This is a genomic window from Mesobacillus thioparans (assembly GCF_965138835.1).
Lineage (GTDB): Bacteria > Bacillota > Bacilli > Bacillales > Cytobacillaceae > Mesobacillus > Mesobacillus thioparans.
In genome coordinates, this window is sequence record NZ_CBCSFH010000006.1 from 57,282 (window position 1) to 267,591 (window position 210,310).

Below are 210,310 nucleotides of genomic sequence, written 5' to 3' on the forward strand. Positions count from 1 at the left end.
GATTCATCTCAGGGGCGGCTTCCTTCATTTCTTTGATATATTGCTCTTTTGGCGGAGGGTCGCTTTGTTTGCTGTATAATGCGTATTTTGTCTCATAATCGCCGGCTTCTGCTGCATGGAAGTACAATTGCATGATCTCAAACGGGCCGTAATTTTTAAGGATATTGAAATTTTTCTTAGCCGCGAATTCCTTATAGCTCGAAAGCAATGAATCCGGGAGCGGAAGCACTTCTTTGTTAATGACATCAGCCCGTTTTAACTGATCAGGTAACTCCAAATATAATGGATAATCAAGCTCATCGCCATCTGCGGGCTTGAGGAATTGGTTGGCTTCCATCTTTTTATACATCCTGTTCACCGCAGCTGCTGTATCGGTCTCCGGATAGGTTTTGAGCATATATACATATGCCTGTTTGACTTCATCTTTCAACTCGTCACTTTCCATATAAATATGTGGACTGACAACGAAGAGGGCATATAGTGTCTTTGCGTCATTCCTCATTCTCTCCTCGATGACCTCATCGCTCACCGTTGACATCGTTTTTTCGACCTTTACCAATAAATCTGCCAGGCTCTCAAAGGAAATGACCTCTCCATTATGGTCCTGAACTCTGTGGGTCCGAAGTTCCAAATACTTGATAAAATCTTCATTCACTGCTCCGCGAAGGCGATCTGCAAGGCCGCTAAAATCCACATAAGGAACGATACTGCCAGATTCTTCCCTAAAAGCATAACCATTATCAACAGCCTTGGAGGACATCTCTTTTAGAGATTTGGAAGAAAGACCAGCTCCGCCAGCATTCATCTTTTTAATAACTCCGGCAATATTTTCCTTTTCAATGGCTTTATTTATATCAGCTTCGTAAAATGTCATCGAAAGATAATACGCCCCCAAAAATGACTCCAGTTGGTTAAGGAGAATTTCTTCTGGTCCACCCAGGGAAACTTCGTCGCTTTTTTCTTGCAAAAGCTCATCGATTATCTCTGCTGGCATGGTGAAAGCATTATCGATCTCACTGGTAAATCTTTTTCTGGTATCCTCCAAATCAGTTTGTCTATAGGCTTCCAGGTTTGACAGGAAGGCGGCTTCCGCGTCTTTCAGTTCCCATGGAATGTTTCGATATAGATAATTGTCAAAGCCTGATAAGAAACCCAGCTTTTCTTTAGTCTGAAGTTCCCGCTTCTGATAATACTTCTCCAAGTCCTCAAATACTGCTTTCACTTCTGATTTTTTCAGCTCACCGGAATTGTTTTCACCGGGTGCTGCCTGATGCTGTTCTGTTTTCTCTTCAGAAGGTGCATGATCCCCGATATATTGCATCATCAGGACACCGGCAATCATCCCCACACCAATAAAACTCGCGGCGTACGGCAGGTGAAACCATTTCTGCTTTGTCTGCTTCTTCTGATCCTTTTTGATAGCCGCAAGGATCACTGAACGATTCTCATCTTCAGGCATGTCGTCGTATGATTTTTTCAGGCTCTCCAGCCTCTTTTCCAATAACTGATCATCCATGGTTTGCACCCTCCTTCTTTTCGGCTATAGTGAGCAGCTTCTTCAGGTGTTCTTTCCCTCGTGACATCCGAGTCTTCACATTTGAAAGTGATGCACCGGTGATATCCGCGATTTCGTCATAGCTTTTATCGTGAAAATAAAAGAGGACGATCGGGATACGGTATTTCTCATCCATTTTTTGAATGCATTCATGAAGCACTCTGTCTTCCTCATACCGAAGGATGCTTTCCTCTGCTGTTTTCCCGTTGTATGTGCGTTCCTTGCCAATCTTCAATACCTTCTTGATCTGCCTTTGTTTGCTGCGAGCGAAATCCCTCGTCACATTCAAGGTGATTTTATATAGCCAGGTCGTGAATTTTGTATGTGAAAATTGGTCCATGAAGCGGTACACCCTGACAAACACTTCCTGTGTGATATCATCTATGTCGTCATATTTGTTCCCGAGCTGGAAGGCAAAGCGGCGGACGGTCGGAGTGTGGATATCAATCAGCTCAGCAAATGCCTGCATATTTCCATTCCTTGCCCGGAATACTAATTCATCATCATTCATTTGGATCCCCCAAACTTATACGTATCTTTAATCAGGTGCTTCCCACGGTTAGTCTGGAGCGGCTTCGGCCGATTGCGCCCCGTATTCTGATTGCGAAAGCTTTACCTATAAAACGGCGGTTTTTGTTTTTTGTTTCAAAAAAATAACAAAAAGCTTAATAAATGTTTATAATCTGAAAATGCTATGATTTTCTCAGAAAAAATAGTAACATGAAAAGGTATTTTTTGATTTTATCAGAAAATATAAATTTTCAGATTATTAAAGGAGTTTTCTTATGAACAAGCACGAACAATGGACTTCTAAGCTTGGGTTCATCCTGGCAGCCGCGGGGTCAGCCATTGGACTCGGAGCTATTTGGAAGTTTCCCTATATGGCAGGAACGAACGGAGGCGGAATCTTCCTCATATTCTTCCTTCTGATGACTATATTCATAGGTGCACCGATTTTGCTGGCTGAGTTCATCATTGGCCGGAATAGCCAAAAGGACGCGGTCATGTCCTATAAGCATCTCGCCCCGAAAAGCCTGTGGCCGTTGCTGGGATATGGCGGTGTCGTTGCTTCCTTCCTGATTCTTTCTTTCTATAGCGTCGTTGGAGGCTGGATTTTGTCCTATCTTGCCCGCAGCTTTACGGGATCACTTTCGGGGCTGACACAGGCAGAGTACGGAGCCGCTTTTGAACAGACAATCTCAAATCCTGTTGAAGCGGTCGCAGTTCAGCTATTATTCCTGGTGATGACCATCCTGGTCGTGCAGGGCGGTGTCCAGCAGGGCATTGAAAAAGCAAGCAAATACATGATGCCATCGCTGTTCATCCTGTTCATCATCCTTGCGATCCGATCATTGACACTCGATGGAGCCATGGATGGGGTTGAATTTTTCTTGAAGCCTGATTGGTCCGCTGTTACAGGGCAGACGATCTTAATGGCCCTTGGCCAGTCCTTTTTTGCACTGAGTGTCGGCCTATCCGTCATGGTGACTTACGCTTCTTACCTTCCAAAAGGCGAAAGTCTCGCAAAGTCAGCGTTTTCAGTCGTCGGCTTGAATATCCTGATTTCCTTGCTCGCCGGCCTCGTGATTTTTCCGGCAGTGTTCGCCCTTGGTTTTGAGCCCGAGGCAGGTCCCGGACTTGTTTTTGTCGTGCTGCCAGCCGTTTTTGATCAATTGGCTTTTGGCGGATTATTCTTGACGATTTTCCTGATTCTGCTGTTATTCGCTACACTGACATCCGCTTTTTCCATCCTCGAGATCATCGTTGCCGTCCTCTCGAAGGGTGACAAAGGAAAGCGGAAGAAATATGCCTGGATTGGCGGACTGCTCGTATTCGCCGCTGGAATACCAAATGCCCTGTCCTTTGGAGTTCTGTCGGACGTAAAGTTTTTCGGAAAAACATTCTTTGACCTTGCCGACTTCCTTACAAGCAATATCGCCCTTCCTCTGGGAGCCTTTTTTATCGCTATTTTCGTCGGCTATGTGCTTCCGAGGAAATTGGTCCGAAACGAACTCGAAGAAGGAAAAAGAACCAACCCGGTGCTTTTCAGGGTCTGGTATTTCTTGATCAAGTACATCGTGCCAATTGGCATCGCCTTTGTTTTCCTCCAGTCAATCGGTATAATTTAAAGTTAAGAAAACGTTCACATTATTGTCGATATTTTCAAAAATTTAATGTTAAACTTATAGTAAGAGATATTTTATTTTTGGAGGTGAAGAGCGATGACTGCAATTGGACATAATATCAAAATGTGCCGTGAACGAGCCGGAATATCCCAGGAGGAGCTCGCTTTAAAAATCAGGGTGGGGACTCAAACGATCCAAAGATACGAAAGCGGCGAGCAAACACCTAAATTGCAGACGATAATGAAAATTTCCACAGCCCTCGATGTCCCGGCATCCGAACTGATGGGAGAAGTTTATTACGCTGCACCGCCAGAACTCGACCAAAAATCAACCAGTGTATAATGGATAGATGAGCAGGCAGGAACTGATCCCTGCTCTTTTTTTTTTGCAGCAAAAAAATTCCTTAAACAGAGGTATATGATTCTGCCAAACTGGTTATCCTAATTCCATAAGGCTTTCTAGTATTCCCCCCTTTTTTATGGATACCATTTTGGTGTCCATCTTTTTTTGTTTTCAGAGCATTTTTTTGTGTGAACTTTGGATTCGCGGGGAAAATAAATGGCATACATTACATTCCCTACTATGTCAGGAGTGAACGCCGATGGAATTCGCCAGGAATAAAACTGTAAGAGGAATCGATCTTTATTACGAGCACTACCAAAACCCTGACGCAAAGGAAACCCTTGTCCTGCTGCATGGTTTTCTTTCTTCTTCCTTCAGCTTCAGGCATCTGATTCCGCTGCTGAAAGAGGATTATAACGTCATATCTGTCGACCTCCCTCCCTTTGGAAAAAGCGGGAAGCTATCTAGTTTTAAATATTCGTATAAGAACCTTGCTGCGACGGTCGTTGAACTGATGAAATCGCTCGGCATCCGGGAATTCAATGTTGTCGGGCACTCAATGGGCGGACAGATCGCCATGAATATCCTGCTGCATCACCCGGATCACGCGAAGAAGGGCATCCTTCTATGCAGTTCGGGGTATTTAAAAAAGGCAAGCCTTCCGCTCGTCCTGTCCAGCTATATTCCTTATTTCCATCTGTATGTAAAGTTCCATCTGGCCCGCTCGGGAGTGAAGCAAAACCTTCAGAACGTCGTCTATGATCATTCAATGATCAATGATGAAATGCTGTATGGGTATCTATCGCCTTTTTTCGAAGATGATATATTCAAAGCGTTGACGATGATGATCCGGCACCGTGAAGGGGATCTTTCAGCCGAGGAACTGAGGAAAATCAAAGCTCCATGCCTGCTCATCTGGGGTGAGCATGATAAAGTGGTACCTGTCCGGATCGGCAGGAAGTTGAATAATGACCTGAAGCATTCCGAGCTCGTCATCTTAAAGGATACCGGTCATCTTGTACCCGAGGAGCGCCCGGAAGATGTGCACCAGCTTATCAATCGCTTCATTGTGGCAGAGGAAACAGTTGAAGCAACAGCAAACGGCAGCCGCTGATGGCTGCCGTTCCCCGCTATTATAAGGAGCATACATCTTCATTCTTGATCGCCAGCAAAGTGTTTGCAATTGACAGGCATTGATCATATGGCAGGACCTGTTCGAACGAAAACTCGAAAACGGACTGGATCCTGGCGGCGATTTTATCTCCCTCATTGTAATCATGGACAGCCTGGAGGATGTCTGCGATTTCCGGATCGAACTGGCCTTCGCCAACATTGAAGGGATCCCATTTATTCAAAACATCGATTAATTTATAGCTAAGTTCTTTCGATTCCAATCCAATCACCTGATTATTTTTTAAAAATATTTTATCATAAGTTTAGGGTCAGATAAATTTTTCAGGAAAAAGGCGGTGCGTACATATGGAAAGAATAGTTTTTGACAAGGTAGTCGACCGGAGCAACACGCATTCAGTGAAATGGGATGCTGTCGGAAAAGTTTTCGGCAAAGACGATGTCCTGCCGATGTGGGTCGCGGATATGGATTTCCATCCTCCTAAGGCTGTCACTGATGCATTGAAGGACCGGATTGACCACGGTATATTCGGATATACTTTTGTCCCGATGTCGGTGACAGAAGCCATCCAGGACTGGATGAAGAAGCGCCATGACTGTGAGTTCAAGAAGTCATCCATCCTTTTCAGCGAAGGCGTCGTCCCTTCAATCAGCACGGCGATTCGCGCTTATACAGAAAAAGGCGATAAGGTGCTCGTTCACTCTCCTGTGTACACGCCATTTTTCAACATGGTCAAGAATAATAACCGGACTCTGGTCACTTCGAATTTAGTGGTTGAAAAAGGCCGATTTGAAATGGACTTTGCAGATTTTGAAGCCAAGCTTCAGGATGATGTGAAGATGTTCATTCTCTGCAACCCGCATAATCCAGGGGGGCGGGTATGGACGAGGGAGGAACTGGAGAAAATCGGCAACCTGTGCGTGAAGCATGGCGTTCTGATTGTTTCAGATGAAATCCATTCAGATTTGGTGTTCAAGCCTAATGTCCATATTCCGATTGCTTCAATCAAGGAAGAGTTCAGGGAGATTACAACCACCTTCGTTGCGCCAAGCAAAACTTTCAACCTAGCAGGACTTCAGGCATCCGCTGCACTGATCCCGAACAAGGAGCTGAAGGCGAAATTCAAGGAGGTCCAGGAGCAGCAGGGCTTTTTCACATTGAACGCCTTTGCGATTGCCGGTATGGAAGCTGCCTACCGGGAAGGAGAGGAATGGCTCGAGGAATTGCTTGTCTACCTCGATGAGAATATGAAAATCACCACTGACTTTATTGCTGAACACCTGCCAGCGCTCAAACCAATGAAGGCGCATGCGACTTACCTTCTCTGGATCGACTGCCGCGAGCTTGGTTTAAGCGATGAAGAGATCAAGAATCAGCTTTTGGAAAAAGGAAAACTGGGGCTCGAACCAGGAACGAAATATGGCGAAGGCGGTGAAGGCTTCGTCCGGATGAACCTCGCCTGCCCGCGGGAAACCTTATACGAAGGACTTGAAAGATTGAAAAAGGCATTCTGCTAGACTTTTTAAAACAAAAATGGAGCCGTCCCATTCGGGATAGCTCCATTTTTATGCGCTCACTTCCAGCGCCTCGTAATATGGCTCCAAGGAATAGCCGATAATTGTATCCATGAATGAATGCAGTTTTTCCGGAATCAGCATGCGCGCGTAATCCCAGGCATTCCTCTCAATCTGAAGGGCAATCCTCTTCTTCAGCACATCGTTGCCGGCTTCCTCCATCTTCTGGATCAGCTCCGCAAGTTCACGATCCTCTGCATGCCCAATCTCATGAGCAAACACAATGGCAAGATACTCTTCAAAATGATCCAATGACGAAAAGACCTGCAGGCATTGTGCCTTGATCTCCTCAATATATAACGTAATCGTATGACTTCCAAAATTATATTTCCCGCCCGCAAAACGGTCTCCCGGGAAAAACTCCTCAAGCTCAACTTGAACACTGCTGCCAGATTGGACAAGAATCCTTTCGACTATCTTCTCTATCTGTATGTTTTTCAATTCATACCCCTACTCTTGATTTTAGAATATAAATTGTATTATAACGTTTTAGTGAAATAATGAAAAGGTGGCATTTACCCTGGATTTGTTGTTGGTAAACCTTATTTTCAACTAATTTGGTACATTTAGGCTCTGTCAAATCAGACTGTTGATTTTCGATAACTTAATGGATTGACAATTATTTGAACTCCATTAAACTAAAATTAGTTCTACCCACGATTTTTCTCGGAATATTACTGCCCCGCAATTCTTTTGATTACTCTTCTTCCATGGAGGCAATATTTACCCTCTTTTTTTGCTATCACCTACCTTGTTAATTTTCACAAAAATTCATCAGAAAAATAATGAATCGAAATGGAGATAGATTTTATTGATTGCCTATGCTTTGAATATTCTTTTAGATAGGAGAGAGATGGATGGGTTTTGAAGAAGAATACCAGACCTTTTTGAATGCTCACTTACAGGCAAGAACCGGTGAACGGTTGCGCCGCCTGCAAGAAGGTCACAAGCAGGCTGAAATGTTGTTTTTGAAGCAAGTATGGTGGCCATTATTTTACCAATTCAAGCATCTACACCCTGAATATGAAGTGGATGATTTCAAGGATGGAAAAAGGTATTTGGATTTTGCATATATCCGCCCCGGCATCCGGATTTGTTTTGAGGTGGACGGATATGGCCCTCACCTAAAGAACATCAGCAGATGGCAATATTCCGATAATCTGGAACGTCAAAACCAGCTGGTAATTGATAGATGGACCGTGATCCGCTTTTCTTTTGACCAAGTGAAAGAGAATCCCCGTAGATGCCAACAGGTTGTTCAGCAAGTGATAGGCCGATGGCTGGGTGATGAGTTAGACCAGACATCTCTGTCCTTTCTTGAAAAGGAAGTACTTCGGCTAGTAATACGAAAGGGAAAAGACATAACCCCTATAGAATTCGAGAAGTATTTAAATCTAAGTGACAAGACTGTAAAAAAAGTACTTTCTCAATTAGTAGATAAAAAGATGCTGATCCCGCATCTGGAACCAAGAGAATCCGCTCTTATCGATTAGGTGATCAGGTTAAGGACCCGGTTAGATAAATAGACGGAGGAATTCCGCTTAAATAAAAATATTCATCAAAAATAGCTCAAATAGGCGGAAAAATTCCGCTTATTGATTAAAAAAGCGTGAAAATGTGGTATTTAATATTGCATAAGCGGAAAATCTCCCCTTATTTACGTCTAAATGAACTGCATTTTGTATTTAGCCGGAAATTTTCCGGTTATTTTTTCCTTTAAGGAGTTTCGTTAATCAAAAGGAAGAAAGTATCGGTGAGCCACATCATAAATTAATTTTGATCTAGTCATTAGTCAATATTTCATACATATCGACACTTCCTTCTTCAAAATCCATTTTTAAACTTCAACATTTTCCTCAATTATTCACCCACAAAAAAAAGAACAGCCAGTGAATCAGCTGTTCTCGTTTGTATCATTCAATCGCTTCATGATTTCCTGTTCTTGTTCTTTTGCTTTCTGGGCTTCTTTCTTCGATACTTTGATGATGAATCGCATCGTTAGGATGGCCCCGATCAGGAATACGAGTGAGGTGATCGCGGCGGGGATATATTCTGTCTTGTCTTCCGGGAAATATAAAAACAATGAGATGACTAACCACTTACTCATTCTCATCTTCCTTTCATCTGCTCTCCAAACATTATAGCAAGGTTTGGAGCTTCGTCCAACCGCGAACAGCTTCTTATTTTAGTACATTGATTTTTTTGATGACGACATCTTTTTCTGGCTTGTCCGCGGCACCTGTAGGAACAGCAGCGATTTTGTCAACGACATCCATGCCTTCAATTACCTGGCCGAAGACGGTGTGTCTGTGATCAAGGTGAGGCGCGCCGCCACTTTCATACATCTTAAGGACTTCCTCATTTTCATACAACTTCAAGACTTCTTCAGGGTAACCTGCCTGCTTTAACTTCTCTGGGAAACTAGCATCCAGTTCCTTGTTCTGGACGATGAAGAATTGGCTGCCATTTGTGTTCGGGCCGGAGTTGGCCATTGATAATGCGCCGCGGATATTAAAGAGCTGTTTTGAGAACTCATCTTCGAAAGGACCATCGTAAATGCTCTCGCCTCCGATGCCTGTTCCTTGTGGATCGCCGCCCTGGATCATGAACCCATCAATGACGCGGTGGAAGATGATGCCTTCATAGTAGCCATCTTCACTATGCTTGATAAAGTTTTCAACGGCTTTTGGCGCCTGTTCAGGGAATAGCTTGATTTTGATTTTTCCCATCGAGGTGACCATTTCAACAAGTCTCTCGTTATCCTGGACTTCTGCTGTGGCTTGAGGATAGTCAAGATTCTCCTCTGCTGCCTGTCCGCCGTTCGATGTTTCTTCCTTAGGCTTGTCCGCCTCCTGCTTCTCCCCGGCGGTGCCGCAGCCTGCAAGAACGATCATCATTGAAAATAATACTGCCATTATTTTTTTAGTCATTATATGTATCCCTCCTATAGACACTTTAAACGATTGCAAAATGTTTTGCATCTCTGATATTTGCTATAATAAAAGAAATCCAAGATTCCGAAAGGGGCATCTTCATGGCTGAATTGAATATTGGCGACCAAGTGACCGCCATTTATAAAACCGGAAAGTACATAGGTGAAATCACGGAACGGCGCCCGCAGCATTATCTAGTGCGCGTCCTCGCTGTCGCGAAGCATCCGATGCAGGGCGACCTTCACAATCCTAAGGACGCAGCGGTAGGGTTTTTCCATGAACGGAAAGCACTATCCTTCCGCGAACAGGCAAACATCCCGGAAAAAATGGTCAAGCCATTCGAGGGTGAAATACCCGATTACCTTGAATCATTAAAAGAAGCAACAGGCAAGCTTCGTGCTGAACTCGAAGCCGATGATTCCACGTGGGCCCAGCAAAGCATGAGAAACCTGGATTCGCTGGAAAAAGATTATTTCAGGAATCAGTGAATACGCAAAAAGCCAGATTGTTCATTCCAATCTGGCTTTTTTATGCGAATTTATTGAGCAGTTTCGAGAAATCAACCATGTCCCCGATTGTTGCGGGTTCTGGCTTCTGGAGATATTGTTTGTCTTTCTCCACGAGCTTGTAAATATGGTAAGTCGTAAGCGCATCATCCAGGGCGCGGTGATGTTTCCCGGTTCCTTCCCTTCCATATTCCTGTACTGCCTTCCAAAGACCCGTCTGATTCTGGTCGCCAAAGAATCGCTTATACTCCATCGAAAGATCGATCTGCTTACCTGGCAGCGGAAAACCGACCGAAGCCTGCTGGCAATTTTGCTGCAGCACCTTCATGTCCATATTCCCCCAGGTCACGATCTGGCAATTCTTGTTCCCGCCAAGTGACTTGAGCTTCTCCACCAAATCCTTGAACAGGATCCCGGAGTTTACCTGTTCCTGGGAGATATTCAGGAATGAACGGCAGCGTTCCGTCAAAATTGGAAACCGCATTGGTTTTACATAAGATGAGAATTCTTCAATCACCTTATTGTTCTCGACAAGGACGGCCCCTGCTTCGATGATTTCCTGGTAAAATCCCTGTCTTCTGCTGTTCCGGTCAGGCATCGTGAATTCAAAGTCAATAAATAATGTTGTCCTTTCTTTTTCGCTCATGCTTCCCCAACTTTCTGAAAAGCCAGTAGTTGTATGTAACCAGTATATGCTTTTCGCTGCATTATTTTTTCTATTATAGCACGTTTCTTAACATTTTTTTTAATTTTCTGCATTTTAAGCTTGTCATTTTTTTGACAGTGCAAAAGAAATTAATATTTTCAGCCTCGCTCCGATATTATGAGGAGTGACAGTTCACATTTTGAGGGAAGAAAGGAATCACCGTGCGTATTTTTACAGGCTATCTTATGATCTTTCTATTGGTTCCCGCTTTCATGGCGGTTGTCATATTGACCTCTACAGAAGCAGGCAAGGCTGTCAGCTTCAATGAAACATTGGATGAAAAGATCGACCTCTCGGGGACAAAGCTTTCGGAGACGAGTTACATCCTGGCAGCAAACGGCGAGGTGATCACCGAAATTTACCGGCCGATGAACAGGAGTTATGCAGAGGGGCAGGAAATCCCCGATTTCATAAAAGAGGTGTTCATTGTTTCTGAAGACCGTAATTTTGAAAAACATCCCGGTTTTGACCTGCCCGCGATCGGCCGGGCATTCGCCATCAACATGCAGGCAGATGGAATCCAGCAGGGCGCAAGCACGATTACGCAGCAGCTTGCCAGGAACCAGTATTTGAACCACCATGAATCCTATAACCGGAAGCTGAGCGAGGTTTTATATGCATACCAGCTTGAGAGGACTTTTTCAAAAAAAGAGATTCTTGAGCAGTATTTAAATGCGATTTATTTTCATAATAATGCGTATGGAATCAAGGCTGCGGCAGATGTTTATTTTAAAAAGCAACCCTTGGAGCTGTCGGAGGCGGAACAGGCATTCCTTGCCGCCATCCCTAATAACCCGACCTATTATAATCCAATCAAGCACTTCAAGCGGACTAAAGCGCGGCAGGAAAGGCTGATCGACCAGCTTGCACAAACCGGAAAAATCAGCGCAGAAAAAGCTAAGGAATTGAAAACGGAGCCCATTTTGCTGAAGGTTGATTCCCGTAAAGATCTGTATCCTGATTATTCATCTTATGCCCTTTTCGAACTTCGGGATCTGATTGCTCATAAGGAAAAGATCGAGGATCCAGAGGAGTTAAGCCTGAAGATCGAGGAATTGTTGCGCTCAGGCGTCACAATCTACACAGGTCTTGATATTGACAGGCAGACAGAGGCTGTCCGGGCGATCTCAGCCCATCTGCCGGATGCATCGGTTCAGGGGGCAGCAGCTGTCATAAATCATGAGAATGGCAGGATCGTTGCTCTCGCTGGAGGAAAAAAATATCATAGCGGCGATTTCAATAGAGCATTCCAGGCATTCCGCCAGCCGGGATCAGCCATCAAGCCTCTACTCGTGTACGCTCCCTATTTCGAACGATATGCCGCCAGCATCGATTCAAAGATTAATGCCGGCTCTCTTTGCATAAAGGGATATTGCCCGAAAAACTATGGAGGTGCTGCCTATGGGATGGTTCCCCTTGAAAAAGCGTTCACCCGTTCGTATAACACCCCGGCAGTAAGGATATTGCAGGAAGTAGGCGTTGATGAAGCGTTCAGTGATCTTCAGGCTTTCAAATTCAAAAATGTGACAAACCAGGATCATGTCCCCGCAGCAGCCGTAGGCGGATTCACGACCGGGGTAAGCCCGCTTGAGCTGACGTCCGCTTATACGGTATTCAGCAATAAAGGATTCTATCTGACACCGCGGGCAATTGTGAAAGTAACCAACCAGGCGGGCGAGCTCCTTTATAAATGGGATGAGGAACCAGCCCAGGTGTGGAATCCAGGCACCATCGAAAAAGTAAGATCCCTTATGCAAAAAACCGTTTCCTCGGGAACAGCAAGAAAAGCGGCCAGTGTCGGTCCGGAAGCCGGCGGAAAGACCGGGACCACAAATGACTACAAGGATTTCTGGTTCATCGGCTTCAACGGTCCGTTTACCGCAGGAGTCTGGGTCGGCAAAGACATGCCGCAAAGCATGGAAGCCATCAACAATCAGTCACCCCATCTGCTGATCTGGCGTGACATCATGAAAAAGTAAACCGGGCCCATGCCCGGTTTTTCCCTATAAAAAATGCCAACCAAATGAATTGGTCGGCATTTAAATCGGCAAGCTTGCGAGCAGGCTGTTGTATACTTTCACCGCCAGGTAGACTACACCAAGTACGAGGGTGCTCCAGAGGATGGTCTGGAAGAAAACCGTTCCGATCAATCCTGCCATTGTAAGCTTGGGGCTGATTTTATAGACAAAATAAATGAAATAAATCATGGTGGCCAATAAGAATATAGCCCCAATTCCGATGAAACTGAAAAAGCTGACCAGCGCTGCAATCCCGCCTGCAAAATAAATGACCGAACCTTTGCGGATTACTTTCAGGCTTTCACCATCGTGATCGACCGAAAAAAATAACAGGCTGACCTCATTGATCGTATCCGCAATCAGCTTCAGGGCAGCGAATACCATAAAAAAAACGACCATCAATAAGGCAAGCAATGACAGCTTGATGCCAGTGTCCGAAAAAAATTCCATCATGCCATCATAAACCCCGGCATTTTTAAGGATAGACAGCAGCTCGATCTCCGTGCGGACGGAAAGAGCCAAACTGAACATCAGGATGGAAATCAAAGGAAAGTAACTTGTAAAATAAGCATTCTTCATGTTGGGTGTTCACTCAATTCCTGCGTATTCCTATCATTCCTCATTATGAAAGAAATGGAGAACGCTGGCAATAAAAACAAAAAAAAAAAAGCCCCTTAAAGGAACTTTTATTTTTTTGAAACCTTTTCGCTTTTCATCCGTATGAACAGGTTGGAGTTATTGCGGCACAATCCGGACGTATTCTCTTGAACCGAATGGAATGAATTCAGCTGTTTCAACCTCGTCCATATCTGATTGCTGGACATTCAGCACTCCAGGTCCTTTATTTGACAACTCATTGTCATCCCTTTGATCGAGAAACATGAACCCCGTTAACAAACTCAGGAATATCCCAACGCATACAATCAGCTTTCGGGCCATGGCTTATCCCCCCTATTCACTGTTAGTATGCATAATCAATCAGGATTTTATTCACCCTCGAACAAAGAGGAATACGGGAAGTGATCTAGCCATCTGCAGGAGTCCGATTGAGAAAACCTTGATTATCAAGGGCGTTGACATGCATCCCCATCTTTTTTACGATATAATTTTCTCATCAGTGAGTTATGGGCATGAACTTGGGTTAAATGGCAAAAAATATAATGTTAAGCCATTAAATTGGAATTAAATAAGGAGGTATTATCATTTGTCTTTACTACACCTTGCAGTTTTATCACCGCTTTTACTCGCGATCTTAATTCCATTTTTACATAAGTATTTCAAGAGTATCCATACGGGCTGGTTCCTGCTGCCGCTTCCGGCCGTGCTGTTCGCGTACTTCCTGCGGTTCATCGGCACTACTGGCCATGGCGGCACTGTCATGGAAACGGTGCCCTGGATTTCATCGCTTGGGATTGATTTCGCGCTGAAAGTTGACGGCCTCGGGCTGCTTTTCGCCCTGCTGATCACCGGAATTGGCGCTCTTGTTGTGCTATATTCGATTTATTATCTGTCTCCGGACAAGGAAAAGCTGAATACATTCTATGTCTACTTGCTTTTGTTCATGGGCGCGATGCTCGGCGTTGTCTTGTCGGACAACCTGATTGTGCTGTATACGTTCTGGGAATTGACGAGCTTTTCATCATTCCTGTTGATTGGCTACTGGAACCAGCGTGAACGTTCACGCTATGGTGCCCAAAAATCGATGCTGATCACTGTTTTCGGTGGATTATCGATGCTCGGGGGAATCCTGATGCTCTATATCATCACCGGAACCTTCAGCATTTCCGAAACAATCGCAATGTCCAATCAAGTCATCAATCATCCTTTATTTACCGCGACCCTGATTTTGTTCTTGCTTGGTGCTTTTACAAAATCAGCGCAGTTCCCGTTCCACATCTGGCTGCCTGATGCCATGGAGGCTCCTACTCCTGTCAGTGCGTATCTGCACTCGGCAACGATGGTTAAGGCCGGTATTTATCTTGTCGCACGAATGACGCCGGTTTTTGCCCATTCAGGCACGTGGGTGTGGCTCGTTGCCGGAGTCGGTGTGCTCACATTGTTCTGGGGTTCTTTTTCTGCGGTAAAACAGACCGATTTAAAAGCAATTCTTGCATTCTCAACTGTCAGCCAGCTTGGCATGATCATGTCGCTTCTTGGCGCTGGTGCTGCTGCGCTGCATTATGGCACGATTAAGGATGGCTACTATATAGTTGCGGTCACAGCCGCTGTCTTCCATCTGATCAATCACGCCACGTTCAAAGGAAGCCTGTTCATGGTGACAGGAATCATCGACCATGAAACTGGGACAAGGGATATCCGCAAGCTTGGCGGTTTGATGAACTTCATGCCGATCACATTTACGCTTGCCATCATCGGAACCTTCTCGATGGCCGGAATTCCGCCATTCAACGGATTCCTGAGTAAGGAAATGTTCTTTACAGGCATGCTTCGAGTGGCTGAAATGGATATTTTCAATATGGATACGTGGGGAGTCCTGTTCCCGGTCATTGCCTGGACAGCAAGTGTGTTCACATTCCTTTACAGTATGATGTATGTATTCAAGACCTTCACGGGCAAGTACCAGCCTGAAAAACTGGAAAAGAAACCGCATGAAGCACCAATCGGCATGCTGATTTCGCCAGTCATCCTGGCATCACTCGTGATCATTTTCGGTATTTTCCCGAATGTACTTTCACACAACATCATATCGCCGGCAATGGGAGCCATCCTGCCATCACTCCTGGAAAACGGTGAAGGCTTTGACGTCGACATCTCACACTGGCACGGTCCGACAGCGGAATTGTTCATGACGATCGGTGTCATTACGATTGGAATTCTGCTCTATAAGTTCATGCCAAAATGGACTGGCGTTTATCGCAAATTCCCGGAACGTCTTGCGTTGAATCATTTTTATGACCGCGGCCTGGAACTTATCCAGCTCGCGTCCAAAAATGTCACGAAGTCTTATATGACAGGGTTCATCAGATCCTATCTCGTGTACATTTTCTCATTCTTTATCCTGATCCTGGCATCGACGCTATTCTATAAAAATGCATTTAAAATGGACTTCAGCGAGATCGCCCCAGTTCACATTATCGAAGTCATCCTGGTGTTAATCATTGCTGTATCATCGATTATGATTTTATTCGCCAAATCAAGATTGACTTCGATCATCCTGCTTGGTGCAGTCGGCTATACAGTTGCATTATTCTTCGTCATTTTCCGGGCGCCTGACCTTGCACTGACCCAGCTTGTGATCGAAACGGTTTCTGTAGCGCTGTTCCTGCTGGCGTTTTATCACTTGCCACAGATCAGAAGGAACGAGGAGCGGATTCGCTTCAGGGCAACGAACGCGGTGATCGCGATCGGCGTCGGAGCGATCGTGACGATGATTGCCTTATCTGCCCACAGCAACAAGATGTTCCGCTCGATTTCTGAGTATTATGTGGAAAACACTTATAAGAAAGCTGGCGGCGAAAATATGGTCAACGTCATCCTTGTTGATTTCCGCGGCTTTGATACCATGTTTGAAATTACCGTCCTTGGCATCGCTGCCCTTGGGATTTTCGCGATGATCAAGCTTCGGCTGACGAGGGGGAAAGAATTGGATGAAAACAAATGATATAATCCTCCAGACTGTTACAAAGTTCACCCTGTTTGTCATCATCCTCTTTTCCATCCACCTGTTTTTTGCGGGCCACTACCATCCAGGCGGTGGATTTATTGGCGGATTGATGACTTCAGGGGCGATTGTCCTGCTTCTGCTTGCATTCGATATTAAGACAGTTAAGACGATTCTGCCGATCGATTATATTAAAATGGTCGCTGTCGGCCTGCTTTTTGCAATTGGAACCGGTACTGGGGCGTTATTCTTCGATATGCCGTTCCTGACCCATGCGTATACTTACGTAAACTTCCCGCTATTGGGGAAAACATCTTTGCATACAGCGGTATTGTTTGATACAGGGGTCTTCCTTGTTGTCATTGGTGTGACAATGACCATTATTCAAACGATTGGAGAGAGTGAATAATGGAAATCTTAATGGCTTTTCTAATTGGAATATTATTTATGACAGCTACTTACCTCATGCTTTCAAAAAGCTTGCTCAGGATCATTATCGGTACAGGCCTTCTGAGCCACGGTGCCCATCTGCTCCTATTGACGATGGGAGGCCTGAAGACAGGCGCAGCTCCCCTCTTGGGACAACATGCTTCCTCCTATGTCGATCCGCTGCCACAGGCACTGATCCTGACGGCGATCGTCATCAGCTTTGGAGTCACAGCCTTCTTCCTTGTTTTGGCCTACCGTGCCTATCAGGAGCTTGGAACAGATAATATGGATCGCTTGAGAGGAAAGGAAGGACATGAATAATTTAATCATCTTACCCATCTTGATTCCTCTGATTACAGGGGTAGTACTTATCTTTTTCACGAAAAACATCCTGGCGCAGCGCTGGATTTCGGCAATAAGCAGCTTCATCACGATCATTGCCGCCTATCTGCTGGCAAACCATGTATATCACAATGGCATCCAAACCATGAATCTCAGCAACTGGGAAGCACCGTACGGAATTACCCTCGTATCGGACATGCTATCTTCCCTGCTAGTTTTGACGACTAGTATCATCGCTTTTGCGGCCTTGATTTACTCTTTTAAATCAATAGGAGAAGCCCGTGAAAAATTTTACTATTACCCTGTCGTCAACTTCCTGATTGTGGGTGTCAACGGAGCATTCACGACAGGCGATATTTTCAACTTGTTTGTATTTTTCGAAGTAATGCTGATGTCTTCCTATGTATTGCTTGTGCTGGGCGGGACAAAAATCCAGCTCCGCGAATCGATTAAATACATACTGGTGAATGTTATTTCATCTGCATTGTTCGTTATCGCTGTCGCCTATCTGTATTCGGTGGTCGGAACGCTGAATATGGCACATATTTCTGTAAGGCTGAGCGAAGTCGGAAACGCAGGCATCATTACGGTGATCGCCGTTTTATTCCTGATCGTCTTCGGTCTGAAGGGCGCGATCTTCCCGCTTTATTTCTGGCTCCCTGGATCGTATTACGCACCGCCTGCGCCAGTCATGGCTCTGTTCGGAGCACTGCTGACAAAAGTCGGTGTCTATTCGATCACCAGGACTTACACGCTGTTCTTTTACCATGATGTCGGCTACACGCATCAATTGCTGCAGATTCTCTCGATCCTGACGATCATCGCCGGGGTCATCGGAGCAATCGCATATACCGACATCAAGAAAATCATCATCTATAACATCATCGTGGCCGTCGGGGTCATCTTGTTCGGGGTCTCGGTCCTGACACCAGAATCTCTCACGGGCTCAGTGTTTTACCTGATTCATGACATGAACATCAAAGCGACACTCTTCCTCTTGATTGGTATCATCATTGCCATTACAGGAACGAGTGACCTGAATAAAATCAGCGGCCTGATCAATGGATATCCTGCTTTAGGATGGACCTACTTCATCGCAGCCCTGGCACTTGCCGGTATTCCTCCGCTCAGCGGATTCGCAGGCAAAATCATGCTGGTCCGTTCGGGCATTGAAAACGGAAGCTATGTTGGTGCGTTCGTCGTCCTTATGTCCAGTCTACTGGTCCTGTTTTCCGTCATGAAAATATTCATCCGGGGCTTCTGGGGAACACCTCGAACCTATAAGGGTGAGGAAAAAGCTCCAGTGAAATGGCTTCTATTCGCACCTGCTGTCCTGACCGCGTTCGCTGTCCTGTACGGCATCGGAACGGAAGCACTCTATCCGGTCATATCCAATGCTGCCGAAACGCTGGCCAATCCGGAAATCTACATCAATGCTGTTTTAAAGGAGTGATGAGCCATGGCTTTTCAAATCTTGCTGAATTTCATTCTGGCCTTTGTCTGGATGTTTCTTAAGACTTCCTACTCCCCGGCTTCGTTTTTCGTCGGGTATTTCTTCGGCCTGCTCATCATTTATATTTTCCGCCGCTTCTTCAACAGCCGATTCTATTTGTTACGAGTAGTGGCAGTGGTGAACTTGTTCTATATTTTCAACAAGGAATTGATCCTATCAAATATAGAAGTACTGAAGGCAGTCCTAAGGCCCAAGCTAAATATCAAGCCCGGGATTTTCGCTTTCCCGACTGAATTGAATCAGGACTGGGAGATTACGATGCTCGCAAACCTGATTACCTTGACTCCTGGAACACTTGTGGTCGATATCTCTGATGACAACAAGATCCTGTATGTACACGCGATGGACATCAGTGATGCGGACGAAGCGATCCAGAGCATCAAAAACACGTTTGAAAAAGCGATCATGGAGGTGAGCCGATAATGTTCGATGCGGTTCTATGGATTTCCGCTACCTTAATATCACTTGCAATGATCGGCCTTACTTACCGTGTAATCAAGGGGCCGACAGTAGCTGACCGGGTTGTCGCCCTTGACGCGATCGGCATCAGCCTGGTTTCCGTGGTTGCTTTAGTATCCATTCTTCTTGATACGAGTGCATTTCTCGATATCATCCTGTTGATCGGGATTCTTGCATTCATCGGTACAGTCGCCTTTTCAAAGTTTCTTGAGAAGGGAGTAATCATGGAATATGACAGAGATGGAGATCGTTAAGTTTTTTGCCGGCTTGTTCATTCTGATCGGCGCGTTCCTCAGCCTTGTTACTGCCTTCGGGCTGATCAGGCTGCCGGATGTCTATACACGGAATCACGCAGCGTCGAAAAGTGCCACGATGGGCGTCATGCTCGTCTTGCTTGGCACCTTCCTTTACTTCTGGCTGATTGAACGCCATTTCAATTCGCGGCTGCTGCTCGGTATTGCTTTCATCTTCCTCACTTCACCTGTTGCGGGACATTTGATTGCAAGAGCAGCCTATAATAGCGGGGTTAAGCTTTCGGACCGTACTGTCCAGGATGACCTAGCCAAAGCACGGAAAAAGTTGAAAGCAGAACAATCCAAATAACTGAACAAAAAGCGCAAGCGCCTCGTTCAGCCCCGACAAGCGCTGGAGGTCCTGACAGTGAAGTCGTTCTTTGACTTCATTGGCAGGACCCAAGTGTCTCGAGGGGCTAGGCGCTGAAGCTGGATTAAGACACCCATTTGTAGTTGTCCACACATAATACTTTTATAATTTGCTATACAACAAATGAAAGCCATCGGGTATATCCACCTGATGGCCTTTTTTTGTCCATGGAAATTTCAAATTTTATCCATACCAACTGCCGGAGCATTGACGTATAGTTAAGGTGAATAGCCAGCCTGACGGAATGGAGGGAGAAAAATGGAGGATGCAAGAATTTCAATCGTCGGCGGCGGAATCAGTGGACTGTGCGCAGCGGTGGCCCTGCAAAAACAAGGAATCCATGCGGAGATATATGAAAAAGAAAAAGTGGTTCACGAGCCTGACACAGGGATGATCTTAAGCGGCAATGCAATTAGAGCCTTTTACATCATGGGTTTGGGACCTGAATTGCGGGCTAATGGCCTGGATGCGGATGGATGCCTGCTGAAGTCTGATTGCGGGAATACGATTGCCGCCTTCAACTACCATGACCCGTCCCATATCCCGAACTACCTGTTCATCCATCGTTCTTCCCTTCAAAAAATATTACTGGATGCTCTGCTGCCTGGATCTCTTCATCCGAAGAAACACTTGATTGATTTTACCCATGACAAGGTTGTGACATTATTTTTCAAAGATGGCACCTCCGTGGACACGGACTATCTGATCAGCTGTGATGGTGCAGCCTCCCCCATTCGATCGAAGCTGTTCCCCAGCAGCCGGCTGATTCACACCGGTTATTCCTGCTGGCGAGGCTTGATTGAGGACACTCCGCTCCAGGTCAATGAGTATACCGAAACCTGGGGAGCAAGAGGCAGATTCGGAATCGCCCCATTACCCGATCAGCAGGTTTTTTGGTATGCCTTTAAAAAAACGCCAGAACACAGCAACATCGGCAAATGGAGCTCTATTGACCTATTGTTCAACTTCTTCTACTACCATGACCCAATTCAGCAGCTATTGGAAAACACCTCAGCTGACCAGATTATTTACGACGATATCTATGAATTAAAGCCCTTGACACCCCTGCACTCCAAAAACATACTCTTTCTTGGTGATTCCGCCCACGTCTCCATGCCAAATATCGGTCAGGGCGCCTCACAGGCAGTTGAAGACGCCGTCTACCTGGCAAAATGGGTGAGCAAAGAAGCTACAGGATTGGCAGCCTTTAAAAAATATGCACAGCACAAAACCGAGCGGACCAAGCTGATAAAAAATGAAATGAAAATCTACGGCCTTGCATCACAAGTCGACTTCCCGATTCTTTGCTCCATCCGGAATAAACTGCTCCAGATGGCACCAGCCTCCTTCCATAATGAAAAACTGCGGCGAGTCATTGAAATCGAGGAGGATATGGATACAATGTGATTGAGTTTTGCTTTGGCTGCCTCAGAGAATTCTTATAAAAGCTGTTAAAAACACAATTCGTTTTTGACAGCTTTTTTGATTCTGCTCCCTAACCTGTCCGAACTTCATGTTACTTCAGACAGCTTTTTCAGTTTTTCACCCTAACCTGTCCGAACTTCAGGCTACGTCGGACAGCTTTTGCTCTTTTATCCTCAAACCTGTCCGAACTTCGGGCCACTTCGGACAGCTTCTCCAGTTTTCTCTCCTAACCTGTCCGAACTTTATGCTACTTCGGACAGCTTCAACAGTTTCCCTCCTAAACTGTCCAAATCATAAAAAAACACCAGCCAATTCGGCTGGTTTACTTCTTTCGTTTGATGACGGCGATCGTGCATCTGGATATGCAGACTAGATTGTCGTCTTCGTCTGTAATTTTAATATCCCAAACCATGGTGGTTTTTCCCTGGTGGAGGACGGTGCCGACGGCTGTGACGACGCCGTCTCTTTTTGCCCTAATGTGGTTGGCGTTGATTTCCAGGCCGACTACGACTTCATTTTCTTGATCGACTAGTTCGAATGCACCGACGCTGGCGACGGTTTCGGCGAGGGCAACGGATGCGCCTCCATGCAGCAGGCCGAATGGCTGCCTTGTCCTGTCATCGACTGGCATCGTGGCGACCACTTTCCCTTTTTGCAGGTCTGTCACTTCTATCCCTAGAGAGCCCAGCAGTGTGTTGTTCAAATCCATATCCTTTACCTCCTTATATTTGGCAAACAATTCACAAGTGATTATGGGAAAAGCTAATATTGTCCTTACCACTAAGGACCATTAACATCACGAGGTGATCGATATGAACCGAATTCGCGAAGGCATGATCCCGACAGTTTTAGGCACAGCTGTCACGGCAGCAGGTTATGCGATGAAACAAAATCGCAAAATCGATAAAATGGTTTCCAACACGGTTTTCGGTTTCGGATTGGCCCATATCGTTCTCGGGGCAATCGATCTAGTCGAACACAGGAACGATTTTTAACAAAAAATGTTTACTGGAAAGGCGGCTATTGTTGCTGCCTTTTCACTCACTCCACTTCGGTGGCCGAACTCTTCAATTTCCTCTTTCTCACCGTAAAAGCAATAAAAAGGACTGCAGCAGCGAGGATGACCAGCCACATTTCATCACTATACTTCATGATCAGTTCCATTTTATCCCCGAAAAGATAGCCTAACAGAAAAATGATCAATACCCATGCAAACGCGCCGCTATAGGCAAACAAGGCAAATGTCCTGAACGGAAGTCTGCTGATGCCATAAAGAACTGGCACAAAATATCGGGCTCCGGGAACGAAACAGCTGAGCGACAATGATAGCATATGGTATTTATCCATTAACCCCATCGCTGCTTCAAGCGAACTTTCTAAGCGTTTTTTCCCTTTCAAGAACCGCAGCAGCCGCCTCCCGATCAGCCTTCCGAGCCAATAGCTGGTGGTGATGGCTGCAGCTATCCCCAAATATGTAACTGCAAACGCAAACACAGGGGTCAAAGCGCCCTGTGATGAAGCAAGACCTACAGTCATCAATAGGACCTCGTTAGGAACCGGGATGAAGAACACTCCGAACCACATCCATAAATACAACCCCAAATAGCCATTCTCTTCAATAATAGTGACTACCAGATCCAAATCCATGAGGGTTCCCCTTTCATGCCACCTTGGTCCATTTCTATTTCACAATAGGAGTTATTATGTATTACAATTCTCTTTTAACCTTCATTTACCCTCTTTTTCCAAACATATGTATTTTTGGCTTTTCCACCTTCATACTTAACTGTCGGTTTTCATACATTGAATCATATTATGAACTTACCCGTCAGGAGGGGAAGTACTTATGCATTGTTTATTTTTTTATAAAAACACTCTCCGCCCATATCCGGAGGTGAACGCAACTTTGTTCAAGACTTCAGCTGAAAAGGCGATAGCCCTGATGAAGGATGCCAATCTTGTGATGACCAAAATCACTTCATCCAGCTCTTTTTCCAGTGATTTGATGTCTGCGGCCCAGCAATCCAATACAAAGGAAGTAGAACGGATGATTAAGGCAACCGGAATCAGGAAAACCCCTAAAATCACTTATGACCCGGATGGCATCACCATGAACTTTGTTGATTATGCAGGGGAAAAAGAATGCTGCCATATCATCACCCAGCTCAGGTGGGAGTAGAATAAATATGCCGCTGTTGCTCAAACAGCGGCTCATTTAATCTTTTTTAATTTTTAATAATATGGGTATCCATAACCATAACCATAAGGCGGGAATCCGCCATAACCATAACCGTAGCCATATCCACCGGGGTACAATAACGCGCTGCCTAAAAGGCCTCCCAGCACTCCGCCAACAAACGGACCTCCAAATCCAAAACCAAATGGACGCCGGCCGCCATAAAATGGTCTTCTTCTATTCATCAAGCTGCCTCCCTCTTTTGTCTGCCTATAGTACTTCATATGCATCCAGAGGGACAAATGAATAGGCGTTTGTCCATTGTACTAAAAAAATGCCTAGTCCCAGATCATCCGCTGTTCTTTCCACGGGTCTCCATACATGTGATAGCCATTCTCCTCCCAGAAACCAGGCCGGTTTTCAGAGGTGAATTCAATGCCCCTGATCCATTTTGCACTCTTCCAGAAGTATAGGTGTGGAATGACCGCCCGCAATGGATAGCCATGCTCAGGAGTCAGAGGCTCTCCATTATGCGTGTGGGCAAGCAGGCTGGTATCCTTAAGGAAATCCTCAACAGGAAGGTTGGTCGTCCAATTTTCTTCAGCATGGAGGATGACATATTTAGCTTCTTCCTTTGGTTTGGCCATCCTTGCCAGTTCGAGCGTGGAAACTCCTTCCCATACATTATCCAGCTTCGACCAACCGGTGACACAGTGGATATCATTGCCCGACGACATTTGTGGCAAGTCCATCAACTCTTGATATGATAAAACCACTTCTTTTTCGACCAGTCCAAAAATCTTCAAAGTCCAATCATCAAGATTTTTATAATAAGGGACATTCCCATAATGCAGGACAGGGAAAGATGTCGTAACATTCTGGTTCGGCGGGACCCTGTCCGATGGACCCTTTTTCCGTGGTTTTCCGAAGTACATGCTGATCACCTCTTTTTATTATCCTACCGAAAAACACGTTTAAAATAAAGGCTCACCAAACACTCGGCTTTTTTTAAAAAAACTGCCAAAACTGCGTGAATAAACAAAGCCGTCCTCCCTGTTTAAAAGGAGGACGGCTTCATGAAAAATTATAGGACCATCGCGGCAATCCAGCCGAAAATGATCAATGGAATATTGTAGTGAACGAAAGTCGGGACAACGGTATCCCAGATGTGATTGTGCTGAGCGTCCGCATTTAAACCGGCGGTCGGTCCAAGTGTGCTGTCTGATGCAGGAGAACCGGCATCACCAAGTGCGGCAGCTGTTCCGACAATCGCAATCGTCGCCATCGGGCTGAAGCCCAATTGAAGGCTTAGCGGCACGAAAATCGTTGCAATGATTGGAATTGTCGAGAACGAAGAACCGATTCCCATTGTGACGAGCAATCCGACTACCAGCATCAACAACGCGCCCATGGCTTTATTATTGCCAATCGCATCAGCCGCCTGCGTTACAAGCGACTCGACATCCCCTGTTTCTTTCAGGACCTCAGCGAATCCGAATGCTGCCAGCATGACGAATCCGATGAACGCCATCATTTTCATACCTTCTGTTAAAAGATTATCGGCTTCACGCCACTTGATTGCTCCGCTTGCATATACGACGATGATTCCCGCAAGCGCGCCCATGATCATCGAATCGAAAAACAGCTGTGCTGCAAGGGCTGCGATAATCGCAACGAAAGAGAAAATGATGCCCGTTTTCGAGTACTCATTTCTCTCCATTTCGACCACTTGACGATCTTCGTAAATTCTAGGCTTGCGGTAGGAAACGAAAATCGCAACCAGCAAGCCGACTACCAGGCCTGCAGTAGGAAGCAGCATCGCTGTAGGGATATCCGCCTTATCGATGTTCATTCCGCTTTGCGCCATGTTCGTGGCGAGGATATCGTGGAAGATCCCTCCAAACCCTACTGGAAGCAAAATATATGGTGCCGTCAGACCGAATGTCAAAACAGAGGCAATCAAACGTCTGTCAATCTTCAGCTCATTGAAGACAATCAACAATGGCGGAATCAGAATCGGAATGAACGCGATGTGGATCGGAATCAAGTTTTGCGAGAAGATCGCCATCATTAGAATTAAAATCACAATAATCGCTTTTGAATAAGTCTTTGCCTTTGACTCGCCTTTCTTGCCAATCATACCGATCATCCAATCAACGATCAGGTTTGGCAATCCAGTCTTGGAAATCGCCACTGCGAAGCCGCCAAGCAATGCATAGCTCAGTGCAACCTCGGCACTGCCGCCAAGTCCTCCTGAAAATACTTCAATCGTCTTTTCTATACTCAAGCCGCCCGTCAGCCCGCCGATCAGTGCTCCGGCAATCAATGCCAATACAACATTGACACGTAACAGGCTTAGGATCAGCATCGCCAGTACGGCAATAACAACTGCATTCATGGGAAAGTGCTCCTCTCGATGATAAAGATACTTTAGTTCGCTAAATTGGTAGAGAATTAAAATTACAAGTATTAAAATATCATAGATTTGATTTTTATGTCAATGGGTTTGTTTGATTTAGTTTTTCGCTGGCGATTAAAATTTATGTTGAAGCTGGTGAAGTATAATTCAGACCAAATAAAAACCCCCAGAGCCTTCACTTTGGGGGTTTAGCACATTTTCTATTCTTGATCTTCTTCTGTCTCAAATCGTTCAACGAGCAATGCGAGCGTCCGGGCCATGACGCCGGTCGCGCCTGCTGGTCCCAGGTCATAATCTTTGCTGGTGGTGGCTGTTCCGGCGATGTCGAGGTGCACCCATGGAGTGCCTTCTGCAAACTCACCGACAAATGCGCCGCCCATGATCGCATGTCCTTCCGCACCCGGCGAATTATTCAGGTCGGCGATCTTGCTGCCCCGCACGCGCTCGATGTCGCGCTCGAACAATGGCAGGCGCCAGATTGGCTCTCCCGATTCATAGGACGCTTCAAGCACTTGTTCGAAGAATTCCTCGTTATTCGTCAAAGCTCCTGATGTATGCAATCCTAGAGCTGTAATCACACCGCCTGTCAAAGTTGCAATATCGACCAGGTAATTTGCTCCATGATGCTTCGCATATGTCATCGCGTCAGCAAGCACAAGGCGGCCTTCTGCATCGGTATTCAGCACTTCAATCGTTTTCCCGCTCATGGACGTGATGACGTCATCCGGCTTGAATGCAGTACCGCTGATCATGTTGTCTGTCGACGGAATCACGGCAACGACATTGCGCTCAGGCTTCAGTTCGCCGATGATCTCCATCGCCCCGAGCACTGCCGCGGCACCGCCCATATCGGACTTCATGCCGACGATTCCAGCTTTGGTTTTAATCGAGTAGCCGCCTGTGTCAAACGTAATGCCCTTGCCGACGAGTCCGATGACATCCTTCCACTCTTCCCGGCCCTGGTACTTCAGGACAATCATTTTCGGAGGCTCTGCTGATCCCTGGTTGACGGCCAGCAATGCACCCATACCGAGCTTTTCCATTTCTTCTTTTTCTAAAATTTCTGCTTCGAACTCATATTTTTCTGCCAGCTTCATCGCGTATTCCGCCATGTCCGCCGCAGTCAATAGATTGCCAGGTGTATTGACGAGCGTTCGTGCTGAATTCGTTCCCTTGCCGAAGACATAGCCAACCTCAAGTGCTGCTTCCACATCGCCTTCTTCATCGGCACTGTATACTGTGAGGCTCTCGATGTGCTTTTCCGGCTCGTTGGATTTTTGCTTGTAGCCTGCGAATTCATAGGTAGCCATCGGGAAAGCTTCCCCAAGTGCGTGTGCTGCATCGTTCAGTTCGACGCTGCTGCTTGTGAATGTATCCAACAGCACCGCTGCTTCCGTCCATTTCTCCTTCTTTGCAGTCTTGAACAGACGGCCAAATGCGTCCCTCAAAGTCTCGAATTTGTATTCTTTCTCATGGCCAAGTCCGACAAAATAGATCTTCCTCGCGCCAGTTTTACCGAAAGTATGTATTTTGGAAATCTCTTTTTTCCTGGTTGAAATCTCCCCGCTTTTGATCAGTTCAGTCAATTGTCCGTCAAAAAGCTGATCTGCTTCACCAACAACGCCTTCCAGACCTGATGGCTTGTTGAACAGGCCAATCACCAGGCAGTCATGGCTGTTGGTCAAATTAAATTGGTCGCTAACTGTAAACAAATCCTTCACCCCTCCATATTTATATCTTCATTATATCGAATAAGCTTAAATATTTCGACTTCCGCAGTTTATATTTAACCCGGCTGCTAATCTTCCAGATACAAATATAAAATCGGCAACTCCGGCAATGTCCCTACTTGTTCATAGGGAACACGGTCAAGTCCAGCAGGGAATGTATCAATGCACGTTTCGATGAAGGGATATATTTTTTCCAGATCAAGTCCCCAGTGGACCGGACGGTAGGTTTGCAGGTAATCATGCGCCGCCTGCATCATCAGCCGCGCTCCCTTCACATTGCCATAGCTGTAATGGTAGATAGCGACGCTCATTTGCAGCAGCCCTTTCAGAAAAAGATTGCCTTTATCCGTCATCCACATATCTTCGAGCAAGTCATGGCAGGTATAATAGTCCCCTTCGTTGAATTTAATAAAGAACTCATAATACTCTTCAGGGTAGCTTGTCATATCCTCCACCTCCATCCTGAACGTTAGAACTATTTTATCAAACATCGGCCGATGGCTGTAATGTTATCATTGAACATGGGTATTATTGAATAAGGTACTTTTATATAGGTTCTTTTCTCAAACTCTGTTGTTTTTAGCTACAAAATTGGATTGTATAACATATATTTCTTCACAAAATTAAAGATAATTAAGAGAAAAGAGCCTGCACACTTAATTCCGAACTACATAAATAGCTTATATCACCTTAAACAACAATTTTTACGAAAACAGCCATTATATAAATAGGGGGAACAGCCATGGAATTATTAACGAATTTCCCATTATGGGCCTCGCTCGCGGCGATCTTTTTCGCGCAGTTCGTAAAGGTTCCGATCCAATATATTGCGACGAGGAAAATCGACTGGTCGCTTTTGACCAGCACAGGCGGCATGCCGAGCTCACACTCTGCTGCGGTGACGGCTTTGTCGACAGGCGTTGCACTTGAAACAGGATTTGATTCAGCAGTGTTCGCAGTCTCAGCCGTTTTTGCGATCATCACGATGTTTGATGCCTCGGGGGTCCGCAGGCAGGCTGGTGAGCAAGCCATTGTCCTGAACCAGCTAGTAGCTGATTTTGGCCGCTTTGCCCAAGAAGCTAAAGGCTGGCAGCATAAGCCCGAAAAGGAAAAGCAAAAAGAGTTGAAAGAGTTGCTTGGGCACAAGCCAATCGAAGTCTTTTTCGGTGGCTTGACTGGCATTTTGCTGACACTAGTACTGCATTATCTTTTATAAGGCAGGTGGATTCATATGAAAGTGATATCATTATGTCCCAGCAATACCGAAATCATGGAATTCCTCGGACTGACTCATCTTCTTGTCGGAGTGGATGATTTCTCCGATTGGCCGGAAGCCGTAAAGTCGCTGCCTCAGCTTGGCCCGGACCTTTCGATCGATCTTGACCTTGTTGAAGAATTGAAGCCAGACCTCGTGCTTGCATCGTTAAGCGTTCCTGGGATGGAAAAGAATATCGAAGGCCTGAAGGCACGCAATATTCCCCACATCATCCTGAATCCTCAATCACTTAAGGATATAGAGAATGATTTAGTGACAACAGCTGAAGCGTTGAATATGCCAGAGCGCGGACAGGATGCCGCTGAAAAGTTCAGGAGCAGGCTTGGGAACATCAGGCAAAAAGGGGCAACGGCCAATTGGAAACCGAAGCTTTACTGGGAATGGTGGCCCAAGCCTGTGTTCACCCCCGGAAGGATCAATTGGCTGACAGAAATATCAGAGGCTGCCGGTGCCGAAAATATTTTCCACGATGTAGAGCTTGCCAGCATACAGACGGACTGGGATGATGTAAAAGCCCGGAACCCCGATTATATTTGCATCGCCTGGGTCGGTGTCAGGAAGCAAAAGGTCAAAAAAGAATTGATCACTAACAGGCCAGGCTGGAAAGAACTTGACGCTGTCAGGGATGACCGTCTTTTCATCCTCGAGGAAGAATTGTATTGCCGGCCGTCCCCACGGCTTTTGGATGGTCTCGAAAAACTGTACCATCTCATCCACGATTAAAAAGGCACTTTCCTTCGAGGAAAGTGCCTTACCTTTTTATGATTTCTTACCGGTAGTATACTGCTGGCGGAATACCTGCATGGATTCATTTTCGTTAAGCGCTTTCAGGTCCGATTCTGTAAGCTTGCCGTCACCCATCTCAATTATGTATACATCAAGCGTCTTCTTGCCCCATTGTTCGTATACATCCTTTACGGTATCGTAATATAAGTCTACTTTATTTCCCTTGATTGCCCCGCCTTTATCGGCAACGACCCCGAATCCGTATCCAGGGATGAAAAGGATGGTCCCGATTGGGAAAACGTTCAGGTCAGCCGCTACGGTTGAATAGAGGTCGCGTTTAACCTTCACGCCTGAATAGGTAATCCCATAGCCTGGATGCCCAGGATTCTTACCAGTAGATTCAATTCCGGCCGTGTACCCTGTGGCAATGATTTGCTTTGTCGGGTATTGTGACCAGTTCATTGACTCCTCAAGCGTCGGCGGTGCGCCGGCTACCTTTTCACTTGAAGAGATTTTCGTCGTGAAGTCCGATACTTTTTTCAAAAACTTAAGTGCAAGTCCCATTGACTTTTTCTTATGATCAATACTTGAATTATCCTCTTGTTGTGTGCCAACACTGTCAAAAACATATGTAGAAACAGTGGAAGCTTCAACTCCTGAAATTGAGTGGAAAGTTGAAGTTATCGCAGCAAAAAATAAAACTGCCATAACTGAGCGTTTTGCCCAAGTCTTTAAAATATTCATATAATTTTTCACTCCTCCCAAAACTATTAATTTCCCAACTAAACAAGAAATATTCCAAAAGGAGCAAAAAAAGGCCCAAAGGCCTATTTACACTTCCATTAAAAGTAAATTATTGCTTTTTTATCACTTTCCTTTAGTAGTCTTAGTCTCTGACCAATCCCGATTTTTATGCATAAAAAAAACCCTCAAATAATTGAAGGTCGAATTCTTAAAACATTTGATATCCCTTTTTCCGTAAAAGTTTGATGACAACACCGGCAAGGATCGCACCGGCAAGCCCGCTGCTCAAAATCAGGACATCCGCGACAGCCAGGTGGGAAATCCGTTGGCCAAGATCACGGAATGCTTCACCACTGTTGCGGAAATAGTCGATCAGCGGATATTTATCAATAATGAATATCGCAATCAATGGATATACGATCGCCATTACCCAAGACATCCTCAACAGCATATTCAATAAAAATCCAATCCCGAAAAACAGGACAAAAAACAATAACATCGAAATGATCAGTGTGACAACCGTCATCATGTCTATATCCCCCCATTAAACATCATTTCTAGTTTACTGTTTGTCCGTTTTCGAGTCAATGAAATGGTGCGACTTGCCCCTTGATCAAGGCAAAAAGAAAAACCCCGCAGGATGCGAAGGTCAAAGAAGCTTTGCCTTATTTTTTTGATTTTCCCGAACCGCTGCAGCAAGTGCACGTTTCTGAACCGCCAAGAAGCAATTGGAAGTAGCCTTTACCTGAGCAATATGGACATTCCTTTGAGTCATGTGCCTGCATTTTCATAAAATGTACCTCTCCTTTATGTTATTGAATTTTCTGATAATATATCAGAAATCATTCAATTTTGAAAAGGTCCGAATTTGACTGAAAATCCACCTTGTAAACGGATACATCCTAATTTTTCTTTAAATATCTGTCACTTTCTTTAAATTTCAGAAAATTATAAAAATAATTGGTATGCACTATAATGAAACTGTTTTCCCGGGTCCAGCCCGGCCTTGCCGGTTACGACTTGGTCAATTGGTTTACTTAGAAGATAGTGCAGAAGAAGAGAAGTAGCAGGGTCTGCTTTCAGTTCTTCAGGCAGCATGAACCTGGCAGCATACAGCTCACTTTCTTCTACCTTGACCTTTTGATCTGGCTTTGGGAACAGCAGAAAAACAAGCATATTATCACTGATGGATTCCCGGATCACACCAGTCCGCAGTCCAAGGAGTCCGGCAACCGTACATTCCACACCAGTTTCTTCAAACACTTCCCTGAGTACTGCCTGATCGGCCGTTTCCCCTTCATCTACAAATCCAGCAGGCAGTGACCAGCTGCCTTTCAAGCCTCCATACCGCTTTTTGACAACAAGCCAGCGCCCATCCTCCGAAATGACAACACCAGCCACACCAAGCCAAACATTTTCACGTTTCCCCATTCAATCCCCATCCAATTTTCATTTTACCAATATTGTACACCATCGAATCCAGCTTAGTCCTGGATGCCGGCCGGCTTACCATCAGTAAACAAAGGACGGAGGTTGCTCTAAATTATTGCTTTTTTTTCTGGATTCCGGTTGACTGAATCTTGTCTCTACATCGCAAAAAAAAACAGGCCCCATATAGGAGCCTGTTTCAGAACATCTATTAAAGAATGTTGAATTTGCCTTTTTTAAGAACCATTGAAGGTCCGCCAATCATGTATAGCGCACGGTTGTCGATCATCTTTTTCATGAATGAAGCTTTCGCGCCGACCATTTTCTTGCCGAATGCTACGCCGATCGCGTCATCTTCACCAAGGGAACATACTGTTCCTTTGATATCCGGAGTGAAGGTTTCAAGCTCGGATTTGCCACGGACAAGCGCTGCAAGATTCCTTGCGCAAACTTCACCCTGCTGCATTGCGATCTGTGCAGTCGGAGGGAATGGGCGATTGATTTCTTCGTTGATGATCAATGAGCAGTCACCAACGATGAATACATCTTCAGATCCTGGCAGGCGAAGGTCTGGCTGGACTTTCACACGGCCGCGCATTGCTTCAATGCCTGATCTTTCGATGACGGAGTTGCCGCGTACACCTGCTGCCCAGACTACTGTGCCAGCTTTGATTTCTTCGACTTCTTCCTCACCTTTGGCAACGATGATGCCCTCTGTTGTCGCCTCCTTGATTGCCGTACCGATGCGGAATTCCACACCTTTTTTCTCAAGGGTAGCAACCGCATAGTTCACAAGCTCTGGATCAAATCCAGGAAGTACCATTGGAGCTGCTTCAACACATACGATTTTGACTTTATGGTAATCCACGTCATATTCACGGCAAAGTTCAGGAACTCGGTTTGTCAGTTCACCAAGGAACTCGATTCCTGTGAAGCCTGCACCGCCAACGACGATTGTAAGGCGCTCATCTTTCTTCTCTGCTTCCGTATTATATGTTGCGAATTGATATTCGATATGCTCACGGATCTGTCTGGCTGAGTTGACATTAACGATAGAGAAAGCATACTCTTTCAAGCCTTTGATACCGAAAGTTTCAGGTTCAGCACCGAGGGCGATGACAAGATAATCATATACGATATCACCGTTCTCAAGGATTACACGCTTCTCATCCATCTTGATCTCTTCAACAGATCCCTGGACGAACTCAACCTTATGGCGATCGATAACATCACGAACATCATAGCGGACTCTGTCATGGTGCAAAGTTCCTGCAGATGCTTCATGCAGCCATGTAGTTTCATAGTGGTAATCATTTTTGTTGACAAGGACAATGTCCGCCTCGTTTACTCCAACAGCTTTTTGTAAACGGGTAGCTGTCATTAATCCCCCGTATCCTGCTCCTAAGATTACGATCTTTGGCTTTCTCAAAGTGATCACTTCCACCTTTTTAAAATATTTTTGGTCGACTGGCTAATCTCTATCTGCCGCCATCATTTTCCGGATAAGTTTGTGATATTATTCACTAAAATGTTCAAAAAAATGTCCTGAAAATGTCACAAAATCTTAACATTATTGCCTACAATCCATCTTATTCTTTTTGCGCCGCATTTTCAAGCGATACAATTAACTTGGAAATATTCAGAAAATAGGCTGATTTCACTATTTTCCCGTTTTGTAAAGGGAATTTTCTATGAAATATATTGTTCCACAAGCTTTCTTCTATTATGATTAGGAGTTTATTTTTTCAATTTATGGTATTATAAAAATTGGAGCAATTTTACTACATAGTGAGGGGGATATGGAGTGAAAGAAGATCAAAAAGTTTATGACATCACGATTATCGGCGGGGGTCCTGCTGGTCTGTTCACTGCTTTCTACGGTGGAATGAGACAAGCATCTGTCAAGATCATTGAAAGTTTGCCACAGCTAGGCGGGCAATTATCTGCACTTTATCCAGAAAAGTACATATATGATGTTGCCGGATTCCCAAAGGTCCGTGCCCAGGAGCTAATCAACAACCTTAAAGAGCAAATGGCCAAATTCGAGCCTGCGACTGCTCTTGAACAGTCTGTTGAAAAGCTCGAAAAGCTGGAAGACGGAAATATTAAACTGACAACTGATAAAGAAGTTCATTATACAAAAACAGTCATCATCACTGCCGGAAACGGGGCGTTCCAGCCACGCAGACTTGAACTTGAAAGCGCTGCACAATATGAAGGCAAGAACCTGCACTATTTCATTGACGATCTGAACCAGTTCGCTGGCCAGAAGGTCGCTGTACTCGGCGGCGGAGACTCTGCTGTTGACTGGGCATTGATGCTTGAGCCAATCGCTGAACAGGTGACGATCGTTCACAGACGCGATAAGTTCCGCGCCCACGAACACAGTGTCGAGAACCTGCAAAATTCAAAGGTTGATATCAAAACACCTTATGTTCCAGCCGAACTGATCGGTGCTGGAGAAAAAATCAGCCAGCTTGTCCTTAAGGACGCGAACAGCGAAGAAACGGTAGCTGTTGACGTTGACGCCGTCATCTGCAACTTCGGTTTCGTTTCATCTCTGGGACCAATCAAGGAATGGGGCCTTGAAATCGAAAAGAACGCTATCGTCGTCAACTCCAAAATGGAGACGAATATCCCTGGCGTTTACGCTGCCGGCGATATCTGCACATACGAAGGCAAAGTCAAACTAATCGCAACAGGATTCGGTGAAGCACCTACAGCAGTCAACAACGCTAAATCCTATATGGATCCAAAAGCGAAGACACAGCCGCTTCATAGCTCATCGATGTTTAAATAAAATCGAAAAGCGCAAGCGTTTCTCTACATCAAAAAAGCAAGGTCCGCGGACCTTGCTTTTTGTTTAGCATTCTTCAGGGGTTCCTTCACGAGTTGCCGTTTTGAAACTCGAACCGCAACCGCATGATGCGATCGCGTTCGGGTTGTCGATTGTGAAGCCGCCGCCCATCAAAGACTGCTTATAGCTGATTGTTGTGCCATTCAGGACTGGCGCACTTTCCTTATCGACAAGGATTTTGATGCCATGCTGCTCGAGCTGAGTGTCGCCTTCTTCCACTTCGTGAGCAAAACCCATGCCGTAAGAAAGCCCGCTGCAGCCGCCGCCTTTTACAGAAACGCGAAGATACGCACCCTCCGTCTCATTTTGTTTCATCATATCTTTAACCTGCAATGCAGCTTCTTCAGTTAGAATCACAATGTTTTCCATAAATAAAACCTCCTTGATCCCTTTCTTTGTCCAGCTTCAGCGCCTAGCCAGTTTTCATCCAAGAATGTGCTTCCTCGAGTATCTTGCGAGAAGCGGTAGCTTTGAGCAGCTCGAGTCGCTTCGGTCCGCCCAATGAAGTCAAAGAACGACTTCACCGGTCGGCCCTCCAGCGCGCTTGTCGGGGCTGACCAAGGCACTTTCGCTTTTCTTATAGTATATACAGCATTTTTCCATTCCTCAACCAATCGAGCTGAAAAAGAATATTCTTCAATTTTTCCCACCGGCAGCTGAATAAATTGGTATAATATACCCATACCTCTTTAAATATCCTAGGAGAATTGGCAGGTGACGATGATGACTCAACAACTAGTACCTCTCTATGAAAAAAAGTACACATGCGCCATGTGCGAGCATTCTTTTTCGACCAAGAAGGTCCGCTCCCGTTTTGTAAAAGTCCTTAGCTTTGATTCTGACTTTGCCCCTCAGTATGCCGATGGTTTTGAAAATCCCAATCTTTACTATATCAATGTCTGCCCTGACTGCGGATATTCCTTTACCGACGACTTCAGCAATTATTTTCCTCCAGGTGCAAAACAAGTCATCCAGGAAAAAATCTGCAGCCAGTGGGTCCCTCATAACTATGGTGAAGAGCGGACAATCCAGGAGGCAGTCAATACCTTCAAACTCGCAGCCTATAGTTCAATGCTGAAAAAAGAAAAGCATATCGTGACAGCTGGCCTTTACATCCGCATTGCCTGGCTGCATCGCACCACTGAAAACCACGAACAGGAAATGCGATTTATAAAACTCGCCCTGAAGGAGTACACCGAGTCGTATAGTACCGGAGACTATAAAGGAACCCAGGTATCCGAGCTCCGCCTCATGTACCTGATCGGCGAACTCTCACGAAGAACTGGTCAAACTCAGGACGCAGTCCGTTTTTTCTCGAGGGTCATCGAAAAACAAAGGCAGTCTGTCGAACCGCAAATCATCCAGCTCGCAAAAGATCGCTGGCAGGAAATGCGGGAAAACCAAGCCGTTTCAGGAAATTGACTTTCTTTATTTTTATGAAAAAACAAGCCGTTTCGGGAACTGTATTTCTCTGAATCATGAAAAAAGCTGGCGAGTGGAACGATTCCACGCCAGCTTTTTTCTATATTAGAACATAGGATTTTCATCCAGATATTTATACACATTTTCAACCAGCTCTTCCGGGGTGTCACCGACTACCGGATCACCGTTTACAAGCGCAAACATGGACATCGCGCATTTTCCACAGTAACCAAGGCAACCATATTCTATGACATCCAAATCAGGATCCCGTTCAAGCTCTGCCCTTGCTGCCTGGGAACCGCTGGCAAGATTGCTGATACAAAATTCAATGATCGGCTTAATCATCTGTTTCACCTCTCTACTAATTTTTAATCGTAACCTTTTTCAGGTAAATCGTCAATTTCTCCGGCTTAAATCCTCCATAAAATTGTTGTTATTTTGTCACAATTTCGTTATACTTTTTATGGATTAAAACGAATCAGATAAAATATTGTAGAATAATTTCGAATAATGTATCCGTTTACTGAGTGTAAGAACGAGTTTAAAAAACATACATCATTGACTGTCTGTGATGAGTTAAAAAGGGGAAATTCACATGAAAAATCTCGTTATTCTTGGCGGCGGCTATGGCGGCATGCGTGTCCTCCATAAATTGCTGCCGAATGATCTGCCGGAAGATGTATCCATTACACTGATTGACCGTGTTCCATACCACTGCTTGAAAACTGAATACTATGCACTGGCTGCAGGCACGATTTCCGATCAGCATATCCGAGTATCATTTCCTGAACACCCCCGCCTTCAGGTAAAATATGCGGAAGTAACAGCCATTAATCTCGAGGAAAAGAAGGTTGAACTGCAAGGCAATGATGCAGTGGCGTATGATGACCTGATCATCGGCCTTGGCTGCGAAGATAAGTACCACAATGTTCCGGGTGCCGACACTTTCACATACAGCATCCAGTCGATTGAAAAATCACGTGCAACTTATCAGGCACTGAACAACCTGCCGGCCGGATCAAGTGTGGCCATTGTCGGTGCAGGGCTGAGCGGCGTCGAGCTTGCGAGTGAACTGGCAGAAAGCCGCAAAGACTTGAAAATCAAGCTTTTCGATCGCGGAAACCATATTCTATCCGCATTCTCTGAGCGCCTGAGCACCTATGTGGAAAACTGGTTTGACAATCACAATGTTGAAATCATCAACAATGCCAATATCACGGAAGTACAGAAAAACGTCCTTTACAATCACGATGAGCCTATTGTCTGTGACGCAATCGTCTGGACTGCCGGAATCCAGGCAAACAGGCTCGTTCGGGAAATGGATGTCGAAAAAGACAGCATGGGCCGTGCCGCGGTAACTCCACAGCACAATCTGCCGGGACACGAAAATGTCTATGTAGTCGGTGATTGCGCAAGCCTGCCGCACGCACCAAGCGCACAGCTTGCAGAAGGCCAAGCAGAGCAAATCGTCCAGGTGCTGCAAAAGCGCTGGAAAGGCGAAGAACCACCTGAATCCTTCCCGGCCATCAAGCTGAAAGGCGTCATCGGTTCACTCGGCAAGAAGCACGGCTTCGGACTGGTTGCCGAACGCCCAATCACCGGCCGTGTCGCACGCTTGCTGAAGTCAGGCATTCTGTGGATGTATAAGTATCATAATGGTTGATCATTTGTGAACCGGGCGAGGTGCCCGGTTCTTTATTTTCTCGAAACTGGTAAAAATCAGCGAGAATTTCCAGTTCGCCAATAAAATTGTGAACTTCGCCAATATAATCAGATTTTCGCCAATAAACAGGTCATTTTCGCCAATAAAATGAAAAAATCGCCAATAAAGTTGTGAACTCCGCCAATAAATTATTTTTCCCATATCGTTTCTTTAAAAAGCTTTATCAAATACAGAAAAAGCACCCCATTTCGGAATGCCTTTCAAAGAATTATGCTGAAACATACCCATATTTCTCTAATTCTGCGTAAATTGTCTTCAATTTCGGGTTTCCTTCGCCGACGATCTTGCCTTCGAGCAGGACGACGGGATAAAACATATCTTCTTCGATAACTTTTTCGGCAAACTCCTTTTTGTCTGCTTCAGCTGGAGGGTTGTAGATATCAACATAAGTGATTTTAAAAGGCTGATCTGCATATTTGCGGCCGATCGCGGCTTCAAGCCATTCGTATGTTTCTTTTGAGGATGGCAGGTTGACACAGCTTGGGCATAATACTTCCGCACCGTACACGACAATTTCCACTTCTTTGCGTTCCATTATCAATTACCCCCTGTTATTTTCTTTTATTTTACTATACGATGAAAAGGATGCATAAGGAAAAAACTGTTGTTCTGAGGTTTTTCGTTCAATTGGATAGATTTTTCCGGCTGATGAGATTATAATAAGTATTATGAAAGGAGTCGATTTGCATGACTGAACAGCAAATGTTTGAGCAAGTACAGGAAGTATTAGATAAATTGCGTCCATTCCTTCTTCGCGATGGTGGAGACTGCGAACTAGTGGATGTTGAAGATGGTATTGTAAAACTTCGCCTGCTGGGTGCATGCGGAAGCTGCCCAAGCTCCACAATCACGCTTAAGGCTGGAATCGAGCGCGCCCTTTTAGAAGAAGTACCTGGCGTTGTTGAGGTTGAACAGGTATTTTAATTAACCAATAATAAAGCGGTTTTGCCTAAATGGCAAAACCGCTTTTTTTCATGCCGGAGAAACATCCTGTCCGATCGATTTTCAAATTCAAAATTTCCATTCCATCGACACACTGCTTCATTTTTTCTGCGACTTCATCCCCTTTATCAGGTTCTGCAAGACACAAAATCGATGGGCCGGCTCCGCTCAGTGCAACGCCGAAGGCTCCTGATTGAATCGCTTTTTCCTGCACATCCTCAAAAAACGGCACAAGTTCCTTCCTGTATGGCTGATGGAACAGGTCGGCAGCCATCATCCTTCCTGCGAGCGCCCAATTGTGCGTCATTAATGCGGCAAGCAGCTGATTGGCAACGGCACTTGCCTGGACGCTTTGCTGGAATTCCATGTCTTTCGGCAAAACATCACGCGAAATTTCGGTCAGCAATTCCACCCGTGGAACAACCAGTATTGGATCGAACTCAATCTGGTCGAGTACCGTCAGATCCACTTCATCTCCTATTTGGCAGCCCACCACTACGCCGCCAAAAAGACTGGCCCCGGCATTGTCCGGGTGACCTTCAAATCCAGCAGCGACCAATAATTTTTCCCGGACCGACAATTCTAGACCGCAAAATTCATTCGCCAGTTCCACGCCGGCGACAATCGCCGCAGCACTGGACCCCAGCCCTCTTGCCAGCGGAATATCGCTTTTGACAGACATCGAGAGCGACGGCATTTTCTGCTTGTACATGGATGCGGTCTTTATTGCGATCTGGCAAATATAATTCTTTTCATCACGGGGAAAGTCCGTTAATGATGGAGAGAGAAGGTCCACCTCCCACCGTTCGCCTTGCTCTGCCTCCAGCTCAAGGTAAAGATTCAAGGCGACTGCAAGGGAATCAAAGCCAGGGCCAAGGTTTGCCGAGCTCGCCGGGACTTTTACCGCAAAAACCTTTCTTGCCGAGCTGCCTGCAGCATGAGGTTCCCCGAGTCCATTCATTGTCTGACCACTCCTCTGATATGCTCGCTGACGATTCTCTCGTCATTTGGAAGCAGCACAGGAGAAATAGAGCTGATATCGATGGCAGTGGAAGGATCTTTCAAGCCATTGCCGGTGAGGACAGCAACAATCCGGGAACCTCGAGGGATTTCTCCCTGTTTCAAAAGCTTGTGGATTCCTGCCAATGAGGCGCATGAACCTGGCTCAGCAAAAATCCCTTCTGTGGATGCCAGTCGGCTATAGGTCTGCAAAATTTCTTCATCTGTGACGAAGTCGATTGTGCCAGCTGATTCATCCCGGGCAGCAACTGCCAGGTCCCAGCTTGCAGGATTGCCGATTCGAATGGCCGTGGCGATCGTTTCTGGCTGCTCGATCGGTTTACCCTGCACGATTGCAGCGGCACCTTCTGCCTCGAAACCGAACATCCTCGGCAAACGCGTCCCTCTGCTGGCATCGTATTCTTTGAACCCTTTCCAGTAAGCACTGATATTTCCGGCATTTCCAACCGGGATTGCCAGGATATCAGGTGCACCGCCCAGCTGGTCACAGATTTCGAAGGCGCCCGTTTTTTGGCCTTCAAGCCGGTATGGATTCACCGAGTTGACGAGTGTGACCGGTTCATTTTCACTGATGGCCCTAACCATTTTCAATGCCTCGTCAAAATTGCCTTCAATCGAAACGATACTGGCACCATACATCACTGCCTGGGCAAGTTTGCCCATTGCGATTTTTCCTTCGGGAATGACGATGATACACCGCATTCCTGCTCTCGCCGCATATGCAGCTGCGGAAGCCGAGGTATTGCCTGTGGAAGCACAGATGACTGTATCACTGCCTTCCTCCTTGGCTTTCGCGACTGCCATCACCATCCCCCGGTCCTTGAAAGACCCCGTTGGATTGGCTCCTTCCACTTTTACATGTAAATCAATGCCCCATTCCTCTGACAGCTGGTCAAGCCGGATCAGCGGAGTGTTTCCTTCATGCAGGGTCAGCATCGGGGTCTTATCATTGACTGGCAGGTATTCACGGTATTCGCTCAACAATCCCCGCCATCTCATCGATTGACACTCCCCTCGACTCTGTATGAGCTCTTGATTTCTTTCACGACCCTGAGGTCACGCAGCTCCATCAAGATATTTTGATAGTCTTTGAGGGATGCCCGATGGGTGACCACCACGATTTCCGCAAGTTCCTTTTCCTTTAAAGGCATCTGGAGTATTTTTTCAAAGCTGACATTATGATCAGCGAAAAGCGAGGTGACCTCCGAAAAGACGCCAACTTCATCATGGACATGCAAACGGAGGAAATGCTTCGAACTTACTTCTCCATCATCCTTCAGCTGCTTCTCGTATTGCGGAGTGACCATGGAACGGCCATTTACTCCAAGTCGCATGTTCTTGATGACGCCAACAAGATCTGACACAACAGCTGTAGCGGTTGGCAGGCTGCCGGCACCCGGACCGTAGAACATCGTTTCCCCGACCGCTTCACCGTACACATAGACCGCATTGTATTCATTATTGACAGACGAAAGCGGGTGGGACGACGGCAACAGTGCAGGTTCGACGCATACCTCGACTTTGTCTCCTTCGCGGATAGCGATCCCAAGCAACTTCATCGTATAGCCAAGCTGTCTGGCATACTGCAAATCTTCCTCTGTGACCGATGTGATTCCCTTCACCTTCACATCATCAAGGTCGATCTTCATCGAAAATCCAAGTGTACTGAGGATCGCCATTTTCCTTGCGGCGTCAAGCCCTTCCACGTCAGAAGCCGGGTTCGCCTCCGCATATCCAAGCTCCTGTGCTTCCTTCAGCACGCTGTCATATGGAAGCCCCTCCTGGCTCATCTTCGTTAAAATATAATTAGTTGTTCCATTCACAATTCCCATCATCTTTGTGATCCTGTCAGATGCGAGTCCATCCACAAGACTGCGCAAGATCGGGATGCCTCCTGCCACGCTCGCTTCAAAAAACAGATCGCAGTCATTTTCACTCGCGGCCGTCAACAGTTCTGACCCGTGGACAGCCATCAAATCTTTGTTTGCCGTCACGACGTTCTTTTTATTCTTCAGCGCCTGCAGCATATGCTCACGGGTATTCTCTATCCCCCCCATGACTTCAATCACCACTTCGATTTCCGGATCATCGAGGATATCCGCTGGGTCCATCGTCAGAAGAGAAGCATCAACCTTTACGGACCTTTCCTTTTCAACATCCTGAACGAGGATTTTCTTCACCTTCACCGGACAACCGACCTGGTGCATCAATTTGTCCTGGTGGTTCTCAATGATTCGCACTACCCCCGATCCTACTGTTCCTAACCCTAGAAGTCCTACTGAGATTGCCTGCATTTTCTCTTCCCCTCTCTCTTTGTCTTTTCTAAAAATACACTTGTTTTTGTATAGTAGACATTATATAGACGACCAACACCTTTTACAAGGGATATTTAGGAAGATTTTCAGCATGTAAACGCTTAATCATAAGGGGCTCTAAGTGTAAAAAAAATCCTCCCCTGCATAAAGGAAGGATTGAGGATTTATTGAAGCACTTCTTTATTCACAATGGTCTTGGGACTGTCTCCGGTGAGGACAGATTTAACATTTGAGCAGCAAAGCTTGATCATCGTAGTCCTCGTCTCCGTGCTTGCAGAGCCGATATGCGGGATTGCTGTCACATTTGGCAGTTCAAGCAGCGGATGGTCCGTTGTAATGGGTTCTTTTTCAAAAACATCAAGCCCGGCAGCGGCAATCTCACCGCTCTTGAGCGCTTCGTATAATGCCAGCTCGTCCACAACCGGACCGCGTCCAGCATTGATGAAAATCGCGCTTTTTTTCATTTTCGCAAACACATCTGCGGTAAAAAGATTTCTGGTTTCGTCTGTCAGCGGTGCGAGTGACACCACGTAATCAGCTTTTGTTACAAGATCTTCAAATGAACTGTAGACCGCACCAATTTCCTTTTCAGCCTCTGGTTTACGGGAACGGTTATGGTAAAGGATCTCCATGCCAAAGCCTTTCGCGCGGCGGGCAACAGCCTCACCGATTTTCCCCATTCCGACGATCCCCATCGTCTTTCCATACACATCATGTCCTGCAAGCAGATACGGGCTCCAGCCTTCCCACATGCCAGCCTTGATATATTCAGCTGCTTCGACAATGCGCCTTGCCGCAGCCATCAGTAATGCAAAGGAAAGATCAGCGGTTGTCTCGGTCAGCACATCCGGTGTATTGGACACAATGATTCCGCGCTCGGTGGCTGCCTTTAAATCGATATTGTCAAAACCGACAGCCAGGTTGGCGACGACTTTCAGGTTTTCACCAGCTGACAGCAGCTCCTCGTCAATTTTGTCAGACAGCATCGTGATCATCCCGCTGGCTTTTTTTGCTTCAGCAAGCATTACCTCCCTAGGGGCCGGGATATCTTCATGCTCCCACATCTTCACCTCAAATTTCTCGGTGAGCTCAACAATGGTTTCTTCAGGCAGTTTCCTTGTGATAAAAACATACGGTTTCATACTCTGTCTCCTTTTTGAAAGCGGTTAATATAATAGAATAATATTTATTCTATCACATTTCCGCAAAAGCTTCGACTACCGTAATAACCAATCAACCGGAGGAAGCTTCCCCATTTTCACCGGCGCCTCGCCAATGTGATAAAAGTGGCTCAAAAACCGTTCATAATCACTGCTCTGATTCAGATACTTCCTCAGATGATCCTCGAGCTGGCGCTTTGTCTGTTCGGATTGAGTTATATAGAAATTTTCTACAGCTTCATAGTAGTGAAGCGGAAACAGCAGCCTGGAGTAGAGAAGCCTCCATGAAAAGGGAGACAGCACCGTCATGCTCTGGTACTCGACAAGAAAGTTTTTGATCTCCGGCTGGCTCGTCTGGATGTTGGCAAAATAGCGCTCCCGCACCCACTCCGCCAGATCACGGCTTGCATGGTCGAACACCCACTCGAATGGATTTTTGACAAAATACGGCCCCCGCCAGACTGTATTCGTAAAGCGCTCATGGCATACAGTGCCATGGTCGATCCTTGTCGGCTTATCATCGATTTCGGTATCGGCAAGATATTGAATGGCATTCTCCGACAATCCCATATAGTAAGGGAAGGACTCCATGAACATCCTTTCAAAATCGTTCTCGGGCTCGGTATATAACTTCCCGCTCCACACCTTTTCCATCTGGTCAAGCCGCTTTTCCCAGAGCTGTTTCCACTGTCCGACCCTGTTCAGGCTTTCGACCTTGAAGGGAATTTGCCTGCCTCTTGCATGGAACCTTGCCAGCTTTCTTCCTGTTCGCAGTTTTTCCGGCATCTGTTCGGCCCGGTTCAGAAGCACACAGTACTTCCTGCCCTCCCAATCGCATATCTTCCGCCCTTCCTTGTCCGTAAGCAGCTTCGATACATTTCGGTCACCAGCTTGCTGCATATGCTCAGCGATCCGCGAAAGCTCGCTTATTTCTTGCTCTTTTAACCCGTTAGCATCCATAATCAAATAAAGCCCTTCATTCTGCTTATATCCATGATATCTTCCGAGAGATACTTCTGAATCCGGAAAAATCCCATATACTTCTTTTAACATCTTCTGAAACATCAAAATAGCACCTCTTTCCAGGGCATTCTTTTACAAATATATGTACCGGACAGTAAAACAATGAAATGAATAACTGGCTTCATTCTGGAAATGATTTAAAGGAATGAATTCTTTCACTAAAACGGATTAAGCGGAATAATTTAGGTTAAATAGGATAAGAAAGCTGCGATTAAAAACAGAAAGGTGATGCAGATGTTAGAAAAGAAACGCGCCATCCATATGACAGAGGAAACTGCCCGGAAGTGGCTCCAAGAACGCGGGGTTGAAATAGAAGATATTGCTAAACTTGTTTTCTTCCTGCAGGAGAAGTACCATCCTGATCTTCAGATGGAGGATTGCATCCAAAACGTCGAACGGGTCTTGTCCAAACGTGAGGTCCAGAATGCCATCCTGACAGGGATCCAGCTTGATATCCTCGCAGAGCAGAAGAAGCTTGGCGAACCGCTTCAATCCATCATTGAAACAGATGAAAGCCTGTATGGCGTGGATGAAATCCTTGCTTTTTCCATCGTCAATATCTATGGTTCGATTGGATTCACAAACTACGGGTTCATTGATAAAGCAAAACCGGGAATCCTTGAGGTGCTTAATGATAAAGAAGCGACAGGCAAGTGCCATACATTCCTTGACGACATCGTCGGGGCGGTAGCGGCTGCTGCTTCAAGCCGTCTCGCCCACCGAGCAGCAAATATAGAGGATTAAAAATAAAGGGACCTGCAGCCGAAGATGGCGCAAGTCCCTTTTTGTTTTTGGCTGTTTTCGTAAAGATTGTTGTTAAAATCCTAAAACCGATTTTAACGTGATCATAGCTATTTTGTATGTCGGTACTAAGTTTGCAAGCTCTTTTCTCATAATATGCTTTAATTGTGTGATTAAGCTTAGGTTTTTCAATCCTATTTTGTAGGCAATAGCAACAAAGTTTGAGAAAAGAGCCTTGTCTTTATACTTCCCAGTCGTCCAGGGAATCGACTGTATAGGTTGGCATTTCAGCGTAGCCCTTCAGCAGTTCCTTCGTTGTGACCCCTGTGTGTACAAGCAGGGTATCCATCCCGGCCCTTATGCCCGCCAGGATGTCGGTATCATAATAGTCCCCGACCATCAGCGTCTCTTCTTTAGCGGTCCCCAGTACCTTCAATGCCTGTTCCATGATTACGGATTCCGGCTTGCCAATGAAGATTGGGTCTGTTTGCGTGGATACGGCGATGACGGATGTCAGCGAACCATTTCCCGGAAGCAGGCCGCGTTCTGTCGGGATCGCAATATCTCCGTTGGTCGAAATGAAGGTAGCCCCGTTCCTGACAGCCAGGCAGCCGACAGCCAGCTTTTCATACGTAATGCCGCGATCGATGCCGGAAACGACGAAATCAGCATCTTCACCTGCGAATCTCAGGCCTTTTTCCTCGATAGCTGTCTGGATTCCTTCTTCACCGATCACATAGACGGTCGCATCTTGTTTTTGCTCATAAATATAGTTGGCCGTTGCCTGGCTTGTCGTAAAAACTTGCTCCTCCGTTGTCGGGATATCGAAGCTCCGCAGCTTCTCCGCCACCTGGGCCGGTGTGCGCGATGAATTATTCGTGACAAATAAATAAGGGATTTCAGCTGCGATCAGTCTTTTTATAAAATCCGAAGCCGCCTCGATCTGCTCTGAACCTCTGTACATCGTTCCATCCAAATCAATCAGATAGCCTTTATATTTTTTCATGATGATCACTCCTACGATTAATGTTCCCTTGTTGTTCGGAAACGAATACTACCATTTTATATAAGCCAGGCAGTGAGTGCAAAGGACAAAGCTCACTCCAATGAAAAAGAGACCGGATGATGAACACACAGTTCATTTATCGGTCTCTTCTAAGGCTTTACTTTTTAAAAGCGGATACCGGTCCTAGTTCATTCGTCAAATATTCCCTGACCTTTTCAGGAAACAACTTGAGCAGCGGAATCTCGGCATTGAAGGTTTGGATCAGGCTTTCATGGTCCACTCCAGTGTATTGCTGGACGAGCATCTTCCTGAACAGGACGATTTTTTTCAAGCCTGCGCTCATGTCCGGTGTGACGACTTTTTCATCATCGAGGATGTCGATGATGTCTTCGTAGCTGCCCGGGTCGCGCATGATGAAGCCATCGATCATCGCATTGCCGACATCAAGTACGGCCTCCACCATTGTATGCGCCGCACGTTCAAGAGCTGCTTTTTCCATTGGTGTTGCCCAGGATTCATTGCTTTCAAAAAAATGAATTTGCCTGTCCAAAAACTGCAATGTTTCTTCGATTTGATCCCTATCGACAAAGTACATTCCATATCACCTCTCAAAGATGCTAGACGGTTTTCAATAATCCGGGACGGGCGTAAAAATACCCTTGTGCCAGTTCAACCTTGTTCCGTGAAAGGACCGATGCTTCCTGCTCGTTCTCGATCCCCTCTGCAATGACAGTGGATCCTGCTTCCCTCGCAACAAGCAGAAGCCCTTTGAGCATCGACTCCTTCACAGAATTCTTGTCGATGTTCTGGATGACGGAACGGTCGATTTTGATGACGTCCGGCATGATCTCACTGATGGTATTCAAGCTGGCATATCCCGCTCCGGTATCATCAACCGCAATCTTGATACCCATTCCTCTTAACACCTTTATATTATAGATAAAATTGTCGATTCCCTCAATCGAGTCCCGTTCGGTAATTTCCAGGGTGATCTGATTTGGCTTGATGCCTTCATATGAACTCATCATCGTTTTCAAGTCCCGGACGAATCGGAAGTTGCCGAGGGTGATCGGCGTGAAATTAATGAAAATATCATCTGTGCAGCCCGTTGACGTAATTTGGTCAAGCGTCTTCCTCAGGACGATCATTTCCAACTCATATAGCATATTCGTCTGCCTGGCGACTGAAAAAAGCTGCAGTGGACTTTCAAGGGCTGTGCCCTCAGGACCGCGGGTCAGCATCTCCCAGGCGCGCACTTCCTTTGTGGCGACATCGATGATCGGCTGTGCCAGAAGCTTGATATTCTGCTGGGAAATGATTTTGTTCATTTCATAGACCATTTCGTTGAACTCGGTCTGAATCCGTTTTTCAGCCATCGCAAACGCCTGCTGGTGTGCCTTCAAGACCGCTTCATGTACGGAACCTACTGTTTTATCCATGAAAATGAACCCCGTGTCAAAAATAGGCTGGACTGTAGGATACTCATGAAAAATCCTGCTTTCCGCTTCCCTGAGGATTTTCTTCATTTTCGCATCAATCTCCGAGATACAATGCCTGTTATGGTCGACACGCATAAACAGGCTCAGGCTGTCACTATAATAATCATGCAGGACAATCATGTCCTCTTTGTCAATTTCCAATTCAATGACTGCTTTGAAATGACGCTTCAAAGCCTTATGGTACTTCCAGGTCTCATCACCAAGCTGAGCCGCTAGCTCACGGTGATTTTTAATCGTATAAGCAATGACTGCCACTTCACATCCACTGTTAAAAGCCTTCTTCACCCCAGCTACAACGGGGTCCCTCAAAATGAACTGAGGCGGATAATAACAAAGCGATGAATGAGGCAGCATGATTTTCCCCCAACCAAGCAGGTTGTCCAATATGCTAGTAACGCGGCGGGCCATAGGTTTCAATCCTCTCAGAAGATGACTAGAACTTTTTCTTAATTGTACCATATTTCGCTAAAATAGACCTTTTTTCCTAGATAGTTATTTCGAAATATTTTTATTCTTTGGTATAGTTGAAATGTGGGGAATGAAAATAAGGTCGGAATATCGGTTTGGTGGTGACAGCTCGTCAAAATTATAGTGTGCTTTTGACAGCTTTTCCTGGTTTCTCCCAAACCTGTCCGAACTCAGCGCTACTTCTGACAGCTTTACCTGGTTTTCTCCCAAACCTGTCTGAACTCAGTGCTACTTCTGACAGCTTTACCTGGTTTTCTCCCAAACCTGTCCGAACTCAGCTCTACTTCTGACAGCTTTACCTGGTTTTCTCCCAAACCTGTCTGAACTCAGCTCTACTTCTGACAACTTTACCTGGTTTCTTCCCAAACCTGTCTGAACTCAGCGCTACTTATGACAACTTCACCTGCTCTCCCGCCAAACATGTCCGAACTCGCAACTGCTTCCAACCAACTTCACCTGTTCTCCCACAAACTTGTCCAAACTTCAAAGCTGGCTTATAAACCATTTCCCTTCTAATCCTGTCTGAAATAGGCTCTTTCGCAATTCCGGCAAAGATAAATTCAGAAATGAAAGTTTTTCTGGTAATATTGATGGTGAGTGAAAATGCTGTCGAAAATGGAGGAGAGACATTTGGAACGCGAATTGGCGATGTCCGCTACATCACAGCACACCATCATCTCGAACACAAGCCGCATCTTGTGATGGTTTAGAAAATACATACTTTTACAGCACATAGGAGGTTCACGATGACTGAACGATTTTTTTTATACGATGAAACAGAAGCTACGAAAACGCGCTATGTCAGCTTTGTAGGCGAAAACCAGCGCTTTGACCTGGCCATCATGCAAACTGGAAGATATTATGGCAAGAGCATCGTGTTGGATATCCAGGGAAGCCGATTCGGGATTCTTGGCCAGGATGACCTTGATGAAGAAGGCTATCTCGAATTCGCTTACAACCTATCCGAGGAGGACGCGGATGAACTTCGCGATTTCCTGAGGCCAATCCTTTAATCTGGAACGAACTGTTTGTTTGATTTGTCTTTTCAAAGCAATACTAAAAAGACAACAAGCAAAAGAGGGTGAGTTTCCATGAGCAAGGAAGATAGTGAAAAGTACTCTGATTTTTCAAATGTAGAAAAGCAGAAGAACTATATAACGGCAGAAGACTTGCCAGATGGGCCATATGGGTCGCCATTCCGGAAATCCGAACCGGTTGAAGGCAAAAGCACCCCGTGGCGTGAGGGGCAGCGGACCTACAGCAATTTCAATTATGAATTCAAGTCCCTGCATCAGGGCACTCCGCGAAAAGAAGCAGGTGCCCACCCAACCCATGATGACCCGACTGAAAGTGAACAGCCCCCATATAGCGACCTCTAAAAACAAGGAATGCTCCAATCACAAGATTGGAGCATTCCTTTGTTTCCTATTCTATTTTTCCTGGGCTTGCTTCGCCACTTTCTTTGCGACGAAATAGGCACAGCCAAAATTGCAGTACTCATATAAGTATTCACTTACCGTACTGATTTTCGTATCAAATGTGGACTTCTGGTTCTGGTCATCGAAAAAACCTCTTAACCGAAGCTGTCCATATCCCCAGTCGCCAACGATAAAGTCATATTTCGTCAGAATCTCGCTGTATCTGGCGCGAAATGCTTCCTCATTGAAGCCATCCCGTCCTTCATCCACTATTTCATAACATAGGTTATTGATGCAAATCATTGGTAGGTCCACCTCTTTTTCGATAACGATCTGTCTAGCTCACGTCTGTGCTTTTCTTAATTATAACTTATTCCCCATCAATTACTAAGCAAAAAAAATAATTTTGGAGCCATTCTAATCATTAGGGGGTGTTTTAATTGAAAAAAACATTAATGGCTCTTGGTATTTGCGGAACAGTGGCTATGACTGGCTGTGGTGCCGGCGATGATAATGCATCACCAGCTGGCCGTGATCGCGGGGCCGGGATTTACCAGCAGAGCGGGAATACACTGAATGTAAACGATAACCGCGCTGAATTATACAACGAAAATGGACGCAAAGGAATGCGGAAAAGAAGTGAGGACTTCGGATATGTGCGCCACCAGAAAACAGGCGTTATGGGCGCGGATGACATGCAAAATGCATACCAGTCCATCGACCGTGAACAAATCGCTGACATGATCAGCAGATTCAGCCTGATGGCACCGAATGTAGATGATGTATCTACTCTTGTGACTGATGAGGAAGTGCTGATTGTCTACGCAACAGATTCTCAAAACCGCAACGAGACTGCCGACCAGGTGAAACGGATGGCGATGTCAGTCGTTCCGCGCTGGTTCCATGTCTATGTGTCAGATGACACAAGCCTGCGTCAAGAGGTCGAAAATTTTGCCACACTCGATACCAATAGCCCCGATGTAGGCGATATGGTTGATGGTGTCATCAAGCAGATGCTAAAGTCGCCACAAGGCCGCGACATGTCAACAGGTGAAAATGCCAATGGCGAGGCAAAAGGAGAACTGAACGAAGAAACAGACAAAGACGATCTGTCAACACAGATGAAGAAAGGTCAATAAGAACAAAAAGCGCAAGCGCCTTGGTCAGCCCCGACAAGCGCTGGAGGGCATGACAGTGAAGTCGTTCTTTGACTTCATTGGCAGGATCGAAGCGTCTCGAGCTGCTCAAAGCTACGCTTATCGCAAGATACTTGAGGAAGTTTATTCAGGGGAGAAAACTGGCTAGGCGCTGGAGCTGGATTAAGACAAAAAAAAGAGTTCAGCATTTCTCATGCTGAACTCTTTTTGATTTAGCAATTATGCCTGCTGTGCTTCCTGCTCTGCAAGCTGTTGTTTATGTTTTGCCGCTGAGTTAACCTGTTCATCGGCATGGTAGGAAGAACGGACAAGAGGACCAGCTTCGCAATGGCTGAAACCTTTCTCGAGCGCGATTTCCTTCAACTCGGCGAACTCATCCGGATGATAATACTTTTGCACATCAAGATGCTTTTTGGAAGGCTGCAAATATTGGCCCAGTGTAAGGATGTCCACATTATTCGCACGCAAATCATCCATCGCTTCGATCAATTCTTCCTTCGTTTCGCCAAGTCCAACCATGATGCTTGACTTCGTTGGGATGTCAGGCTGCATTTCTTTTGCACGGCGCAGGAATTCCAGGGAACGCTCATAAGTAGCGCGCGCACGGATTCTAGGCGTCAGGCGGTTTACCGTTTCAATATTGTGATTCAAAATGTCTGGACGAGCATCCATCAGCATCTGAAGGTTTTCCACGACTCCGCCCATATCTGAAGGCAATACTTCGATAGAGGTGAACGGATTTTTCCTGCGGATGGCTCTTACAGTCTCAGCAAATACAGCGGCCCCTCCATCCTTCAGGTCATCACGGGCAACAGCTGTGACGACGACGTGCTTAAGGTTCATCAGGGTTACGGAATCCGCGACTCTTTCCGGCTCCTGCCAGTCCAATTCAGTAGGAAGGCCGGTTTTCACAGCACAAAAACGGCATGCACGTGTACATACATCGCCGAGAATCATGAATGTTGCAGTTCTTCTTACTGCCCAGCACTCATGGATGTTCGGGCATTTCGCTTCTTCACAAACAGTATGTAGGTTCTTCTCACGCATCATCTTTTTCAAGCCCGTATAGTTTTCGTTCGTATTTAACTTTATTTTCAGCCAATCAGGCTTTCTCTGTACCTCTTTTTTGCTCATTATTTTCACTCCATTCCTGCTGCACTTCCTCAAGAACACCATGAAAAAATCAAGGCTGGCATACAGCTTCTGATGTCACTTTAACATAATGGAATACTATCGACAAGTACGATAACTTTACGATTACCATTATTTGATATTTATGAAAAACCCCCATCATCGCAAACTAACAGAAGACAAGCGGAAGCAGCTTTCATATGCTCGAGCTGGAAATAAAAGGAGTAAAATCATGAAGGGAGGATTACGGTGAAATTCCTTAAAGCAGTTATCGTTCTTTTTATTCTTTTCCCTGTCCTTTCTGTAGATTACGCGTCTGCAGCTGAGCAGGATCAGGATATTTATAAAAAGAGAATGGATCTATACAATCAGGTTGAAGCGGTGACCCAAATTCCCTGGTACTATATTGCTGCAGTCGATCAATATGAACGGAATGTCCGCCAGGCAAGAAAGGACTTGCCCAAAGCTGAAGGAACTGCCGGAATTTATTTTAAACCGGAAGAGTGGGCTGGACTTCTGAATCCTAATCTTGAGGACGACAATCCAGTTTCGATTCAATTTTTCAATGGAATCGGGTTCGATGGGAATGGGGATGACAAAGCAAGCCTGAAGGATGATGAAGACGTATTGCAGGCATTCGCCCAATACCTCCTGAATTACGGTACTGACCATGAGAATATTAAAATTGGCCTCTGGCATTACTATAAACGCGATAAGACGGTGGGGATCATCATCGGAAAAGCGATGATCTACAAGCATTTTGGGCGCTTGAACCTTGAAACACATGTCTTCCCTCTCCCGCTGCGCAGCAATCACAGCTATAACAACACCTGGGGGGATGCCCGCGGCTGGGGCGGCCGAAGGATCCATGAGGGAACGGATATTTTCGCTGGCTATGGAGTGCCAGTCCGTGCGACCGGCTATGGCATCGTTGAAATGAAAGGCTGGAATAAATACGGCGGATGGCGGGTCGGCATCCGTGATATCAATAATACTTACCATTATTTCGCCCACTTGAGCGGGTTCGCCAAAGACCTTAAGGTAGGGCAGATCGTCGAGCCTGGAACTGTCATTGGAGGTGTCGGCAGCTCCGGATACGGGCCGCCGGGAACCAGCGGAAAATTCCCTCCGCATCTGCATTACGGAATGTATAAGGACAATGGCTACACCGAATGGTCCTTCGATCCATACCCTCATCTGAAGTTATGGTCGAGACAGGAAAGGGCAAGGTTGAAAAAGTAAATAATAATATAAAATGCCAGCCTGTCATCACAGGCTGGCATTCTGATTTTTCTTATGACCGGGCTTTTCTGACAGCATGGATTACACTTGCTGCAAGACCTCCCCAAATAATGACTATACCCACGACCATCATTACAACTGCGCTAGCATCCATTATTTAGCTACCCCCTTGTCTTGTGGAACTTCATAAAGTGCTGCATCCCACTTCTTTGCCTTTGCAAAAATGAATCCGACTAAAATCGCACCGATTGCTACGAACCAGCCGTAGTAGACATTGAACATGACCGGATAATCGCCATAGCTTGTTTTCAGGTCTGTCATGATATTCATGACCATCATGATCCCAAGTACTACTGGAGTGATGTATTTCAAGGAAATCACCCACCAGCTTCCAAGGTGGATATCAGAGATTGCATCTGCATGGTTTTGCAGGTTGGTAAGTTCCTTTGCTACCCATACAATGAAGACTACTTCAACAAGGCCGGCAAGAGCGACACCATAGTTATTGATGAATGCATCGGCTGTATCAAGGAAATTCAAGCCGCCCTGTGTTGCGAACAGGATCGAGATCAGGGCAGATAGTCCGCCGCCAATTGCTACAGCTTTTGTACGTGATACATTGAATTTATCCTGGACACCTGCAACATACGTCTCAACAATTGAAATCAATGAAGACAGTCCTGCCAGGGTCAAGCTGACGAAGAACAGTACTCCGAATGCCGCACTGAATGCAGGCAATTCATTGATGATTTGCGGGAATACCGCGAATGCAAGGATGACACCTTTGCTTACCACTTTATCGACTGGAACACCTTGCTGCATGGCCATGAAGCCCAATGCTGCGAAAACCCCAATACCAGCCAGCAATTCAAACGAAGAGTTGGCGAAAGCGGTGATGAATGCGTTGTTTGTAATATCGGACTTCTTAGGAAGATAACTTGAGTAAGTGATCATGATTGCAAAAGCAATTGATAAACTGAAGAAAATCTGTCCATAAGCTGCTACCCAGACTTTGCCGTTCAGGATCTGGCTCCAGTCCGGCTTGAAGAATGCATTGATCCCATCGATTGCTCCATCCAGAGTCAATGCGCGAACAACAATAATCAGGAATAAAATTACTAGTGCAGGAATAAAGATCTTGTTCGCTACTTCAATACCTTTCTTGACACCCTTGAACAAAATTCCGAGAGCGATGACCCAGACAATGACTAATGGCAGGAATACTCCTGGCACGATACTGCCTACCTGGCCAGCGTCAACAACCTTTAAATAATCCCCAACCAGGAAACCCAGCGGGTCGTCTCCCCATTGCTGGCTGAGCGAGAAATAAGCGTAGGACATGGCCCATGCGATGATGACGGCGTAATAAGTCGAAATGACAAAGGAAACGGCAAGCTGCCACCAGCCAAGCCATTCTGCGCCTTTTCGCATCTTGAAATAACTTAATGGTGCAGATCCGCGGTACTTATGGCCGATCGTGAATTCCAAAATCAAAATCGGAATACCTGCTGTCAGTAATGCAAATAAGTATGGGAAGAAGAATGCTCCCCCGCCATTCTCATAAGCTACACCCGGGAAGCGCCAAATATTTCCCAACCCGACTGCCGAACCTACCGCAGCAAGAATGAATCCTGCCCTCGTGCCCCACTGTGGACGATTTTCCATTTTTAAATCCCCCTTGCCTTCTAATCATCTGGAAAATGTTGATGAATTAGAAAGTTTTATATTTTCAGATTATTTAGTCTAGGAATAGTATAGCTAGTTTTTTATGGCTTGTCAAAATATTATTTTCGTCATAATAAAATTCTTTACGATAAAATTTTCCCAACTATACTAATAACCCTATTAATTAGGATTCTATTCCCACTTTTTTAAAAATATGAAAAAAGCTGTCTGTTACCAGACAGCTTTATCATTATTCTGCTAGATTTTCTTTCAGTACTTCTTCCTCGTTTGTCTTGCTTCCAAAGATGAAGGCAAAAGCGACCAGAAGGATAGCCACTACCGCAAGTGCTGCGAGCGTGCTGCCTGTGAACCCGATGACCAAAAAGCCAACTGATGAAATGGCAGCTGAAATCAGCGCATATGGCAGCTGGGTCATGACGTGATCCAGGTGGTGCGATCCTGCTCCAGTGGATGAAAGGATCGTAGTATCGGAAATAGGTGAACAATGGTCTCCAAAAACCGCACCAGCCAGGACAGCTGCCAGGGCCGGCAAAAGGATCGTGATATCAGCAGCGGCTGCGATATCACCTGCAATCGGAAGCAGAATCCCGAATGATCCCCATGATGTTCCGGTTGAGAACGCCATGATTCCGGCTACGATGAACAGCAGGAATGGCAGGAAAGATATATTGATGTTCGAGCTTTCAACGATTCCAGCTAGATATTTGCCTGTTTCAAGTCTGCCGATCAGGTCAACGATGACCCAGGCAAAGAACAGGATATAAACAGCAGGGAGCATTGACTTGATGCCTTCGATGATCCCTCTCCCAAAAACATTAGTATCAATGCCCTTAAGGACAACAGCTTGCCTGAAAAACAATCCCAATGCAACAGCAAGGCCAAGCAAACCGCCAGTTACAAGTGACTTAGTCACGTCAGTGTTTTCAAAGATCCCGAAAATAGTGACCTTGCCTTCGACAGCGCTAGCACCCGTCCAAAGCATCATCCCTATCGTACCGATGACCAATGTAACAATCGGCCATACAAGATCGCCAACAGACCCTTTTGTGCTTGTTGGCAGATCATCCTTCAGTTCGCCCGGTACAGGCTTGTCTTGTGGAACGACAATTCCTTCCTTAAGAGCAAGCTGCTCATGCTTTTTCATTGGTCCAATTTCAATATTGCGAATTGCGACGATGAAGACCATCGCCAGCGCTGCAAGTGCATAGAAATTCATAGGCACGATTTGCATGAAACCTGAGAATGCGCTGTACTCATTCACGCCGTGCGCAGCAAGGATTGTGCCAATCAATGCGATGATGTAAGCACCCCAGCTGGAAATCGGGGAAATGACGCACATTGGGGCTGAAGTCGAATCGATGATATAGGCCAATTTTGCGCGTGATACCTTCTGACGGTCCGTGATCGGACGAGTGATCTGCCCTACAGCCAGTGCATTGAAGTAATCGTCGATAAAAATTATGATACCTAGAAAAGCACCGACCAGCTGAGCTCCGACTCTCGTTTTTACACGCTTCATCGCCCATTCGCCGAAAGCACGGCTTCCGCCTGAGATGGAAATGAACGCGGTGATCATGCCTAAAAGCAATAAGAATAAGATGATGTACAAGCTATACGTGTTAAGTTCGCCATCAGCAACGACAATCCCCTTCGCTGCATCCCACACAATGGCGAGTGTTTCCATGATATTGAAGTCAGCAAGCAAAAACGCTGCTGCGACGATGCCTGTCCCTAAGGACAATAGCACACGCCTTGTGATGACTACCATCAAGATTGCCAATAATGGCGGCAGCAATGAAAATATTGTATTCTCCATTTTTTCTCCTCCTTGTTTTTGACAGGGGGGAAACATAAGCATGAAAAGAGTTGTAGCCACTTTCTTAAAAAATAATAAAAAAGGGCAACGATAGAGAACATTCTATCGCTGCCCTTAATAAGCAACTAGTGTCTCCATCACGATCTGTAGCTCCCCATTATGGATATACCTCCATAATGACAGTGATACTCTTGTTCAAAGTATCCCCAGCAATAAAAAATGTGACTCATTTTATCATTGCTTCGGCAAAGTTCCCTTTCAGCTGTGGTCAATGTTGTCATCCTCACACAGCTTACTCTTGAATTCTGCACCTCTACCCCATCGGAATGATGTGGTTTATTATTCAATTGATTTTATAATATAACAATATCGCTAACTTGACAACCATTTTTATCTGCCAGGCAATTGGATCGCCGGGGATGTAGTTCCGCCCCCATTGTAAAACTGAGGAACTTTTCCAGGATAATAGAAGCTGCCAATTGGAATATTTTCTTGTACAGTGGCAATCTCGGTCGCAAAAGGAATAATGATTTGCACGTTTACTTTTACCCTGACTGACACATTTATGAGGGTGTTGTTGATTCCATGCTCTTCCGTATCCCAGACGACATCCGCCGTCACATCGCCGATTGCATTGAATTTCACGGGAACCCGCGGGCCCATATTACCAAGAAGCGCATTGTTCGTCGCCTGTCCTAATGGAACATAATAGATGATGCCTGATTCCCTGTCTCGTTCATCTGTGACGAGCTCGACATCGGATAGCATTTCGAGCGAGGTGAGGTTCCCTCTTTCTGCTTCTTTCAGGTTCATTTGGACAATATTGGTCGTTTCTGCTTTTACCCGATTGATGATTTCGGTATTGAATTTCACGACAGTGGTCGTTCCTCCATCCACCGGCACAAATTCGATGACTTTATCAATATCCATCCCATTGGCAATCTTTTTGTTGATCGCCTTGTTGATGACCAGGGTCGCAATTTTTCTTGTCTGGGATTCTGCATATTTCATCAAAGTCGGTTCAAGTCCTTTATCAATGATCCAAAGCCCTGCTGCTGTTGAAAAGGAAAAAAACACGAATGTCAGCAGGAATACATACCTGAAAGGCAAGGGCCCTTTCCGAGGCAGCCGCCGGCCGAATTTTGCCAAAACAAATCCCCCCCTCTATAGCTATATGTATGCTTCAAAGGGGGGAACTAGCCTAAAAACTATTATTTACTTTGTCTTAAATCATATCAAAATTAATAATTTGCTGCGTACTCATACTTAATGATTGTATCACAGCTAACGATCATCAGTGACAGATTGGTTTTCAGATCCAGGTCGTATGGTTCCACTCTTCGGCCGTTTTCCTCAAGGATCCGGACAACTGGCCGCTCACTCAATCCCGGATTCTGCTGTGCTACTACCCCTTTTCGGCCATCACTCAGGATGACAGTCAGGCCGACCGGATAGATGGCCACAGCCCGCCGGAAAGCATCGACCACTTTCGGGTCAAACAGACTGCCTGCACCGGAATAAAGAATTTCCAGGCCTTCATGCGGCAGCATCGCCGGACGGTAGACCCGATTGGAAGTGACAGCGTCAAACACATCCGCCACTCCGAGGATCTTCCCGAATAAATGGATTTCATCCTCTTTTAAGCCGCGCGGGTATCCTGCCCCGTTCATCCGTTCATGATGCTGGTACGCACAATGGGCCACGATCAGCGGGACAGTCGGGATATTCCTGAGCATCTGGAAGCCATCCTCTGCATGGGCCTTGATGATCTGGAATTCTTCCGCAGTCAGCTTGCCTGGCTTTGCTAAAATTTCTTCAGGCACCTTCATTTTCCCTACATCATGCAGGATCGCACCAAGCCCGAGCTGTTCAAGTTCCTTTGGCGAAAGCTTCATTTCTATTCCGATCGCAAGCGAATAAAGCGTGACGTTCAAGCTATGTGAAAAAATATAATGGTCATGCAGGAAGACATCCGAAAGCAGGTTCAATAGCTCTTTGCTGCTATTCAATTCATCAAGTAATGCAACAATCAGCTTCTTGAATTTCCGCGCCGATTTTTCCAGTACGAAGGTTTCCGAGATCTGGGAATCAAGCTGGACTTGCTTGAACGTCTCACCAATCGTCATGATCGCATCGATCCGCAATCCATCTGGTATCGAGTTCTTCACGATGATATCGTCGGTATCCGGATCCTTGATATAGATATAGTCAATCCCAAACTCTTCAAGCCGTTTCAGGATCTTCCGCTCGAGCCGTACGCCTACATTCAGCAGGATTTGGCCCTTGTCATTATAGATGGCTTTTCCGAGTAAAGCCCCTTCCTCTGCCGATGTGGTGGCTACGAGTCTCATGTTCATTCCCACTTTATCTGTTAGTTGGCAGTTGTATGTGCCTTATCATGAATGAAGAAAAATTTACATAAAACGACAATATTTTCTTATATTCTAACACAATTAAGAATGTTTGGGACATTCGTTTTCATTTTTCAGTTGGGAAAAAACGAGCCCACTTTTGCATTCAATCAGTATATCGGCATAAGAACATACTTCTTTTACTTATTCAGCGATAATTCACAAGGTGTACACAAAAAAGACAGCTGTTCAGGCTGTCTTTTTGTAGGGGCTTTTTCCGTATATGAAAAGCCTGTTTAATTCATTAGCAGCAATGCTTCCTTGCCGATCATGCCCTTTGTGGCGCCAAGGTTCTCCGCCTCGTATGTGACGGACTCAAGCGGAGCTTCAAGCAATTCCTCTATCGTCTTCACGCCAACGGCCCTGCCCGCAATGACTTTCCTGCTCTTGAGTTTTTCATTGAGAAGCGCGACATCCAAAGCGCCGCACATGATATATCCTTTGTCGCCGGTAACGACAAGAAGGTTTGTCTTTGGCAATTTCACTGAAATGCATAAGAAGGTTCTGCCTTCTATTTCAATGGGTGACATATCGATCATGACCACAACTCCCTCCTTCAATCCCAATAACACTCTATGAAGGGAACAGGGAAAGCGTGATATTTTGTTCAAATATGAATGGTCATTTTCGAGAGCTTCCACTCAAGCAGATTGCGGAGGAACTCGGGAAGCCAGTATCGTTTTTCTTCTGCACGCTGGATTTCCGGAAAAAAGCGGCCAAACGTGAACATATCAGGAATCGCGAGTATGTAGTGCTTTTTCGCATCAATGAGCTCGCCATTGATGAACACTTGCTGGACATTGCCCTTCTGACGGAACTCAATCCCGTCATACTCCATGACTCCCATCACGGTGCCGCGGAAGCCAAGTCCCTTTATCTGCATATGGGGCCATGTTTCATCTCTTGTTTGGAGGAGGACTTCTTTCAGTTCCGCTCCTGGCATGTTGATCGTACATGGATTGATCGGATGCGGGCAGATTTCAAGGAGATCGAATTTCGTCACATCCCCCTGCTTCAAGCCCTTAAGGATCATGCCTGCATTCATGAAGGCGCAGTCAGCATCACACCACTCCCTCAAGGCCTGAGTAAGCAGTTTTGACAGCTCTGAATGCTGCATTGGATCAGATGTTATTTCCGCAGGCAAGCTGGCCACGGGCTCACCCATCAATTCCTTGCCCTCCAAGTAATAAACTGCAGACTTTTCTGTTTCGCCTTCTGCCTGGCCGGCTTCATTCATTTCATAGAGGACGGCACTTTTTTGTAAAATCGTCTTTGTATCCTGGTCCAGCTTTACCGTCACATGGCCGGTGTAATATCCAAACTTGCCGGCACCTCCCAGCAAGCTCGATCCGACCTCTTTTCCTTCATGTAAAATATGATGGGTATGACCGCCCAGAATAACGTCAATTTCCGGGAACTGAGAAGCAATCCTTTCATCATCATGGATCCCGAGATGGGATAAAAGAATGATAAGATCCGTTTCTTCTTTTAACTCCTGGACGCATTTCTCTATTTCCTCTATCGGGTCGATCACATTCCATCCGAGCTGCTGATAAAATCGCCCGAAATTGACGGTGACACCGATGACACCGATCCTTGTGCCTTTTTTGCTTATGTACACATGATAAGGCTTTGCCCAGGCCGGCCGGCTTCCATCCTGTTTGTAAAGATTCGCCACAAGCATCTCGAATTCTTTCTCAATATACATCGAATCCAGGTCCTCGAATGGAAGCGTAATGCCTTCATTATTCCCGATGGTGGCGGCATCATAGCCTGCTTCATTCATCAGCCGGCAGTTTGCCTTTCCCCTGGTCGCATCTGATAATGGGTGCCAGCGGTCCATATGATCGCCAATATCAAAAACGAAAACTTCATCGCCTTCTTCCTCGTGCCAGCGTCTCCGCTCGGTTACGAGCTTGTGGATGCTTGGCCAGTGCTCCAAATGGCTATGCAAATCATTCGTATGGTAAATATGAATCATCTCTTCCATTTAACCATCATTCCTCTTTTAAAATGAAGTGTCCCCTCGCTGCTGCCAGGAGGGGAATCCAGTATTAAAACAAATCCAGCTGTCTCGGGTTCAGCCCTTCATATTCAACATCCAATAATTCCACCATCTGCTTTGCATTATCTGCCGCATCCCCGCCGGAATTATTATTGAACAGGGCATATACCTGTGCTGTGCTTTCGTTCAACTTTTTCAGATGTTCCGCCCATTCTGTCAATTCTACCTGATTATAGCGATATAAATACCGGACTTCGCGCCAATCCTGGCCCCGACCCTTCTTGTTCCAGCCATGGACATTGCGCCCGTGGAAGCGGACAAGGACCTTCTCGGGAGATGTCGATTGCAGCACGGTCGGGATCGACCCTTCCCCTGCCTGCGGCTCATCGCAAATACTATGGATCCATTTTTCCTGTTCCATGAATTCGATCGTCTTCTCGCGCATCTCACCTGCAAACCACGACTGGTTCCTGAACTCAAGCGCACAGTCAATATCGCCCATTTGCTCGCGGCACCAGCGCAGATAATCGACATTCTCCTTGCGCAGGTCAAACCAAGGCGGGAACTGGAACAGCGTCATTCCATGCTTACCGGCCTCAAGATAGGGCCTCAGCGACTCCTTGTAAGCCGTGAACATTTCATTTTTATCGGTAAAAGGAATTTCCCCGCGCTGATGGCCGGTCATTCCCTGATAGGCTTTCACAATGAACTGAAACTTGTCAGGCGTATCCTCTACCCATTTCGCCGCATTCTTCACAGGCTGCACAGCGTAAAATGAGGCATCGACCTCAACTGCAGGAAAGTGGCCAGAATACTCCTTCAGTTTATCACGAGGCGAAACCTTGCCTTCATATAAACTGTCATGGTCTCCCCAGCCCGTTAAGCCAACAATAATCATCTGTGCACCTCCATTTTTTCCTTCATGATAGCATAATTAAGCGCTTAATAAGTACTAAGACATTGTTTCAATTTAATTCCCCTTATATAAGTGTGAAAACATAATAGAGAGAGCAAATCTGAATATTGGTTTATGGTAATTTTTCAACTAGCACCGAATTTATAACTTTTGCAATCAAAAAACCTAACGGCAGATGAAAATTCACTTTTTATACATGTGAATTATCTCTCATAAATATTATGATTAAAGTGTAGTAATACAGAATTTGTCAACATCCCAGCCGCAAGTTTTCCCTTTTGTTTCATTAAAAACCATGTCTGAAAGTGAGCGTTTTATATGAATAAAGAGATGCGATTACAGTTGATAAAGGAAATAATTTCAGAGAACGAGATCAGGACCCAGGAAGAATTAGCTTCGATGCTGTTTCAAAAAGGCCTAGGTGTTACTCAGGCCACCATCTCGAGAGATTTACGGTCGTTAAAGCTAATTAAGGTTCCCGGCAGGAGCAGAGGATTTAAATACAGTTTCGAAATCGACCGGGATCATTACTCTATAGATCATTTAATGAAAAAAGTACAGGATTCAATGATCAGCATCGAGGCGATCAACTATTTTGCCATCATAAAAACTTTACCCGGTCACGCCCACTCTTACGGAGCCATTCTTGATTCCATTGAAATGGAAGGAAAAGCAGGAACAATATGCGGCAATGATACTTGCCTCGTTATATGCAGGACGCCAGAAGCAGCAATAGATTTCATAAACCTTATCAAGGTTGCTGATTAATGCAGAGAAGGAGTGAAAAAAATGTTACAAAGTAAAGAGGCTTTGGATTTGCGTGAATTCGATCTATTCTCAAGTGTTTCCGATAAGTCCCTCGAAAAGCTAATGCCCCACCTTTATTGCAGAACCTATAAAAAGAATCAGTATCTTTTTATGGAGGGCGATCCTCGTGACAAAATCTTCTTTTTAGCAGAAGGCTATATTATGTTCGAAATTGGAAACGAACAAGGAAGCATGCTATACCTTGATTTCGTAAAACGAAATCAGATTTTCCCGCTTGCTGGAATGTTCAGTGACCAATTTTACCAGCATACAGCCATTGCAGTGACAGATATAAAACTCTATTTTATCCAAACTCATATATTGGAGGATTTTTTGAAAGCTAACCAAAAACTGCTTATAAAAATCATCAACAGATTATCTGATATTCTCAGCCTCCACCAAAAACGCGTCCAGAAAATCGTAATACCCAACGCCCAGGAAAGGGTTATGCATACACTCCAATTTTTAATGGAGGACTTAGGTGAAAAAGACGGAACGGATATGGTAATCAATTGTCCCCTTACCGCAACGAAGATTTCCAGAATTTCAGGTACAACCAGGGAAACAGTCAGCCATATAATGAATCAACTAAAAAAGGAGAAAATCATTTCAGTGTGTGAAAAAAAAATCAGGATTCATGATCCTAATTACTTTGAGGCCCTATTTTAAAAGCAAATTCGTCCCCAGATAAAAACTCCTATGCAAATTTGTTGTATTTTTCCTCCTCTCTCCATATACTAAATTTTAAATTAACTGAAAATTTTAGTAGGGGGACGTAAATGACAAGAGTTTATTATCATGTGCTTGGAGCTGCCACCTTCTGCTTTGGCTTGCTCTTGTTGATAAAATTGCCAGGGGAATCTGCTTTATTAGGGGAAAAACTATTAAATTACTCTATGACCGCCAATTGGTCTACAATCAAGAACACCCCATTTGTCCCTCTTTTTGCAGCGTTAATCCAGGTTATAGGCATACTGTTAATCGCTGTCTGGCTTAAGAAAGAAAAGAGCGGGCACTACGAATTTTATAAAAGATGGGAACCCGCAATCCTGGCGATTTTGCTTCTCGCAGTTCCTTTCCTTCTTAACGAAACATTAGGGACAGCTGCCAAAACATTCGCCTTTTCGGGCAAAAAAGGACCAGCGGCAGTAGAATATATAAAAGATAAAAGCTCCTGCCATTTATCTGAGCAAGAAAGCAGCACCATTGAATGTTATATAATCTTAAAAAACTATCAGCACCATTCCCAGCAGCTGGCTATCTTAACTATCCCCTGGCAAGAAAAAGCAAGTGACAATCAAATTTTCAAAGTACACCTGGGACAGCGACAGGAAAAAAAGATTCATTTAACCTTATCAAAAGCTAACATAACTCAATCACAATTAAATCAAATAGCTAAAGGACTTGCCCCCGACCTTCAGATCATTAAAGCCGCTGATGCAGAAAAACGCTCTTGACCCTCAAGGGCTTTTTCTTTTTGTCCAAATAAAGTTGGAAATTTCTAAATAATAGAACTTTTTATGCAGTTTTTTGTATATATGCACTTTTTATTCAAAATCATTCGCATATTGAGCAGATTATTATACGATTTCTTGATATTAATGCAAAGAAATTAATCTATCGAACAAATTTATGTGAAGAATTTCACATTTAATATGTAAGGGTACTTACAATTTAAAGCGCTTACATTCATTAAAATAAAGGTGTAGCAAGGATTCAGAGAAAAGGAGGAGCGACAAATGAATACTACGATTGAACTGGCTTCCAGCAACCCTTCAAAAACTTCCATGAAACATCCGATCCATGTCACTTCGGAAATTGGCACACTCAAAACAGTATTGCTTAAACGGCCGGGTATAGAAGTCGAAAACCTGGTTCCAGAATATCTGCAAAGGTTATTATTTGATGATATTCCTTACCTCCCCATCATTCAGAGAGAACACGACTATTTTGCAGAGACACTTAGAAACAGAGGGATCGAGGTACTTTATTTAGAGAAACTGGTGGTTGAAACCTTAAGCAACGAAAAAATCCGCAGACAGTTTGTAGATGAAATGCTTAGAGAGAGCCAATCAAGCGCGAATGGAGCCACAGATACCTTAAGGGAATATCTTCTTTCATTCCCTACCCAGGCAATGGTCGAAAAAATCATGGGCGGTGTTTTGAAAAGGGAAATAGACACAACGAAAAAAGTTCACTTATACGAATTCATGGAAGATCACTATCCATTCTATCTGGATCCAATGCCTAATCTTTATTTTACCCGTGATCCTGCAGCCTGTATCGGCAATGGTCTCTCCATAAATAAAATGAGGGAACCTGCAAGACAACGTGAATCTTTATTCATGGAATACATCATGAGATATCACCCACGCTTTGCAACCCATGACATCCCTGTCTGGCTGGACCGTGATTATCCATTTTCGATTGAAGGAGGGGATGAGCTCATTCTCAATGGTGAAGTCATAGCTATCGGTGTGTCTGAGCGGACATCTGCAAAAGCAATCGAACAGCTTGCAGTCAATCTCTTCAAAAAACAGACTGGCATCAAAAAAGTAATGGCAGTTGAAATACCAAAATGCAGAGCATTCATGCATCTGGATACAGTTTTCACCATGGTTGATCACAACAAATTTACCATCCATCCAGCAATACAGGATTCAAGTGGACATATGAACGTTTATATCCTTGAAAAAGGAATAGACGAAAACGTGGTCAGTATTTCTCATCGCACTAACCTTCAGGATGCTTTGAAAGAAGTGCTTGGACTCAGCGAGCTAATTTTAATTCCTTGCGGAGGTGGTGATGAGATTGCTTCATCCCGCGAACAATGGAATGACGGTTCCAATACTTTGGCAATTGCTCCTGGAGTTGTCATCACATATGACCGCAATTATATATCAAATGAACTGCTTCGCCAGCACGGTATTGAGGTCATCGAAATTCCCAGTTCCGAACTGTCACGGGGACGTGGCGGCCCGCGCTGCATGAGCATGCCAATCGTACGCGAAGATCTAAAATAATTCTATTCATACAAAAGGAGAGATTAAAATGATCTTTACAATACCAGCCCTACAGGGAAGAAGCTTTATTGCAGAAAAAGATTTCAGCCGTGAAGAATTCCTCTTTTTCATCTACCTGGCTGAGAAATTGAAGAATGAGAAGAAGCTTGGAATTCCTCATCGGTATCTTGAAGGAAAGAATATTGCGCTCCTATTTGAAAAACCCTCAACAAGAACTCGCTGCGCATTTACTGTCGCATGTACAGATCTTGGAGCACATCCTGAATACCTGGGGAAAGACGACATTCAGCTTGGGAAAAAAGAATCCATTGAGGATACTGCAAAGGTTCTTGGCAGGATGTTCGACGGCATCGAATTTCGCGGCTTTGAGCACAAAAAAGTTGAAATGCTCGCAGAACATTCAGGTGTTCCAGTATGGAATGGTTTAACTGATACATGGCACCCTACCCAGACACTTGCAGATTTACTGACTGTCAAGGAACATTTCGGCAGGCTTGAAGGCATTAAATTCGTATATGCAGGTGATGGCAGGAACAACGTTGCAAACAGCCTTTTGGTAGGAGGCGCACTCGTAGGGATGGATATGAGAATTTGCACTCCTGATTCTCTTTTCCCGGACCAAGAATTTATCAGCCTGGCAAAAGAATTCGCACAACAATCCGGCGGAAAAGTCACTGTTACCAGCGATGTCGACGAGGCAGTAAGTGGTGCGGATGTTATTTATACGGATGTTTGGGTCTCTATGGGCGAGGAAGAAAAGTTTGCAGAGAGGATCAACTTGCTCTCACCTTATCAGGTTAATATGGAAATGGTCAAAAAGACTGGGAATCCGGATATGATTTTCCTTCATTGTCTACCTGCTTTCCACGACCTTGAAACAGCTTATGGACGCGACATCTTCGCAAAGCATGGCATGCCAGAAATGGAAGTTACGGATGAAGTATTCCGGAGCAGGCACTCAAAAGTATTTGACCAGGCAGAAAACCGGATGCACACCATCAAAGCTGTAATGGCCGCAACACTTAGTGACCTCCAATAAATATGTCAATAAGGAGAAGAAACAAACGTTTCTTCTCCCAGATTTCCTTTTCAATTAATAAAAGGAGTTGAAAGAAAATGTCTGGTGAAAAAAAACTTGGACTGCTGCCCTTAATCGCTATAGTTGTAGGATCGATGATCGGAGGCGGCGCATTTAACCTTGCTACGGACATGGCAGGCGGTGCATCAGCAGGTGCAATGATTTTGGGATGGGTGATAACAGGGATTGGCATCATCGCTCTTGGGCTCTGCTTCCAGAACCTTACCGACAAACGGCCCGACTTGGAAGGAGGAATTTTCAGTTATGCCACTGAGGGATTTGGAAGGTTCATGGGCTTTAACAGTGCTTGGGGATACTGGTTTTCAGCCTGGCTTGGCAATGTCGCTTACGCTACCCTCCTCTTCTCATCAATCGGTTACTTCATCCCTGCTTTCAAGGGCGGACAAAATATTGCATCCATAATTGGCGCGAGCATCCTGCTATGGCTGGTTCATACATTGATTCTTCGAGGTGTCCAATCGGCTGCAATGGTCAATTTGATTACAACAATTGCCAAACTGGTTCCAGTTTTCCTTTTTATAATCATTGGCATCTTCGCTTTTCATTTCGAAACGTTCACAGCCGACTTCTGGGGCAATGCATCTGAATTTCAATTTGCTGATGTTATGACACAAGTAAAAAGCACTATGCTTGTCACACTTTGGGTTTTTATCGGAGTGGAAGGCGCAGTCGTTCTTTCAAGCCGCGCAAAAAACAAAAAGGATGTTGGAAAAGCAACAATCATTGGCTTGCTGGGAACACTGGTCATCTATATCCTTATATCCTTGATGAGCATCGGGGTCATGAGCAGACCTGAAGTTGCCCAACTCGACAGTCCTTCAATGGCATATGTACTTGAAAGTGTAGTGGGTAAATGGGGAGCCTCATTAATCAACCTTGGTCTGATTGTTTCCGTCCTTGGGGCTTGGCTTGGCTGGACTCTGCTCGCTACCGAAATACCTTATCTCTCAGGAAAGAGTGGTTTATTTCCAAAATGGTTTGCGAAGGAAAATAAAAATGGAGCTCCAGTAAATTCTTTGTGGATCACGAACGGCTTAATCCAGGTATTCCTTTTATCCTTCTTGTTCACAGAACAGGCATACAACTTTGCTTTCTCTCTTGCATCGTCTGCCATCCTGATTCCTTACGCACTATCAGCGTTTTACCAGTTTAAATATACTTTACAAACCAGTCATGCAGACAGATCGAGAAACCTTGCCATTGGAATTGTTGCAAGTGTGTACAGCATCTGGATGATCTATGCCGCAGGTGTAAGCTACCTTCTGCTGACGATGATACTTTATGCACCAGGAATTATTGTTTTCTATAATATCCAAAAAGAAACAAAGGCTAAAACCACCTTCACCAGACCGGAGCTAATCACTGCAGCAGCCTTTGTAATCCTGGCCATTGTAGCAATCGTTCAGCTGGCAACCAGCAATATATCAATATAGCCTACAAGTCTTATTCAACGGAGGTCATTGAAATGGTAAGGAAGAAAGTGGTCATCGCATTAGGAGGAAACGCTATTCAATCAGGCCTAGCTACTGCAGAGGCACAACAAAAAGCCTTGGAAAGCACAGCAAGCCAGTTGGTTACTTTTATAGAAAATGGATTTAATATTATCATTTCACATGGAAACGGTCCACAGGTTGGAAATATCCTGCTCCAGCAAAAGGCTGCTGATTCCGAGAAAAATCCGGCTATGCCGCTTGATACTTGTGGCGCTATGAGTCAAGGCATGATTGGGTACTGGATGCAGAACGCCATGGAAAAGGCATTAAGGGAAAAAGGCATTTTTAAAAATGTCGTGACCATAGTAACGCGAGTTGTGGTTGACCCTCAGGATACTGCCTTTGCTAATCCAACAAAACCAATTGGACCTTTTTACAGTGAAGAGGAAGCAAAACGGATCATGGAAGAGAATCATGCCTCATTCAAAGAGGATGCCGGAAGAGGCTGGCGAAGGGTGGTTCCTTCTCCACAGCCCGTAAATATCGTCGAACACTCCGTGATCAGTTCACTTGTAGAAGATGGCAATATCGTCATTTCTGTAGGCGGCGGCGGAATCCCTGTGATAGATACAGGTGATGGCTTCAAAGGGGTTGAAGCTGTTATCGACAAGGACTTCGCCTCAGAAAAACTGGCAGAATTGGTTGATGCCGATGCACTCCTCATCTTGACGGCTGTAGACCATGTTTATGTAGACTTTAATAAACCGTCAAAAAGGCAGCTTAAAGAAGTCTCAGTAGCAGAAATGAAACAGTATATTGATGAACATCAATTTGCCCCGGGAAGCATGCTTCCGAAAGTAGAAGCAGCCATTACCTTTGCGGAAACAGCACCCGGACGTAAAACAATTATTACTTCTCTAGACCAAGCATTGAACGCTCTAGAAGGAAAGGCGGGAACCACCGTTTCTCTGCATGAATCACTGGCAGGGAATCGGTTGTAAAACAGCACTGGAAAAAAGCAAAGTGAATTGTCACTTCATTTCGGATGGTATGCATGGAGAATGCACACCATTCTTTTTCATTTCTTTCATCAGGAGGTTTTCTTTCATTTTCCTATTCAATCAATCTTTGTCCAGACATTATGAAATTAACTTGCCTAAGCTAGTGACTTTATATTTTAGTCCAAGCTGTAAGTATGAAATTATGGTTTGCAGATACTTAGTCTTAAAAAAGCATCAATTCCATTAATCACTTCACGAATCCCTTCTTCTTTCCCAATAAAAAAAATCCACCTGCCTGAGCAGGTGGATTCCGTAATCATCTATTATCCGATTGAACCTTCCATTTCGAACTTGATCAGGCGGTTCATTTCGACTGCGTATTCCATTGGCAGTTCTTTTGTGAACGGCTCAATGAAGCCCATGACGATCATTTCTGTTGCTTCTTCTTCGGAAACTCCGCGGCTCATCAGGTAGAACAATTGCTCTTCTGATACCTTCGAAACCTTCGCTTCGTGCTCAAGAGAAATGTTGTCGTTCAGGATTTCATTGTATGGAATCGTGTCTGAAGTAGACTTGTTATCCATGATCAGCGTATCGCACTCAATATTTGAGCGTGCGCCGTCGGCTTTGCGTCCGAAGTGGACGATACCGCGGTATGTTACTTTTCCGCCTTGCTTTGAGATTGATTTTGATACGATGGTTGATGATGTGTTTGGAGCAAGGTGGATCATTTTCGCACCTGCATCCTGATGCTGGCCTTTACCAGCGATTGCGATGGATAATGTCATACCGCGTGCGCCTTCACCCTTAAGGATGACTGCCGGGTATTTCATTGTCAGCTTGGAACCGATGTTGCCATCGATCCATTCCATAGTCGCGTTCGCTTCGCAGACTGCACGCTTTGTCACAAGGTTGAAGACGTTGTTTGCCCAGTTCTGGATCGTCGTGTAACGGCAATATGCGTCTTTCTTGATGATGATTTCAACGACCGCACTGTGAAGTGAGTTCGTTGTGTAAACAGGTGCCGTACATCCTTCAACATAGTGCACGTGCGCGCCTTCATCAACGATGATTAGTGTACGCTCGAACTGTCCCATGTTTTCGGAGTTGATGCGGAAGTACGCCTGAAGCGGAGTATCCACTTTGATTCCTTTTGGAACATAGATGAAAGATCCGCCAGACCAGACCGCAGAGTTCAACGCTGAAAACTTATTGTCTGTCGGTGGGATTACTTTTCCGAAATGCTCACGGAAAATGTCTTCGTTTTCTTTCAGAGCAGAATCCGTGTCTTTAAAGACGATTCCTAGATCTTCAAGCTCTTCCTTCATGTTGTGGTATACAACCTCTGATTCGTACTGTGCAGAAACACCTGCAAGGTATTTTTGCTCAGCTTCAGGAATTCCAAGCTTATCGAAAGTCGCCTTGATTTCATCAGGAACTTCATCCCATGATTTTTCAGATTTCTCAGATGGTTTAACGTAATATGTGATTTCATCAAAGTTCAATGAAGCCATGTCTCCGCCCCATTGAGGCATTGGCATGTTGTAGAAATGCTCCAATGATTTTAAGCGGAAGTCCAGCATCCACTGGGGTTCTTCCTTCATTTTTGAAATTTCTTCAACGATTTCACGCGTCAGACCGCGCTTAGACCGGAAGATGGAAACGTCTTTATCGGAAAATCCGTATTTATAATCACCGATCTCTGGCATTTTTTTAGCCATCGTCGAATTCCTCCATTCTTAAAGCAAGGAACCAATGATTCCCGCTTTGTAGTTGTCCGCTGCAGGCCAATCCCCTGCAGCACGTTCGGAAAAAATCACCATAAGATGATTTTTTATTGGCTGTCTTCCTCTTCCTTCAGGCCTTTCTCCATTGCCTTCCATGCAAGAGTAGCACATTTGATCCTTGCCGGGAATTTCGCCACACCTTGAAGCGCTTCAATATCCCCGAGGTCAAGATCATCCTCTTCATATTCTTTTCCCAACATGATGTCAGAAAAAACGGATGAAAGCTTTAAAGCCTCTTCAATGTTTCTTCCTTTAACCGCCTGCGTCATCATCGAAGCAGACGACATCGAAATCGAGCAGCCTTCCCCTTCAAATTTCGCGTCCGCAACCTTGCCGTCTTCGACTTTCATCGTCAGCTGGATGCGGTCGCCGCATGTCGGGTTGTTCATGTTGACTGTCAGGCTGCCTTCTTCCAAAACACCTTTATTGCGAGGGTTCTTATAGTGATCCATAATAACTTGCCGATAAAGGTTATCTAAATTATTAAAAGACATCGCTGAAATACTCCTTTGTTTTGACAAGTCCGGCTACGAGCTTGTCAATATCTTCTTCTGTGTTGTACAGGTAGAAGCTTGCACGTGCTGTCGCAGACGCCTTCAGCCATTTCATCAAAGGCTGTGCACAATGGTGGCCCGCGCGGACGGCGATTCCTTCAGCATCAAGTACTGTCGCTACATCGTGCGGATGTACGTCATCAATATTGAATGTTACGAGTCCTGCACGCTTGCCGGCTTCCTTCGGCCCATAGATGGTCATTCCGTCGATTTGAGACATTTTATCCATCGCATAAGCCGCAAGAGCGTGTTCGTGCTTTTCAATATTATCGAGTCCAATTTCGTTCAGGAAGTCGATTGCGGCACCAAGACCAATCGCACCCGCGATAATCGGTGTTCCGCCTTCGAATTTCCATGGCAGCTCTTTCCACGTTGATTCGTAGAGACCTACGAAATCAATCATTTCGCCGCCGAATTCAACCGGCTCCATTTTTTCAAGAAGTGCCTTCTTGCCATATAATACGCCGATCCCAGTCGGCCCGCACATCTTATGTCCGGAAAAAGCGAGAAAATCGCAGTTAAGATCCTGAACATCGATTTTCATATGCGGAGCGCTCTGAGCGCCATCGACGACCATGATCGCACCATTCTGATGGGCAATTTCGGCAATCTCCTTGATCGGGTTCATGACACCAAGTACGTTTGAAACCTGCATGATGGAAACGATTTTCGTGTTTTCTGTCACTGTTTCTCTGACAGTATCAAGAGAAATCGTGCCATCTTCCTGCAGATCAATATATTTTAATGTTGCACCCGTCTGCTTTGCCACCTGCTGCCACGGGATGATATTGCTGTGATGCTCCATATAGGAGATGACGATTTCATCGCCCTCTTTAAGATTATCACGGCCATAGCTTGCAGCTACCGTGTTGATGGCAGTTGTAGTGCCGCGGGTGAAAATGATTTCTTCAATAGATTTTGCGTTAATGAACTTACGGACCTTTTCCCTTGCTCCCTCGTAACCATCGGTCGCTCTTGTTCCAAGAGTGTGGACACCGCGGTGTACGTTGGAGTTGTATTCGCGATAATATTTATCCAGCGCTTCGATCACCTGCACCGGCTTTTGTGATGTCGCCGCACTGTCAAGATAGACAAGCGGGCTGCCATTGACTTCCTGATTTAAAATCGGAAACAATTCACGAATTTCGCGGGCGTTCATTATTTAACTTTCCTTTCGATTACCTCAACCAATTGCTTTTTAACTCCCTCGATCGGAAGCTCATTTACAACAGGTGCAAGGAATCCGTGGATGACAAGGCGTTCTGCCTCATGCTGCGGAATGCCGCGGCTCATCAAGTAGTAAAGTTGCAACGGATCAACGCGTCCGACAGAAGCAGCGTGTCCTGCTGTTACATCATCTTCATCGATCAGAAGGATTGGGTTAGCGTCGCCACGTGCTTTTTCGCTAAGCATAAGAACGCGTGATTCCTGTTCCGCATTGGACTTGGAAGCGCCATGCTCGATTTTTCCGATTCCGTTGAAAATAGAAGTTGCGCTATCCTTCACAACACCGTGCTTCAGGATATAGCCTTCTGAATTTTTACCGAAATGGATGATGCTTGTCGTGAAGTTCTGGGTCTGTTCTCCACGTCCGACAACAACAGTCTTAGTGTCACCGTAAGAACCGTCACCAACAAGGTTCGTTGTGTTTTCGGAAATTGTGTTACCATCGTTCATCATGCCAAGAGCCCACTCGATGCGAGCATCTCTGCCGGCATGGCCGCGGCGGTTCACATAAGTAGTGAGGCCTTCAGCCAGTGTATCAACAGCACCGTACTGGATTTTCGCGTTTTGGCCTGCGATTGCTTCAGTAACGATGTTTACCAATCCGTTCACTTTCCCAGTTGTTGAGAAGTAGTTCTCGACATATGTCACAGAGCTATTGTCTTCAGCAACAACAAGCACGTGGTTGAAAAGGCTTGCTTCTGCATCATCATGCAGGAAGATCGCCTGGATTGGATCCTTGACTTGAACATTTTTAGGAACATAAAGGAATGCTCCGCCGTTCATGAATGCTGCGTGAAGTGCAGTCAAACGGTGCTCGTCATTTTTAACAGCGCTCATGAAGTATTTCTTCAGCAGATCGCTGTATTCGCGTGCCGCTGTGAAAATATCTGTGAAAATAACACCCTGCTCCTGCATTTCCTTAGAAAGCTGGAGGAATGCAGGCTTGTTGTTGCGCTGCACGTAAAGGCTGCTTTCTTTTGCTTCCTCGCCAACAAGCGCTTTTACTTCTTCAGGAAGTTCATCTAATGATGAAAAAGCTTCGCTTGCAACAAGCAGCTTTTCAAACTGAGTGAAGTTCCATTTATTGATCTTCGTTTTATCCGGTCTTGGCATTGAAAGGTCTTCAGCTTTCGCAAGAGATTGCGTGCGAAGCTCTGTCAGCCATTCCGGTTCGTTCATTTCTTTTGAGAAGGAAGTAATGTACTCCTGGTCAAAAGCCCATTTCGTTTCCGTAGTCATTATAAATCCCCCCAACGCTTAAGCTTCTTGCCCAACTGTTTCGTCTTCGATGCCCAGTTCTTTCTTAATCCAGTCGTATCCTTCTGCTTCTAAGCGCTGTGCAAGTTCTGGTCCGCCAGACTTCACAATGCGGCCCTGCATCATAACGTGAACATGGTCAGGAGTGATGTAATCAAGAAGGCGCTGGTAGTGAGTGATGATCAAGCAGCCGAAATCTTCGCCGCGCATTTCGTTGATTCCTTTAGAAACAACCTTCAATGCGTCAATATCAAGACCTGAGTCGATTTCGTCAAGAATAGCGATTTTTGGTTCAAGCATCATCAATTGAAGGATTTCGTTACGCTTCTTCTCACCGCCGGAGAAACCTTCGTTAAGATAACGCTGTGCCATATCAAGATCCATTTCAAGGAATTCCATTTGCTTATCCATCTTACGGATGAATTTCATTAGAGAAATTTCATTTCCTTCGCCAAGACGGCTGTTCAAAGCAGAACGAAGGAAGTCAGCATTCGTTACGCCGCTGATTTCGCTTGGATATTGCATCGCAAGGAAAAGACCAGCGCGTGCTCTTTCGTCCACTGCCATTTCAAGGACATTTTCGCCATCAAGCGTAACCGTTCCATTTGTTACTTCATACTTAGGGTGTCCCATGATAGAAGAAGACAAAGTGGACTTACCAGTACCATTCGGTCCCATGATCGCGTGGATCTCTCCACCCTTAACTTCAAGGTTCACACCTTTTAATATCTGCTTGCCTTCAATCTCAACCTGAAGGTCCTTAATTGATAATACAGATCCTGCCATAATAATACCTCCGTCAATATAGAAAAGATTTTAAGCCGACTATTGCCGTCTTTAATTCTATTCTCATTTTATTCTCATTACAATCTTATAACAAATGAAAAGTGTTAGCAACACCTTAGAAGTGGAAAGAAAAATATCAAAAACTGTAGATTATTGTCAAATCCCTTTATGGATTTTTTGCTCATGCCGAGTGGGGAGGAAACGATCGAGCAAATTCATTTGCTCGCATCGTTTCATTCCCCACTCGGCAGCTTTTCAGCGTAAGCTGAAAAGCCAGTGAAGCGTAAGCTTCACTAAGTGAGCCAAAAATCAGCACAAACTAAATTATTATTAATTTCATCAAGAATCTTCATTTTTCTCTCTTTATTTCTTTCAACTTCCCGCAACCCGCCGTTCAGCTTTAGCTGAAAGGCGACAGCAAGGGTTCGAACACTCCATTTCCATTTTACCAGACCAAACCTCGCAAAGCAGGATATCCCGCTCACAGCTCGTACATCATTTTATTTTTTACCTTCTGTTATAAAATAATGTACTGGATAGCAGAAGTCCCAGCTGTTCTGACAGCTTTTCTTCTTCTCGCCCCAAACCTGTCCGAACTTACCCCTACTTCAGACAGCTTTTCCTCTTCTNCCGCCAAACCTGTCCGAACTTANCCNTACTTCNGACAGCTTTTCCTCTTCTCACGCCAAACCTGTCCGAACTTNNCCNTACTTCNGACAGCTTTTCCTCTTCTCACGCCAAACCTGTCCGAACTTNNNCTTACTTCGGACANCTTTTCCTCTTCTCNNGCCAAACCTGTCCGAACTTACCCCAACTTCGGACAACTTTTCCTCTTCTACCGCCAAACCTGTCCGAACTCGCACCAACCCAAGATACGATATTTTAAAGCAAAAGAAACCAGTGCAAAAATACACTGGTTCCAATTTTTTCTTCTATTATATATTCTGTCGCTTACGAGTGGACTTTTCTGTCCAGGTCGGCGACCATCCGTTGGCTTTTGATATAGTCTCGCTCACGTTTTTTCTCGACTTCCATTCTTGCGTCATGGTTCATGCTGTAGACTTCGTAACTAATACCATGGGCTCCATGCATCGCTTTTTCCATTTCACTTGTGTAGTTCAGTTTTAGCTGACTAATAGTGAATCATCCCTTCGGTTTTCGCTTTTATCAAGCGTTTTTTTGTTATTGCAATGGTAACACCTTTTGTTTACCACTATCAAAGCGTTTAAAACCGTTAATTTTTGGATGTGATGGAATAAGGAGGCTTATGGAGGGTTCACCTCTGCCATTCTTAGAATACTGGCAATATCCTCCCGATTGAAGCCTTTCCTGTTAATCAGCAGGCAATTAAGATGATTACAACAGCTTTTATTGCTTCAAAGTATTCAGTTCTGCCATGGCTTCCTGGACTAGCGTGACTGCCTGGCTCATGGCCGCCCCGCCGCCAAACGCGGCTGTTACCCCTACCGCTTCCAAAATTTGCTCTTCTGTGGCTCCTTGGTCCAGGCAGCCTTTTAAATGGTAAATGATGCAGTATTCGTCCTGTGAGTACAAAGAGATTCCCAGTGCGATCAGCTGCTTTTCTTTTTGGGTCAATGTCCCTTCCTGAAAACATACTTCCGTAAACGAATTATAATGTCTTGCGAGCTCCGGCATTTTTTGTGTAAAAACGCCCAGTCCCTGTTTATATTCATGAAGAGCTGCTTCTGTTGAATTCCGAGGTTCATAATGATGCTCCATTTCGTCCACTCCAATCTGCGTTTTTCTCGGTTAGTATGTTAAATTTCAGAGCCGGTTATGCGGCAAAAAGAAAAGCAGGCTATTCGCCTGCTTTCCGGACATTTATTCTTTTACTGGTACAACTGCACCCTCGTATTTTTCAAGGATGAAATCCTGGATTTCTTTAGAGTGAAGAACTTCAACAAGCGCCTTGATCGCTGGCTTGTCGGCATCGCCTTCACGAACAGCAATGACGTTCACATATGGAGAGTCGCTTTCCTCAATTGCGATAGAATCCTTCAATGGGTTCAAACCAGCATCAATCGCGTAGTTTGAGTTGATCAATACGGCATCGCCTTCACCATTGTTGAAGATCTGCGGAAGCAATGCTGCTTCATATTCTGTACCAAACTTCAACTCTTTAGGATTTTCTTCAATATCGTCAATTGTTGCTTTTACTTTTTCCACGCCGTCTTTAAGAGTGATCAGACCCTCTTTTTCAAGCATTGTCAAAATTCGGCCATGGTCTGCTACTGAACTGCTCATGATGATTTGGGCACCTTTTGGAAGGTCATCAAGAGTTGTGTAATCCTTAGAATAGACACCGATTGGCTCGATGTGGATTCCGCCGGCAATCTCAAACTTATACCCGTTTTCAGCCATTTGTGACTCAAGGTAAGGAATGTGCTGGAAATAGTTTGCATCAAGTTCTCCTGAATCCAACGCCTGGTTTGGAATAACATAGTCGTTGAATGTCTTGATTTCCATGTCATATCCTTTTTCTTCAAGAAGCGGTTTTGCTTTTTCCAGGATTTCAGCATGCGGTACGTTTGATGCACCCACAACGATTTTCTTGCTTTCTTCCTTGCCGCCTTCTGTTTTATCCTCGGATGATCCGCAAGCTGTAAGTCCTGCTGTTAAAACTAATGCTAAAAGTGCTAATAACCATTTTTTCAATGTCACTCTCTCCTTTATCTCTTGTCTAATTTTCTTGTGATGGTATCGCCGACAATCTGGATTAAAAATACGATGATCAAGATAATGATGGTCGCCATCAGCGTGACATCATTCCGGCCCCTTTGGAATCCTTCCATATAGGCAAGGTTTCCAAGGCCGCCTGCGCCGATGACCCCAGCCATCGCCGTGTAACTTACGAGTGCGATCGCTGTCACCGTGATGCCTGAAACCAGTGCTGGCATTGATTCCGGCAGCAGTACCTTCCAGATGATTGTCGTGGTTTTTGCTCCCATTGACTTTGCTGCTTCAATGACTCCTTTATCGATCTCACGCAAGCCGATTTCAACCATCCTTGCGTAAAATGGTGCAGAACCGATAATCAGCGCCGGCAAAGCAGCATTTTCCCCAATCATCGAACCAACGATGAATTTTGTAAAAGGAATCAACAGCACGATCAAAATGATGAATGGGATGGATCTGAAAATATTCACCACTGCGCTCAGGACGACATTGACCGGTTTGTTTTCCCATATATTGCCCTTCGAGGTCAAAAAGAGCAGCAATCCTAGTATGGCTCCAATGATGAAGGTAGCGACAACGGAAATTGCACTCATATATAGTGTCTCAACTGTTGCCTCCCACATGCGGTCCCAGTTGACGTTCGGGAATAAAGTTTCAGCCATTTGAAATCACCTCCACGCCGACTTCATGCTGGCCGATAAATTCAATCGCACGGGCCAATTCTTCCTCTTCACCATCAAGATGGATGAACAAGGTTCCATACGATCCGCTTTGTGTCTGGGAAATTTTACCCTGGACAATATTGACCGTGATAGCGAATTTGCGGATCAGATTGGTGATCAATGGCTGTTCGACCCCTTCGCCAACGAAAGTCAGCTGGATGACCCGTCCATGCGGGTACCGCTCCAGTAAATGATCGACAGTTTCCTTTGTCTCCTCCGGTTCCGTCACCTGCTGGACAAACCGCTTCGTAATCGGCTGCTGCGGGTTCTTGAACACATCCAATACCGGGCCAGTCTCAACGATCCTTCCGCCTTCCATGACCGCAACCCGATGACAGATTTTACGGATGACGTGCATTTCATGGGTGATCAGGACGATGGTAAGTCCCAGTCGCTTATTGATATCAACGAGAAGGTCCAGGATCTGGTCTGTTGTCTGCGGGTCAAGCGCTGACGTCGCTTCATCACCGAGAAGAACTTTCGGATTATTCGCAAGTGCCCTGGCAATCCCGACCCTCTGCTTCTGCCCGCCGCTTAATTGTGACGGATAAGCATCGCCGCGTCCTTCAAGACCGACAAGCGTGATCAATTCTTTTACCCTTTTGTCCCTCTCGGATTTCGGCACTCCTGCAATCTCAAGAGGGAAGGCTATGTTATCTGCAACCGTCCTTGACCAGAGAAGGTTGAAATGCTGGAAAATCATACTGATTTCCTGTCTTGCTTTCCTTAATTCCGCACCCTTGATCCTTGAAACTTCCCTGCCTGCCACGACGACAGAACCTGAAGTTGGAATTTCAAGTCCATTCAGCATGCGGATCAATGTGCTTTTACCTGCGCCGCTATATCCAATGACGCCAAAGATCTCGCCTTCTTTCACTTCAAGGTTGACATCATCTACTGCTTTGACTTCGCCTTTTTTTGAAGGATAAATCTTTCTGGCTTTTTTTATCGTGATCAATTGACTCCCCCTCTTTATGCAACAAGACTTTTCCTAACTCTAAAAACCGTTAAATCTTCCATCCTAATAAGAAGGTTATCAATCTAGGTTTCCCATTCCCTAACCGAAAAAATTCAAACTTCAGTTAAAACGGGGTAACCTTCCCGGAAGAATATGCTCTTGTAAAAAAACACCGCTTAATCGAACAGGGTCGATTCCGGCAATAAAAAAGCCTTTCTGCAAATAAGCAGAAAGGCATAATCGTAGGCTGTATCCTTTCTCTCATCTGCCAAAGCCATCAGCTTTGAGTGAATTGGCACCATTTCAGATAAGCAAGCTTACTGACGGTTGCCGGGTTTCATCGGGCACTTCCCTCCACCTCTCTTGATAAGAGCACGCTATTAAATTATAGAATCGGTTTTAAGTTACGAAAGTGATTGTAGCATGTAACAAAAAAGAGTGTCAATAAATTATTTTCAAATACTTTCTTGAATATGTTCGATTATCATATTCCAGCCGTGACCCCTGGTACTCCAGTTGCATTTTCGATCGCCTGCTCGAGGTCTTCGATGATGTCATCGACATTTTCAATCCCGACAGAAAGACGGATCAAATCCTCCGGTACTCCTGCTGCTTTAAGTCCATCTGAATCAAGCTGCTGATGGGTTGTGCTTGCAGGGTGGATGACCAGGCTCTTCGCGTCACCGACATTGGCAACATGGGACCATAGCGTCAAGGAGTTGATCAGCTGTGCTCCAGCTTCCCTGCCGCCCTCGATGCCAAATACCACAACCGATCCGGCCCCTTTTGGAAGGTAACGATCTGCCAGGTGCTTATCCGGGTGGGAGTCATGGCCAGGATAGGTAACCCAGGTAACTGCTGGATGCGACTCAAGGTAGTCAACTATTTTCCGCGTATTGGCAACATGCTCTTTCATGCGGACATGCAGCGTTTCGATTCCAAGATTGAATTGGAAGGCACTCTGTGGGCTGATGGCCGGGCCAAGGTCGCGCAGCAGCTGGACTCTTGCCTTGACGATATAGGCGGCTGCCCCAATCGCTTCACTGTAAACGATGTCATGGTAACTGGAGTCCGGCTCATTGAAACCAGGGAACTTAGGAGATTTCCAATCGAACTTTCCTCCATCGACGATAATTCCGCCCATGACTGTACCGTTGCCTAAAAGCCACTTTGTAGCCGAATGTATGACGATGTCTGCGCCATGGTCAATCGGCCTGCATAGATATGGAGTCGCAAATGTGTTATCAATGATCAACGGAACACCAGCATCATGGGCAATATCCGCAACTGCTTCAATATCCAACACCCTGAGACTTGGGTTTCCGATTGTTTCCGCGTAGACCGCCTTTGTCTTAGGAGTAATCGCCTTCCTGAAATTTTCAGGGTCATCAGGATCCACCAGGTGAACATTGATTCCATACTTCGGCAAGGTTACCGCAAATAGATTGTAAGTCCCTCCGTACAGGTTAGAGGCTGCGACGATTTCATCCCCTGCATGGGCGATATTCAAAATCGCCATCGTGATCGCAGACATTCCGCTGGACAAGGCGAGCGCACCTACGCCTCCCTCAAGCAGGGCCACTTTTTCCTCAAGGGCTGTCACGGTAGGATTATGGATTCGCGAGTAAATATAACCTGGCTCCTTGAGTGCGAATAAATCGGCTGCATGATCTGTATTTTCAAACTGGAATGCATTGCTTGAGTATATCGGCACAGCTCTCGCTCCAGTCACCGGATCTGGTGATTGTCCTCCGTGGACACCAATCGTTTCGATTCTGTAGTTTTTTTGCTCATTTGCCATCTCCATCTCTCCTATCATAAAAATTAATGGGAAAGGTGATACAAAAAACCCTCTTCCAAAGAAGAGGGTCATTTATCATCTCTCCTTATCTTTTCAGAGTCTACACTCTGCAGGAATTGGCACCGTGTTTAACAACCGGTTGCCGGGCTTCATCGGGCCAGTCCCTCCGCCTCTCTGGATAAGAATATTCAGTTCGTTTTTATTGCGTTAAAGTGATAATATCATTCTTGGATGACTCAGGTCAATTATATTTCGATTTTTCAGAAAAAATCAAGCAGGAATCTCCCTGGAAAGATAGAAAATTGATTCCAGTACCAATAAATCTCTGAACAGCCCATCTTTTATGGTAAAATACCCCCATCTGATACCTTCCCGCAGTTTTAATTCCCCAGCAAACAGGCTTGCAAGGTCTGCTTCGCTTCCGATTATGGTAACCTCGAATTGGGAATGGACATTGCTTGTCAGCAGTTCCACTTTTCCACCTTTGAATGCAAGGTAATAAGCATCCGTTTCTGACTCTAATTTCAGGCAAAGATCCAGTTTTTTGATCAATTGCAGTAGATGGGCCTTACTGCCAACCTCTTTGGTAAAAAGTTCAATACACTCCCGCATGCCGCTCAACTCCCTTACAAAACATATTCTTTTTCATAAGGGAAAAACCTGTTGGAATCCTTCGACAAATACTTCGTTAATAAGCGGTTAACACCATAACAACCATAATAAAAAGACAATGCCGGGTGATATTTCGTCATTGTCTTTCATTTCCCGAGAAATATATCCAAAGAAATACAGTAATCAAGCGGTTTTGGTGACTGACGCATGGCGGATTTTGTTTTGTAAAAATCGTCTGAAACCAAAATATGCGGTTCTATTTTTCCTTTAACTCTTTCAATTTTTCATATAAATACGGAACAGATTGAAAAGCATAGATCTTTTCCTGTACTTCCCCATTTTCCAATACAATCAGGCATGGTACACTTTCTATTTCAAATCGTCCCGCCATTTCAGGCAGGAAGTTCAAATTGGCTTTCCCCGATGGTAGATCAGGCAGGAGCTGTTCGACCACTGTCAGCATTTTGCTTGCTACCTGACAGGTTCCGCACATTGGTGTGTAAAAGTATAGGTACCCTGTTCGTTTTTCTTCAAGGAATGTTTCCATTTCAGTCCTGGTCAAGTCTTCCATCTAAGTCATCCTTTTTCTAAGTACTCTGCATGTACATCAATATTTGCGCCGATCAGAATAGTAGCAAGATGATTTTCCGGTGCTGTCGCCACTTCCCGGTACATTCTGTCAATATACAGATGGTTAGCCTCGGGAAATTCCCTTTTGAATTGCTTCCTCAGCTTTTCGCCAGATGCATCCGCGTCTACAAGGATATAGACTTCTTTATCAAAAAGCGAATCAATCAGCTCATCAAGCTTTGACACGCCAATCGTCCCATTCGTGCAGATAATTTCCACAGGCTCCTTCAGTACGGTCTGTACTTTCTTTTTGTCTGACGAACCTTCTACTATGATCACCTTGTGATTTTCGTCCATCGCCATAACCACCTATGCACCAGAGAATAATTACTTATCAACATTATAAACATTAGTAAACAAATTGTGCTGTTTACTCGTGTAATTCCATTGTTACTGTTTCAAAGGAAGATTGCAAAGATTTTAGTACATTGAACTTTGTCAGATCGGAAAAGGAATTCGTCCCTGCATTGATTCTATTCCTGCCATCCAAAAAAACAGCGGCCAGGCTGGCCGCTGTTCATTCTTTTAGCACCAGCCACCTTCATCACAATCAGTATACCGGGGCTCTGATTGGTCCGGCACTGATACATGCTGGTAGATCTTATTCTGTTCAGATGCATAGTGATGTTTGAGTTCAAGCTGGATGCCCTCCGGAAGCTTGATGTTCCCGATTGGTTCATTCTCCAGATAAAGCTGAATCTGGCCATTTTTCAGTTTTCCTGTTACCCTGTCTGTGACATCGATTTTCTGCTGTTTCAGTGTCATGATTTTTCCACCCTTTTTAGAAGTCGTTAACCTTAGTTTGTCCGAAGTCATGGAATGAAGTGATGGAAAAATGAAGGAGTTTTTCATGATATGAAATTAAAAAACGCCTTGATAGCTCAAGGCGTCGGCGAAGCTTATTCTTTGATCATTTCTTCATATTGTTCAGGAGTCATCAGCTTTTCTACTTCATTGCTGTCTGTCAGTTCGACTGTAATCATCCATGCCTTCTCATATGGAGATTCGTTGACGAATTCAGGGCTGTCGTTTAGCTCTTCGTTAATTTCCACTACCTTGCCGCTTACTGGCGCATATAGCTCAGAAACAGTTTTTACGGATTCTACACTTCCGAATGGCTGGTCAAGGCTGATTTCGTCTCCTACTTCAGGAAGTTCGACGAAAACGATATCGCCAAGTTCAGATTGAGCAAAATCAGTGATACCGATGCGAACCTTTTCTCCTTCAACTTTTACCCATTCGTGTTCTTTAGAGTAACGTAATTCATTTGGTATACTCATTAACTATCCCTCCAATTGTATATCTCTATCGATTAATATCGATGGGACCAAAATTACAGCCATGCTTTTTCATACTCAACTTCTTTGAAACCAACGGTCACTTTTTCGCCATCTGTCATCAGCGGGCGTTTGATGAGCATGCCGTCTGATGCAAGCAGTTCCAGCAGCTCACTTTTTGATGCTGTCTTAATTTTGTCTTTCATCCCTAATTCCCGATACTTTTGGCCGCTTGTATTGAAAAATTTCTTGATATCAAGGCCGCTTTTTTTCAGCATTTCTTCAAGCTGGGATTGGGAAGGCGGGTTTTCGACAATATGTACTTCGGTATAGTCCACATCATGCTGGTCCAGCCATTTCTTCGCATTCCTGCATGTACCACATTTTGGGTACCAATAAAACGTCTTTTCCATGATTTCACCACCCTCTGCTAGTATCCCATTTATTAAACCCTCTAAACGGATAGTAACATATTATCGAGGTGAAATACTATCATTCAGTGCCTGATTAGCCCTTTAATTTTAACATCCTTTTATTAAATTCAACAATGTTTGCAAAAATCCTTCCTCTTAAAAAAATTAGCAAAAACACTCCTCCCGGAATGGAGAGGAGTGTTCGGCTAAACCAGTTATTAAACGGTAAAGCGTTCTGCTTCGATCAGCTTTTCAGATGCTTCACGTTTCTTCGCGATCACATTGATTGGAGTGTGTCTTGTGAACTTGCGCAATGCGGAAGTCAACATGCGAAGCGCATCTCCCTCTTCTGTTGCCACAAGAGTTTCTTTTGCGTCACGCTCAATTTCATTGAATGCTTCCTGGCAGAAGATTTGTGTGTAAAGAAGCTTTTGCTTGCTCTTCTCCACTCCATCTTTTGCGATTGCTTTTTCAGTACGCAGAACAGCAGATTCCATTGAATACGCATTTGAGATGATATCCGCGATGTTGACGAGGATCTCCTGCTCTTTTTCCAATGCTTTGCCGAACTTCTGTGCAGCTAATCCAGCTGCAAGCAAGCCGATTTTCTTCGCGTTCTTAACTAGGTATTTTTCCTGTGCCAATGGCTCATCGCCTGGCTCTTCAGGCATAAGCATCATAAGCTCTTCCTGAAGCTGTTGAGCTTTTTGCAATAATGGAAGCTCGCCCTTCATTGCCTTACGCAGGAATGTTCCTGGTACCAACAGGCGGTTGATTTCGTTCGTTCCTTCAAAAATACGGTTGATTCTTGAATCACGGTAAGCTCTTTCGATTTCATACTCTTGCATGAAGCCGTATCCACCGTGGATCTGAACGCCTTCATCAACAACATAGTCAAGTGTTTCAGTTGCGAATACTTTGTTCATTGAACACTCAATTGCATATTCAGCGATTGAATCTGCAACGGCTTTGCCGTTGTTTATTTCTTCTTCTGACAGCTGGTTCATTCTTTCCTCGAACAGGCCTACTGTACGGTATACAGAGCTTTCAGTTGCATAGATTTTGGAAGCCATTGTCGCAAGCTTCTCTTTTGTAAGGTTGAATTGGGAAATCGGTGTCTTGAACTGCTGGCGCTGGTTCGCATATTTTACTGTCAGACCGAATGCCTGCTTTGCACCGCCAGTTGCGCCTACTCCCAACTTATAACGGCCGATGTTCAGGATATTGAAGGCGATAAGATGGCCTTTTCCTGCTTCACCAAGAAGGTTTTCCACAGGTACTTGAGCATCTTCAAGAATCAAGGTACGTGTTGAAGAGCTCTTGATTCCCATTTTCTTTTCTTCTGCGCCTACTGATACGCCTGGATATTCTCTTTCAACGATGAAAGCTGTGAATTGTTCGCCGTCGATCTTTGCATAGACAACGAATACATCCGCAAAACCAGCGTTTGTAATCCATTGCTTTTCTCCATTAAGGACGTAGTGAGTGCCTTCAGCATTCAGTTTAGCTGTTGTCTTTGCACCCAATGCGTCTGATCCTGAACCTGGCTCAGTAAGTGCATAGGCTGCAAGCTTTTCACCAGTTGCCAGTACAGGAAGATATTTTTGCTTCTGTTCTTCATTACCGAAAAGAACGATTGGCAAGGACCCAATTCCTACGTGTGCACCATGGGAGATTGAGAAGCCGCCTGCAACTGCCATCTTCTCAGCGATCAAAGCTGAGCTGATTTTATCAAGGCTCAAGCCGCCATACTCCTCAGGAACGTCTGCTCCAAGAAGGCCAAGTTCTCCGGCTTCCTTCAATAGTTTTACAGTACGGTCGAACTCGTGCTGCTCGATATATTCAACCTGAGGCAACACTTCGTTTGTAACGAAATCCTCAGTGGTTTTGGCAATCATTTTGTGCTCATCTGTGTAATCCTCTGGAGTGAAAACATGGTCATATGATACATCTTCGATTAAGAAGCTTCCGCCTTTTACAAGCTTTTCTGTTTGGTTACCCATTTAATGTTCCTCCTATCCATTTTGGGGAGGGGTCCAACCCCTCCAATTTTTATTTTATAAAAGCTCAAAAACTCCAGCTGCTCCCATGCCGCCGCCGATACACATCGTGACGACACCGAATTGCTCATTTCTGCGTTTCATTTCGTGGATTACTGTCAAAGTCAATTTGGCGCCAGTTGTTCCAAGCGGGTGGCCCAATGCGATCGCTCCGCCGTTAACGTTGACCTTATCTTCATCAAGGCCTAGCTCACGGATGACCTGGATGGATTGGGAAGCAAATGCTTCGTTCAGTTCGAAGACACCAATGTCAGAAACCTGCAGTCCAGCAAGCTTCAATGCTTTTGGGATTGCCACGACAGGACCGATCCCCATGATTTCGGGCGGCACTCCGCCAAGTGCGAATGAACGGAATTTAGCAAGTGGTTTCAACCCTAGTGATTCAGCCTTTTCACGGTCCATGACCATGACAGCCGCTGCTCCGTCACTTGTCTGTGAGGAGTTTCCTGCAGTTACTGTGCCCTTGATATTGAATGCCGGGCGCAGTTTCGCAAGTGTTTCCATGTTAGTGTCAGGGCGTACGCCTTCATCCTGTTTGAATTGGATTGTCTTTTCGACGAGCTTATTGTCTTTTCCTACTGTGCGTAGTGTTACGTCAACAGGAACGATTTCTTCATCGAATTTGCCTTCCTGGATTGCTTTTGCTGCGCGCTGATGGCTTCTAACTGCAAAAGCGTCCTGATCTTCACGGGAGATACCGTATTTTTTCGCTACCTCCTCAGCTGTATGGCCCATTCCCATATAATATTGCGGAGCCGTTTCAGCAAGCTTCGAGTTTGGACGGACGACATGGCCCATCATGGGTACCAGGCTCATTGATTCCGCACCGCCGGCAATGATTGTGTCTGCATGGCCAAGCATGATGCGCTCGGATGCATTCGCAATCGCCTGCAGCCCTGAAGAACAATAACGGTTGATTGTGATCGCCGGCACTTCATGTGACAGGCCGGCCAGTGCGCCGATATTACGCGCCATATTCAACCCCTGCTCTGCCTCTGGCATAGCACAGCCGATGATCAAATCATCAATATTCCCTTCATAATTGCCTGCGCGCTTTAGAGTTTCTCTTACTACAAGAGCTCCAAGATCATCAGGCCGGACGTTAGCAAGAGTTCCTTTTTTCGCTTTTCCGACCGGTGTCCTTGCTCCGGCTACGATTACCGCTTCTCTCATCTCATTCCCTCTCTTTCCTTGGATGTTAAAATTTATTTCACTGTCAAACTATCAATCTATTAATTGCGCAATGGTTTTCCTTTTACGAGCATATGCTGCATGCGCTGCTGTGATTTCGGTTCTGCCACCAGGCTCAGGAACGCTTCCCTTTCAAGATCAAGCAAGTATTGCTCATCGACTTCGGTTCCGTACGGCACTTTTCCGCCGGAGATGACATACGCGAGCTTCTTTGCGATCTTCAGGTCATGTTCTGAAATGTATCCGGACAGGTGCATCGTTTGAGCACCCAGAAGCAGGGTTGCATATCCCGGCTCTCCGGTGACAGGCACTTTCTTTCTAACAGGTGCTTTATAGCCGCTTTCATATAAGTTCAATGCAGCCTGTTTCGCATCATACAATAAGTGGTCGCTGTTGACACTGATGCCTTCTGCTTCATTCAGGAAGTTATTTTCACGTGCTTCTTCACCTGAAGTGGAGACCTTAGCCATCGCGATTGTTTCGAATACTTTGTTCGCAACCTTTTGAAGATCGAAATCGACGCCTTTTGGCAGGCCTTCAAGGTGCTTGATGTAAAGCTCTTTGTTTCCTCCGCCGCCAGGGATCAAGCCAACGCCTGCTTCGACAAGACCCATGTACGTTTCCATAGACGCCTGGATATGCGCTGCCGGCAAGCACATTTCAGCTCCGCCTCCGAGTGTCATTCCGAATGGAGCAGCGACAACTGGCTTGGAGCTGTATTTGATTTTCATCGTCGTCTGCTGGAATTGGCGGACGACCATATCAAGATCCCAAATGTTATCGTCTTGCGCTTCCATCAGGATCATCGCCAGGTTCGCACCAACCGAGAAGTTTTTGCCCTGGTTGCCGATGACAAGTCCTTTGTAGTTCTTTTCCACTTCATCGATCGCGAAGTTGATCATCTGAAGGATGTCAGGCCCGATTGAGTTGCTGTGAGAATGGAATTCCAGAAGGGCGATACCGTCGCCAAGGTCGATCAGGCTTGCGCCGCCATTCTTTTTGATGACACCGTTTCGCTTTTTCAGAAGCTTCAGGTTGATTGCCTTTGGATTTTCCTCTACAGCTACGTATTCACCATTGTGGTAATAGCTCAGTCTGCCATCCTCTTCCTTATAGAAAGAAGTAAAGCCTTTTTCGACCATTTCTTTTACCCATGCAGGAACGGTCTTGCCTTCAGACTCCATTTTGCTGATTGCCTTTTCGACACCAAGTGCATCCCATGCTTCGAAAGGTCCCATTTCCCAGCCGAAGCCCCACTTCATTGCACGGTCCACTGCGACGATATCGTCAGCTATCGTGCCGAGCAGTTCAGCTGAGTAAACAAGTACCGGACTGAAAATATTCCATAAAAGCTCTCCCGCACGGTCTTTCGCATAAACAAGCGCTTTCATTTTATTGCCAAGGCCTTTTTCCTGCTTCGCCATTTCAGTAGACGCTGTTTTTAGTTTTTTACGTGGTCCGTATTCCAAAGTCTGCGGATCCAGTTCAAGGATCTCCTTGCCTTGCTTCAGGAAGAACCCTTGACCTGACTTGCTGCCAAGCCAGCCGTTCTCGAGCATCTTCTTCATGAACTCAGGTACTTCAAAGACTTCCTTTTCTTCTCCTTCAACCTGGTCATACACGTTTTTCGCTACATGTGCGAAGGTATCAAGACCAACTACATCCAGTGTGCGGAATGTTGCGCTTTTTGGGCGGCCAATCATTGGTCCAGTCACGGAGTCAACTTCACCGACACTGTATCCGCCTTTGACCATTTCCCTTACTGTCACAAGCAATCCGTAAGTGCCGATTCGGTTGGCGATGAAGTTAGGAGTATCTTTCGCTTCAACAACACCTTTACCAAGCTGGTCTTCACCGAACGTTTTCATGAACGAAAGGACTTCAGGGTCCGTATCTTTAGTAGGAATCACTTCAAGCAGCTTCAGGTAGCGCGGGGGGTTGAAGAAGTGCGTTCCAAGGAAATGCTTCCTGAAATCTTCAGAGCGTCCTTCAGCCATTGCCTCGACAGAAATCCCTGAGGTGTTCGAGCTGATGATGCTTCCCTGTTTGCGGTATTTATCTACATCTGTAAAGACTTTCTTTTTAATATTAAGATTTTCAACGACTACTTCGATTACCCAGTCAACATCTTTGAGTTTTTCCATATCATCTTCAAAGTTGCCCGCTTCAATTAGAGCAAGATTCTTTTTGGAGGCCAAAGGTGCCGGCTTCTGCTTCAATAACTTCTGCAAAGCTCCTGCACTGATCCGGTTGCGCACCTGTTTATCTTCTAGTGTCAGGCCTTTCGCTTTTTCCAGTTCCGTTAATTCCCGAGGTACAATGTCCAGCAGCAATGTCGGAATCCCGATGTTAGCCAGATGTGCGGCAATTCCTGATCCCATGACACCTGAACCAAGCACCGCTGCCTTTTGAATTTGTCGCATCAATTTTGTCTCCCCCTTTGACTCTTTTTGAATGAATACTCATTCATTTTTGCACCAAAAAAAATATGCATATAAATGAGCTCTGTTAATTACTACTATAAAATATTTATAAAATTTCCGCAATAATAAGGTGCGGAAAAAAGAAAATTTTTTGAATCTTTAATCCATATGCTTATTTTTTCAGACTTGGGCAATCTATAAAGGCGGTACTTTTATCATTGAAAACACGGAGGTATAAACATGGCAAGAATGAAAAAGGATCCATCAAAGGCTGGGGTCAGTGCGGCAAGCGTGAAAGGCGATGCAGGCCCGTCAATGGGTAAGGGCGGAGAAAGAAAACAAAACAGCCAGAACAGCCAGTATAAAAAATAAAAGCGTAAGCGCATCACGAACGCTGGAGCTGGATTAAAAAACAGGCTGACATTGTCAGCCTGTGATTTATTTCTTGAGCATTCCTTTTAACACAAATGCAACGTTCGCCGGGCGTTCTGCAAGGCGGCGCATGAAATAACCGTACCAGTCAGTTCCGAATGGAACATACACGCGCATTGTATAGCCTTCTTCGGCCAACTGCAGCTGCCTTTCGGGCATGATTCCAAATAGCATCTGGAACTCGAATTGGCTTTTCGGGATATTGTTCGCCTTCGCGAATTCCTTCGTGAAGTTGATGATATTGTCATCGTGTGAGGCAACTGCTGTGTAATTGCCATTCAGCATATGCATCTGGATGATCTTCTTGAAGTTCTCGTCTACATCCTTCTTCTCAGGGAAAGCAACTTCCGGAGATTCTTTGTAGGCTCCCTTGACAAGACGGAGATTCGGTGAGTATTGATTCAACTCCTCAATATCTTTTTCTGTCCTGTAAAGATATGCCTGGATGACTGTGCCGATGTTGTCATATTCGGACTTCAGCTGCTTGAAAATATCCAATGTCTTCTGGCAGCGTTCGAAATCCTCCATGTCGATGGTCACAAATACATTATTCTCTTTGGCTGTATCCATGATGCGGCGCATATTGTTCATGACAACTTTTTCGGAAATATCAAAGCCAAGCGAAGTCATTTTGACGCTCATCTGGCTATTTAATTTTTCGCGGCCGATTGCTTTGATCATCGCAATTGAACTTTCCGCTCTCTCGTTCGCTTCTTTTTCATTGTCGACGAATTCGCCAAGGAAATCGACGGTTGCCGCAAGATTTTTGCTGTTGAGTTCTTTGATGACTGCCACTGACTGCTCGACCGTTTCACCGGAAACGAAGCGCTTTGCACCTAAGCGCAGGCCGTATTTCTTCGCCATCTTGGTGAAAAATTTATTTTTCGATAGAAAAAGAAAGAAGTTCCTCATTAATTGTTCCATAGCTTTTCCTCCCCTTAATGAAAACGATTACAACACCCTTTAAAAAAATTGCTTCATCTATATCTATTTTGCAAAATCATTTTATCACTTTTTTATAACTTTGAATATTACTTTCGTAGGAAAATGTTCTTTTTTGGCGAATCTTGTCCGGTATACTTTATTTCGCCCCGGGAACGATAATATCCGTAGGAATGACATAAAACAGGAGGTTCGATTATGCAGCAGCAAAACATGAATTTTCAGGGCCAGCAGCAAGGGATCATGCAGACGCCGCCATCCGTTGTATCCACCAAAGACTCTTTATACCTAACAGATATGCTTTCATGGAATTTACTTGCCATGAAAAAAGCACATTTCTTTGCACAACAATGCCAGGATCAGGAGCTTAAGATGGAAATCGAGAAGTGCGGCCAAATGCATCAGAAGCATTACCAGAAGATTCTTACACACCTGAACAGCCAGCAAAACCAGGCCATTTCCCAGACACCGGGAATGCAATAAATCCAACTAGACAGGAGGAAAAGCGGATGAACCAGAATCAGCAGAAAATCCAGAATCCAGAAACCCAGGTGCAGAAGACACCGCAGATGAATGACCGTGATTTTGTTAACGATATCTTAACTACTGAAAAATACATGACACGTGGGTATGATACTGCATTAAATGAATTGAGCCACGACCAGCTTTATCAGGATGTACTAGCTATTTACAACGAAACTGCCAATGCCCAGCGCAGCCTTTATAACCTGATGTTCAAAAATGGCTGGTACGGTGTGGAAGCCGCAGACGCACAAAAGCTTCAGCAATCTCATCAGCAATTTCAGGGTTACAGTAATCAATTCCCATATGGCGGCCAGCAGCTTCAGTAAGTGCATATATGTGTTAATCACCGAACCGGGCAAAAATGTCCGGTTTTATTTAGTTTTTTTGTGTCTTCTTTTCACCTAAGGCAAATATCGATACCTATGAAGGAATTTTCCACACAAAAAAACCACCTCTCCTGGAGATGGTTCCTTCGCTATTTCTTGCGGTTACGCTCATTCAATTCCTTGATTTCCGAAATCACATTCTTGATCTGCTCTTTGGCCTCCGGATATTCCGCGTTCCAGTGCTTGGCCAGCGGAGGCATTGACTTCGCGATATGGCCGTACAGAATCCATGATTTTACCTTTTGAATGTTTTCATCTGTGGCTTCTCCGACCAGAAGTTCAGTATACTTTTCTAATAATCCATTGATTTGTTCATTCAAATTATTCTCCATCACCCTACTCCTTTTTTACCCCGCCGCATGCTCGGGGACAAGTTTTGCAGAAACCGCCTTTTTCTTTTAGCCTGTAGCTGTAGCAACAGGTTTTGCGCACCCTGATATATGAATCGAAATCTTCCTGATAGATGGGTTCAGTGTAATATTTTGCAATTGGGTTTTTATAATACCTTCCGAATAGTCTGCCGGGTGCTGACTCAACCAAAAAGGCAAAGTCCTCTTCTGCCCTCACCCTGACATCAGGGTCACCAGATTCATTCAGTATTTTTTCATAAAGCCAGAAGATATAGACCGCTACATTTTCCCAGAGCACCAGCTTTGAGATGTTTGCGGATTTCGAGATGGCATCCATGACAGGAAACAGATTATCGACAAACAAGTGCCTTACTGCTTCCATCCGCCACTTTTCCCGGTCCTTGTCCGGACATACTTCGGCAATCTTGCTTCTCAGATAAAACTCGGGCAGCCATAATCCATCCTTGATGGCATCAGCCAGGATAATATTTTCAGGAGAGACATCGAGCTTTTTGTTAAAAGCGCTCATTGAATATAAGTAGAGAACTGCGAGAAAAGCATGCCTTTTCATAAAAACCGATGCCGCCGTCTTCATATCTGGTGCCTTTAGCCCTTTATTGAACCTGTTCAAATAAACACCCATAGCAGCTTCATCCATGAAAGGCCTGAAGTCGATCTGAACCTCCTGCTCGGGTTCAGCAACAACAAAACGATAATTCGCAAGAATAGCTATTTCATTTGGGGTTAATTCAGCCTTCATGTCGTTGCTCCTGCCCCAACCTTTAGGATACGGCGGCCTTTACCATGTGGAATGCATAATGGCGTACCGAAAAGCGGATCGATCGTGACTTCGCAATCCATACCAAAAACATGCTTCACAAGACCGCAGTTAATGACAATTTCCGGCTTTCCCTGGTCAAAAATATTCTGGTCCTTGATCGCAACGATATTATGGGCATACCTGCAGGCAAGGTTCAGGTCATGCAAAACCATGACAATCGTTCTGCCTTCATTTTCATTCAACTCATAAAGCAAATCAAGAATTTCGATTTGATGCGTCATGTCCAGATATGTTGTTGGTTCGTCGAGAAGGATAATGTCTGTATCCTGGGCAAGGGTCATCGCAATCCAGGCACGCTGCCGCTGTCCCCCGGACAATGAATCGACTGTACGGTCCTTAAGATGTTCGATGCCCGTCGCTTTTAACGCGTTGTTGACACTCTTTTCATCTTCTTCGGACCATTGCTTCAGCCATGTCTGGTAAGGATATCTGCCTTGTTTGACAAGCTGCAGGACCGTTAACCCTTCTGGCGCGACAGGAGATTGGGGAAGGATGGCCATTTTCCGGGCAACTTCCTTTGTTGACAGCTTCGCGATCGATTCTCCTTCAAGCAGGATGGATCCTTCCCTAGGCTTAAGAAGTCTCGCGATCGAACGGAGCAAGGTCGACTTGCCGCAGCCATTGCCTCCTATAAAAACAGTAATCTCTCCTTTGGGAATTTGAATGTCTAACTCATTTATAATGATCGAATCTCCATAGGAGAGCGTCAGTTTTTCCGTTTCGATAGCCTGGGTCATGTCCATTCCCCTTTCTGTCAGGTTTAAGAATTTCTTGTTTTATATAGCAGATAGATAAAATACGGTGCGCCGATTCCGGCGGTAAATACGCCTGCGGGGACCTCTAATGGCGAAAACATCGTACGTCCGATCAAATCAGCGAGCATGACCAAGATACCGCCAATAAGAGCTGATACCGGCAAAAGTGCCCCGAATGCCGAGCCGACAAGCCTTCTCGCCATATGCGGCGCCATCAGGCCGACGAAACCGATTCCTCCGGCAAAAGCGACCGAGCTGGCTATTAACGCAGTGCTGACTAGCAAAAGTGCAAAACGCTGCCGCTGGACATGTCCCCCGACACCTGTGGCTATATCTTCCCCTAATTCCTGTACGTTCACATTTCTGGCAAGGATGAAGGCAATCAAGAGCATCATGACTGTCCAGGGTACGAGCACGGCAACATTTCCCCATGTCGATCCATACACCGTGCCGGTGATCCAGATATTCGCCTGGCTGGCACGATAGATCGGTCCCATGATCATCATCAGTGTGGTCAAAGCCTGCATCATCGCGGAAATCCCGATTCCAATCAAGACGAGGCGCACAGGTGATACTCCATTTTTCCAGGAAAGAAAATACACCAGGAAGGCGACGCTCGCGGCACCAGTAAATGCAGCAACCGGCATCCATTCTATACTTACTGTCAAAGCATTGTTATCATCACTGAAAATAGCCAAAAACCCAACAACGGCTACAGAAGCTCCTCCGGTGATCCCTAGAATATCAGGTGAAGCAAGCGGATTCCGGATCATCCCCTGAAGAAGCCCTCCCGCAACGGCCAAACTGATCCCAACCATAAGAGCAACGATAATTCTCGGAAGACGGAACGACTGCACGACCAGCCTCTCCATATCGCTTCCCCCACCAAAAAACACAGCAATCACGCTGATTGGGCTTATATCCATATCGCCCAGTCCAGTACTGATGACAAACACGGCAAATGCGGTAATCAGCAGACCAAGAAAAATCGCAGCGGCCTTTTTATCGATCAAAAAAGATAATTTATCTTTGAAAAGTCTTAAACTCTTATACTGGCTCATTTCCCATTGAACCCCTTTCTCGCAATAAAAATGAAAAATGGAGTTCCAATCATCGCCGTCATCACGCCAACAGGGATTTCCTGAGGCGTTAGCACATATCGGGCAGCGATATCCGCCGCCAGTAGCAGCATCCCGCCAAAAATCGCCGAGAAAGGAATGACCCAGCGATGGTCAATCCCAACCACCCCTCTCGTCAAGTGAGGGATCACAATCCCAATGAAGCCAATTGGTCCAGCCACCGCGACAGCACCGCCCGATAAGAGGACAATGATTACCCCTGCGCCAAGCTTTACAAAGCCGGTATTCAAACCAAGTCCCCTGGCCACATCCTCACCCATTGACAGGATATTCATTTTCGCGGAAATCAGAATAGCCGCAATCCAGCCGATTGCCAGATACGGCAGGACACCGATGAGTGTTTCCAGCTTCCGTCCCTGGACAGAGCCCGCCAGCCAGTATAGCACCTGTTCGAGTGCAGCCTCATCCAATACGAGCAAGCCCTGGGTGAACGATGAAAACATTGCGCTCATCGCAGCGCCTGCAAGTGTCAATTTCATTGGTGTCAACCCTTCACGTCCTGCCGAACCAATGACATAGACGCTGACAGCCGCAAGAGCAGCACCTAAGAAGGAAATCCATGCAAAAGCCTGCAGGCTGCCGACTGAAAAAATCGTCACAGCCACTACAACTGCAAAGCCCGCCCCTGCATTCACACCGAAAATACCAGGTGATGCAAGCGGGTTTTTCGTCAATGTCTGCATCAGGACACCCGCAATCGCCAGGCTTGCACCGACTGCTGCAGCAATCAGCGCCCGTGGCAGCCGAACTGATTGAATAATAATATGTTCATTTGATCCATCATAGTTGGTGAAAGCATCAAAAGCAGTTCCCCATGAAGTATCAGTATATCCGTAAACGATACTCGCACATATTAATAAGACTATTAAGATGATGGCGGCCATGAGTCCCGCCAATCTTTGACCATTGGTTTTCAGCAGCATAATGATTTAACCTTTCTTGTTTACATTGTTGCTTCCTAAAGAAGCGGCCATTTATAAAAGTTGCTTATATTGTTTATTTACTGTAAGTGAAATCAGCTCTATTTTCATCATTTGAAAAGAACTATTCACAAAAATGTCATTGATGATGAAAATCATTATCAATTATGATTGACAACCTCTCCTCTTGCATTTTATCATAAGGATGCGGTAATTGAAAATGATTATCAATAACATTTAGGAGGAAATACATATGAATGCTAAGAAACACCTGCTTATTCTTATCAGCATTTTCACCATCCTGCTTTTGGCGGCATGCGGGACAGATGAGGATCAGGCGAAAGATACAGCTAAAAAGCCAAAAGAAAAAGAAGAACGCTATACCGTGGAACACGCTATGGGTACGACTACCCTGGAAAAGACTCCTGAAAAGGTGGTCATCCTGACAAATGAAGGTACGGAAGCACTTCTTGCCCTTGGAGTCACTCCTGTTGGTGCTGTCCAATCATGGACTGGTGATCCCTGGTATGGACATATCGCTGATGATATGAAGGATGTCAAAGTTGTCGGTGTCGAGAGCCAGGTTAATGTAGAAGCAATCGCAGCACTTAAGCCAGACCTGATCATTGGCAATAAAATGCGCCAGGAAGATATTTATGAACAGCTAAAGGCGATTGCCCCTACCGTTTTTGCCGAGGACCTTCGCGGGAACTGGAAAAACAACTTTGAGCTTTATGCAAAAGCTGTGAACAAAGAAGAAAAGGGCAAGGAAGTACTAGCTGCCTATGACAAGCGTATTGAAGATCTAAAAGAAAAGCTTGGAGATAAAATAAATACGAAGGTTTCCATGGTCCGCTTCATGGCTGGAGATGTACGCATTTACCATAAGGACTCATTCTCTGGCGTGATCCTCGAACAAATTGGCTTGGCCCGTCCAGAAAGCCAGGATCAAGAAGACTTTGCTGAAAAAGGCGTAACCAAGGAACGGATTCCCGCAATGGACGGAGATATCCTGTTCTACTTCACATATGATGAAGGTGACGGCAAAGCAACTGAAGTTGAAAAGGAATGGATCGAGGACCCACTATTCAAAAACCTTGAAGTAGCGAAAAAAGGTGAAGTGTACAAAGTGGACGATGCGATTTGGAATACAGCTGGAGGTGTCATGGCTGCAAACCTGATGCTAGATGATCTTGAAAAACATATGTTGAAATAGACTCTTTTCTCAAACTTTGTTGATTTTGATTATAAAATAGGCCTTGAATAAAATCCCCCCAAGATTTTATTTAACTCCCCCCCACCCCATATATAAATCAGAAAACCCGCAATGATATGCGGGTTTTTCATTTTAACCGGCTTCCAATTTAACACAAAGCTGATGATTGAAGGTATCTCTAACAAAATTACACAAAGACTTTTCATATTCCTCCCAATTTCGGAAATGATAAACGTAAACCAAGATTGGCGGAGAGTGCAATGAGAAAGTTATTTAAGAAAAAACTGCTGGAAGATATCGAAAAAGAAGCCGCAAGACAGGATACCGAGGGCCAACAGCCTGAACAATATCTAAATGACCATGGCTGGGAAAATACGCTATATAAGTCGCACGATTACCAAAAGACCTTTTATGTGAACCAAAAAACAGGAAAGAAATTCTGTTTTTCTTTCATTTCCACTCTTGTGGATGAAAGCATCCTGCAGAATAATGCTCTCCCTGGCCTGCTTGAAGGTGATTTTTCAACCATTGAAGATGTCAAAAAGCTGGTTCCCGTCGCTGATGTCCAGGTATCGGACAAGAACGAGGATATTGAGGTTAAGCTCTTTAATGGATATGTGCTGTTGACTCTTGAAAATGAAGAGAAATACTTTGCATTCATTGCCGCACAGAAGGAAGTCGTTAGGGCAGTCGGAATGCCCGAAGTCGAGTTCAGTGTCATCGGGCCTAAGGAGTCATTTGTTGAGTCCATCGACCAGAATTTAAATATGATCCGAAAAAGGATTCCTGTAAAAGAGTTGGTCATCGAAAAGTATACGGTTGGTTCGCTTTCAAAAAGCGGGATCGCCATCCTTTATATGGAGGACATTACGAACGAGACAAATGTTAATACGGTGATTCAGCGGATAAAGGATATCGAATTTGATGAAATTACGGACAGTTCCTATATTGTGCAATTGATTTCCGATAACCAGAATTCTCCTTTCCCTCAGCTGCTCGATACGGAAAGGCCTGACCGGATTGCGGCAGTACTCGCAGAAGGAAAAGTCGCGATCCTTGTTGACGGTTCACCACATGCGCTGATCGGTCCCACGACCCTGGTCGAATTTTTCGGGTCATTCGAAGACTACTTCCTGAATTATTTACTCTCTTCTTTTTTCCGGTTGGTCCGTTTGTTCGCTGTTGCCTTCTCGATTCTGATTACGCCGATTTATGTGGCAACCTTGTCGTATCACTATGAATTGATCCCGAAGGACCTGCTAAGTACATTGATCACTTCAAGAAGGGAAATTCCGCTCCCTCCTATCCTGGAAGCATTGTTCCTCGAGCTTACAATCGAACTCTTGCGTGAGGCGGGAGCCCGGCTGCCAACCAAGGTCGGCCAGACGATCGGTATCGTGGGCGGTATCGTTATCGGGACAGCTTCCGTTGAAGCCGGCCTTACAAGTAACGTCCTGTTGATCATTGTGGCGCTCGCCGCACTGGCGTCCTTTACAACACCTGTTTACCGGATGGGCAACACGATCAGGCTGCTTCGTTTTCCATTCCTGTTCTTCGCAGAGCTCTGGGGCTTGCTTGGAATCGTCGTTTCCTTTTCGTTCCTTCTGACCCATCTGCTTAGACTGACATCTCTGGGAAGGCCATTTTTGGAACCTCTTTACCCGCCCAGGGTCACTGATTTCAAGGATGCAATCATCCGATTGCCGTTTACGATGCAATACAATCGGCCACAATATTTGAGGACGAAAAATCCTGTCCGCTTCAGTGAGAAAAAGGCAAAGGAAAAAAAGGACATTGATGAATGAGAATTGGAGGTTTTTAAGTCATGCAGCAGCCAGTACCCGAAAGATTGCAAGTTTCACCCTTTCTCGTTCTCTATTTGATCATGTCCATGCAAATCGGCATCGGGGTACTGGGTTATCAGCGGATCATCGCAAAGGCTGCAGGCTATGATGCCTGGATATCCGTTATTGCTGCCGGCTTGAGTATCCATATCATCATCTGGATGATTTATAAAATTTGCGGGACAGTCGAAGGAGATATTGTTGCCGCGAACACATATGTGTTCGGCAAAAAAATCGGCAATCTGTTAAGCTCCGTATTCATTGTCTACCTGCTTATTTTTTCAATGGCTGTATTACGGACCTTTATTGAAGTCATCCAGGTCTGGATGTTTCCTGAAATCAGTACGTTCTGGTATAGCTTTGTGTTTTTGATTCTTTCTATCTATATCGTATTTGGAGGGTTTCGCACAGTAGCAGGCATTGCCTTTTTCTGCATTGTCCTGCCGAGTTATCTGCTGCTGACCTTCGGTTTCGCACTAAAATATGCAGAATTCCGGAACCTTCTGCCCATTTTCGATCATTCATTTAAAGAACTTGCAACGAGCGCCTATAATATGTCGTTGACCTATATCGGATTCGAGATCCCGCTTTTTTTCTATCCATTCATAAAAGATGCGCCGAAGTCACAAAAATGGGCACATCTTGGCGTTTTTTTGACGACAATGATCTATACAATCCTGGCCATCATTACATTCAGTTTTTTTTCGGAAGGCCAGCTCGCAAAATCCATTTGGGCCACGCTCGATATGTGGAAAATCGTCACGATGCCTTTCGTCGAAAGGTTTGAATACATCGGGATTGCCAACTGGAATTTGATCATCTTGCCGAATGTTTGCATTGCCCTTTGGGGTGGCAGCATGATTTTAAAACGGGCATTCAAGCTGCGGCAAAGAAAAGGCGTCATTATTCTTGCACTGATCTGTTTAATTGCGATCATGTTCTTTGACACTCGTGCCAAAATTAATCTTCTGAATGATTGGACAGCAAAAATCGGCTTCGCCATGACCTATGTTTATATCCCCTTTTTATTTATCGCCACATTGATCGCGAAGAAGGTGAAAAGTAAAAATGAGAATTAAAACGCTATTTCTGCTTACCGCTGCAGTGGTCATCCTTTCCGGTTGTGTCGAAAAAGAAATCATTGATGATGTCAATATTGAAATGGGTGTAGGTTATGATATGGTCGAGGATGGCAAAATTGAAGGAACTGTCATGATCCCCATTTTCAATCCTGATAAAAAAATTGGGAATTTCACTTATTCTGCCAGGGCTTCAAGCGGTATGGATCTCATCCAGGAGGTACAGCGGAAGTCTGCCCAGCCAATCGTCACCGGCTCACTGGAAATTGCCTTATTTGGAGAGGATATTGCCAAAAATGGCATCAGCGAGTATTCCGATGCTTTTCAGCGTGATGCCAGTATCGGCGCCGGGGTTTATTTTGCCGTAGCTCATGAGTCAGCAAAAAGCATTTTAACCGGTACATATGGAAACCGCGGGAACGCCGTCCACTTATCCCAACTGATTGAGCACAATATGAAAACCCGGAATCTCCCTGTCACAAATATGCATTTGTTTACCTTCGACTTTTTTCAGGAAGGAAAGGACCCTTACCTTCCCATCTTAAAAAGGGTGGAGCCTGAGATCGTTGATATCGTCGGGATTGCATTATTCAAAGGCGACCGGATGATAAGCGAACTTCCCCCTGAAAAAATGTTCTTTTTTAAGCTGCTGACAGATAAGTTCAGCGAAGGGTCTTTTAAGCTTTCCGTGGAAAATAAAAAAGCCGTTATAAAAGATCTGGATTCAAAACATAAAATAAAGCTGACAAAACGGGACCCTTATACCATCACAGTGGATATCAAAATTAAGGGCTTGATACGGGAATATACCGGGAATCTCGTAACACCAGCAATCATCAAAGATATCGAAAAGCAATTCGAAGCCCAGGTCAACAAAGAAGCCTCTTCGATGATTAAAGACTTTCAGGAAAAGGGCATTGACCCGGTTGGATTCGGCCAGTTCATTAAAACCCAAACGAGAGGCTTTGATTTTAAAAAATGGGAAGATGAATATAAAAATCTGACTGTGCATGTAAACACCGACGTCATCATTACAGAGGTAGGAATTATTGAATAAAAAGAGCAGGAATCGATTCCTGCTCTTTTTACGTGGATGTTGCAAACATATACTTTTTGTAGTGGTACCGTATCGAGAAGATCAGGCTGACGGCGAGCATATTCCCCATCAGGGAGCTGCCTCCGTAGCTGATGAATGGCAGCGGGATTCCCGTGATTGGAAGAAGTCCGATCGTCATGCCGATATTCTGGAAGACGTGGAAAGTGATCATGCTGATGACACCGACACAGATGTAAGTATAGAAATCGTTTTTCGTTTCCATTCCTATTTTTGTAATCTGGTAGATCAGCAGGAAAAACAAGCTGACAAGAACGCTTGCCCCCACAAATCCGAACTCCTCACCAATGATACTGAAAATGAAGTCCGTATGGCTTTCCGGGAGATATACTTCCCTTGTTCCATATCCTTTCCCGACTGTTTCTCCTGATCCGATCGCCAGCAGTGACCTCGTCAGCTGGAAACCGGTAGAACTCTGGTAATTATATGGATCCAGCCAGGAATAGATCCGGCCGAATTGATACTCTTTCACGCCAAGGTATTTTTCAAGGATTTCCGGCTTCCAGATGACAAAGTAGAAAATGATGGATACCAATGTCAGACCTGTCCCAAAAATGGGCACAAGCAGCTTCCAGGTAATGCCGGAAATGAAAACCATCCCGAGCATGATCGCAATATACACGAGCGATGTCCCAAGGTCAGGCTGCTGCATGACGAGCAAGAGCGGCACCATCGTCACCAACCCGATTTTCACCAACAGCCAAAAATCGGTCTGGATGGTCTTTAAGCGGTATTTCTGGTGGTGGTCGACAATGACTCTCGCCAGCGCCAGGATGATGAACACCTTCACTAGCTCAGATGGCTGGAGTGTCCCCATTGCCGGCACCTTGTACCAGCTTTTGGCACCGTTGATGACCGGGGCGATGCTTGGCGGAGCAATAAGGATTCCCACAAGCAGCAACAGGCCGAACCCATACGCATACCAGCTCAGCTTTTGCAGCTGGTCGGAATCAAGCGTGATGACGGCGGTGATGATGCCGGCACCGATGATATACCAGATAATCTGTTTGATCAGGAAGTTTTCAGAGCCATACTGCCCTGTCGTCTGGGCGCTGTATATGGCGATGCAGCTTGCAAGAAATAATAGGATCAATATCGTAACCAGCCCATAGTCGAGCCGGGTATTATTTTTTTGATTCGTTGTCATGTTTATTCCCCTTTTTAAATGAAGGACGTTTTCCGCAAAAAAATCAGAAGAACTGTTCAATACTTCATTATATTTTTTTCGACAATAAATCTCAACTTCTGACTCTGAAATGGTTATTATTACATATACACCTATACTTGAAACAGGCATATTGACATATGTGGCTGCTGCAGCAAGATTACAGATTGCACAATCTGATGGGATCACACCGCATGGAGGACCTTCCGATCTTGCCGGCAAAAATAGCTTGCATACCATCGGGACATGTTTCATAGCTTGGTAATGGACAAAGTCTTTGAAAAAGTGGGGATTCTTCATGTTATCGAAAATTGAAGCTTTCATTCTTGGGCTGATTCAGGGGTTGACCGAGTTCCTGCCAATCAGCTCGACGGGACATCTTTATCTCGGCCGGAACCTGTTCGGGCTCGAGGAAGCCGGCCTTCTGCTCGACACGATGCTCCATGTCGGGACGCTGCTGGCGGTATTTGTTTTTTACAGATATGAATTTATCAAGATGCTGAAAAATCCGTTCGGGAAACTGACCTTCCTGCTTGTTGTCGGTACACTTCCTGCGGTTGTTGTCGGATTGCTGTTTGAGGATTATTTTGATGAAATCTCCAAAACAGGTGTGACGATTGGCTGGGAATTCCTGATCACCGGAACCTTGATGTGGTTCGCGGATTCGATTAAAAATGGGCGAAAGAAAATGGATGATATCAGTTATACAGATGCCCTTGTGATTGGGACCTTCCAGGCTGCGGCGATTTTCCCGGCCATTTCCCGATCGGGGCTGACGATTGTCGCTGCACTGTGGCGGAAGCTCGACCGTGAGACTGCCGCTTACTTCTCTTTCCTGCTATCGACGCCTGCCATTCTCGGCGCAATCGTTTTGCAAGGAAAGGACCTGTTCAGCGGCGGAAGCGAGACCATTTCACTCCAGGCTTTACTGATTGGCATCATTTCAGCTGCAATCTTCGGTTATATCGCCGTAAAATGGATGATTGGCTATTTAAAAAAGCGCTCACTGAAACCTTTTGCGATTTATGTATGGGTAATCGGGCTGATTGTGCTGTATTTTCAGTATAGCGGGCAGTTTTGAAATTTTTCATAGCCCAAAATCTTCATTTTATAGCGAGTTTTTACTTTTTATAGCGAGTTTTATTTTTTTATAGCGACTTTTTTATTTTTATAGCGACTTTTCATTTTTTATAGCGACTTTTTAATTTTTATAGCGACTTTTTAATTTTTATAGCGACTTTTTATTTTATATAGCGAACTGGAAATTCCGCGCTATTTTTTCCAGTTCACCTTGCACATAAAAATGCACACCATTCACAAGATGGTGTGCATTTTTTCATGTCAGGCTTGTGCACAGAGATGTGCTGCTCAATTTGAAGGCAGGCTTGTGCACAGAATACTGTGCATTTATCAGCAGCCACCGTCGCCGCCCATGAGGATAAGGCCTTCACGGTATTCGTCATATTCGAGCGCCATGCCTTCTGTATAGTCGATGATATTGGATTCAATCGCGACTTGGATTTCATTGATTACTGTTACATGATCATCTTCTTCCGGCTCCTCCAGAGCCAGACCAATCTGCGGGCCTCCTCAGCCATAGCCGCCAAAGTAGACGCGGATACCTTCTGCTTTGCGCTCTGCGAGGATTTCTTTTAAAATGTCGCGCGCTTTATCTGAAATCTGCATTCTCCCGTTTCCCTTTCTGCATCAAATATTTCTAGAGTTAGTTTACCATGGAATGAATCAGAAATACACTATACTGCCCGGAGTATTTTGCGAAGGTTTTATTTGGAAAAATAATTCCTTATTTGTGAACAAAATATGATTAATCTCCAACGGAACTAAACAAAACTTTACAAAACACAACAATAACTCTACCTTTTCATTAAATATTTTATTATATTTAGATTAATAAGAAAAGGAGGAAACCTGTTTGCAAATTTATACTCCGGACGAAATCGCTTCCATGCTGAAAATTTCAAAGCATACTGTCTATGAAATGATTAAGCGAGGAGACCTTGCTGCTTTTAAAGTGGGCAATAAAATGCGCATTGAAGAAACCGAGTTTGAAAGATATAAAGCTAGCATGTCCGCAATCCCTGCCAGAGTTCAGGAATCAAAGGGGAATCCCCAGCATTCATTGCAGCTGGCTGGCAGCCATGATTTCCTGGTCGAACAGCTGGTAAAATACATAGCCTCTGAAGGAACGGAATTCTCGATCACTCCCTCCTACATTGGCAGCCTCGAAGGTTTGATGATGCTGTATCGCGGCAGTGCGGATATCGCGGCCGTCCATCTGCTCGATCCGACATCGCAGCAGTACAATCTTCCCTTCATCCGCCAGTTGTTTGTCCACGAACCTTTAACTGTCATGAGGCTTGCTTCTAGGGAGCAGGGGATGATTGTTGCGAAGGGCAATCCAAAGGACATTACCGGGGTTAAGGATTTGGCAAGGACTGACGTCTCGATTGTCAATCGCCAAAAAGGAGCCGGCACCCGTTTCCTGCTTGATTCCTTCCTGGCCAATGAAAATCTGGACCCAGCAGCGGTAAAGGGCTATGAAAATGAAGAATGGACCCATCTCGGAGCGGCAGCCCATATCAGCAGAGGAACTGCAGATGCAGCGTTTGGAATCAGGTGCGCGGCAAGCCAGCTTGGTCTCGATTTCATTCCGCTTACGAAGGAACAGTTTGACATAGTGTTCCGTTGGACTCCTGAAAACAGAGAAGCACTGCAGCACTTAATCGACCTAATCCAGCTCACCAATTTTAAAGAAAGCATCGCAGACCTGGATGGCTATGATGCTGAAGAATTCGGAACCATCATTTATGGAAATCACTCAACGGAGGAATAAGGAATGAAATTCAAACATTTAATTTCATTATTGCTTGTACTTATGTTCGCTTTTGTAACAGGCTGTTCTGACTCATCGACAAAGGAAGCTGGAAATCAGCCAGAGACAAAAACGGAAAAAACAGAAAAAACGGATTTGATCCTCGCGACAACTACCAGCACCCAGGATAGCGGGCTGCTTGATGTCCTGAAGCCTGATTTTGAAGAAAAAAACAATTATAATTTGAAAATCATTGCCGTTGGTACCGGGCAGGCCCTTGAAATGGGAACACGCGGTGAAGCGGATGTCCTTCTTGTACACGCACCTGCAGCGGAAGAAGAGATCGTAAAAAGCGGCGATGCCATCAACCGCCAGAAGGTCATGTACAATGACTTCATCATTGTTGGACCAGCTGAAGACCCGGCAAAAGTAAAAGGCTTAACAGTAGCTGAAACATTGAAAAAAATCACGGAATCAAAAGCTTCATTCGTGTCTCGTGGTGATGATTCCGGCACTCATAAAAAAGAGCTCGAGCTTTGGAAGAAATCTTCTCTTGATCCGAAAAGCCTTGGTGATGCATACATCGAAGCTGGACAAGGGATGGGAGCAACACTGCAGATCGCTTCAGAGAAACAGGCTTATACTTTGACAGACCGTGCCACATTCCTTGCCCAGAAAAAGAACATGCCTGACACTGAAATCCTGGTTGAAGGTGACGAAAGCCTGCTGAATATTTATCACGTAATGCAAGTGAACGACGAAAAACATGATAAAGTAAATGCAGAAGGTGCGAAAGCATTTGTTGATTATATGACCTCTGAAGATACGAAGAAGATCATCAAGGAATTTGGCACCGCTGAATACGGCGAGCCATTATTCTTCCTTTTTGAATAAGAAAAGCGTAAGCGCCTTGATCAGCCCCGACAAGCGCTGGAGGGCCTGGCAGTGAAGTCGTTCTTTGACTTCATTGACAGGACCGAAGCGTCTCGAGGGGCTAGGCACTGGAGCTGGACAATTCTCGAAGTGTAATACTTGAATTCTCCTTAATTACAAATCATTTTGCCAGAACAAATTTAAAAGAAAGTCTGATTGCGCATGGAACTTTTACTAGAAGGATTGAAAAAGGCGATAGAGATGATCCTGTCAGGGGACCGGGATATCCTTGAGATTACCCTGCTGACGCTGAGGGTGTCGATTACAGCTGTACTGATTAGCACAATGATTGGTATTCCAGCAGGAATGTTCCTTGGGCTTGCCCGATTTCCGGGACGGAAGCTGCTCCTTGCCATCATCAATATCGGCATGGGCCTCCCTCCTGTCGTCGCTGGTCTATGGATCACTCTTTTCCTGTGGCGCTCCGGTCCGCTTGGTGACCTGGCCTGGCTTTATACGCCAATGGCAATCATCATGGCACAGATTCTCGTTTCACTGCCGATTGTCACAGCGCTAACGAGCACGGCATTCCAGCAGATCAATCCTAAACTGATCCTTCAGGTCAAAGCGCTTGGAGCGACGAAGTTCCAGCTATATTGGATTTTGATGAAAGAGGTCAAGCTTGCGATTCTTGCCGCCATCATCGCCGGATTCGGTCGAGTCATTGCCGAGGTAGGAGCAGCGATGATGGTCGGCGGCAATCTCAGCGGCGAGACACGGATCCTCACGACTTCGATCGTCATGGAAGTATCGAAAGGCAATTTCGATATCGCCCTGGCACTTTCATTCATCCTGATGACATTGGCCTTCATCATCACATTTAGCCTGACTTACTTACAGCAAAGGAAGCGGAGCCTATGACCCCACTGATTACTGTAAAAAATTTAGAAGTGAAAGCAGGAAAGAAAAACTTGCTTTCACTTCCCCATTTTGAGATACAAGACGGGGAAATACTTGGAATCATGGGTCCGAATGGCGCCGGGAAGAGTACTTTTATCAAGGCTTTGTCCTTGCTGGAAAAACCCGCTCAGGGCGCGATTTTTTTCAAAGATCAGGATATCACTGATGATCTTTCACTTAAGATGCGAAGAAAATTCGCTGTCGCGATGCAGCAGCCTCTGCTTCTTGATACAACCGTTTTTCAGAATGTTTCAATTGGTTTGAAGCTAAGGAATCTTCCCCGCCAGGAAGTAAAACAAAAGGTTGCTTACTGGCTCGAAAAATTCCAGATCGGCCATCTTGCAAAGAAACATGCAGCACATCTGTCCGGAGGCGAGGCCCAGCGAGTCAACCTTGCCCGGGCAATGGTGCTGGAGCCTGAAGTCCTGTTTTTGGATGAACCCTTCTCTGCGCTTGACTTCCCCACGAAGGTCCAGCTATTGAAGGATATTAAATCGATCATCGGACAAACGAAAACGACAACAGTCTTTGTTAGCCACGATTTGATGGAATTGAGGTACCTTGCAGGAACGCTTGCGATCCTGATGGATGGCGAGCTGAAACAGACTGGTCCCACAGAGGAAGTACTGTCATTCCCTAACCCATCTGCTTCCGCTTTTGTAAATGAATGGAAGAGCATTCTTCTTTAGTTGCTTAACAGCATGGCTGCAAGATGCCATGCTGTTTTTTCATATAAAGGAAGGAGATTTTCTTTTCATGTCAAATATTGTCCTATAAAAGCATTTAAAGGAGCAAACTATAATGGATATGAATTTTATGACACATAAACAAATGGCGATTGATTTGTTCAACCTTACCTGGGATTTGATCGAGAAGCAGGACAGGACGGAAAGCGATGCTGATACAATGCTTTATGCAGCAAATGCCTCCCGCTATCATTGGGGAGTTGTCGGAACACCGCTGAATTTTGCGCGTGGCGAATGGCAGATTTCGAGAGTCTATGCGATTCTCGGAAGAGCTGAACCAGCCCTCCACCACGCTAGAAAATCTGAACAGCTCTGCCTCGAGCATGACCTCGCAGCGTTCGACCTTGCTTTTGCCTATGAAGCAATCGCCCGAGCCCATGCTGTATCCGGAAATGAAGCAGAACTTGAGAGATTCCTTCTCCTTGCCAGGGAAACAGCTGAAACAGTGGAACTTGAAGAAAATAAAAAATGGCTGCTGAAAAATATTGATGCTGTAACCACAGGCAGCATTCCTGTCTAAATTTTTCTTAAAAGGAGATTTGCCATGAACTATGCCATCATAACCGGCACCTCAAAAGGACTAGGGGCAGCTGCAGCGCAACAATTCATTTCTGAAGGAATGCAGATCATTTCAGTTGCCAGAACTGAAAACAACGATTTAAAGCAATCTGCAGCAGATGCTGGCAGCGGCTATTCACATTATAGCTGTGACCTTGCTGCCGCTGAACAGGTCCTAAGCGTATTCTCGCAGATAGCTGAGACTGTCTTTAAAGACGCCGAAATGGTCTATGTCATAAACAATGCCGGAGTGATTGAACCGATCGAAGTAACTGGGGATCTTGACGTTCCTCTTATCCAGACGAATGTGCACGTCAATTTGACTGCACCGATCCTTATCAGCAATTTATTTTTACAGAGAGCAAAGGAAACTGACAGCAAAGTGGTGATCGCGAATGTTACATCAGGTGCTGCTGAGCGGCCGATCCATGGATGGAGCGTATATTGCAGCACGAAAGCCGCTGTCAATATGTTCACGATGACAGCTGGCCTGGAGCTTGAGCAGAACGGAAGCAAAAGCAGGGTCATCGCGTTCAGCCCTGGAATCATGGATACCGATATGCAGGCCACAATCCGGTCATCCTCAGAGGAAGCATTCGCTGAACTGCAGACCTTCAGGAAATTCAAGGAAAGCGGCAGTCTGCGCAGCCCGGAGGTTGTTGCAGGAGCGCTAGTGAAATTAATATTGGCAGACACCCTTGAAAACGGAAAGATTTATAAAGTAAATGACTTATTATAGAAAACAAGCGGAGAGCACAGCTTTTCGCTCTATTTCTGGATATTTCTTTAGGGGACAATTTTCGAAATCATTGTTTGATTGGTTTTAAAGTCTTCAAAAATGGAATACATAATAGAGGGGTGATGTCATTGAAACGAGTCCATTCTTTAGCGGAAATGGTTGAAGCTGTAAAAAACGATCACAATGATAATAAAATTTTGCTCAGCCAGCATGAAACCTCCCGTTCTGCCGTCACACTTGGCGACGAGGACACGGAGTCCGGAACAAGGCTGCGGGTAAAGGCGGTGCTGGACGATTCCTTATACTATTCTGAGGAATTCACCGATGACACGCTTTATGAGGAAGCGAATGAGCTGATCCAGCAATTGAAGGAGAATGCTCAAGTAAAGAACGTGAGCGAGAAGGAAATTGAACAGGTGATGAAAAAGTAAAGCGCGAAGGAAATTAAATAAGCTAAGAAATTGAAGGGGCAGCTGTACGCTGCTCTTTTTTCAATTCGATGAAAACAATACATATTGCTCCATGCTTTCCGGGAACACTAACCTATACTAACTTTTAGGAGGGCTTGCAATGACCAAAAAGGACAATAAAGGCAGCAAAAATCAAAATTCCCCTAAGCTTGGCAACCAGATGGCGGAGTTCTCAGGCGAATTGACGAGCGGGGATAACAGCAAGGGAAACAAACGCAACAAAGACCAGAGCGATAAAACGGACCGCCATCAATAAAGCAAATACTTTAACAAGGCAAAAGCCGGCAATCAAATGCCGGCTTTAATCCATTTCCGTAAGTATGGCAGACTGGTTATTCAGGTTTGCCGGATCAATTCCATCGCTTTCATTCTCATCGTAAAAAGCATCCTGAAGCTTCATATTCGCCTCCGCTGTTTCCAATTGCGCTTCCAGCTCACGTTTATTGGCAGGCTCTGAGTTTGCATCAATATTCACTAATTTATCCTTTTTCATGATGAATCCCTCCTGCAGTTAGTATCAGCGACCGTGATTGTTTTTACCCGCATTAACACTGACAGGAACTTGAAATATATGGAATATGTGCAGCAGGGCATCATTTAATTCGAAAGATACCCTTATGGACAGAAAAAGTCCGTATAAGGGCACCATTCCCGCCGAAAGGTACCCTTATGTAGAAGGATGAGCACGCATAAGGGAACCATTTCCTTGAAAGATACCCTTATGGACATATAAAAGTCCGTATAAGGGCACCATTCCGCCTGAAAGATACCCTTATGAACGAAAAAGAGCACGCATAAAGGTACCATTCCCGCCGAAAGGTGCCCTTATGAAGAGAAAAGAGCACACATAAGGACACCACACCCTAATGAACAGGTTCACAAAGCGTTTGCCTTTGTACTTCTGGAACAGCGATCAAGCCGTGAATGCTTGACGATTCCCATGACTGCGCCAGCGATCTGGACTACTTGCCCGTCCATCATGACTGGCATGAGTGAAATGGCATACGTGTTTCCGCCTATATCAATATCAAAGACAATCTTCTCGTTATTTTTCCAGACACATTCATAATACTTCTCGACTCTTCCCGCCTTTTCGGGCAAAAACTCCCTCAGCGTCCTCCCGTTGATTTCATTCGGGGTGAAGCCGAGATCGTCAAGCAAACCACCGCCGACAATCTGATGGATGAACTGATTTTCCTGCTTCGTCAGCCTGAAGATGATTCCGTAGTGGCTCTCGATCATGTCTTCTGTTTGCGACCAGACTTTTTCCATGGGGCCCTTAAAAAAGCTGTCATTAGCTATTGTCGAAAAATAAAAGCCTCTCAGGATGAAAAAATAGCCAATGGCCTTGTATAAATGGCCGGCGAAATTATCGATGTCATAAACGCTCTGGTAGATGGTAAAAACAAGCTCCGAGAGGAATAAAAACGTGAATGCAAGGGCTACATACAGATGCTGGCCATTCTTTCCTTCATAATAAAAATAAAGTGAAATCACGATGGAAATAAAATGCAGGAAACTGACCCCATATTCGATGACATTTTTTAGAAGCGTCGTTCCTTCCCCTTCAATGACGAGCAGCGGCAGGCTTTGTTCATAGCTGAAAATCACATACATGATGCTTCCGAGAACAATGGTGCATAATGCCAGGCAGATTCGCCTTGGGTCCAGCTCCAGCTGGCGTTCGGGCAAGATGAGGACAAGGACCATCAATAATGACTCGGCCATCCTGGCAATAACCCAGAATGATGTTGCCTTTGCGATCGAGCTCTCGGTGATAAAAAATGGCATTCCTTTGAACGTAAGCGTGTGCAATAAATCGAGCACACCGACAATGAAGAACAAAATCGACAGCATCAGGATTTTTCTCGACTTGGTGAAGCCGAACGATTTCCAGCCATATGAAAAGATCGCAAAAGAAACAGCTATGCTGAAAAATTCCAAAATAGTATGGATGGCAATATAGTTTTCAGGATTCAAGTAGGATGAAAGGCCGGCGTGATAAAGATGAATCATCATGAACAACATGACCGCAGCTATCGTATATACAAGGAACCTTCCCTCCGATATGCTTTTCTCCATTTTTCGCTCACCTGCTTTAGGAGGTCTTATAGTCACTTTCATTATAAGCACCATATTGGGCCTTAGCTTCACCCACATATATCAGTTTTGTGAATATTGACAATTCGGTGAAGGATACTTGTATGGGTTTTGCTATTTTTCTTTTATTCGATAAAGTGGTAGATAGATTGATTCAGAGGAAGTGTAATGATGAAAATGAGAGATCTTTTGCCTCGTTATAGTATGCCAGTGTTCAAAGGCATTGCTTTAACGTTGATTCTGGCACTGGCCGCACGCTTGATTGCAGGCTTGCCATTCTTCGCGATCATGGGCCAGCTTGTCATCGCCATCATGCTCGGAATGGTGTGGCGGGCTTCTGTCGGGGTCGATGACGGACTTTTGGAAGGGGCTTCTTATTCCAGCAAAAAGCTGTTGAGGCTCGGAATTATTTTACTGGGTTTCAGGCTAAATCTTTATGATATTTACAATGCAGGGGCGACCGTCTTTTTTATCGCCTTCGCGAATTTAACGTTTGCCTTGCTCGTGGTTTATGGGCTGAGCAGGCTTTTCAAGGTTGAGAAAAGACTCGGCATCCTGACCGCCTGTGGGACTGCAATATGCGGAGCTGCCGCTGTTGTCGCCATCGCACCGGTCATCAAAGCGAATGAAAAAGAAACAGCCGTCGGTGCAGCGAATGTTGCGGTGCTCGGAACGATTTTCACGATCCTTTATACGCTAATTTTCTCATATCTCGGATTGGATGCCCTGGACTATGGCGTTTTCGCCGGAGGCACCTTGCATGAGATCGCCCATGTCGTCGCAGCTGCCGATCCAGCAGGACAAGATGCGCTTGACCTTGCCATCATCGTAAAATTGACGCGAGTCGCGCTGCTAGTCCCAGTCGCCATTATAATCGGAATCCTGCTTCAACGCAGGGAAACCGGAGCAGCAGGGCAGAAAATGACGTTCGCCTCCCTTCCAATCCCCTGGTTCATCCTTGGCTTCCTGGCCGTGAGCGCATTCAACACGACCGGCCTGGTAAGAGAAGGCGCCGCTTCCGCAATCGTCAGCTTCGCCTACCTGCTCATCGGGATGGCCATGGCCGGACTAGGATTGAATGTTGACTTCAAATCGTTCCGCCAAATGGGCGGAAAAGCATTGACAGCCGGACTTGCCGGCTCAGTGCTGCTTTCGGGGTTTGGGTATTTGCTTGTGAGGCTGTTTTATTAAGTACTTTTTGAAAAACGTAGAGATTACGGGGTAAATCGTAGAGATCATTTAACTTTCCGTAGAGATTATCTCTTTTACCGTAGAGTGCAAATCGTAGAGATTGTCTCTTTAACCTTAGAGATCATGTCTGAAAAATGGCTTATCTTATCGCCCCAATAGATTTTTAAAAAAGCGGCGAAATGGCCGCTTTTTTTCATTAATCTATAAAAATCTTCCCCGGATTCAAAATTCCATTCGGATCGAGGGTTTTCTTGATGGCTTTCATCACTTCATAGGCTGCTCCGTGCTCGAGGCGCTGGTATTTTGCTTTTCCCAACCCTACCCCGTGCTCGCCGGTGCAGGTTCCGCTGCGGTTCAGTGCATAGTGGACGATTTCTTCATTGATCGCTTCAGCTTCTTTTACTTGTTCAGGATTTTCTTTGTCCAGCAGCAGCAAAACATGATAGTTGCCGTCGCCGACATGACCTACTATCGAGCCTTCAATCATCGAAGCGTCGATCAACTCGCGGGTATGGAGGATCGCTTCGGTCAATTCGGAGATCGGGACACTGACATCTGTAAGCATGATGCTTTTGTTGCCGGCGGTGTGTTTGTAGGCGTAGAGCAGATTATGCCTCGCTTCCCATAACTGGTTGCGCGCTTTAGAATCGGCCTCGAATTGGAAGCTCGTACAGCCGTGGTCCTTCATTATTTCAGTTGCAAACTCGACATCCTGGGCCAGCCCTGCTTCGTTGCCATGAAATTCCATGAACAGCGTTGTGTCTTCTTCGTACTGTGTTTCCATGTATTCATTCACTTTTTTGACAGATTCTCCATCGACAAACTCAATCCGGGCGACGGGGATGCCGCCTGCCAGAATCCCGACTACGGCATCGACGGCTTTTTTTACAGAAGGAAAAACCGCACGGGCTGCTGTGATCGCTTCCGGGATTCCGTACACTTTCAACGTGAGTTCTGTGATGACGCCAAGCGTTCCTTCCGAGCCGACAAACATGCCGTTCAGGTGGATTCCTGAAGAAGATTTCGCTGAAAGGCTGCCGGTATGGATGAGGTCACCGTTGGCGAGCACGACTTCCAGATCCCTGACCTGATCCCGCATGATTCCGTACCTGACAGAAGTGGTACCACTCGCATTCGTTGCTGCCATCCCGCCGAGTGTCGCATCTGCACCGGGATCGACTGTGAAGAACAAGCCGTATTTCTTCAGTTCTTTATTCAACACAGATCTGGTCACGCCAGGCTGGACTTTAACAAGAAAATCGTTTTCCTTCACCTCAAGGATCGCATTCATCTGTGACAGGTCGAGGGAAATCCCTCCATTCACGGGAATGACATGGCCTTCAAGGCTGGTGCCCAACCCGAACGCCACGACCGGGATTTTTCTTTCGTTCGCAAATTTTAGCACCTTGCTGACATCTTCTTTATTGCGCGGAAATACGACGACATCAGGCAGGCGCGGTTCGTGATATGACTCATCGCGGCCATGAAGTTCCAGTATTGTTTCATTCACACTTACAAGTTTTTCTCCAATCACTTTCTTCAGCTCATCAATATAGCCTGCCAAGTCCCTCTCCCCTTTTTCGTAAAATGTATCTTGCTGTATTTCTATGCAATATTATTAGGATCCCATGTATCTGGAATAATAGGTTTTCGCTTTTACCAGGTCATTCGTGCCATGGACCAGCACCCTTCCATCGTGGAAGATGACCATGGTGATGTCAGTATCAGGCATAAACCGCAGCAAGAATGGATTGCCTTTGACTTCGCCATTATTCTTCAACCGGCCTGCCAGCTTCTCAAGGTCCATTTTCGTCTTCTGACGCGGATTGATCTGGACGGTGTTGCGTCCGCAAAGTGATGCATAGTTGATCTGCTGCTCTGATGAGCGATCGAGAAATTCGTATTGTTGATGGACACATGCCGGGCATTCCGGGTTGCGCCCCTGGCTGACGTCCATTTGCAAAAACGAGTTATACCAGATATCCATCTGTTCAAGATTGGGATTCGATTCCGCTCCGACAAGCAGCTTCAACGCTTCGACCGCTTCGAACGAACCGATGATTTCCGTGATCGGCGAAAGCACACCGATGCTGTCGCAAGTATCCCCGAGTCCTGCCGGGACGGAAGGAAACAGGCATCGATAGCACGGAGTCTCCCCCGGTTTGATGACAGCGAACATGCCCCGTGAGCTGACAGCGCCGCCGTACACCCATGGAATGCTATGTTTTACAGCGACATCATTGATAAGATAACGGGCCATGAAATTATCGGTCCCATCGACAATCACATCAAAACCAGCAAGCAGGTCCTCGGCATTATCCAGCGTCAGGTCGGCAATGATTGGCTCCACTTTTACCCCGGAATTGATTTTCTTCAGTTTTTTTTCAGCGGCGATGACCTTTGGCAGATTCTCGCGCGCATCGTCTTCATCATAGAGAGTTTGGCGCTGGAGATTGGACAGCTCGACCAGGTCGCGGTCGATGAAACGGACATAGCCGACACCTGAGCGGACCAGATGATTCGCGATCACCGTGCCGAGCGCTCCCATTCCGACAATGACTGCAGAACTGTTCAGCAGCTTTTTCTGCCCTCCACTTCCAATTGGCTGGAATAAAATTTGTCTTGAATAACGCTCCATTTCCTCCATGGATATCCCCTCACTTCTATTTAGATTATATCTTTAAATAAAGCTTTTTTTTAGAGAAAATTTTCACTATACTAAATATTAAGAGGGAATTTCTCCTCTTGGGAGTTTTTTACTAAAAAAAAACGAAAGAGGTGGATTAGTTAAGATGAATCTTGGGGGATTTAAAAACAAAGAAGTCGTCGTTGACTTAACAAATGGCACGGTCGATTACCGGGGCATCAAGGAAGATGATGTCAGGAAATATGTCGGCGGCCGAGGCCTTGGAGTCAAGTATGTACTGGACAACGGACCAGAAGTTGAGCCTCTGTCAGAAGAAAACATCCTTTGCATCATGACTGGACCGGTAACGGGTTCCCGTTCTTCAATGAGTGGACGTCTTGCTGTTGTAACGAAGTCGCCGCTGACTGGCACAGTTACCGACTCACATATGGGCGGATGGACTGCTGCTCGTCTGAAGTGGGCTGGCATCGACAACGTGATTTTCAAAGGAAAGAGCGATAAGCCTGTGTACCTCTATATCGAGGATGGCAAAGCAGAAATCCGTGACGCTTCTCAATTGTGGGGATTGAGCACGCGCGCGACTGTAGAGGCTATGAAAGACGCTCACGGCGAAGAAAACCTAAGCGTCATGACAATCGGCCAGGCTGGTGAAAATGGCGTGCGTTTTGCCGGTTTCATGAACGAGCATGACCGTGCAGCTGGACGCGGCGGTACTGGTGCGGTTGCAGGCTTCAAAAAGCTGAAGGCAATAGTCATCAAAGCAGCACAAAAGGGCAACATGCCTGAACCTGCTCAGAAAGATGATTACAACCAGGCTAACAAGAAAGCGGTTAAAGCGATTCTTGAAGGCGGTTTGACTGCTCCTAACAAAGGCGGACTATCCGTATACGGAACGAACGTCCTTACCAACTTGATCAATGAAGTGGGAGCGCTTCCAACACGCAACTCTCAATTGACACACTGGGATGAAGCTGAAAAGCACTCAGGTGAGTATGTAAACGAGCATCTGCTAGTTGCCAACAATACATGCCATGCTTGCCCGGTCGGCTGTAAGATTGAAGTTGAAGTCAAGGAAGGCAAATATAAGACTCGCGTAGAGAGCTTTGAGTTCGAATCTGCATGGGCACTTGGTGCGAACAGCGGGTTGAGCGACTCTGAGGCGATCGCATACTTAATCGATATCTGTAATGAATATGGAATGGATACAATCGAGCTTGGCCACGCCATCTCTGTCACAATGGAAGCCTATGAAAAAGGCATCGTTGACGAGAAGCTTGACTGGGGCGATGCTGACGGCATGATCGAAGTCGCTCGCAAAATCGCATTTCGTGAAGGATTCGGCGGCATCCTTGCTGAAGGTCCTGCACGCGCGACAGCTACATGGGGCGTTCCTGAACTGTCCATGTCAGTTAAAGGCCAGTCCATCCCAGCTTACGACCCACGCGGAATCCAGGGTATCGGCCTTGGCTATGCGACAAGTAACCGTGGTGCCTGCCACCTTCGCGGCTACACAATCGCATCTGAAATCGCCGGTATTCCAGAGCCAACTGACCGTACAGTAGCAGAAGGAAAAGCTGAGCTTCTGAATGTATTCCAGAACCTGCTTTCATTCTCCGACTCTATGAATATCTGTAAATTCTCTTCTTTCTCTGAAAATGCAGAGCACTATGCTGAGCAATACAGCACAATGACAGGCATCCCAATGACTGCGGATGACGTCATGCTTGCAGGGGAAAGAATCTACAACCTTGAGCGTTACTATAATAACCTGGCTGGCTTCAACAAGCGTGAAGATGACTTCCTTCCAAAACGCTTCACTGAAGAAGCAGCTTCCGGCAACAGCGAAGGCATGGTCAGCCGCATGGATATCATGCTGGAAGACTATTATAATGTTCGCGGCTGGAAAGATGGCGTCGTAACCGAAGAAAAACTTCGCGAACTCGGCATCATCGGCGAAGAAACAACTCCGGCTACAGAAGAAGTTTAATAGTTATGAAGAAAACCAGGCAATTTCGCCTGGTTTTTCGTTTTTAAGGGACGCAAAGGTGTTACCAGCGATTTTTTATCGAGGAAATTTAATTTTTATGACGAGACTTATAGTTTTATAGCGACTTTTTCATTTTTATAGCGACTTTTTCATTTTTATAGCGAGTTTCTCATTTTTATAGCGAGTTTTCCATTTTTATAGCGAATTGGAAAAAACAGCTGATTTTTTCCAGTTAAAAAAAGCTCCGGCAATAATACGCCGAAACCTCTGCTACCCGCCTACCCGGGTTGTTTTATATCGGTAATTTTTAATCAATTGGTCTAGCTCATCCTGGCTTTTCGCCTCAAAGCGGATATGAACGGCATTGACGATGAAGGTTTTCGTAAAGATGAGCTCATCCTCGCTTAAAATTTCTGCTCTCCAGCTGTCTGATTCATAGACGAACGGGAAGGAGTCTGTCACGAGCCTTCCGCCCAACTCTTCAAAATACATGCCAAGATGATTCCGGTTGATTCCGCGGAATTCTAGTATTCTATCTGCCATATCAGCCACCGGCTACCGGCGGGAACAGTGCGAACTGGTCGCTTTCTTTTACAAGCGTTTCAAGTTCCTGATCATGGACGATATTGCGTCCATTGATATACACATGGACAAATGGCTTGAGCGTCTTTTCTTCAGTGAAAATTTCCTCATGCAAATCTGGGAACATTTCGCACATCTTGTCCAGAACGTCCATTACCCGGTCACCGTCGGGAAGCACCTCGACTGTCACGCCTCCGCAAATTTCCCTCAGATTAGCAAATACCTTTACCTGCATCGCTAACGCCCCTTTCTCCTACTTTAATAATAATGTGAAAATTGTAAATTGTCATCAAAGGAATCGTTCGTCTTGCAAACTGGGAGCTATGACTGCGTCAGTGAACTGCTTGATCAACGGGCGATTCTCAGCATCCGTGTGTGTCACAAGGTAAAACTCCCTTTCGTAGGGAGCAAAGCTGTCAATAATGGAAATACGCCCTGCTTTCACTGCTGGCATTGCCGCGAGCCTGGAAACGAAGCTGATGCCGAGTCCAGCTTCAACGGCCGCAATAACGGATTCCGTGCTTCCAATTAAGACAGCAACGTTCAGGTCATCAAGCAACAAACCTTTTTCCACCAGGTAATGCTCCATCATTTTCCGTGTTCCTGACCCTTCTTCACGGAGGACGAAATCGTATTGTTGTATTTGTGGGAAATCCGGTGATTCAGCAAGGGTTAATGGATGCCCCACTGGTGTGACCAATACCAGTGAATCAGAGGCAATCGACTTGCTCGTCAACAGGCGTGAGTCGACTTTCATCCCAATAATGCCCGCATCAATCTGATGATTCTGCAAATGATCAAGCACTTTCTTCGAATCTCCAATATCGATTTTTACATCAACCTTCGGAAAAAGGTTTCGGAATTTCTTGATCCAGCCTGGAAGCAGGTATGTGCCCGGTATCGTGCTCGCACCAATGGTAAGCGTCCCTGTCAAAGTACCGTGGAATTCCCCGAGTTCATCTTCAAGTGTTTTCCACCTGTTTTTCATGTCCTTCGCAGCACTGTATACCAGCATTCCTGCAGAAGTTGGCCGAATTACAGCTGTTCCCCTGTCGAGCAGTTCAAATCCAAGTTCATCTTCAAGACTTTTGATTTTCAAGCTAACCGATGGCTGGGAACTTTTAAGCGCAGCTGCGGCATCTGAAAAACTGTTCTTTTCCACTACCATAATGAACGCATCAAGCTTTTTAAGATTCATGGCATTTCTCCATTTTCAGACATATATAACCCCATTTTAATATGGATGGTACCGATAAAGACACTATATTTTATTCAAAAATATTTTAATAGACATATCAGACAAAGGTTAACATTAACTTGGCTATTAAAAATTGTTTCTTAGACATTTTGGAATGAGAAGGCAAGCAAAATGTCCATTAAACACCTCTTCTTGGACATTTCGGAGCATGAGGGGCTTCAAACTGTCCATTAAACAGGACTTCTTAGACATTTTAGCGCGTGACGGCAAGCAAAATGTCCATTAAACACCTCTTCTTGGACATTTCGGAGCATGAGGGGCTTCAAANTGTCCATTAAACAGGACTTCTTAGACATTTTAGCGCGTGACGGCCAGCAAAATGTCCATTAAACTCTACTTCTTGGACATTTCGGAGCATGAGGGACTTCAAACTGTCCATTAAACACCTCTTCTAGAATTTATCATATTGAGTTTCCAGCGTTAAAGTATCTAATGAAAAACTTTCCTTTACTAATAGTATTGACATATTATTGTCTGAATATTATTATAGTTCATGTTAATATATTTCAAAATAATAAAATCAATGACGAGAACACGTCCTTTATGGAACTGATCTGCAGAGAGCCGGTGATTTGCTGGAAGCCGGTGTTCAGGTTATAGAGGGTCATCATCTCTGAGATGCAAAGCTGAACCTTATTGGCAGTAGGCTTTGCCGGATTGTCCGCCGTTAAAAGGAACACGTATGATGGTACGTTGAGGAGAGCCGCATCTTTTTGCGGAATCAGGGTGGTAACGCGAGAATGACTCGTCCCTATTTACAGGGACGGGTTTTTATTTTTCAATATATAACATTCCGTTCCGAAATTCCTATACTCTCGGTGCCAGAACATTATTTTAGGAGGAGAAAAAGGATGGGAAGCTTAAAAGGTAAAGAAACACTCACAATTGGTCTGATGTTATTTGCATTATTTTTTGGAGCAGGGAATCTGATTTTCCCGCCATTTTTAGGGCAGGAGGCTGGAGCGAATTTCTGGCCGGCCATGCTTGGTTTTGTCGTTACCGGTGTTGGACTGCCGCTACTCACGGTCGTTGTCATTTCAATGGCTAAGGGTGGCGTCAAAGATATCGGTTCAAGGGTCCATCCTGTTTTTGCAGTTGTTTTCAGCGCAGCAGTGTATCTGTCGATAGGGCCGTTTTTCGGGATTCCGCGAAGCGCCAATGTTGCTTTTGAAATGTCAGTCAAGCCATTCCTGGCAGAGGGCGGATCGCATACAGCTGTCCTTTTGCTTTTCACAGTAGCTTTTTTCGCACTCGTTTACTGGGTAACGTTGAATCCATCAAAAATGGTTGAGCGGATCGGCAGCTTTTTAACGCCTGTTTTGCTCGCTGCCATCGTTCTGCTGGTGCTCGGCAGCTTTTTCAAACTGGATGGTTCATTTGGGGCTGTCTCTGAAAAATATGCTGCCGCACCATTTGCCACCGGTTTCCTTGAGGGGTACCTGACAATGGATACCATTGCAGCACTTGCGTTCGGAATCATTGTCGTTGGAGCTGTCCAGCAGAAGAAGGCACTGGAACGCAGACAGATTGTCAGGGAAACATTAAAGGCCGGCATCATCGCTGGAGTTGGTTTGGCCTTTGTTTATGTAACGGTCGGCCTGATGGGAGCAAAAATGGCTTCTGAAGGCCAATTCGAAAATGGCGGTACCATTTTAACAGCTTCCGCGAAGTTGATGTTTGGTGTACCTGGCATGCTGCTGTTAGGGTTGATTGTCACCCTTGCCTGCTTCACAACAGCTGTTGGCCTTGTAGCTGCAACAAGCCAATTTTTAAATAAGATGCTGCCTCAGGTCCCTTACAAGGTCTTCACATCGGCGGTGACATTGGTCAGCCTGTTTATCGCGAACCTTGGCCTGAACCAGATCATTTCGATTTCAGTCCCTGTTCTGATCGTGCTATACCCAATCACGATCGTCCTGGTTATCCTTTCATTCCTGGACCGCTTTTTCAAAGGCGCGCGCGGGGTCTATGTAGGAGCTGTTTTTGCCGCTGGAATGGTCAGTATCATCGATGGTCTGAAGACATTTGGCGTTGAATCAGATGCAATGCTGTCCCTTCTTAACTCACTCCCGCTTTACAGCGAAGGACTCGGCTGGCTTCTGCCTGCTTTGATCGGCGGCCTGGCCGGATGGATATTCGACAAGCTTGTATCATCCAAAGGTTTGAACCCGGCATCTGAGTAACCTGATGCCAGTTATTTAACTCCCGATAAAACCAAAAGCTGTACAGAGCTAAATCTGTACAGCTTTTTTCATGGTTTATATTCGACTTTCTTCCCATTCAGACTGGAGAATTCCCATTATGATTCGGTCATAATGCTTGCCATCTCTATGCACTGCCTGTCTCACCCTGCCTTCGACCTTAAATCCGGCTTTTTCATAGGCGCGGATTCCCCGTTCATTGTACTCAATGACATCCAGGCCAACTCTGCGCAGATTCAGTTCGTGGAAAGCATATCGAAGGATCAGCTGCAAAGCCTCGGATCCATATCCTTTGCCGCGGTCACCAGCATTGCCGATTCCCATTGCCAGCGTTCCTGTCCTGTTATTCCATTCAATGCTGTGGATGACGATAAATCCGATCAGTCTGTCATCCTCAATTGTCCTTAAGCGGAAATAAAAGCTGTTCGAGCCAGGATCACCCTCACCTTCAAAGTGCTCAACCGGCCGTGGTACAGCTATATCCGTGTCCACATTTCTCAGGTACTCCGGATCTTCATCCCAGGAAGCGATGATGTCGGTATCCCCTTCCCTTTTTGCTGTAAGCTTTAAAGTTTTTCCGCGAAAAAGATTTGTTGTCATTTTTTAGTCTCCCATTCTATTATAAAAATTTCACCTCTTTATATGAAAAAAACCAATTATATGTACGCAATATTCTATCCCCTTTAAGTTAAGATGTTTCCATTATATGGTTCGATTTTAGTTTTAGCAATGAAAATTCTTCCATAAGTTTAGCCAGAGTGTATAAAGGTATAATCCAAACGAAACCTAATACCGTAACTGATGTAGAGGAGGCAGCTATGACACTGAAAATCAAGATTTATTCAGACTATGTTTGACCATTCTGCTTTTTGGCGGAGTTTCCGCTGAAGGAAGCCATCGATGGGAAGGATGTCGAGCTGGAATGGATGCCTTTTGAATTAAGGCCCTATCCGAACAAGACATTAAAGCCTGAGGAACATTACTTGCAAAGTACGTGGAAGCAATCTGTTTACCCGATGGCTGAGCGCATGGGAGTGAAGATTGTCCTGCCGGATGTGTCTCCCCAGCCATACACACATCTTGCATTTGAGGGATATCAGTATGCGAAGGAGCAGGGAAAAGGAAATGAGTATAACGACCATATGCTGAAGGTTTTTTTCCAGAGAGGGCTTGATATTGGGGACGTGGAGATTTTAACGATGCTGGCCGGTGAAATTGGTCTCGATCAAGGTGAATATCGTCGTGCACTCGAAACGCGTAAGTATAAAGAGGCTCATCAACAAGCACTGAATCATGCTTATAATGAGGTGGACATCAAAGCTGTTCCGACTTTCATCGTTGGAGACAGGGTCGTTCCGGGGATGAGGTCGAAAGAAGCACTGGAACAGATCATCCTTTCAGAGATGGATTTCCCGGATGAAGGAATGTCCTGCGGAGTAGATGGATGTTAATGCAAAAGAGGCAGCCGATCGGCTGCCTCTTTTCATTTATGCTCTTTTAAACGGCCACCAGTTTGCTTCGCCAAAGTTCTTCACCAGTACCGGGATGAACAGCGGCAGCATGATGAACGCGTACAGGAACAATCCTGCGAGCAGGATCGAGGCAATTTGCAGCAATGACATCATTCCTGAAGGCATCATCGCAGCGAACGTTCCGCCGAGGATGACGGCTGCCGAGATGATGACCGTTCCCATCTTTTTCATTGAAAGCAGCATCGCTGCTGAGATGGAGAGATCCTTATATTCATTGAAACGGTCCATCAGGAAGATACTGTAGTCGACGCCAAGGGCAACAAGGATGACAAAGGCGAAAAACGGTACCGCCCAGCTGATGCCTGAGTATCCGAGGATATCGACATAGATGACTTCATTGATGGCCATTGAAGTATAATACGTTAAAATCAATGATCCGATAATATAAATCGGCATGATGATCGAGCGGAACAGGAACACAAGGATGATACCGATGCCAAGCAGCATCAAAATCACCGTGCGGGTGTAATCCTGGCCGGACATCGTATCAAGGTCCGCATTCGTGCTCGTGATCCCGCCCACGGCTACATCGGCATTTTCAAGCTTCGTCCCCTTCGTTGCGCGCTCAACTGCTTCCTTAAGTTCAGGAATCTGTGCCATCGCTTTATTTGAGTAAGGGTTCGCTTCAAAGATGACATCCATCGTCATGACTTTTCGGTCTTTTGAAAAATAGACATCGAATACCTGTGCGAAGTCCTCACTTTCGAGGACATCCTCAGGCAGGTAAAAACCATTGGAATCAGAGCTTGCCAGGCCTTCCAGGTACTCCTGCGCGGAACCAAGCCCTTCAGAAACCTGATTCAGCCCATCCGTGCTCTGGCTGAGTCCGTTAGTCAGCTGATCCAACTGGGTACCCAATCCGCCAAAACCAGCCAGAAGCTGCTGTTGGCCCGCATTGATTCCAGTCAACCCATTTGTCAGCTTAGGGAAATTATCCACGATTTTCCCCTGGCCGTCAGCAAGCTGATTCAATCCTGCCTGCTGCTTTTCGATTCCGTCGATCAGCTGTTGGAGGCCAGGACCGAATCCAGCCTGCTTGGCAAGTGCTCCTGCAAATGCTTCGCTTGCTTGGGCCATGCCGCCAGTAAGCTGCGGCATTACCTTATTAAGTTTCTCCAGACCTGCTGAGGCTTTTGCAAGTTCAGTCTGCATATAAGTGAGCTGGCCTTTTATTTCCTGGTATTTTTGGTCTTCTGCTAATGTTTCATCTCTATTTTCTAAATAGCCAAAGAGCTGGCCATTGGTCTGAGAGATACCACCGGATAGTTTGGCAATACCATCACCTGCCTGCTTGTATCCCGCTTCAAGTTCTGACAAGCCAGTCTGCATTTCTACATATTTGCCCTGCAGCTCCTTATATCCAGCCAGCAATGCCTCGGCTCCCGCCTTTGCTTCCGCCAACCCTGCCTGAATCTGATCAGATCCCGCAGAACCCTTGCGAATGCCGTCCTCAATTTTTGCGAGGTTAGTCTGGATTTCCCCAAGGCCAGATTTAATAGCAGTTGTTCCATTGATCAGTTCGTTAATCCCGTCAGAGGCCCCTTCGAGTTCTGGAGCTGACTTTGACAATTCGGTTTCTGCCTCATGAAGTCCTTCGCTGATTTTATCTAGTCCTTCTTTTCCTTCACCAAGTCCTGAACCGAGGGTTTCAGCCTGCTTGGAGACAAAGAAGTCTTCGATTGGCTCACCTGTTGGCCTGGTGACTGAACGGACTGTATCGACCATATCGACTTTTTTCAGCTCGGTGCTGATTTTTTCAGCGAGCTCAATGTATTCGGCCGAATCCATTCTTTCGTCATTTTTCAAAATGATCTGGGTCGGCATCGATTCGCCTGGGCCGAAGCTGCCGGCAATCGCATTGAAGGCCTTGATTGAGTTCACGTCACCGCTGATTTCATCCAATGAATTGTAGCTCAATTCCCCATCATAAGCCGCGAGGAAGGGTACACAAACAGCTGCGACAATCAGCAGGCTCAGGAATGGACGTGCCAGTGAAAATCTGCCGACCGTGCCCCATAGCTTGCTTTCACCATGCTCTGCGCTCTGTTTTGACGGCCAGAAAATCTTTTGCCCCAATAACGCCATGAAAAACGGGACAATAGTGAATAATCCAATCAAAAGCATGGCGACTCCGATTGCTACTGCGGCAGCGGATTGATATAAAATGAATTGCGAGAAACCAATTGCGGCAAAGCCGATCATCACCGCGATCCCGCTGAAAAATACGGTGCGCCCTGCATTTTTGTAGGTTGCAACAATCGCTGCCGGGATACTTTCATGATGCCCCAGCTCTTCCTTAAAACGGCTGAGCAGCAAAATACAGTAGTCCGTTCCAATCCCGAACAATACCGCCACAAGGAAAATCTGCGTATAGTTTGAGAGCGGGAAATCGAATCGATCAACCAGCACCGATACGATCGACTGTGAAACCAGATAAGCCATGCCGACTGTCAGCAATGGAATGATCGGAGCGATGACGGACCTGAACACAAGGAGAAGCACGACAAGAATAAAGACAACCGTGATTCCCTCTGTCTTTTTCAATCCTTCTTCCGAACTGGTCATCAAATCCTCGTTGATCAGCCACTGGCTCGTATAGTAGTGGTCGACGTCAACATCCTCAATCGTGTCATAGAGCAGTTTCCTCACTTCAGCCGGTTCGCGGTCGTTCCAGCTGATTGTTACCGAGGACAGGATTGACTTCCCATCCTCAGAGACAAGCTGTTCCTTCAGGCTGTCCTGATTGAAGTGTGTCAGGATATTGGTGATCCCGATTTCGTCACGATTTTTTTCAAGCTCACGGATCGCTTTTTCCGCTTCCTTGATTTCTGCCTTTGTCAATTTTTTCTCGCTGTGGAAGACGAGTGCGACCTGTGTCTCATCGCCTCCTCCTTCCTGCTCCCTGACCTCTTCCATGATTTTGCCGGCCAGTGTAGAGGAGTATTCGTCAGGCACGGTGATCTGCCCTTTTTCCCGGACAAGCTCCGCCATATTCGGCGCAGCCATGAACATACCTGCAGCCACAAGAATCCACGCAATAATGACTAACCATTTCTGCTTGATAATGAAGTTCACGTTATTCCACCCTGCTCTTTCTTTCTATTAAAATTTCATTCAGCTTGTTGTATGTCTTAAGGAACTGGACGATTTCGTCCTGGTCAAACTCGGTGATAATCGATTCCACCAGGGCCTGGATCCGCTCCTCCGTCTTTTGGAACAGTTCATTTCCCTTGTCAGTCAAAGTCAGATAGACCAGACGCCGGTCATTTTCATCCCTTGTTCTCAGGATAAGGCCCTTTTCCCACAAACGGGTAATGATTGCGGTGATCGCGCTTTTTTTCACATCAAACACTTCAGCCAGCTCGGATGAAGTGCAGGAGCCCGCTTTGTTGATATAGCGCAATGTATAGTGCTGGTCGTTCGTCAGGTCTGAACCGATTTCTTCCTTGACCATTCCCTCGGCAATCTTGTTGACCGAAAATGAAACATGGATATAGTGGTCCACTAAATCCTTGATAGATTTTTCACACATAGATATGTATTCACCTCGCCTTAAATCATTCCACTGTTTAATTGTTAAACTATTTAACTATTAACCTATTTAACTTTATTCCTGATTGATTTTACTGTCAAGAAAAAAAACGACTGCCAAACGGATTTGGCAGCCTCTTAAAATGTATTGTAGATGTTTTCACACTCTTCTCCAGTCGGCTCATAGAAACAGTGGAGCTTGAAACGGCCGGCGAGCGGCTGATTATACCACGTAGGAGGACAGTCGCCGGACGGCCGGAAATACCAGAGAGCGAATTTGGACGGCCATAATCGTTCACCTTTCACCGCGCGCCTCGCAAGCCGCTTTTCCACTTCCCTGGCCCTCTGGTAAAAATAGCCCTTCTGGACAGCTTCAAATGCATGTTCCTGGTAAATCATCTGCGGAATCGTCCTTAGTCCGATAAAGTCGGAACAATTCCCCCTGATCCGGTTGATTCCCACATTTCCGATCATCAGCATTCCCTGCTGGCCTTCGCTCTCACCTTCTGCTCTCAGAAGTCTCGCCAACAGGTTGATATCTTGCTCGGTATGCTTTACAACTGCCATGGCAAAACCTCCACTGTTTAATATTACATCTTATTTCTGAATGGCTTGTGCTATCACCTAATATTGTTTATCTGAATCACCAATAATATGGAGCATAGTATGGGTATGGCGCATAGTATGGATAACCATATCCATACCCATAGTATGGACTGAATAGCGCTGCACCAATCAATCCCGCAGCCAGCCCCCCTAAAAATGGTCCTCCGAAGAAAGGCCCTCCCCAAAACGGTCTTCCGAAAAATGGACGGCCAAAAAATGGCCTGCCAAAACCAAACGGCCTGCCAAAGCCAAATCGGCCAAACCTTAAATCATTTTGATTGAATGGCACCTGGTTAGAAGCATCCATTGCATTTACCTCCTCTATTTTCATTAACTGCAAGAAATGTCCCTTTTTTAAGGTTACTAAAGATTATGCAAATACAAAGAACTTTCCTGGGTGTATATCCTTGCTCAAAAAAATTTTATAGGTATTTGTCCATTTTTTAAAAAACATGCTCCCTGAATATAAGAGAACATTTGGGCCAATGACTGCATATAGTACCTCAAAGACGGAATAAGGATGAAATGCTATGCCAGTCACGATTAACCTCTTTTATTTCAAAGTTAACAGCGTTTCGGGAAATGGCTCCATCACCATTGGATCTGCCATCCATAACAGCCATACAGCCAATGATAAGTCCCAGGGAATGAATTCGTCTTTTGGTGATGCGTCACCAACGGAAGCATTGATGGATAATGTCTATATTGATCCGGATCTAAATGATCAAGCTGCGATTGCAACAGCGGATTCCACCTATCAGGGCGTCCCCCTGGCCCCTATTGATGAGCCCATCATTTAGTCTCCTTTGGAATACAAAGGAGAATCCGTGTAAAAAACGAAATTTTAAAATGAAATATGTTTTTGGCAGCATTTAGTATTGATAAGGAGGTTTTCGATGCCTTACCAAATTAATGTTTTTAATATCAAAGTCAATGGAATCGCCCAAAACGGAAACCTGGATATAGGGCCGACAGTTCATAATAGCCACACGTCTAATCTCAAGAACTTCGGTGTCAATTTTTCTCTCGGTGATTTCTCTCCATCATCTTCTTTACAGAATACCGGGATTTTTGATCCGGATGTCAGTGACCAGGATCAAATTGCCAACCCTTCTGCACCTATTTCGAATCAAATTTAGATCTTCATTGGGAGGGCCATGACATGGATATGGAAAAAGTGAAAATGTGGCTCGAGTTGACGAATAAATACCAAAAAGATGATTTTTGGCGTGGGTTATTCAATCATGGTATTCCGGAGAGAGTAGTCCATGCTGATGATTTCCCATTATATGATATCTACAAAAATGATTCAGCCATCTGCCTGATCATTGAGATTCCCGGCTTAAGCAGGAGCGATCTCTCCGTCGCTCTAAGACAGGGAGATACTCTGGTGGTGAAGGGGATTTCGAGAGTTTTGTTTCCTGCTGATATGGAGGTCAAAAGGGAAAGGTTTTATGGTGAATTTGAGCGCCTGATCCCTCTTCCCGAACCTACCGAGACAAGGTTCATTCAATCCACCTTCCAAGATGGGATCTTACAGGTGACCTACCCGCGACAAGCTGTTGGAACTGCAGACAGACAGGAAGATATCAGAATCCTCTGAGTATGCTCCGCCAAAAATATCCATACTGTCAAGGCGCGTTTTTGATTGTTTTTTGCGGGTAAAATCTTAATACCTTTAACAGGTGCAAACCCAAAAACCAAGGAGGGATTAAGATGGCTGAAAACAAGAAAGATAGTATGGAACGTGAGGAATACTTCAAGGACCGCGCAGGAACAGATGAAGCAAGATACCATGCCGTACCCCATGATGAAGAGGGGTGGGCTGTCAAAAAAGAGGGCCAAGATGACCCTGAATTTACTTCAGGCTCAAAATCCGAGGCTGTAGATGAAGCCAAACGAATGGCTGAAGAAGCCGGCTCAATGGCATATATTCACGATGAAGACGGGAAAATTGAGGATCAGTTTAATTATAGCAACTAGAGTTGCTGAACCATTACGAGTATAAAAGCCTTGCAGACTACTGCAAGGCTTTTGATATTTAAGCTTTTAAAACATCATGGTCTACATAACGCTCGCCATTCAGTTCACTGATGACATTGATGGCAACCTTCGCGCCATCGCCAGCTGTGATAATTGTGTGCATGCTGACGCCTGCGCAAGTGCCTGCAGCCCAAACACCTTCAACATTTGTTTTTCCGGCCGCATCAACATCGAAAATCGTCTTGATTCTTGGCTCTGTGCCATCTTTCGTTGCAAGGCCTGATGCTTCAGCTACATCAGTCATCATGCCAGAAGCGATGATGACATACGTTGCTTCATACTCGCCGTTTTCTGTTACGACTTTAACGCCGCTGTCTGTTTTGCTTACAGAAGTCACAGTGGTTTCAACGAACTCTGCACCAAATTTTTTTGCCTGCTTGATGCCAGTTTCAACTAAGTCAGGACCAGCGATTTCAGGAGCGCCGTAATGGTTCTCCATCCATGCACGCTTCGTTACGCTTTTATTGTTGTCCAGCACAATTGTTTTCTTTCCAGCCTTTGCTGCGAAAATCGCTGCGCTTCCCCCTGCAGGGCCTGCTCCGATAATTGCTACATCATACATAGGAAAATTCCTCCTTTTTTTTAGTTCACTTTAATAATATCAAACTTCTTTCTATAAGCGAATATTTTAAAACTAGTAGTTTGGTTCCGGAATACCTATGTTTTCCTGCAGCAGGTCGACCGGTACATCAGTGAAGCTGGGCATGGAATCGGATGACGTATTTTCAACTATTGCCCAAAGTCCAGCTTTTTCTGGCAATGCCTTTTATTATCGCAGGCCTTCGGATTGCTGCTGTCTTTCCCAGTAGGTGTAGCTACGCTCGCACCTTTTCGGCTGGGACGAGAAATTTTCTCAGGTATTAATTAAGAAACGATATCCGCATTTATGCCGGCGCCATTCCAGCTTCCATTTTGGTGATTACCGCTTATTTGAGCCAGGGGACAATCGAAAGCTAAAACTTTAGATCTGTGTTCGAGGCTGTTTTTGTTTTGGAATGCATATGCTTTTATATGTTAATGTTAGAGGAAGCAAGCTGCAAAAACACACTTTTTAAGAATGGAGAACGGGGTATGAGCCAATATTTTGAGCCAGGCGAAGAATATGTCTTTCAGCTATTTTCACCCACTCATATTATTACTCTCACAGTTTTTCTGTTATTTATTTTCTTATTATTCTTTTTTCGTATACGCTTGAGAAAACCCGGGATTAATCGTGCTGCCAGAATTGGCATGTTCTCGATTTTAATCCTTTCAGAAGTAAGTCTGCAAGCCTGGCTTTGGTGGAGCGATCATTGGGCTTACCAATACTCCCTGCCCCTGCACCTCAGCAGCATTTCCCTTATTCTTTCAGCCATTCTCCTTTTGAATAAACGTTATGCATTGTTTGAATTCACTTACTTTGTCGGCGTAGGAAGCGCCCTCCAGGCTATGCTTACACCGGATATCAGCCTGTATACCTTTCCGCACTACCGTTATATCCATTTTTTTGTTTCACATGGCGGCACGGTCATCGCGAATCTGTTCATGGTATTTGTGGAAGGTTACAGACCGACCGGCAAATCTATTTGGAAAGCACTTCTGTGGTTGAATGGATACACATTACTCATTTTTATCGTCAACTTCCTGATTGAGGGAAATTATATGTACATTTCCGAAAAGCCGGTCAATCCATCGCTGATTGACTATCTCGGACCTTGGCCGTGGTATATCCTTTCTTTAGAAGTCATTGCGTTCATTACCTTTTTGATCTTATATCTTCCGTTTTGGGTGAGATCAAAAAAAGCATTACCTTCAAAGTAGAAGGAATGCTTTCATGTGCCAGTGAATTCAGGATTTACGATTTATCTTTCAAATGAAAACTTTTATACCATTCAACAAAATGTTTTAGCCCTGCCTCCAATGGTGTAGCTGGGGAAAAGCCTATTTCCTGCTGTAAATCAGATATATCGGCAAACGTCTCCTTTACATCCCCTGGCTGCATTGGCAGGAATTCCGTTTTTGCTTTTTTGCCGATCAGCTTCTCCAATATTTGGATGAACTCTGTTAACTTTACCGGATGGTTGTTACCTATGTTATAAATTTTATAGGGAGCATAGCTTGAGCTTGGTTCAGGATTTTGAGGATCCCAATCAGGATCAGGCGATGGCGGGCGATTAACCAGCCTGATGATTCCTTCTACTATATCATCAATAAAAGTAAAGTCCCTTTTCATATCGCCATGATTGAACACTTTGATTTTCTTTCCCTCGATAATGTCTCTTGTGAATGAGTAATAGGCCATATCCGGTCGACCCCATGGTCCATAAACAGTAAAAAAACGAAGGCCGGTAGTTGGAATATTATATAAATGACTATAGGTATGAGCCATTAATTCATTGGCTTTTTTTGAGGCCGCGTACATACTTACGGGATGATCGATAGGGTCTGATGTAGAAAAAGGAACCTTCCCGTTCGCGCCATAAACTGAACTTGAAGAAGCATATATTAAATGTTTTACACTATAGTTCCTGCAAGCCTCTAAAACATTTAAAAAACCGGTGATATTGGATTCGACATATGCATGAGGATGGGTGATGCTGTAACGGACTCCAGCTTGAGCAGCCAGATTGATGACAATGTCAATTGAGTGATTTTCAAAAATGGATTGAAGCGAACTGGCATCCTCCAAATTCAATTTTAAAAAAAGGAAGCCTGGCATTTTTTCTAAAATGTTTAATCGCTCTTTCTTCAATGTCACATCATAATAATCATTCAGGTTATCTGCACCGATCACCTCATATCCCTCGGCTAATAAACGACCTGAAACATGGAAGCCGATAAATCCTGCAGCACCCGTTACCAATATCTTCATGTTCACTGGCCCTTCTCTTTTTTTCTAATCATTTTAACCTCTTCTTCCGCTTCTTCTTTTGTAAGAGGTATTGGCTTATTTGTCCACTCTGCATAGAGTTTCGGGTTGAGCGCTTTGACCTGTTCCAGAAAAGAATCGAGGAATTTCCTTTCATGCAGGTTTCTGAATAATTCAAGCGGGCGTTTTTGTTTTTTGGAAAATGAATATACATGGTCGATTAACTTGAACCCCTGCCCCGTGATAAATATATGCCTTAATGGTGCATCGATTTTCGTAAAACCTGAATCCATCATGGATTCCAGCATCTTAAGCAGATTGATTGTGACTTCTTCCTGCAGTTTCGATTGTTTCTTTAAAAACGTATTTAAATCCGGTCCCTGCAAGTATTCCATTAAAATATAATTTGGACCTGTTTCATAGACTTTAGGAATAAAAGAAAGGTGCTGACTTGACAGTAGAACCTCCCTTTCTTTAAGAAAGTGACTTTGTTTTGGATAAATTTTTACACATTTTTCTTCATCAACCCGATAGACTGCACCCTGACGCCCTTGACCTATTAGATTGTGTGTTAAATTCTCATATTTTTCTTCAGTGTTATCAGTAAATCTCTTATAATCCACCGGATTTTCCATTAAAAACACCTTCCATTTATTATATAGACTCGGGTCCAGTTTTTTCACATGTGACAAAAATGAATCCTGCAGTAAAATTCCCTTCAAGTCATTGAGCAAGGAAAGAGGAATGGGAGAATTACCATTGTCTTTAATGGGACTGATTAATTTTAACTCCTCATTCCCAGTAACAAAGATATGATCCAATGGGTCACTGCCCATCATTAATTTTGCTTTTTTCATGCCCTTTACGATTGTCAGAAGGTTTATAGCGATATTTTCAGGAAGGTACGTACAATTCTTAAGATAATCCTTTAGGGTTGGCGCATCATAGAATTCTCTGATCATAAAATTCGGCCCGACTCTATATAACTTTGGTATAAAGGAGAAATCCTGGGCCGCATACAGGCCATCCGCCTCCAGCTTAAGCTGATCCATGTTTGTGTAGACTTTCAAACAATGTTCATGGGATATTTTAAAAATCACACTTTTGGGCCCCCTGCTGACTATTGGATAGTCCCGGCTGGCATCAATATCAATTTTTTCAGCACTTTGGTTTAGATTAATAGATTCAAAAAACTGCATGGTCTTCCTCCTAACAATTCATCGTAATACTGAGCTTGCAGCTGGAGCTGCTTCTTTTCATCAAAAAGCTGTTCGACTTTCTTTCTTGCGGCAATTGTATAATCCCGCCACAATGCCCTATGGCTTAACATAAATTCGAGAGCCTCCGCAAGCTCATCTACACTGTTTTCTCCAACTAAGAATCCTTCTTGTTTATGGGTGATCAACTCAGGAATGCCTGCATGATTGGTGGAGACCACAGGTACACCAAGTGCCATTGCCTCTTTCAACGTATTGGGTATGCCTTCAAGATCTCCATTCGATGCTTCCAGGCTGGCTGCACAAAACAAATCAGCTTCTGCCATACGCTTCCGGACTTCATCTTTATGAAGATGATCCAGCAGCCGGAAAGAATCTCCTAAATTCAGTTGAGCTGCCAGTGATTCAAGTTCACCCTTCATTTCCCCTCTGCCGATTATTGTCAGGGTAGCCAAAGGAAATTTACCGCTTATTTTGCTAAATGCTTTCATTAAGACTGGATGGCCCTTTTTTTCAACTAACCTGCCTACAGTAAGAATCGCCTGTGAACCCTCTAATGCCGGGGCCCTGTAGTGATATTTGGATAAATCGACCCCGCCATATAGTACTTTGACTTTTTCGGGCGGGCATCCCCAGGAAATGATCCGGTCAGCTAAGTACTGGCACACAGGAAAGAATAGGTCACCTTTTTCAAATAGCATTCTCATATTTTCTAAATAGCCAACCGGCTGCTTCCCTAATGTTGCGTCCCTGCCGCGGATACTGGTCACTAAAGGGAGCTTTGTTTTTTCTTTAAACGGCAGCAATAAAATCCCTAATTGTCCATGATGGGCATGCAGAAGCGAAATATTATGTTTGTTCACAAATTCTTTAGGTGAAAAAATTTCACTCAGATAATGGACCTTTTCATTCAAAAGAGAAAGATCCGTCATATATTTGGGGTCCCGCACTAAATGGATATAGTCATAACCGGGGACATGACGTATCTGGGGAATGTATTGCGTAGGATCCAGACGTAAATTTAAATGCATCGCTGTCGGCAAATCTATCTTCTCCTTTCCATCGAATATGCATGTCAGTGTAGAGTATGCAGATCCTGAAAGGGACGACATGGACAGAGGGGCAAAGAATTAATTTTTCAGAATGGAATTCATCATTCAGGGATTTGCCCCGGATAAACTAACAAAGATGCGGGCAGCTCACAATGATTTTGGTAAATTGCAAAAGAGCCCAGAGATTGTTCTCTGAGCTTACATCTGATCGAGGAAAAAACAACAGTTACCCATAAGTGTTATATCACTTCTTTAATGACCAACTAACCTTTCAATAAACTGGCCACCAAGTCTGCCGATGGCTTCTTGTTATAGTGATTATATAACCCAACCGAAAGTCTTGCCGGATCACCAAAGAAGAATCGTTCGTAGATGGTTTCCCTTCCTGCAAAAGCACTTGAGCACATATCCCATGCAAGCCTGAAAAACTGAACTCTCTCCTTAGCAGCTGTATCAGCTCCCTGCAGATAATGGTCCAAATCCTTTCTTACATCGGAATTGAAGTCGTTAATTGTAGGGATTGTAACGATTCCGCTTGCTCCAAGCAACTGCAGGATTTCAACAAACCTTGGATAAAGCTTCGGGTACATCACACTTGCAACCATAAGGGGATTCTCATCAGGCACCATCAAGCCAGCTTGGTTTTGTTGTGCCTGCATTTCCGATGATAAAAGAAGACCTTTCATCATTTCAATACCACAAATAATTTCACTGATTTTTTCTTTTACATGCTGGTACTCATCGATACCGATTGTTTCCGAGATTAGTTGCGCAGTCCCTAAGAATAACTGGGATTTCGTTAGCTGCCTGGATAGGGCTTGATGATATAAAAATGTATTAAAATTTGTCTCACTGAATAGACTCATGGCGGCACCTATGTCCTTGTACAGGAATACCCTTTCCCACGGCACAAAGGTGTTATCGAAAATCACCATGGTATCCATTTCTTCAAATCTGGATCCAAGCGGATGGTCAAAATGAGATTCACTATAAACGAAGGATTCCCGGCAGACAAATTTTAAATTTTCAGCACTGCTTGGAATCGAAAAGGCGTGAACATAATCGTCTTCGATGAGTTTCCCGCCAGCAGGCAAAACCAGCAGCTCGTCGGTGATTCCTCCCTGTGTCGCCAATAGCCGTGCACCTTTTATATAAATCCCTTCCGAGGACTCCTTGACTACACGAGCGGCAATAGGCTTTTCCTTATCTTCAAAATACCCAAGCGAACGATTCACCTGTGGGGTAACGTAAGTATGGGATAGCGTAAGGTCCTTCTCCCTTGCGTTTTCATAAATGGATTGTATATTAAGCCCTAGTTTGTTTTTCCCTTTAAACACTTCGGCAGAGGCACTAAGAGCCATTAAAGCTGTATTCATGTAATCAGGGGTCCTTCCCATCATTCCCCCTGTCAGCTTGGCCCACTCCTGGGCGGCAAGCCTCCTGAGTTCCAGATCTTCTTTTTTGACAGGTGGATGAAAAGACCTGCCAACCCTGTCACCTGTAGATGCTGACCGATATGTCATTAGCTCCAGATTTTCCTCTTCCAACTGAAAATCATACAGACGGGCCTTGCTGCCGATCACCCCTTTAAATGCAGGATGTGCTGTGATGTCTCCAGTAATTGTCTGTCCATCAAACCAAATAGTGCTGTTTAAATTCCGGATTCTTTCTTTCATCTGTCTTCCATTGATTGCAGGCATTTCCTCACTCCTGACTCTTATCGCTGTTTTACCGTCATGCCTATACCTATTCATGTTTTTTGGCAGTATTGCATGGATTATGAAAAGAAGCTGGTTACGGCTTGATATGAATAAAATGAAAAAAGACCTCAATTGAGGCCTTTTTTCATTCGCTAAAATTTAGAAAGGGCTTTATTAGCATTTTCCGGATATCCAGAGCCGAATGAATCTAAATTTGAATTTCCGTAGAATGGATAGCCATCTGCTTGGTATCCAGCTCCGCCTGGTGCCATTGGGTAGCCGGTTGCAGCAGAACCTGGATAGCCTGCCCCCACTCCCGGATAACCGCCATAACCACCTGGGTAGCCTCCTATATTGCCACCCGGGTAGCCGCCAAATCCTGGGCCAGGATATCCGCCAGGTGGAAAGTAACCTCCTCCGGCAAAGCCTGCTCCAAGATATCCAAAAGGTGGCGGCAATGGACGGGGAGCTGCCAAAGCCCCGCCAAGGAAACCACCCGCTAAACCGCCCAAAAACGGCAACCAGCCAAGACCAGCGCCAAATCTATAATCATTTCGATGAAAACCATTTACATATGGATGCATATTTAAAAACCTCCTCTTATGCCATGTTTATGCATGATTTGCCTACTTTGTCTGGGCCAGCTGCCTTCAAAATAACTGAAATGGTGGAACAAGAGGAGCAATTAATCCCATGAACAGTTAACGAACTTATTATGGGATATTCAATTCCATCACCGTCGACACAGGTTCAAACCCTAAGCTTTCACAAAGTATTCTGGAAGGATTTCCATTGAACACATTAAGCTGGATTGTTTTTATCCCAAGCGCCTTAAACTCATTAATCGCCGCTACCGTAAGTTCCCGGGCGACACCCGACTTTCTGTACTTTGGGAATACGTATACACTTAGCAAATTCCCCATGACCTGACCCTTCGCAGGATTCAAGTCTGTAACCAGTAGAATCCATCCCCTCAGCTTGCGTTGTTCTATATCGATAAGAAAATAGCCCCCATTTTGAATTACGGGCATAAAAAGGTTATAAGCATTATGCACACTATTTTCAGCATATCCCATCGAGCTTTCCTTCATCACTTTCCCGGACAGCTGAATAAGATGGTTCGCCTCTTCCTGAGTTGCTCTTTTGATTGCCATTCAACATACCTCGATTCAAAAATATTATGTTTTAATATATAGCAAAAACATGAAACGAGTGTTTGTCATGGTGTACAGAAAATAAAAAGACAAGCTATAGTGGGAGTTTGAAACGTCCTTTTAATTTACGAAAGTCCGCAATCGAAGCAGAAACAGCAAAAAGCCTAAGTTTCCCCTTAAGGGAAAGTTAGGCTTAGGGTTTTGAAAGATTTATAGATCTTAAGGAAGTTTCCAGGCTACATTATAGTCATTATATCCGCCATAATACTGCCAAATTTGTGCCTTTTCGGTTGTTCCCGGGAAATTGCCCCAGTCTGGATTGCTGATTGTTAAATCTTCAGGAATATCACCAGGGTAATAGGCAAGCCAATAAGCTCCCGGAGTGATTGGCGAAAATTCCCCCATTGAAACTTCCCAGCTCCATTTTGAGGAATAGGTACCAGGCTTAACGCCTTCCCCATATTGATTCAGATAATTGACAAAAGCGGTATAGATCGCCTGATTGTTTGCATAGTCATACTCTTTTGTTCCAGTTAAAGCCGGTTCTACATCAATAAAGATAACAGGTCTTACTTTCGAGCCATAAACACTTTTCATAGCTTCATAGGTATCTAGGGCCAATTTTGCCTGCTGCACTCCAAACTCACTTGCAGAGATACCTGCCGGTGCCTGTTGCATACCGGTTAAAAACCAGTAACCGTATACATATGTAGCATTCTCTGCTTTGGTACTGCTGAAGAATTTTCCGCTGCCTGTGCCTGCGTCAAATTGAACCACGCTGCCATATCCCAACTTCCCAAGATAAAAATCATTCCCTGCAGGATTTGGTATAGACGTAGCTGAATCAGTCCCATAATAATATTCCGTTTGAACTTCAGTTTCGGTCTTTTCTTCTGTTGGGCTATTTGCGAAAATTGCTGAATTTGCGGCAGCATGCGATCTAGCCGTTTCACTTGCATGCAAACCTGCCTGCGATTTGCTGATTTTATTTTCTTTCTTTAGCTGGGCTTCAGCGTTTTTAGACTGTGAAGGATCGACAGTCTTTTCTGCTGTTTTAGGCTGATCATCAGTCTGAGACTTTGCTTCTGCTTTAGGTGCAATGACCTCGGGCTTTGTTTCTGCTTTAGGCGCAGTTACTACCTCCGACTTTGTATCTGTCTTAGGCTGAACAGTGGCCTCAGCCTTTTTAGGAGTTGCCGAAGTGACAGAAAATGCTTTTTCACTTCCCTTGAGATTCTGCGGGCTGTTTGCTTGAACAGCTTTTACAGGTTCTGTTCTTGCTTGATCAGATGCAGCAGCTTCAGTGAAATGGCTTCCTGAAATAATACCAAATGACATTACTGTGGTTGCGACGAAAGTTTTTACCAGTTTCTTTATATTTTTCATTCTCATTTTGCTCCCTTTTACTATCGTTTTTTTTAGCTAATTAAGCAGTAAACGTTAAGAAAAAAGGAGCTGCCTCTGGCGGTGGGGAAGGTGGAGCATTGATCCATTGATGTAAGTAATCAGCCTGCCGGGAATTATAGATGCGGCCACGGTTCCCACCATAGTATTCATTCCAGTCAAACACACCTGCAATAAAACTTGTCGGACCTGCCCCTGTGCTGATTTGCTCATTTGATTGTTCTCCAGGCGTTTGCGTTCGTGGTGGAGGATTAATCATGATCTCAATGAATCTAGGATTCTTCTTATTGCCAGAAGGAGTTTCATGTTTGTCCTCTATTAAAAGTTCCTTCGCCAAATGAAGAGAACTGCGTTTCTTTTTTGAAATGCAAGGCTTTTCATTTTTTGTAAAAGTCTCTGGCTTGGCACTAGTTCCGCCTGGAATATGGCTATATTCATCTCCCTCGTAACTCCTTTTACTTGGAGCTTGAACCTTAGACGCCTTAGTAAACTCAGCAGTGACAACTTTTGGCTTTGCTTGACTCGGTGCCTGGCCTTTCCGCATTCCAGGAGGTTCAGGAGGTTTGCCAGCCTTTAGCTTCTTTTTTATAGAAGGAAAAACCTTTTCATTACTCCTATCCATCTTGTCTGGTAACTTTTCAACAGATTTAATCGGTTGGGCTGGCTGGGAATCAGGCTTCTGAACTGGTTTCTGAACTGGTTTCTGAACTGGTTTCTGACCCGCCTGTTCTGGCTTCTTATTTACGCTATCAGGATTAACGGAGATTTCTTTATTCGTGGCCTCTGGAGAATCTGCTATATGTATAACTTGAGTATATACTTCAGGGATTTGAGGTGCCGGTTGACCGGCTGAACCATTTTTCTCAGCAAATGCATTAACCGGAAAGAAAGAGGCCGCTCCTAAAAATACACCCATCAGAATAACATGCCGGATGCGCACTATCTCACCCCCTTTCAGAAGCAGGGATTCATCACTTCCATGGAGAGGATTCGACAGAGTTATACAATTTTTTGTCGGTTGCTGGCTCCGTTAAAACGAAAGAGTGCTTTTAACCCAAGCTGATTACTATTATGGTTGAGTCCATTTTCCTTGGATATGGGACTATTTGTATTGTCGAAGATGAAGTTTGGGAAGCAAGCTATATTGCAGGTATTATAGATGGTGAGGGCAGCATTACTTTAACAAGGATGCATGAAAAGGAACATCGTAGACCAACGCTTACTATTGCTTCAACAGATAAAGAACTTTTGCTATATGTCCAGTCTTTAATTGGTGGGGTAATAAATAATAAAAAGAATTATAGACCAGAAAAACACAAATCCTCGTATACATTAAACATTAAAAACAAATTTTTTGGAAAGGGTATTATTTATTTCTAGTTCGCTTATTCAACGATTAATTCCCGCATAAGCGTATAGAAAAGTTCATCTCCTTTTTAAAATTGCAACTACTTCCCATCCTCTTTCCCCCGTCTATTTAACTGGGCATCTGCCTCTATATAAAAACTTCCTAACTATGTATCATGTATTAACTACCACAGCTTTGTATTCAAATCTATTCAACCTCCATATACAGATTAGATTTTATTTTTTACCATTATAATTATCTATAAATGGAAATTAATTTGTATACTAGGCCGCATATGACTAGAAGTTCCTATTCAACAAACCCCCGGCATGGTCTGCCAATAGCCCGTTAGGTTTAGGTCAGTGTAATGGAATATCTCTCAATTTACTCCATCCATTAAATACCAACACTTTTTTATTAATATAGCTGTAGAAAGCCCTCTTATAACAAATGTTCAAAAAGACTAAAAGATTTGCGAATTTTGCGATTCTCTTAATCATTATTAAATTTTGTTCTTCAACTAAAGCGCCCGTTTGTTTAAATACATTCGTTCACAATCTTTGCTTTGAATAAGAAAAAAGCTGCCAAAATGACAGCCAGTTCTAATTTATGAAGTTTAATTCTAATTAGATGAAATGCCCTTCCCACCTTTTGTTATTAGGGTGCTGATTCTTTCTATACCAGTAATAATTGGTTTCGCGCGACTTATTAATGTTTGGGTAGCTTCAAGACTTAGAGATGCTTGATGTGCATCTTCATTAGCCCACACTTCATAAACATAAACAGAACTTGGTTCATTCTCTGAAATATTCACAAGATAAATTTCACATTCATCCAGATCCTTCATTGATTCTGCCGCTTCTAACAGAATATCAACCATTTTTTCTTTTTCGCCTTCTTGTACCAAAAACTTGTTAAGTAAACTAAATTTGCTCATACCATCCTCCTTAATTTTGTCACCTGTTAAGTATTTCTATATCTAAACACGCTTATCCTATTATTCCTATAAATAAAACCATTCAAAGCTTCTTGAACTCCCTCAGTTAAATACGGTTTACTCACGAATGCTCGCTTATTCGCAGGATTTCATCCTCCATTGATATATATTTCTAAATTAAAAGGAGTAGATTTTGGACAAATGGCTACGTGAAGACATAGTTAAATAGAGGAGTAGGTTCATACTCCATATTCTACCATATGATGTACTTCTCCACGCCAGCCCTTGGAGGCTTTCCCTCCCATGTCTCAACGGGTCAATTGCCCTCTCATTCCTTCGTCATGCCTATCCAAGGGGTGGAGGCCAGTTTTGCTAACCTGATGGGTCAGTGCCCTTTTGTTCAAGAAACCTGGTACTCCGTACATATTTGAAATCCTGCGAATAAGCCAACACTCGATCCAAGGGCTCTCTTCGAGAACTAACGATTGATTTACCTACGCTGCCAACTCCGTAAATGGTTGAACTTTCTTGGAACAATACGATTCGTTTTTACGCGCTATTCCTACAAATATTCTGGCCAACTTACCAACTAATTTCATAATAGATTTCATCTTTTTCATTTTCTTGACTTTAACATTGTTGGAGTGAATGGCTTTGAATTCCGGGTTGTTCATCACTAGGCTCATAGTGGCTAAATAAAGGAATCGCCTCAGCCTTGATCTTCCACGCTTGGAAATGACAATTTGCCCTTTCCACTTCCCTGATCTAGCTTCAGCGAGATGCAGTCCTGCATGGCGAAGTAGAGAATTGCCGTGTGAAAAACCACTTAAATCTCCTGCTTCCCCTAATATACCAGCCAACGAAATTTCACTAATTCCCTTAATCATAAGCAACTTATTTGCGAAAGGAATTTTAGGTAGTTCATCCTTAATTGCCAGTTCAACTCTTTCAAGTTGTTGAATCGCAAGGTCATACTCTTCGAGTAATTGCTCAAGATGAAATTTATAAGCATCTAATGCTTGTCTTGTACCAACTTTCCTGGCTACATTGAGGAGTAAATAGGCTTTCTTTAATCCAGGCTGCCGCTTCATGAGTGACTTCCATCCGGCCACGATCTCTTCAGGCTTCATGGAACCCAGTTCCATTGGAGATGGGAAAAGCCGAAGTGTTGCGATGGCTCCTTTAGCAGTGATGTCTTTAAATACTTGTCTAAGCTCGGGGAAGACAATATCCACCCAGCGATTCAATTGATTAATCGAGCTTACAAGCCTCTTAACAATGACATCCCGATTTGACATGAGTACCCTGAGCTTTTCAAACGACTCAGAAGTATTCCTTACAAAAGCGTAGTAACCGTTCTTCACCATATCAGCTATTACAAGAGCGTCTTTTTTATCACTCTTTGATTGGGTATTATCACGGTTTTCTTTATTTCTTTTCACCAAATGAGGGTTAACTGTCACTACCTCAATATCTTGTTTCATCAGCCATTTAGAAAGGTTAATCCAATAATGACCGGTAGGTTCCATACCAACTATGGCAGCCTCAAGTTTATGTAATCTTTTAAGGTTATTAATCCAGATTAACAGGGATGAAAATCCCTCTTCGTTGTTTGGAAAAGTGATTGGATCTCCGACGACAATCCCACGGAAATTCACTGCTCTGGCTACGTGAAACTGTTGTGCAATATCCACACCAATCACAAGATGTTTATCCGTTATTCTTTCTATTAGTTGATTTTGTTTGTCCTGCATTTTAAACTTCATAGTAAGGGTTCCTCCTAAGTTTGAGTTAGAGTCGTGTCTTACTCATATCTTACTGAGGAGCCCTGTTTTTTTCAAAGCTCAAAAATAGCGATCTACAGGAATGCTAACCTGCCTCAATAGTTGAAGAAGCGATAGCCTTGTTCTGCTATCGCACCTGATTGTTGAATAAGCGATGTTTGCTTCACAAACATAAATATCATATCTGATAGGAATTCTTATTGTTTGTTATACCTTTCTTTACTGAGACCACATTCGACTATTAAAAGCAACTTATGAAAAGAATGTGCTCTTATTGGATCTTCGTTATATAAAACATGCCGTTTTTCTTTATAGACATATTGACAGGAATTAATTTATATCATAAATTATACATATAATAACTATGCATAGATTTACTAAGTATTCGGGAGGTGGACTGTTTATGAAGATAAGCAAAGAATTGCTAAAGGGTAGTACCACTACTCTTATTTTGAGTTTGCTTAATTCTAAACCAATGTACGGCTATGAAATTATCAAAGAACTGGAATCGAAGTCTAATGGAATTTTTAGTTTTAAGGAAGGCACGATCTATCCCATCCTTCACAGCCTTGAGGAAAAAGAATTAATTGTATCTTACTGGGGCGAAGGGACCGGAAAGAGAAAGAGGAAATATTACAAGATTAATAACCAGGGCAAAGAATTTATTCAAGAAAAAAAAGAAGAATGGTACGTCTTCAAGAATGCTGTTGACGAAGTTTTAAGTGGGGAGAAAATCGTATGGGATTAGATAATAAGTTTGAAATGTATATGAGAGATTTGTGTAAACGGGTAAAAAATAAGGATGTACATGCCCATATAAAACTGGAAATTAACGATCACCTTCATACGCTCAAAGAGGAGGCCATGAGTACAGGACTTTCAGAAGAAGAGGCTATAGATCAAGCTTTAGCACGTATGGGAGATGCGGTAGTTTTGGGAAAGCAGCTTAACAAAACACACAAAGCCCCTATGGATGTGAAAATGTTGCTGCCAGTGCTGACAGCTTCTCTATTTGGGCTACTGGTTATGTATTATTTGCAATTCCATTCGGCTTTTACAGAGCTTCAAGAACTGAAAGTTTTCAATAAAAGTCTTAGCTTCTACTCGTTGGGTGTCGTGCTCATGCTAAGCCTGTTTATGTTTGATTACAGAAGATTGATGAAATACTCCAAGCACTTTTATGCGGCAACAATCCTCATACTTTTATTGACCGTTCTCATTGGTGTTAGAGTCGATGATGTGCCATTTTTAAATGTAGGCTTTGCCACTATTAATTTTACCGAAGTCACTCCATTCCTTTTGGTCATTGCCTTTGCTGGAATGTTTCATTCCTGGGATTGGAAGGATAATCGAAAGTCTTGGTTTGGAATAGGTATTATGTCAATACCAATTTTATTAATGGCGACTACAGGAGCCTTCGCAGCTACTACTATTAGCATCATTGTATGTGCTGCAATCATGCATACGTCAAGGGCCAGCCTTAAGCTAACTATAACATTCGCAGTTGTTGCTTCTATATGGCCCATCTGGAATCTGCTGTCTCTTTCTCAGAGATCCTCCATGGTAACCTCCTATACAGATCTTAAAATAGGTGACGCTTATTTTATAGGAAGTGCCCTTCAGGTGACCCCAAGTTTCATTTCTGAGGTCCATACAGATTTTATCTTGGCATACATCATCTATTCGTTTGGGTGGCTAGCCGCAATCACGGCTTTAGCTCTGGTTATATTTTTTATTTGTAGAATATCGATTACCGCCAAAAGTGTGAATCCCCCTTATGGAAAATTGCTAATTACAGGATTGGCAACAGTCTTTTCAGCTCAGTTTATACTAAGCCTACTAACGAATCTCGGTTTATCTCCACTGACTGGTGTACCCGTACCATTCATGAGTTATGGAGGTTCACATTTATTGCTGGAGATGATATCCGCAGGACTGATTCTAAGCGTATATAAAAGACGAAAAAACAAGGAGACAGTTTCCTTGACTGACGGTCCGCAAAGCAATTAGAAGCAACCCATACTGGATTCAATGCTGCAAGAAGCCATTACTAAAAATCTCAGACTATTTGCCGGTCTGAGATTTTTTAATGGACTACTTTATTAGTGATAAAAAAGTGCCAGATCCTTTATACTCAAACCGTTCTTACCGGTGCGGTCTTTAATTACCTATTCCACGAACCTGCATCGTATGTTGAAGAACATTTAATATTTAATAGTTATAGCTAAAGTTCCCCAATTTTTCTCTTGTCGTGTGTAGATATCATAAGTGCTTTTATCATTTCTTTCATTGTCCAGCCCTCGGAATCAAAATCTTCAAAGGGACTATTTTCATACATCGATTCAAACGTATCGTATTTTCTAATTCCTTTTACCTCAACTTTTAATGTTTCATATTGATCTAGCACCCTTACAAATTCTATTGAATCCGCAACTTTGGTTTTTCTTCTCTTTTCATTGTTTAAGCGAACCTCTACCTTCTTTTCCTTCCTTATTTGCTTTGAAATATTCTCCATATAACCACATTTGATGTACCACTTTTTCACCTCTATAAGTATTTCACCATTGCCAACTATAAATCTTTATTGTACTAACCTGCTCAGTTCATATTATAAGGTCAGCCAGAAAAGAAAATATTTCTGGTTGACCTTTTTTATATGGTCTTATTATAACGGTAGCCGGGGTAAAACGTAACCGCTCGTGGGACCTGGATCCCGTCAGCTAAACAGTTTGCCCCTTACTTGTAGAAACATGATTGAGGCTGGTTGGGATGAATTCTACCATATATATCCTGCATATTCTAAGGTGTCAAAATAAAGAGAGCCAGCAGCAAGCCAGCTCTTTAAATGTTACCGTTAGGTCATATTTAATTTATCAGACTATTATTTAAGTAATTCACCCGTTGCTGGGAAAAATAAAAAGTAAGGAAAGCAAAAAAAATGTAAACCTTCTTAAAGATCTACATTTTTTATATAATAAGACTCAATAAGATGCTTCAAGCATAATATTGTCACAAGCTACTTTAAGCATAATGATGTAATAGTGACATTTTCATGCTTAATGTCACAGAAATCAAGCATAAAATTTCCGAAAAAAAATAAAGCATAAAGTTTCCAAACGGAAATTTTATGCTTTACGTCACAAACAAAAATAAAAATCCACCAACATATGTATTGGTGGAGACGGTGGGAGTCGAACCCACGTCCAAAGATATTGGCACTTAAGCTTCTACGAGTGTAGTCGGCATATTGGCGCTTCGCTGGTCCTTTTGCCTACCGACAGGCGGCCGGCCAGCTAGCCTGGTTGTTCTCTTCCTTCATCCTCAGGCGGTGGAATCCGGCGTAGCCCACTTAAAGTGAGTCCGCTACCCTACCACATGGGCGATGGAGGGGCGAACCGCTATGCAGTATTAAGCTGCGAAAGCGAAGTTGTTGTTTTGTTTGCCAGTTATAGGCGTTGACGTTTTAACGAGGCCGATCCCCTCGACTCGCCACCTAAGCTCAAACTACCCCTGTCGAATCCGTAACGTCCCCATATAAAAGGTTGCTGTATTTGTGATACAGACGTTAGGAGAACTCGGAAAGCCGAGCATTAAGTTATGTTGTCACTCGTGGTGACAGTTATTATTATAACACACTGAGGACTTTTTTCAACTGGTACACTCTTCCTCAGCTGACAAGCTTACATTTTCTGGCGTTCTCGGAATGCACGCTCGATATCACGGCCTGCTTCCTTCTTCTTTAGCGTCTCGCGCTTGTCATAGTTCTTTTTACCCTTACCTAGGCCGATTAAAACCTTCGCATAACCGTTCTTTAGATAAATCTTCAACGGCACAAGCGCGTAGCCTGCTTCCTTCGTTTCACCAATCAACTGGGCGATTTGGCGCTTGTGAAGCAATAGTTTTCTTGTGCGCAGCGGATCATGGTTATAACGATTTCCCTGTTCATATGGGCTGATGTGCAGGTTATATAAGAACAACTCACCATTATGGACCTTCGCATATGAATCCTTCAGCTGGACGCGTCCGTTACGGATTGATTTGATTTCTGTTCCCTGGAGGACGACTCCGGCTTCATACGTTTCTTCGATGAAATAGTCGTGGTTTGCTTTTTTATTCTGTGCGACGACTTTCCCCTCACCTTTTGGCATAAAAACTTCCCCCTTCTATTTCTCTCATTTTAGCAAATATCCCATTCTCCCACAATGAAAAGCGCAAGGCTGGAGGGCAACAGAGAGCCCCTTCACCAGGAGCTCTCTTTTTCTATTGCCTATTTTCTCTTTTTTGATTTGCGTTTTGCGGCTGGGGCGTTCTCAAAGAATTTCTTCTTCTTGTTTTTTGGTTTTGAACCGGAGGCTGAACCGGATCCGGAGCCATTTCTTCCTCCACCTGATCCTCTTCCACCGCCTGAACCTCTGCCGCCTCGCTTGCCTTCTTCTTCTTTACCGCGGCGCGGCTTTTTGTCGCTGCTGCCTGTCTTGAAGATTTTTGGCTGTGCCGGACGCTCACGTCTTGGTGTGCCCTTCATGCCGACGATTTCAAAATCTATGGAGCGCTCATCTTTGTTTACCTTGATGACTCGGACAGTAATTTCATCACCAATTCGGAAGACATTGCCGGTTCGCTCACCGATCATTGCGAGATGGCGTTCATCATAGCGGTAATAATCATCTGTCATGTAGCTGACATGCACAAGACCCTCGATGGTATTAGGAAGCTCGACGAACATCCCAAAGTTTGTAACGGAACTGATGATGCCATCGTATTCCGTACCAACCTTGTCTTCCATGTATTCTGCTTTCTTGAGCTCATCTGTCTCACGTTCTGCCTCAACAGCACGGCGTTCCATGTTGGATGAATGCTCAGCTATATCCGGCAGCATCGCATTCCATTTTTCCTTCGTTGCCTGATCGAGTTTGCCCTCGATCAAGTAGGTCCTGATCAATCGGTGGACAATCAAGTCAGGGTAACGGCGGATAGGTGATGTGAAGTGCGTATAGAACTCTGTTGAAAGACCAAAGTGTCCAAGGCTTTCTGGATAGTATTTTGCCTGCTGCATCGAACGGAGCATGACAGTTGAAACGACCATTTCTTCCGGCTTGCCCTGGACTTCCTCGATGATTTCCTGCAGAGCTCTCGGATGTACTCCGTTTGCGGAACCTCTGACAAGGTATCCGAAGTTTGTAATAAAATCAAAGAACTTTCTCAGCTTATCTTCTTTCGGATCTTCGTGGATACGATAGATGAATGGCACATCAAGCCAGTGGAAATGCTCAGCGACCGTTTCGTTCGCAGCAAGCATGAATTCCTCGATCAGCTTTTCAGCGACTGAACGCTCACGCAAAACAATATCCGTTGGGTGGCCTTCTTCATCAACGAGTACCTTCGATTCTTTAAAATCAAAATCGATGGCGCCTCTTTCCATCCTTTTTTTACGAAGAATAGCGGCAAGCTCTTCCATCATCTCGAACATTGGAACAAGAGATTCATATCGTGAGCGCGTTTCTTCGTCTTGATCAACCAGAATCCTGTTCACATCGAAATACGTCATTCGCTCAGTCGTCTTGATGACACTCTGATAGATTTCATGGTCTACGACCTGGCCATCTGGAGTGATCTCCATATTACAAGAGAGCGTCAGTCGGTCGACCTTCGGATTCAAAGAGCAGATTCCGTTTGATAAGCGATGCGGAATCATTGGAATTACCCGGTCAACCAAATACACACTCGTGGCACGGTCTTCTGCTTCACGGTCAATCGGTGAATCCTCGGTTACATAGTACGTAACATCGGCGATATGGACACCAAGTTTATAGTTGCCGTTTTCAAGCCTTGTCACCTGGACAGCATCATCCAGGTCCTTCGCATCGGCGCCATCAATCGTGACGATGACTTCATCACGCAGGTCGCGGCGGTTCGCGATCTCGCTCTCATTGATCTGATCCGGCGCTTCATTCGCCTGCTTGAGAACTTCATCAGGGAACTCCATTGGCAATCCGTGCTTGTGGATGACTGACAGGATATCAACGCCAGGGTCATTTTTATGGCCGAGAATCGCAGTTACCTCACCCTCAGCACTTTTGCGTCCCTCAGGATAGCTCGTCAGTTTTACAACAACCTTATGCCCTTCAACAGCACCCATTCCTGCTTCTTTCGGAATGAAAATGTCGCTGGTGAACTTTTTATCATCGGGAATCACGAAACCGAAATGCTTGCTTTCGGTATATGTGCCGACGATTTGCGAGACTCCTCTTTCCAGGATGCGCACAACAGTGCCTTCGCGGCGCTGTCCTGAGCTATCAGCGGAAACACGGACAAGGACTGTATCCCCGTTCATCGCATTGCTTGTTTCATTCGGCGGGATGAAGATGTCATCCATGCCCTGTTCTTCTGTTATGACAAAAGCAAATCCCTTGGCATGGGCGCTGAAACGGCCGCGCACCAGATTCATTTTTTCCGGCAGGCCATACCGGTCACTCCTGGTCCTGACAACAAGCCCCTTCTCCTCCATGACGACGAGAGCCTTGACAAAATCTTTGAACGTCGAAGAGTCCTCGATTCCAAAGGCACTCTCAAGCTCCTGGACGGTAAGCGGTTTGTAGGCTTCGTCCTTCATATAATGCAGCAGCCTGTCTATATGGCTTTTAATATTCTCATCCATATGAATCCCTCCTTCTATTCAGGGTTCTTTTTCTTTATTCTTTCCAATCTAACGACTCAAGAAACTCATAAACATCTTCATGCAGCTGGTCACGTTCTTTATCAAGCGTGATGACATGTCCCGATTCCTCGTACCACTTGAGTTTTTTATATTCAGACTCGATGTTGTCATGTATGATATTCGCGCTGTCAGGGTCGATGATGATGTCATTGCGCGCCTGGACTACAAATGTAGGCGTGTAGATCAGGTCGATGCTTCCGCGGACTTCCTTGATCAATTCCTGAAGGTCTTTCAATGTGGACATCGATTTTTGCTCGAGATCCTTTACCTCCGCCTCGATCTGCTCTTCCGGCTTGCCTTCCATCCGCTTGTATTCGCGCGCATACTCAAGCACGCCCCGGTACATCAGCTCTTCGGTCTTAAGATGCATCGGTGCGCACATTGGCACAATTCCTTTTAGCGGCTTTGTATATCCAAGCTTCAGGGACAGGACGCCGCCCAGCGACAGCCCGGCAACCGCGATTTCTTCATATCCTTCATTCTTGAGGAACTCATATCCGTTAAGCGCGTCCTGCCACCAATCAGCAGGTCCAGTATGTATAAGTTCTTCAGGCGGTACCCCATGTCCTTTAAAAACAGGTGCATGGCTCGTATATCCTTTTCCTTCTAAAAATCGGCCCAGCATCCTGACGTCCGCTGAGTTGCCGGTAAATCCATGGAGCAGCAATACTGCTCTTTTTCCAGCTTTGAATGTAAATGGTCTTGGCACTAACTTTCTCATTTTCCTACTCCCTCTATCTGATATCTTCCTTAGTTTTAACAAACATGCTTGTAACATTCAATTAAAAGCCTTTATATATGTAAATACCCACATTCCCTATAAATATGTGGGATTTTTTGCACACAATAAAACCCGGCCTCTTGTGAAAGCCGGGTCATTGCTTGTATTATAGTTGGAAATAAGTAACGGCAATAGTCAGGACAAAAAATAGAACAGATAGAACAACCGTGACTCGGTGAAGGACTAAATCCAGTCCTCTTGCCTTCTGCTTGCCGAACAATTGTTCAGCGCCGCCGGAAATCGCACCAGATAGACCAGCACTCTTGCCTGACTGAAGAAGAACAACCGCAACAAGCCCCAGGCTCACAATCACTAAAAGAACGGTTAAAAATGTATGCATGACGTACCTCCCGATAAAACTGCTAACAGTATTTTAAATTTATCACATTTTCGGGAATGAAACAATACTTGTCCGAATTGTTGTGAATTTTATTGGGCACATACATTCAATTTTCCTATGTCTTTAGTGTAATGGAGCAGGAAGCGGTGAATTCGATCGGTACAGCAGGTCCGAAACAGTCGTGCATTGATATCCGTTCTTATATAAAGTCTCGAGGATGTCCTCCACCGCCTTCACCGTTTGTGAACGGTCTCCGCCAGCATCATGAAAAATAATCACATCGCCTGGTCGGGTATCGGAAATGACATTCTGGGTGATTTTGGCTGCACCCGGCCTGCTCCAGTCCCGGGTTTCCTGATGCCACGACCAAAGGATGACATTGTAGCCCCCCTCAATCGCCGTATCGACAATTTCCTCGTCATAATAGCCTGCAATCGGCCGGAAAAGAGTCGGCTTTATTCCAGTCAGGCTTTTGATGACCTCAGAGTTTTTATCGAGTTCTTTTTTCAGCATTGCCGGGGAATACCCATCCCGGAAATGATGGCGATAAGTGTGATTGCCGATTTCATGCCCCTCTGATGCCTGCCGTTTTACGATTTCCGGGTATCTCTCCGCCTCCTCGCCAATCACGAAAAACGTCGCCTTGGCCTTGTATTTTTTCAAGGCATCGAGGATTTGCGGAGTGAAGGTAGGATCCGGTCCATCATCAAACGTAAATGCCACAAGCTTCTCCTCTATAGGGATATCCCAGAATACGTGGCCAGTCTTTTCGTATTTCGCTCGCTTTTCCGAGGATGGGGTGGCCGATGCAGACACGACATTATTAAGTGTGAAAACCGCCATTAAGACAGCCGCCAGGGTTACCCTCTTCATATGAATCCGCTCCAATCATCATTTAATGAGTATGTATCTACTATTGTGCGGATTTACTAGCGAGTTTATTTCCTCAGAAGGATGATTCCATGTTTTGTCTATCCATTCAATCAGCCTTCTATCGGACACTTTTTCAAGGTTTTCACTTCTGTTTGTCCGATAGAGCCCTTCTATCGGACACTTTTCACGGTTCCTCACTTCTGTTTGTCCGTTAGAGCCCTTCTATCGGACACTTTTTCAGGGTCTTCACTTCTGTTTGTCCGATAGAGCCCTACTATCGGACACTTTTCACGGGTCTTCACTTCTGTTTGTCCGATAGAGCCCTTCTATCGGACACTTTTCACGGGTCTTCACTTCTGTTTGTCCGATAGAGACCTTCTATCGGACACTTTTCACGGTTCCTCACTTCTGTTTGTCCGATAGGGCCCTTCTATCGGACACTTTTCACGGTTCTTCACTTCTGTTTGTCCGATAGAGACCTTCTATCGGACACTTTTCTGGGTTCTCCTCTTCTGCTTGTCCATTAGCGGCACAAAAAAAACGCCGGCAGCATCGTCATGCTACCGGCGTTCGGTTTACGGGGATTAATATCCTCGTTAAATTACTTCTTAAGGTTGTAGAATGATTTGATTCCGTTGAAGCGTGCTGTTTCGCCAAGCTGGTCTTCGATGCGAAGAAGCTGGTTGTACTTCGCTACGCGGTCTGTACGTGATGGTGCACCAGTCTTGATCTGGCCAGCGTTTGTTGCAACAGCGATGTCAGCGATTGTTGAATCTTCTGTTTCACCAGAACGGTGAGAGATGACTGCAGTGTAACCTGCGCGCTGTGCCATTTCGATTGCATCGAAAGTTTCTGTCAAAGTACCGATTTGGTTAACCTTGATCAGGATTGAGTTGCCAACGCCTTGCTCGATACCTTGTGAAAGCTTCTTCGTGTTTGTAACGAACAGGTCGTCACCAACAAGCTGAACTTTTCCGCCAAGGCGCTCTGTCAATAACTTGTGGCCTTCCCAGTCGTTTTCATCCAAACCGTCTTCGATTGAGATGATTGGGTATTTAGAAGCCATCTCTTCGTACCAATCAACCATTTCAGCAGAAGTTTTAACTACGCCTTCACCAGAAAGGTGGTATTTGCCGTCTTCTTTGTTGAAGAACTCAGAAGATGCAGCATCCATAGCAAGCATTACTTGCTCGCCTGGCTTGTAGCCTGCTTTTTCGATTGCTGTAACGATTGTTTGAAGTGCTTCTTCGTTTGAACCAAGGTTTGGAGCGAATCCGCCTTCGTCACCTACAGCTGTGTTCAAGCCTTTTTCTTTTAATACTGACTTCAGGCTGTGGAAAATTTCTGCACCCATGCGAAGTGCTTCACGGAAGTTTTCAGCACCAACAGGCATTACCATGAATTCCTGGATGTCAACGTTGTTGTCAGCGTGCTCGCCGCCGTTAACGATGTTCATCATTGGAACTGGAAGCTGCTTGGAGTTGAATCCGCCAAGGTATTGGTATAAAGGAAGGTCAAGGTAATCTGCAGCAGCGTGTGCAACAGCCATGGAAACGCCTAGGATTGCGTTAGCGCCTAACTTTCCTTTGTTTTCCGTACCATCTAATTCGATTAGCGCCATGTCGATCCCGTTCTGGTCAAGAACGTTGAACTCTTCGCCAACAAGGAATGGAGCGATGATTTCGTTCACGTTATCAACTGCTTTTAAAACACCTTTTCCAAGGTAACGGCCTTTGTCGCCGTCACGAAGTTCAACTGCTTCGTATTCACCAGTTGAAGCACCACTTGGAACTAGTGCGCGTCCGAAAGCACCTGATTCTGTGAAAACTTCCACCTCAACTGTTGGGTTACCGCGGGAATCTAATACTTCACGTGCGTATACGTCTGTAATGAATGGCATAGGTATCTCTCCTTATAATTAAGTTTATTTTTTAATTAATGTTTTTCCCGTCATTTCTGCCGGCTGGTTCAGTCCCAGTAATTCAAGCATTGTTGGTGCAAGGTCGCCAAGAATTCCGTCTTCACGGAGCTTTACGCCTTCCTTAGTCACAATGACAGGTACCGGGTTTGTCGTGTGTGCAGTCATAGGGTTTCCTTCAAGGGTAACAACCTCATCCGCATTTCCGTGGTCTGCTGTAATGATTACTGTTCCGCCTTTTGAAACAATCAGGTCTACGATACGTCCAAGGCACTCATCCACTGTTTCAACGGCCTTGATGGTCGGCTCGAGCATACCTGAATGTCCTACCATGTCAGGGTTCGCAAAGTTCAAGAGAATCGCATCGAAGTTATCTGCCTCGATTTCCTTGACCAAAGCGTCCGTCACTTCGTAGGCGCTCATCTCTGGCTGCAGGTCATAAGTCGCAACCTTTGGCGAGTTGATCAGGATCCGCTGTTCGCCCGGGAATTCCTTCTCGCGTCCGCCGCTCATGAAGAACGTCACATGCGGATATTTTTCCGTTTCAGCAATGCGCAGCTGAGTCATGCCAGCCTGGGAAATCACTTCACCAATGGTGTTATCCAGGTTGGAAGGCTTGAATGCCACATAACCGTCAACCGTCTCACTGAAGTGCGTCAGGCACACAAAGTGAAGGTTTTCTGGATGGCCTTCGCCACGATCGAATGAACGGAAGTCTTTATTTGTAAAAGTGTTCGAAATCTGGATTGCGCGGTCCGGACGGAAGTTGTAGAAAATCACAGCATCGTCGTTTTGGACTGTTGCAACTGGTGATCCATCTTTCTTAACAAGCACAGATGGAACAACGAATTCATCAAAGATTCCATTTTGGTAGTTATCTTCGATGAGTTCCATTGGGTTCGAATACGTAGGTCCGTCGCCGTACACCATTGAGCGGTAAGATTTCTCCACGCGCTCCCAGCGCTTGTCACGGTCCATTGAATAGTATCGCCCGGAAATCGTCGCAAATTCACCGACTCCGATTTCACTCATTTTTTCTAGCGTTTGTTTGATATAGCCTGGCGCAGTTTTCGGGCCAACATCACGGCCGTCAAGGAAGGCGTGTACATAGACCTTTGTCAGGCCTTCATCAGCAGCAAGCTTCAATAGAGCAAACATATGCTCAATATGGCTGTGCACTCCGCCGTCAGACAGCAACCCCATCAAGTGAAGGGCTGTGCCTTTTTCCTTTGCATGCTTGATCGCTGCAAGGAAGGTTTCGTTTTTTTCAAATTCACCTTCACGGATGGAAATGTTCACGCGTGTTAGGCTCTGGTAAACGATTCGGCCGGCACCGATGTTCAGGTGACCTACCTCAGAGTTTCCCATTTGACCTTCTGGAAGGCCGACCGCTTCGCCGCTTGCCGTCAAATTCGCGTGCGGGAAATTGTTCCAGTAGCGGTCAAAATTCGGTTTTTTCGCTTGCGCAACGGCATTGCCTTTGGACTCTGGGCGGCATGCGAAGCCATCCAGAATGATCAAGGCTGTTGGTGACTGTTTACTCATTGTTACCTGCCTCCAATAGCTGCAAGAAGGAATCTGTCTCAAGGCTTGCTCCGCCGACCAATGCGCCGTCGATGTCAGGCTGTGACATGTATTCCTGGATGTTGCCTGGCTTCACACTGCCGCCATACTGAATGCGCACTGTTTCAGCAACTTCTGGTGAAAATTGCTCTCCAACCACCTTGCGGATGTGGGCGCAAGTTTCGTTTGCATCTTCAGCTGTAGAAGATTTGCCTGTTCCGATTGCCCAGATTGGCTCATAAGCGATGACAGTTTGCTTAACCTGTTCATCTGTAAGACCATTAAGAGCTGCTTTGATCTGGCCGCCAACGAACTCATTTGTTTCGCCGTTTTCGCGCTGCTCAAGTGTTTCGCCGCAGCAAACGATCGGAGTCAGATTGTATTTGAATGCTGACAAAGTCTTTTTATTGACTGTGTCATCTGTTTCGTTGAACATTTCGCGGCGTTCAGAGTGACCGATGATCACATACTTGGCACCGATGTCCTGCAATGCTTTCGGGCTGACTTCGCCTGTAAAAGCGCCGTTTTCTTCAAAGTGCATGTTTTGCGCGCCGATTTCAACGTCTGAATTCTGTGTTAGCTCGACAAGCTGACCCAGGAATAGTGCGGGAGCACAGACAACAGATTCAATCTTGTCCTTTGATGGAACAAGTCCGCTTACTTTTTCGATGAAATCTTTAGCTTCAGGCAGCGTTTTATGCATTTTCCAGTTACCTGCAATGATTGGTTTTCGCATGCTGACACTTCCTTTCAAGATTGCTGTTACTTTAAGAATTACCCTCTGGATGTGTTGGGTCTTACTTTTCGGGCGGGGCATCAGTCATCAGGATCCGCACCCTTGCACTGCTGCAACACCGCTCCGCAATAAAATCTTACTTATCGTTCAATGCAACTACTCCTGGCAGCTGCTTGCCTTCCATGAATTCGAGGGAAGCTCCGCCGCCTGTGGAGATGTGGCTCATTTGTTCAGCAAGGCCGAATTTCTCGACTGCTGCTGCAGAGTCGCCTCCGCCGATGACTGAATATGTATCGTTAGCATCGGCTAATGCTTGTGCTACTGCTTTTGTTCCTTCTGCGAACTTATCGATTTCGAATACGCCCATTGGTCCGTTCCAGATGACCAATTTGGATTTCTGGATGACGTCGCGATAAGTTTCAGCTGTTTTAGGCCCGATATCAAGAGCTTCCCAATCTGCAGGAATTTCTTCAATCGCAACAACCTTTGTATTCGCATCAGCTGAAAAATCATCAGCAACAATGGCGTCTACAGGCATGTAGAAGTTAACACCCTTCGCCTTTGCTTTTTCCATGAAGCCTTTAGCCAATTCAATTTTATCTTCTTCTAAAAGAGATTTCCCTACTTCGTGGCCCTGTGCTTTTACGAAAGTATAAGCAAGTCCGCCGCCGATAATCAGGTTATCTACTTGTTCTAAAAGGTTATCAATTACGCCGATTTTGTCTTTAACCTTCGCTCCGCCGATGATTGCTGTGAAAGGGCGCTCTGGATTTGATAAAGCTTTTCCAAGAACCTCTAGTTCTTTTTCCATCAGGAAGCCTGATACTGCTGGAATGTACTTGGCGATGCCTTCTGTTGAAGCATGGGCACGGTGTGCAGCTCCGAATGCATCGTTCACATATACATCTGCAAGTTCTGCAAATGCCTTCGCAAGTTCAGGATCGTTCTTCTCTTCGCCTGGATAGAAACGGACATTTTCAAGAAGCAGGACATCGCCCTCGTTCATGCTGTCGATTTCGGATTTCACAGACTCACCATAAGCTTCATCTGTTTTCTTTACATCCTTGCCTAGCAGCTCAGACAAACGCTTTGCTACTGGAGTCAAACGCAATTCTTCAACAGCCTGCCCTTTTGGACGGCCAAGGTGGCTTGCTAGAAGGACTTTCGCACCCTGATCAACCAGGTACTGGATTGTTGGCAGCGCAGCACGGATCCTTGTTTCATCCGTAACCTGTCCATCCTTCATCGGCACGTTAAAATCAACGCGGCAAAAAACTACTTTTCCTTTTACATCCACATCTTTTACTGTCTTTTTGTTCAAGGCTAGAGACCTCCTTTAAAATGGCGCATATGCGCGATTAAGCAGAAAAAGAGGAGAGGGAATTTACCCCGCTCCCCTTTTCATCCCACTACATTATAGTCGTAAATGGATGGTTAATCCAATATTTGCTTACAGACCTTTTTTAGCGATGAAATCTACAAGGTCAACTACACGGTTAGAGTAACCAGATTCGTTGTCATACCAAGAGATTACTTTTACCATGCTGCCTTCCATGACCATTGTTGAAAGTGCATCGATTGTAGAAGAGTTTGCACAGCCATTGTAGTCACTAGAAACTAGTGGCTCTTCGCTGTATCCAAGGATGCCTTTAAGTTCGTTTTCAGAAGCTTTCTTGAATGCAGCATTGATTTCTTCAACTGTTACGTCTTTTTCAAGTTCAGCAACAAGGTCAACTAGAGAAACGTTTGGAGTTGGAACACGCATAGCTCCACCGTTCAATTTGCCTTTAAGTTCAGGCAATACTAGAGAAACTGCTTTTGCAGCACCAGTTGTTGTCGGAATGATGTTTTCCGCAGCTGCACGCGCACGACGGTAGTCTTTGTGCGGAAGGTCAAGAATTTGCTGGTCATTTGTGTATGAGTGAACAGTTGTCATCATACCGCGCTTGATTCCGAAATTGTCGTTCAAAACTTTAGCGAATGGAGCCAGGCAGTTTGTTGTACAAGATGCATTAGAGATTACGTGGTGGTTAGCTGCATCGTACTTATCGTCGTTAACACCCATAACGATTGTGATATCTTCATCAGATGCTGGTGCAGAAATGATGACTTTCTTAGCGCCTGCTTCTAAGTGTTTCGCAGCGTCAGCACGCTTAGTGAAACGTCCAGTTGATTCAACAACTACTTCTACGCCAAGGTCGCCCCAGCCAAGTTGAGCTGGATCTCTTTCAGCAAGTACTTTCACTTTGTGGCCGTCAACTACAAGGTAGTCACCGTCAACTGTGATTTCTTCGTTCAATGTTCCGTGAACTGTATCATATTTTAAAAGGTGTGCAAGCATGTTTGCATCAGTTAAATCGTTAACTGCAACTACTTCCACATTAGGGTTCTTCAATGCCGCGCGGAAAACTACGCGTCCAATACGTCCAAATCCGTTAATACCAACTTTTACTGCCATGAGTATTTCCTCCTTTAATTCCTATAAAAGGTGTTGTTTATATTAAGGTGTTACCCTTGTAACAATGTTTTGGCGGCTCCTTCATCCGTCACCAAAATGGTAGAGGAAGGTGCCTGTTTCATATAGGCCCTGATTGCCTTTGCCTTCGACTGTCCTCCGGCAACCGCAATGATATTGCCTATACTCGCGAGATCATCCAGCTGAAGGCCGATCGTCTGCACTTTGTGGACGATTTCACCCTCTTCATTGAAATAATAGCCAAATGCCTCGCCGACTGCTTTTCCATCGAGGATTTTCTGCAAATCCTCGGCGCTGGTATTGCGGCGTTCCGCCATTGTAATAGCGTCTCCAATACCATGTAAAACCATGCTCGCTGATTTCACTAAATTCCATACTTCGTAAATCAGCGGTTCTTTGATGAAGGACTTGTAAACTTCAGTGCTGACCTGGTCCGGTACATAAAAGACCCGATTGCGGGAATTCGTATTGTCCGCCATGATCGCGCAAACCGTGTTTGCCTGGTTCTTGACGTCCTCGCCGATTCCGCCCCTTGCCGGCACGAACAGCAAATCCTTTTCGCCAAAGTCGGGAGTCAGACTCCCTGCCACAGCCGCCATCGTCGAGCCTCCGGTTACAGCAATGATATTCTTGCTTTGGAGGAGCTCTTTCATGCTATCGGCTGTCGCACGCCCCAGCTCGCTTTTCACCCATGGCGATCGGTCGCTGTCCCCAGGGACTATGATGACCTTGCGGATGCCCATGCGCTTTTCGAGCTGCTGCTCTAATGTGTTTATACCCATTATGTCCCGCATTACTCTATCAAGACTTTCCAGTATATCTTTTCCCTCATGTGTCAGTGTCATTCCCGAAACCGACATGGAAATCAGATTCTGGTCTTTCAAAAACTCTACCTCAGAACGCAAAACCCGTTCAGTCAAGTTGAGGCTGACTGAGAGATTTCTCCTGCCAACTGGCTGCATCACGTTTATGTATTGGAGGATGAGGTATCGTTTTTGCATAACTTGCAATAAATCGGGTAATATTCTTTTTTGAATATCAATGAGCGAAAAGTCCATGTTGATATTCTCCTTTTAAAGTGATGGACGTTAAATGTCCCGCCAAGACATATTATGTCCCACTCGCGGTAAAAAAAATCACCCCTGCTACAATTTTCATTCTAACAGGAGTGAAAACCTTAATCAACCAATAAACTCAAGCTTTTTTCGTGAAAACGCTTCACTTATGAACTTTTTGTTAATGATTCCGTATTGAAGCTCCTCGCCGTCCAATTCGATGACCGGAATCATGATTCCATATTTCTCGACAAGCTCGTCGTCAAGATCGATATTGATTTCTTCTATTGTATAATTCCAATTTTGCTGGAGTTCTTCAAGAATCTCCCGCGCAGTCTCGCACAAATGGCAGCGCGGACGGGAGTATAGTTTGACTGTTTTTATCATTTTCGGCTCCTTTGATTGAGTGGGATTTGGTATTATACGCAAATACAAAATTGATATTGAAGTATTATTCGCTATAAAGTTCAATCGAACCGTTTCCGTTTAGAAGAGGACGGAATCCCAAGCTGATCACGGTATTTCGCTACCGTTCTCCGCGAAACGACCATCCCTTCACGATCCTCGAGCATTTCAACAATCGCCTGGTCGGAAATCGGCTTTCTTTTGTCTTCTTCCTTAATATAGTTCCCGATTGCCGCCTTGACTGTTTGAGATGAAGCCTGGTCGTTCTCGGTGGTGGCAATTCCACTTGTAAAGAAGGATTTCAATTCATAAGTTCCGCCTGGTGTCTGCATGTATTTTTCACGGACAGTCCGGCTGACGGTTGATTCGTGGATCTCGAGTTCATCCGCGACCTCCCTCATCGTCATCGGGTACAGGTGCGAAGGCCCTTTCAGGAAAAAGCCCGGCTGTTTTTCGATGATTTTCAGCGACACCTTCATCAATGTTTCTTTCCGTTGCTCAAGGCTGCGCCGGATCCACTGGTAATCCCCCTGCTTTTCCTGGAGGAATTTATTGACTTCCTGATCCTTATGTTGTGATAACTGCTGGTAATAGCCATCGTTAAAAGAGACTTTCGGAATCAAGGCATCATATACACTTACGGATAGCTCTTCTCCTTCACGCTTCACCACTACATCTGGAATAATATAGGCCGGCTTTCCACGCTGAAACGAAGATCCTGGTTTTGGGTTAAGCTTCTGGATCTCGTCATGAACCTTTTGGATATCCTTCAATTCTATATTTAGCATTTTCGCGAGCGCTTTCCACTTTTTTTCCGCGAAGAGAAGGAAGTGGTCACGAATGATCGTAATTGCCAGCTGATTGGCTGGTGTCCGTTTCTGCCTTGTCAGCTGAAGCAGGAGGCACTCCTGAAGGTTACTGGCCGCAATTCCGGCGGGATCCAATGATTGCAGCTTAAAATAGGCGGAATCAATGAATTCTTCATCCACACCAAACCTTTTTGCAAGATCATCACGATCCATCTTCAGGTAACCGTTTTCATCTATGTTTTCAATCAACACTGGTAAAATCAATTTCTCTTCAGGTGATGCTTTTAAGGAATTTAGCTGGGCATGAAGGTACTCTTCAAGCGTTTCGCTCTCGCCAGAACCAATTTGTTCGATCAAATTTTTCTGGTCCCGTTCGAACGTCCTTTTTGTCGTCTTCCTCTTACGATCCATATTCGAATCAAAAGGAGTGATATTTTTAAAGTCTACTTGCAATAGGGGGTTTTCCATCGATTTAGCTTCAAGAAACGCCGCAAGTTCCTGCGCTGAATACTGCAAGAGCGCAATTGCCTGGGTCAACTCCTGGGTCATCGCCAATTTTAACGTCTGTTTTTGAAACAATCCAGCTTTCATATCCACCTAAATCACCCCTGCCCTCATTTTACATGATAAACATGGTTTGGAGTAGGGAAAGAATTTGGCATTGGCAATCAGGAGCTGAGCTATATGTGTTCATAATCAAGACTTAATACGGATTAACCTATGTATTTTACTCATAAACAACCAGCAAAGCAGCAACTGGAAAAATTATTCTCTTAAAGAGTCCCGATAATTGCACAAGCAGAGAATAGAATTGCGTAATCCAATCAAATTATTGCACAAAACCCAGACGCAATTGCGTAAACATCAAGAGTAATTGCACAATATCCCAAATTAAGGGGAAATAACCCGCTTTATAAAATAAAAACAGCTTCCAAGGAACTCGGAAAATTCATCTGAGTACCTTGAAAGCCATTAACACTAAATATTTACGCCCTCGGCAGGAATCGAACCCACATCTCAAGAACCGGAATCTTACGTGCTATCCGTTGCACCACGAGGGCATGATTGAAGTTAGCGTTACGCTTACCTATTATAGGGCAAGTCTGGATGGTTTGCAAGAATGATTTTTTGCCAGCACCGCGGGCCGTTAGTTTAAAATTGGCAATCTTGGGTAAGATGGATACGGTACAGCAAATTGGAATATACATTATTGTCGAACAGTTTATGCAGGCTTAGCAAGCGATTCGTTTGACCTTTATTGACCATGCGTGTATCATTAAACTACATAGGTATTCTGGCAAACGAACCAGTTTATGCCAGCCTGCAATCTGCCTTTCAGAGGGCAGTCATTTGCTTTTAAAAAGGACTGCAATGCCTTTATTAAAGCATTGAAATGATCTTACGTTAAAGGAGGAAAACAAACATGAACTTGATTCCTACAGTTATTGAACAAACGAATCGGGGCGAAAGGGCATATGACATTTATTCCCGCCTTTTAAAGGATCGCATCATTATGCTGGGAAGCGGCATTGATGACAATGTTGCCAACTCAATCGTAGCCCAGCTGCTTTTCCTGGAAGCTGAAAATCCGGAAAAAGACATTTCCATCTACATCAATAGCCCGGGCGGCAGTATCACTGCCGGTATGGCAATCTACGATACTATGCAGTTCATCAGGCCAGATGTACAGACAATCTGTATCGGTATGGCTGCATCCATGGGTGCATTCCTTCTGGCTGCCGGAACTAAAGGCAAGCGTTATGCACTTCCAAACGCGGAAGTCATGATCCATCAGCCACTTGGCGGTGCACAGGGACAGGCGACTGAAATCGAAATCGCTGCGAAGCGCATCCTTTTCCTTCGTGAAAAGCTGAATGGTATCCTATCTGAGCGTACTGGCCAGCCGCTTGAAGTCATCGCGAAAGATACGGACCGCGACAACTTCATGACAGCTGAGCGTGCGAAGGAATACGGTCTTGTCGACCAGATCATCACTCGCAACGTACTGGAAGAAAAAAAGGATAAATAATCGCAATAAAAACTCGCTCTTTACACGGAGCGAGTTTTTTTGCGTTCTTTTCAGAAACCTTGTTAGATCAATTTTCGTTCTGGATGTATTCAGCCAGCTTTGCTACGGCTTCTTCTTCGTCATTTCCTTCCGCGATCAGGTTTACTGATGCTCCGGCACTTACCGCAAGGCTCATCAATCCCATGATGCTTTTCGCGTTTACCTTTTTGCCATCCTTCTCTAGAAAGATATCGGATGAGAACCTGTTTGCTTCCTGAACGAATAATGCAGCAGGGCGTGCTTGCAGCCCAGTTTTCAATTTGACTTCCACCTGTTTTTCCACCATTGCTTTTCCTCCTCTAACCCTATTTATTTATGATTTGCCCGGCACGCAGTTTATCTGCTATCTCATCAATTTTTCGCAGCCGGTGATTGATTCCTGATTTGCTGATCGTCCCTCCGCTGACCATTTCGCCAAGCTCCTTGAGGGTGACATCCTGGTAATCGACGCGAAGCTGGGCAATTTCCCTCAGCTTCTCCGGTAAAATTTGCAGGCCTACTGTATCCCTTATAAATCGGATATTCTCAACCTGCCTCAATGCGGCGCCGATCGTTTTATTCAAGTTGGCCGTTTCACAATTCACCAGGCGGTTGACCGAGTTCCTCATATCCCGGACAATCCGGATATCCTCGAATCGGAGCAATGCATTATGCGCCCCGACAATCGTCAAAAACTCGGTGATCTTCTCCGCCTCTTTCAGATAGGTGATGAAGCCTTTTTTTCGTTCCAGTGTTTTGCTGTTCAGTCCAAAGGTGTTCATCAACTCACATAATGAATTATTATGTTCCTGGTACATCGAGGCGATCTCAAGATGGTAGGAGGATGTTTCCGGATTGTTCACCGAACCTCCCGCCAGGAAAGCCCCTCTTAAATAAGAACGCTTACAACATTTCTTTTTCACCAATTCCTGTGAAATTTCATAGTTAATTTCAAAGCCTTCTCCTAAAATCTTTAAATCCTCCAGAATTTCCCTGGCAGATTCCTTCAGGCGGACAATATAAACATTGTTTTTTTTCAGCCGCATCTTCTTTCGCACCAAAAGCTCCACCTGTACCTGATAGCTTTTCTTGATCAGGGTATAGATTCGCCTGGCAATCGCGGCATTTTCAGTCTGTACGTCTACGATGAGTTTGCGATTAGAGAAGGAAAGGGAACCATTCATCCGGATTAAAGCGGACAGTTCCGCATTGGCGCAGCAGTCCTTCACCTCAATATTCGTGAGTTCTTTTTTAGTTTCCGAAGCGAACGACACCTCTTCACCCCCTGGTTATATGGTGCTGGCGCCATTATTCATGCAAGCACAGCAGCTGTCTTTTTTTATCTTTCTTACCGAGACAAACGCTTGCATCCTATATTTACGCGTTATACCTCTTTTTGGTTTCATCTATTATCATAGAATATAAAATTTCTGAAACTTTTTTTGTATCATGCCTGATTACATTGCCATCCAGCTCTGCAATTTCATCCTGGACGACCTCGACTCCTAAAGAATTCAGCCGGTCCAGATCAAAAACGACAGGCTGGGCAAGCTCTTCCTTGTAACGCAGCTCGACATCTGGAGGGATGGTCTCACTGTTCACCAGTATCGTATCGATAAAAGCACAATCCATATGATCATAGATCGCTTTGATATGGTCACTTGCCGCAAAATCATGCGTCTCCCCCGCCTGGGTCATCAGATTGCAGATATATACTTTGCGCGCCGTCGCCTTGCACACTTCCTTGCCAAGCTTCTTCACGAGCAGGTTTGGCAGGATGCTAGTATATAAGCTCCCCGGTCCAATGACGATCAAATCTGCTTCCCTGATCGCCTGCAGTGTCTCAGGCAGTGGCTTTACGCCTTCAGGATTCAGGAAAACCCGTTTGATTCTTTTTCCGGAGTAAGGAATTTTCGATTCGCCCCTGACAATGCTGTCATCCTCCATCACCGCATTCAGCATGACACTCCTGTTTGCTGCCGGCAGGACTTTTCCGTGGACATTCAGCACCTTGCTCATCTCCTGAATCGCATGAACGAAATTGCCGGTAATCGACGTCATCGCAGCAAGGATCAGGTTGCCAAGCGAGTGGCCCGATAACTCATTGGATGTATTGAAGCGATGCTGGAACATTTCCTCGATCAGCGGCTCGACATCCGATAGCGCAGCCAGGACATTCCTGATATCGCCAGGTGGAGGAATCTGCATATCTTCCCGCAGGCGGCCCGAACTTCCGCCATCATCAGCCACTGTGACAATCGCAGTGATGTCGACCGGATGCTTCTTCAAGCCCCGGAGCAGGACTGGGAGGCCTGTTCCACCTCCGATGATGACGATTCTTGGCAGTCCATCTGTCATCATGTCGTAAGTCCCTTCCTTTTTTCGATATCACGGTGTGTCACGCGGGTATGATAGTCTTTCTCGAAGTACTTGGCGATATGTTCAGCGAGAGCGACGGACCGGTGCTGGCCTCCCGTGCAGCCGATGGCGATGATGAGCTGCGCTTTTCCTTCCCGCTTATAATGCGGAAGCATGAAGCTCAAAAGGTCTGTCACCTTTTCAAGGAACTTGGATGTCTCGTTCCATTTTAAAACGTATGTCGACACCTCTTCATCAAGACCAGTTTTTGGACGCATATGATCAATATAATGCGGATTTGGCAAAAAACGGACATCGAAAACGAGATCGGCATCGATCGGGATTCCATGCTTGAACCCAAACGACATCACGTTCACGGTAAAAATCGTCTTCTTGTTTACTGAGAATTCCTCAAGGATTTTTTCCCTGAGGTCCTTTGGTTTCATTCCTGTTGTTTTATAAATAATCTGCGCTCTGCCCTTCAGTTCTTCCAGCAGCTCGCGTTCAAGCTGGATGCCTTCAAGCGGCAAGCCTGATGGAGCAAGCGGATGCGAGCGTCTCGTTTCTTTGTAGCGGCGGACGAGTGTGGAGTCATCTGCGTCAAGGAACAGCACCTGCGGCGTTACCCATGAAGTTTCAGCCAGTTCATCAAGCGCCTTGAACAGAGAGTCAAAGAATTCGCGTCCCCGCAAATCCATGACAAGTGCCACCTTATTCATTTTTGTGCCAGATTCCTTCATTAACTCAAGGAATTTTGGCAGCAATGTCGGCGGCAGATTGTCGACACAGAAAAAGCCAAGGTCCTCGAAGCTCTGGATTGCGACCGTTTTCCCCGCGCCTGACATACCTGTTATGATGACGAGTTGGGTATCAGTTGAACCGGTACTCATTTCTCTTCCCCCTGTAAAATTAGTGTTTAAGCCTTTTTCGTATTGCAATTGTCCAAAAGGCAGTCGCCAATACGAAAACAGCCCTTATTTATCGTATCAATTCGGATCGAGCCTATAGCTGATCAGCTCGAAATCCGGTGTATAAGTAAAAGTGCCATAGATGATTCCTTGTCCATGGATCATATATTCAAGAATATGATAGTCCCCTGCTGCCATTGGCAGGTCCTTGATGTCGTCAAGCTCATGCCAGGAGATGGTGCCTTCCTCTGATACATCGAGATTGATCCCATCTGCCTCAGTGGCATAAAAAGTGAACATCATCCACTCCGAAACCACCTGATCATCTTCCTTGATGACGAATGTAAAAATCCCTTTGATCTGCGGATTCCGCAGGTAAATCCCTGTTTCTTCACGGAATTCCCTTATACAGGAATCTTTGACAGTCTCACCTGGTTCCATCTTACCGCCAGGAGCCACCCACCAATTGCGGCGAGGCTTCTGCAACAGCAAAATCTTATCTTCCTTCACCAAAACACAATTCGTGACGCGCTGCATTCAATCCACCTCTTCATCTATACGCGCAAGCAAAGACCCGACAAAAAAAGCGGTACACCTGCACATCTTTAACTTGTTTCTCATTTTAATGGATTCCGGACACATAATCCTTTTAGCAAACTTTCCTCTGAAACAGCCTTACGTCATTTGCCGGACTTTTTATTCTTTCCATTATACTATTTTTAGTTTTTACCCACAATGAATAGGAAAATGATATTTTTGACAAGAAAAGTTCTTTTTAGGGAGTGGACTAGTTTTCGTGAGGTGTAATGATTATACGCCGCAAAAATTTCCCAATATCAAAAGGTGTTATATTCGCTTGCAACAGCCTGTTTCATTTTTATGTATAAAAAAAGAGCACAGGATAACCTGTGCCGTCAAAGGATTATATTTTTAAAAGGGGGTCAATTTCTATTTCTATAATACCCCACGATTGTTTCACTACTGTTACAGAAGAATTAATAAATAATTACTTTTTGTTAATTTATGCCGCAGTGTGATGTTTTTACCATTTAGAAGGAAAATAAAAGCCCGCCGATTCATTGCGGCGGGCCTGTCAATTGTATGTTAAGCGTTCGCTTTCAGTTCCTCGATCAATTCTTCAACATAATGCTGGGCGTTTTGAGCAGCGATACTTCCGTCGCCTGTTGCTGTCACGATTTGGCGCAGTGTTTTTTCACGGATGTCGCCAGCTGCGAAAATGCCAGGGACTTTCGTTTCCATCTGTTCGTTCGTTTCGATATAGCCACTGCTGTTTGTGATTCCGAGGCTTTCGAACGGCTTTGTCAATGGAACCATTCCGATGTAGATGAATATGCCATCAGCCGGGAACTCCTGTTCAGCGCCATCTTGTGTCGATACAAGAGTCACGCTGCCTACTTTGCCATCTTTGTCATTGATTTGCTTGACTGTATGGTTCCAGATGAAATCAATTTTGTCATTGGCAAAGGCGCGGTCCTGAAGGATTTTTTGCGCACGAAGCTCGTCACGACGGTGAACGATCGTCACTTTTGAAGCAAAGCGAGTCAGGTAAACACCCTCTTCAACAGCGGAGTCTCCGCCGCCGACGACAACAAGTTCTCTGTTTTTAAAGAATGCGCCATCACAAACCGCACAGTAGGAAACGCCGCGGCCGCCAAGCTCCTGCTCGCCAGGGATGCCAATCTTCTTGTACTCCGCACCAGCCGAAATGATGATCGAGCGGGCTTTGTATTCCTTGTTGCCAGCCTTGATGGTTTTATATTCCTTGCCATCGATGACTTCTTTCACATCACCGTATGCATATTCTGCTCCGAATTTTTTCGCATGGTCAAACATTTTAGTTGAAAGCTCTGGCCCAAGAATGTGGTCAAAGCCTGGATAGTTCTCAACTTCTTCTGTATTCGCCATCTGGCCGCCCGGCACGCCGCGCTCAAGCATCAGTGTCGACAAGTTCGCGCGTGAAGTATAAACTGCAGCCGTCATTCCTGCCGGTCCGGCACCGATGATGATGACGTCATAAATTTTCTCTTCTGACATGGTGTACAACTCCTTTGAATATCATAATCCGCTAATTTCCGTAATCCATTCGGAAATAGTATTTCCTGCATAAACATATCCTATAAAACAAGAAGCATATAGTCCAAAAATATGCTTGACGGGGTAACAGGTTCCCTGGATTTACGAAATTACTTAAAACGGGCTTTATACCAATAAGATTCTCATTTTTTATGAATATTGAGGACTGGTTTACGGACAAGGGGCCTGAAGAAATATTGACAATTTTGTGAAGAATGTTATGATAATTCACAGAAAATAAATTCAATAGAAATTTTTACCTGCTAGGGGAGCCTTTGGTTAAGGCTGAGATTAAAGTGAAACTTTAAGACCCTTTGAACCTGATCTGGATCATACCAGCGTAGGGAAGTGGAGTATCTGGAGCGGTATGCTTTTATTTTACTGCCAATACAGCCACTTTCTGCCTGCAGAAAGTGGCTTTTTTATTGGAAAAAATCAGCATCCTAAGCCGGCAGGATGCTGAAAAATCACTTACCAGGAGGTTGTTATGTCTACTTTTACACAGATGATCCGTCAAGAAGCAAGTGCAATTTGGGAAGCAAACCTGCACCATCCATTCGTTCAAGGAATTGCAAAAGGAACCTTGCCGATTGAAAACTTTCGTTACTATGTCTTGCAGGATTCCTATTACCTATCTCATTTTGCCCGCATCCAGGCCATTGCCGCTTCAAGGGCCGAGGAATTATCCATTACGGCAAAAATGGCTGCCCATGCACAGGGTACTTACCAGGCTGAGCTGAGCTTGCATGAAGGATTCATGGGCCAGCTCGGAGTTACCAAGGAAGAACTCCAAAGCTTCAGGCCAGCACCCACTGCATATGCCTATACCTCCCATCTTTACAGGGTGGCCGCATCAGGAAGCCTGGGGGAAATCATCGCCGCCCTCCTTCCCTGTTACTGGATTTATTACGAAATTGGAGAGAGGATGAAGCACGCGGCCCCAGGGACACCTATATACCAGGAATGGATTGGCGCGTACGGAAGTGACTGGTTTAGTGAACTGGTAAACGAGCAGCTCAGTCTTCTTGATTCCATCTCCGAAAGTGCATCTGAAAAAGAAAAAGAAAAGATGAAGCAGCACTTTTTATACAGCTGCCATTATGAGCTTAAGTTCTGGGAAATGGCCAGCACGCTTGAAGGCTGGTCAATAAACAATAATAAAACGGCTGTCCAGTAAGCTGGAAATCAGCAAGGGAGAAGAAAAATGTCCAGATTAAAATTAACAGATATTTTAGTTACCGTCGTCATTTCCATTGCATTTGGCCTTGTCTATAAAATTTGGGGGCCTCTCTACTATGCGCTGAAACCGCTGGGGTTCCATCTTGATCAATTCATCTATGGAATGTGGTTCATCGCTGCCATTGTCGCGTTTCTCGTAATCCGCAAGCCTGGTGTGGCCCTGCTTGCCGAGGTGGCCGCTTCATCTGGGGAATTCCTGATGGGCTCTGAATGGGGGCTTGAGGTACTGATCTATGGCTTTATCCAGGGATTGTTTGCGGAATTGGTTTTGATGGCTTTTGGTTATAAGCGATCCGGAGTGATTGTTGTAAGCCTTGCCAGTATAGCAGCATGCACAGGTTCATTGATGATGGACTTTTACAAAGGATATATCGAAGACCTGGCCGCATGGAACCTTGCGTTATTGATTTCCATGAGAGCTGCTGGTTCCATTGTGTTCTCCGGTCTGCTGGCACTGGGAATTGCAAGAGCCCTTGAGCGAACAGGCGTTACAAAAATCCTTAGGCCCGCTTCTCAAGATGACTTTGATACTTTGAGCCAATAACAGGAGTGATTGGATGCCAATAATATCTTCATTTGAAAAGCTGAGACTAAAGTTTCCTGGCACGAAAAAACTTCTTTTCGAGGATTTGTCCTTATCATTTAAAAAAGGAGAAAAAGTGCTCTTACTTGGTCCTTCAGGCTGCGGCAAGTCGACTTTGTTACAGGCACTTTCTGGTTTGATTCCAAATTCCATTGAGGTACCAATCAAATTTGACCGCTGCACCTACCCTGATTCCTGGGGATTTGTCTTCCAGGATCCAGACACTCAGTTCTGTATGCCATATGCTGATGAAGAAATTGCCTTTGTACTGGAAAACCTTCAAGTCCCTAGAGAACAGATGCCCAAAAGGATTTCCGAGCTCCTGTCACTAGTAGGTCTTGACCTTAATGACTCACATTCAAGGATCCATACATTCTCAGGCGGCATGAAGCAGCGGCTGGCGATTGCATCTGTGCTTGCCATTGACCCAGAGGTCCTGTTCTTTGACGAGCCAACCGCGATGCTCGATTCTGAAGGAACAAAAAAAATCTGGGAAACGGTAAAGAAGATATCAGCTGATAAGACAGTAATCATTGTCGAGCATAAAATCGAGCATGTAATCGACTTCATTGATCGGATCATCTTATTTGATGCAGCAGGAACCATTATAGCAGATGGCAGACCTGAATCTGTTTTTAATTCTTATAGGACTGAGTTCGAGAAATATGGAATCTGGTTTCCGGGAGTATGGGACCAGTACAAAGCGACAGCGCCCACTTATAAAACAACAGATTTCCAGATTAAGAGGGAATTATTTTTAGAAAACTTTAAGGGTTTCCGAAATAAAGAAACCAAGATCAAGATTAAGCATGCCGAAGCAGAGTCTGCCGACTGGATTGCGGTAACTGGCAAAAATGGAGCCGGAAAAAGCACATTGCTTTTATCACTCATTCAACTGCTGAAAACGTCCGGGACTTACCAGGTAAACGGACGAAATATTACCAGAAATAAGGACATCTCCAGCGAGGCCGGTTTTGTTTTTCAAAACCCTGAACTCCAATTCGTTGCAAATACGGTTTTTGACGAGCTTGCGATTACTTTCCGGCAAAAACATGATGGAGAAGAATTGATTGAGAAAAAGGTTTCCGAGCTGTTGATGCTGTTCAATCTCGCGAATCAAAGGGATCTTCATCCTTACCAGTTATCGATGGGCCAAAAGCGGCGGCTTAGTGTTGCAACAGCTGTTGCCCAAAATCCTGCTATCCTTCTTCTTGATGAGCCGACTTTTGGCCAGGATTCAAAAAATACATTCGCTGTCCTTGAACTTTTAGAAAGCTACCGGAAAAGCGGGCACATCATTATTATGGCAACGCATGACAGGCAAATCATCCAGCACTTTGCCACAAAGGTCTGGAATGTGATTGACAGTGAAGTGGTGGTTAAAGAAGCTAAAATACCAACTGCAGCGGAGGCCGGCCATGCCTATTCAATTTGACAATAAAATGACGTGGCTTCATAGAATCAACCCGAGCGTGAAATTATTGGGGCTTGCCTGTCTGTTTGTTGTGGTTCTGTTCATCCATAACCTGAACGTGATGGTCCTCTTTGCACTTGGACCTGCCATATTGTTTCTCTTTTTCACAGGTCACCCTTTCAAGCGGATCTTGCTCTTCTCCATCCCTTTCCTGCTGATTTTCCTATCGACCTCTTCGTCGATGATCCTGTTCGGGAAAGGGGAATCGACTCTATTCAAATGGGGCTTGATCCATATTACCGAGGAAAGTCTATACAGGGGGATACACCTGGGATTCAGGGCACTCATTTATGCAATGCTTGGTCTCACCTTTGCCCTGACAACTAGTCAGGTCCTGCTTTTCTATTCATTGATGCAGCAGCTTAAGCTGAACCCGAAATATGCATACAGCTTCATGGCAGGAATCCGTTTGATTCCAATCATGATTGAAGAACTGACCACCATCAAATATGCAAGGACGGTTAGAGGAATCCAGAATACTTTTACTGTCAGAGGAATTTTGTCATCAATCAAAGGCTATTCGATTCCGCTTCTTTCCCAAAGCATACGCCGCGCATACAGAATTGCGGTGGCAATGGAAGCAAAGCGGTTCACGGACAGCAGAAAGCGGACCTATTATTACCAGACTGGCTTTTCAAGGTACGACTTGATTTTCATTGCCTATTTCGCACTATTTTTGTCGCTTGTCATTTTTATTTCCGGGCATTATCCGCTTTTCCCTGTTGTCGATGTCCGGTCATTATAATACAGGAGCTGTTTTAATGGCCAATCGTTGTGCTCAACAAGCCAAACACCTGGAGGAAGGTGGATAAATGAAGAAACAATTGCATGTCCTATCCGACGGAAAGCTTTCATTAAAAGAATTTGCCGACATTGCCGGTAAAATCAACCCATTCATCGACAGGTTTCATTTGCGTGAAAAAGAGCTCACCGCAAAGGAGATTGCCGTTGGAGTCGAAATGCTGATTAATAATGGGATACCTTCCGAAAAAATAGTAGTCAATGATCGAGCAGATGTCGCCTGGTCCTATAACACCTGCGTCCAGCTCGCATATCACAGCCTTCCAATCCACCTTGTCAAACAACACTTCCCGGGGATTACAGCTGGCTGTTCCGTTCATTCATACAATGATGCTCTTAAAGCAGTAAAGAGTGGTGCGGACTTCCTTCTTTATGGGCATATTTTTGAGACTCCTTCCAAAGAAGGATTACCGGGGAAAGGCCTTCACGAACTGGCATCGATAACAGAAATGGTGGAGGTTCCGGTAATTGTCATAGGCGGCATTAAGCCTGAAAACGTCGAATTGGCCTTATCGGCCGGAGCAGATGGAGCAGCAGTGATGTCAGGGGTTCTTCAAGCAGAGGATCCCTTCCACGCTGCCTGGTGCTATTCACAAATAATCCATCAAGGAGGTCGTTTACATGAAAAAGATCTATGATGTCATTGTAGTTGGCGGGGGCATCAATGGCTGTTCGATTGCCTATCAATTAGCAAAAAGAGGCAGAAGTGTCGCCGTCTTAGAAAAAGGACGGCTTGCTGGCAAAGCATCAGGAGCAGCAGCCGGGATGCTGGGAGCCCAAACAGAACTCACCGATGATGGACCACTGTTCCAATTTGCCAGAAAAAGCCGCGCTATGTTCCCTGATTTGGCAAGAGAGCTTGAAGATCTTACGGGCGTTCATATCGGCTTACAAAATAGAGGCATGTACAGGGTGGCTGCGACTGAAAAGGAAGCCCTTGGATTAAAGACATTGATTGAGTTTCAGACAAAATCTGGCGCAATTGCCAAATGGCTGACCATCCAAGAATTAATGGAACGTGAGCCTAAAGTTTCAAGCAGCTTGCTTGGAGTGATGTTTATTCCGGATGACGGTCATGTGGATGCGCGGGAGTTGACCATTGCCTTCGCTAAGGCAGCCAGGATGAACGGAGCAGAATTTTACGAGTTTACGAGTGTTAATGATTTGATTCTTGAGAAAGAGAAAGCACATGGCATCCAAACGGACCTGGGTCCCGTTTATGCAGAGTCAGTTGTTATCGCAACAGGCGCGTGGAGTCCTTTTTTAATAAAGAAAACCGGCCTAACTCTTCCGATTTCCCCTGTAAAAGGAGAATGTTTATCAGTGCTTACAAATAAGCAGCTTATCAGTGGAACCGTCTTCTCTCATGGATGCTATATCGTTCCTAAGAAATCCGGGAGGCTTATTATCGGTGCGACCGTCAAACCAGACACATTTGATGAAAGGGTGACACTGGACGGAATTTCAACCCTTATGGAGAAGGCTAAGCACCTTGTGCCGGGGATCGCCGAATGCGAATTGGAGCACGCTTGGACAGGGATTCGACCGCTTTCCGAAGATGGTTTGCCTTTTCTGGGAGAGCACCCATCGTACCGTAATTTATATATAGCAGCCGGCCATTTCCGGAATGGAATTTTGCTGTCGCCAGCTACCGGGGAATTGATCGCTGATTTGATGGATGGGAAAACGAAAGATTCTGGTCCCTTTCAGCTGTCACGCATAAACATCTCCGTAAGAGCATGAAAGGAGAATGATCATGGAGCTTATCATAAACGGGGAAGCTATTAATATTCCAGACCATATTAAAACAGCAGCTGCCCTATTAAACTATTTTCAACTTGAAGACAAGGTGTTAATCGTCGAATGGAATGAAGCCATTTTAGAAAAAAGCGCGCATTACGATACAACACTCTGTGCTGGTGACCGAATTGAAATCGTACATTTTGTAGGAGGCGGATGATCATGCTGAAAATCGGACCATATGAATTTAACTCTCGTTTATTGCTGGGAACGGGGAAATACCCTGACTTTGATATCCAAAGGAAAGCTGTAGAGGAATCAGGCACAGAGGTGCTTACTTTTGCTGTTCGGCGCATGAATATATTCGAGGCAAACCAGCCTAATTTTATAGAGCAGCTAGATTTAAAGAAATACAAGCTCCTTCCTAATACAGCAGGAGCCAAGACCGCAGAGGAAGCTGTCCGGATTGCGAGACTCTCCAAAGCCTCAGGGCTTTGTGACATGGTGAAGGTTGAGGTCATCGGCTGTGACAAAACTCTTCTCCCTGACCCGGTCGAAACACTAAGAGCTTCAGAAATCCTGTTAAATGAAGGATTTATCGTGCTTCCTTACACCTCGGACGATGTTGTTCTGGCAAGGAAACTGCAGGAGCTCGGCTGCCATGCCGTCATGCCCTGCGCTTCGCCGATCGGCTCAGGACAGGGAATCATCAACCCTCTTTATCTGAAATTCATTATTGAGCAGGCAACAGTTCCGGTGATTGTCGACTCCGGGATTGGCAGTCCCGCAGATGCGGCTGCCTCCATGGAACTGGGAGCGGATGGTGTCTTGCTGAATACGGCCGTGTCTTCAGCAAAGGATCCGGTAAAAATGGCAAAGGCTATGAAACTCGCAGTGGAGGCGGGAAGATTGGGATTTGAAGCAGGAAGAATGGCAAAAAAACAATACGCTGCCGCAAGCAGTCCTGCAGAAGGGATGATCTTTAGTTGACCAGCCGATACTCCCGCCAGGAATTATTTGCACCAATCGGCAAAGAAGGCCAGAAAAGACTTCATAGCACGCATGTCTTAATCATTGGTGCAGGTGCTCTTGGTTCCGCAAATGCAGAACTCCTTGCAAGAGCTGGAATCGGGAAACTGACCATTGCTGACAGGGATTATGTGGAATGGAGCAATCTTCAGCGGCAACAGCTTTATTGTGAAGCGGATGCTCTGGAAAGAATGCCCAAAGCAGCGGCGGCTGCCAGAAGGTTAAGAGCGATTAATTCGGATGTTGCAATCATCCCCCATATAGCTGATGTCGGAGCTCAGGAACTGGAACAGTTAATCAAGGGTGTAGATTTGATCATCGACGGTACTGATAACTTTGAAATTCGCCTGATGATCAACGATATATCACAAAAGCATAAGATCGCTTGGATTTACGGGGGCTGTGTCGGCAGCTACGGCCTCAGCTTTACGATACTTCCGGGGAGTACTCCCTGCTTGAACTGCCTTTTGGAGTCAATGCCATTGGGAGGAATTACCTGTGATACCGCGGGGGTGATACAGCCTGCTATTCAGATGGTAGCCGCCCATCAATCAGCAGAAGCGTTAAAGATATTGACAGGTGACATCGATGCTCTGAACCGCAAACTTGTTTCATTCGATGTCTGGAAAAACCAGTTTCGAACCATTAACGTCTCCTCCCTGAAAAAAGCATCGTGTCCTTCTTGCGGAGAAGAACAGACTTATCCGTATCTCTCTTATGATAACCAGACCAAGGCGGCCGTGCTTTGCGGAAGGGATACAGTTCAAATCAGGCCGGGGACAATCCAGACAAGGAATCTCGACCATTTGGAGACGACCCTGACAGGACAAGGATTCAAAACAAAGCGCAACCCCTACCTGCTTTCTTTTCGAGTCGAATCCGCAAGATTGGTGGTTTTCAAGGACGGCAGAGTGTTCGTACATGGAATCAAAGACATATCCGAAGCTAAAATACTTTACCATCGTTATCTGAGTTAATTTTAGAAAAAGTCATAGCCAGCCCCGGCCATGACTTTTTTTGCATTTAAAACGCTCACCCTTCTATTACCTGGAAACATCACTTTTTGCATTTAAAAAAGCTAACCTTCATTCCCTGGGAATATCACATTTTACACTTAAAAAAGCTAACCCTTCTATTAAATAGATTGGTTAGCCTTTAGATTAAATGCTGTCTTCTTCGTGAAGAAACTCGCTTGCCATATTGATATATTTGGATAGCGTGGATACGGACAATCCGTATTTTTTCGCGACTGCCGCTTTTGTCGTCTGGATATTCCTCAGTTTATCCCAGAGGTAATCGACTGCTGCCGCCCATGCTTTCTTGTTTTTAAAATCGTAGCCTGCCTTTGCTGCCTGCTCGAATACCGAAAACCACATGATGTAGACGCCGGCTTCATTTTTGCCAATCGGCTGGTGGTGGTCGTACAATAGCTTCGCCGTTTCATGCGCGCCCTTTACTTCTTCTTCCTTGCTGCTCAATTTGCCGGAAGTTACATAGGCAAAATATGATTTTTCCATCTCGGTCATTTTATCCGTCGATGTATCTGCTGCGAGAATTTCTTTCTTTTTCGCGGATACAGATGTGAGGAATAACGCAAAAAGGCGTTCCTCCGGATAATCGCTGTTCAACTGGTTCAGAATCGCCGAAACCTGTGCTTCGAACTTCACGCCCGGTTTATCTGCCCAAGGCTCCATTCCGTCTTTTTCCGGGTTGAACTCTAGGACTTTTTTCCAGGCTGTCCGTGCGGTATTTTCTCTGCCGGTAAAATAGGACGAATGCGCCAGCCAGTAATAGAAAGCACCGTCGCCTTCAAAGCCTGTCTTCTGCAGCTTCTTCAGCCAGCGGTAAGCTAGTTCGTACTCGCCGACAAGCGCGAACGTGGCACCAAGCTTGAACTGGTGCTCAAAGTGTATCGGATGGATTTTTCCGAGTGAATCCTTAAGATCCTGGCCTTCCTTCTCCTGTCCCTGATAATGCGCGAACACAAGCGCATTGCAGAGCGCGTGCAGGTTCCCAGGATTCTGCTCGAGCACATCGTTCAGGATGTCGCGGGCCTTGACTGTTTCCCCAAGGTAAAAATACGCCAGCGCCAGGTTATTGTATGCCGACCAGTATTCCGGATACTCTTCGATTACCTCCTGGAAAATCTCAATCGCCCGTGGAAACTCCCCGGATTCGAGGTGGTTGCGCGCTTCCTCCTGCTTGACTATCAGGTCATCCTCTTCATAAAAATCCTCATCCATTTCTTCCGCTTCAAGCGTCAGCAAATCAAGAAGATCGTTCGCGTCCTCCGCGAACTCGCCGTCCTCGTTCACTTCCAGGTACAGATTCGCATGCCGGAACGCATCGCGGAACAGACCCAAATGAGCGTAGTTATTCGCCAGGAAGTAATGGCACTCTGCCATGTTTTCATCCAGTTCTTCGAGGACCAAGTGCAAAAGACGGTTCGATTGCTGATATTCACCCAATTCCGACTGCACGATCGCCAGCTGGCAAACAATCATCGGCTCGCCCGGCTCAAGATGCATCGCACGCCCGAAATACTTCTCAGCCCTCTTCAGATCCCGCTTGTGGAAAGCCTTGACCCCTTTGGCGAAGTAGTACTCACCAGTAGGAACGAAAGACAGCAATTGGCCTTTTTGCTTCGTTGCTTTAGAGTCTTTTCCCATGTGATCCTCCATTTATATTTTAGTAAAACTATATTCATTGAACCTTTTAAAAAACTATATCCATAAAGCCTAGTGGTTTGTATAAGAATACACATACAGTGTTTTATCGAAGCAACTTTAACTAATGTAGTATAACATACGGACAGAGGGTTCGAGAAGGTGTGGGAGTGAAATTGTGTGGGGAGGGTTTGATTTCTGTAGTTGTGCGAATTATTGGAAGTTGGACTCATTATGGTGTGTTGCATTTTTTATAAGCAGGTGGACTCCTTGGGTGAGCCGTTTTCCGGGAGTTGGTCGAATTATTGAGAAAAGTGATCGAATTATCGTGGAATGTGGTCGAAAAAATTAAAAATCCGCCAAATTAATCAAAAAAGTGGTCGAATAAATTTATTTTTCGCCAATAAATTTATATCTCTCTTAAAAAAGAAGGTGTATTGAAGGATGATATCGAATATAGAAGTAAAAATTTTAAGGAGTGATAGACTTTGATTGGCAAAACAAGAGAATATCCTAAAGAAATCATGATTTTAGAAGCCATAGTTAGGCGTTTTCCTCGAGATGACTTCAAAAAAGCAGAATTCGAGAGGAAGCTTTATCGAAAAAGGGCAGGTTACAAAGGGGAAAAGGCTCTGGATTACTTTTTAGAGCAAGTTGACCACTCTGAAATGGTGATTTTAAACGATTTAAGAATCCCGATCAACAGTACCCACTTCCAAATCGATACCCTCATAATCACCCCTTATTTTCTCCTCATCATCGATTCCAAAAATTACGCAGGAACGCTCATTTTCCTTCCAGAATTCAATCAGTTGATCAGAATCCAAAACGATATAGAAGAAGTCTTTCCCGATCCCATACTCCAGACAAAAAACCAGGCATATCAGTTAAAAACATTTCTTAAAAAGCATTCTATGACGCCTCCACCGATTGAATATCTTGTAGCGATCAGCAACACGCAGGCCATCATTAAAAACCCTACCAATGACAGGGAAGTCAGTTATAGAGTTTTCAGGTCCTCGAATGTTGCATTCAAGCTTCCTCTCTTCTACCAAAAGCATACCCAGTCCCTCCTTTCTAAAAATGACATAAAGAAAATCGCCAGACATTTAGTAAAGGCGCACGAACCATTGATTCCCGATCCAAAATCAATGAATCTTCCATTTAATAAGATGGTTAAAGGGGTCCAGTGCCCTGCCTGCGAGGCATTCGGTATGGATTACCATCAAGGGAAATGGACTTGCAAAAACTGCGGACATAAAACTGGGGATGCGCATATCCAGGCGTTGAGGGATTATTTCCTTATATTTGGCTCTTCAATTAATAGTAAGCAATTCCGCGATTTCACAAATGTGAAATCCTCTTCAACTGCAAAACGACTTCTTACATCCATGGATTTGAATTTTTTTGGCACTACCAAAGGCCGAACTTACTCCCCGGGAAAGAACTTCTTCGATTAATTGTTGACAGTAAAAACCCAGCGCATCTACTCTCCTGCGCCGGGCTTCTTCCTTTTATTCAATACACCAAGTACGTCTTTCAATGGCAGCTTTTGTTCCTGCAGCAGGACCATCAGGTGGTAGAGCAGGTCGGCGGCTTCCCACTTCAGTTCTTCGGGGTCGCGGTTTTTGGCGGCGATGATGACTTCGGCGGCTTCTTCGCCGACTTTCTTTAAAATCTTATCGACGCCTTTTTCGAACAGATAGGTGGTGTAGGCGCCTTCTGGCATGTCCTGTTCACGCTCCCGGATTGTTTTTTCCAATTCAAGCATGAAGGCGAAATCAGTTAAAGTTGTGTTTTCTGTGGACCTTTCGCCGATGAGACTCTCCGTAAAACAGCTAACCGCGCCTGTATGGCATGCTGGTCCGGCTGGTTCAACGAGAACGACGAGTGAGTCACCGTCACAATCGTATTTGATCTCGACGATTTTCTGGGTATTGCCGCTTGTTGCGCCTTTATGCCAGAGCTCCTGGCGGGAACGGCTGTAAAACCAAGTTTCGCGAGTTTCCAGCGTTTTGGAGAGCGATTCTTCATTCATATAGGCGACGGTCAGGACTTCGAGGGTGGAAGCGTCCTGAACAACGGCCGGAATCAGTCCATTGCTATCGAATTTCAAGTCTTCTATTTTCATCGTACAGTCACTCCTTTTTCGCGCAGATGGGATTTCACTTCTTTTACTGACGTTTCACGGTAGTGGAAAATCGAAGCAGCGAGGGCGGCATCTGCTTTTCCTTCAATAAATGCATCAACAAAATGGTCTGCATTCCCGGCTCCGCCTGAGGCAATGACCGGAACGGTTACCGCTTCACTCACAGCACGCGTCAATGCGAGATCAAAACCATTTTTTTCGCCGTCGCTGTCCATGCTTGTCAGCAGGATTTCACCCGCTCCAAGGCGGACGGCTTCCTTCGCCCAGTCGATGACTTTCCATTCCGTCGGCTTGCGGCCGCCATGGGTGTACACCCGCCATGTACCGAGGTCTGGATCATATTTTGCGTCGATCGCAACGACGATGCACTGGGCTCCGAAGTAATCGGAGCCTTCCGAAATCAGTTTCGGATTGTTCACAGCTGCCGTATTCAGTGAAACTTTATCGGCACCAGAGCGGAGCATCCTCTTCATGTCCTCAAGGGTATTGATTCCGCCTCCTACTGTAAAAGGAATCGCCAGTTCGGAAGCCACTTCCCTGACAACCTCGACCATCGTTTTCCTGCCTTCGACAGATGCAGAAATATCAAGGAAAACGAGCTCGTCTGCTCCCTGCTCATCATAGAACCTCGCAAGCTCAACTGGGTCACCGGCATCGCGGAGCTGGACGAACTGGATGCCTTTTACGACGCGCCCTTCTTTTACATCAAGACAGGGAATGATCCGCTTGCTCAGCATCAGGCATTCCCCATTTCCAGCGCAGCTTTCACCGAAAAACGGCCTTCATAGATGGCTTTGCCGACAATCGCGCCGGTAATGCCATCTTCGCGAAGCTTCCCGAGGTCAGCCAAGTCACCAAGCGTGCTGACACCGCCAGACGCGATAACGCTTTTTCCAGTTTCCAATGCCAGCTGACGGGTTGCCTCAACATTCGGGCCAGCAAGCGTGCCATCAGTTGCGATGTCAGTAAAAATAAATGTCTCTGCCCCGGCATCAGCGAATCTTTTGCCAAGCTCGACTGCACTTACCTCCGAAGTGTTCAGCCAGCCGTGCGTTGCCACAAAGCCATTTTTCGCATCAAGGCCAATCGCGATCTTCGCACCGTACTTGCGGACCATCTCTTCTGCAAACTCAGGATCGGAAACAGCGATGCTGCCGATGATGACACGGGTGACGCCATTCTCAAGATAGTGATTGATGTCCGCCTCGCTGCGGATGCCGCCGCCGATCTGGACGTTCACGCCTAGCTCCTGGGCAGCCTGGATGACGAACTGGTCGTTAACTCGCTTGCCATCCCTGGCGCCGTCGAGGTCGACCATGTGAATCCAATCTGCACCTTCAGCGGCAAATTTCTTTGCCATTTCAAATGGGGAATCCCCATAAACGGTCTCTTTATCATAATCGCCCTGCAGCAGCCGGACACATTTTCCGCCGCGCATGTCGATTGCCGGATAGATCGTGAATTTCATTGCTCAGACTTCCTTTCTGCTGCCATTTCCGTAAAATTGCGGAGCAGCGCCATTCCCATATCACTGCTTTTCTCAGGATGAAATTGCATGCCGTATATATTCCCTTTGCCAACGATAGCCGGAACTTCAATATCGTAATAGTCACCGACTGCGGCCAGAACGTCCTGGTCACCCGTTTTTACATAATAGGAATGGACGAAGTAAACGTAATCCTCCTCAAGCGAAGCGAGCAATGGCGAATTTCCGGTAAAACGAAGCTTGTTCCATCCCATATGCGGAACCTTATAGGCCTCACCATCTGCTGTTAAGCCGCTAAAACGTCCGACTTTGCCAGGAAGGAGGCTGAGCCCTTTCGTCTTGCCATTTTCCGTGCTTTCTTCAAAAAGCAGCTGCATGCCAAGGCAAATGCCGAGCACAGGCTTGCCGGTCGCTGCAAAATCGCGGATCATTTCTGCAAGACCAGTGCGGTTCAACACTTCCATCGCGTCACGGAATGAGCCGACGCCCGGGACGAGCAGTGCATCTGCTCCCATTAAGCCTTGTTTATATTGTGAGATGAAATAAGGCGTATCCAGCCGTTCGAGCGCTTTGCTGACGCTGAACAGATTGCCCATTCCGTAATCGACGATGCCAATCATGGTTTAACTTCCTTCCATTTGAAGATCTGTTTACAACATTCCTTCTATCTGAAGACCTATGTTCAGAACCCCTTCCATTTGAAGAGATCTGTTTACAGCATCCCCTTGGTTGATGGAACGCCTTTTATGCGGGGGTCGATGGTCGTTGCTTCATCAAGCGCGCGGCCAAGGGCTTTGAATACCGCCTCAATCATGTGGTGTGTATTTTTGCCGTAATGGACGATGACATGAAGGTTCATCCTCGCCTCCAGCGCCAGCTTCCACAGGAATTCATGGACAAGTTCGACATCGAATGTACCGACCTGCTGCGAAGGGAATTCCGCACGCATTTCAAGGTGCGGACGGTTGCTTAAGTCGATGACTACCTGGGCAAGTGCCTCATCCATTGGGACGAACGCGTTTCCATAGCGCTTGATTCCCTTTTTATCTCCTAATGCTTCACGGAGCGCCTGGCCAATGCAGATGCCGATGTCTTCGGTGGTGTGATGGCCATCGACCTCAACATCGCCCTTAGCGTCAACAGACAAATCGAATTGTCCGTGCTTTGCGAATAAATCGAGCATGTGGGAAAGGAAAGGGACCCCCGTTTCGAGAGACGATTGTCCTTCCCCATCGATGCCAAACGTCAAATCTATTTTCGTTTCATTTGTATACCTGTTCACTGTTGCCGTCCGTTCCATGATTTTTACCTCCGGATAAAAATTCTCTTATTTCAGGCGAGCTTCTACTGCCCGGGCATGTGCTTCAAGACCTTCCAGCCTTGCGAATTCGGCAATCTTCGCTCCATTGGCGTTCATCGCCTGCTCGCTGTATAGAATGATGCTTGATTTCTTCTGGAAATCCTCGACGCTTAGTGGACTTGAAAAGCGTGCCGTTCCGTTCGTCGGCAGGACGTGGTTTGGTCCGGCAAAATAATCGCCAACCGGCTCCGAACTGTATCTGCCAAGGAAAATCGCTCCTGCATGCTTTATTTTACCGAGCAATTCAACCGGATTTTCGGTGACAATCTCAAGGTGCTCAGGAGCCAGCTGATTGATCGCTCCGATGGCTTCTTCCATATCAGCACCAACATAGATCGCCCCGAAATCCTCGATCGCCGCGGTGGCGATATCTTTTCGCGGCAATTGTGAAAGCTGCTTATATACTTCATCCAGCACGTCTTCTGCCAGAGTACGGGATGTTGTCACCAGGACTGCACACGCACGCGGATCATGTTCCGCCTGGGAAAGCAGGTCGGCCGCAATTTCATTGGCGCGCGCTGTATCGTCGGCTAGGATGCCGATTTCGCTTGGTCCTGCGATCATATCAATTGCAACATCGCCGAACACCTCGCGCTTGGCGAGGGCGACGTAAATATTGCCTGGGCCTGTGATTTTATCAACCGGCTTGATCGTTGCCGTTCCATATGCCAGAGCTGCAATCGCCTGTGCTCCGCCGACTTTATAGATCTCTTTTACCCCGGCGATGTCGGCCGCAACCAGCACGCCTGCCGGAAGCTTCCCATCTTGTCCGGGCGGCGACACCATGACGATTCGCTCCACACCTGCCGTTTTCGCGGGAATGACATTCATCAATACGGATGACGGGTATGCGGCAGTTCCTCCTGGGACATATACACCAACAGAATCGAGCGGCGTCACCTTCTGGCCGAGCATTGTGCCATTTTCCTCAGTCGTCATCCATGAAGGGCGCAGCTGTTTTTCATGGTATGTGCGGATATTGGCTGCCGCTTCGGTGATGATGTCCACTAACTCACTGCTGACTGTTTTATAGGCTTCAGAAATTTCTTCTTGTGTTACGCGGAATTCATCCAGCGTCACTGAGTCGAATTTTTCGGTAAAAGCCTTGAGAGCCTGGTCGCCTGCAGCCCTGACTTCCGCGATGATCGCCTGCACGGCTTTGCGCTGTTCCTCTGTTCCGCCATCCACCGTCCGTTTCAGTGACAAATTGCCGTCTATCTGTAAAATTTCCACCAAAATCAAATCCTTTCAGATTCAACTATTAAATTACTTCATTCAGTCTTTTGATCAGCTCACTGATGCGCTCGTCCTTGATCCGGTAGCTGACCGGGTTCACGATTAGCCTTGAGGTCACGCCTGTGATTGTTTCATATTCGACAAGGCCGTTCTCTTTCAGGGTCCGGCCGGTTGAAACGATATCGACAATCCGGTCGGCAAGGCCAATCAGAGGCGCAAGCTCAATCGATCCGTTCAATTTGATGATCTCGACCTGCTCGCCCTGTTCGCGAAAATAAGCGGCAGCGATGTTTGGATACTTCGTCGCGATTTTCGGTGCGACATCGTTCATTTTTGTGTCAGGCAGGCCTGCGACAGCGAGGTAGCAGCCGCTGATTTTCAAATCGAGCAGCTCGTACACATCGCGTTCTTCCTCAAGCAAGACGTCCTTCCCGGCAATCCCGAGATCGGCGACACCATGCTCCACATATGTAGCCACATCCATTGGCTTGGCGAGGATGAAACGGAAATTTTCTTCTTCAACATCTATAATCAGCTTGCGCGAGTCATCGAATTCAGGAGGAAGATTGAATCCCGCGTTGCGCAGCAGTTCGACTGCTTCGGTAAAAATCCTGCCCTTCGGCATTGCAATCGTCAGCTGTTCATTCATTGCGTTCCCTCCTTCCCTACAAGGAAAACAACATTGGCAAAAACATTTGAACACGCATCAAGATTGCGGACTGCACTGATGTCCTGCAGGACGATCCGTTCACCGTCTCCCCTTTTTTGCGATGCCATCTGATACGCTTCCTTTCTCCGTTCCGGACTGAAAAGGATGCAGGTGACAGGTTCTGATTCACCTAAGTCCCCTAAACTTTCAAGCAAGCGGTCGAGCCTGATGGCAAACCCAGTCGCTCCAGTTGTTTTGCCGAATTTCTCGAGCAATTTGTCATAGCGCCCGCCATTGCCGATCGGGAATCCGACCATGCCGGCATATACCTCGAAAAGAATCCCTGTATAGTAGCTCATATGGCTGACAATCGTCAGGTCGAATTTGATTCGGCTGCTTTCCCCGTAATCCTCGATGACGTCCCAGAGCAGCTTCAATTCATCGAGCGCCGCCCTGCCTTTTCCGTTCTCGACCAGTTCGAGCGCTTTGCCGATCACTTCAGGGCCGCCGCGCAATTCGAGGAAGGCAAGCAGCCTTTGCGAATCAATCGAAGATAGCGGCAATGATTTGACATGCTCACGATAGCCAACATAATTTTTCTCGTATAAAAATTTCGTCAATTCCCTTGCCCGTTCCTCGTTTCCAAGGATCTGTACGAATAATTCGTTGACGAAGCCAACATGCCCAACTGACAGCTGGAATTGTTCCAATCCTGCTTTTTTCAGCGAGGAAATCGCCAGCGCGATCATCTCGCCATCCGCACTGACAGAGTCATCGCCGATACACTCGACCCCGATCTGTTCAAACTCTGCCGGCCTGCCTCCTTCACGCTGCTGGGCACGGTAGACGTTCGCCGAATAGGCCAGCCTTAAAGGTATCTGGTCTTTATAAAGCTTGGAAGCCGCGACCCTGGCGATTGGCGCAGTCATATCGGGACGCAGCACCAGTGTGTGCCCCTGCTGGTCCAGCAGTTTGAATAATTGCTGATCCAGTATTGCCGATGCCGTTCCGACCGTTTCGTAATATTCAAGAGCAGGTGTTTCGATGAATTGGAACCCCCAGCGTTTCATTTCCATTTCGATGGAGCTGCGGACTCTTTCCTTCGCTTCATGCAGCTCAGGCAGTGTATCCCGCATGCCAAGCGGTTTTTCAAACATGAATAATCGACTCAATATGGTCACCTTCTTCGTTGCCGATGTGGTTTGGTTTATTTTTGGAATTCATTAATTCGTTGCCTGTGCGGCTTACTTTTACCTTAATCATTTGGGTTTCTTTTAATTTAATTGTCAAAATCCTTTAGTTCGCTAATATGGTAACAAGATGAAGTTATATGTAGTTTACCGTTCATTCTATTATCCGTCAACCATTAGCTCTTCATGATTATAATTTTTGATACTTGTTTTTCTAAAAAGGGATCTGATTCATAAGAGGATGTAAAAAATGTATTCAATACTGAAGAAATTGCAGCCTCCATGGATGTATTGAGAGGAGGAAGATCACTTTTTTGGCGAAAATAAGAATATATCGACCACTTTTCAAGATTTATCGGCGGATTTTTGATTTTATCGACCACATTACGCAATTTATCAGCGGATTTTCAATTATATCGACCAAGTGCTCACCAGAAACAAAAAAAGCGAAGCGGAAATCAATTCCGTTCGCTTTTTGTTCCATAAATCTCATCGTCCGACCAGCGCTGCGCTAGTTCTTCTTTGGTATAGATGATGCGCATTGGGTTGCCGCCAACGAAGGCGCCTTCAGGGACATCTTTGTGGACGAGTGTCCCGGCGGAGACAATCGCGCCGTCGCCGATCCTGATGCCTGGCATGATCGTTGAATTGGCGCCGATCATGACTTCACTGCCGATCTCTACATCGCCAAGGCGGTATTCCTTGATCAAGTATTCATGTGCAAGGATGGTGGTGTTATAACCGATGACGGTATTGCGACCGACCGAAATTTTTTCCGGGAACATGACGTCCAGCATGACCATCAGCGCAAATGATGTCTGGTCGCCAACCTTCATTCGCAAAAATGTCCGGTACAGCCAGTTTTTCATCCCGAGGAATGGCGTGTAGCGCGCCAGCTGGATGACGGCGAAATTCTTGACGACCTTCCAGAAGGGGACGGTCTTGTAAACATGCCAGAGTGAGTTGGCGCCTTCTACACGATAGCGTGTCGTCCTTCTCATCCTACACCCCGAGGATTGGCAGGATATCGGCCATTTTTTCCAGCATGTAATCCGGTTTGTATTGCTCCAGATGCTCTCTGCCCTTGATGGACCAAGCTACGGCCGCCGTCTTTGTGCCGGCATTTTTGCCGCCAAGGATATCATGGTGGTTATCGCCGACCATGATGGCACGTTCGGGTGAGGATCCAAGCATGTCCAATGCTTTTAATAGCGGCTCCGGATCCGGCTTCGCTTTTTCGACATGGTCAAGTGCCACGACGACCTCGAAAAATTCATCAAGCCCCGTCAGCTTCAGGCCCATCTGGACGACATCAGAAAGCTTTGTCGTGACGATGCCAAGATGGAAGCCGCTCTCCTTCAAAGTTCTTACTGTCTCGTAGACACCTTCGAAGCTTTTCACCAAAAGGTCATGGTTCGCCAGATTATAAGTACGGTAGGTCTTGATCATGTCCTCGTAGCTTTCGGGATCCATCGGCTCGAATGTATCCTTGAGTGATGGCCCTAAAAACGGAAGGACATCCTTCCGTTTGTACTGGCCCGGAAAATAGGTTTCCATCGTATGCAGGAACGAAGAAATAATCAATTCATTAGTATCAATTAAAGTCCCGTCGAGATCGAACAGGACCGTATCTATTTTATTGCTCATATACTGCTTCCTTTCTTTTGGCAAGGTCTGCCCGGTTCCAGACGAATGCGACTGCTGTCGTCAATAATATCGCCACTCCAAGGCGGATTAAAACAAGAGGCAGCACCGGGATTCCAAGCGGAACAAATATTAATGTATCCTCTACGACTGCGTGGCAGGCTACAAGGAAAATGAACGCAAGCGTGACATCCTTCTTGCTGACTCCATCCTCCTGGACCGCCTGGATCATCACCCCTGCACCGTATGCGAGGCCGATCAACAGGCCGGCAGCCATCGTCGTCGAAGTGTTTTCCTTCATGCCAAGCGCTTTTGTCGCCGGCGCCATCCATCTTGAAAAAACAGCAAGCCATTGCCTATCCTTCATGATCTGCACGACAACCATCAGCGGGATGACAATTATAGCCAGCTGAAAAATGCCGATTCCCGCTTTGGTGATACTCTCAAGGAGAATCGATCCCCAGCCAGAAACCTCTTCGCTTTTAGCAGGGACCATCCCATATTTAGCGATTTCGGAACCGCCATTCCAGACGAGGTTGATGACAATCGCCGATAAAAATGCAAGACCGAGCCGGACAAGGACAATGATCCAAAGCTTGACACCGACCTTGAGAGCCACACTTGATTCCACCAGCATATTGTGCGAAAAGCTCAGCATCACTGCGATAATGAACACTTCTTTTACCGTCAGATCAAGAGTCAGTATCGCTCCGATGGCTGCATACAGATTAAGGAAATTCCCGATGACAAGCGGGATTGCCGCATCTCCCGACAAGCCGAGCAGCGCCATCAGCGGGGTGATCAAATCGATGACCCATGGCAGGACAGGAGTATATTTTAGGATCGAAACGATCAGAGTCACTGGGAAAATGACTTTCCCCAGTGACCATGTCGTATTCAAGCCAACCATCAACCCTCTTTTCAATGAAGAACCCATCGAAGCATCTCTCCCATTTTTTCTGCTAGGCTCTTTTCTCAAAGTTTGTTGCTATTGGCTACAAAATAGAATTGAATGGCCTAAGATTGTTCACACAATTCACGACTATTATGAGAAAAGAGCTTGCAAACTTAGTACCGACCTACAAATGGCTATTATCACGTTTTAACAACACTCTTTACGAAAACAGCTTCCTGCTATATATAATGTATTGAGTTGGTTGCTTTTTTAGTAACCCGAAACTTCATTAGTTCTCTAAATATCTTACTTTTGAATAACCCTTGACTCTCCGATAGATCCATAAGCCAATTGCCAAGGCAATCAGTGCGATCGAGATGGTCTGGGCAATCCTTAGCGTGTCTGTCAGCATCAGGCTGTCTGTGCGCATGCCTTCGACAAAGAAGCGTCCGATTGAATACCAGATGATATAGCTGAGGAAGATTTCCCCACGTCCCAGGTTGACCCTGCGCAAGGACATGAGCAATATGAACCCGAGCAAATTCCAGATAGATTCATACAGGAATGTTGGATGATAGTATGTGCCATTGATATACATCTGGTTGATGATGAATTCCGGAAGATGCAGGTTCTCCAAAAATGCCCGTGTAACCTCCCTGCCATGCGCTTCCTGGTTCATGAAATTGCCCCAGCGGCCGATGGCCTGGCCAAGGATGATGCTCGGAGCAGCGATATCCGCAAGCTTCCAGAATGAAACATTCCTTGACTTCGTAAAGAAATAGGTCGTGGCTACAGCCCCAATCAAAGCACCATGAATCGCGATGCCGCCATTCCAAATCTTAAAGATTTCGCCCGGATACTGAGCGTAATAATCCCATTGGAAAATAACATAATAAATCCTTGCTGAGATGATGGCGATCGGGATCGCCCAGAGCATCAAATCTGCAAATATATCTTTTGGCAATCCCCGGCGTTCGGCTTCGCGCATGGCAATCCATAATGCAAGCGCAATTCCAAGCCCGATGATGACCCCGTACCAGTGTACCTGGATCGGCCCAAGCGAAAAGGCAATCGGGTCGATCGGCTGAATATTCTTTTCCATTTCAGTTCCCCTTTATCCATATAAAAGTCAATTGTACCAGCACTTTGGCCCTGTTTAATCAAACGTTTGATTAAGACATTTTGTATACTTCATTGCTTTTACAATGCATTGTTATGTGAAGCATTCTATTAAAAAGCAGCGATCAAAATCAATTCTCATCATGGTCGCCATCCTCGATGACGTCAGACAGCCTGTTGGTGAATTGCTCTGCCGCATTCATTCCCATACGCTTCAGTCTGAAGTTCATTGCAGCTACCTCAATGATGACAGCGAGGTTACGGCCAGGACGGACCGGAATCGTAAGCTTCGTTACATCGGTGTCGAGGATTCTCATTTTTTCTTCATCAAGGCCCAATCTGTCATAAGATTTTTTCTGGTCCCAAATCTCGAGATCAATGATCAGCGAAATCTTTTTATGTGAGCGAACAGCACCAGCTCCGAACAGCGTCATCACATTGATGATGCCAACGCCGCGGATTTCGAGCAGATGTTCAATTAAATCGGGTGAGTTACCAACAAGGTTCCCGATATCTTCCTGGCGAATTTCAACGCAATCATCCGCTACCAACCTGTGGCCGCGTTTGACCAGTTCAAGAGCAGTCTCACTTTTACCGACACCGCTTTTGCCTGTAATCAGGACGCCGATCCCATATAGGTCGACCAGTACACCGTGTACGGCAGTGGTTGGTGCCAGCTTGCTCTCCAGGTAATTTGTAAGATGGCTCGAAAGCCTTGTTGTTTTCTGCTTGGACCTCATGACCGGTACGGATTCGCGTTCAGCCGCTTCGATCAGTTCAGCAGGAACTTCCATGTCCCTGGTGACGATGATGCCCGGCGTAATATCTGTGCAAAGCTTTTCCATCCGCTCTGTCCTTTCGCGGGGGTTCAGCTTCTCAAAAAAGGTCAGTTCTGTTTTTCCAAGCAACTGCAGGCGCTCTGCAGGATAATATTCAAAGTAACCGGCAATCTCGAGTCCCGGCCTGGAGATATCAGTCGTCGTAATCGGACGGTTAATGCCTTCCTCTCCACTTAACAATTCCATGTCGAATTTCTCGATGATGTCTTTAGTGCGGACTTTTGGCAAAGAAAGTTCCTCCTTTATTAGGACAATTTTTTCCACATGATCACAATACTTTATATTTTAGCACTTTTTCACTAATAACCAAATATAAGGTCGCAAAAATTAGGATGTGGTGTTTTCTTATTTTTTCATTTTTAAATTAGATTTCTCAACGGTATGAACCTTTTAACTTAATACTAATACCAACTGATAAACATTGTTTAAAAAGGTATAGACAACTATACGTTTCCTTGTTATCATCAAATTGTAAGCGAATTCATTTTTGCATTTATTTTTACATTCTTATTTATTAAGGGGGAAACACCATGCGTAATGAAGAACGCCTGGCAAGAGAGATACTTGAACAGCTTGGCGGCTCTGACAATGTAGCGGATGTCGCTTCATGTATGACCCGTCTGCGCGTCAAGCCGGCAAATTACAGCAAAGTAAATGTGGCTGGCATCAAGAAAATTGATGGCGTGCTCGGTGTCGTTGAAGAAGAAACATTGCAGATCATTCTTGGGCCTGGAATTGTCACTAAAGTCGCTAACGAAGTTTCTGAGATTACTGGAAAGTCTGCTAGTCTTGTAGACGAAGAAGATCCGAATCCTTTTGATGGCCTGGCTGGCCGCACGAAGGATGATCTTAACAAAAAGAACGCTACTCCGTTCAAATTATTTTTAAGAAGAATTGCAAGTATCTTTATTCCACTGATTCCTGCGATTGTCGCTTCAGGTTTGATTGCCGGTATCACGAACGTGATCGTCCGTGCAGGCGCAGACCCTGAATCAGCGATTGTTCAAGTTCTTAACCTGATTGGCTGGGGGATCTTCAGCTACCTTGGTGTATTCGTCGGTATAAATACTGCCCGTGAATTTGGAGGATCGCCTGCATTAGGGGGTGCAGCCGGTATCCTGATCATCAACCCGGGTCTTGCGAACATTACATTATTTGGGGAAGCCCTCGTTCCTGGACGTGGCGGATTAATCGGCGTTATGCTTGCCGCTGTGTTTATTGCTTTCCTTGAAAAACGCATCCGGAAATTTGTTCCGTCATCATTGGATATTATCATTACTCCTACACTGTCATTATTAATTACAGGTGTTGCCACATTATTTGTCCTTCAGCCTGTCGGCGGTTTCATTTCTGACCTGATTACAAAGGGCTTGCTTGGCTTGATTGATATGGGTGGAATCTTCGCAGGATTAATTCTTGCAGGAACTTTCCTTCCACTAGTTGTTACTGGTTTGCACCAGGGCTTAACACCGGTGCACATGGAATTGATCAATACAATCGGCGATGACCCCCTTCTGCCAATCCTTGCAATGGGCGGCGCTGGGCAGGTAGGTGCGGCATTCGCGATTTACTTCAAGACGAAGAACGAACGATTGAAAAAAGTAATCAAAGGCGGACTTCCTGTTGGGATACTTGGAATCGGCGAACCGCTGATTTTTGGGGTTACCCTTCCACTAGGCCGTCCATTCGTCACAGCATGTCTTGGTGCAGCTGTCGGTGGTGCTTTCCAGGCTTTCTTTAAAATCGCAACAATCGCAATCGGGGTTTCTGGAATTCCTCTTGCTTTCCTTGTCCATACGAACCAAATCATACTTTATCTTATTGGCCTATTAATAGCCTATGTGTTCGGATTCATCTTCACATGGACTTTTGGCTTCAAGGATGAAATGGCAAAGGATATTTAATAGTAAGTGAAAAGCTCTGGTACGTTGTTCAGCAACGACAAGTGCCAAAGCTCGAAAAATAAGAAGAAAAGGAGGAGAGTTGCTTTCCTCCTTTCTTCTATTCTATCCGGCTATTTCCTGAATTTTTTTAAAACTGAATTGTGAATACTGTAACTTATTGGAGGGTTTTTATTGCTGGGAATATCCGTTTATTTAACTAAAGGTCGCATGGAACAAAATGCTGCCTGGATTGAAAAAGCTGCTGGATATGGGTTGAAGTCCATTTTCACCTCCCTCCATATCCCTGAAGATAACACTGCTGATTATAAGGAACTTTTACAGGAAATCGGAACCCTTGCTAAGCAGCACCAAATGGAGCTGATAGCCGATGTCTCCCACCGATCACTTAGTTTTCTGGGACTTGACTGGGACACCTACGAAAAATTGCTGAAATGGGGTCTTGCAGGCATCAGGGCCGATTATGGTTTTACGGCAGAACAAATCGTAGAATTGTCGCAAAAAATGAAAATTGGCATCAATGCAAGTACGGTAACAAAAGAAGAGCTTTTATCATGGATTGAAGCTGGGTTAAAGACTGAAAACGTTGAAGCATGGCATAATTTTTACCCTAGGCCTGAAACCGGCTTGGACAAGTCCTTCCTAATCAAAAGAAATAGAATGTTTCGCTCGATGGGCATCACAACGATGGCCTTCGTTGCAGGTGACAAAGATTTGCGCGGACCTATTTTTGCTGGCCTTCCTACTCTTGAGGAGCACCGTGGACGATTGCCTCATGTTGCCGCTGCAGAGCTGAAGTTTTCATGTTTTACCGATAAAATCCTGATTGGCGACCACTCAGCATCCGATGAAGAATTGGGATTGCTCACTTTTCTTACAGAGGAGATAATCCCGCTTCGAGTTGAATCTGGGAGCTTACCGGCTCTAAAAGAATACATTGGCAAGCCTTTGACGAACAGAATGGACCCTGCACGTGATGTGGTCCGCGCGGTTGAATCCCGCTCCTATGCGTTAAAGGGCGACAAGCAGCTCACACCTGAAAACCACCTTGAAAGAACACCTGGTACTGTCACGATGGATAATCAGCTTTATGGGCGGTACGCAGGCGAGTTACAGATCGCCGTGAATAAGCTGCCTCGCGATGAGAAAGTGAATTGCATTGGAAAAATCATTCAATCAGATCTTCCCCTGCTTACAAACATCAAAGCGGGCCAAAAATTTCAATTTATTGTGAGGGATTAACATGAATATCACGAAACTGAATACAGAACAGCAAAATCCAAAAACATTGAATATAGACCTCATGTCTACAGAGGAAATTATCACGGTCATTAACCAGGAAGATACACTCGTTCCGAATGTGCTCGCAAGGCAGGTTCCGAACATTTCAGAGGTTGTCGATAAGATTGTCGCTGCTTTTAAACAAGGCGGCAGACTGATTTATGTCGGAGCTGGCACTTCCGGACGACTTGGAATCATCGATGCTTCAGAATGTCCTCCTACCTACGGCACAGATCCGGGGATGGTCGTCGGGATCATCGCTGGCGGAAAAGAAGCGATGACGGAAGCGATTGAAGGTGTCGAGGATGATAAGCAGCAGGGAAAGACAGATATGGAAGAGATTTCGCTTACAGCGAAAGACGTCGTTGTCGGCATCGCCGCAAGCGGACGGACACCGTACACGATAGGTGCACTCGAATACAGCAAACAGCTAGGTGCGGTAACGGTTTCTGTCGTTTGCAGCAAGGACTCCGAAATGGAACAAGTCTCTGATTATACGATTGCAGCAGTCGTAGGACCGGAAGTCATTACAGGGTCAACAAGAATGAAGGCTGGAACTGCACAGAAGCTCATTTTAAATATGCTTTCTACTGCTTCCATGATTAAAATGGGCAAGGTTTACGGCAATCTGATGGTCGATGTCCAGATGACGAATGAAAAACTCCATAACCGTGCAGTGAATATCGTCAAAATGGCTACTGGAGCATCAGACGAGGAAGCAAGAGCAGCAATCAAGGAACAAAACTACCATACGAAAGCAGCGATTCTGCAAATCATTACTGGCTTGAAGGGCATCGAAGCGAACAACCTTTTAAATAAGCACGATGGATACCTCCGTGAAGCGATCAGCGAACATTATAAAGGCAGCGCACAATAAAGCATTTAAAAATAGATCGTACAAGTTATGGAAATAACCACCAGAGCAAGAATTCAAATCGATCTATAAATTAAAAATAAGAATATCGAAAGTTTAAACAATGAGCGGAGAAACCCTCCGCTTTTCACCTGTATATACCATCATCAAATTAATATTTCTAGATTAAACTGGTATAGACAACCACCATCTTGTATTAGTATAATAATTGTATTGAGGTTATCAAGAGCAGTAAAGTCAGCTCTCAACAGGAGTGATAAAGAATGAAGGATTTATTGCTTTTAAATGCAAGGGTTTTAACAAAAGAAGGACTGATTGATAAGGGATTTATATATAGTAAGAATGGCAAAATCACTGAAACAGGACAGGCGTCTGCCCTTCCGGCTGAATATCGCCATGCTGAGGTGATTGAGTTACCCGAGAACAGCACAATCGTACCGGGCTTTATTGACGTGCATATCCACGGAGCCGGCGGTGCGGATACAATGGATGCTACCACTGAAGCTTTGAATACAATGGCTTCGATCCTGCCCCAGGAAGGGACAACCAGTTTCCTGGCGACGACCATAACTCAAGATCAAGATGAAATCCTCGAAGCTTTAAGAAATGCTGCTGATTATATCAGTAATCATAATCATTCCGGGAAAGCAGAAGTAATTGGTGTCCACCTGGAAGGTCCTTTTATTAATGAAGCTCGCAAAGGTGCACAGCCCGCTGATCATATCATCGATCCAGATGTAGAGCTTTTCGCTAAAATGCAGGAAGCAGCAGGTAGTCATATACGTCTCGTGACACTTGCTCCGGAAAAAGAAAATGGCTATGAGTTTATCGCTTATTTATCTAAAAACAGTGTCATTGCTTCTATTGGCCATTCAGATGCCACGTACGATCAAATGGCTAAGGCAGTCAAAGCTGGTGCTACTCATGTTACCCATCTTTATAACGGAATGCGCGGCATGCATCATCGCGATCCAGGAGTAGCAGGTGCGGCATTACTTTTTGATGAGCTGAAAATTGAGATAATTGCTGATGGCATTCATGTCGTTCCAGAGATGATCGATTTGTCGTTGCGGGCAAAGGGAACTGACGGTGTCATCCTGATCACCGACTCCATGAGAGCAAAATGCCTCAAAAATGGAACGTATGACCTTGGCGGGCAGGAAGTAAGTGTTGCAGATGGAAAGGCCCTTTTGGCTGACGGAACACTTGCTGGAAGCATTTTGAAAATGAAAGATTCATTGAAGAACATGATGGAATTCTCGCATATCAGCCTTGAAGAAGTAGTTAAGCTTGCGAGTGAAAACCCCGCAAAGCAGCTAAAGATATTCGACAGAAAAGGAAGCATCACTGCAGGCAAGGATGCTGACCTAGTCGTTCTCGATGACAATTTTGATGTTTCAATGGCTTTTTGCCGCGGTGTGAATAGCTTCAAGCGTGATGCCCAATCCTAAAACCTATTTTACGAGGTGATGACGTTGAAATTGATTAAAACAAGCACCTACGAAGAGCTCAGCCAAATGGCTGCGGCACAAATCATCTCCAAAATCCACGCCAACCCAAGCCTGAAACTTGGACTTGCGACAGGCAGCACTCCGACGGGTGTCTATAAAAGACTGATACAAGATCATGGAGAAAATAAGACAACTTATAAGCAAGTCAATACATTCAATCTGGATGAATACATCGAAATTTCTAAAAAAGACCCTAACAGTTATCACTATTTCATGTGTGAGAATTTGTTCGATCACATCGATATCCCCCTTGAACAAACTCATATTCCGGATGGCACTGCAAAGGATCTAGAAGAGGAATGCAAGCGGTACGAACAGTTCATCCAGGACCATGGCGGAATTGATTTACAGATTCTCGGGATCGGACAAAATGGGCATATCGGCTTTAACGAACCCGGCACCTCATTCAGCAGCCGGACCCATATTATCAACCTTTCGGAAAGTACTCGTAAGGCTAACTCGAGATTTTTCAAATCGCTTGAAGATGTCCCGAGACAAGCAATCACAATGGGTATCGCCTCTATTATGGCAAGCAAGGAGATCTTCCTGCTTGTATCTGGTGCCTCCAAAGCAGAAGCTCTGGCACGGTTAGTGAATGGTGAAGTCAGTGAATCATTCCCTGCCACTGTTTTAAATAGTCATAAAAACGTAACTATCTTTGCGGATAAGGAAGCATCAGCATTACTTCCCCCCCCATAGCTGACAACGGGAGTTCTCTCCCTTCAAGAAATTCTGTATGCAGTCAGGAGAATAGCCAATGATCGATAAAAATTCGCCTATACCAATTTACCATCAGCTCGAAGAGTATATCAAAGCGCAAATAGACAGCGGTGAACTGCAACCGGATGAAACCATTCCATCGGAACGTGTCTATGCTGATATGTTCCAAATCAGCAGGATGACAATCAGGCAAGCTCTTACCAATCTGGTAAACGACGGATACTTGTACCGACAAAAAGGCAGAGGAACCTTTGTGAACAAAAAGAAAGTCGAACAGCGTCTGCAAGGGCTGACGAGTTTTACCGAGGATATGCGTGAACGTGGATTCAATCCAGGCAGCAAGCTGATTTCATTTGAGATCATTCCGGCGGGCCGGGAAATTGCTGACCGCCTGAAGCTAAACGAAAACACCCCTGTTTATGAAATTAAACGAGTCCGTCTTGCGGACAATGTCCCAATGGCTCTTGAAACGACATATCTTCCGGCAAACCTGGTCAAAGGATTGACAGAGGACATCATCAATCAATCACTCTATCAGTATATCGAGGAAAAATTGAACCTTGTTATTCATGAAGCCACTCAGGAAATTGAAGCTTCCAATGCTAAGGACCATGAGCTCCGTCTTCTAGAAATCGAAAAGGGATCCCCCATCTTGTTAATCCTGAGGACATCAACTTTAAAGGATGGAACCCCCTTCGAGTTCGTAAAATCTGCCTATCGTGCAGATCGTTACAAATTCGTTCACACCATGCACCGGTCATGATCCTCATGGAGCTGTGTCTGAAATTGCTAGTTACCTATCAGTTCCAGCTCCTTTTCTGTCGGTACATACAGTGAAAACCGTCGAAACATTATCCAAAACCATCTTATTTCCACGGAAATAATCGAAACATCTCTAAATCAATGTCGAACTTAACTCTCATTGCGTAAAAGTGGAGGTGGCGTGACCCCAGTGTGGTGATGCGGTGAGATCTTTTTGTGTTTAGGCTACAATGTGGGTATGTTCTTAATTGAAGGGGTTGTGTATTTTATGTTTAATAATTTCCGGCTTGATGATGAAGCGAAGCGTGAGATGATGGATGAAATCAAGAAATATTTCCTTGAAGAACGAGGCGAAGAACTGGGGGATTTAGCTGCTATGCTGATTCTTGAATTTTTCGCGGACAAGCTCGCCCCTCATTTTTATAATAAGGGAATCCAGGACGGGCACGAATTCATGGCACAGCGTCTGGACGACATATTTGAACTGAACAAATAGCCTGCGAGAAAACAATGTATGGATGAACGCCTATATCTGTTCTCAATATGTCCTTTTCCTGGCTTTAGGCATATATATACTGATGAGGAAATCTTTTAATCGGAAGGTGTGAAAAACATGAAGATCATGCTTGATGCTGGGCATGGCTACAACACCCCGGGTAAGCGAAGTCCTGATGGTTTGAGAGAATATGAGTATAACAGGGCCGTGGCGAATTATGCGAAACAGCTGCTGGAAAACTACAAGAATGTCACCGTATATTTTTCTCATTCCGATCAGCAAGATGTGTCACTGACAGCAAGGACTGACAAGGCAAACAGCCTGAATGTGGATATATTTGTATCGATCCATGCCAATGCGTTTGGCAGCGGCGGCTGGAACAACGTCGGCGGCATTGAGACATATGTCTATCCATCCAGGCCGCCTGTAGCCAATCAGCTGGCCCAAAAAATCCAGCGAAACCTTACCGTTGCTACTGGCCTTGAGAACCGCGGGGTACGAACAGCCGATTTCCATGTCCTGAGGGAAACTAAAATGGATGCCGTCCTGATTGAGGGCGGATTTATGACAAACCGGAACGAAGTGGAACTGCTGCGCTCCGAAACGTATCGGCGCACGATTGCAGAAGGAATTGTCAAGGCTTTGGCAGAGCAGTTCAAGCTCCAGAGAAAGGATAATGCGGCACCTGTGCCTGCTCCCCCTACTTCTTCGGCAAAATCTGCTGCTGCAGCGAGGAAAAGTGGATTATATAAAGTCCAGGCAGGGGCATTCGAAGATGAACGTAACGCCGAAGATCTTGCAGCACGTTTAAAGAAGGCCGGATTTGACGCCTATATTGTGCAAGAATAGTTAAAGGCCGACACTTTATGTGCCGGCCTTTACTATTATATTTAGCGAGATTCATTCATCAGCGCTTTTTGTCCGATTCACGCAATACTGTGTTCTGAATAATCACATTTGCGATGGACATAATCACTGCAGTAAGCAGTGCCATGCCGAAACCAGCTATCTCAAATGAGCTCCCCATCAGGCTATCCGTCAGCATCAGTGTGATTGCATTGATGACAAACAGGAACAGTCCGAGGCTAAGGACTGTTACAGGCAGCGTCAATAGAATCAAAATCGGCTTAACCAGGATATTCAATATGGATAGAATGAAGCTGGCGCCTAGTGCGGCACCGAAGCCGGACAGATAAATTTCATTCTCGAAATACCCGGCAAGGGCCATGAAAAGGACGGCGTTAATGACAATCCCCAACAACCACCTCATTTTTAATACTCCTCCCTGTTCGGCAGTGCAAACACAAACACAAGATACAGGATGGCCATCGGAAAGAATGCCGTACTGAACAACAGAATCACAAACAGGATGCGCAGCAGCGCGGCCTTCACTCCAAAAGATTCTGCCATCCCGCCGAGCACTCCCGCCAGCATACGGTCCGTCCGGGAACGGAATAATTTCATACTTAACACCTTCCTATTGCTGTTGTATTCGTTTCTTTACCAAAATCGAACCCGTTTTAGTGTCAGCATGGAGCCTGACAGCTTTTTGCCCGCCATCAGCAGGCTTGAAGCGCAGGTTCTTCTGGACCATATCACTTTTCTCCTCGACGACCTGTATGCCATCGAGTTCGATGGTAAAGCCGCCAAGATTCGATTTCAACTCGCCACTGGCAGGCGTTTTCTCAGGCAGGTACACCTCGATGCTTCCAGTGGTCGCCTTCACTTCCACACTTTCGCAATCCTGGTTATTCACGGTACACGCCACATTTCCATTGAAAGACTGAAGATCGACATGGTTGAAATAGCCTTCTGCCTTGATTGCGCCATTGATCGTTTCAACTTCAAGATCTCTGATTGCGCTTCTCTGTATGCTGATTTGGCCACTCACAGTTTCCATTTCCAGCTTGCCGCACTCCAAATTCTCGAACACTACTTTGCCATTTGCTGTTTTTGCACGGCAATCCTTTACTTTTAAGTTTTCACCTTCGATCGAGCCATTAAACAGTCGGAGGCGTACATTGTCATACTCTTCTTTCGGAATGTGGATGACAGCATCGACCTTCATCCATTTTTGCTGCACTGAAAAACGGAGCTTCTGATTTTCAATCGTAAAAATCGCGTCCTCCAAGAACTTCCTGCGTGCTTCATCCTGGTTTTCGACCCGATACACTTTCGCGCTGCACTCGACCCGCACATCCTTTTGCTCCCACGGCACCACTTTCACCGAACCATTCGCTATATCAAAATCCGCCTGGTTCAGGTTAACATCACCTTGCTGGAAAATATGCGTGATATCAATGGATTGGCCAAAATTCAGGTCCAGATCGAAATCTTTTATTTTCTTGAAGGCAGAATCCACAAAATCAAGCACCTTATCTTTAACAGAGTTGAAATTATACGCAGTGAAATCATCTTTTTTGAATTCTTCTTTTTTGGCTTCTTCAAACTTCACATTCGTTGAAAGAGCAGTTGATTTTTCCTGGTGCTGTGTTCCCCCCTGCTCCAGCTGCTCGATCAGGAACAACGCCTCATCCACTGTCATCTTTCCTTCTTCAACAAGCTTCAAAATCCGTTTTCTTTCCTCTTTCATGGTCCATCCTCCTCAATTTGTGTTAAGCACTTTAATTCCTTTAACCAAATTCCATACCAGGACAATGAAACTCAATATAACCATTAAAATCGCACTGCTGAACAGGAATACGGGAAAATCCCCTGTTCCTCCGTTAAAATCGATGAACACGGCGATTAAAATGAGCGGCAAAGGAATCAGCGGTATAAGATGTGACAGCAACGCTTTCTTCGCATGAAATTTCACATCCCGATCATCCGATGCAAAATATGCAACCAGCGGGAACAAAATCCCTGCGAACATAATACTGAAATAGCACAAAGCTGATAGAATCCTTTTCGTATCCATCCTCTTCATCTCCTTAGCAATTAATACGCAGCGGAGTCTAAGAAGTTTCATCCTTTCTGAAATTAGTTCGACAAATTGCCTGCAATTCCTTGTCCAAACTCTTCTTATTTAACGAATATCCCCTAAACGTAATCTTAGGAACTTTCCACTATTTTCTTATTCAAATTTAGCTGGTAAACTATTATCCTGTAACTATACAGAAATACATGTAACAAAACTGAAATATTATCGTCTAAGTAATTGAGATTAATATAAGAAATTAGCGAGGGATGCAGAGTGTTCAGCTTGAAAAGTAAATCAGCCAGATGGTGCACTGTAGTTTGTTTAGTCGGGGGGCTAATCACTTCCTCTTCTGCCGTGGCGAGCCAGGTGAAAAAGCCCGTGATCAAGGGATCTAGCCAGCAGCAAGAACTGAAATCAGCCTACAGTCGCACGGATGAAGTATTAAAGAAACTAGAATCTAAGCCGCCGAGATTTTCAGAAAGTGATCTTCAAGAAAATATTCAACCTGCTCAAGATGCAGCCGACATTCCCGCTAAAGAACCTGCCGAAGCTCCTTCAAAAACAGTCTACTTAACATTTGATGACGGACCACACAAGGTATCAGAGCAAATTTTATCGATTCTGGATGAGTTTGATGCAAAGGCTACCTTTTTCATGCTGGACGGGAACATGAAAAACTTCCCTGAGGCGGTAAAAAAGATGGCAGAAGCCGGCCACAGCCTCGGAGCGCATGGAGTCACCCATGACAAAACGAAAATCTATCAGTCTCCGCAAACCGTCGTCGCAGAAATGGACCAGACACTGAATACGATCAAAGAAATCACCGGGATTGATTCGACGCTGATCCGCACGCCATATGGCAGTGCCCCTTATATGAAGGATCCTTATAAAAAAGCGGTCAGTGATAAAGGGTACCAGCTGTGGGATTGGAATGTCGACAGCAAAGACTGGTATTACCGCGATAAACGGCTGGTTGCCAATACAATCGCCCAGGTTGCAGACAAAGCCAAAAAGGATGAGCCGCTCGTCATCCTCCTGCATGAAAGAGAAGAAACCCTTGCCCAACTGCCTCAATTGCTGGAGTACCTGAAAAAGCAGAACTATGATTTTAAAGCGCTCGATGCCGAAATGATCCCAATTCAATTGAAATAGTTATTCTTCACGCAAAAAATCTCTTCCGAAAAGGAAGAGATTTTTTCATTTAGACTAAGCGTTGCTCGTGCTTTTTTCTTTTTCCTCGATTTGTTCTTTCATCCGCAGTCTGTCGCGTTCCAATATCGGCTTGAGGTATCGGCCGGTATAGGATTCCTCCACTTCGGCGATTTTTTCCGGGGTGCCGGTAGCGATGATAGTGCCGCCGCGGTCTCCGCCTTCCGGTCCGAGGTCGACGATATAGTCGGCGGCTTTGATGACGTCTAAGTTATGTTCGATGACCAGCACGGTGTCACCATTTTCGACGAGACGCTGCAGGACGACAAGCAGGCGGGAAATATCATCGACGTGCAGACCGGTTGTCGGTTCATCCAGGATATAAAGCGAACGTCCAGTTGAGCGTCGGTGCAGCTCGGATGCCAGCTTGACGCGCTGCGCTTCCCCGCCGGAAAGGGTTGTCGCCGGTTGGCCGAGTTTGATATAGCCAAGGCCGACATCGTAAATTGTCTGCAGTTTGCGGGCGATCTTCGGTATGTTGGCGAAGAATTCGACACCTGCTTCAACTGTCATATCAAGGATATCAGAGATATTTTTCCCTTTGTACTTCACTTCCAATGTTTCGCGGTTGTAGCGCTTGCCATGGCAGACCTCGCATGGGACGTAGACGTCAGGCAGGAAGTGCATCTCAATCTTGATGATGCCGTCGCCGCGGCAGGCTTCACAGCGTCCGCCTTTGACGTTGAAGCTGAAACGGCCTTTTTTATAACCGCGCACTTTCGCTTCATTCGTCGAAGCAAACACATCACGGATATCATCGAACACACCTGTGTACGTTGCCGGATTCGATCTTGGCGTACGCCCGATTGGCGACTGGTCAATATCGATGACCTTGTCGAGATGGTCGACACCTTTGATTTCCCTGAACTCGCCTGGCTTGCTTTTAGCTCTGTGCAGCTTCATCGCCAGCGATTTGTGCAGGATTTCATTGATCAGCGTACTTTTACCAGAACCGGATACACCGGTAACGGCCATAAAGGTGCCAAGCGGGAACTTCACATTAACATTTTTCAGGTTGTTTTCCTTCGCGCCCTTGATTTCGATATAGCGGCCGTCTGGTTTGCGGCGCTCGATAGGCAGCGGAATAAATTTTTTGCCTGACAGATACTGGCCTGTCAGCGAGTTTGGATCCTCCATGACCTCTGCCGGCGTGCCTTGGGAGATGATTTCTCCACCATGGACACCTGCGCCAGGGCCAATATCGATCAAGTGGTCGGCCGCAAGCATCGTATCTTCATCATGCTCGACGACGATCAAGGTATTGCCGATGTCACGCATATTTTTCAGCGTATCGATCAGCCTGTCATTGTCTCGCTGGTGCAAACCGATCGAAGGTTCATCCAGAATGTATAGTACTCCGGTAAGGCGCGAGCCAATCTGGGTTGCCAGCCGGATCCGCTGGGCTTCCCCACCGGATAGTGTTCCGGCAGCACGGCTCAGCGTCAGATAATCCAACCCGACATTTATCAGGAAGCCGAGGCGCTCCGTGATTTCACGGAAAATCATGTTCGCAATCTTCATTTCTTTTTCAGAAAGTTCAAGTCCCTCGAAAAATTGGTGTGCTTCCTCAACCGACAACGCCGTCACTTCACCGATATGGCGGCCGTCAACTAGTACAGCAAGGGTTTCACGCTTCAGCCTGTAGCCTTTGCATGTCGGGCAGGCGTGCTCGCCCATATATTTCTCCATCTGTTCGCGGATATAATCAGAGCCGGTTTCCTTATAACGGCGTTCCACATTCTTCAATACGCCCTCGAACACAATATAATTTTCCCGGACCTGTCCCCAGTCATTTTCGTAACGGAAATAAATTCGGTCCTTCTCGGAACCATACAGAATCTTTTCCATCTCGTTGTCAGGCAGATCTTTCACCGGTACGGACATATCAATTCCATAGTGATTGCAGACTGCCTCAAGCAGCTGCGGATAGTATTGAGAGCTCGTCGGTTCCCATGGGGCGATAGCGTGCTGTTTTAATGAAAGCTCCTTATTCGGGATGACAAGGTCGACATCCACCTCAAGCTTTGCGCCGAGTCCGTCACATTCCGGGCAGGCACCGAACGGACTATTGAATGAGAACATCCGGGGCTCAAGCTCGCCGATGGAAAAGCCGCAAATCGGGCAGGCATGGTTCTCGCTGAACATCAATTCTTCCTCGCCCATCACGTCAATCAGGACATTCCCCTCACCAAGCTTGAGCGCCGATTCAAGGGAATCCGCCAAACGGGCTGCAATCCCTTCCTTGATGACAATCCGGTCGATGACAACTTCAATCGAATGCTTCTTGTTCTTTTCCAGCTCGATTTCGTCACCCAGGTCGAGCATTTCCCCATCAACACGGACACGGACATAGCCCTGCTTTTTCACATCCTCGAGGACTTTGGCATGAGTGCCCTTACGGCCGGACACGAGCGGAGCCATGATTTGCAGCTTCGTTCTCTCCGGATATTCCAGTACGCGGTCGACCATCTGTTCAATCGTCTGCGAGGTGATCTCTATATTGTGCACCGGGCAGGTTGGTCTTCCCACCCTTGCGAATAACAGTCGTAAGTAATCATAAATCTCCGTCACCGTTCCCACAGTGGAACGCGGGTTCCGGCTTGTTGTTTTCTGGTCGATAGAAATCGCCGGGGACAACCCTTCGATTGAATCGACATCCGGCTTGTCCATTTGGCCGAGGAACTGGCGCGCGTATGCAGATAATGATTCAACATAACGGCGCTGTCCTTCAGCGTAAATCGTATCGAACGCCAGCGAGGACTTTCCTGAACCGGAAAGTCCTGTCAGCACAACAAGCTTGTCTCTCGGAATGGTGACATCTATATTTTTCAAATTATGGGCCCTGGCGCCTTTGACAATCAGTTTATCCATAGCCATGTTATCGTCATCCTTCCGCTTTTAACTCAAGAATGAGGTCACGCAGCTCGGCTGCCCGTTCGAAGTTGAGTGCCTTCGCTGCTTCCTTCATTTCCTCTTCCATATTTATAATCACTTGTTCGCGATCTTTCTTCGTCAATTTCTTCAGGCCTTCTGCCGGGCTGTAATCTTCCTGATCCTCGGCAGCAATCGTCGCACGGATCACGTCGCGGATACTCTTCTGAATCGTTTGCGGTGTGATGCCATGCTTTTTATTATATTCTTCCTGGATTTCTCGGCGGCGCTCCGTTTCACTGATCGCTTTTGTCATTGAATCGGTCATTTTGTCTGCATACATGATGACATGGCCATTTGAATTCCTCGCCGCACGTCCAATCGTCTGGATCAACGATCTTTCTGAACGGAGGAAGCCTTCCTTATCGGCATCGAGAATCGTCACAAGTGAAACCTCTGGGATATCCAATCCTTCCCGCAAAAGGTTGATTCCGATCAGGACATCATATTTACCAAGCCGCAGTTCGCGGATGATTTCAATCCGTTCAAGCGTCTTGACCTCTGAGTGCAGGTACTGGACCTTGATGCCAATTTCTTTTAGGTAATCGGTCAGATCCTCGGACATTTTCTTCGTCAAAGTTGTCACCAGTACGCGCTCATTTCGTTTTGTCCGCTCCTGGATTTCACCGATCAGGTCATCGATCTGGCCTTCAATCGGCCTTACCTCGATGGTCGGATCAAGCAATCCAGTCGGTCGGATGATTTGCTGGACCATCTCCGGCGTATGCTCAAGTTCGTACGGGCCTGGAGTTGCCGATACAAACACAGCCTGTTTGACATGTGTCTCAAATTCCGCAAAAGTCAGCGGACGGTTGTCCATCGCAGATGGCAGACGGAAACCATGATCAACCAGCACCTGCTTTCGCGCCTGGTCACCATTAAACATTCCCCGTATTTGCGGCAATGTAACATGCGACTCATCGACAACAATCAAAAAGTCATCAGGGAAGTAATCGAGCAAAGTATACGGAGTCGCACCAGCTGGCCTCAGCGTCAGGTGACGCGAATAGTTTTCGATGCCGGAACAGAAGCCCATCTCGCGCATCATCTCAAGGTCATACCTTGTACGCTGTTCAAGCCTTTGTGCCTCAAGCAATTTCTCATCGGCACGAAGCACTTCTAGTCGCTCTTCCAATTCTTTTTCAATATTCTCGATCGCGATCTTCATCTTTTCTTCACGGGTTACGAAGTGGGATGCCGGGAAAATCGCAACATGGTCACGTTCCCCGATAATCTCGCCGGTCAGCGCATCGACCTCACGGATCCGGTCGATCTCATCGCCGAAAAACTCGATCCTCATGCAATGCTCATCACGCGAAGCCGGAAAAATCTCGACAACATCGCCGCGGACACGGAAAGTCCCGCGCTTGAAGTCAATGTCATTCCGTTCATACTGGATATCAACCAGCTTGTGGAGCAGCTTGTTCCTTTCAATTTCCATGCCGGTCCTTAAAGACACGACCATGTCACGGTATTCATCCGGATTACCGAGACCATAGATGCAGGATACACTCGCAATGATGATGACATCCTTGCGCTCGAATAACGAAGAAGTAGCCGAGTGGCGCAGCTTGTCGATCTCATCATTGATGCTTGCATCTTTTTCAATGAAAGTATCCGTCTGAGGCACATAGGCCTCCGGCTGGTAGTAATCATAGTAACTGACGAAATACTCCACCGCATTGTCCGGGAAAAATTCCTTGAACTCGCTGTAGAGCTGCCCAGCCAATGTCTTGTTGTGGGCAATGACAAGCGTCGGCTTGTTCACTTCCTTAATGACATTTGAAATCGTGAACGTCTTCCCTGTTCCTGTCGCACCAAGTAGCGTCTGATGCTTCTTGTTATCGCGAATGCCTTTCACCAGCTCTGTTATTGCCGCAGGCTGGTCTCCCTGCGGGGAATATTTCGAGACTAATTCAAATTGGTCCTTCACAGAAAAGCCTCCTGTAATTTAATTTCTGTCAGGTTCATTTCCTTACGAAATAAGAACCTTCATATATATAAGCCTTACATGGTTGTCAAAAAAGTCATATCCTCATTCTACCACAAAGCAGGTAAAACAAACCAACAAAAAGCGAACAAACATTCGAATTGTTATTCTTCTTTTAATAGACACTGTTGAGCAATGTCGAATGATTGTTAATCAAACGTTTGATTTAACATTGCTTGGTGCTGTTACAATAAGAAAAACCTGCCGAACAGGATTCGACAGGCTTGCTTTTCACATTTTTCTGCTATTTCTTGTTCCGACTCCTCATCTGATTGGCCAGAAAGAAGCCGAACGTCAATGAGAACGCATCGACGACGATCAGCAGGAAGGAATCTGTATACCCTTTATAAACAGAAGCCGCAATCAACGCGACCGTCAACACAAGCGCAAGAACATGGTTATAGGCAACCCGGGTAAAGAACACGACCATTAAACCAGGCAGGAGCAGTGCGGACAAATATTTCAGCACCAATGGAAAAACACCTCATTCAGAGAGAATTTCGAACTTTATCTATGTAAAAAATATAGCTTTTTTAGCGGCAGGTTACAAGAATTTACTTTACAAAAGAAAAAGCATGCAGCAGCATGCTTTAAAGATTATGGATTCACTTCAGTCAAAACCTTGGCTGCCCAGTCACTCGCTTCTCCATAAAGCCTGAAGAGCTCTTCCTTGTCCATCATGGTCGGGTTGAAAGCAAGATCAAGATTTTCAAGGAAGGCATGCTCAATATCAATTAAAAATTGAAGCATGACGTATTCATCATTCTTTTCCCCTGATAAAGCATCCTTCAGCTCATTGCTCAGCGGCAGGTCTTCAAGCAACTCCTCCATTGGGTGGTGCAGCAGGGAATCCATCAGGGAAAATATACCGAGAAGAAAATATTTGGAGGCCAACACTTCTCTGCCTATCTTCCTGCCAATCAGTTCCCCCAGCTTTCCGCGTTTCAGGGACAATTCGATGATTTCCCTTTCCTTTGAATTGCCGGTACCTGTGTCTGCTCCCCTGATGGCAAGTACATAGATCCATTTTTTTATTTCATTAAGCCCCAAAAGGATAATGGCCTGTTTGATTGAGGAAACCTCGTTCCGCGGCCGGAAAACTGGATTATTGATCAGCCGCAACAGTTTGTATGAGAGCGAAATATCCTTTTCAATGATATCTTTTATTTTTTCCAGGTCTGGTTCTGGGCTCTCAGTTTCTTTCAGGATCTGAAAATAAGAATGATAGTAGGATGGGATATCATAACTGTTCAGGATAACCGGCTTGCTAAAGTAAAAGCCCTGGAATAATACAAACCCATCTTCCTTTGCTTCAAGATATTCTTCGATTGTTTCGACCTTTTCGGCAAGAAACTGGATGTCCCTTCCCTTTAAAAAGCGGATCATTTCCTGCCTGTCCGTTCGGCTGGTCGTCCTGAAATCTATTTTGATAATATCAATAAAGTCCAATAATTGAACCATCAGTTCGTTCCACTGGGAAACAAAAAAATCATCCAGCGCAATCGTGTACCCATGTGATTTCAATTCCTGGCAAATTTTCAGGATTTCATCATTCAATTCTACGGTTTCAAGAATTTCCACCACAATGGACAATGGATTGAAATAAGAAGGAACACCAAGTTTTAATAGTTTATCAGTAAAATTAATGAAGCAAGGTTTGCCATTCGATAAATCTTTGACACCGATATTCAAGAAGCTATTCACAATAACGTCCGTTGTAGCCTGGTCCCCATCTGTATGCTGATAAGTATTGACTGCGCTGCTCCTGTAAAGCAATTCATACGCAACAGTCTTCTCATTCAAATCAAATATAGGCTGCCTGGCAACATAAATATCCATAAAAGGTTCCTCCCGGGGACTAAGAAAGACAGTTCTGTAAATATTAAACAATATTATTGTAGGAAAAATATACTATTAATTTACAGGTTTTACAAGAGAGAAAATGAATAATTCCCGGGCTATTCAGTAAGGCGTTTGATTTTTTTACGGATCGACTCTCTTGTCCTGCCGAGCATATTTGCAATTTCTGCCAGCGTTTTCCCGCAGCAGTGCCATTCAAGGACCAGTTTTTCTTCTTGCTTCGTCCATGCTTTATAATTCGTGACTTGCTTTGCGATTTTACGCTCTTCTGCCACCCACTCCGGTTCAGGAGGGAGTTCATCAAGCTCAAGTTTGGAAAAGTCAATTTTATGGCGGTTGCTTTTAGCCCACGCCCAAAAATCATCAATGTTGATGAAGGTAAATTTCTTCTTATTGCGGGTAATCCGCTGTTGCGAATCCAACTCATGATTCAGGATCCATTGCATGACGGAATTTCGGTCAATCTTGAGGATTCTGGCGAGTTCCCCTGCCGTGATCATTCCTGTGTAGGATTTGGTGTGGGAAAGGCCCAATCTGGTGATCTTCACTTCAAGGGCTGTCATACTGCGATTAAGTCTTCTGGCAATCGTAGATAATGAGTGGCTGCCAAGCTGTTCTTTGATTAGCTGTATATCTTCAGGTGCGTATTTCATCTTAGATTTCAACCATCCTTCAATCTAAAATTACTGTTATTTTATTTTTCACTTGGCTAATTAAAACACATTTATAACCCAAGAAGAATACCTATATAGGTAAAAATTCAACTTTCCCAACATCTAATAACACAGGGTATTTCTTCCATTAATGAAGATTAATATTTCCGATACATTCCAAATGAATCAGGATAGGTATAGTTAAAACCAAATTTTTCATACAGCCTGTTTGCCGGTGCATCGGCAATCAAGCTGACATAAGAACCGTCATATGTATGTTGTTCAAGATAATCGTTAAGCTCCTCCATCACCCGTTTTCCCAGCCCCTTACCCTGATAGGCCGGCTTGACGGCGATATCGACTACTTGAAAGAACGCCCCGCCATCACCAACGACCCTCCCCATCGCCACTAACGTTGTATGATCATAAATAGTGACAGCAAATAATGAATTCTCCAGTCCTATACGCGCAGCTTCCTCCGATTTTGCGCTCAAGCCTGCTTCAAGGCGAAGATTGATATAGTCTGAAGGACTTGGGGGATGATATGAAACCTTAAAATCAGTCATGATTTTCAGCTCCTTTTCCAATGATCTTTAACAACTCTTCCAATTCACTAATGATAAAATCGGCTTCGGCGCTGTGCCAATAGTCATCACGCTTCCAAATCCCAATCATCCCGGCACATTTAGACGCTGCCACGTCATTTTCTGGATGGTCACCTACAAATATACTGCCAGATGCTGATACACCAACAGTCTCAATCCCCTTCCGGAAAATCCGTGAGTCAGGTTTCCTCAATCCCACTGCTTCAGAGATGAGAATGGTTTCAAAGTACTCCTCAATTCCCAAAGCCTTGATATTGTCTTTTTGGAAATTAACCTTGCCATTCGAAATGATGCCCAGCTTCAGGTTCATTTGCTTAAGTTCCCAAAGTACCTCATGCAGGTGATTAAACCCTGTGCACGAATGCTTGAAATTCATCAAATAGTCTTCCAGCAACTCTTCCCATGTCAGTGACGCTATGCTGAATTCTTGTAAAAGCTGGCTGTATACTTTGTCCTTCCACACATATCCGCGGGCATCCAGTTCAATGAATCGATCCTTATAAACCTGCTTGCCTATCACACTCAATTCACTTTGAAACCGGCCGTATTGTGCTTCTATAAATTTCCCTAGAGAGGCTTCACGGTCCAGCAAAGTCCCGTCCAAATCAAAAAAGACTGCCTCAATATTCCTCAATCAAACTCCCCCTCTTGCTTTTTGTCTAATTTCGCAAAATGAATGTTGCCAGGAGCAATTTCTTTATTGAAAAAAAAAGAACAGACCAGATTGAACTGCTCCCCGTCAAGTAGACAGTGGAAATAATAAAAACAATCTAAGCGGCTTTAGCCCTGTATTCTAAAGGGCTAAGGCCGTTTAATCTTTTTTGGTAACGTTCATGATTATAAAA

223 protein-coding genes, 1 tRNA gene, 1 other RNA gene, 4 riboswitches and 1 other annotated feature (1 of these 230 running past the window's edge) are annotated in these 210,310 nt (G+C 45.2%); of the genes, 84 read left to right on the forward strand and 141 right to left on the reverse strand.

The features are described from left to right. Positions 1-1,516, reverse strand: the 5' portion of a protein-coding gene (locus tag ACNAZ4_RS11560) for a hypothetical protein (protein ID WP_415814574.1). 170 nt of this gene lie to the left of the window's left edge; the window shows 1,516 of its 1,686 coding nt (coding positions 1-1,516); its start codon is at positions 1,514-1,516; its stop codon lies beyond the left edge, outside the window. Beyond that, entirely contained in the window at positions 1,509-2,066 is a 558-nt protein-coding gene (locus ACNAZ4_RS11565; protein WP_415814575.1) for an RNA polymerase sigma factor, read from the reverse strand. Before ACNAZ4_RS11565 ends, ACNAZ4_RS11560 begins: the two co-directional genes overlap by 8 nt. Positions 2,067-2,340: 274 nt before the next feature. Between ACNAZ4_RS11565 and ACNAZ4_RS11570 the strand changes: the two genes are divergently transcribed. From ACNAZ4_RS11570 to ACNAZ4_RS11580, 3 genes are all read left to right on the forward strand, one after another. Further along, positions 2,341-3,684, forward strand: coding sequence for a sodium-dependent transporter (locus ACNAZ4_RS11570; RefSeq protein WP_415814576.1), 1,344 nt, complete (start codon positions 2,341-2,343; stop codon positions 3,682-3,684). A 93-nt stretch (positions 3,685-3,777) separates the two neighbouring features. Continuing rightward, positions 3,778-4,023: a helix-turn-helix domain-containing protein gene (locus ACNAZ4_RS11575; protein WP_415814578.1), complete on the forward strand. Its 246-nt coding sequence runs from the start codon at positions 3,778-3,780 to the stop codon at positions 4,021-4,023. 259 nt (positions 4,024-4,282) lie between these two features. Beyond that, on the forward strand, positions 4,283-5,137 hold the full coding sequence (locus ACNAZ4_RS11580) for an alpha/beta fold hydrolase (protein WP_415814580.1): 855 nt from the start codon (positions 4,283-4,285) through the stop codon (positions 5,135-5,137). 19 nt (positions 5,138-5,156) lie between these two features. Here ACNAZ4_RS11580 and ACNAZ4_RS11585 read toward each other — a convergent pair whose 3' ends face one another. Continuing rightward, positions 5,157-5,417, reverse strand: a complete 261-nt coding sequence (locus tag ACNAZ4_RS11585; protein ID WP_415814581.1) for a DUF1871 family protein — start codon at positions 5,415-5,417, stop codon at positions 5,157-5,159. An 85-nt stretch (positions 5,418-5,502) separates the two neighbouring features. On the opposite strand from ACNAZ4_RS11585, the gene ACNAZ4_RS11590 reads away from it, so the two are divergent. Further along, positions 5,503-6,672, forward strand: coding sequence for a MalY/PatB family protein (locus tag ACNAZ4_RS11590; protein ID WP_415814582.1), 1,170 nt, complete (start codon positions 5,503-5,505; stop codon positions 6,670-6,672). 48 nt (positions 6,673-6,720) lie between these two features. Here ACNAZ4_RS11590 and ACNAZ4_RS11595 read toward each other — a convergent pair whose 3' ends face one another. Continuing rightward, a complete protein-coding gene (locus ACNAZ4_RS11595; RefSeq protein ID WP_415814583.1) occupies positions 6,721-7,170 on the reverse strand; it encodes a hypothetical protein in 450 nt (149 codons plus the stop codon). Positions 7,171-7,586: 416 nt separating this feature from the next. On the opposite strand from ACNAZ4_RS11595, the gene ACNAZ4_RS11600 reads away from it, so the two are divergent. After that, positions 7,587-8,222, forward strand: coding sequence for a DNA-binding response regulator (locus ACNAZ4_RS11600; protein ID WP_415814584.1), 636 nt, complete (start codon positions 7,587-7,589; stop codon positions 8,220-8,222). Between the two features lie 401 nt (positions 8,223-8,623). Here the strand turns inward: ACNAZ4_RS11600 and ACNAZ4_RS11605 are convergent, their stop codons facing one another. Further along, positions 8,624-8,836, reverse strand: coding sequence for a hypothetical protein (locus ACNAZ4_RS11605; RefSeq protein WP_415814587.1), 213 nt, complete (start codon positions 8,834-8,836; stop codon positions 8,624-8,626). Positions 8,837-8,909: 73 nt separating this feature from the next. Then, the gene (locus ACNAZ4_RS11610) at positions 8,910-9,659 is read right to left on the reverse strand and encodes a peptidylprolyl isomerase (protein ID WP_415814588.1); all 750 of its coding nucleotides are present in this window, start codon (positions 9,657-9,659) and stop codon (positions 8,910-8,912) included. Positions 9,660-9,763: 104 nt separating this feature from the next. Between ACNAZ4_RS11610 and kapB the strand changes: the two genes are divergently transcribed. Then, positions 9,764-10,150 carry a kinase-associated lipoprotein KapB gene (gene kapB / locus ACNAZ4_RS11615; RefSeq protein WP_415814589.1) on the forward strand — a complete coding sequence of 129 codons (387 nt, stop codon included), beginning with the start codon at positions 9,764-9,766 and terminating at the stop codon, positions 10,148-10,150. Between the two features lie 40 nt (positions 10,151-10,190). On the opposite strand, the gene kapD is transcribed toward kapB, so the two are convergent. Next, positions 10,191-10,814, reverse strand: a complete 624-nt coding sequence (kapD, locus tag ACNAZ4_RS11620; RefSeq protein WP_415814590.1) for a 3'-5' exonuclease KapD — start codon at positions 10,812-10,814, stop codon at positions 10,191-10,193. A gap of 245 nt (positions 10,815-11,059) precedes the next feature. On the opposite strand from kapD, the gene ACNAZ4_RS11625 reads away from it, so the two are divergent. After that, positions 11,060-12,853 (forward strand): transglycosylase domain-containing protein, encoded by a 1,794-nt coding sequence (locus ACNAZ4_RS11625; RefSeq protein ID WP_415814591.1) that lies wholly within the window; start codon positions 11,060-11,062, stop codon positions 12,851-12,853. Between the two features lie 60 nt (positions 12,854-12,913). Here the strand turns inward: ACNAZ4_RS11625 and ACNAZ4_RS11630 are convergent, their stop codons facing one another. Beyond that, the gene (locus ACNAZ4_RS11630) at positions 12,914-13,471 is read right to left on the reverse strand and encodes a YufK family protein (protein WP_415814593.1); all 558 of its coding nucleotides are present in this window, start codon (positions 13,469-13,471) and stop codon (positions 12,914-12,916) included. A gap of 156 nt (positions 13,472-13,627) precedes the next feature. Further along, positions 13,628-13,831 carry a hypothetical protein gene (locus tag ACNAZ4_RS11635; protein WP_415814595.1) on the reverse strand — a complete coding sequence of 68 codons (204 nt, stop codon included), beginning with the start codon at positions 13,829-13,831 and terminating at the stop codon, positions 13,628-13,630. Between the two features lie 265 nt (positions 13,832-14,096). Between ACNAZ4_RS11635 and ACNAZ4_RS11640 the strand changes: the two genes are divergently transcribed. The 8 genes from ACNAZ4_RS11640 to ACNAZ4_RS11675 all read left to right on the forward strand — a co-directional run bounded on the left by ACNAZ4_RS11640 (position 14,097) and on the right by ACNAZ4_RS11675 (position 21,327). After that, on the forward strand, positions 14,097-16,514 hold the full coding sequence (locus ACNAZ4_RS11640; RefSeq protein WP_415814596.1) for a Na+/H+ antiporter subunit A: 2,418 nt from the start codon (positions 14,097-14,099) through the stop codon (positions 16,512-16,514). Next, positions 16,501-16,923: a Na(+)/H(+) antiporter subunit B gene (locus ACNAZ4_RS11645; RefSeq protein ID WP_415814598.1), complete on the forward strand. Its 423-nt coding sequence runs from the start codon at positions 16,501-16,503 to the stop codon at positions 16,921-16,923. Before ACNAZ4_RS11640 ends, ACNAZ4_RS11645 begins: the two co-directional genes overlap by 14 nt. Then, positions 16,923-17,264, forward strand: a complete 342-nt coding sequence (locus ACNAZ4_RS11650; protein ID WP_415814599.1) for a Na(+)/H(+) antiporter subunit C — start codon at positions 16,923-16,925, stop codon at positions 17,262-17,264. The genes ACNAZ4_RS11645 and ACNAZ4_RS11650 overlap by 1 nt, the downstream gene beginning before the upstream one ends. Continuing rightward, positions 17,257-18,738, forward strand: a complete 1,482-nt coding sequence (locus tag ACNAZ4_RS11655) for a Na+/H+ antiporter subunit D (protein ID WP_415814601.1) — start codon at positions 17,257-17,259, stop codon at positions 18,736-18,738. Before ACNAZ4_RS11650 ends, ACNAZ4_RS11655 begins: the two co-directional genes overlap by 8 nt. A 6-nt stretch (positions 18,739-18,744) precedes the next feature. Further along, positions 18,745-19,221, forward strand: coding sequence for a Na+/H+ antiporter subunit E (locus ACNAZ4_RS11660; protein WP_415814603.1), 477 nt, complete (start codon positions 18,745-18,747; stop codon positions 19,219-19,221). Beyond that, positions 19,221-19,511, forward strand: coding sequence for a Na(+)/H(+) antiporter subunit F1 (locus tag ACNAZ4_RS11665; protein ID WP_415814604.1), 291 nt, complete (start codon positions 19,221-19,223; stop codon positions 19,509-19,511). Before ACNAZ4_RS11660 ends, ACNAZ4_RS11665 begins: the two co-directional genes overlap by 1 nt. After that, entirely contained in the window at positions 19,489-19,860 is a 372-nt protein-coding gene (gene mnhG / locus ACNAZ4_RS11670) for a monovalent cation/H(+) antiporter subunit G (protein WP_415814606.1), read from the forward strand. The genes ACNAZ4_RS11665 and mnhG overlap by 23 nt, the downstream gene beginning before the upstream one ends. Positions 19,861-20,178: 318 nt before the next feature. Continuing rightward, on the forward strand, positions 20,179-21,327 hold the full coding sequence (locus tag ACNAZ4_RS11675) for an FAD-dependent monooxygenase (protein ID WP_415814607.1): 1,149 nt from the start codon (positions 20,179-20,181) through the stop codon (positions 21,325-21,327). A 340-nt stretch (positions 21,328-21,667) separates the two neighbouring features. Here the strand turns inward: ACNAZ4_RS11675 and ACNAZ4_RS11680 are convergent, their stop codons facing one another. Continuing rightward, on the reverse strand, positions 21,668-22,054 hold the full coding sequence (locus tag ACNAZ4_RS11680; RefSeq protein WP_415814608.1) for a PaaI family thioesterase: 387 nt from the start codon (positions 22,052-22,054) through the stop codon (positions 21,668-21,670). A 103-nt stretch (positions 22,055-22,157) separates the two neighbouring features. Here ACNAZ4_RS11680 and ACNAZ4_RS11685 point away from each other — a divergent pair, with 103 nt between their 5' ends. After that, entirely contained in the window at positions 22,158-22,340 is a 183-nt protein-coding gene (locus ACNAZ4_RS11685) for a hypothetical protein (protein WP_214706558.1), read from the forward strand. A gap of 46 nt (positions 22,341-22,386) precedes the next feature. Here the strand turns inward: ACNAZ4_RS11685 and ACNAZ4_RS11690 are convergent, their stop codons facing one another. Then, on the reverse strand, positions 22,387-22,992 hold the full coding sequence (locus tag ACNAZ4_RS11690; protein ID WP_415814610.1) for a DedA family protein: 606 nt from the start codon (positions 22,990-22,992) through the stop codon (positions 22,387-22,389). Between the two features lie 199 nt (positions 22,993-23,191). On the opposite strand from ACNAZ4_RS11690, the gene ACNAZ4_RS11695 reads away from it, so the two are divergent. Continuing rightward, a complete protein-coding gene (locus tag ACNAZ4_RS11695; protein WP_415814612.1) occupies positions 23,192-23,524 on the forward strand; it encodes a hypothetical protein in 333 nt (110 codons plus the stop codon). 53 nt (positions 23,525-23,577) lie between these two features. Here ACNAZ4_RS11695 and ACNAZ4_RS11700 read toward each other — a convergent pair whose 3' ends face one another. The 5 genes from ACNAZ4_RS11700 to ACNAZ4_RS11720 all read right to left on the reverse strand — a co-directional run bounded on the left by ACNAZ4_RS11700 (position 23,578) and on the right by ACNAZ4_RS11720 (position 28,116). Next, complete coding sequence (locus ACNAZ4_RS11700) at positions 23,578-23,766, reverse strand: hypothetical protein (RefSeq protein WP_415814613.1); 189 nt, start codon at positions 23,764-23,766, stop codon at positions 23,578-23,580. A gap of 93 nt (positions 23,767-23,859) precedes the next feature. Continuing rightward, positions 23,860-24,456 carry a sulfite oxidase-like oxidoreductase gene (locus tag ACNAZ4_RS11705; RefSeq protein WP_415814615.1) on the reverse strand — a complete coding sequence of 199 codons (597 nt, stop codon included), beginning with the start codon at positions 24,454-24,456 and terminating at the stop codon, positions 23,860-23,862. 149 nt (positions 24,457-24,605) lie between these two features. Next, entirely contained in the window at positions 24,606-25,919 is a 1,314-nt protein-coding gene (locus ACNAZ4_RS11710) for a Na+/H+ antiporter family protein (RefSeq protein WP_415814617.1), read from the reverse strand. Between the two features lie 221 nt (positions 25,920-26,140). Further along, positions 26,141-27,652: a leucyl aminopeptidase gene (locus ACNAZ4_RS11715; RefSeq protein ID WP_415814618.1), complete on the reverse strand. Its 1,512-nt coding sequence runs from the start codon at positions 27,650-27,652 to the stop codon at positions 26,141-26,143. A gap of 86 nt (positions 27,653-27,738) precedes the next feature. After that, positions 27,739-28,116, reverse strand: coding sequence for a DUF309 domain-containing protein (locus ACNAZ4_RS11720; protein ID WP_415814619.1), 378 nt, complete (start codon positions 28,114-28,116; stop codon positions 27,739-27,741). 296 nt (positions 28,117-28,412) lie between these two features. Between ACNAZ4_RS11720 and ACNAZ4_RS11725 the strand changes: the two genes are divergently transcribed. Further along, positions 28,413-28,886 carry a divergent PAP2 family protein gene (locus tag ACNAZ4_RS11725; protein WP_415814620.1) on the forward strand — a complete coding sequence of 158 codons (474 nt, stop codon included), beginning with the start codon at positions 28,413-28,415 and terminating at the stop codon, positions 28,884-28,886. A 15-nt stretch (positions 28,887-28,901) separates the two neighbouring features. Next, positions 28,902-29,669, forward strand: coding sequence for a cobalamin-binding protein (locus ACNAZ4_RS11730; RefSeq protein WP_415814621.1), 768 nt, complete (start codon positions 28,902-28,904; stop codon positions 29,667-29,669). Positions 29,670-29,705: 36 nt separating this feature from the next. Here the strand turns inward: ACNAZ4_RS11730 and ACNAZ4_RS11735 are convergent, their stop codons facing one another. The 5 genes from ACNAZ4_RS11735 to ACNAZ4_RS11755 form a co-directional block, all read right to left on the reverse strand. After that, positions 29,706-30,416 (reverse strand): 3D domain-containing protein, encoded by a 711-nt coding sequence (locus tag ACNAZ4_RS11735; protein ID WP_415814623.1) that lies wholly within the window; start codon positions 30,414-30,416, stop codon positions 29,706-29,708. Between the two features lie 208 nt (positions 30,417-30,624). Continuing rightward, a complete protein-coding gene (locus ACNAZ4_RS11740; protein ID WP_415814624.1) occupies positions 30,625-30,945 on the reverse strand; it encodes a YuiB family protein in 321 nt (106 codons plus the stop codon). A gap of 136 nt (positions 30,946-31,081) precedes the next feature. Then, positions 31,082-31,207, reverse strand: coding sequence for a YuiA family protein (locus ACNAZ4_RS11745; RefSeq protein WP_176167275.1), 126 nt, complete (start codon positions 31,205-31,207; stop codon positions 31,082-31,084). A gap of 157 nt (positions 31,208-31,364) precedes the next feature. Next, complete coding sequence (locus ACNAZ4_RS11750) at positions 31,365-31,847, reverse strand: NUDIX domain-containing protein (protein WP_415814626.1); 483 nt, start codon at positions 31,845-31,847, stop codon at positions 31,365-31,367. Positions 31,848-32,055: 208 nt separating this feature from the next. Beyond that, complete coding sequence (locus ACNAZ4_RS11755; RefSeq protein WP_415814628.1) at positions 32,056-33,273, reverse strand: NAD(P)/FAD-dependent oxidoreductase; 1,218 nt, start codon at positions 33,271-33,273, stop codon at positions 32,056-32,058. A gap of 375 nt (positions 33,274-33,648) precedes the next feature. On the opposite strand from ACNAZ4_RS11755, the gene ACNAZ4_RS11760 reads away from it, so the two are divergent. Further along, positions 33,649-34,644, forward strand: coding sequence for an NAD(P)/FAD-dependent oxidoreductase (locus ACNAZ4_RS11760; RefSeq protein WP_415814629.1), 996 nt, complete (start codon positions 33,649-33,651; stop codon positions 34,642-34,644). Positions 34,645-34,707: 63 nt separating this feature from the next. Here the strand turns inward: ACNAZ4_RS11760 and ACNAZ4_RS11765 are convergent, their stop codons facing one another. Together ACNAZ4_RS11765 and ACNAZ4_RS11770 are read right to left on the reverse strand one after the other, a co-directional pair. Continuing rightward, entirely contained in the window at positions 34,708-35,070 is a 363-nt protein-coding gene (locus ACNAZ4_RS11765; RefSeq protein ID WP_415814630.1) for a HesB/IscA family protein, read from the reverse strand. Continuing rightward, positions 35,055-35,384: a hypothetical protein gene (locus ACNAZ4_RS11770; RefSeq protein WP_415814632.1), complete on the reverse strand. Its 330-nt coding sequence runs from the start codon at positions 35,382-35,384 to the stop codon at positions 35,055-35,057. The genes ACNAZ4_RS11765 and ACNAZ4_RS11770 overlap by 16 nt, the downstream gene beginning before the upstream one ends. 37 nt (positions 35,385-35,421) lie before the next feature. Here ACNAZ4_RS11770 and ACNAZ4_RS11775 point away from each other — a divergent pair, with 37 nt between their 5' ends. After that, positions 35,422-36,123 carry a DUF2225 domain-containing protein gene (locus ACNAZ4_RS11775; RefSeq protein ID WP_415814908.1) on the forward strand — a complete coding sequence of 234 codons (702 nt, stop codon included), beginning with the start codon at positions 35,422-35,424 and terminating at the stop codon, positions 36,121-36,123. 105 nt (positions 36,124-36,228) lie between these two features. Here ACNAZ4_RS11775 and ACNAZ4_RS11780 read toward each other — a convergent pair whose 3' ends face one another. After that, positions 36,229-36,468 carry a YuzB family protein gene (locus ACNAZ4_RS11780; RefSeq protein WP_079507135.1) on the reverse strand — a complete coding sequence of 80 codons (240 nt, stop codon included), beginning with the start codon at positions 36,466-36,468 and terminating at the stop codon, positions 36,229-36,231. A gap of 250 nt (positions 36,469-36,718) precedes the next feature. Here ACNAZ4_RS11780 and ACNAZ4_RS11785 point away from each other — a divergent pair, with 250 nt between their 5' ends. Further along, complete coding sequence (locus tag ACNAZ4_RS11785; RefSeq protein WP_415814634.1) at positions 36,719-37,786, forward strand: NAD(P)/FAD-dependent oxidoreductase; 1,068 nt, start codon at positions 36,719-36,721, stop codon at positions 37,784-37,786. A gap of 268 nt (positions 37,787-38,054) precedes the next feature. Here ACNAZ4_RS11785 and ACNAZ4_RS11790 read toward each other — a convergent pair whose 3' ends face one another. After that, positions 38,055-38,381 (reverse strand): YuzD family protein, encoded by a 327-nt coding sequence (locus ACNAZ4_RS11790; RefSeq protein WP_415814635.1) that lies wholly within the window; start codon positions 38,379-38,381, stop codon positions 38,055-38,057. A gap of 152 nt (positions 38,382-38,533) precedes the next feature. On the opposite strand from ACNAZ4_RS11790, the gene ACNAZ4_RS11795 reads away from it, so the two are divergent. Further along, entirely contained in the window at positions 38,534-38,770 is a 237-nt protein-coding gene (locus tag ACNAZ4_RS11795; RefSeq protein WP_023626615.1) for a NifU family protein, read from the forward strand. 25 nt (positions 38,771-38,795) lie between these two features. Here the strand turns inward: ACNAZ4_RS11795 and thrB are convergent, their stop codons facing one another. The 5 genes from thrB to yutH form a co-directional block, all read right to left on the reverse strand. Continuing rightward, positions 38,796-39,749, reverse strand: a complete 954-nt coding sequence (gene thrB / locus ACNAZ4_RS11800) for a homoserine kinase (protein WP_415814636.1) — start codon at positions 39,747-39,749, stop codon at positions 38,796-38,798. Then, on the reverse strand, positions 39,746-40,807 hold the full coding sequence (gene thrC / locus ACNAZ4_RS11805; RefSeq protein ID WP_415814637.1) for a threonine synthase: 1,062 nt from the start codon (positions 40,805-40,807) through the stop codon (positions 39,746-39,748). Before thrC ends, thrB begins: the two co-directional genes overlap by 4 nt. Then, positions 40,804-42,102 carry a homoserine dehydrogenase gene (locus ACNAZ4_RS11810; protein ID WP_415814638.1) on the reverse strand — a complete coding sequence of 433 codons (1,299 nt, stop codon included), beginning with the start codon at positions 42,100-42,102 and terminating at the stop codon, positions 40,804-40,806. The genes thrC and ACNAZ4_RS11810 overlap by 4 nt, the downstream gene beginning before the upstream one ends. A 185-nt stretch (positions 42,103-42,287) precedes the next feature. Then, the gene (locus ACNAZ4_RS11815) at positions 42,288-43,265 is read right to left on the reverse strand and encodes a 2-hydroxyacid dehydrogenase (protein WP_415814640.1); all 978 of its coding nucleotides are present in this window, start codon (positions 43,263-43,265) and stop codon (positions 42,288-42,290) included. Positions 43,266-43,340: 75 nt separating this feature from the next. Then, complete coding sequence (gene yutH, locus ACNAZ4_RS11820; protein WP_415814641.1) at positions 43,341-44,348, reverse strand: spore coat putative kinase YutH; 1,008 nt, start codon at positions 44,346-44,348, stop codon at positions 43,341-43,343. A gap of 192 nt (positions 44,349-44,540) precedes the next feature. On the opposite strand from yutH, the gene ACNAZ4_RS11825 reads away from it, so the two are divergent. Continuing rightward, complete coding sequence (locus ACNAZ4_RS11825; protein ID WP_415814643.1) at positions 44,541-45,050, forward strand: phosphatidylglycerophosphatase A family protein; 510 nt, start codon at positions 44,541-44,543, stop codon at positions 45,048-45,050. 238 nt (positions 45,051-45,288) lie between these two features. Here ACNAZ4_RS11825 and ACNAZ4_RS11830 read toward each other — a convergent pair whose 3' ends face one another. The 3 genes from ACNAZ4_RS11830 to ACNAZ4_RS11840 form a co-directional block, all read right to left on the reverse strand. Then, the gene (locus ACNAZ4_RS11830) at positions 45,289-46,053 is read right to left on the reverse strand and encodes a TIGR01457 family HAD-type hydrolase (RefSeq protein ID WP_415814644.1); all 765 of its coding nucleotides are present in this window, start codon (positions 46,051-46,053) and stop codon (positions 45,289-45,291) included. 157 nt (positions 46,054-46,210) lie between these two features. Then, complete coding sequence (locus ACNAZ4_RS11835; protein ID WP_415814646.1) at positions 46,211-46,648, reverse strand: DUF86 domain-containing protein; 438 nt, start codon at positions 46,646-46,648, stop codon at positions 46,211-46,213. A 22-nt stretch (positions 46,649-46,670) separates the two neighbouring features. Beyond that, a complete protein-coding gene (locus ACNAZ4_RS11840; RefSeq protein WP_415814648.1) occupies positions 46,671-47,960 on the reverse strand; it encodes an EAL domain-containing protein in 1,290 nt (429 codons plus the stop codon). 626 nt (positions 47,961-48,586) lie between these two features. Between ACNAZ4_RS11840 and ACNAZ4_RS11845 the strand changes: the two genes are divergently transcribed. The 3 genes from ACNAZ4_RS11845 (at position 48,587) to ACNAZ4_RS11855 (ending at position 49,399) form a co-directional block, all read left to right on the forward strand. Then, positions 48,587-48,730, forward strand: a complete 144-nt coding sequence (locus ACNAZ4_RS11845) for a hypothetical protein (RefSeq protein WP_415814650.1) — start codon at positions 48,587-48,589, stop codon at positions 48,728-48,730. A gap of 36 nt (positions 48,731-48,766) precedes the next feature. Beyond that, positions 48,767-49,033: a DUF3055 domain-containing protein gene (locus tag ACNAZ4_RS11850; RefSeq protein ID WP_415814652.1), complete on the forward strand. Its 267-nt coding sequence runs from the start codon at positions 48,767-48,769 to the stop codon at positions 49,031-49,033. 78 nt (positions 49,034-49,111) lie between these two features. After that, positions 49,112-49,399: a cytosolic protein gene (locus ACNAZ4_RS11855; protein ID WP_415814654.1), complete on the forward strand. Its 288-nt coding sequence runs from the start codon at positions 49,112-49,114 to the stop codon at positions 49,397-49,399. A 51-nt stretch (positions 49,400-49,450) separates the two neighbouring features. Here the strand turns inward: ACNAZ4_RS11855 and ACNAZ4_RS11860 are convergent, their stop codons facing one another. Further along, on the reverse strand, positions 49,451-49,741 hold the full coding sequence (locus ACNAZ4_RS11860) for a YutD family protein (RefSeq protein ID WP_415814656.1): 291 nt from the start codon (positions 49,739-49,741) through the stop codon (positions 49,451-49,453). Between the two features lie 137 nt (positions 49,742-49,878). Between ACNAZ4_RS11860 and ACNAZ4_RS11865 the strand changes: the two genes are divergently transcribed. Then, complete coding sequence (locus ACNAZ4_RS11865; protein ID WP_415814658.1) at positions 49,879-50,577, forward strand: YhcN/YlaJ family sporulation lipoprotein; 699 nt, start codon at positions 49,879-49,881, stop codon at positions 50,575-50,577. A gap of 237 nt (positions 50,578-50,814) precedes the next feature. Here ACNAZ4_RS11865 and lipA read toward each other — a convergent pair whose 3' ends face one another. Next, a complete protein-coding gene (gene lipA / locus ACNAZ4_RS11870; protein ID WP_415814659.1) occupies positions 50,815-51,729 on the reverse strand; it encodes a lipoyl synthase in 915 nt (304 codons plus the stop codon). A gap of 279 nt (positions 51,730-52,008) precedes the next feature. On the opposite strand from lipA, the gene ACNAZ4_RS11875 reads away from it, so the two are divergent. Further along, complete coding sequence (locus ACNAZ4_RS11875) at positions 52,009-52,968, forward strand: M23 family metallopeptidase (RefSeq protein ID WP_415814910.1); 960 nt, start codon at positions 52,009-52,011, stop codon at positions 52,966-52,968. 52 nt (positions 52,969-53,020) lie between these two features. Here the strand turns inward: ACNAZ4_RS11875 and ACNAZ4_RS11880 are convergent, their stop codons facing one another. The 8 genes from ACNAZ4_RS11880 to ACNAZ4_RS11915 form a co-directional block, all read right to left on the reverse strand. Continuing rightward, positions 53,021-53,122, reverse strand: a complete 102-nt coding sequence (locus ACNAZ4_RS11880; protein WP_415814660.1) for a methionine/alanine import family NSS transporter small subunit — start codon at positions 53,120-53,122, stop codon at positions 53,021-53,023. After that, the gene (locus ACNAZ4_RS11885) at positions 53,122-54,633 is read right to left on the reverse strand and encodes a sodium-dependent transporter (RefSeq protein WP_415814661.1); all 1,512 of its coding nucleotides are present in this window, start codon (positions 54,631-54,633) and stop codon (positions 53,122-53,124) included. Before ACNAZ4_RS11885 ends, ACNAZ4_RS11880 begins: the two co-directional genes overlap by 1 nt. A gap of 250 nt (positions 54,634-54,883) precedes the next feature. After that, entirely contained in the window at positions 54,884-56,470 is a 1,587-nt protein-coding gene (locus tag ACNAZ4_RS11890; RefSeq protein WP_415814662.1) for a Na+/H+ antiporter NhaC family protein, read from the reverse strand. 139 nt (positions 56,471-56,609) lie between these two features. After that, positions 56,610-56,794: riboswitch (Lysine riboswitch) on the reverse strand. 66 nt (positions 56,795-56,860) lie between these two features. Next, on the reverse strand, positions 56,861-57,619 hold the full coding sequence (yunB, locus tag ACNAZ4_RS11895; protein ID WP_415814664.1) for a sporulation protein YunB: 759 nt from the start codon (positions 57,617-57,619) through the stop codon (positions 56,861-56,863). A 92-nt stretch (positions 57,620-57,711) separates the two neighbouring features. Next, a complete protein-coding gene (locus tag ACNAZ4_RS11900) occupies positions 57,712-58,821 on the reverse strand; it encodes an HD-GYP domain-containing protein (protein WP_415814665.1) in 1,110 nt (369 codons plus the stop codon). Between the two features lie 296 nt (positions 58,822-59,117). After that, positions 59,118-59,420: a YunC family protein gene (locus ACNAZ4_RS11905; protein ID WP_415814913.1), complete on the reverse strand. Its 303-nt coding sequence runs from the start codon at positions 59,418-59,420 to the stop codon at positions 59,118-59,120. 68 nt (positions 59,421-59,488) lie between these two features. Next, positions 59,489-60,871: a bifunctional metallophosphatase/5'-nucleotidase gene (locus ACNAZ4_RS11910; RefSeq protein WP_415814666.1), complete on the reverse strand. Its 1,383-nt coding sequence runs from the start codon at positions 60,869-60,871 to the stop codon at positions 59,489-59,491. A gap of 64 nt (positions 60,872-60,935) precedes the next feature. Beyond that, entirely contained in the window at positions 60,936-61,784 is an 849-nt protein-coding gene (locus ACNAZ4_RS11915) for a DUF72 domain-containing protein (protein ID WP_415814667.1), read from the reverse strand. Positions 61,785-62,120: 336 nt separating this feature from the next. Here ACNAZ4_RS11915 and ACNAZ4_RS11920 point away from each other — a divergent pair, with 336 nt between their 5' ends. From ACNAZ4_RS11920 to arcC, 7 genes are all read left to right on the forward strand, one after another. Beyond that, positions 62,121-62,570, forward strand: coding sequence for an arginine repressor (locus tag ACNAZ4_RS11920; RefSeq protein ID WP_415814669.1), 450 nt, complete (start codon positions 62,121-62,123; stop codon positions 62,568-62,570). A 21-nt stretch (positions 62,571-62,591) separates the two neighbouring features. After that, on the forward strand, positions 62,592-63,278 hold the full coding sequence (locus ACNAZ4_RS11925) for a Crp/Fnr family transcriptional regulator (protein ID WP_415814670.1): 687 nt from the start codon (positions 62,592-62,594) through the stop codon (positions 63,276-63,278). 110 nt (positions 63,279-63,388) lie between these two features. Beyond that, positions 63,389-64,066: a hypothetical protein gene (locus tag ACNAZ4_RS11930; protein ID WP_415814672.1), complete on the forward strand. Its 678-nt coding sequence runs from the start codon at positions 63,389-63,391 to the stop codon at positions 64,064-64,066. A gap of 330 nt (positions 64,067-64,396) precedes the next feature. Further along, positions 64,397-65,632, forward strand: coding sequence for an arginine deiminase (arcA, locus tag ACNAZ4_RS11935; protein ID WP_415814915.1), 1,236 nt, complete (start codon positions 64,397-64,399; stop codon positions 65,630-65,632). Positions 65,633-65,660: 28 nt separating this feature from the next. Further along, a complete protein-coding gene (gene argF / locus ACNAZ4_RS11940; RefSeq protein WP_415814673.1) occupies positions 65,661-66,671 on the forward strand; it encodes an ornithine carbamoyltransferase in 1,011 nt (336 codons plus the stop codon). Positions 66,672-66,748: 77 nt separating this feature from the next. Continuing rightward, entirely contained in the window at positions 66,749-68,164 is a 1,416-nt protein-coding gene (gene arcD, locus ACNAZ4_RS11945) for an arginine-ornithine antiporter (RefSeq protein ID WP_415814674.1), read from the forward strand. 32 nt (positions 68,165-68,196) lie between these two features. Continuing rightward, positions 68,197-69,165, forward strand: coding sequence for a carbamate kinase (gene arcC / locus ACNAZ4_RS11950; RefSeq protein ID WP_415814675.1), 969 nt, complete (start codon positions 68,197-68,199; stop codon positions 69,163-69,165). A gap of 323 nt (positions 69,166-69,488) precedes the next feature. Here the strand turns inward: arcC and sufB are convergent, their stop codons facing one another. The 20 genes from sufB to ACNAZ4_RS12050 all read right to left on the reverse strand — a co-directional run bounded on the left by sufB (position 69,489) and on the right by ACNAZ4_RS12050 (position 89,560). Further along, complete coding sequence (sufB, locus tag ACNAZ4_RS11955) at positions 69,489-70,886, reverse strand: Fe-S cluster assembly protein SufB (RefSeq protein ID WP_415814677.1); 1,398 nt, start codon at positions 70,884-70,886, stop codon at positions 69,489-69,491. Between the two features lie 113 nt (positions 70,887-70,999). Further along, entirely contained in the window at positions 71,000-71,446 is a 447-nt protein-coding gene (gene sufU / locus ACNAZ4_RS11960; RefSeq protein ID WP_415814679.1) for a Fe-S cluster assembly sulfur transfer protein SufU, read from the reverse strand. Then, complete coding sequence (locus tag ACNAZ4_RS11965) at positions 71,436-72,665, reverse strand: cysteine desulfurase (RefSeq protein ID WP_415814681.1); 1,230 nt, start codon at positions 72,663-72,665, stop codon at positions 71,436-71,438. Before ACNAZ4_RS11965 ends, sufU begins: the two co-directional genes overlap by 11 nt. After that, entirely contained in the window at positions 72,665-73,972 is a 1,308-nt protein-coding gene (gene sufD / locus ACNAZ4_RS11970; RefSeq protein ID WP_415814682.1) for a Fe-S cluster assembly protein SufD, read from the reverse strand. Before sufD ends, ACNAZ4_RS11965 begins: the two co-directional genes overlap by 1 nt. An 18-nt stretch (positions 73,973-73,990) precedes the next feature. Continuing rightward, positions 73,991-74,776, reverse strand: coding sequence for a Fe-S cluster assembly ATPase SufC (sufC, locus tag ACNAZ4_RS11975; protein ID WP_415814683.1), 786 nt, complete (start codon positions 74,774-74,776; stop codon positions 73,991-73,993). A gap of 951 nt (positions 74,777-75,727) precedes the next feature. Next, on the reverse strand, positions 75,728-75,880 hold the full coding sequence (locus ACNAZ4_RS11980) for a hypothetical protein (protein ID WP_415814684.1): 153 nt from the start codon (positions 75,878-75,880) through the stop codon (positions 75,728-75,730). A 264-nt stretch (positions 75,881-76,144) separates the two neighbouring features. After that, the gene (locus ACNAZ4_RS11985) at positions 76,145-76,516 is read right to left on the reverse strand and encodes a carboxymuconolactone decarboxylase family protein (RefSeq protein ID WP_415814686.1); all 372 of its coding nucleotides are present in this window, start codon (positions 76,514-76,516) and stop codon (positions 76,145-76,147) included. Positions 76,517-76,618: 102 nt separating this feature from the next. Further along, positions 76,619-77,452, reverse strand: a complete 834-nt coding sequence (locus tag ACNAZ4_RS11990) for a MetQ/NlpA family ABC transporter substrate-binding protein (RefSeq protein WP_415814687.1) — start codon at positions 77,450-77,452, stop codon at positions 76,619-76,621. A 14-nt stretch (positions 77,453-77,466) separates the two neighbouring features. Next, positions 77,467-78,135, reverse strand: a complete 669-nt coding sequence (locus tag ACNAZ4_RS11995) for a methionine ABC transporter permease (RefSeq protein ID WP_415814688.1) — start codon at positions 78,133-78,135, stop codon at positions 77,467-77,469. Continuing rightward, positions 78,128-79,153: a methionine ABC transporter ATP-binding protein gene (locus ACNAZ4_RS12000; RefSeq protein ID WP_415814690.1), complete on the reverse strand. Its 1,026-nt coding sequence runs from the start codon at positions 79,151-79,153 to the stop codon at positions 78,128-78,130. Before ACNAZ4_RS12000 ends, ACNAZ4_RS11995 begins: the two co-directional genes overlap by 8 nt. A gap of 258 nt (positions 79,154-79,411) precedes the next feature. Beyond that, positions 79,412-79,526: riboswitch (SAM riboswitch) on the reverse strand. A 111-nt stretch (positions 79,527-79,637) separates the two neighbouring features. Continuing rightward, entirely contained in the window at positions 79,638-80,954 is a 1,317-nt protein-coding gene (locus tag ACNAZ4_RS12005) for an O-acetylhomoserine aminocarboxypropyltransferase/cysteine synthase family protein (RefSeq protein WP_415814691.1), read from the reverse strand. Between the two features lie 82 nt (positions 80,955-81,036). Further along, a riboswitch (SAM riboswitch) is annotated at positions 81,037-81,139 on the reverse strand. A gap of 85 nt (positions 81,140-81,224) precedes the next feature. Continuing rightward, positions 81,225-81,566: an SCP2 sterol-binding domain-containing protein gene (locus ACNAZ4_RS12010; protein ID WP_415814693.1), complete on the reverse strand. Its 342-nt coding sequence runs from the start codon at positions 81,564-81,566 to the stop codon at positions 81,225-81,227. A 256-nt stretch (positions 81,567-81,822) separates the two neighbouring features. Continuing rightward, complete coding sequence (locus ACNAZ4_RS12015) at positions 81,823-82,137, reverse strand: thioredoxin family protein (protein WP_415814695.1); 315 nt, start codon at positions 82,135-82,137, stop codon at positions 81,823-81,825. Positions 82,138-82,142: 5 nt separating this feature from the next. Further along, complete coding sequence (locus ACNAZ4_RS12020; RefSeq protein ID WP_415814696.1) at positions 82,143-82,499, reverse strand: toprim domain-containing protein; 357 nt, start codon at positions 82,497-82,499, stop codon at positions 82,143-82,145. A gap of 222 nt (positions 82,500-82,721) precedes the next feature. Next, positions 82,722-82,961: a YusG family protein gene (locus ACNAZ4_RS12025; RefSeq protein ID WP_415814698.1), complete on the reverse strand. Its 240-nt coding sequence runs from the start codon at positions 82,959-82,961 to the stop codon at positions 82,722-82,724. Positions 82,962-83,095: 134 nt separating this feature from the next. Further along, the gene (gene gcvH, locus ACNAZ4_RS12030) at positions 83,096-83,476 is read right to left on the reverse strand and encodes a glycine cleavage system protein GcvH (protein ID WP_415814700.1); all 381 of its coding nucleotides are present in this window, start codon (positions 83,474-83,476) and stop codon (positions 83,096-83,098) included. Between the two features lie 53 nt (positions 83,477-83,529). After that, positions 83,530-83,886 carry an arsenate reductase family protein gene (locus ACNAZ4_RS12035; protein ID WP_415814701.1) on the reverse strand — a complete coding sequence of 119 codons (357 nt, stop codon included), beginning with the start codon at positions 83,884-83,886 and terminating at the stop codon, positions 83,530-83,532. Positions 83,887-84,104: 218 nt separating this feature from the next. Then, a complete protein-coding gene (locus tag ACNAZ4_RS12040) occupies positions 84,105-85,889 on the reverse strand; it encodes an acyl-CoA dehydrogenase family protein (RefSeq protein ID WP_415814702.1) in 1,785 nt (594 codons plus the stop codon). Positions 85,890-85,943: 54 nt separating this feature from the next. Further along, the gene (locus tag ACNAZ4_RS12045; protein ID WP_415814703.1) at positions 85,944-87,119 is read right to left on the reverse strand and encodes an acetyl-CoA C-acetyltransferase; all 1,176 of its coding nucleotides are present in this window, start codon (positions 87,117-87,119) and stop codon (positions 85,944-85,946) included. Between the two features lie 59 nt (positions 87,120-87,178). Further along, entirely contained in the window at positions 87,179-89,560 is a 2,382-nt protein-coding gene (locus tag ACNAZ4_RS12050) for a 3-hydroxyacyl-CoA dehydrogenase/enoyl-CoA hydratase family protein (RefSeq protein ID WP_415814916.1), read from the reverse strand. Between the two features lie 240 nt (positions 89,561-89,800). Between ACNAZ4_RS12050 and ACNAZ4_RS12055 the strand changes: the two genes are divergently transcribed. Continuing rightward, the gene (locus ACNAZ4_RS12055; protein WP_144478469.1) at positions 89,801-89,932 is read left to right on the forward strand and encodes a YuzL family protein; all 132 of its coding nucleotides are present in this window, start codon (positions 89,801-89,803) and stop codon (positions 89,930-89,932) included. A gap of 66 nt (positions 89,933-89,998) precedes the next feature. On the opposite strand, the gene ACNAZ4_RS12060 is transcribed toward ACNAZ4_RS12055, so the two are convergent. Further along, positions 89,999-90,916 (reverse strand): proline dehydrogenase family protein, encoded by a 918-nt coding sequence (locus tag ACNAZ4_RS12060; protein ID WP_415814705.1) that lies wholly within the window; start codon positions 90,914-90,916, stop codon positions 89,999-90,001. Between the two features lie 216 nt (positions 90,917-91,132). Between ACNAZ4_RS12060 and ACNAZ4_RS12065 the strand changes: the two genes are divergently transcribed. Together ACNAZ4_RS12065 and ACNAZ4_RS12070 are read left to right on the forward strand one after the other, a co-directional pair. Next, positions 91,133-91,417: a hypothetical protein gene (locus ACNAZ4_RS12065; RefSeq protein WP_415814706.1), complete on the forward strand. Its 285-nt coding sequence runs from the start codon at positions 91,133-91,135 to the stop codon at positions 91,415-91,417. A gap of 26 nt (positions 91,418-91,443) precedes the next feature. Next, entirely contained in the window at positions 91,444-91,785 is a 342-nt protein-coding gene (locus ACNAZ4_RS12070; RefSeq protein ID WP_415814707.1) for a spore coat protein, read from the forward strand. Positions 91,786-91,934: 149 nt separating this feature from the next. Here ACNAZ4_RS12070 and ACNAZ4_RS12075 read toward each other — a convergent pair whose 3' ends face one another. The 5 genes from ACNAZ4_RS12075 to ACNAZ4_RS12095 are packed head-to-tail and all read right to left on the reverse strand — an operon-like array spanning position 91,935 to position 95,853. Then, on the reverse strand, positions 91,935-92,177 hold the full coding sequence (locus ACNAZ4_RS12075; RefSeq protein ID WP_415814708.1) for a YusU family protein: 243 nt from the start codon (positions 92,175-92,177) through the stop codon (positions 91,935-91,937). Positions 92,178-92,181: 4 nt separating this feature from the next. Next, positions 92,182-92,955 (reverse strand): IucA/IucC family C-terminal-domain containing protein, encoded by a 774-nt coding sequence (locus ACNAZ4_RS12080; RefSeq protein WP_415814709.1) that lies wholly within the window; start codon positions 92,953-92,955, stop codon positions 92,182-92,184. Next, positions 92,952-93,773, reverse strand: coding sequence for an ABC transporter ATP-binding protein (locus ACNAZ4_RS12085; RefSeq protein WP_415814711.1), 822 nt, complete (start codon positions 93,771-93,773; stop codon positions 92,952-92,954). Before ACNAZ4_RS12085 ends, ACNAZ4_RS12080 begins: the two co-directional genes overlap by 4 nt. Before the next feature lie 23 nt (positions 93,774-93,796). After that, positions 93,797-94,852: a FecCD family ABC transporter permease gene (locus ACNAZ4_RS12090; RefSeq protein ID WP_415814712.1), complete on the reverse strand. Its 1,056-nt coding sequence runs from the start codon at positions 94,850-94,852 to the stop codon at positions 93,797-93,799. Further along, on the reverse strand, positions 94,849-95,853 hold the full coding sequence (locus ACNAZ4_RS12095) for a FecCD family ABC transporter permease (protein ID WP_415814714.1): 1,005 nt from the start codon (positions 95,851-95,853) through the stop codon (positions 94,849-94,851). The genes ACNAZ4_RS12090 and ACNAZ4_RS12095 overlap by 4 nt, the downstream gene beginning before the upstream one ends. 250 nt (positions 95,854-96,103) lie before the next feature. Between ACNAZ4_RS12095 and ACNAZ4_RS12100 the strand changes: the two genes are divergently transcribed. The 4 genes from ACNAZ4_RS12100 to ACNAZ4_RS12115 all read left to right on the forward strand — a co-directional run bounded on the left by ACNAZ4_RS12100 (position 96,104) and on the right by ACNAZ4_RS12115 (position 101,046). Beyond that, on the forward strand, positions 96,104-97,066 hold the full coding sequence (locus ACNAZ4_RS12100) for an ABC transporter substrate-binding protein (RefSeq protein WP_415814715.1): 963 nt from the start codon (positions 96,104-96,106) through the stop codon (positions 97,064-97,066). Between the two features lie 260 nt (positions 97,067-97,326). Beyond that, complete coding sequence (locus tag ACNAZ4_RS12105) at positions 97,327-98,871, forward strand: spore germination protein (protein ID WP_415814717.1); 1,545 nt, start codon at positions 97,327-97,329, stop codon at positions 98,869-98,871. A 20-nt stretch (positions 98,872-98,891) separates the two neighbouring features. Continuing rightward, positions 98,892-99,989, forward strand: coding sequence for a GerAB/ArcD/ProY family transporter (locus ACNAZ4_RS12110; RefSeq protein WP_415814718.1), 1,098 nt, complete (start codon positions 98,892-98,894; stop codon positions 99,987-99,989). Continuing rightward, complete coding sequence (locus tag ACNAZ4_RS12115) at positions 99,979-101,046, forward strand: Ger(x)C family spore germination protein (RefSeq protein WP_415814720.1); 1,068 nt, start codon at positions 99,979-99,981, stop codon at positions 101,044-101,046. Before ACNAZ4_RS12110 ends, ACNAZ4_RS12115 begins: the two co-directional genes overlap by 11 nt. A 28-nt stretch (positions 101,047-101,074) precedes the next feature. Here ACNAZ4_RS12115 and rodA read toward each other — a convergent pair whose 3' ends face one another. Then, positions 101,075-102,250 carry a rod shape-determining protein RodA gene (gene rodA / locus ACNAZ4_RS12120; RefSeq protein ID WP_415814721.1) on the reverse strand — a complete coding sequence of 392 codons (1,176 nt, stop codon included), beginning with the start codon at positions 102,248-102,250 and terminating at the stop codon, positions 101,075-101,077. A gap of 316 nt (positions 102,251-102,566) precedes the next feature. Between rodA and ACNAZ4_RS12125 the strand changes: the two genes are divergently transcribed. From ACNAZ4_RS12125 to ACNAZ4_RS12165, 9 genes are all read left to right on the forward strand, one after another. Beyond that, a complete protein-coding gene (locus tag ACNAZ4_RS12125) occupies positions 102,567-103,349 on the forward strand; it encodes an undecaprenyl-diphosphate phosphatase (RefSeq protein WP_214706445.1) in 783 nt (260 codons plus the stop codon). 852 nt (positions 103,350-104,201) lie between these two features. Beyond that, on the forward strand, positions 104,202-105,122 hold the full coding sequence (locus ACNAZ4_RS12130) for a substrate-binding domain-containing protein (protein WP_415814723.1): 921 nt from the start codon (positions 104,202-104,204) through the stop codon (positions 105,120-105,122). Between the two features lie 3 nt (positions 105,123-105,125). Continuing rightward, positions 105,126-105,995: an ABC transporter substrate-binding protein gene (locus ACNAZ4_RS12135; RefSeq protein WP_415814724.1), complete on the forward strand. Its 870-nt coding sequence runs from the start codon at positions 105,126-105,128 to the stop codon at positions 105,993-105,995. A 201-nt stretch (positions 105,996-106,196) separates the two neighbouring features. Continuing rightward, a complete protein-coding gene (locus ACNAZ4_RS12140; RefSeq protein WP_415814725.1) occupies positions 106,197-106,895 on the forward strand; it encodes an ABC transporter permease in 699 nt (232 codons plus the stop codon). Then, complete coding sequence (locus ACNAZ4_RS12145; RefSeq protein ID WP_415814726.1) at positions 106,892-107,623, forward strand: ABC transporter ATP-binding protein; 732 nt, start codon at positions 106,892-106,894, stop codon at positions 107,621-107,623. Before ACNAZ4_RS12140 ends, ACNAZ4_RS12145 begins: the two co-directional genes overlap by 4 nt. Before the next feature lie 112 nt (positions 107,624-107,735). After that, positions 107,736-108,200, forward strand: coding sequence for a hypothetical protein (locus tag ACNAZ4_RS12150; RefSeq protein WP_415814727.1), 465 nt, complete (start codon positions 107,736-107,738; stop codon positions 108,198-108,200). A 24-nt stretch (positions 108,201-108,224) separates the two neighbouring features. Then, complete coding sequence (locus ACNAZ4_RS12155; protein WP_415814729.1) at positions 108,225-108,977, forward strand: (S)-benzoin forming benzil reductase; 753 nt, start codon at positions 108,225-108,227, stop codon at positions 108,975-108,977. 128 nt (positions 108,978-109,105) lie between these two features. After that, the gene (locus ACNAZ4_RS12160; protein WP_415814731.1) at positions 109,106-109,408 is read left to right on the forward strand and encodes a hypothetical protein; all 303 of its coding nucleotides are present in this window, start codon (positions 109,106-109,108) and stop codon (positions 109,406-109,408) included. Positions 109,409-109,547: 139 nt separating this feature from the next. Further along, positions 109,548-109,703: a hypothetical protein gene (locus ACNAZ4_RS12165; RefSeq protein ID WP_415814732.1), complete on the forward strand. Its 156-nt coding sequence runs from the start codon at positions 109,548-109,550 to the stop codon at positions 109,701-109,703. 45 nt (positions 109,704-109,748) lie between these two features. Here the strand turns inward: ACNAZ4_RS12165 and ACNAZ4_RS12170 are convergent, their stop codons facing one another. Both ACNAZ4_RS12170 and ACNAZ4_RS12175 read right to left on the reverse strand, forming a co-directional pair. Continuing rightward, entirely contained in the window at positions 109,749-109,940 is a 192-nt protein-coding gene (locus tag ACNAZ4_RS12170) for a hypothetical protein (RefSeq protein WP_415814734.1), read from the reverse strand. 383 nt (positions 109,941-110,323) lie between these two features. Next, the gene (locus tag ACNAZ4_RS12175) at positions 110,324-111,529 is read right to left on the reverse strand and encodes an MASE3 domain-containing protein (protein ID WP_415814735.1); all 1,206 of its coding nucleotides are present in this window, start codon (positions 111,527-111,529) and stop codon (positions 110,324-110,326) included. A gap of 186 nt (positions 111,530-111,715) precedes the next feature. Here ACNAZ4_RS12175 and ACNAZ4_RS12180 point away from each other — a divergent pair, with 186 nt between their 5' ends. Continuing rightward, entirely contained in the window at positions 111,716-112,738 is a 1,023-nt protein-coding gene (locus ACNAZ4_RS12180; RefSeq protein ID WP_415814737.1) for a YeiH family protein, read from the forward strand. A 196-nt stretch (positions 112,739-112,934) separates the two neighbouring features. Here ACNAZ4_RS12180 and ACNAZ4_RS12185 read toward each other — a convergent pair whose 3' ends face one another. Next, positions 112,935-114,302 carry an FAD-binding oxidoreductase gene (locus ACNAZ4_RS12185; RefSeq protein WP_415814739.1) on the reverse strand — a complete coding sequence of 456 codons (1,368 nt, stop codon included), beginning with the start codon at positions 114,300-114,302 and terminating at the stop codon, positions 112,935-112,937. 54 nt (positions 114,303-114,356) lie between these two features. Continuing rightward, positions 114,357-115,385 (reverse strand): ThiF family adenylyltransferase, encoded by a 1,029-nt coding sequence (locus tag ACNAZ4_RS12190; RefSeq protein WP_415814741.1) that lies wholly within the window; start codon positions 115,383-115,385, stop codon positions 114,357-114,359. Between the two features lie 145 nt (positions 115,386-115,530). Here ACNAZ4_RS12190 and ACNAZ4_RS12195 point away from each other — a divergent pair, with 145 nt between their 5' ends. Beyond that, positions 115,531-117,372, forward strand: a complete 1,842-nt coding sequence (locus tag ACNAZ4_RS12195; RefSeq protein ID WP_415814742.1) for an aldehyde ferredoxin oxidoreductase family protein — start codon at positions 115,531-115,533, stop codon at positions 117,370-117,372. A 270-nt stretch (positions 117,373-117,642) separates the two neighbouring features. Here the strand turns inward: ACNAZ4_RS12195 and ACNAZ4_RS12200 are convergent, their stop codons facing one another. Genes ACNAZ4_RS12200 through ACNAZ4_RS12210 form a run of 3 tightly spaced genes read right to left on the reverse strand, consistent with a single transcriptional unit; the run spans position 117,643 to position 119,152 of the window. Next, on the reverse strand, positions 117,643-117,915 hold the full coding sequence (locus ACNAZ4_RS12200) for a hypothetical protein (RefSeq protein WP_415814743.1): 273 nt from the start codon (positions 117,913-117,915) through the stop codon (positions 117,643-117,645). A 1-nt stretch (position 117,916) separates the two neighbouring features. Beyond that, positions 117,917-118,189, reverse strand: coding sequence for a ubiquitin-like small modifier protein 1 (locus ACNAZ4_RS12205; protein WP_415814745.1), 273 nt, complete (start codon positions 118,187-118,189; stop codon positions 117,917-117,919). Positions 118,190-118,243: 54 nt separating this feature from the next. Further along, the gene (locus ACNAZ4_RS12210) at positions 118,244-119,152 is read right to left on the reverse strand and encodes a selenium metabolism-associated LysR family transcriptional regulator (protein WP_415814746.1); all 909 of its coding nucleotides are present in this window, start codon (positions 119,150-119,152) and stop codon (positions 118,244-118,246) included. Positions 119,153-119,726: 574 nt separating this feature from the next. Further along, positions 119,727-119,968: a binding site (T-box leader), on the forward strand. Between the two features lie 95 nt (positions 119,969-120,063). Between ACNAZ4_RS12210 and brnQ the strand changes: the two genes are divergently transcribed. Then, the gene (gene brnQ, locus ACNAZ4_RS12215; RefSeq protein ID WP_415814748.1) at positions 120,064-121,395 is read left to right on the forward strand and encodes a branched-chain amino acid transport system II carrier protein; all 1,332 of its coding nucleotides are present in this window, start codon (positions 120,064-120,066) and stop codon (positions 121,393-121,395) included. Positions 121,396-121,470: 75 nt separating this feature from the next. On the opposite strand, the gene ACNAZ4_RS12220 is transcribed toward brnQ, so the two are convergent. Beyond that, entirely contained in the window at positions 121,471-122,013 is a 543-nt protein-coding gene (locus tag ACNAZ4_RS12220) for a GNAT family N-acetyltransferase (protein ID WP_415814749.1), read from the reverse strand. Between the two features lie 218 nt (positions 122,014-122,231). Here ACNAZ4_RS12220 and ACNAZ4_RS12225 point away from each other — a divergent pair, with 218 nt between their 5' ends. Beyond that, positions 122,232-122,864, forward strand: coding sequence for a DsbA family oxidoreductase (locus ACNAZ4_RS12225; RefSeq protein WP_415814750.1), 633 nt, complete (start codon positions 122,232-122,234; stop codon positions 122,862-122,864). Positions 122,865-122,900: 36 nt separating this feature from the next. On the opposite strand, the gene ACNAZ4_RS12230 is transcribed toward ACNAZ4_RS12225, so the two are convergent. From ACNAZ4_RS12230 to ACNAZ4_RS12245, 4 genes are all read right to left on the reverse strand, one after another. After that, entirely contained in the window at positions 122,901-126,020 is a 3,120-nt protein-coding gene (locus tag ACNAZ4_RS12230) for an MMPL family transporter (protein WP_415814752.1), read from the reverse strand. Between the two features lies 1 nt (position 126,021). Further along, the gene (locus tag ACNAZ4_RS12235; protein WP_415814754.1) at positions 126,022-126,477 is read right to left on the reverse strand and encodes a MarR family winged helix-turn-helix transcriptional regulator; all 456 of its coding nucleotides are present in this window, start codon (positions 126,475-126,477) and stop codon (positions 126,022-126,024) included. Between the two features lie 137 nt (positions 126,478-126,614). Next, positions 126,615-127,043: a cell wall hydrolase gene (locus tag ACNAZ4_RS12240; RefSeq protein WP_415814755.1), complete on the reverse strand. Its 429-nt coding sequence runs from the start codon at positions 127,041-127,043 to the stop codon at positions 126,615-126,617. Between the two features lie 76 nt (positions 127,044-127,119). Further along, positions 127,120-127,389: a hypothetical protein gene (locus tag ACNAZ4_RS12245; protein ID WP_415814756.1), complete on the reverse strand. Its 270-nt coding sequence runs from the start codon at positions 127,387-127,389 to the stop codon at positions 127,120-127,122. A gap of 223 nt (positions 127,390-127,612) precedes the next feature. Here ACNAZ4_RS12245 and ACNAZ4_RS12250 point away from each other — a divergent pair, with 223 nt between their 5' ends. From ACNAZ4_RS12250 to ACNAZ4_RS12265, 4 genes are all read left to right on the forward strand, one after another. Continuing rightward, positions 127,613-127,882, forward strand: coding sequence for a spore germination protein (locus ACNAZ4_RS12250; protein ID WP_415814757.1), 270 nt, complete (start codon positions 127,613-127,615; stop codon positions 127,880-127,882). Positions 127,883-127,978: 96 nt separating this feature from the next. Next, entirely contained in the window at positions 127,979-128,221 is a 243-nt protein-coding gene (locus tag ACNAZ4_RS12255) for a spore germination protein (RefSeq protein WP_415814759.1), read from the forward strand. 23 nt (positions 128,222-128,244) lie between these two features. Further along, positions 128,245-128,685, forward strand: coding sequence for an Hsp20/alpha crystallin family protein (locus ACNAZ4_RS12260; RefSeq protein WP_415814761.1), 441 nt, complete (start codon positions 128,245-128,247; stop codon positions 128,683-128,685). A gap of 113 nt (positions 128,686-128,798) precedes the next feature. After that, positions 128,799-129,065, forward strand: coding sequence for a DUF2188 domain-containing protein (locus ACNAZ4_RS12265; RefSeq protein ID WP_415814763.1), 267 nt, complete (start codon positions 128,799-128,801; stop codon positions 129,063-129,065). A 58-nt stretch (positions 129,066-129,123) separates the two neighbouring features. Here ACNAZ4_RS12265 and ACNAZ4_RS12270 read toward each other — a convergent pair whose 3' ends face one another. After that, positions 129,124-129,687, reverse strand: a complete 564-nt coding sequence (locus ACNAZ4_RS12270) for an FAD-dependent oxidoreductase (protein WP_415814764.1) — start codon at positions 129,685-129,687, stop codon at positions 129,124-129,126. A gap of 509 nt (positions 129,688-130,196) precedes the next feature. On the opposite strand from ACNAZ4_RS12270, the gene ACNAZ4_RS12275 reads away from it, so the two are divergent. After that, a complete protein-coding gene (locus ACNAZ4_RS12275) occupies positions 130,197-130,925 on the forward strand; it encodes a YwaF family protein (RefSeq protein WP_415814766.1) in 729 nt (242 codons plus the stop codon). A gap of 34 nt (positions 130,926-130,959) precedes the next feature. Here ACNAZ4_RS12275 and ACNAZ4_RS12280 read toward each other — a convergent pair whose 3' ends face one another. From ACNAZ4_RS12280 to ACNAZ4_RS12315, 8 genes are all read right to left on the reverse strand, one after another. Next, the gene (locus tag ACNAZ4_RS12280) at positions 130,960-131,976 is read right to left on the reverse strand and encodes an NAD-dependent epimerase (protein ID WP_415814768.1); all 1,017 of its coding nucleotides are present in this window, start codon (positions 131,974-131,976) and stop codon (positions 130,960-130,962) included. Between the two features lie 2 nt (positions 131,977-131,978). Next, positions 131,979-133,172: a hypothetical protein gene (locus ACNAZ4_RS12285; protein ID WP_415814770.1), complete on the reverse strand. Its 1,194-nt coding sequence runs from the start codon at positions 133,170-133,172 to the stop codon at positions 131,979-131,981. Next, complete coding sequence (locus ACNAZ4_RS12290) at positions 133,145-134,122, reverse strand: glycosyltransferase (protein ID WP_415814772.1); 978 nt, start codon at positions 134,120-134,122, stop codon at positions 133,145-133,147. Before ACNAZ4_RS12290 ends, ACNAZ4_RS12285 begins: the two co-directional genes overlap by 28 nt. Positions 134,123-134,505: 383 nt before the next feature. Continuing rightward, on the reverse strand, positions 134,506-135,942 hold the full coding sequence (hpaB, locus tag ACNAZ4_RS12295) for a 4-hydroxyphenylacetate 3-monooxygenase, oxygenase component (RefSeq protein ID WP_415814774.1): 1,437 nt from the start codon (positions 135,940-135,942) through the stop codon (positions 134,506-134,508). 152 nt (positions 135,943-136,094) lie between these two features. After that, a complete protein-coding gene (locus ACNAZ4_RS12300; RefSeq protein WP_415814776.1) occupies positions 136,095-136,526 on the reverse strand; it encodes a hypothetical protein in 432 nt (143 codons plus the stop codon). 129 nt (positions 136,527-136,655) lie between these two features. After that, on the reverse strand, positions 136,656-137,096 hold the full coding sequence (locus ACNAZ4_RS12305) for a GNAT family N-acetyltransferase (protein ID WP_415814777.1): 441 nt from the start codon (positions 137,094-137,096) through the stop codon (positions 136,656-136,658). A gap of 219 nt (positions 137,097-137,315) precedes the next feature. Then, entirely contained in the window at positions 137,316-138,482 is a 1,167-nt protein-coding gene (locus ACNAZ4_RS12310) for a glycoside hydrolase family 25 domain-containing protein (RefSeq protein ID WP_415814779.1), read from the reverse strand. Positions 138,483-138,522: 40 nt separating this feature from the next. Next, the gene (locus ACNAZ4_RS12315; protein WP_415814781.1) at positions 138,523-139,440 is read right to left on the reverse strand and encodes a hypothetical protein; all 918 of its coding nucleotides are present in this window, start codon (positions 139,438-139,440) and stop codon (positions 138,523-138,525) included. 131 nt (positions 139,441-139,571) lie between these two features. Between ACNAZ4_RS12315 and ACNAZ4_RS12320 the strand changes: the two genes are divergently transcribed. Next, a complete protein-coding gene (locus tag ACNAZ4_RS12320) occupies positions 139,572-139,880 on the forward strand; it encodes an LAGLIDADG family homing endonuclease (protein ID WP_415814783.1) in 309 nt (102 codons plus the stop codon). A gap of 590 nt (positions 139,881-140,470) precedes the next feature. On the opposite strand, the gene ACNAZ4_RS12325 is transcribed toward ACNAZ4_RS12320, so the two are convergent. Together ACNAZ4_RS12325 and ACNAZ4_RS12330 are read right to left on the reverse strand one after the other, a co-directional pair. Beyond that, positions 140,471-140,785, reverse strand: a complete 315-nt coding sequence (locus tag ACNAZ4_RS12325; RefSeq protein WP_415814785.1) for a putative quinol monooxygenase — start codon at positions 140,783-140,785, stop codon at positions 140,471-140,473. Positions 140,786-141,279: 494 nt separating this feature from the next. Then, positions 141,280-142,551: an IS110 family RNA-guided transposase gene (locus ACNAZ4_RS12330; RefSeq protein WP_415814787.1), complete on the reverse strand. Its 1,272-nt coding sequence runs from the start codon at positions 142,549-142,551 to the stop codon at positions 141,280-141,282. A gap of 421 nt (positions 142,552-142,972) precedes the next feature. Here ACNAZ4_RS12330 and ACNAZ4_RS12335 point away from each other — a divergent pair, with 421 nt between their 5' ends. Together ACNAZ4_RS12335 and ACNAZ4_RS12340 are read left to right on the forward strand one after the other, a co-directional pair. After that, positions 142,973-143,317, forward strand: coding sequence for a PadR family transcriptional regulator (locus ACNAZ4_RS12335; RefSeq protein ID WP_415814789.1), 345 nt, complete (start codon positions 142,973-142,975; stop codon positions 143,315-143,317). Beyond that, positions 143,308-144,579, forward strand: a complete 1,272-nt coding sequence (locus tag ACNAZ4_RS12340; RefSeq protein WP_415814791.1) for an FtsW/RodA/SpoVE family cell cycle protein — start codon at positions 143,308-143,310, stop codon at positions 144,577-144,579. Before ACNAZ4_RS12335 ends, ACNAZ4_RS12340 begins: the two co-directional genes overlap by 10 nt. A gap of 214 nt (positions 144,580-144,793) precedes the next feature. Here the strand turns inward: ACNAZ4_RS12340 and ACNAZ4_RS12345 are convergent, their stop codons facing one another. The 16 genes from ACNAZ4_RS12345 to ACNAZ4_RS12420 all read right to left on the reverse strand — a co-directional run bounded on the left by ACNAZ4_RS12345 (position 144,794) and on the right by ACNAZ4_RS12420 (position 161,304). Next, positions 144,794-145,084, reverse strand: a complete 291-nt coding sequence (locus tag ACNAZ4_RS12345; RefSeq protein WP_415814792.1) for an ASCH domain-containing protein — start codon at positions 145,082-145,084, stop codon at positions 144,794-144,796. Positions 145,085-145,742: 658 nt separating this feature from the next. Continuing rightward, positions 145,743-146,101: a transfer-messenger RNA gene (gene ssrA / locus ACNAZ4_RS12350) on the reverse strand. A 148-nt stretch (positions 146,102-146,249) separates the two neighbouring features. Then, positions 146,250-146,717, reverse strand: coding sequence for an SsrA-binding protein SmpB (gene smpB / locus ACNAZ4_RS12355; protein WP_023613945.1), 468 nt, complete (start codon positions 146,715-146,717; stop codon positions 146,250-146,252). 119 nt (positions 146,718-146,836) lie between these two features. Then, entirely contained in the window at positions 146,837-149,227 is a 2,391-nt protein-coding gene (gene rnr, locus ACNAZ4_RS12360; protein WP_415814794.1) for a ribonuclease R, read from the reverse strand. Positions 149,228-149,261: 34 nt separating this feature from the next. Then, the gene (locus tag ACNAZ4_RS12365) at positions 149,262-150,008 is read right to left on the reverse strand and encodes an alpha/beta hydrolase (protein ID WP_415814795.1); all 747 of its coding nucleotides are present in this window, start codon (positions 150,006-150,008) and stop codon (positions 149,262-149,264) included. Between the two features lie 166 nt (positions 150,009-150,174). Further along, positions 150,175-150,408: a preprotein translocase subunit SecG gene (gene secG, locus ACNAZ4_RS12370; RefSeq protein ID WP_415814797.1), complete on the reverse strand. Its 234-nt coding sequence runs from the start codon at positions 150,406-150,408 to the stop codon at positions 150,175-150,177. 123 nt (positions 150,409-150,531) lie between these two features. Next, entirely contained in the window at positions 150,532-151,281 is a 750-nt protein-coding gene (locus tag ACNAZ4_RS12375; protein ID WP_415814799.1) for a polysaccharide deacetylase family protein, read from the reverse strand. A gap of 601 nt (positions 151,282-151,882) precedes the next feature. Next, positions 151,883-153,181, reverse strand: a complete 1,299-nt coding sequence (eno, locus tag ACNAZ4_RS12380) for a phosphopyruvate hydratase (protein WP_415814801.1) — start codon at positions 153,179-153,181, stop codon at positions 151,883-151,885. A 24-nt stretch (positions 153,182-153,205) separates the two neighbouring features. Next, positions 153,206-154,744, reverse strand: a complete 1,539-nt coding sequence (gene gpmI, locus ACNAZ4_RS12385; protein WP_415814803.1) for a 2,3-bisphosphoglycerate-independent phosphoglycerate mutase — start codon at positions 154,742-154,744, stop codon at positions 153,206-153,208. Further along, complete coding sequence (tpiA, locus tag ACNAZ4_RS12390) at positions 154,737-155,498, reverse strand: triose-phosphate isomerase (protein WP_415814804.1); 762 nt, start codon at positions 155,496-155,498, stop codon at positions 154,737-154,739. Before tpiA ends, gpmI begins: the two co-directional genes overlap by 8 nt. Positions 155,499-155,634: 136 nt before the next feature. Continuing rightward, positions 155,635-156,819, reverse strand: coding sequence for a phosphoglycerate kinase (locus ACNAZ4_RS12395; protein ID WP_415814805.1), 1,185 nt, complete (start codon positions 156,817-156,819; stop codon positions 155,635-155,637). Positions 156,820-156,948: 129 nt separating this feature from the next. Next, the gene (gap, locus tag ACNAZ4_RS12400) at positions 156,949-157,956 is read right to left on the reverse strand and encodes a type I glyceraldehyde-3-phosphate dehydrogenase (RefSeq protein ID WP_079506865.1); all 1,008 of its coding nucleotides are present in this window, start codon (positions 157,954-157,956) and stop codon (positions 156,949-156,951) included. A 50-nt stretch (positions 157,957-158,006) separates the two neighbouring features. After that, on the reverse strand, positions 158,007-159,032 hold the full coding sequence (locus ACNAZ4_RS12405; RefSeq protein ID WP_415814807.1) for a sugar-binding transcriptional regulator: 1,026 nt from the start codon (positions 159,030-159,032) through the stop codon (positions 158,007-158,009). A 123-nt stretch (positions 159,033-159,155) separates the two neighbouring features. Further along, positions 159,156-159,416, reverse strand: coding sequence for a glutaredoxin family protein (locus ACNAZ4_RS12410; RefSeq protein WP_415814809.1), 261 nt, complete (start codon positions 159,414-159,416; stop codon positions 159,156-159,158). Positions 159,417-159,496: 80 nt separating this feature from the next. Next, positions 159,497-160,834, reverse strand: coding sequence for an RNA polymerase factor sigma-54 (rpoN, locus tag ACNAZ4_RS12415; protein ID WP_415814917.1), 1,338 nt, complete (start codon positions 160,832-160,834; stop codon positions 159,497-159,499). A 398-nt stretch (positions 160,835-161,232) separates the two neighbouring features. Further along, a tRNA-Arg gene (locus tag ACNAZ4_RS12420) sits at positions 161,233-161,304 on the reverse strand. 362 nt (positions 161,305-161,666) lie between these two features. On the opposite strand from ACNAZ4_RS12420, the gene clpP reads away from it, so the two are divergent. Continuing rightward, positions 161,667-162,272, forward strand: coding sequence for an ATP-dependent Clp endopeptidase proteolytic subunit ClpP (gene clpP, locus ACNAZ4_RS12425; protein ID WP_415814811.1), 606 nt, complete (start codon positions 161,667-161,669; stop codon positions 162,270-162,272). Positions 162,273-162,339: 67 nt separating this feature from the next. Here the strand turns inward: clpP and ACNAZ4_RS12430 are convergent, their stop codons facing one another. The 6 genes from ACNAZ4_RS12430 to trxB form a co-directional block, all read right to left on the reverse strand. Then, positions 162,340-162,597 carry an HPr family phosphocarrier protein gene (locus tag ACNAZ4_RS12430; RefSeq protein ID WP_415814813.1) on the reverse strand — a complete coding sequence of 86 codons (258 nt, stop codon included), beginning with the start codon at positions 162,595-162,597 and terminating at the stop codon, positions 162,340-162,342. Between the two features lie 19 nt (positions 162,598-162,616). Then, a complete protein-coding gene (gene whiA / locus ACNAZ4_RS12435; RefSeq protein WP_415814815.1) occupies positions 162,617-163,564 on the reverse strand; it encodes a DNA-binding protein WhiA in 948 nt (315 codons plus the stop codon). A gap of 103 nt (positions 163,565-163,667) precedes the next feature. Then, positions 163,668-164,651: a gluconeogenesis factor YvcK family protein gene (locus tag ACNAZ4_RS12440; protein WP_415814817.1), complete on the reverse strand. Its 984-nt coding sequence runs from the start codon at positions 164,649-164,651 to the stop codon at positions 163,668-163,670. Continuing rightward, complete coding sequence (gene rapZ / locus ACNAZ4_RS12445) at positions 164,648-165,538, reverse strand: RNase adapter RapZ (RefSeq protein WP_415814819.1); 891 nt, start codon at positions 165,536-165,538, stop codon at positions 164,648-164,650. Before rapZ ends, ACNAZ4_RS12440 begins: the two co-directional genes overlap by 4 nt. A gap of 96 nt (positions 165,539-165,634) precedes the next feature. Continuing rightward, the gene (locus ACNAZ4_RS12450; RefSeq protein ID WP_415814821.1) at positions 165,635-166,093 is read right to left on the reverse strand and encodes an NUDIX hydrolase; all 459 of its coding nucleotides are present in this window, start codon (positions 166,091-166,093) and stop codon (positions 165,635-165,637) included. A 567-nt stretch (positions 166,094-166,660) separates the two neighbouring features. Further along, positions 166,661-167,611, reverse strand: a complete 951-nt coding sequence (trxB, locus tag ACNAZ4_RS12455) for a thioredoxin-disulfide reductase (protein WP_415814823.1) — start codon at positions 167,609-167,611, stop codon at positions 166,661-166,663. A gap of 294 nt (positions 167,612-167,905) precedes the next feature. Continuing rightward, positions 167,906-168,014: riboswitch (TPP riboswitch) on the forward strand. Between the two features lie 123 nt (positions 168,015-168,137). Here trxB and tenA point away from each other — a divergent pair. The 9 genes from tenA to ACNAZ4_RS12500 all read left to right on the forward strand — a co-directional run bounded on the left by tenA (position 168,138) and on the right by ACNAZ4_RS12500 (position 175,493). Then, entirely contained in the window at positions 168,138-168,827 is a 690-nt protein-coding gene (gene tenA, locus ACNAZ4_RS12460; protein ID WP_415814825.1) for a thiaminase II, read from the forward strand. A gap of 27 nt (positions 168,828-168,854) precedes the next feature. Continuing rightward, complete coding sequence (locus tag ACNAZ4_RS12465; RefSeq protein WP_415814827.1) at positions 168,855-169,433, forward strand: ECF transporter S component; 579 nt, start codon at positions 168,855-168,857, stop codon at positions 169,431-169,433. A 13-nt stretch (positions 169,434-169,446) separates the two neighbouring features. Beyond that, positions 169,447-170,907, forward strand: a complete 1,461-nt coding sequence (locus ACNAZ4_RS12470) for an ABC transporter ATP-binding protein (RefSeq protein WP_415814828.1) — start codon at positions 169,447-169,449, stop codon at positions 170,905-170,907. Continuing rightward, entirely contained in the window at positions 170,891-171,691 is an 801-nt protein-coding gene (locus ACNAZ4_RS12475) for an energy-coupling factor transporter transmembrane component T family protein (RefSeq protein WP_415814830.1), read from the forward strand. The genes ACNAZ4_RS12470 and ACNAZ4_RS12475 overlap by 17 nt, the downstream gene beginning before the upstream one ends. Before the next feature lie 67 nt (positions 171,692-171,758). Beyond that, positions 171,759-172,385 carry a thiamine phosphate synthase gene (locus tag ACNAZ4_RS12480; protein ID WP_415814832.1) on the forward strand — a complete coding sequence of 209 codons (627 nt, stop codon included), beginning with the start codon at positions 171,759-171,761 and terminating at the stop codon, positions 172,383-172,385. Then, on the forward strand, positions 172,369-173,490 hold the full coding sequence (thiO, locus tag ACNAZ4_RS12485; RefSeq protein ID WP_415814834.1) for a glycine oxidase ThiO: 1,122 nt from the start codon (positions 172,369-172,371) through the stop codon (positions 173,488-173,490). The genes ACNAZ4_RS12480 and thiO overlap by 17 nt, the downstream gene beginning before the upstream one ends. Before the next feature lie 13 nt (positions 173,491-173,503). Beyond that, positions 173,504-173,707: a sulfur carrier protein ThiS gene (thiS, locus tag ACNAZ4_RS12490; protein ID WP_415814836.1), complete on the forward strand. Its 204-nt coding sequence runs from the start codon at positions 173,504-173,506 to the stop codon at positions 173,705-173,707. A 2-nt stretch (positions 173,708-173,709) separates the two neighbouring features. Continuing rightward, a complete protein-coding gene (locus tag ACNAZ4_RS12495; protein ID WP_415814838.1) occupies positions 173,710-174,477 on the forward strand; it encodes a thiazole synthase in 768 nt (255 codons plus the stop codon). Continuing rightward, the gene (locus ACNAZ4_RS12500; RefSeq protein WP_415814840.1) at positions 174,474-175,493 is read left to right on the forward strand and encodes a MoeB/ThiF family adenylyltransferase; all 1,020 of its coding nucleotides are present in this window, start codon (positions 174,474-174,476) and stop codon (positions 175,491-175,493) included. The genes ACNAZ4_RS12495 and ACNAZ4_RS12500 overlap by 4 nt, the downstream gene beginning before the upstream one ends. Positions 175,494-175,676: 183 nt before the next feature. Here the strand turns inward: ACNAZ4_RS12500 and ACNAZ4_RS12505 are convergent, their stop codons facing one another. After that, positions 175,677-177,185: a tetratricopeptide repeat protein gene (locus ACNAZ4_RS12505; RefSeq protein ID WP_415814842.1), complete on the reverse strand. Its 1,509-nt coding sequence runs from the start codon at positions 177,183-177,185 to the stop codon at positions 175,677-175,679. Positions 177,186-177,670: 485 nt separating this feature from the next. Between ACNAZ4_RS12505 and ACNAZ4_RS12510 the strand changes: the two genes are divergently transcribed. Next, entirely contained in the window at positions 177,671-178,642 is a 972-nt protein-coding gene (locus ACNAZ4_RS12510) for a nuclease-related domain-containing protein (protein WP_415814844.1), read from the forward strand. A 26-nt stretch (positions 178,643-178,668) separates the two neighbouring features. On the opposite strand, the gene hisIE is transcribed toward ACNAZ4_RS12510, so the two are convergent. From hisIE to hprK, 13 genes are all read right to left on the reverse strand, one after another. Continuing rightward, complete coding sequence (gene hisIE, locus ACNAZ4_RS12515) at positions 178,669-179,313, reverse strand: bifunctional phosphoribosyl-AMP cyclohydrolase/phosphoribosyl-ATP diphosphatase HisIE (RefSeq protein ID WP_415814845.1); 645 nt, start codon at positions 179,311-179,313, stop codon at positions 178,669-178,671. Next, the gene (gene hisF / locus ACNAZ4_RS12520) at positions 179,310-180,068 is read right to left on the reverse strand and encodes an imidazole glycerol phosphate synthase subunit HisF (protein WP_415814847.1); all 759 of its coding nucleotides are present in this window, start codon (positions 180,066-180,068) and stop codon (positions 179,310-179,312) included. Before hisF ends, hisIE begins: the two co-directional genes overlap by 4 nt. Then, positions 180,068-180,799 carry a 1-(5-phosphoribosyl)-5-[(5-phosphoribosylamino)methylideneamino]imidazole-4-carboxamide isomerase gene (hisA, locus tag ACNAZ4_RS12525; protein WP_415814849.1) on the reverse strand — a complete coding sequence of 244 codons (732 nt, stop codon included), beginning with the start codon at positions 180,797-180,799 and terminating at the stop codon, positions 180,068-180,070. Before hisA ends, hisF begins: the two co-directional genes overlap by 1 nt. After that, positions 180,796-181,437 (reverse strand): imidazole glycerol phosphate synthase subunit HisH, encoded by a 642-nt coding sequence (hisH, locus tag ACNAZ4_RS12530; protein WP_415814851.1) that lies wholly within the window; start codon positions 181,435-181,437, stop codon positions 180,796-180,798. The genes hisA and hisH overlap by 4 nt, the downstream gene beginning before the upstream one ends. A 92-nt stretch (positions 181,438-181,529) precedes the next feature. Beyond that, positions 181,530-182,117 (reverse strand): imidazoleglycerol-phosphate dehydratase HisB, encoded by a 588-nt coding sequence (hisB, locus tag ACNAZ4_RS12535; RefSeq protein WP_415814853.1) that lies wholly within the window; start codon positions 182,115-182,117, stop codon positions 181,530-181,532. Positions 182,118-182,144: 27 nt separating this feature from the next. Further along, the gene (gene hisD, locus ACNAZ4_RS12540; RefSeq protein ID WP_415814855.1) at positions 182,145-183,410 is read right to left on the reverse strand and encodes a histidinol dehydrogenase; all 1,266 of its coding nucleotides are present in this window, start codon (positions 183,408-183,410) and stop codon (positions 182,145-182,147) included. Positions 183,411-183,438: 28 nt separating this feature from the next. Then, entirely contained in the window at positions 183,439-184,062 is a 624-nt protein-coding gene (gene hisG / locus ACNAZ4_RS12545) for an ATP phosphoribosyltransferase (RefSeq protein WP_214706356.1), read from the reverse strand. Further along, complete coding sequence (locus ACNAZ4_RS12550; protein ID WP_415814857.1) at positions 184,059-185,234, reverse strand: ATP phosphoribosyltransferase regulatory subunit; 1,176 nt, start codon at positions 185,232-185,234, stop codon at positions 184,059-184,061. The genes hisG and ACNAZ4_RS12550 overlap by 4 nt, the downstream gene beginning before the upstream one ends. Before the next feature lie 476 nt (positions 185,235-185,710). Further along, on the reverse strand, positions 185,711-186,253 hold the full coding sequence (locus tag ACNAZ4_RS12555) for an acyltransferase (protein WP_415814859.1): 543 nt from the start codon (positions 186,251-186,253) through the stop codon (positions 185,711-185,713). Position 186,254: 1 nt separating this feature from the next. Beyond that, positions 186,255-186,899 (reverse strand): pyrophosphatase PpaX, encoded by a 645-nt coding sequence (gene ppaX, locus ACNAZ4_RS12560; protein ID WP_415814861.1) that lies wholly within the window; start codon positions 186,897-186,899, stop codon positions 186,255-186,257. After that, positions 186,889-187,833 carry a nucleoside recognition domain-containing protein gene (locus ACNAZ4_RS12565; RefSeq protein ID WP_415814863.1) on the reverse strand — a complete coding sequence of 315 codons (945 nt, stop codon included), beginning with the start codon at positions 187,831-187,833 and terminating at the stop codon, positions 186,889-186,891. Before ACNAZ4_RS12565 ends, ppaX begins: the two co-directional genes overlap by 11 nt. A 247-nt stretch (positions 187,834-188,080) precedes the next feature. Further along, complete coding sequence (lgt, locus tag ACNAZ4_RS12570; RefSeq protein WP_415814865.1) at positions 188,081-188,893, reverse strand: prolipoprotein diacylglyceryl transferase; 813 nt, start codon at positions 188,891-188,893, stop codon at positions 188,081-188,083. A gap of 148 nt (positions 188,894-189,041) precedes the next feature. Next, a complete protein-coding gene (hprK, locus tag ACNAZ4_RS12575; protein ID WP_415814867.1) occupies positions 189,042-189,977 on the reverse strand; it encodes an HPr(Ser) kinase/phosphatase in 936 nt (311 codons plus the stop codon). Positions 189,978-190,279: 302 nt separating this feature from the next. On the opposite strand from hprK, the gene ACNAZ4_RS12580 reads away from it, so the two are divergent. The 8 genes from ACNAZ4_RS12580 to ACNAZ4_RS12615 all read left to right on the forward strand — a co-directional run bounded on the left by ACNAZ4_RS12580 (position 190,280) and on the right by ACNAZ4_RS12615 (position 198,143). Beyond that, entirely contained in the window at positions 190,280-191,653 is a 1,374-nt protein-coding gene (locus tag ACNAZ4_RS12580) for a PTS transporter subunit EIIC (protein WP_415814869.1), read from the forward strand. A gap of 171 nt (positions 191,654-191,824) precedes the next feature. Beyond that, entirely contained in the window at positions 191,825-192,892 is a 1,068-nt protein-coding gene (locus ACNAZ4_RS12585) for a DUF871 domain-containing protein (protein ID WP_415814871.1), read from the forward strand. Position 192,893: 1 nt separating this feature from the next. Next, on the forward strand, positions 192,894-193,808 hold the full coding sequence (murQ, locus tag ACNAZ4_RS12590) for an N-acetylmuramic acid 6-phosphate etherase (RefSeq protein WP_415814873.1): 915 nt from the start codon (positions 192,894-192,896) through the stop codon (positions 193,806-193,808). 260 nt (positions 193,809-194,068) lie between these two features. Then, positions 194,069-195,256, forward strand: a complete 1,188-nt coding sequence (gene nagA, locus ACNAZ4_RS12595) for an N-acetylglucosamine-6-phosphate deacetylase (RefSeq protein WP_415814875.1) — start codon at positions 194,069-194,071, stop codon at positions 195,254-195,256. Between the two features lie 24 nt (positions 195,257-195,280). Continuing rightward, a complete protein-coding gene (gene nagB / locus ACNAZ4_RS12600; protein ID WP_415814877.1) occupies positions 195,281-196,015 on the forward strand; it encodes a glucosamine-6-phosphate deaminase in 735 nt (244 codons plus the stop codon). Between the two features lie 58 nt (positions 196,016-196,073). Further along, positions 196,074-196,799, forward strand: coding sequence for a GntR family transcriptional regulator (locus tag ACNAZ4_RS12605; protein ID WP_415814879.1), 726 nt, complete (start codon positions 196,074-196,076; stop codon positions 196,797-196,799). A gap of 267 nt (positions 196,800-197,066) precedes the next feature. Further along, complete coding sequence (locus ACNAZ4_RS12610; protein WP_415814880.1) at positions 197,067-197,294, forward strand: DUF2164 domain-containing protein; 228 nt, start codon at positions 197,067-197,069, stop codon at positions 197,292-197,294. Positions 197,295-197,411: 117 nt separating this feature from the next. Beyond that, on the forward strand, positions 197,412-198,143 hold the full coding sequence (locus tag ACNAZ4_RS12615; protein WP_415814882.1) for an N-acetylmuramoyl-L-alanine amidase: 732 nt from the start codon (positions 197,412-197,414) through the stop codon (positions 198,141-198,143). A gap of 58 nt (positions 198,144-198,201) precedes the next feature. Here the strand turns inward: ACNAZ4_RS12615 and ACNAZ4_RS12620 are convergent, their stop codons facing one another. The 4 genes from ACNAZ4_RS12620 to ACNAZ4_RS12635 are packed head-to-tail and all read right to left on the reverse strand — an operon-like array spanning position 198,202 to position 200,214. Beyond that, positions 198,202-198,564 (reverse strand): phage holin family protein, encoded by a 363-nt coding sequence (locus ACNAZ4_RS12620; RefSeq protein ID WP_415814884.1) that lies wholly within the window; start codon positions 198,562-198,564, stop codon positions 198,202-198,204. Positions 198,565-198,566: 2 nt separating this feature from the next. Beyond that, the gene (locus ACNAZ4_RS12625) at positions 198,567-198,758 is read right to left on the reverse strand and encodes a PspC domain-containing protein (RefSeq protein ID WP_415814886.1); all 192 of its coding nucleotides are present in this window, start codon (positions 198,756-198,758) and stop codon (positions 198,567-198,569) included. Between the two features lie 13 nt (positions 198,759-198,771). Next, positions 198,772-199,887 carry a DUF4097 family beta strand repeat-containing protein gene (locus ACNAZ4_RS12630; protein WP_415814888.1) on the reverse strand — a complete coding sequence of 372 codons (1,116 nt, stop codon included), beginning with the start codon at positions 199,885-199,887 and terminating at the stop codon, positions 198,772-198,774. Positions 199,888-199,899: 12 nt separating this feature from the next. After that, positions 199,900-200,214 (reverse strand): magnetosome magnetite crystal formation protein family, encoded by a 315-nt coding sequence (locus ACNAZ4_RS12635; protein WP_415814890.1) that lies wholly within the window; start codon positions 200,212-200,214, stop codon positions 199,900-199,902. Between the two features lie 381 nt (positions 200,215-200,595). Here ACNAZ4_RS12635 and ACNAZ4_RS12640 point away from each other — a divergent pair, with 381 nt between their 5' ends. Beyond that, a complete protein-coding gene (locus tag ACNAZ4_RS12640; protein WP_415814892.1) occupies positions 200,596-201,369 on the forward strand; it encodes a polysaccharide deacetylase family protein in 774 nt (257 codons plus the stop codon). A gap of 54 nt (positions 201,370-201,423) precedes the next feature. Here ACNAZ4_RS12640 and uvrA read toward each other — a convergent pair whose 3' ends face one another. The 8 genes from uvrA to ACNAZ4_RS12680 all read right to left on the reverse strand — a co-directional run. Further along, complete coding sequence (gene uvrA, locus ACNAZ4_RS12645; RefSeq protein ID WP_415814894.1) at positions 201,424-204,303, reverse strand: excinuclease ABC subunit UvrA; 2,880 nt, start codon at positions 204,301-204,303, stop codon at positions 201,424-201,426. 7 nt (positions 204,304-204,310) lie between these two features. Next, positions 204,311-206,290 carry an excinuclease ABC subunit UvrB gene (gene uvrB, locus ACNAZ4_RS12650; RefSeq protein ID WP_415814896.1) on the reverse strand — a complete coding sequence of 660 codons (1,980 nt, stop codon included), beginning with the start codon at positions 206,288-206,290 and terminating at the stop codon, positions 204,311-204,313. Between the two features lie 301 nt (positions 206,291-206,591). Then, positions 206,592-206,819: a CsbA family protein gene (locus tag ACNAZ4_RS12655; protein ID WP_415814898.1), complete on the reverse strand. Its 228-nt coding sequence runs from the start codon at positions 206,817-206,819 to the stop codon at positions 206,592-206,594. A gap of 125 nt (positions 206,820-206,944) precedes the next feature. Beyond that, positions 206,945-208,186, reverse strand: a complete 1,242-nt coding sequence (locus tag ACNAZ4_RS12660) for an EAL and HDOD domain-containing protein (protein WP_415814900.1) — start codon at positions 208,184-208,186, stop codon at positions 206,945-206,947. Between the two features lie 119 nt (positions 208,187-208,305). Next, on the reverse strand, positions 208,306-208,872 hold the full coding sequence (locus ACNAZ4_RS12665) for a helix-turn-helix transcriptional regulator (protein WP_415814902.1): 567 nt from the start codon (positions 208,870-208,872) through the stop codon (positions 208,306-208,308). Between the two features lie 146 nt (positions 208,873-209,018). Beyond that, positions 209,019-209,426 (reverse strand): GNAT family N-acetyltransferase, encoded by a 408-nt coding sequence (locus ACNAZ4_RS12670; protein ID WP_415814904.1) that lies wholly within the window; start codon positions 209,424-209,426, stop codon positions 209,019-209,021. Further along, complete coding sequence (locus ACNAZ4_RS12675) at positions 209,419-210,099, reverse strand: HAD family hydrolase (RefSeq protein WP_415814906.1); 681 nt, start codon at positions 210,097-210,099, stop codon at positions 209,419-209,421. Before ACNAZ4_RS12675 ends, ACNAZ4_RS12670 begins: the two co-directional genes overlap by 8 nt. Before the next feature lie 136 nt (positions 210,100-210,235). Further along, positions 210,236-210,310, reverse strand: a 75-nt coding sequence (locus ACNAZ4_RS12680; protein WP_415813528.1) for an IS3 family transposase, incomplete at its 5' end; no start/stop codon positions are given.

Excerpts from the sequence above, each read along its gene's own strand:
- ACNAZ4_RS12145 (WP_415814726.1), top strand. The coding sequence starts at position 106,892 with ATGACCCCACTGATTACTGTAAAAAATTTAGAAGTGAAAGCAGGAAAG.
- ACNAZ4_RS12175 (WP_415814735.1), bottom strand. The coding sequence starts at position 111,529 with ATGGAGAAAAGCATATCGGAGGGAAGGTTCCTTGTATATACGATAGCT.
- ACNAZ4_RS12070 (WP_415814707.1), top strand. The coding sequence starts at position 91,444 with ATGAACCAGAATCAGCAGAAAATCCAGAATCCAGAAACCCAGGTGCAG.
- ACNAZ4_RS12430 (WP_415814813.1), bottom strand. The coding sequence starts at position 162,597 with ATGGTGGAAAAACAGGTGGAAGTCAAATTGAAAACTGGGCTGCAAGCA.
- ACNAZ4_RS12275 (WP_415814766.1), top strand. The coding sequence starts at position 130,197 with ATGAGCCAATATTTTGAGCCAGGCGAAGAATATGTCTTTCAGCTATTT.
- ACNAZ4_RS11645 (WP_415814598.1), top strand. The coding sequence starts at position 16,501 with ATGAAAACAAATGATATAATCCTCCAGACTGTTACAAAGTTCACCCTG.
- ACNAZ4_RS12025 (WP_415814698.1), bottom strand. The coding sequence starts at position 82,961 with ATGACACTGAAACAGCAGAAAATCGATGTCACAGACAGGGTAACAGGA.
- ACNAZ4_RS12245 (WP_415814756.1), bottom strand. The coding sequence starts at position 127,389 with ATGGATGCTTCTAACCAGGTGCCATTCAATCAAAATGATTTAAGGTTT.
- ACNAZ4_RS11890 (WP_415814662.1), bottom strand. The coding sequence starts at position 56,470 with ATGGAGAATACAATATTTTCATTGCTGCCGCCATTATTGGCAATCTTG.
- ACNAZ4_RS11845 (WP_415814650.1), top strand. The coding sequence starts at position 48,587 with ATGAAAGTTTTTCTGGTAATATTGATGGTGAGTGAAAATGCTGTCGAA.
- ACNAZ4_RS11850 (WP_415814652.1), top strand. The coding sequence starts at position 48,767 with ATGACTGAACGATTTTTTTTATACGATGAAACAGAAGCTACGAAAACG.
- ACNAZ4_RS12165 (WP_415814732.1), top strand. The coding sequence starts at position 109,548 with ATGACCAAAAAGGACAATAAAGGCAGCAAAAATCAAAATTCCCCTAAG.
- ACNAZ4_RS12320 (WP_415814783.1), top strand. The coding sequence starts at position 139,572 with ATGGTTGAGTCCATTTTCCTTGGATATGGGACTATTTGTATTGTCGAA.
- ACNAZ4_RS12260 (WP_415814761.1), top strand. The coding sequence starts at position 128,245 with ATGGATATGGAAAAAGTGAAAATGTGGCTCGAGTTGACGAATAAATAC.
- ACNAZ4_RS11765 (WP_415814630.1), bottom strand. The coding sequence starts at position 35,070 with ATGGAAAACATTGTGATTCTAACTGAAGAAGCTGCATTGCAGGTTAAA.
- ACNAZ4_RS11915 (WP_415814667.1), bottom strand. The coding sequence starts at position 61,784 with ATGATTATTGTTGGCTTAACGGGCTGGGGAGACCATGACAGTTTATAT.
- sufD (WP_415814682.1), bottom strand. The coding sequence starts at position 73,972 with ATGACTACGGAAACGAAATGGGCTTTTGACCAGGAGTACATTACTTCC.
- mnhG (WP_415814606.1), top strand. The coding sequence starts at position 19,489 with ATGACAGAGATGGAGATCGTTAAGTTTTTTGCCGGCTTGTTCATTCTG.
- ACNAZ4_RS11900 (WP_415814665.1), bottom strand. The coding sequence starts at position 58,821 with ATGAGACTCGTAGCCACCACATCGGCAGAGGAAGGGGCTTTACTCGGA.
- ACNAZ4_RS12310 (WP_415814779.1), bottom strand. The coding sequence starts at position 138,482 with ATGAAAAATATAAAGAAACTGGTAAAAACTTTCGTCGCAACCACAGTA.
- ACNAZ4_RS12135 (WP_415814724.1), top strand. The coding sequence starts at position 105,126 with ATGAAATTCAAACATTTAATTTCATTATTGCTTGTACTTATGTTCGCT.
- ACNAZ4_RS11790 (WP_415814635.1), bottom strand. The coding sequence starts at position 38,381 with ATGGAACGCAAAGAAGTGGAAATTGTCGTGTACGGTGCGGAAGTATTA.
- ACNAZ4_RS12075 (WP_415814708.1), bottom strand. The coding sequence starts at position 92,177 with ATGGAGAATAATTTGAATGAACAAATCAATGGATTATTAGAAAAGTAT.
- ACNAZ4_RS12005 (WP_415814691.1), bottom strand. The coding sequence starts at position 80,954 with ATGGCAAATGAGCAAAAAAACTACAGAATCGAAACGATTGGTGTCCAC.
- yutH (WP_415814641.1), bottom strand. The coding sequence starts at position 44,348 with ATGTTTCAGAAGATGTTAAAAGAAGTATATGGGATTTTTCCGGATTCA.
- kapB (WP_415814589.1), top strand. The coding sequence starts at position 9,764 with ATGGCTGAATTGAATATTGGCGACCAAGTGACCGCCATTTATAAAACC.
- ACNAZ4_RS11920 (WP_415814669.1), top strand. The coding sequence starts at position 62,121 with ATGAATAAAGAGATGCGATTACAGTTGATAAAGGAAATAATTTCAGAG.
- eno (WP_415814801.1), bottom strand. The coding sequence starts at position 153,181 with ATGCCATTCATTACAGACGTATACGCACGTGAAGTATTAGATTCCCGC.
- ACNAZ4_RS12115 (WP_415814720.1), top strand. The coding sequence starts at position 99,979 with ATGAGAATTAAAACGCTATTTCTGCTTACCGCTGCAGTGGTCATCCTT.
- ACNAZ4_RS12470 (WP_415814828.1), top strand. The coding sequence starts at position 169,447 with ATGCCAATAATATCTTCATTTGAAAAGCTGAGACTAAAGTTTCCTGGC.
- gcvH (WP_415814700.1), bottom strand. The coding sequence starts at position 83,476 with ATGAGTATACCAAATGAATTACGTTACTCTAAAGAACACGAATGGGTA.
- ACNAZ4_RS12125 (WP_214706445.1), top strand. The coding sequence starts at position 102,567 with ATGTTATCGAAAATTGAAGCTTTCATTCTTGGGCTGATTCAGGGGTTG.
- ACNAZ4_RS11745 (WP_176167275.1), bottom strand. The coding sequence starts at position 31,207 with ATGAAAATGCAGGCACATGACTCAAAGGAATGTCCATATTGCTCAGGT.
- ACNAZ4_RS11815 (WP_415814640.1), bottom strand. The coding sequence starts at position 43,265 with ATGAAACCGTATGTTTTTATCACAAGGAAACTGCCTGAAGAAACCATT.
- ACNAZ4_RS12265 (WP_415814763.1), top strand. The coding sequence starts at position 128,799 with ATGGCTGAAAACAAGAAAGATAGTATGGAACGTGAGGAATACTTCAAG.
- ACNAZ4_RS12300 (WP_415814776.1), bottom strand. The coding sequence starts at position 136,526 with ATGCATCCATATGTAAATGGTTTTCATCGAAATGATTATAGATTTGGC.
- ACNAZ4_RS11835 (WP_415814646.1), bottom strand. The coding sequence starts at position 46,648 with ATGTACTTTGTCGATAGGGATCAAATCGAAGAAACATTGCAGTTTTTG.
- murQ (WP_415814873.1), top strand. The coding sequence starts at position 192,894 with ATGAATATCACGAAACTGAATACAGAACAGCAAAATCCAAAAACATTG.
- ACNAZ4_RS11770 (WP_415814632.1), bottom strand. The coding sequence starts at position 35,384 with ATGGGTATATTATACCAATTTATTCAGCTGCCGGTGGGAAAAATTGAA.
- ACNAZ4_RS12620 (WP_415814884.1), bottom strand. The coding sequence starts at position 198,564 with ATGAGGTGGTTGTTGGGGATTGTCATTAACGCCGTCCTTTTCATGGCC.
- ACNAZ4_RS12105 (WP_415814717.1), top strand. The coding sequence starts at position 97,327 with ATGAGAAAGTTATTTAAGAAAAAACTGCTGGAAGATATCGAAAAAGAA.
- ACNAZ4_RS11695 (WP_415814612.1), top strand. The coding sequence starts at position 23,192 with ATGCATTGTTTATTTTTTTATAAAAACACTCTCCGCCCATATCCGGAG.
- ACNAZ4_RS12290 (WP_415814772.1), bottom strand. The coding sequence starts at position 134,122 with ATGACGGATCTTTCTCTTTTGAATGAAAAGGTCCATTATCTGAGTGAA.
- ACNAZ4_RS11655 (WP_415814601.1), top strand. The coding sequence starts at position 17,257 with ATGAATAATTTAATCATCTTACCCATCTTGATTCCTCTGATTACAGGG.
- tenA (WP_415814825.1), top strand. The coding sequence starts at position 168,138 with ATGTCTACTTTTACACAGATGATCCGTCAAGAAGCAAGTGCAATTTGG.
- uvrA (WP_415814894.1), bottom strand. The coding sequence starts at position 204,303 with ATGGCTATGGATAAACTGATTGTCAAAGGCGCCAGGGCCCATAATTTG.
- ACNAZ4_RS12630 (WP_415814888.1), bottom strand. The coding sequence starts at position 199,887 with ATGAAAGAGGAAAGAAAACGGATTTTGAAGCTTGTTGAAGAAGGAAAG.
- ACNAZ4_RS11575 (WP_415814578.1), top strand. The coding sequence starts at position 3,778 with ATGACTGCAATTGGACATAATATCAAAATGTGCCGTGAACGAGCCGGA.
- ACNAZ4_RS12345 (WP_415814792.1), bottom strand. The coding sequence starts at position 145,084 with ATGGAGAATATTTCAAAGCAAATAAGGAAGGAAAAGAAGGTAGAGGTT.
- ACNAZ4_RS11685 (WP_214706558.1), top strand. The coding sequence starts at position 22,158 with ATGAACCGAATTCGCGAAGGCATGATCCCGACAGTTTTAGGCACAGCT.
- ACNAZ4_RS12065 (WP_415814706.1), top strand. The coding sequence starts at position 91,133 with ATGCAGCAGCAAAACATGAATTTTCAGGGCCAGCAGCAAGGGATCATG.
- ACNAZ4_RS12170 (WP_415814734.1), bottom strand. The coding sequence starts at position 109,940 with ATGAAAAAGGATAAATTAGTGAATATTGATGCAAACTCAGAGCCTGCC.
- smpB (WP_023613945.1), bottom strand. The coding sequence starts at position 146,717 with ATGCCAAAAGGTGAGGGGAAAGTCGTCGCACAGAATAAAAAAGCAAAC.
- ACNAZ4_RS11635 (WP_415814595.1), bottom strand. The coding sequence starts at position 13,831 with ATGGCCCGAAAGCTGATTGTATGCGTTGGGATATTCCTGAGTTTGTTA.
- rodA (WP_415814721.1), bottom strand. The coding sequence starts at position 102,250 with ATGACAACGAATCAAAAAAATAATACCCGGCTCGACTATGGGCTGGTT.
- ACNAZ4_RS11730 (WP_415814621.1), top strand. The coding sequence starts at position 28,902 with ATGAAAGTGATATCATTATGTCCCAGCAATACCGAAATCATGGAATTC.
- arcA (WP_415814915.1), top strand. The coding sequence starts at position 64,397 with ATGAAACATCCGATCCATGTCACTTCGGAAATTGGCACACTCAAAACA.
- ACNAZ4_RS11840 (WP_415814648.1), bottom strand. The coding sequence starts at position 47,960 with ATGGCCCGCCGCGTTACTAGCATATTGGACAACCTGCTTGGTTGGGGG.
- clpP (WP_415814811.1), top strand. The coding sequence starts at position 161,667 with ATGAACTTGATTCCTACAGTTATTGAACAAACGAATCGGGGCGAAAGG.
- ACNAZ4_RS12235 (WP_415814754.1), bottom strand. The coding sequence starts at position 126,477 with ATGTGTGAAAAATCTATCAAGGATTTAGTGGACCACTATATCCATGTT.
- ACNAZ4_RS11725 (WP_415814620.1), top strand. The coding sequence starts at position 28,413 with ATGGAATTATTAACGAATTTCCCATTATGGGCCTCGCTCGCGGCGATC.
- ACNAZ4_RS12580 (WP_415814869.1), top strand. The coding sequence starts at position 190,280 with ATGCGTAATGAAGAACGCCTGGCAAGAGAGATACTTGAACAGCTTGGC.
- ACNAZ4_RS11690 (WP_415814610.1), bottom strand. The coding sequence starts at position 22,992 with ATGGATTTGGATCTGGTAGTCACTATTATTGAAGAGAATGGCTATTTG.
- ACNAZ4_RS12565 (WP_415814863.1), bottom strand. The coding sequence starts at position 187,833 with ATGGGTTCTTCATTGAAAAGAGGGTTGATGGTTGGCTTGAATACGACA.
- gpmI (WP_415814803.1), bottom strand. The coding sequence starts at position 154,744 with ATGAGTAAACAGTCACCAACAGCCTTGATCATTCTGGATGGCTTCGCA.
- ACNAZ4_RS11710 (WP_415814617.1), bottom strand. The coding sequence starts at position 25,919 with ATGAATGCAGTTGTTATTGCCGTACTGGCGATGCTGATCCTAAGCCTG.
- brnQ (WP_415814748.1), top strand. The coding sequence starts at position 120,064 with ATGGGAAGCTTAAAAGGTAAAGAAACACTCACAATTGGTCTGATGTTA.
- argF (WP_415814673.1), top strand. The coding sequence starts at position 65,661 with ATGATCTTTACAATACCAGCCCTACAGGGAAGAAGCTTTATTGCAGAA.
- hisB (WP_415814853.1), bottom strand. The coding sequence starts at position 182,117 with ATGGAACGGACGGCAACAGTGAACAGGTATACAAATGAAACGAAAATA.
- ACNAZ4_RS12255 (WP_415814759.1), top strand. The coding sequence starts at position 127,979 with ATGCCTTACCAAATTAATGTTTTTAATATCAAAGTCAATGGAATCGCC.
- sufU (WP_415814679.1), bottom strand. The coding sequence starts at position 71,446 with ATGTCTTTTAATAATTTAGATAACCTTTATCGGCAAGTTATTATGGAT.
- ACNAZ4_RS12325 (WP_415814785.1), bottom strand. The coding sequence starts at position 140,785 with ATGAGCAAATTTAGTTTACTTAACAAGTTTTTGGTACAAGAAGGCGAA.
- ACNAZ4_RS12205 (WP_415814745.1), bottom strand. The coding sequence starts at position 118,189 with ATGCAGGTAAAGGTATTTGCTAATCTGAGGGAAATTTGCGGAGGCGTG.
- ACNAZ4_RS12085 (WP_415814711.1), bottom strand. The coding sequence starts at position 93,773 with ATGACCCAGGCTATCGAAACGGAAAAACTGACGCTCTCCTATGGAGAT.
- ACNAZ4_RS12210 (WP_415814746.1), bottom strand. The coding sequence starts at position 119,152 with ATGAATCTTAAAAAGCTTGATGCGTTCATTATGGTAGTGGAAAAGAAC.
- ACNAZ4_RS12150 (WP_415814727.1), top strand. The coding sequence starts at position 107,736 with ATGGATATGAATTTTATGACACATAAACAAATGGCGATTGATTTGTTC.
- ACNAZ4_RS11830 (WP_415814644.1), bottom strand. The coding sequence starts at position 46,053 with ATGAAAAAATATAAAGGCTATCTGATTGATTTGGATGGAACGATGTAC.
- rapZ (WP_415814819.1), bottom strand. The coding sequence starts at position 165,538 with ATGAGTACCGGTTCAACTGATACCCAACTCGTCATCATAACAGGTATG.
- secG (WP_415814797.1), bottom strand. The coding sequence starts at position 150,408 with ATGCATACATTTTTAACCGTTCTTTTAGTGATTGTGAGCCTGGGGCTT.
- hisG (WP_214706356.1), bottom strand. The coding sequence starts at position 184,062 with ATGAATGAACAGCTGACGATTGCAATGCCGAAGGGCAGGATTTTTACC.
- ACNAZ4_RS12340 (WP_415814791.1), top strand. The coding sequence starts at position 143,308 with ATGGGATTAGATAATAAGTTTGAAATGTATATGAGAGATTTGTGTAAA.
- ACNAZ4_RS11590 (WP_415814582.1), top strand. The coding sequence starts at position 5,503 with ATGGAAAGAATAGTTTTTGACAAGGTAGTCGACCGGAGCAACACGCAT.
- ACNAZ4_RS11780 (WP_079507135.1), bottom strand. The coding sequence starts at position 36,468 with ATGATTAAGCCGATCATTGAATTTTGTATCAGCAATCTTGCCAGCGGT.
- ACNAZ4_RS12285 (WP_415814770.1), bottom strand. The coding sequence starts at position 133,172 with ATGCAGTTTTTTGAATCTATTAATCTAAACCAAAGTGCTGAAAAAATT.
- ACNAZ4_RS12020 (WP_415814696.1), bottom strand. The coding sequence starts at position 82,499 with ATGGCGATGGACGAAAATCACAAGGTGATCATAGTAGAAGGTTCGTCA.
- ACNAZ4_RS12305 (WP_415814777.1), bottom strand. The coding sequence starts at position 137,096 with ATGGCAATCAAAAGAGCAACTCAGGAAGAGGCGAACCATCTTATTCAG.
- thrB (WP_415814636.1), bottom strand. The coding sequence starts at position 39,749 with ATGAATGGACTCGGGGAACCTCATGCTGCAGGCAGCTCGGCAAGAAAG.
- ACNAZ4_RS12050 (WP_415814916.1), bottom strand. The coding sequence starts at position 89,560 with ATGCGACAAATTCAAAAGGCAGCGGTGCTTGGTTCAGGTGTCATGGGA.
- ACNAZ4_RS12095 (WP_415814714.1), bottom strand. The coding sequence starts at position 95,853 with ATGCTGCTGAAAACCAATGGTCAAAGATTGGCGGGACTCATGGCCGCC.
- hisF (WP_415814847.1), bottom strand. The coding sequence starts at position 180,068 with ATGCTGAGCAAGCGGATCATTCCCTGTCTTGATGTAAAAGAAGGGCGC.
- ACNAZ4_RS12625 (WP_415814886.1), bottom strand. The coding sequence starts at position 198,758 with ATGAAATTATTCCGTTCCCGGACGGACCGTATGCTGGCGGGAGTGCTC.
- ACNAZ4_RS11995 (WP_415814688.1), bottom strand. The coding sequence starts at position 78,135 with ATGGCTGAAACTTTATTCCCGAACGTCAACTGGGACCGCATGTGGGAG.
- ACNAZ4_RS11785 (WP_415814634.1), top strand. The coding sequence starts at position 36,719 with ATGAAAAATCTCGTTATTCTTGGCGGCGGCTATGGCGGCATGCGTGTC.
- ACNAZ4_RS12060 (WP_415814705.1), bottom strand. The coding sequence starts at position 90,916 with ATGGAACAATTAATGAGGAACTTCTTTCTTTTTCTATCGAAAAATAAA.
- ACNAZ4_RS11650 (WP_415814599.1), top strand. The coding sequence starts at position 16,923 with ATGGAAATCTTAATGGCTTTTCTAATTGGAATATTATTTATGACAGCT.
- ACNAZ4_RS12240 (WP_415814755.1), bottom strand. The coding sequence starts at position 127,043 with ATGGCAGTTGTAAAGCATACCGAGCAAGATATCAACCTGTTGGCGAGA.
- tpiA (WP_415814804.1), bottom strand. The coding sequence starts at position 155,498 with ATGCGAAAACCAATCATTGCAGGTAACTGGAAAATGCATAAAACGCTG.
- ACNAZ4_RS12080 (WP_415814709.1), bottom strand. The coding sequence starts at position 92,955 with ATGAAGGCTGAATTAACCCCAAATGAAATAGCTATTCTTGCGAATTAT.
- ACNAZ4_RS11880 (WP_415814660.1), bottom strand. The coding sequence starts at position 53,122 with ATGGATGCTAGCGCAGTTGTAATGATGGTCGTGGGTATAGTCATTATT.
- ACNAZ4_RS11775 (WP_415814908.1), top strand. The coding sequence starts at position 35,422 with ATGATGACTCAACAACTAGTACCTCTCTATGAAAAAAAGTACACATGC.
- ACNAZ4_RS12330 (WP_415814787.1), bottom strand. The coding sequence starts at position 142,551 with ATGAAGTTTAAAATGCAGGACAAACAAAATCAACTAATAGAAAGAATA.
- gap (WP_079506865.1), bottom strand. The coding sequence starts at position 157,956 with ATGGCAGTAAAAGTTGGTATTAACGGATTTGGACGTATTGGACGCGTA.
- ACNAZ4_RS12365 (WP_415814795.1), bottom strand. The coding sequence starts at position 150,008 with ATGAGAAAGTTAGTGCCAAGACCATTTACATTCAAAGCTGGAAAAAGA.
- ACNAZ4_RS11825 (WP_415814643.1), top strand. The coding sequence starts at position 44,541 with ATGTTAGAAAAGAAACGCGCCATCCATATGACAGAGGAAACTGCCCGG.
- ACNAZ4_RS12100 (WP_415814715.1), top strand. The coding sequence starts at position 96,104 with ATGAATGCTAAGAAACACCTGCTTATTCTTATCAGCATTTTCACCATC.
- ACNAZ4_RS12635 (WP_415814890.1), bottom strand. The coding sequence starts at position 200,214 with ATGGATACGAAAAGGATTCTATCAGCTTTGTGCTATTTCAGTATTATG.
- ACNAZ4_RS12140 (WP_415814725.1), top strand. The coding sequence starts at position 106,197 with ATGGAACTTTTACTAGAAGGATTGAAAAAGGCGATAGAGATGATCCTG.
- lipA (WP_415814659.1), bottom strand. The coding sequence starts at position 51,729 with ATGAGCAAAAAAGAGGTACAGAGAAAGCCTGATTGGCTGAAAATAAAG.
- ACNAZ4_RS11985 (WP_415814686.1), bottom strand. The coding sequence starts at position 76,516 with ATGGAGCATCATTATGAACCTCGGAATTCAACAGAAGCAGCTCTTCAT.
- ACNAZ4_RS12605 (WP_415814879.1), top strand. The coding sequence starts at position 196,074 with ATGATCGATAAAAATTCGCCTATACCAATTTACCATCAGCTCGAAGAG.
- ACNAZ4_RS12040 (WP_415814702.1), bottom strand. The coding sequence starts at position 85,889 with ATGGGTAACCAAACAGAAAAGCTTGTAAAAGGCGGAAGCTTCTTAATC.
- ACNAZ4_RS12010 (WP_415814693.1), bottom strand. The coding sequence starts at position 81,566 with ATGCGGGAGTGTATTGAACTTTTTACCAAAGAGGTTGGCAGTAAGGCC.
- ACNAZ4_RS12555 (WP_415814859.1), bottom strand. The coding sequence starts at position 186,253 with ATGAGAAGGACGACACGCTATCGTGTAGAAGGCGCCAACTCACTCTGG.
- ACNAZ4_RS12475 (WP_415814830.1), top strand. The coding sequence starts at position 170,891 with ATGCCTATTCAATTTGACAATAAAATGACGTGGCTTCATAGAATCAAC.
- ACNAZ4_RS12155 (WP_415814729.1), top strand. The coding sequence starts at position 108,225 with ATGAACTATGCCATCATAACCGGCACCTCAAAAGGACTAGGGGCAGCT.
- ppaX (WP_415814861.1), bottom strand. The coding sequence starts at position 186,899 with ATGAGCAATAAAATAGATACGGTCCTGTTCGATCTCGACGGGACTTTA.
- ACNAZ4_RS11700 (WP_415814613.1), bottom strand. The coding sequence starts at position 23,766 with ATGAATAGAAGAAGACCATTTTATGGCGGCCGGCGTCCATTTGGTTTT.
- ACNAZ4_RS12190 (WP_415814741.1), bottom strand. The coding sequence starts at position 115,385 with ATGGAGGAAATGGAGCGTTATTCAAGACAAATTTTATTCCAGCCAATT.
- ACNAZ4_RS11570 (WP_415814576.1), top strand. The coding sequence starts at position 2,341 with ATGAACAAGCACGAACAATGGACTTCTAAGCTTGGGTTCATCCTGGCA.
- ACNAZ4_RS11610 (WP_415814588.1), bottom strand. The coding sequence starts at position 9,659 with ATGACTAAAAAAATAATGGCAGTATTATTTTCAATGATGATCGTTCTT.
- ACNAZ4_RS12615 (WP_415814882.1), top strand. The coding sequence starts at position 197,412 with ATGAAGATCATGCTTGATGCTGGGCATGGCTACAACACCCCGGGTAAG.
- rpoN (WP_415814917.1), bottom strand. The coding sequence starts at position 160,834 with ATGAAAGCTGGATTGTTTCAAAAACAGACGTTAAAATTGGCGATGACC.
- ACNAZ4_RS11925 (WP_415814670.1), top strand. The coding sequence starts at position 62,592 with ATGTTACAAAGTAAAGAGGCTTTGGATTTGCGTGAATTCGATCTATTC.
- ACNAZ4_RS11630 (WP_415814593.1), bottom strand. The coding sequence starts at position 13,471 with ATGAAGAATGCTTATTTTACAAGTTACTTTCCTTTGATTTCCATCCTG.
- ACNAZ4_RS12670 (WP_415814904.1), bottom strand. The coding sequence starts at position 209,426 with ATGACTGATTTTAAGGTTTCATATCATCCCCCAAGTCCTTCAGACTAT.
- nagA (WP_415814875.1), top strand. The coding sequence starts at position 194,069 with ATGAAGGATTTATTGCTTTTAAATGCAAGGGTTTTAACAAAAGAAGGA.
- ACNAZ4_RS11580 (WP_415814580.1), top strand. The coding sequence starts at position 4,283 with ATGGAATTCGCCAGGAATAAAACTGTAAGAGGAATCGATCTTTATTAC.
- ACNAZ4_RS11980 (WP_415814684.1), bottom strand. The coding sequence starts at position 75,880 with ATGGAAAAAGCGATGCATGGAGCCCATGGTATTAGTTACGAAGTCTAC.
- ACNAZ4_RS12660 (WP_415814900.1), bottom strand. The coding sequence starts at position 208,186 with ATGGATATTTATGTTGCCAGGCAGCCTATATTTGATTTGAATGAGAAG.
- arcC (WP_415814675.1), top strand. The coding sequence starts at position 68,197 with ATGGTAAGGAAGAAAGTGGTCATCGCATTAGGAGGAAACGCTATTCAA.
- ACNAZ4_RS11735 (WP_415814623.1), bottom strand. The coding sequence starts at position 30,416 with ATGAATATTTTAAAGACTTGGGCAAAACGCTCAGTTATGGCAGTTTTA.
- thrC (WP_415814637.1), bottom strand. The coding sequence starts at position 40,807 with ATGAGATGGCGGGGATTGTTGAGCGAATACCGTGAATACCTGCCAGTC.
- ACNAZ4_RS12015 (WP_415814695.1), bottom strand. The coding sequence starts at position 82,137 with ATGGAAGACTTGACCAGGACTGAAATGGAAACATTCCTTGAAGAAAAA.
- ACNAZ4_RS11605 (WP_415814587.1), bottom strand. The coding sequence starts at position 8,836 with ATGAGTAAGTGGTTAGTCATCTCATTGTTTTTATATTTCCCGGAAGAC.
- ACNAZ4_RS12090 (WP_415814712.1), bottom strand. The coding sequence starts at position 94,852 with ATGAGCCAGTATAAGAGTTTAAGACTTTTCAAAGATAAATTATCTTTT.
- ACNAZ4_RS12505 (WP_415814842.1), bottom strand. The coding sequence starts at position 177,185 with ATGGGAAAAGACTCTAAAGCAACGAAGCAAAAAGGCCAATTGCTGTCT.
- ACNAZ4_RS11625 (WP_415814591.1), top strand. The coding sequence starts at position 11,060 with ATGATCTTTCTATTGGTTCCCGCTTTCATGGCGGTTGTCATATTGACC.
- ACNAZ4_RS11665 (WP_415814604.1), top strand. The coding sequence starts at position 19,221 with ATGTTCGATGCGGTTCTATGGATTTCCGCTACCTTAATATCACTTGCA.
- ACNAZ4_RS11720 (WP_415814619.1), bottom strand. The coding sequence starts at position 28,116 with ATGACAAGCTACCCTGAAGAGTATTATGAGTTCTTTATTAAATTCAAC.
- ACNAZ4_RS12220 (WP_415814749.1), bottom strand. The coding sequence starts at position 122,013 with ATGACAACAAATCTTTTTCGCGGAAAAACTTTAAAGCTTACAGCAAAA.
- ACNAZ4_RS12280 (WP_415814768.1), bottom strand. The coding sequence starts at position 131,976 with ATGAAGATATTGGTAACGGGTGCTGCAGGATTTATCGGCTTCCATGTT.
- sufB (WP_415814677.1), bottom strand. The coding sequence starts at position 70,886 with ATGGCTAAAAAAATGCCAGAGATCGGTGATTATAAATACGGATTTTCC.
- ACNAZ4_RS11885 (WP_415814661.1), bottom strand. The coding sequence starts at position 54,633 with ATGGAAAATCGTCCACAGTGGGGCACGAGGGCAGGATTCATTCTTGCT.
- ACNAZ4_RS11705 (WP_415814615.1), bottom strand. The coding sequence starts at position 24,456 with ATGTACTTCGGAAAACCACGGAAAAAGGGTCCATCGGACAGGGTCCCG.
- hisA (WP_415814849.1), bottom strand. The coding sequence starts at position 180,799 with ATGAAATTCACGATCTATCCGGCAATCGACATGCGCGGCGGAAAATGT.
- ACNAZ4_RS12410 (WP_415814809.1), bottom strand. The coding sequence starts at position 159,416 with ATGATAAAAACAGTCAAACTATACTCCCGTCCGCGCTGCCATTTGTGC.
- ACNAZ4_RS12200 (WP_415814743.1), bottom strand. The coding sequence starts at position 117,915 with ATGGCAGATAGAATACTAGAATTCCGCGGAATCAACCGGAATCATCTT.
- hisIE (WP_415814845.1), bottom strand. The coding sequence starts at position 179,313 with ATGAAAATAGAAGACTTGAAATTCGATAGCAATGGACTGATTCCGGCC.
- ACNAZ4_RS12035 (WP_415814701.1), bottom strand. The coding sequence starts at position 83,886 with ATGGAAAAGACGTTTTATTGGTACCCAAAATGTGGTACATGCAGGAAT.
- trxB (WP_415814823.1), bottom strand. The coding sequence starts at position 167,611 with ATGTCAGAAGAGAAAATTTATGACGTCATCATCATCGGTGCCGGACCG.
- ACNAZ4_RS12465 (WP_415814827.1), top strand. The coding sequence starts at position 168,855 with ATGTCCAGATTAAAATTAACAGATATTTTAGTTACCGTCGTCATTTCC.
- ACNAZ4_RS12450 (WP_415814821.1), bottom strand. The coding sequence starts at position 166,093 with ATGCAGCGCGTCACGAATTGTGTTTTGGTGAAGGAAGATAAGATTTTG.
- ACNAZ4_RS12055 (WP_144478469.1), top strand. The coding sequence starts at position 89,801 with ATGGCAAGAATGAAAAAGGATCCATCAAAGGCTGGGGTCAGTGCGGCA.
- ACNAZ4_RS11965 (WP_415814681.1), bottom strand. The coding sequence starts at position 72,665 with ATGAACGCCCGCGAAATTCGTGAATTGTTTCCGATTTTAAATCAGGAA.
- ACNAZ4_RS12270 (WP_415814764.1), bottom strand. The coding sequence starts at position 129,687 with ATGTATGATGTAGCAATTATCGGAGCAGGCCCTGCAGGGGGAAGCGCA.
- ACNAZ4_RS12250 (WP_415814757.1), top strand. The coding sequence starts at position 127,613 with ATGCCAGTCACGATTAACCTCTTTTATTTCAAAGTTAACAGCGTTTCG.
- hpaB (WP_415814774.1), bottom strand. The coding sequence starts at position 135,942 with ATGCCTGCAATCAATGGAAGACAGATGAAAGAAAGAATCCGGAATTTA.
- hisH (WP_415814851.1), bottom strand. The coding sequence starts at position 181,437 with ATGATTGGCATCGTCGATTACGGAATGGGCAATCTGTTCAGCGTCAGC.
- ACNAZ4_RS11660 (WP_415814603.1), top strand. The coding sequence starts at position 18,745 with ATGGCTTTTCAAATCTTGCTGAATTTCATTCTGGCCTTTGTCTGGATG.
- ACNAZ4_RS11600 (WP_415814584.1), top strand. The coding sequence starts at position 7,587 with ATGGGTTTTGAAGAAGAATACCAGACCTTTTTGAATGCTCACTTACAG.
- ACNAZ4_RS11910 (WP_415814666.1), bottom strand. The coding sequence starts at position 60,871 with ATGGAAGAGATGATTCATATTTACCATACGAATGATTTGCATAGCCAT.
- rnr (WP_415814794.1), bottom strand. The coding sequence starts at position 149,227 with ATGGATGAGAATATTAAAAGCCATATAGACAGGCTGCTGCATTATATG.
- ACNAZ4_RS11810 (WP_415814638.1), bottom strand. The coding sequence starts at position 42,102 with ATGCAGGCAATCTCAGTAGGACTTCTAGGGTTAGGAACAGTAGGATCG.
- ACNAZ4_RS12405 (WP_415814807.1), bottom strand. The coding sequence starts at position 159,032 with ATGGACTTTTCGCTCATTGATATTCAAAAAAGAATATTACCCGATTTA.
- ACNAZ4_RS11860 (WP_415814656.1), bottom strand. The coding sequence starts at position 49,741 with ATGATTTGCATCAATAACCTATGTTATGAAATAGTGGATGAAGGACGG.
- ACNAZ4_RS11930 (WP_415814672.1), top strand. The coding sequence starts at position 63,389 with ATGACAAGAGTTTATTATCATGTGCTTGGAGCTGCCACCTTCTGCTTT.
- ACNAZ4_RS11675 (WP_415814607.1), top strand. The coding sequence starts at position 20,179 with ATGGAGGATGCAAGAATTTCAATCGTCGGCGGCGGAATCAGTGGACTG.
- ACNAZ4_RS12480 (WP_415814832.1), top strand. The coding sequence starts at position 171,759 with ATGAAGAAACAATTGCATGTCCTATCCGACGGAAAGCTTTCATTAAAA.
- lgt (WP_415814865.1), bottom strand. The coding sequence starts at position 188,893 with ATGGAAAAGAATATTCAGCCGATCGACCCGATTGCCTTTTCGCTTGGG.
- kapD (WP_415814590.1), bottom strand. The coding sequence starts at position 10,814 with ATGAGCGAAAAAGAAAGGACAACATTATTTATTGACTTTGAATTCACG.
- ACNAZ4_RS11680 (WP_415814608.1), bottom strand. The coding sequence starts at position 22,054 with ATGGATTTGAACAACACACTGCTGGGCTCTCTAGGGATAGAAGTGACA.
- ACNAZ4_RS12495 (WP_415814838.1), top strand. The coding sequence starts at position 173,710 with ATGCTGAAAATCGGACCATATGAATTTAACTCTCGTTTATTGCTGGGA.
- ACNAZ4_RS12195 (WP_415814742.1), top strand. The coding sequence starts at position 115,531 with ATGAATCTTGGGGGATTTAAAAACAAAGAAGTCGTCGTTGACTTAACA.
- ACNAZ4_RS12375 (WP_415814799.1), bottom strand. The coding sequence starts at position 151,281 with ATGAAGAGGGTAACCCTGGCGGCTGTCTTAATGGCGGTTTTCACACTT.
- ACNAZ4_RS11905 (WP_415814913.1), bottom strand. The coding sequence starts at position 59,420 with ATGATCGATATGTCACCCATTGAAATAGAAGGCAGAACCTTCTTATGC.
- thiO (WP_415814834.1), top strand. The coding sequence starts at position 172,369 with ATGAAAAAGATCTATGATGTCATTGTAGTTGGCGGGGGCATCAATGGC.
- thiS (WP_415814836.1), top strand. The coding sequence starts at position 173,504 with ATGGAGCTTATCATAAACGGGGAAGCTATTAATATTCCAGACCATATT.
- ACNAZ4_RS12610 (WP_415814880.1), top strand. The coding sequence starts at position 197,067 with ATGTTTAATAATTTCCGGCTTGATGATGAAGCGAAGCGTGAGATGATG.
- ACNAZ4_RS12335 (WP_415814789.1), top strand. The coding sequence starts at position 142,973 with ATGAAGATAAGCAAAGAATTGCTAAAGGGTAGTACCACTACTCTTATT.
- ACNAZ4_RS12045 (WP_415814703.1), bottom strand. The coding sequence starts at position 87,119 with ATGAGAGAAGCGGTAATCGTAGCCGGAGCAAGGACACCGGTCGGAAAA.
- ACNAZ4_RS12110 (WP_415814718.1), top strand. The coding sequence starts at position 98,892 with ATGCAGCAGCCAGTACCCGAAAGATTGCAAGTTTCACCCTTTCTCGTT.
- ACNAZ4_RS12440 (WP_415814817.1), bottom strand. The coding sequence starts at position 164,651 with ATGATGACAGATGGACTGCCAAGAATCGTCATCATCGGAGGTGGAACA.
- arcD (WP_415814674.1), top strand. The coding sequence starts at position 66,749 with ATGTCTGGTGAAAAAAAACTTGGACTGCTGCCCTTAATCGCTATAGTT.
- ACNAZ4_RS11750 (WP_415814626.1), bottom strand. The coding sequence starts at position 31,847 with ATGGGGAAACGTGAAAATGTTTGGCTTGGTGTGGCTGGTGTTGTCATT.
- ACNAZ4_RS11565 (WP_415814575.1), bottom strand. The coding sequence starts at position 2,066 with ATGAATGATGATGAATTAGTATTCCGGGCAAGGAATGGAAATATGCAG.
- ACNAZ4_RS11740 (WP_415814624.1), bottom strand. The coding sequence starts at position 30,945 with ATGATGACGGTTGTCACACTGATCATTTCGATGTTATTGTTTTTTGTC.
- ACNAZ4_RS11795 (WP_023626615.1), top strand. The coding sequence starts at position 38,534 with ATGACTGAACAGCAAATGTTTGAGCAAGTACAGGAAGTATTAGATAAA.
- sufC (WP_415814683.1), bottom strand. The coding sequence starts at position 74,776 with ATGGCAGGATCTGTATTATCAATTAAGGACCTTCAGGTTGAGATTGAA.
- ACNAZ4_RS12180 (WP_415814737.1), top strand. The coding sequence starts at position 111,716 with ATGATGAAAATGAGAGATCTTTTGCCTCGTTATAGTATGCCAGTGTTC.
- ACNAZ4_RS11855 (WP_415814654.1), top strand. The coding sequence starts at position 49,112 with ATGAGCAAGGAAGATAGTGAAAAGTACTCTGATTTTTCAAATGTAGAA.